This window comes from Streptomyces sp. NPDC016677 (assembly GCF_055562815.1).
Map to the genome: position 1 here is coordinate 1,016,641 of NZ_JBVHEO010000001.1, position 184,041 is coordinate 1,200,681.

The following is a 184,041-nucleotide window of genomic DNA, read 5'->3' on the forward strand; positions in this document are numbered from 1 at the left end:
GGCTGCGAGGCCCCTGGTCCTGGTTCCCGAGGCGCTTGGCGCGTCGCCGGGCGTGAGGTCCTTGGTCCTGGTTCCCGAGGCGCTCACGCCGGCCGGCTCCGCCCCGACGACTCCGACCCCCGGCAGGTGACGGAAGTGTCCGACGACTTCGGCAGGCAACCGACGCGCCGCCGGGTGCCCGGTCCCGCGCGGCCGGCCCGGCCCGGCGGTACGCGGCAGCCCGGCCCCGGAGCCCGCCCGGCCCGCCGCCCGGCCCCGCCCCGCGGCGCGGCCCCGCGGACCATCCGGCTCGGCAGCCCCCGCCCCCGGCTGCGCCTGGTCGGGTTCGTCCTGGCCCTGGTCCTGATCGCCTTCGTCGTACGCCTGCTCCAGGTGCAGGCCGTCGACGCCGGCACGTACACCGCCAAGGCCGAGCTGAACCGGTACGTCGTCCACACCCTGACCGCCGCGCGCGGCGGCATCACCGACCGCAACGGCGTGGCCCTGGCGACCACCGTGGACGCCTACGACATCACCGCCGACCCCACGATGTTCACCCGCGAGCAGCTCAAGGTCGACGACGGGCCCGAACAGGCGGCGGCGCTGCTCGCCCCGATCCTCGGCGAGGACGAGGAGGACCTGGCGGCCACCCTGCGCCCGGACAACGAGCAGCTGCGCTACGTCCGGCTGGCCCGCGCCCGCACCCCGCAGGAGTGGAACCAGATCCAGGACCTGAAGACCGCCCTGTCCAAGAAGGCGGAGACGGACGAGTCCACCGTCAACGTCCTCGCCGGCGTCTTCGCCGACCCCAGCAGCAAGCGGATCTACCCCAACGGTGACCTCGCCGCCGGGGTGATCGGCTGGGTCAACTCCGAGGGCGAGGGCAGCGGCGGCCTCGAACGCCAGCTCGACAAGATACTGGCCGGCGAGGACGGCGAGATCCGCTACGCCCAGTCCGGCGGCCACCAGGTCCCCACCGTCGGCCGCAACGAGACACCCGCGGTGCCCGGCAGCGACGTGGAACTGACCCTGGACCGCGACATCCAGTGGGCGGCGCAGGACGCCATCACCGAGCAGGTGCGGGAGTCCAAGGCCGACGGCGGTTACGTCATCGTCCAGGACACGCGGACCGGCGAGATCCTCGCCATGGCCAACTCACCCGGCTTCGACCCGGGCGACCTGGCCCACGCCGACCCCGACGCGCTCGGCAACGGCGCCCTCCAGGACGCCTTCGAGCCCGGCTCCACCGCCAAGGTGATGTCGATGGCCGCCGTCCTGGAGGAGGGGGCCGCCACCGCCGACACCCATGTCACCGTCCCCAACCGGCTGCACCGCGGCGACCGGCTCTTCAAGGACGACATCGACCACCCCACCTGGTACCTCACCCTCAACGGCGTGCTCGCCAAGTCCAGCAACATCGGCACCATCCTGGCCACCGGCGAACTCGGCAAGACCCAGGAGGAGGCCAACCAGGTCCTCTACTCCTACCTGCGCGAGTTCGGCCTCGGCAGCTACAGCGGCCTCGACTTCCCCGGCGAGACCAAGGGCATCCTCGCCGCCCCCGGACAGTGGTCCACCTCGCAGCAGTACACGATCCCTTTCGGCCAGGGCGTGTCCGTCAACGCGCTCCAGGCGGCCTCCGTCTACTCCACGATCGCCAACGGCGGCGTACGGATCGAACCGACGCTGGTGAAGGGGACGAAGGACGCCGAAGGCGGGTACACGCCCGCCGAGAAGCCGAAGAAGACGCGGGTGATCAGTGAGAAGACCGCGAAGACTCTGTCCCGGATGCTGGAGTCGGTCGTCGACGACGAAGAGGGCACCGGCACCAAGGCCCGCATCCCCGGCTACCGGGTGGCGGGCAAGACCGGTACGGCCAACCGAGTGGATCCGGCCACCGGCCAGTACAAGGGGTACACCTCGTCCTTCGCCGGGTTCGCGCCCGCCGACAAGCCCCGGATCACCGTCTACTGCGCCATCCAGAACGCCACTGAGGGCAGCTACTTCGGGGGTCAGATCTGCGGCCCCGTCTACAAGCAGGTCATGGAGTTCGCCCTGAAGACCCTCCAGGTCCCGCCCACCGGCACCGACCCCGCGAACCTCCCGGTCACCTTCAAACCCTGACCCGTTTCCGACGCAGTACCGAGCCACCAGGAACCACCCCGTGACAACGATCACCCCCGATCCCGGGAACCAGAACGGCCCCCGCCCCTCACTTCGCGGGCAGGCGGGTGCGCCCGGTACGCTCACCGCCGTGCCACAGCCTGATCAGTCCCAAACCACCCAGAAGGGCCACCCCGTGACCTACCCGGGACCGCCCCGGCCGGTGCGGGTCTCCGCCACACCCCTCGCGGAGCTCGTCGGCCAGCTGGGTGTCACCGCCTCCGTGGGCGACGCCGCCGTCACGGGCATCACCCACGACTCGCGCGCCGTCCGCCCCGGTGACCTGTACGCCGCCCTGCCCGGCGCCCGCGCCCACGGCGCCGACTTCGTCACCCAGGCCGCCGGTCTGGGCGCCGCCGCCGTGCTGACCGACCCGTCCGGTGCCGAGCGCGCCGCCGCCACCGGACTGCCGGTGCTGGTGGTCGAGGACCCCCGCGCGGAGATGGGCGAGCTGGCCGCGACGATCTACGGACACCCCGGCCGCGACCTGCTCCAGATCGGCATCACCGGCACCTCCGGCAAGACCACCACCGCCTACCTGGTGGAGGGCGGCCTGCGCACCGAGAAGGCCACCGGCCTGATCGGCACGGTCGAGATGCGCATCGGCGACGAGCGCATCAAGTCCGAGCGGACCACCCCCGAGGCCACCGACCTCCAGGCGCTCTTCGCGGTGATGCGCGAGCGCGGCACCGAGGCGGTCGCCATGGAGGTCTCCAGCCACGCCCTGGTGCTCGGCCGGGTAGACGGCTGCGTCTTCGACGTCGCCGTCTTCACCAACCTCAGCCCGGAGCACATGGAGTTCCACTCCGGCATGGAGGACTACTTCCAGGCCAAGGCGCAGCTCTTCACCCCGGAGCGCAGCCGGCTCGGCGTGGTCAACGCCGACGACGAGTACGGCCGCCGGCTCGCCCGCGAGGCCACGGTCCCGGTCGTCACCTACTCGGCCGAGGGACACCCCGACGCCGACTGGCGGGCCGAGGACGTGCGGGTCGGTCCGCTGGACTCGACGTTCACCGTGGTCAGTCCGAAGGGCGAGCGGTTCACCGCCCGCTCTCCGCTGGCCGGCCCGTTCAACGTGGCCAACACCCTCGCCGCGGTCGTCGCGCTCGCCGCCGCCGGTCTCGACCCCCAGGCCGCGGCCGACGGGGTCGCGGCGGTGCCGGGGGTGCCGGGCCGCCTGGAGCGGGTGGACGCCGGGCAGCCGTACCTCGCGGTGGTCGACTACGCGCACAAGACCGACGCGGTCGAGTCGGTCCTCAAGGCGCTGCGCAAGGTCACCGAGGGCAGGCTGCACGTCGTCCTCGGCTGCGGCGGCGACCGGGACACCACCAAGCGGATGCCGATGGGCGCCGCCGCCGCGCGGCACGCCGACACCGCCGTACTGACCTCCGACAACCCCCGCTCCGAGGACCCGCTCGCGATCCTCGCCACCATGCTCCAGGGCGCCGCCTCGGTGCCCGCCCACGAGCGCGGCGAGGTGCAGGTCTTCGAGGACCGGGCCGCCGCCGTCGCCGCCGCCGTCGCCCGGGCCGAGCCCGGCGACACGGTGCTGGTCGCGGGCAAGGGCCACGAGCAGGGGCAGGACATCGCCGGGGTGGTGCGTCCCTTCGACGACCGCCAGGTGCTCCGCGAAGCCATCCAGGAGCACCAGGCCCTTCAGCAGACCCAGGCCATCCAGAAGACCCAGGGATGAAATCCCGCATGATCCAGGGGATGTACTTGTGATCGCCCTCTCTCTCGCCGAGATCACAGAAGTCGTCGGCGGGCAGATGCACGACATACCGGATCCGTCGGCCGAGGTCACCGGACCGGTCGTCCGGGACTCCCGCGAGGCGGGACCCGGCAGCCTCTTCGTCGCCTTCGTCGGCGAACGCGTGGACGGCCACGACTTCGCGCCGGCGGTCGTCGAGGCGGGAGCGGTGGCCGTGCTCGGCTCCCGGCCCGTCGGCGTGCCCGCGATCGTCGTGGACGACGTCCAGGCCGCCCTCGGCGCCCTCGCCCGCCACGTCGTACGGCGGCTGGGGGCCACCCTGGTGGCGCTCACCGGCTCGGCGGGCAAGACCAGCACCAAGGACCTCATCGCGCAGGTGATCGGGCACAAGGCGCCGACGGTGTTCACGCCGGGCTCGCTCAACAACGAGATCGGGCTGCCGCTGACCGCCCTGACCGCCACCGAGGAGACCCGTTTCCTCGTCCTGGAGATGGGCGCCCGCGGTATCGGCCACATCCGGTACCTCGCCGGACTGACCCCGCCGAAGATCGGCCTGGTCCTCAACGTCGGCTCCGCGCACATTGGCGAGTTCGGCGGCCGGGAGCAGATCGCGCAGGCCAAGGGCGAACTCGTAGAGGCCCTTCCGGAAGACGGCACCGCGGTCCTCAACGCGGACGACCCCTACGTACGGGCCATGGCCGCCCGAACGAAGGCGAAGGTGATCCTTTTCGGAGAGTCCGGCGAAGCGGACGTTCGCGCCGAGAACGTGCGACTAACGGACACCGGACAGCCCGCGTTCAGGCTTCACACACCCTCCGGTGCAAGCGATGTGACGATGCGCCTGTACGGTGAGCATCACGTGTCGAACGCGCTCGCCGCGGCCGCCGTCGCCCACGAGTTGGGCATGTCCGCAGACGAGATCGCCACCGCGCTCTCCGAGGCGGGCTCCCTCTCCCGCTGGCGGATGGAGGTCACCGAGCGCCCGGACGGCGTGACGCTCGTCAACGACGCCTACAACGCGAACCCCGAGTCCATGAAGGCCGCGCTGCGCGCGCTGGTCGCAATGGGCAAAGCCGCACAGGCAAAGGGGGGGCGTACGTGGGCGGTGCTCGGCAAGATGGCCGAGCTCGGGGACGAGGCGCTCGCCGAGCACGACGCGGTCGGACGGCTCGCCGTCCGGCTCAACGTCAGCAAGCTCGTCGCGGTCGGGGGCAGGGAAGCCCAATGGCTGCAACTGGGCGCATACAACGAGGGTTCGTGGGGTGAGGAGTCGGTGCACGTGTCCGACGCACAGGCGGCGATCGACCTGTTGCGCAGCGAGTTGCGCCCGGGGGACGTCGTGCTCGTGAAGGCGTCCCGTTCGGTGGGTCTGGAGAGCGTCGCCACGGCGCTCCTTGAGACCGGCACCGAGGGTGAGGTAGCTGCCCGATGATGAAGCAGATCCTGTTCGCGGGAGTCATCGGTCTCTTCCTGACGCTGGTCGGCACCCCGTTGCTGATCAAGCTCCTCGCCCGCAAGGGCTACGGCCAGTACATCCGTGACGACGGCCCGCGCGAGCACGCCAGCAAGCGCGGTACGCCGACCATGGGCGGTATCGCCTTCATCCTGGCGACTGTCGCCGCGTACTTCCTGGCCAAGGTCATCACCAGCTATCTGGACCACGAGGCGGACGCGGCGCCGACCTTCTCGGGTCTGCTGGTGCTCGGCCTGATGGTCGGCATGGGCCTGGTCGGCTTCCTGGACGACTACATCAAGATCGTCAAGCGGCGTTCGCTGGGGCTGCGGGCCAAGGCCAAGATGGCCGGCCAGCTGATCGTCGGCATCGCCTTCGCGGTGCTCTCGCTCCAGTTCGCGGACAGCCGCGGCAACACCCCGGCCTCCACCAAGCTGTCGTTCATCACGGACTTCGGCTGGACGATCGGCCCGGTGCTGTTCGTGGTCTGGGCACTGTTCATGATCCTGGCGATGTCCAACGGCGTGAACCTCACCGACGGCCTGGACGGTCTGGCCACCGGCGCCTCCGTCCTCGTCTTCGGCGCCTACACCTTCATCGGCGTCTGGCAGTTCCAGGAGTCCTGCGCCAACGCGCAGTCCCTGACCAACCCGGGCGCCTGCTACGAGGTACGGGACCCCCTCGACCTGGCGGTGGTCGCCTCCGCGCTGATGGGCGCCTGCCTGGGCTTCCTGTGGTGGAACACCTCGCCGGCCAAGATCTTCATGGGCGACACCGGTTCGCTCGCGCTCGGCGGTGTGCTGGCGGGTCTGGCGATCTGCTCCCGCACCGAACTGCTGATGGCCATCCTCGGCGGCCTGTTCGTCCTGATCACCATGTCGGTGGTCATCCAGGTCGGCTCGTTCCGGATGACCGGCAAGCGCGTCTTCCGGATGGCGCCACTCCAGCACCACTTCGAACTCAAAGGCTGGTCCGAGGTCCTTGTCGTGGTCCGCTTCTGGATCATCCAGGGCATCTGTGTGATCGTCGGACTGGGCCTCTTCTACGCGGGATGGGCAGCGGACAAGTGACCGACTCGGTGTCCTCGGAACTTCAGGGCAAGCACGTCACCGTCGCCGGACTCGGCGTCTCCGGAGTACCGGCGGCCAAGGTCCTGCACGGCCTCGGCGCGCGCGTCACCGTCGTCAACGACGGCGCGGACGAGCGCGCGCGGGCGCAGGCGGCCGAACTGGAGGCGCTCGGCATCACCGTGCGCCTCGGCGACGGCGACTCGCTCCCCGAGGGCACCGACCTGATCGTCACCGCCCCCGGCTGGAAGCCGGCCAAGCCGCTGTTCACGGCGGCCGCGGCAGCGGGCGTCCCCGTCTGGGGCGACGTCGAACTGGCCTGGCGGCTGCGGGGCGAGAACGCCGCCCCCTGGCTCGCGGTCACCGGCACCAACGGCAAGACCACGACCGTCCAGATGCTCGCGTCGATCCTGAAGGCGGCGGGCCTGCGCACCGCCGCAGTCGGCAACATCGGCGTCTCCCTGCTGGACGCGGTCACCGGCGAGGAGGAGTACGACGTCCTCGCGGTGGAGCTGTCCAGCTACCAGCTCCACTGGGCGCCCTCGCTGCGCGCCCACTCGGCCGCCGTCCTCAACCTCGCCCCCGACCACCTCGACTGGCACGGCTCGATGGCGGCGTACGCCGCCGACAAGGGCCGCGTCTACGAGGGCAACCGGATCGCCTGCGTCTACAACGTCGCCGACCCGGCCACCGAGGCCCTGGTCCGCGAGGCCGACGTCGAGGAGGGCTGCCGGGCCGTCGGCTTCACCCTCGGCGCCCCGGCCCCCTCCCAACTCGGCGTCGTGGACGGCATCCTGGTCGACCGCGCCTTCGTGGAGAACCGGCAGAAGAACGCCCAGGAACTGGCCGAGGTCACCGACGTGAACCCGCCGGCCCCGCACAACATCGCCAACGCGCTGGCCGCCGCCGCCCTCGCCCGCGCCTACGGGGTGCCCGCGGCGGCCGTCCGCGACGGGCTGCGCGCCTTCACCCCGGACGCCCACCGCATCGCCCACGTCGCCGACGTGGACGGCGTGGCCTACGTGGACGACTCCAAGGCGACCAACACCCACGCCGCCGAGGCATCCTTGGCGGCGTACGAGTCGATCGTGTGGATCGCCGGCGGCCTCGCCAAGGGCGCCACCTTTGACGAACTGGTCACGGGCGCGGCGAAGCGGCTGCGCGGCGTGGTGCTGATCGGCGCCGACCGCGCGCTGATCCGCGAAGCTCTGGCGCGACACGCCCCCGAGGTACCGGTCGTCGACCTCGACCGGACCGACACTGGGGCGATGCTCGCGGCCGTCCAGGAGGCGCGGCGGCTCGCCCGGCCCGGCGACACGGTGCTGCTGGCCCCGGCCTGCGCTTCCATGGACATGTTCGCCAACTACAACAAGCGCGGTGCCGCGTTCGCACAGGCCGTTCGCGAACTCGGCGCCTGACCCGGCCTGCCGCGCCGGGTGACCACGGGAGGGACACGTGGGACGGTCCAGGCCGACGTACAGCGGAGGCCGCTATGCCCGGTAGTCCCGGCAGCCGTACCGGACGGCCGCCCGCACAGCGGACCGTCCAGCGGCCCGCCGCCCGGCGGACGACGCCCGACAACCCGGTGCTGCGCCTGTACACCCGGCTGCAACGGGCCTGGGACCGGCCGCTGACCGCCTATTACCTGATCGCCGGCGGCAGCGCGCTGATCACCGTGCTCGGTCTGGTGATGGTCTACTCGGCCTCCCAGATCACCGCGCTCCAGCTCTCGCTGCCGGGCTCGTACTTCTTCCGCAAACAGTTCCTGGCCGCCGCGCTCGGCGCCGGGCTGCTGCTCGCCGCCATGCGGATGCCCGTCAAGCTGCACCGGGCGCTGGCCTACCCGATCCTGGCCGGCGCGGTCTTCCTGATGGCGTTGGTGCAGGTACCGGGGATAGGGATGTCGGTCAACGGCAACCAGAACTGGATCTCCGTCGGGGGGCCCTTCCAGCTCCAGCCCAGTGAGTTCGGCAAGCTCGCCCTGGTGCTGTGGGGCGCCGACCTGCTCGCCCGCAAACAGGACAAGCGGCTGCTGACCCAGTGGAAGCACATGCTGGTGCCGCTGGTGCCGGTCGCCTTCCTCCTCCTCGGGCTGATCATGCTCGGGGGTGACATGGGCACCGCGATCATCCTGACCGCCATCGCCTTCGGGCTGCTGTGGCTGGCGGGGGCGCCCACCCGGATGTTCGCGGGCGTGCTCTCGGTCGCCGGGCTGCTCGGTGTGATCCTCATCCAGACCAACCCGAACCGGCTCGACCGCTTCGCCTGCATCGGCGCCACCGAGATGAGCCCCGAGGGGGACTGCTGGCAGGCCGTGCACGGCATCTACGCCCTCGCCTCGGGTGGACTCTTCGGTTCCGGACTGGGTGCCAGCGTGGAGAAATGGGGTCAACTCCCCGAAGCGCACACCGACTTCATCTTCGCCGTCACCGGTGAGGAACTGGGCCTGGCGGGCACGCTGTCCGTCCTCGCCCTCTTCGCGGCTCTAGGCTATGCGGGTATCCGCGTGGCCGGACGCACGGAGGACCCCTTCGTCAGGTATGCCGCGGGAGGCGTGACCACCTGGATCACGGCCCAGGCCGTGATCAACATCGGTGCTGTCCTCGGACTGCTGCCGATCGCCGGCGTCCCGCTCCCGCTGTTCTCCTACGGGGGTTCCGCCCTGCTGCCGACCATGTTCGCCATCGGGCTGCTGATCGCCTTCGCACGCGACGAGCCCGCTGCGCGGGCGGCGCTTGCGATGCGGCAACCTCGCTTTGGTAGAAAGCGGGGGACCGGGGGCACCGGGTCCAAGCGGAGGCCCCGGAGTTGGAACACGATGCGACGGCGTGCCTCGGCGGCACGCTCGTCCGGAGAGCGGTGAATTTCGGTGCATGTCGTACTCGCCGGCGGAGGAACCGCGGGCCACATCGAGCCCGCGCTCGCCCTCGCGGACGCCCTGCGCAGGCAGGACCCGACCGTGGGCATCACGGCCCTGGGCACGGAGCGCGGCCTGGAGACCCGTCTCGTACCCGAGCGCGGGTACGAACTGGCGCTGATCCCGGCCGTACCGCTGCCGCGCAAGCCCACCCCCGAGCTGATCACCGTCCCGGGCCGGCTGCGCGGCACCATCAAGGCGACCGAGCAGATCCTGGAGCGCACCAAGGCCGACGCCGTGGTCGGCTTCGGCGGCTACGTCGCCCTGCCCGGCTACCTCGCGGCCAAGCGGCTCGGCGTGCCGATCGTCGTCCACGAGGCCAACGCCCGCCCCGGCCTGGCCAACAAGATCGGCTCCCGGTACGCCCGTCAGGTCGCCGTCTCGACCCCCGACAGCAAGCTGCGCAACTCCCGTTACATCGGCATCCCGCTGCGCCGCTCGGTGGCCACCCTGGACCGGGCCGCCGCCCGCCCCGAGGCCCGCGCCCTGTTCGGGCTCGACCCCAACCTGCCGACGCTCCTCGTCTCCGGCGGCTCGCAGGGCGCCCGCCGCCTCAACGAGGTGGTCCAGCAGGTGGCGCCCTGGCTCCAGCAGGCCGGCATCCAGATCCTGCACGCGGTCGGCCCGAAGAACGAACTGCCGCAGGTGCAGCAGATGCCGGGGATGCCCCCGTACATCCCGGTAAGTTATCTGGACCGGATGGACCTCGCGTACGCCGCGGCCGACATGATGCTCTGCCGCGCGGGCGCGATGACCGTCGCCGAACTCTCCGCCGTCGGACTCCCGGCCGCCTACGTCCCGCTGCCCATCGGCAACGGCGAACAGCGGCTCAACGCCCAGCCGGTGGTCAAGGCCGGCGGCGGACTGCTGGTCGACGACGCGGAACTCACCCCCGAGTGGGTCCAGCAGAACGTGCTGCCCGTGCTCGCCGACCCGCACCGGCTGTACGAGATGTCCCGCGCCGCCGCCGAGTTCGGCCGCCGGGACGCCGACGACCTGCTCGTCGGCATGGTGTACGAGGCGATCAGCGCCGCCCGCGCACAGCGCTAGGCACATCTGACGGAGGGCAGGAAGCGTGGCCGGACCGACCACCGCCGAACGCGGGGCACGCAGGCGGGAGTCGTCCGGCCCGCCCCGTGTCCGGCGCTTCAAGCGCCCCCGTCTTCGTACGATCGTCATCCTGGCCGCCCTCCTCGTGACACTGGGCGGGGCGGCCGGCTGGCTCTTCTACGGGTCCGCCTGGCTGCGAGTGGAGAAGGTCTCGGTCTCCGGGACCCGGGTGCTGACCCCCGAGCAGGTGCGCGAGGCCGCCGACGTCCCGGTCGGGGAGCCGCTCATTTCCGTCGGCACCGAGGCCATCGAAGCGCGTTTGGCGAAGAAATTGCCCCGAATTGACGTAATCGAGGCCGGCCGTTCCTGGCCCGACGGAATCGAGCTGAAAGTGACAGAGCGCACTCCGGTTCTGTTGGTGCAAAACGGCGACAAGTATGTGGAAGTGGACGACGGCGGTGTCCGATTCGCCACGGTTTCCCGTGCGCCCAAGGGTGTTCCCCTGCTGGCATTGGCGGTGTCCCGCCAGGGTTCGGCCGCCGCGAGCCTTCGCCGTTTCGGCGAGGACCGGCTCGTCCGGGAGGCGGTCCGGGTCGCCGGCCGGGTGCCGGACCCTGTCGCGCGGGACACCCGGCTGGTCAAGGTACGTTCCTTCGACGACATCTCGCTGGAGTTGACCGGCGGGCGTACCGTCGCGTGGGGGAGTGGTGAAAAGGGCGCGGACAAGGCGCGCGCGCTCACCGCGCTGATGAAAGCCGCGCCCGGTGCGCGGCACTTCGATGTAAGTGTTCCCACCGCTCCGGCCTCGTCGGGGAGTTGACGGGTATCGGTGCAGGCCAGCACCCTGGTTGGGCAGCGCTATGGCTGATCACATAGGGTGAAAAGAAAAACGGGAGGTTCGGCGTGTTCGTTGAACGCGCGCCACTTGTCGACTTAGTGTCCTGTTCAGAAGACTCCAGGGAACAGACACACTGGTAACCCTAAACTTCAGGGTTAGGGTTCGGGTCGGCGCTACGGACCGTCCCATTCGGCATCAGTCGTCGGGTCGCGGGGCACAGTGCTCCAGCGGTTCGACGACACGTAACTCGAGGCGAGAGGCCTTCGACGTGGCAGCACCGCAGAACTACCTCGCAGTCATCAAAGTCATCGGTGTCGGCGGCGGTGGTGTCAATGCCATCAACCGGATGATCGAGGTCGGTCTCAAGGGCGTCGAGTTCATCGCCATCAACACCGACGCGCAAGCCCTGTTGATGAGCGACGCCGACGTCAAGCTGGACGTCGGCCGTGAACTCACCCGCGGACTCGGCGCCGGAGCCAACCCGGCCGTCGGCCGCAAGGCCGCCGAGGACCACCGCGAGGAGATCGAGGAGGTCCTCAAGGGGGCCGACATGGTCTTCGTGACGGCCGGTGAGGGCGGCGGCACCGGCACCGGCGGCGCGCCCGTGGTGGCGAACATCGCCCGCTCGCTGGGCGCCCTCACCATCGGCGTGGTCACCCGCCCGTTCACCTTCGAGGGACGGCGCCGGGCCAACCAGGCCGAGGACGGCATCGCCGAACTGCGCGAAGAGGTCGACACCCTCATCGTCATCCCCAACGACCGGCTGCTGTCCATCTCGGACCGCCAGGTCTCCGTCCTGGACGCCTTCAAGTCGGCGGACCAGGTCCTGCTCTCCGGTGTGCAGGGCATCACCGACCTCATCACCACGCCCGGCCTGATCAACCTGGACTTCGCCGACGTCAAGTCGGTCATGTCCGAGGCCGGTTCGGCCCTGATGGGCATCGGCTCGGCCCGCGGCGACGACCGCGCGGTGGCCGCCGCCGAGATGGCGATCTCCTCGCCGCTCCTGGAAGCCTCCATCGACGGCGCCCGCGGCGTGCTGCTCTCCATCTCCGGCGGCTCCGACCTCGGCCTGTTCGAGATCAACGAGGCCGCCCAGCTGGTCAGCGAGGCCGCCCACCCCGAGGCCAACATCATCTTCGGCGCCGTCATCGACGACGCCCTCGGCGACGAGGTCCGGGTCACGGTCATCGCGGCCGGCTTCGACGGCGGCCAGCCGCCCGCCAAGCGGGACAACGTGCTCGGCTCGTCCTCCGCCAAGCGCGAGGAACAGCCCGCCCCGCCGGTCCGGCAGCCCGAGAGCCGCCCGTCCTTCGGCTCGCTCGGCAGCGTCAAGCCGAAGGAGGAGCCGGAGCCCGTCGCGCCGGAGCCGGTCAGCGACCTCCCGCCGGTCACCCCGCCGGTCCCGCCGTCCCGGACCTACTCGGACAGCGCGGCCGAGGAGCTGGACGTGCCGGACTTCTTGAAGTGATAGGACAGCGCGACACCGTGAGCGGCGCGCACTTCGCCTTCACCGACCGGTGGGGCGGGGTGAGCGCCGTTCCGTACGAGGAGCTGAACCTCGGCGGCGCGGTCGGAGACGACCCCGACGCCGTGCGGACCAACCGGGAACGGGCGGCCGGGGCACTGGGCCTGGACGCGGGCCGGGTGGTCTGGATGAACCAGGTGCACGGGGCGGACGTCGAGGTGGTCGACGCGCCCTGGGGCGCCCGGCCGGTGCCGGACGCCGACGCGATCGTCACCGCCGAGCGGGGACTCGCCCTCGCCGTGCTCACCGCCGACTGCGTGCCCGTCCTGCTCGCCGACCCCGTCGCGGGGATCGCCGCCGCCGCCCACGCCGGCCGGCCCGGCATGATCGCCGGCGTCGTGCCCGCCGCCGTACGCGCCATGACCGGACTCGGCGCCGACCCCGCCCGGATCGTCGCCCGCACCGGGCCCTCGGTCTGCGGCCGGTGCTACGAGGTGCCCGGGACGATGCGCGCCGAGGTGGCCGCCGTCGAACCGGCGGCGCACGCCGTGACGAGCTGGGGCACGCCGGCGGTCGACGTCGCCGCCGGAGTGCACGCGCAGCTCGAACGGCTGGGAGTGCGCGACCGGGCGCAGTCGCCGGTGTGCACGCTGGAGTCGAAGGACCACTTCTCGTACCGACGCGACCGCGCCACCGGCCGGCTCGCGGGCTACGTCTGGCTGGACTGATGGGGCATGACGGAACGTAAGGACGAACTCGCCGCCAATCTGGCGAAGGTGGAGGAGTGCATCGCCGCCGCGTGCGCCGCCGCCGGCCGGGCCCGCGAGGAGGTGACCCTGATCGTGGTCACCAAGACCTATCCGGCGAGCGATGTGCGCGCCCTGGCGGAGCTGGGCGTGCGGCACGTCGCCGAGAACCGGGACCAGGACGCGGCCCCCAAGGCCGCCGCGTGCGCGGATCTGCCGCTCACCTGGCACTTCGTAGGCCAGTTGCAGACCAACAAGGTACGATCCGTGGTCGGTTACGCCGGTCTCGTGCAGTCCGTCGACCGCTCACGGCTCGTCACCGCCCTGTCCAAGGAGGCGGTACGGGCCGGGCGCGAACTCGGCTGTCTCGTCCAGGTCGCCTTCGACGCGGGAGCGGACGGGCGGGGCGAGCGGGGCGGCGTGGCACCCGACCAGATCGGAGAACTGGCCGGCCTCGTCGCCTCGTCGCCGGGGCTCCGGCTCGACGGACTGATGACGGTGGCCCCGCTGACCGGGGAGTACGCCGGGCGCCAACAGGCCGCGTTCGAGCGCCTCATGGATTTGTCGACCGACCTGCGTCGCGCCCATCCGGCTGCGAACATGGTCTCGGCAGGGATGAGTGCGGACCTCGAACAGGCCGTGGCCGCCGGAGCGACACATGTGCGCGTCGGCACTGCGGTACTCGGTGTCCGCCCCAGGCTCGGGTAACGTCGCCAAGAAGTCGGACCACAGCAGAAAATATGGTCATTACCGCCGAAAGGCGGAAACAACGACCTCGTGGATCGCGGGCATTTGGCAGTCGTCAGCCGATCCACCACAGAGCGGAGGACTCAGAGCATGGCCGGCGCGATGCGCAAGATGGCGGTCTACCTCGGCCTCGTGGAGGACGATGGGTACGACGGCCGGGGTTTCGACCCCGACGACGACTTCGAACCTGAACTCGACCCGGAGCCCGAACGAGATCACCGCAGGCATGAACCGGCGCATCAGGGGCATGGTTCACATCAGCCACAAAGGGACGAAGAGGTACGAGTCGCACAACCGCCCGCGCCTCGCGAACCGGTGGCCCGGTCTGCTTCGCTACCCGCGGAATCCGGGCGACCCGCCCGGATCGCGCCCGTGGCATCCATCACACAAGAACGCGCGAGCCTGGAAAAGAGCGCACCGGTCATCATGCCCAAGGTCGTCTCCGAACGAGAGCCCTACCGGATCACCACGCTTCACCCACGGACCTACAACGAGGCCCGTACCATCGGGGAACACTTCCGTGAGGGCACTCCGGTGATCATGAATCTCACGGAGATGGACGACACGGACGCGAAGCGACTTGTCGACTTTGCGGCTGGTCTGGTGTTTGGTCTTCACGGCAGTATCGAGCGGGTGACGCAGAAGGTGTTCCTGCTGTCTCCTGCTAACGTCGATGTCACGGCGGAGGACAAGGCCCGCATCGCAGAGGGCGGGTTCTTCAACCAGAGCTGAGACGTAACACCGGTGAGTCGGGTCAGGGGAGAGGGAAGCAAGGGTCATGAGCGTGGTCCTGGATGTCGTCTACATCGCGCTGATGTGCTTCCTCATCGTGCTGATCTTCCGGTTGGTCATGGACTACGTCTTCCAGTTCGCCCGCTCGTGGCAACCCGGCAAGGCGATGGTGGTCGTACTGGAGGCCACCTACACTGTCACCGATCCGCCGTTGAAGCTCCTGCGGCGGTTCATTCCGCCGCTGCGTCTCGGGGGCGTGGCGCTCGACCTGTCCTTCTTCGTACTGATGATCATCGTCTACATCCTGATCTCGATCGTGAGCCGGCTGTGAGCGATGAGAGAGATACGGGCTTGCCGAATGCCGACGACTACGTTGAGGTGAAGAGATGCCGTTGACCCCCGAGGACGTGCGGAACAAGCAGTTCACGACCGTCCGCCTCCGAGAAGGCTATGACGAGGACGAGGTCGATGCCTTCCTCGACGAGGTCGAAGCCGAACTGACCCGTCTGCTCCGCGAGAACGAGGACCTGCGCGCCAAGCTGGCCGCGGCCACGCGCGCGGCCGCGCAGAACCAGCAGAACATGCGCAAGCCCCCGGAGCAGCAGGATCAGCAGCAGGGCGGCCACCCCCAGCAGGGCGGGATGCCCCAGCAGGGCGGCATGCCTCAGCAGGGCGGGATGCCTCAGCAGGGCATGCGCGGTCCGGGCGCTCCGGTACCCGCCGGCATATCGGGCCCGCCGCAGCAGCAGATGGGTGGCCCCATGGGTGGTCCGCCCCAGCTGCCGAGCGGTGCCCCGCAGCTGCCCGCCGGTCCCGGCGGTCAGGGCGGCCCGCAGGGTCCCGGTCCGATGGGCCAGGGTCCGGGGCCGATGGGCCAGGGCCCGGGTCCGATGCAGGGCCAGATGGGTCCCGGTCCGATGGGCGGCCCCATGGGCGGCCCGCAGGGCCCCGGCGGCCCCGGTGGTCCCGGCATGCCCGGTCAGGGCGGCCCTGGTGGCGACAGCGCCGCGCGCGTTCTGTCGCTGGCCCAGCAGACCGCCGACCAGGCGATCGCCGAGGCCCGGTCCGAGGCCAACAAGATCGTCGGCGAGGCGCGTTCGCGTGCCGAGGGTCTGGAGCGGGACGCCCGCGCCAAGGCCGATGCCCTGGAGCGGGACGCGCAGGAGAAGCACCGCGTCGCGATGGGCTCCCTGGAGTCCGCTCGCGCCACGCTGGAGCGCAAGGTCGAGGACCTGCGCGGCTTCGAGCGCGAGTACCGCACGCGGCTGAAGTCCTACCTGGAGTCGCAGCTGCGCCAGCTGGAGACCCAGGCCGACGACTCGCTGGCCCCGCCGCGGACGCCCGCCGCCGCCTCGCTGCCGCCGTCCCCGGCGCCGTCGATGGCTCCGGCCGGTGCGAGCGCGCCGTCCTACGGCGGTAACCAGTCCATGGGCAGTGGTCCGGGCGCCTCGTCCGGCCCGTCGTACGGCGGTCAGCAGCAGATGTCGCCGGCGATGACGCAGCCGATGGCGCCGGTGCGGCCGCAGGGACCGTCGCCGATGGGGCAGGCGCCCTCGCCGATGCGCGGGTTCCTGATCGACGAGGACGACAACTGAGCAGTGCTGAACGGTAGTACGGCGTCGTAGTCGGCAGCGTTCAAGGCGGGTCCCGGGTTCTTGAGCCCGGGACCCGCCTTTTCGCGGTCCGTGCCCGGACGCGGGCGCGGACCGTACGCGAGAGGCCCGGCTCCCCGTGGGGGGAACCGGGCCTCTCGCGCGTCGGTCAGGCCTTGCGGAGACGGAACGTCAGGGACAGGCCCTCGTCCGTGAAGGCGTCCCCGTACGTGCTGTCCGCCTCGCCCTCGGCGAAGTCCGTGGCCAGGACCTCGTCGGCGATCAGGGCGGCGTGCCCGGTCAGGGCGGCGACGACCGCCGGGTCCGTGGCCGTCCAGCGCAGGGTGATGCGGTCGGCGACGTCCAGGCCGCTGTTCTTGCGGGCCTCCTGGATCAGGCGGATCGCGTCCCGGGCGAGGCCCGCGCGGCGCAGTTCCTCGGTGATCTCCAGGTCGAGGGCGACCGTGGCACCGGAGTCGGAGGCGACCGACCAGCCCTCGCGCGGGGTCTCCGTGATGATCACCTCGTCGGGAGCGAGGGTGATCGTCTCGCCGTCGACCTCCACCGAGGCCGTGCCCTCCCGCAGGGCGAGGGAGAGCGCCGCCGCGTCCGTGTTCGCCACGGCCTTGGCGACGTCCTGGACGCGCTTGCCGAACCGCTTGCCCAGGGCGCGGAAGTTGGCCTTGGCGGTGGTGTCGACCAGGCTGCCGCCGACCTCGGAGAGGGAGGCGAGGGACTCCACGTTCAGCTCTTCCGTGATCTGCGTGTGCAGTTCGGGGGAGAGCGTGTCGAAGCCCGCGGCCGCGATCAGCGCGCGCCGCAGCGGCTGGCGGGTCTTGACGCCGGACTCCGCGCGGGTGGCGCGGCCGAGTTCGACCAGGCGGCGCACCAGGACCATCTGCCGCGACAGCTCCGGGTCGATCGCCGTCAGGTCGGCCTCGGGCCAGGAGGACAGGTGTACGGACTCCGGGGCGCCCGGGGTGACCGGCACGATCATGTCCTGCCAGACCCGCTCGGTGAGGAACGGCGTCAGCGGGGCCATCAGCTTGGTGACTGTCTCGACGACCTCGTGCAGGGTGCGCAGCGCCGCCTTGTCGCCCTGCCAGAAGCGGCGGCGGGAACGGCGTACGTACCAGTTGGACAGGTCGTCGACGAACGCGGACAGCAGCTTTCCGGCGCGCTGGGTGTCGTAGCCCTCCAGGGCCTGGGTCACCTGGTCGGTGAGGGCGTGCAGTTCGGAGAGGAGCCAGCGGTCCAGGACGGGGCGGTCGGCGGGGGCCGGGTCGGCCTCGCTCGGCGCCCAGCCCGAGGTGCGGGCGTACAGGGCCTGGAAGGCGACCGTGTTCCAGTACGTGAGGAGCGTCTTGCGGACGACCTCCTGGATGGTGCCGTGGCCGACCCGGCGGGCCGCCCACGGGGAGCCGCCGGCCGCCATGAACCAGCGGACCGCGTCGGCGCCGTGCTGGTCCATCAGCGGGATCGGCTGCAGGATGTTGCCCAGGTGCTTGGACATCTTGCGGCCGTCCTCGGCGAGGATGTGGCCGAGGCAGACGACGTTCTCGTAACTCGACTTGTCGAAGACCAGGGTGCCGACGGCCATGAGGGTGTAGAACCACCCTCGTGTCTGGTCGATGGCCTCGCTGATGAACTGGGCCGGGTAGCGGGACTCGAACAGTTCCTTGTTCTTGTACGGGTAGCCCCACTGCGCGAACGGCATCGAGCCCGAGTCGTACCAGGCGTCGATGACCTCCGGCACGCGCGTGGCCGTCTTGCCGCAGCCGTCGTGGCGGCAGGCGAAGGTGACCTCGTCGATGTACGGGCGGTGGGGGTCCAGGCCCGACTGGTCGGTGCCGGTCAGCTCGGTCAGCTCGGCGCGGGAGCCGGCGACCGTGAGGTGGTCGTCCTCGCAGCGCCAGATGGGCAGCGGGGTGCCCCAGTAGCGGTTGCGGGAGAGCGCCCAGTCGATGTTGTTGTTCAGCCAGTCGCCGTACCGGCCGTTCTTGACGGTGTCCGGGAACCAGTTGGTCTTCTCGTTCTCCGCGAGGAGACGGTCCTTGATCGCCGTGGTGCGGATGTACCAGGACGGCTGGGCGTAGTAGAGCAGCGCGGTGTGGCAGCGCCAGCAGTGCGGGTAGCTGTGCTCGTAGGGGATGTGCTTGAAGAGCAGGCCGCGGGTGTCGAGGTCCTCGGTGAGCTGCTCGTCGGCCTTCTTGAAGAAGACGCCGCCGACCAGGGGGAGGCCCTCCTCGAAGGTGCCGTCGGGGCGGACCGGGTTGACGACCGGCAGGCCGTAGGAGCGGCAGACCTTGAGGTCGTCCTCACCGAAGGCGGGGGACTGGTGGACCAGACCGGTGCCGTCCTCGGTGGTGACGTAGTCGGCGTTGACGACGTAGTGGGCCGGTTCGGGGAACGCGACCAGCTCGAACGGGCGCCGGTACGTCCAGCGCTCCATCTCGGCGCCGGTGAAGGTCTGGCCGGTGGTCTCCCAGCCCTCGCCGAGGGCCTTCTCCACGAGGGGGGCGGCGACGACGAGCTTCTCGTCGCCGTTGGTGGCGACGACGTAGGTGACCTCGGGGTGGGCGGCCACGGCCGTGTTGGAGACGAGCGTCCAGGGGGTGGTCGTCCAGATCAGCAGGGCGGCCTCGCCGGCCAGCGGGCCGGAGGTGAGCGGGAAGCGGACGTAGACGGAGGGGTCGACGACCGTCTCGTAGCCCTGGGCCAGCTCGTGGTCGGACAGGCCGGTGCCGCAGCGGGGGCACCAGGGGGCGACGCGGTGGTCCTGGACCAGGAGGCCCTTGTTGAAGATCTCCTTCAGGGACCACCAGACGGACTCGACGTACTCCGGGTCCATCGTGCGGTACGCGTCGTCGAGGTCGACCCAGTAGCCCATGCGGGTCGTCAGCTCGGTGAAGGCGTCCGTGTGGCGGGTCACCGACTCGCGGCACTTGGCGTTGAACTCCGCGATGCCGTACGCCTCGATGTCCGGCTTGCCGCTGAAGCCCAGCTCCTTCTCCACCGCCAGCTCCACGGGCAGGCCGTGGCAGTCCCAGCCGGCCTTGCGGGCCACGTGGTAGCCGCGCATGGTGCGGAAGCGGGGGAAGACGTCCTTGAAGACGCGGGCCTCGATGTGGTGGGCGCCCGGCATGCCGTTGGCGGTGGGCGGGCCCTCGTAGAACACCCATTCGGGGCGGCCCGCGGACTGCTCCAGGCTTTTGGCGAAGATCTTCTGTTCGCGCCAGAAGTCGAGCACCGCGTGTTCGAGCGCGGGCAGGTCGACCTGGGCGGGTACCTGGCGGTACAGCGGCGGCGTATTCAACGCGTTTCCTCCGGCGGATGTGCTGCCTTCCGTCGGAGGGACGAGAGCGTCGTGCTCCCGCGGTACCACCCTCCTTGGCTCCCGGTGCGCCTTGTGCGCCGGTGAGCCCCCTCATTGGGGTCGCGATGCCGGGTCTACTCGCCGCGTCCGGTCCGGTACGGCTTTCTTCCGGCGGCTCCGGGGTGATCTTCGCGTCGGGCTCGCCCCCGGGCTCACACCGTCCCCGGGTCGCTCTGGGCTGCGTACGCCGCTACTCGTCCCCATCCACGCTTTTCGCTCCGCCCAGTGTACGGCGCCCGGCGGACAGCGGCCGACCGGTTTTCGGACCGGCATACCCGGCGGGGAGCTGGGCACAACGGATGCAGGCCGGTCGAGCGGGGCGGTGCGCCCCGTTGCCGCGGGACTCAAGTCGATTTATCGTCCCAGCACGATTCGCGTGCAAGATCACGGTGTGTGAAGGGGCCGCGGCATGGTGGCGAAGAAGACCGCCGTACGGCACTCGGGGTCCGGTGGACCCGCCCGTGCCCCGGCCTCCGGCACCGCTGGCTCCGCCGGTGGGGTGGGGGAGGGGGCCGGCGGGAAGAAGAGCACGAACACGCGGGGCGGAGGGAAGGCTGCTGTGGGGAAGGCCGCGGTGAAGGAGAGCGCGGCCGGGAAGGGTGCTGCGGGGAAGAGCGCGGTGAAGGAGAGCGCGGCCGGGAAGGGTGCTGCGGGGAAGAGCGCGGTGAAGAAGACCGCGGCGAAGAAGGTCGCCGCGAAAAAGACCGCGGCGGAGAAGACCGCCGTGAAGAAGGCCGTGGCGGAGAAGGTCGCCGTGAAGAAGTCCGCGGCGGAGAAGGCCGCCGTGACGAAGTCCGTGGCGGAGAAGACGGCGGTGAAGAAGACGGCAGCGAAGGAGAGCGCGGCCGAGAAGGTCGCTGCGGAGAAGTCCGTGGCGAAGAAGACCGCGGCGAAGAAAGCCTCAGGGAAGAAGGTCGCGGCAGCGCCGGGTGGCGTGGCGGGGAAGAGCACGGCCAAGAAGGCGGGCGCGGCCGAGGCCGCGGAGCAGACGGGAGCCACGACGGTGGTTGCGAAGAAGACCCCTGGCACGGCCACGGCGGCCAAGACGGCGGTACCGAAGGCGCGGGGCGGCGCGGTGGAGCCAGGCGACCTCGCGGTACGCCCCGGTGAGGACCCGTGGACCCCCGAGGAGGTCGAGGAGGCGCGCGGGGAGCTGCAGTCCGAGGAGGCCCGGCTCCGGGCCGAGCTGGACTCCTCCGAGCGGGCGCTGCAGGGCCTGATGCGGGACTCGGGGGACGGCGCGGGGCACGACGAGGCGGACACCGGCACCAAGAACATCACGCGCGAGCACGAGCTGGCGCTGGCCGCCAACGCGCGCGAGATGCTCACCCAGACCGCGCACGCCCTGGAGCGGCTGGACGCGGGCACCTACGGACTGTGCGAGAACTGCGGCCGGCCGATCGGCAAGGCCCGGATGCAGGCGTTCCCGCGGGCCACCCTGTGCGTGGAGTGCAAACAGAAGCAGGAGCGCCGCTGAGGTGTGCCGTACTCTCTTCCTCAGTCAGGTACCTAGGTCGAGGGACTCACGTGGCAGAGGCGGAGCGCATCATCGGTACGCCGGACACCCCGGACGAGGCGGGGGACGGGCAGCAGGAGGCCGCCGGCGCCGAGCGGCCCCGGGGCAAGCGCCGGATCGCCGTGCTGTTCGCGGTGGCCGTGTTCGCGTACGCGCTGGACCTGGTCAGCAAGATGATCGTGGTGGCGAAGCTGGAGCACCACGAGCCGATCGAGATCGTCGGGGACTGGCTGCGACTGGTGGCGATCCGCAACGCGGGGGCCGCCTTCGGCATCGGTGAGGCGTTCACCGTGATCTTCACGGTGATCGCGGCCACCGTGATCGTCGTGATCGCGCGGCTCGCCCGCAAGCTCTACAGCCTGCCGTGGGCCGTCGCGCTGGGCCTGCTGCTCGGCGGGGCGCTCGGCAACCTCACCGACCGGATCTTCCGTTCGCCGGGTGTCTTCGAGGGCGCGGTGGTGGACTTCATCGCGCCCAAGCACTTCGCGGTCTTCAATCTCGCCGACTCGGCGATCGTGTGCGGCGGCATCCTGATCGTGCTGCTGTCCTTCCGGGGCCTGGACCCGGACGGCACCGTCCACAAGGACTGAGCACCTGCCGGTGGGGGAGTGCCGGACCCGTCCGGCATACTCGACCGGGTGAGCACGCTTCCCGAGATCCGTACCCTGCCCGTGCCCGACGGCCTGGAGGGCGAGCGCGTCGACGCCGCCATCTCCCGGATGTTCGGCTTCTCCCGTACCAAGGCCGCCGAGCTGGCGGCGGCGGGGAAGGTGGCGGTCGACGGCTCGGTGGTCGGCAAGTCCGAGCGGGTGCGCGGCGGGGCCTGGCTGGAGGTCGAGATGCCGCAGGCGCCCGCTCCGGTCCAGGTCGTCGCCGAACCGGTCGAGGGCATGGAGATCGTCCACGACGACGAGGACGTGGTCGTCATCGTCAAGCCGGTCGGGGTGGCCGCCCACCCGTCGCCCGGCTGGACCGGGCCGACGGTCATCGGCGGGCTCGCCGCGGCCGGATACCGGATCTCCACGTCCGGCGCCGCCGAGCGGCAGGGCATCGTGCACCGCCTGGACGTGGGCACGTCCGGGCTGATGGCGGTCGCCAAGTCGGAGCGCGCCTACACCTCGCTCAAGCGCCAGTTCAAGGAGCGCACGGTCGACAAGCGCTACCACACGCTGGTGCAGGGCCACCCCGACCCGACCAGCGGCACCATCGACGCGCCCATCGGCAGGCACCCGCAGCACGACTACAAGTGGGCGGTCACGGCCGAGGGCAAGCCGTCGGTGACGCACTACGACCTGATCGAGGCGTTCCGCGCGGCCTCCCTGCTCGACGTGAAGCTGGAGACCGGCCGCACCCACCAGATCCGCGTCCACATGGCCGCCCACCGCCACCCCTGCGTCGGCGACCTGACCTACGGCGCCGACCCGACCCTCGCCAAGCGGCTGCGCCTGACCCGCCAGTGGCTGCACGCCGTCCGGCTCGGCTTCGAGCACCCCGGCACCGGCGACTGGGTGGAGTACGCCAGCGACTACCCGGACGACCTCCAGCAGGCCCTGGACCGGGTCCGGGAGGAGACCTACGCATGAGCGGCGGTACACCGGTGTACGAGGTGCGCGTCGCCGAGGACCCCGCCGACCGCGAGGCGTGCTTCGCGGTCCGCAAGGAGGTCTTCGTCGCCGAGCAGGGCGTCGACGAGGAGATCGAGTACGACGCCTACGACGCCGTCGCCACGCACGTCCTGGCGGTCCGCGAGGACGGGGTGCCGCTGGGCACCGGGCGGCTGCTGCACGGCGCGGCGGCGGCCGGGAAGACCGGCGGCGACGCGGGCGTGGGGTCGCTGGGGCGGCTCGCCGTGACCCGGGCGGCCCGGGGGCTGGGCGTCGGGGCCGCGCTGGTGCGGGCCATCGAGGACGCGGCACGCGCGCGAGGGCTCACGGCGGTGGACCTGCACGCGCAGACCCACGCCCTCGGCTTCTACGAGCGGCTCGGCTACACGGCGTACGGTCCGGAGTTCCCCGACGCGGGGATACCGCACCGCGCGATGCGACGCGCTCTGTGACCCGGGGTTCTCGACGGGGCGACGGGGAAGACGAGGTGGCAGGCTGGAAGCCTGCCGTGTGATCGCCGAGACCCCTCCGGAGCGCTGACCGTGGATCAGTTGGCCCTGCTGTTCGTGCTGTTGCTCGGGGCCCTGCTGAGCGTCCCGGTCGGCGACCGGCTCGGGCTGCCGGCGCCGGTGCTGATGACAGTGCTCGGCATCGTGCTGGCGCTGCTCGACTTCGTGCCCAACGTCGACATCCCGCCCGACCTCATCCTGCCCGCCCTGCTGCCGCCCCTGCTGTACGCCGCCGTACGGCGCACCTCCTGGCGGCAGTTCGCGGCCAACAAACGGCCCATCTTCCTGCTGGCCGTCGCCCTGGTCTTCGTCACCATGACCTGCGTGGCCGCCGTGGCCCACGCCATCGTGCCGGGCCTCGGCCTCGCCGCCGCCTTCGCGCTCGGGGCGCTGGTGGCGCCGCCCGACCCGGTCGCGGCCACGGCCGTCGCCGGGCAGCTCGGGCTGCCCCGCCGCCTGGTGTCCATCCTGGAGGGCGAGGGGCTCTTCAACGACGTCACGGCCATCGTGCTGTACAACGTCGCCATCGCCGCCGCCGTCGGCGGGACCTTCTCGCCGTGGGCGGCCGGGCTCGACCTGGTGCTGTCCGCGGTGGTCGCCGTCGCCGTCGGCCTGGCGCTCGGGTGGGCGGCCAACAAGGTCCTCGGCCTGCTGGGGGACGCGACCCTGCAGATCGGGCTGACGCTGCTGGTGCCGTACGCCTCCTACGTCCTCGCCGAGGAACTGCACGGCTCGGGGGTGCTGGCCGTGCTCACCACCGCGATGTTCCTCGCCGAGTACGCCTCCGACGCCGACGACGTGCTGACCCGGCTGGCCGGGCACACCGTCTGGGACGTCGTCGACACCCTGGTCACCGGGGTCGCCTTCGGGCTGATCGGACTGGAGCTGCACAACGCGGTGCGGACCGCGTCCGGTCACTGGGCCGAGCTGCTGGGCTGGGCCGGGGCCGTGGTGGGCGTGGTGATCCTGGTGCGGCTGCTGTGGCTGCTGCCGGCGACCTGGCTGACGAAACGGCTGCACGCCAGACGGGACCGGGACGAGGACATCCCGATGAGCCTGCGGGAGACCGTCGTCATGTGGTGGGCGGGGATGCGCGGGGTGGCCTCGGTGGCGCTGGCCCTGGCGATCCCGCTGGAGACGGACGACGGGGCGCCCTTCCCGCACCGCGAGGAGATCGTCTTCATCGCGTTCGGGGTGATCCTGGTGACGCTGCTGGTGCAGGGGCTGACCCTGCCCTGGCTGGTCGGGCGGCTGCGGGTGACGGCCGACACCGAGCAGGAGAAGGAGTTCGAGCGCGCCCTCGCCCGGCGCGCGGCCAAGGCGGCCCGGCAGCGGCTGCGCGAGATCGAGGCGGTCGAGGAACTGCCGGAGGAGCTGACCGAGCAGATGCTGCGGCGGGCCTTCGACATCGGCCTGCGGATCAGCCCGGAGATCGGCGACGAGGAGCGGCGCGAGGCGCACGAGCAGCGGGCGCGGCGGATCAAGCGACTCCGCCGCATCCAGGGCGAGATGCTGAGCGCCGCCCGGCACGAGGTGCTGGCCGCGCGCAGCGAACCCGGCGCCGATCCGGAGATCGTCGACCGGGTGCTGCGGCATCTGGACGTACGCAGCCTGCGCTGACCGCCCCTGGGGCCGCCGGGGTCAGTGCGGCTGGCCCCGGGTCGGCTGGTGCGGCAGGCGGCGCGGGGTGCCGTCGGGGGAGGACTTGCGCAGGGAGGTGCGGCGACCGGGCGGGAGGGCCGCGTCGGCCGTGTTGACGCGGGGCAGGGCGTAGGGGTGCTCGTCGGCCAGCCAGCGGATCATCTGCTCGCGCACCTCGACCCGTACCGTCCAGATGTCGTCCGCGTCCTTCGCCGTCACCAGCGCCCGCACCTCGATGGTGTTGGGGGTGGTGTCGGTGACGGTCAGGTTGTACGCGCGGCCGTCCCAGGCCGGGCACTGGCGCAGGATGTCGCGGAGCCGCTCGCGCATCGCGTCCACCGGCGCGGTGTGGTCCAGGTACCAGAAGACGGTGCCGGTCATCTGCGGGGTGCCCCGTGACCAGTTCTCGAACGGCTTGGACGTGAAGTACGACACCGGCATGGTGATCCGCCGCTCGTCCCAGGTGCGCACGGTCAGGAAGGTCAGCGTGATCTCCTCGACCGTGCCCCACTCGCCGTCCACCACCACCGTGTCGCCGATGCGCACCATGTCGCCGAACGCGATCTGGAACCCGGCGAACATGTTGCTGAGCGTGGACTGCGCGGCGATGCCGGCGACGATGCCGAGCACCCCGGCCGAGGCCAGCAGCGAGGCGCCGGCCGTGCGCATCTCCTTGAACGTCAGCAGCATCGACGACACGGCCACCACGCCGACCACCGCCGAGACCACCCGCATGATCAGCGACACCTGGGTGCGCACCCGGCGCACCCGGGCCGGGTCGCGCTGGGCGCGGGCCTGGGCGTACCTGGTGTACGACGTCTCCACGACCGCCGCGGCGATCCGCACCACCAGCCAGGCGGCCGAGCCGATCAGCACCAGCGTGAGTATGTGGCCGATCAGGCTCCGGTGCGCGGGGAAGACCCGCGCCTCGACGTACGACCCTCTCAGCAGCGCCGCGCAGAGCAGCAGCTGGTAGGGGATGCGGGCACGGCGCAGCAGCCCCCACAGGGGCGTCTCGTGATGCCGCTCGTCGGCCTTGCGCAGCAACAGGTCGGTGGCCCAGCCGATGACCAGCGTGAGCACCAGCGAGCCGCCGACCACGATCAGGGGGCGGAGTATGTTCTCCATCCCAGGAACGTAACCGGCACCGGCGGACCTGAACATGCGGCCTCCCACCGGAATGTGTGACATAGGTGACCTGAGGGGCGCCCCGGGCGGCTCCTGGCGGGAGCGCGGACCCGCGTTGTCGGACCCGGCTGGCACGATGGCCTCATGAACATCGTGCTCTTTCACTCGACCTTCGGTCTCCGGCCCGCGGTGCGCCAGGCCGCCGACCGGCTCCGCGCGGCCGGTCACCAGGTGTGGACGCCCGACCTCTTCGAGGGACGGACGTTCGACACGGTGGAGGAGGGGATGGAGCACAACGAGAGCATCGGGCGGGAGGAGCTGCTGAGGCGGGCCGTGCTGGCCGCCGCCCCGTACTCGGAGCGGGGCCTGGTGTACGCCGGGTTCTCGCTCGGCGCCTCCGTCGCGCAGACCCTCGCCCTCGGCGACCACCGGGCCCGCGGCCTGCTGCTCCTGCACGGCACCTCGGACATCGCCCCCAACGCCTCGGTGGACGACCTGCCGGTGCAGTTGCACGTCGCCGAGCCCGACCCGTTCGAGACCGACGACTGGCTCAGCGCCTGGTACCTCCAGATGGGCCGGGCCGGCGCCGACGTCGAGGTGTACCGGTACGCCGGGGCCGGCCACCTCTACACCGACCCCGGCCTGCCCGACTACGACGCCGAGGCCGCCGAGGCCACCTGGCGGACGGCGCTCGGCTTCCTCGACACGCTCGGGCAGGAGGCTCAGACCGGGTCGTAGACGCGCTCGACCCGCTGGGTGCCGCTGCGGGTGCGGTACGAGCGGGCCCAGGCGGAGGTGGCCCGCGGGTCGGTGCGGTCGGACAGCACGTAGTAGTCCATCTGCGTCCGCTCGGCGGTGACGTCCAGGACGCCGTAGCCGTGCCGGTCGGTGTCGACCCAGTGGACGTGCCGGTTGGCGGCCCGGATCAGCGGCGCGGCGAGCGCGGACACGGTGCCCTCGGGGACGCCGACGAGGTCGTCGAGGTTGTCGGAGGTCACCGAGGTGACGACGAACTCGGTGGCGGCGGAGGCGGACAGCGGGTACGTCCCGGCGTTGACCGGCACGTCGTTGGCCCAGGCCATGTGGATGTCGCCGGTCAGGAAGACGGTGTTGCGGACGGCGCCCGCGCGCAGGTGGGCCAGGAGTTCACGGCGGTCGTCGGTGTAGCCGTCCCACTGGTCGGTGTTGAGGGCCAGGCCCTCCTTCGGCAGGCCCAGCAGCTCCGCCAGCGGCCTCAGCAGCTCGGCGGAGAGCGCGCCGACCGCGAACGGCGAGATCATCACCGAGTTGCCGACCAGCCGCCAGGTGGTGTCGGACGCGGTCAGCCCGGCCTTGAGCCAGTCGAGCTGGGCGCGGCCGGTGAGCGTGCGCTCCGGGTCGTCGACGTCGCCGGTCCCGGCGGAGACCTGCTGGGAGCGGTAGGTGCGCAGGTCCAGCAGCGACAGATCGGCGAGCTTGCCGAAGCGCAGCCGGCGGTAGGTGGTGCCGGCCAGCGCCGGGCGGACCGGCATCCACTCGAAGTACGCCTGCTTGGCGGCGGCCTGCCGCGCCGCCCAACCGCCCTCGGTGGCCTCGGTGTGGTTCTCCGCGCCGCCGGACCAGGCGTCGTTGGCGATCTCGTGGTCGTCCCAGATCGCGACGACGGGCGCCGCCGCGTGCAGGGCCTGGAGGTCGGGGTCGGTCTTGTGCAGGGCGTGCCGGACGCGGTAGTCGGCGAGGGTGCGGATCTCGTGGGCGGGCGCGGCGGGGCGGACGACGGTGCCGCGGGTGCCGTACTCGCCGGTGCCGTACTCGTAGATGTAGTCGCCCAGGTGGAGCCAGGCGTCGAGGTCGCCGCGGGCCGCGAGGTGGCGGTAGGCCGAGAAGTGGCCGGCCTCCCAGTTGGAGCAGGAGACCACGCCGAACCGCAGGCCGGTGACGGCCGCGTCGGCGGCGGGCGCGGTACGGGTGCGGCCGACGGGGGAGTCGGTGCCGCCGGCGGAGAAGCGGAACCAGTAGTCGGTGGCGGGGGACAGACCCCGCACGTCGGCCTTGACGGTGTGGTCGGAGGCGGCGCGGGCGGTGACGGTGCCCTTGGCGACGACGTTCGTCAGCGCCCGGTCGGTGGCGACGGTCCAGCTCACCGGGGTGTCCGGCCCGGTCCCCGAGCCGGGTATCGCCTCGGGGGCCGGGGTCACCCGGGTCCACAGCAGGACGCCGTCGGGCAGCGGGTCGCCGGAGGCGACACCGTGCAGGAAGGCGGGGGCTGCGTCGGCGGCACCGGCGGGCAGGGCGGCGGCGAGCGGGGCGGCCAGGACGGCGCCGCCGGCCGCGGCCTTGACGACCGTACGGCGGCTGGGGGCGTTCTGGGGAGATCTGGATCGGCTGGTCACGGCCGGTCAGGCTACTGGCCGGTAAGCCGGGGGAGCGGGTGAACCGGTGAGAGTTCACCCGCTCTTCGGCGTCACGTCAGGACGTCACGTCGGGACGTCACGTCGGGACGTCACGTCGGGACGTCACGTCGGGACGTCACCTCGGGACGTCACTTCAGGGCGGCGCCGACCACCTCGGTGAACTCCGCGGCGGTCATCGGCGCGTTGCCGCTGGAGGTCTGGAGCTGCTTGCCGTCCATGACGAGGCTCGGGGTGCCGGTGACGCCGTCCTTGTTCTTGTTGAAGGCGTCGGACATGGCCAGCGCCCAGGCGTCGTAGGTGCCCTTCTTGACGGCGTTCTCGAACTTGGCGTTGTCCTTCAGCGCCGGGACGGTGTCGGCGATCTCGATCAGGTAGTCGTCGCCCTTGAACTTGTCGTCGCTCTCCTCGGGGTGCCACTTGGCCGAGTAGAGCGCCGACTTGTACTTCAGGAACGCCTCCGGGCTCACGTTCAGCGCGGCGCCCAGGGCGCTCATGGCGTTCTTGGAACCCTCGCCGTGCGAACCGACCGAGAACTCGCCGTCCTTCTCGGTGTCGCCGTCGAGGAAGGTGCCGCCGACGAACTGGACCTTGTACTTGCCGTCCTCGACGTCCTTCTCCAGGGTCGGGCCGGCCGCCTGCTCGAACGCGGCGCAGATCGGGCAGCGCGGGTCCTCGTAGACCTTCAGGGTCTTCTTGGCGCTGTCCTCGCCGATGACCACGGTGGTGCCGTTCTCGCCCGTGGTGTTGGCCGGGGCGACGATCTTCGTCTCGTCGGCGACCGTCTCCCAGTGGGTGGGCTTGTTGGACTGCACGACGGCGTAGCCGATGCCGCCGGCTATCGCCAGGACGCCGACGATGGAACAGGCCACGATGATCTGCCGCTTGGCCTTGTCGCGCTTGGCCTGGCGCTCGCGCTCCTGGCGCAGCCGCTCACGGGCCGCCATCTTCTGCTGCTGGCTGTTTCGCTTGCTCATGGTGTCGTGACTCCGTGGGGAGGCGCACACGCGGGTGCGCGGGAACGGGCTGGGGGGACTGCCGGTGCTCGGTGTCGGGTGGTCACCCGAAGGCGAGCGAGCACGGCGGTCCGCGCCGCCCCAGGGAGTGGGCGAGGACGCGGTCGCGGGCGGTGGCGGTACGGCGGACCGGGCGCACCGGGCGGCGCGGGGCCGGGACCGGGCGTACGGTGACCGCCGCGGCGGCCAGCAGCAGCGGCCGGAACGTGGTCGCGGCGGCCGCCCGCAGCAGCTGGGCCAGCGCGCTCTCGCCGTGCCGCAGCCAGGCGGCGGCGAGCAGGCCGACGCCGATGTGCGCCGCCAGCAGCAGCCAGGAGGTGCCGGGCGTGGAGTCGGCGAGCAGGGCCGCGAGCCGGTCCGTGCCGGCGCCGGTGACCTGGGTCAGCGGGTTGGTGACGTCGGCGTGGACGCCGGTGCCGTCACCGCACAGCAGGTCGAAGCCGACCGAGCGCAGCGGTCCGGCGACCGGGCCGCCCGCCGGGCCGTAGCAGACGTGCTGGCCGGTGGTGAAGACCGTGTCGGCGGCCAGCTCCAGCGGGATCAGCAGGGCGGCGATCCCGCCGTAGGAGCGCTCGCGGCCCGCCAGGGCGTACGCGACGAGGAACACACCGGCCGCGACCAGGGCCACCGTGGGCAGCGGCAGCGGGACCCCGGACAGCAGCACGTGCGACGCGGTGCTGAGGGTCACGGCGAGTGCCGTGAACAGCGCCGCGCGTACGGCTCTGAGCGGGGTTCCGGATATGTCCATGGCGTAGAGAGTGTGACACGGGCTCCGGTAAAGGAACCCTAAAGGGCGGCTGTGGGGAAAGCCCGGTACCGAGAGTTCACAGACCCGGGATCCGGCCGTTGCGGAACAGGTCGACGAAGATCTGGTGGTCGGCACGCGCGCGTGCCCCGTACGCGTGCGCGAACTCCACCAGCAGGGGCGCGAAGCCGTCCTCGTCGGCCGCGATCGCGGCGTCGATGGCCCGCTCCGTGGAGAACGGCACCAGCGACTCGCCGGACTGGTCGTCCGCCGCCGCGTGCATCGCGGCCGTGGCCCGGCCGAGGTCGGCGACCACCTCGGCGATCTCCTCGGGGTCGTCGATGTCGCTCCAGTCCAGGTCGACGGCGTACGGCGAGATCTCGGCGACCAGCTGTCCCGCGCCGTCCAGCTCGGTCCAGCCCAGCCACGGGTCGGCGTGCGCCTGGAGGGCGCGCTGGGAGATCACCGTGCGGTGGCCCTCGTGCTGGAAGTAGTCGCGGATCACCGGGTCGGTGATGTGCCGGGAGACGGCCGGGGTCTGGGCCTGCTTGATGTAGATGACGACGTCGTTCTCCAGGGCGTCGCTGTTGCCCTCCAGGAGGATGTTGTACGACGGCAGCCCGGCCGAGCCGATGCCGATGCCCCGGCGGCCCACCACGTCCTTGACCCGGTAGGAGTCCGGGCGGGTCAGCGAGGACTCCGGGAGCGTCTCCAGATAGCCGTCGAAGGCGGCCAGCACCTTGTAGCGGGTGGCCGCGTCCAGCTCGACGCTGCCGCCGCCGGGCGCGAAGCGGCGCTCGAAGTCGCGGATCTCCGTCATCGAGTCCAGCAGTCCGAACCGGGTCAGCGAACGGGCGTCGCGCAGCGCGTCGAGCAGCGGCCCCTGGGCGGTGTCCAGGGTGAACGGCGGCACCTCGTCGCTCTTGGCGCCGGTGGCCAGGGCGCGGATGCGCTCGCGGTACGCGCCCGCGTACACCGTCACCAGCTCGGTGATCTGCTGGTCACCGAGCGCCTTGGCGTACCCGATCAGCGCGATCGACGCCGCGAAGCGCTTGAGGTCCCAGGTGAAGGGGCCGACGTAGGCCTCGTCGAAGTCGTTGACGTTGAAGATCAGCCGGCCGGTGGAGTCCATGTACGTGCCGAAGTTCTCCGCGTGCAGGTCGCCGTGGATCCATACGCGCGAGGTCCGCTCGTCCAGGTAGGGGCCCCGGTCGGAGCCCTCGCGGCCGGCGGTGTCCAGGTCGCGGTAGAACAGGCAGGCGGTGCCCCGGTAGAACGCGAAGGCCGAGGCCGCCATCTTCCGGAACTTCACCCGGAAGGCCGCCGGGTCGGCGGCCAGGAGGTCGCCGAAGGCGGTGTCGAAGACGGCGAGGATCTCCTCGTCGCGGTGCTCGTCGCTGAGCTGCGGGACCGACATCGCGGGGTGCCTCCTGGTGCTGACGGTGCGTACATGCGTGTGGCGACCGGAACGGATCGTCCGACCGGATCAACGTGCGGGGGCGCGCGGGAGTGCCCGCCCGACGCCTCGCCCGAAGGTACGCGGACGGGTCCCCGGAGTGTCAGTCGCGAGGCATAGACTTCGACGCTGACCCCCCGGACTGCCCGCAGCCCGTCACCCCGAGTTTGCCCAGGAGGCCGAACGTGTCCAAGCCGCCGTTCACGCACCTGCACGTCCACACCCAGTACTCCCTGCTGGACGGTGCCGCGCGGCTGAAGGACATGTTCGATGCCTGCAACAACATGGGCATGACACACGTCGCCATGTCCGACCACGGCAACCTGCACGGGGCGTACGACTTCTTCCACACGGCGCAGAAGGCCGGAGTCACCCCGATCATCGGGATCGAGGCGTACGTCGCGCCCGAGTCGCGGCGCAACAAGCGCAAGATCCAGTGGGGCCAGCCGCACCAGAAGCGGGACGATGTCTCCGGTTCCGGCGGTTACACCCACAAGACGATGTGGGCGGTGAACAAGACCGGCCTGCACAACCTCTTCAAGCTCTCCTCCGACGCCTACGCCGAGGGCTGGCTGCAGAAGTGGCCCCGGATGGACAAGGAGACGATCTCCCAGTGGTCGGAGGGGATCGTCGCCTCCACCGGCTGCCCCTCCGGCGAGGTGCAGACCCGGCTGCGGCTCGGCCAGTTCGACGAGGCGCTCAAGGCCGCCGCCGACTACCAGGACATCTTCGGCAAGGAGCGGTACTTCCTGGAGCTGATGGACCACGGCATCGACATCGAGCACCGGGTCCGTGACGGCCTCCTGGAGATCGGCAAGAAGCTCGGCATCCCCCCGCTGGTCACCAATGACTCGCACTACACCTACGCGCACGAGGCGACCGCCCACGACGCGCTGCTGTGCATCCAGACCGGCAAGAACCTCTCCGACCCCGACCGCTTCAAGTTCGACGGCACCGGCTACTACCTGAAGTCCACGGAGGAGATGTACGCCATCGACTCCTCGGACGCCTGGCAGGAGGGCTGCGCCAACACGCTCCTGGTCGCCGAGATGGTCGACACCACGGGCATGTTCGAGAAGCGCGACCTGATGCCCAGGTTCGACATCCCCGAGGGCTACACCGAGGTCACCTGGTTCCAGGAGGAGGTCCGCCGCGGCATGGCGCGCCGCTACCCGGGCGGCGTCCCCGAGGACCGGCAGAAGCAGGCCGAGTACGAGATGGACGTCATCATCCAGATGGGGTTCCCGGGCTACTTCCTCGTCGTCGCCGACTTCATCATGTGGGCGAAGAACCAGGGCATCGCGGTCGGCCCCGGCCGAGGCTCCGCGGCCGGTTCCATCGTGGCGTACGCCATGGGCATCACCGACCTCGACCCGATCCCGCACGGTCTGATCTTCGAGCGGTTCCTCAACCCCGAGCGCGTCTCCATGCCCGACGTCGACATCGACTTCGACGAGCGTCGGCGCGTCGAGGTGATCCGGTACGTGACGGAGAAGTACGGCGCCGACAAGGTCGCCATGATCGGCACGTACGGCAAGATCAAGGCGAAGAACGCCATCAAGGACTCCGCGCGCGTGCTGGGCTACCCGTACGCGATGGGCGACCGGCTCACCAAGGCGATGCCCGCCGACGTCCTCGGCAAGGGCATCGACCTCAACGGCATCACGGACCCCTCCCACCCCCGCTACAGCGAGGCCGGAGAGATCCGCTCGATGTACGAGAACGAGCCGGACGTCAAGAAGGTCATCGACACCGCCAAGGGCGTCGAGGGCCTGGTGCGGCAGATGGGCGTGCACGCGGCCGGCGTGATCATGTCCAGCGAACCCATCGTCGACCACGCCCCGATCTGGGTGCGGCACACCGACGGCGTGACCATCACCCAGTGGGACTACCCGCAGTGCGAGTCGCTCGGCCTGCTGAAGATGGACTTCCTCGGCCTGCGCAACCTCACGATCATGGACGACGCCGTCAAGATGGTGAAGTCCAACAAGGGCGTCGAGCTGGACCTGCTCTCCCTGCCGCTGGACGACCCCAAGACCTTCGAACTGCTCCAGCGCGGCGACACCCTCGGCGTCTTCCAGTTCGACGGCGGCCCCATGCGCTCGCTGCTGCGCCTGATGAAGCCCGACAACTTCGAGGACATCTCCGCCGTGTCGGCCCTGTACCGCCCGGGCCCGATGGGCATGGACTCGCACACCAACTACGCGCTGCGCAAGAACGGCCTCCAGGAGATCACCCCGATCCACAAGGAGCTGGAGGAGCCGCTCAAGGAGGTCCTGGACGTCACCTACGGCCTGATCGTGTACCAGGAGCAGGTGCAGAAGGCCGCGCAGATCATCGCCGGCTACTCGCTCGGCGAGGCCGACATCCTGCGCCGCGTGATGGGCAAGAAGAAGCCCGACGAACTGGCGAAGAACTTCGTCCTCTTCCAGGCCGGCGCCCGCAAGAACGGCTACAGCGACGAGGCGATCCAGGCGCTGTGGGACGTGCTGGTCCCCTTCGCCGGCTACGCGTTCAACAAGGCGCACTCCGCCGCGTACGGCCTGGTCTCCTACTGGACCGCCTACCTCAAGGCCAACTACCCGGCCGAGTACATGGCCGCCCTGCTCACCTCGGTCAAGGACGACAAGGACAAGTCGGCCGTCTACCTGAACGAGTGCCGGCGCATGGGCATCAAGGTGCTGCCGCCCAACGTGAACGAGTCGATGTCCAACTTCGCCGCCCAGGGCGACGACGTGATCCTCTTCGGCCTCTCCGCGGTGCGCAACGTGGGCACCAACGTCGTCGAGTCGATCATCAGGTGCCGCAAGGCGAAGGGGAAGTACGCCTCCTTCCCCGACTACCTGGACAAGGTCGAGGCGGTCGTCTGCAACAAGCGGACCACGGAGTCGCTGATCAAGGCCGGCGCCTTCGACGAGCTGGGCCACACCCGCAAGGGCCTCACCGCGCAGTACGAGCCGATGATCGACAACGTGGTCGCGGTCAAGCGCAAGGAGGCGGAGGGCCAGTTCGACCTCTTCGGCGGCATGGGGGAGGAGGCGAACGACGAGCCGGGCTTCGGCCTGGACGTGGAGTTCTCCACCGAGGAGTGGGACAAGACCTACCTCCTCGCCCAGGAGCGGGAGATGCTCGGCCTCTACGTCTCCGACCACCCGCTCTTCGGCCTGGAGCACGTGCTGTCCGACAAGGCCGACGCGGGCATCTCCCAGCTGACCGGCGGCGACTTCGGCGACGGCGCGGTCGTCACCATCGGCGGCATCATCTCCGGCCTCCAGCGGAAGATGACCAAGCAGGGCAACGCCTGGGCGATCGCCACCGTGGAGGACCTCGCCGGTTCCCTGGAGTGCATGTTCTTCCCGGCGACGTACCAGCTGGTGTCGACCCAACTCGTCGAGGACGCCGTGGTGTTCGTCAAGGGCCGCCTCGACAAGCGCGAGGACGTGCCGCGCCTGGTGGCGATGGAGCTCCAGGTCCCGGACCTGTCCAACGCGGGCACCAACGCGCCCGTGGTGCTCACCATCCCGGCGACCCGGGTCACCCCGCCGATGGTCAGCCGCCTCGGCGAGATCCTCACCCACCACCGGGGCGACAGCGAGGTCCGGATCAAGCTCCAGGGGCCGACCAGGACCACCGTGCTCCGCCTGGACCGGCACCGCGTCAAGCCCGACCCGGCGCTCTTCGGTGACCTGAAGGTGCTGCTGGGCCCGTCCTGTCTGGCGGGCTGAGCCCCCTGGTGACCTGACCGAGGGGCGCATCCGGCGGCGGATGCGCCCCTCGGTGTCTACCGGCGCTCTACGGCCGTCAGTTGTGACCGAAGCGCTTCTGCCGCTTGCCGCGCACGGCGGTGTCGGTGTGCGCCAGCGGCGGGGCGAGCTGCTCGTCCCGGGCCGCCGCGACGGGCCGGTCCGCCTGCTGCGTACGTGCGGACTTGGACTGCTTACGGTCACGGTTGTTCTTGTTCTTGGCCATGATGGTGCCTCCTGTGGGGAAAACAGTGGCCAGAGCCTCGACCAGATTCACATAGGCCGATAAAGAACGCATGTTGGACAATTACCGTCGGTGACCCGCTTCATCGGGGCGCCCGGACCGCAAACGCCACGCCGAAGATCGAGTTCCGACCGTTAACCCCCGCGCGGTCGGGCAGACTCGAAGCAAGCCCGAAGCAAACCTCCCGGAAAGAGGGTGGAAAGCGTGGACCGCTGCATCGTCCTGGTGGACGCCGGGTATCTGCTGGGGGCCGCCGCCAGTCTCCTCGCCGGGGAACCCTCGCGGTCCCGCATCACCGTCGATCACGCCGCCCTCATCCACGGGCTGCGCGAACGCGCCCAGGCCGACACCCAGCAGCCCCTGCTGCGCATCTACTGGTTCGACGGCGCCCCCGACCGCGTCCCGCAGCCCGAGCACCGCAGGCTGCGCGTGATGCCCCGGGTCACCGTCCGGCTCGGCGCGCTGACCCGCAGCGACGGCCGCTGGGCGCAGAAGGGCGTGGACGCCGCGATGCACGCCGAGCTGACCGAGCTGGCCCGCAACCGGGCCTGCTCCGACGTCGTCCTGGTCACCGGCGACGGCGACCTGCTGCCGGGCATGATGGCCGCCAAGGAGCACGGCGTCGCCGTCCACCTGTGGGCCGTGCAGGCCGCCGACGGCGACTACAACCAGTCCGAGGACCTGGTGGCCGAGGCCGACGAGCGGCGCGTCCTGGACCGCGCCTGGATCACCCAGGCCGTCCGCGCCAAGGAGCTGACCGGGGTGTGCGCGCCGCCGCCCGTGCCCCGGCCGGAGATCGCCGCGATCCTCTCCGCGCCGCTGCCCGAGTCGGCGCTCGCCGCCGCGGCCGAGCGGCCCCCCGAGGAGCGCCCGCACCCCGCCCCGCCCGGCGCCTCCCGCAACGGCGCGGGACCGGAGGACCGCGGCCCCGCCGCCAAGGGCGTCCCCACCCCCAAGGACCTGGCCGCCCTGCGCGCCCCCGGCCCCCAGCCCGCCCAGCAGCCCCCCGCCAGTGCCACCCTGCGCTGGTCCTCCGACAAGGGCTGGGTCGACCGGCCGGCCGGCGAGCCCCCCGAGGCCGCCTCCATGCCGACGCTGGCCCAGCTCACCACCGCCGAACAGCGGTGGGCCGACCGGGAGGAGGACATCACCACGGTCGGCGGCGACCCGTACGAGGTCGGACAGGTCTTCGCCCGCCGCTGGGTGGAGCGCCTCGGCGACCAGGGACACCTCCAGAAGCTGTCCGGCATGTACCCGCGCGTCCCGCACCGCATCGACGGCGAGCTGCTGCGCTACGCGGCCCGCTTCGGGCTGCTCGCCCACAAGGACGACCAGATCGACGAACAGGACCGGTACGCCATCCGGGCCGGGTTCTGGCGCGAGATCGGGGTGCGGACGGCGGTGGAACACGGTCCCGCGACCGAGTGAGAGCCCCGCCGGACCCGCCCCGGTGGGCCGACCCGGGCGAGGCCCGGGCGCGCGCACCCCGTAGTCTCGTCCCTTGTGAGTACGCGCGCGGCACAGGCACTTCGACCCGGTGGCGATGCCGTGTGCGTGGTGCGGGGGCTGACCAAGACCTATCCGGCGGTACGCGGCCGGCGCGGCACCCCGGCCGCCCCCGAGGTCAGGGCCACCGACGACGTGGCGCTGGACATCGCGCGCGGCGAGATCTTCGGGCTGCTCGGGCCGAACGGGGCCGGCAAGTCCACCCTGGTGCGGCAGTTGACCGGGCTGATGCGGCCCGACTCCGGGAGCGTGCGCCTCTACGGTCACGACATCGTCCGCCACCCCGAGCGGGCCGCGCGCATCCTCGCCTACCTCGGGCAGGAGTCCACCGCCCTGGACGAGCTGACGGTCTGGCTCGCCGCCGAGACCACCGGACGGCTGCGCGGCCTCGACGCCCGCCGGGCGCGCGCGGAGACCGGCGCCGTCCTCGACGAACTCGGCCTCGCCCCGATCGCCTCCCGCGCCCTCAAGAAGCTCTCCGGCGGCCAGCGGCGGCTGGCCTGCTTCGCCACCGCGCTGGTGGGGGAGCGGCCGCTGCTCGTCCTGGACGAGCCGACCACCGGCATGGACCCGGTGGCCCGCCGGGCCGTCTGGGCGGCCGTCGACCGGCGCCGCGCCGAGCACGGCACGACGGTGCTGCTGGTCACCCACAACGTCATCGAGGCGGAGACGGTCCTGGACCGGGTCGCGGTCCTGGACCGGGGCCGGGTGATCGCCTGCGACTCACCGGCCGGCCTGAAGGAGAAGGTGGCCGGCGAGGTCCGGGTCGACCTGGTGTGGCGCGACGCCGCGCCGCTGCACGTCCCCGAGGTGGCCGCGCTGCGCGACCGCGTCACCGAGTCGGGCCGCCGCTGGACGCTGCGGCTGGCGCCCGAGGAGGCCCGCGCGGTCGTCGCCACGGTCACCGGAGGCTCCGCGTTCGCCGCCCTGGACGACTTCACGCTGGCCACGCCCAGCCTGGAGGACGTCTACCTGGCGCTGGGCGGCGCGGCCCGGCAGGGGCTGGTGAGGGCGTGAACGCCCAGGGACTGAGCGCGCCGGCCGCCGAATCCGTACGTACCGAACAGGACGCCCGCCGGAGCGAAGAGGAGCAGCGCGACGTGAGTGTCGTACCCGCCGATGCACTGCCGGGCGGCGTCCTGGCCGCCGAGGAGCAGGCCGCGCCCGACGCGGCCGAGCTGGGGCCGCGGGCGCGGCTGTGGCCTTCCCTGGCGGCCGTCTACCGGGCGCAGCTGTCGCGGGCCCGGGTCGCGCGGATCCCGCTGCTGTTCGTGGCCACCTTCCAGTCCGTCGGCATCATGATCCTGATGCGCGGGGTGGTGGACGGCGGCGAGGAGGCACAGGCCGTGGTCGCCGGTTCGGCGGTCCTGGTCGTGGCGTTCGTCGCGCTGAACCTGCTCGCCCAGTACTTCGGCCAGCTCCGCGGCAGCGGCGGCCTCGACCACTACGCCACCCTGCCGGTGCCGCCGGCCGCGGTGGTGCTGGGCGCGGCCGGGGCGTACGCCTCCTTCACCGTGCCGGGGACCGTGGTCACGGCGGTGTTCGGCTGTGTGCTGTTCGGGCTGCCGCTCACCCACCTGTGGGTGCTGATCGCCGTGATCCCGCTGGCCGGCGCGGCGCTGGCCGGGCTGGGCGCGGCGCTGGGGCTGCTCGCGCCCCGGCCGGAGCTGGCCACGCTGCTGGGCCAGCTGGGCATGTCGGCGGCGCTGCTGCTCGGGGTGCTGCCCGCCGACCGGATGCCGGAGGCGGTGCGGTTCGCCCGGGACCTGCTGCCGTCGACGTACGGCGTGGAGGCGTTCGCGCGTACGTTCGGGAAGCGGGTCGACTGGGCCTTCGTCCTCGCCGACCTCGCGGTGTGCGGGGCGGTCGGCGTGGTGTCGCTGGCCGTCGCCACGTGGGCGTACCGTCGGGCGGCCGTCCGGTGACGCGCCGCACGGACGGGCCTGGCACGATGGCAGGGTGACCGCACCGCTGACTCCTCCTCCGCCACCCCACGAACACTCGTCCGCGTCCCACCAGGGACAGCCGGTGCCGCCGCCCGTCGGGGCGTACGCGGCCGGCGGCGCGTACGGCCGGTCCGGCGAGCAGGACGGTCCGGGACTGAAGGCCGAAGTGTGGCAGGCCGCCGTGGCCGCGGTGGCGGTGGCGGTGTCCGGGGCGCTGCTCGGCGTGCTGTGGTGGCGGCTGGCGCCGAGCGTGCCGCTCGTCGGTGACGTGGTGGACAAGAGCTGGGTGGTCTACCTCAAGGACTCCGAGGGCGAGCAGGCGGTCGGCGTCGACGGCACGTTCACGCTGCTCGCGCTGGCCTTCGGGGCGCTCAGCGCGCTGGTCGTCTTCCTGGTGCGGCGGCGCGGCGGCGTGCCGCTGGTGGTGGCGCTCGGCCTCGGCGGACTGCTGGGCGCGGTACTGGCCTGGCGGCTCGGGGTGTGGCTCGGGCCGGCGCAGGACGTGATCGCGCACGCGCGGGAGGCGGGCAAGGGAGAGACGTTCTCGGCGCCGCTGAAGCTCGGGGCCAAGGGGGCGCTGCTGGCGTGGCCGCTGGCGGGACTGCTGGTGCACCTGGGGCTGACGGCGCTGTTCGCGCCTCGGGACCCGGAGCCGTACGACGGTACGAGCGGCTGAGACGGGGTCCGTCCACCGCGCGGACCCGGGCCCGGGGAGACGCCCGGGGCCGCGCTCGCGGAACGGGGCGGTCATGGTGATGAGGTGCCGGAGGCCGCCGCCCTGGCGGGCGAGAGGGGCGGGCAGCCCTGCCGGAGCCCTCGTGCGGGACGATCGTCCGGTGTCCGGTGTCCGGTGTCCCGCGACCTGCGTTCGGCGACGGTGACCCCGGCCGGCGTGCGGGGCGGCGCGGGGGAGCCGGGGCCTCGCGGCCCCGGCGGACGGACGCCGGCTACCGGTGTGCCGCCAGGAACGGCAGGACGACGTCGGCCATCTCGTCGGGTACTTCCTCCGCGAGGTCGTGCCCGGCGTCGAAGACGTGACCGGTGACGTCGTGGGCCATGAGCCGCATCTGGGACTCGTTGCGGTCGCCGATGAACGCGGAGCCGCCGAGCGCCAGGACCGGGATGTCGAGCTTCTTCCTCGCGGCCTGCCGGTTCTGTTCCGCGTCGACGAGCATCGCCCGGTAGACGGCGAGCATCGCGCGGATGCCACCGGGCATGGAGTAGCAGCGCACGTACTCCTCGATCGCGTCGGGAGTGGCACTGTCGGGGCGGGAGCGCTCGGACTTGATCATGTAGGTGATCAGTTCGCGTTCGTGCCCGGCGATCAGCATCTCGGGCACGTCCGGCTGGAAGTAGAAGCCCAGATGCCACAGGTGCATGCCGCCGGAGACGTTCTCGGGGGTGAGCGCCGTGTGCTCCTCGAAGCCGAAGCCGGGGAAGAGCGCCTCGGCGAAGACGAGGGAGCCGACCCGGTCGCGGTGGCGGGCGGCGAGCTGATAGCCGATCACCGCGCCCCAGTCCTCGCCGAGCACGGCGTAGGTCTCGTGCCCGAGGCGGGCCATCAGCTCGGCGATGTCGTCGCTCATCGTCGCGGAGTCGTAGCCGTCCGCGGGGCGGGCGGAGTCGCCGAGACCGCGCAGGTCGGGCACGACGACGGTGTGGTGGGGCGTCAGCTTCGGGACGAGGTGGCGCCAGTGGTAGCCGGTCTTGGGCACGCCGTGCAGCAGCACCACGGCGGGGCCGGACCCGGCCGTCCGGTAGTGCAGGCTCGTGCCGTTGACGGCGGCACGGCCGGTGCTCAGGGGCGTGGTGGTGTGGTCGTACATCATGGCGGGGTGCTTCCTTCCTGTCCTGGGCGGGCGCCGTGGACGGGTCTTCGTTTTCTTTATCGATCGTTACAGATTCGAGGCAGAGGGGCCGTCCGGCCGGGGCCGGTGGCCCTCAGTCGAGAGCGGTCAGCGCGACGTCCACCAGGGGGTCGAGGGCGCGCGCGTCCGGGGTGATCTTCGAGGAGACGAGCAGTCCGTTGAGGAAGGTGACCAGGAACGCGGCGACCGTGTGCGGGTCGTGCCGTGCCGCGATCTCACCCCGTTCCATCGCTGCCCGCAGCACCTCGGCCAATGCCTCCCGGCTCGCGTCCTGCATGTCGCGCACGGTGCGCCGGGTCGCCGCGTCCCGGGGCAGCCGCTCGCAGACGGCGTTGACGGCCAGGCAGCCCCGGCCGTCGCTCCTGACGGCGACGCGGATCCGCTCCGTCAGCAGGGTGCGGATCGCCGCGCGGGCGTCCGCCTCCTCCTCCAGGCTGCGCAGGGCGGCCGCCGCGAGGGTGGTGCGGTAGTGCTCCAGCGCGGCCCGGTACAGGCCGTCCTTGTCGCCGAACGCGGCGTACAGGGACCCCTGCCCGATCCCCAGGTGCTGGGTCAGGTCGCGCACCGAGGTCGCCTCGTAGCCGCGCGTCCAGAACAGCTCCATGGCGCGGCTCACCGCCGCCTCCGTGTCGAACTCCCGGGTCCTTGCCATGCCTCCACCGTAAACTATCTGGATCGATCGCTCAAGAAAAGAGGGAGGGGTCCGGCCGGCGGCCCTGGTGCGCGTGGCTCTGCCGCGGGCGCGTCGGCCGAAGGGTCAGGCGCGGCCCACCGGCGCGAGAACCGCGCCGGTCAGCTCGGCCAGGTCTCCCGGGGACAGCTCGATCTCCAGACCCCGGCGGCCCGCCGAGACACAGATGGTGGGGTGGGCCGGCGCCGAGTCGTCCAGGACCGTGGGCAGCCGCTTGCGCTGGCCGAGGGGGGAGATGCCGCCCCGGACATAGCCCGTGGTGCGCTCCGCGAGGGCCGGGTCGGCCATCGCCGCCCGTTTGCCGCCCACCGCCGCGGCCAGCGCCTTCAGGTCCAGCTTGCCCGCGACCGGGACCACCGCGACCGTCAGCTGTCCGTCGACGTCCGCCACCAGCGTCTTGAAGACCCGCTCCGGCGAGACGCCCATCGCCTCGGCCGCCTCCTCGCCGTAGGACGGATGGGCGGGGTCGTGGTCGTAGGAGTGGACCGTGTACGTCACCCCGGCCGCCGTCAGGGCCACCGTCGCCGGCGTGCCCCCCGGCTGCTGCTTCTTCGCCTTCTTCGCCATGGCCGGCAGTTCCTCGGATGCGTCAGTTGAGACTCGTCGGGCCGCGCGTCAGGTCCGACGCGGGCAGTGACGGCAGCGTACGGATGACGGCCGTCTCGGTGCGCAGGAGTTTCAACTCGTCCCGCAGGCGGGAGGCGGTGTCCGGGGCCTGGAGCAGCCGCTGCCTGGTCGGCGTGTCCAGCATCATCGCGGCGGCCACCAGGTACGACACCACGCCCGGCTCGTCCGGCAGGTCGGCGCCGGTGGTCAGCGACCGCTCCCGCGCCCCCGCCAGCCGCTTCTGGTACTGGCGGAACGCCCGCAGCACGCCCTCCGCCAGCGCGCCCGCCTCGTCACCGGGCTCCTCGTCGAGGTGCTCCACCTCGGCCGTCAGGAACGGGCCGGAGGCGTCCACGGACAGCAGCCGCACCCGGGTCGTGCCGGTCGCCAGCACCTCGAAGGTGCCGTCGGGCCGCTCCCGGATCGTCGCGGCGTCGGCCACGCAGCCGACCTTGTGCAGTGCCTTGGCCGGATCGGGGCCGAACCCCGCGGCGGCCCCGCGCTCGGGCACCGCCGTCGGATCGGGCAGCCCCGGCAGGCTCGGCGCCACCTCGTGGCCGTCGCGGATCGCCACGACGGCGAACCGGCGCGGTTCCTCCTCGGGGGTCTTCAGCAACTCGCGCATCATGGCGCGATAGCGCTCCTCGAAGACGTTGAGCGGAAGCACCAGCCCCGGGAACAGCACCGAGTTCAGGGGGAAGAGCGGAAGCCGGACGGTGGTCACGGTCCAGAAGCCTAATGCGCGCCGGGACCGGCGTGAGAACCGCGCCCCGCGCAGACCCCCGCCGGCACCTTTCCGGCCACCACCGCGCGGACCCCGTCGCGCACCTGGAGGAACCGGCCGAGCGGGTCGTCCGCCTCCCGGTCCCAGGGAAAGGAGGTGGCGTACGGGCCGGCCAGCCGCAGTTGCTCCAGCGCCTCCGGCCAGCGCTCCAGCCGGACCAGGACGTAGACGAGCAGGTTGCGCAGCTCCGCCGGCCACGGGTCGGCGGCCGGCTGGGCCGCCGACAGCGCGAGGGCGAGATCGGCCGCCGTGTCCAGCCGGCCCCGCTCCACCGCGCCCGCGCCGCCCTCGGTCAGACACCGGAAGGCCGCCCGCAGCGGCAGCGCCCGCAGCGCCGAGCCCTCGGGGGCGTCCCGGGCGGCCGTCTCGGCGAAGTCCAGGCATTCGCGGTGGGCGCCCGGCGAGGCGGCGGCCAGGTACTCCAGGGCCGCGACATGGCAGCCGTAGTGGTGCGGGCAGCGGCGCACCGCCTCTTCCCACAGCCGCTCGAACTCGGCGTGCCCGGCGTGCCGCCCCCGCGCCGAGTCCAGCGCGACCCGCCAGGGCACCGGGTCCCGGCCGCTGTTCTCGGCGGCCTCCGTGACCATCGGGGCGATCTGCCGCAGCAGTTCCACGCGGTCAGGCGACTCCCAGCACCGGTCCACCGCGAGCCGTACGGTGACGAGTCGCCCGTCCGGGTCCTCGGGGGCGGCGGTGTGCCAGGCCCGCAGCCACTCGGGGCGGGAGCGCGCGAAGGCCGCCAGCCGGGCCGCGTACCGGTCGCGGTGCTCCCACCGCTCCCGCGCACGGGTGTCGGCCAGCAGCGCGGCGGCGGGTCCGTGCGCCCCGTGCGCCGCGGCGACCAGCGCGGGCGCCAGCCGGTCGTCGGGCACGTCGAGGAGCACCTCGTCCCCGGCCGGCGCCCAAGCCTCGGCCGAAACGCCGGCCGAGGGACCGGCCGCCGGGCGGGAAGAGGCGCCTCGCAGCCGAGTCGTGCGGCGGAGGAACGCGCGTAGACAGGCCATGGTGTCGACCATTGAAAGTCCGCGGTTCGACACGGCGCCAGAGGGTTCACCGAACCTGTGGAAAGTTGTATGGACGGTGGTAAAGGGCGGGTAAAAGGTGAAGGTTCTTCGCGTTCGCGCGGCGTTTCCCACGGCGCTTCCCGCGGCGTTCGCGCCGCATCCTCGCCGCGCTCTCGCGCAGGAACGGTTCAGCTCCGCCGCAGGGTCCGTGTCGCCCCCGCCGCGACCGTCGTGGCCAGCACCCAGCCCAGCAGGATCAGCGCCGCCGCCAGCCACTGCCAGCCGCCGGCCAGCCGCCAGTAGCTCACCTGGCCCAGGTCGACCACGGGCACCAGCAGGTCCAGCGAGAAGAGCGCCGGGTTCCACGCCGGATGCTCGCCGCCCTTGAGTGGCGCCAGATCGGCGTGCGAGAACGCCAGCGAGCCGGCCGCCCACAGCATCGCCAGCCACGTCGCCGCCCGCCCCGGGCGGTACCCGTAGCCGACGGTCCAGTCCTGGAGGTACCCCCACAGCTTGGTGCCGAGCGGCAGTCCCTCGCGGCGCCGGCGCTGCTTGGCGAGCAGCACCTCGCGGGCGTCCTCCTCCTCGCCGCCCGCCTTGAGCACGGCCGCGAGCAGCTCGTACGGCTCCGGGTTGTACTCGGCGGTCGCGGCGACCACCCAGTCCAGCCGCTGGGCCAGCGGGAACGGGCCCCGCGGCACCAGGTTCTCGTAGCTGAAGCCGCTCATGTGCAGCCGGCCCGGCCCCGGCCAGCTGTCCGCCCGGTCGATCAGGTTGACGACCCGCGCCCCCGACAGCACCACCCGGCCCAGCGTCGGCCGCTCCCCGAGGAAGCGCAGCTCGGACGCCTGTACCCGGCGCAGCGACAGCTCCTGCACCTCGGTCAGGACGAAGCGGGCCTCCTCGCAGTCGACGGCGTCGCCGAACCGCCCGTCGTCCAGCCGTATCCCGCCCTGGCACTCGAACCGCTGGATCCGCGTCCCCTCCGCCGGCGTCGTGCCCATGAAGAGCGGGTTGCCCAGGCTTCCCGGGGACAGGTACAGCGAGCGTTCCACCGTCAGCTGCGGGGCGTTCAGCGCGAACCGGGCCCGGGGGTTGCGCAGCCGGGCGCCGCGCAGGCTCAGCGAGACGCCGATCTGGGCGCTGCGCAGCCGCAGCTCGCCGTAGGACTCCAGCATGTCCGCCTGGAGATCCTGCCCGATGGACAGGCCGTCCCCGGCGATCGACCGGCCGCTGCGGTCGTGGTGCACCACCGCCTGGTTGAGCAGCAGGTCGGTGCCTATCTGGGCGTCGGTCAGCCGCACCCCGTCCGGAAACCGGCAGCGCGGCAGGTGCAGGTCGCCCTCGGTCTGCAGCCGGGCCGCCTCCAGCCGGGGCACGAGACAGTCCACCAGCCGGAGCGTGGTGAAACGCGTCTCCGGCAGCAGCACCTCCCGCTCGAACCGGCAGCGGCGCAGCTCCACGTAGGGCGCCACGGTGCCGCCCGCCAGATCCATCGTGCCGCTGATCAGCACGCCGACCAGCTTCAGCGAGGACACCCGGCCGGCCAGCGCGGGCGGCCCGTCCAGCAGCAGCCAGCACACGACGCGGGCCCGCACGGTCCGCTCCGGCCCCCAGGGCAGCTCGCCGTGCGGATCGTCGGCCGCGGCGTCACCGCTGCTCAGGTCGTACACGGAGCCGTTGCGGAACGCCTGCCACATCCCCGCCTCGGCCGCCGTCAGGTCGTCGGGCAGCTCCGCGGCGCGGAGTTCTGCCACCTCGGTCACGGTGTTTCACTTCCTCCCCTGCTGCTTGCGGGTCATCACCCTCGTACAACCGTTCATGCCCACAGAGTGAGGTCGCGAATACTCTTGGTGATGATTATCTGGAGGAATCCGGGACCGCGGTGTATCAGTGAGTGGAACGCGCGACCGGGGCCCGACGCGGGTCTGAGAGAATTGGTCGCGTGATCTCCCGAATCGATCTGCGCGGCGACGCCCTCCCCGAGGGCCCCGCCCTGCGCGACCTGCTGCCCCGAGCCGACTTCGACGTCTCGGCCGCCCTGGAGAAGGTGCGTCCGATCTGCGAGGACGTGCATCATCGGGGCGACGCGGCGCTGATCGACTTCGCCCGGCGGTTCGACGGCGTCGAGCTGGACCGGGTGAGGGTGCCCGCCGAGGCCCTCGCCCGGGCCCTCGACGAGCTGGACCCGGCCGTGCGCGCGGCCCTGGAGGAGTCCGTCCGCCGCGCCCGTCTGGTCCACCGCGCCCAGCGCCGGACCACGCACACCACCCAGGTCGTGCCCGGCGGCACGGTCACCGAGAAGTGGGTGCCGGTGGACCGCGTGGGCCTGTACGCGCCCGGCGGACGCTCGGTCTACCCGTCCTCCGTGATCATGAACGTGGTGCCCGCGCAGGAGGCCGGCGTCCCCTCGATCGCGCTCGCCTCCCCCGCCCAGGCGGAGTTCGGCGGCCTGCCCCACCCGACCATCCTCGCCGCCTGCGCCCTGCTCGGCGTCGACGAGGTCTACGCGGCCGGCGGCGCCACCGCCGTCGCGATGTTCGCGTACGGCACCGAGTCCTGCCCGCCGGCGAACATGGTCACCGGCCCCGGCAACATCTGGGTCGCCGCCGCCAAGCGCTACTTCACCGGCAGGATCGGCATCGACGCCGAGGCCGGCCCCACCGAGATCGCGGTCCTCGCCGACGCCACCGCCGACCCGGCGCACGTCGCCGCCGACCTGATCAGCCAGGCCGAGCACGACCCGCTGGCCGCGGCCGTCCTGGTCACCGACTCCGCCGGACTGGCCGACGCGGTGGAGCGGGAGCTGGAACCGCAGGTCGCCGCGACCAAGCACGTCGAGGACCGGATCGTCCCCGCGCTCAAGGGCGAGCAGTCCGCCATCGTCCTGGTCGACAGCGTCGAAGCGGGCCTCAAGGTGGTCGACGCGTACGGCGCCGAGCACCTGGAGATCCAGACCGCCGACGCCGCCGAGGTGGCCGGCCGGGTGCGCAACGCGGGCGCGGTCTTCATCGGCCCCTGGGCGCCCGTCTCGCTCGGCGACTACGCCGCCGGGTCCAACCACGTCCTGCCCACCGGCGGCTGCGCCTGCCACTCCTCCGGCCTGTCCGTGCAGTCCTTCCTGCGCGGCATCCACATCGTCGACTACACGCGCGACGCGCTGGCCGAGGTCGCCCACCACGTGGTGACCCTGGCCGAGGCGGAGGACCTGCCCGCGCACGGCGCGGCGGTCAAGGCGAGGTTCGACTGGAAGGTTCCCGAGGGCAAGTGAGCACCACCCGCATCGACGATCTCCCCGTACGGGACGAACTGCGCGGCAAGTCCCCCTACGGCGCGCCCCAGCTCGACGTCCCCGTACGGCTGAACACCAACGAGAACCCGTACCCGCTCCCCGAGGAGCTGGTCGACCGCATCACCGAGCGGGTCCGCGAGGCCGCCCGCCACCTCAACCGCTACCCCGACCGGGACGCGGTCGAGCTGCGCACCAGGCTCGCCGCGTACCTCACCGAGACGTCCGGGCACCGCGTCGGCGTCGAGAACGTGTGGGCGGCCAACGGCTCCAACGAGGTCATCCAGCAGCTCCTGCAGACCTTCGGCGGGCCCGGCCGCACCGCCATCGGCTTCGAGCCGTCGTACTCGATGCACGGCCTGATCGCCCGCGGCACCGGCACCGGCTGGATCTCCGGCCCCCGGGGCGACGACTTCACCATCGACCTCCCGGCGGCCGAGAAGGCCATCGCCGAGCACCGCCCCGATGTCGTCTTCATCACCACCCCCAACAACCCCACCGGCACCGCCGTCCCGCCCCAGACCGTGCGCGCCCTGTACGACGCGGCGCAGGCGGCGGGGCCGTCCATGGTGGTCCTGGACGAGGCGTACATCGAGTTCAGCCACGGCGACTCGCTGCTGGAACTGCTCGACGGCCGCCCGCACCTCGTGGTCTCCCGCACCATGTCCAAGGCGTTCGGCGCCGCCGGACTGCGCCTGGGCTACCTCGCCGCCGACCCGGCCGTCGTCGACGCCGTCCAGCTCGTCCGGCTGCCGTACCACCTCTCCGCCGTCACCCAGGCGACCGCGCTGGCCGCCCTGGAGCACACCGGCACGCTGCTGAAGTACGTCGAGCAGCTCAAGACCGAACGGGACCGGCTGGTTTCCGAACTGCTCGCCCTCGGCTACGAAGTGACCGAGTCGGACGCGAACTTCGTCCAGTTCGGACGGTTCGACGACGCCCACGCGGTCTGGCAGCAGATCCTCGACCGGGGCGTCCTGGTCCGGGACAACGGCGTACCGGGATGGCTGCGGGTCACCGCCGGCACCCCGGCCGAGAACGACGCGTTCCTCGACGCGGTACGTGAACTCAAGAAGGAGCAGACGGCATGAGCCGCGTAGGACGCGTGGAGCGCGTGACCAAGGAGACCTCGGTCCTCGTCGAGATCGACCTCGACGGCACCGGCAAGACCGACATCGCCACCGGCGTCGGCTTCTACGACCACATGCTCGACCAGCTCGGCCGGCACGGTCTGTTCGACCTCACCGTGAAGACCGAGGGCGACCTGCACATCGACTCCCACCACACCATCGAGGACACCGCCCTCGCGCTGGGCGCCGCCTTCAAGCAGGCCCTCGGCGACAAGGTGGGCATCTACCGCTTCGGCAACTGCACGGTCCCCCTCGACGAGTCCCTCGCCCAGGTCACCGTCGACCTCTCCGGCCGCCCGTACCTCGTGCACACCGAGCCCGAGACCATGGCGCCGATGATCGGCGAGTACGACGTCACCATGACCCGGCACATCCTGGAGTCCTTCGTCGCCCAGGCCCAGGTCGCCCTGCACGTCCACGTGCCCTACGGGCGCAACGCCCACCACATCGTGGAGTGCCAGTTCAAGGCGCTGGCCCGCGCGCTCAGGTACGCCTCCGAGCGCGACCCGCGCGCCGCCGGCATCCTGCCCTCCACGAAGGGCGCGCTGTGAACGGCACCTCGACCGTACTGATCGTCGTCGGCCTCTTCCTGGTCGGCGGGATCATCTCGTTCGCCAAGCAGGAGATGCCCAAGGGCCTGATCGTGCTGCTCTCCCTCGGCGCCGCGATGTGCCTGCTGGCGGGCATCCTGAGGCTGGAGGTGTGGAATTGAGCACGCCCACGAAGAAGGTCGTGGTCTTCGACTACGGCTTCGGCAACGTGCGCTCCGCCGAGCGCGCCCTCGCCCGCGCCGGCGCCGACGTCGAGATCACCCGTGACTTCGACACGGCGATGAACGCCGACGGCCTGCTCGTCCCCGGCGTCGGCGCCTTCGCCGCCTGCATGAAGGGGCTCAAGGAGGCGCGCGGCGACTGGATCGTCGACCGGCGCCTGGCCGGCGGACGCCCGGTGATGGGCATCTGCGTCGGCATGCAGATCCTCTTCGCCCGCGGCATCGAGCACGGCGTCGAGGCCGAGGGACTGGACGAGTGGCCCGGCACGGTCGGACCGCTCCAGGCCGACGTCGTCCCCCACATGGGCTGGAACACCGTCGAGCCCCCCGAGGACTCCCAGCTCTTCGCCGGCCTCGACGCGGACGCCCGCTTCTACTTCGTGCACTCCTACGCCGTCCACGACTGGTCGCTGGAGACGCACAACCCCGCGATGACCGCCCCCAGGGTCACCTGGTCCACCCACGGCAAGCCCTTCGTGGCCGCCGTGGAGAACGGCGCCCTGTGGGCCACCCAGTTCCACCCCGAGAAGTCCGGCGACGCCGGTGCCCAGCTCCTCACCAACTGGATCGGAACCCTGTAGCGACATGGCCAAGCTCGAACTCCTCCCCGCCGTCGACGTCCGCGACGGCCAGGCCGTCCGCCTCGTGCACGGCGAGTCCGGCACCGAGACGTCCTACGGCTCCCCCCTGGAGGCCGCCCTCGCCTGGCAGCGCTCCGGCGCCGAGTGGCTGCACCTGGTCGACCTGGACGCCGCCTTCGGCACCGGCGACAACCGGGAACTGATCGCCGAGGTCGCCAAGGCGATGGACATCAAGGTGGAACTGTCCGGCGGCATCCGCGACGACGACACCCTCGCCGCCGCCCTCGCCACCGGCTGCACCCGCGTCAACCTGGGCACGGCCGCCCTGGAGACCCCCGAGTGGGTCGCCAAGGTCATCGCCGAGCACGGCGACAAGATCGCCGTCGGCCTCGACGTACGCGGCACCACGCTGCGCGGCCGGGGCTGGACCCGGGACGGCGGCGACCTCTACGAGACGCTGGCCCGCCTCGACCAGGAGGGCTGCGCCCGCTACGTCGTCACCGACATCGCCAAGGACGGCACCCTCCAGGGCCCCAACCTGGAACTGCTGAAGAACGTCTGCGCGGCCACCGACCGCCCGGTCGTCGCCTCCGGCGGCGTCTCCTCCCTGGACGACCTGCGCGCGCTGGCCGGACTGGTCCCGCTCGGTGTCGAGGGCGCCATCGTCGGGAAGGCCCTGTACGCGAAGGCGTTCACCCTGGAAGAAGCCTTGGAGGCTGTGTCGCGATGACATCCGAAGCCGTGCGGCGTGTGCAGAGCGGAAGTCCCTGGGAAGAGTCCTTCGGTTTCGCACGCGCCGTCGCGGCGGGCGACCGGGTCGTCGTGGCGGGCACGACGGCCTTCAAGGGCGATGTGCTGTACGGCGAGGGCGACCCGTACGAGCAGGCCAAGGTCGCCTTCGCCACCGCGCTGGAGGCGGTCGGCGAGTTCGGGCTCGGCGTCGAGTCCGTGATCCGCACCCGCGTGCACCTGGCGCATTCCCGGGACGTCGACGCGGTGGGGCGGGCCCACAAGGAACTGTTCGACGCCGTACGCCCGGTCACGACCCTGCTGGTCGTGCAGGGCTTCATCGACTCCCGGGTCCTGGTGTCGGTGGAAGTGGAAGCATTCAGAGGACTCAGAGGACAGTGAGCACTGCTGAGAGGAGCCGTGGGTTCATGACCCTGGCGGTCCGAGTCATCCCCTGCCTGGACGTGGACGGCGGCCGGGTCGTCAAGGGCGTCAACTTCCAGAACCTGCGCGACGCGGGCGACCCCGTCGAGATGGCCAAGGTGTACGACGCCGAGGGCGCCGACGAGCTGACGTTCCTGGACATCACCGCCTCCTCGGGCAACCGGGAGACCACCTACGACGTGGTGCGCCGCACCGCCGAGCAGGTCTTCATCCCGCTCACCGTCGGCGGCGGCGTGCGCACCGCCGAGGACGTCGACAAACTGCTGCGGGCGGGCGCCGACAAGGTCGGCGTCAACACCGCGGCGATCGCCCGTCCCGACCTGATCCGCGAGATCGCCGAGCGGTTCGGCCGGCAGGTGCTGGTGCTCTCCGTGGACGCCCGCCGCACCGCGGCGGGCACCTTCGAGGTCACCACCCACGGCGGCCGCAAGGGCACCGGCATCGACGCCGTCGAGTGGGCGCACCGCGCCGCCGAACTGGGCGCCGGCGAGATCCTGCTGAACAGCATGGACGCGGACGGCACCAAGGACGGCTACGACCTGGAGATGATCACGGCCGTGCGCAAGCACGTCACCGTCCCGGTCATCGCCTCCGGCGGCGCCGGCAAGCTCACCGACTTCCCGCCGGCCGTCGCCGCGGGCGCCGACGCGGTGCTGGCCGCGTCCGTGTTCCACTTCGGCGACCTGCGGATCGGCGAGGTGAAGGCGACGCTGCGGGGGGCGGGGCACGCGGTGCGCTGACGCTGCGCCGGGCTGAGCCGCGCGTCGCGGCCGCCCCGCGCCCCCGAGGGGCGCGGGGAACCGCGCGCGGTCAGGTCAGAGACCGAGCTGTTTCGTCTCGTGCACCTTGGTGACCGCCTCCTTGTCCCCCTCCAGCTCCACCGCCGCCGCGCTCTGCCGCCCGAAGGCGAACAGCAGCAGCTCGGAGGGCTCGCCGGTCACCGTCACCACCGGCGCGCCGCGGTGGGCGACCGCCGTCTGCCCGTCCGGGCGGCGCAGCACCAGCCCCGTCGGCACACCACGGCCCAGCAGCCGGGCCGTGCGCTCCAGACGGGACCACAGGGCGTCCTGGAAGACCGGGTCCAGCTCCCGCGGCGTCCAGTCCGGCTGGGCACGGCGGACGTCCTCGGCGTGGACGTAGAACTCCACCGTGTTGGCCGCCTCGTCGACCTGTTTGACGGCGAACGGGGAGAAGCGCGGCGGGCCGCTGCGCAGGAGCTGGAGCAGCTCCGCGTAGGGCTTGGCGGCGTACTCCCCCATCACCCGTTCCAGCCGGGACGCCAGCGGCTTGATCACGGCGCCGCCCACGGCGTCCGGCCGCCGCTCGCGCACCACCAGGTGCGCGGCGAGATCACGGGTGCGCCAGCCCTCGCACAGGGTGGGGGCGTCCGGACCCGCGGTCTCCAACAGCTCGGCGAGCAGAAGGCGTTCACGCTTGGCGAAAGTCGACATGGGGCCAGCCTACGGCCGCGCACCGGGTCCGCACAGTGGACGGCGCCCGGCCGCCCGCCGCCCACCCGGCACAATGGACGGCATGACCAGCACGCCCCCCGGCAGGACCGGCGCACTCGACCCGGATCTCGCCGCCCGCCTCAAGCGCAGCCCCGACGGCCTCCTGCCCGCCATCGCCCAGCAGTACGACACCGGTGAGGTGCTGATGCTCGGCTGGATGGACGACGAGGCGCTGCACCGCACGCTGACCACCGGCCGCTGCACCTACTGGTCGCGCAGCCGCCAGGAGTACTGGGTCAAGGGCGACACCTCCGGCCACGTCCAGTGGGTGAAGTCCGTCGCCCTGGACTGCGACGCCGACACCGTGCTGGTCAAGGTCGACCAGGTCGGCGCCGCGTGCCACACCGGCGCCCGCACCTGCTTCGACGAGGACGTGCTGCTCAAGGACGGCGACACCGCCGCGACCGCCGGCGATCAGTAAGGTCTGCCGCCATGGACCTCGACACCTTCCGCAAGCTGGCCGCCGACCGACGGGTCGTCCCGGTCACCCGCAAGCTCCTCGCCGACGGCGACACCCCGGTCGCGCTGTACCGCAAGCTCGCCGCCGAACGGCCCGGCACCTTCCTGCTGGAATCCGCGGAGAACGGCCGGGCCGCGTTTCGATGGTCCCGGTACTCCTTCGTCGGCGTCCGCAGCGCCGCCACCCTCACCGAACGGGACGGCCGCACCCACTGGCTCGGCACCCCGCCCGTCGGCGTCCCCGTCGACGGCGACCCGCTCGCCGCGCTGCGCGCCACCGTCGAGACCCTGCACACCCCCCGTCAGGACGGCCTGCCCCCGTTCACCGGCGGCATGGTCGGCTACCTCGGCTACGACATCGTCCGCCGCCTGGAGAAGGTCGGCCCCGGCGACCGCGACGATCTGAAGCTCCCCGAGCTGACCATGCTGCTCACCAGCGACCTCGCCGTGATGGACCACTGGGAGGGCACGGTCGTGCTGATCGCCAACGCGATCAACCACAACGACCGGGACACCGGCGTCGACGAGGCGTACGCCGACGCCGTCGCCCGGCTGGACGCCATGGAGGCCGACCTGTCGCGCCCGGTGGCCCAGCCGCCCGCCGTGCTGCCGCCCTCTGAGCTGCCCGAGTACACCGCGCGCTGGGGCGGCCCCGACTTCCAGGAGGCCGTCGAGGACATCAAGGAGCGCATCCGCGCGGGCGAGGCCTTCCAGGTCGTCCCCTCCCAGCGCTTCGAGACGCCGTGCGCCGCCAGCGCCCTGGACGTCTACCGGGTCCTGCGGGCCACCAACCCGTCGCCGTACATGTACCTGTTCCGCTTCGACGGCTTCGACGTGGTCGGCTCGTCCCCCGAGGCCCTGGTCAAGGTCGAGGACGGCCGGGCCCTGCTGCACCCCATCGCCGGCACCCGGCACCGGGGCGCCACCCCGCAGGAGGACCAGGCCCTCGCCGACGAACTCCTCGCCGACCCCAAGGAGCGCGCCGAGCACCTCATGCTCGTCGACCTCGGCCGCAACGACCTGGGCCGGGTCTGCGAACCGGGCTCCGTCGAGGTCGTCGACTTCATGTCCGTGGAGCGGTACTCGCACGTCATGCACATCGTGTCGACGGTCACCGGCCGCGTGGCCCCCGGCCGCACCGCCTTCGACGTCCTCACCGCCTGCTTCCCGGCCGGCACCCTCTCCGGCGCCCCCAAGCCGCGCGCCCTGCAGATCATCGACGAACTCGAACCCTCCCGGCGCGGCCTGTACGGCGGCTGCGTCGGCTACCTCGACTTCGCCGGCGACTCCGACACCGCCATCGCCATCCGCACCGCCCTGCTGCGCGACGGCACCGCCTACGTCCAGGCGGGCGCCGGCGTCGTCGCCGACTCCGACCCGGTCGCCGAGGACACCGAGTGCCGCAACAAGGCGGCGGCGGTCCTGCGGGCGGTGCACACCGCGGGCCGGCTCGGCGGAAGGGACGAGGCTCACGTGAACCCCGCGTGACCGTTTCACCGGGGTTCAGGCGATAGTGGAGTACGTGACTGCTGTTCCTCATCCCCGTACCCGAGCCGCGGGACCCGCCCGGTCCGGCCGCCGCAGCCTCGCCCTCGCGCTGCTCAGCGGTGCCCTGGGCGCGGCCGTCGCCCTGCTGGCCACCCGCCAGGAGTGGTCCCACGGCACCGCGACGGTGGCCGGCGGCGACTTCCCCCTGACCGCCCAGGGCAGCGATGTCACGGGTGTTCCCGCGGCGCTCGCCATAGTGGGGCTCGCCGCGCTCGTCGCCGTCTTCGCCGTCCGCCGCACCGGGCGGTACGTCGTCGCCGCCCTGCTCGCGCTGTGCGGCGCGGGCACCGTGGCCGCCGCCGTGGCCGGCGCCTCCGACAGCGCCGCCCTCGACGACCAGGCCGCGCAGGCCGCGGGCGCCACCTCGGCCACCGTCCACGCCCTCGGCCACACCGCCTGGCCCTACGTCGCGGCGGCGGGCGGCGCGCTGCTCCTGCTGGCCGGGCTGCTCGCCCTGCGCTACGGCCGGCAGTGGCCCGCGATGTCCGGCCGCTACGAGCGCTCCGGCGCCCCCCGCCCTCGCCGCACCGCCAAGGCCGCGGACCCCGAGCGCCCCGAGGAACTGTGGAAGGCCCTCGACCGCGGCGAGGACCCGACCGGGGCCTGACGCGCGGCACGCGCGCGTGGGGCGCGATCACGGGTCCGCGCGCGTGGGCACCCGTGCCCTCGGCCGTGCGCGTTGCGCACCCCACCGCACGCCACACGCGCGCGTGCGGGAGAATGAACGGGAGCGTCCAGCTCAACCACGTACAGCGACACGTACACGGCAACGAGGAGCCAGCAATGTCGGACAGCAGCCACGGCCACACCCCGGCCGCCTGGACCGGTGTCATCATCGCCTTCATCGGTTTCTGCATCGCGGGCGTCTTCATGGTGATGGCCCAGCCGGTGGGCTTCTGGGTCGGTATGGCGATCACCCTCCTCGGTGCCGCCGTCGGCGGGATCATGCGCATGATGGGCATGGGCCAGCCGAAGGACACCCACCCGGTGCACAAGACCACCGAGCCGGGACAGCGGCAGCCCGCGGGCATCAAGGCCTGACCGGACGCCGCACCCGCGCGACCCGGCCGAGGGGCGGCCGGCACCTCCGGGGTGCCGGGGCCGCCCCTCACGCGCGCCCGGACAGGCCCTGGGGGGCACAATGCGGAGCATGGACGCCGAACGCCGGGACCCGCCGCACCCGCCCGCCCGCGCCACCGCCCCGCCCGACCGCGCCCCCGCACGGGCCGCCGCCGCCCGGCTGACCGCCCCGGCCGCCGTGCTCGCCGCCGTCGCCGGGGCCTTCGCCTACGTCGGGACGGTCGACCCCAACGAACCCGGCCATTACCCCGTCTGCCCGCTGCTGCGCTTCACCGGCCTCTACTGCCCCGGCTGCGGCGGCCTGCGCGGCACTCACGCGCTCGTCCACGGCGACCTGGCGGCGGCGCTCCAGGCCAACGCGCCGGCCGTCGTCGGCTTCCTGGTCCTGGCCGTCCTATGGACCGTCTGGGTGGCGCGCGCGGTGCGCGGCCGCCCGCTGCGGATCGACCTCGGCCCCGTGCACCTGTGGACGCTGGGCGTGTCCCTGCTGGTCTTCACCGTCGTCCGGAACCTGCCGTTCGGCGGCTGGCTGCACCCTTGACCGCGCGCCGGTCGTCCAGGTGGCGGGACCGGCGTCAACCGGATGCGGGGCCGGTGCCCTCCTGCGGATACCATCGGAGCGAAGCCGTACCCGGAACCGAACCGTCTGAAAGGGGGGCCGCTCGCGTGAGTGTGCTCGACGAGATCATCGACGGAGTCCGCGCCGACCTGGCGGAGCGGCAGGCGCGCGTCAGCCTCGACGAGCTCAAGGAGCGCGCGGCCAAGGCCCCCGCCGCGAAGGACGGGGCGGCCGCGCTCAAGGGCGACGGCGTCAAGGTCATCTGCGAGGTCAAGCGCTCCAGCCCGTCCAAGGGCGCGCTGGCCGCCATCGCCGACCCCGCCGCCCTCGCCGCGGACTACGAGGCGGGCGGCGCCGCCGTCATCTCGGTCCTCACCGAGCAGCGCCGCTTCGGCGGCTCGCTGGCCGACCTGGAGGCCGTCCGCGCCCGCGTGGACATCCCCGTCCTGCGCAAGGACTTCATCGTCACCTCGTACCAGCTGTGGGAGGCCCGGGCCTACGGCGCCGACCTCGCGCTGCTGATCGTCGCCGCCCTGGACCAGCCGGCCCTGGAGTCGCTGATCGAGCGCGCCGAGTCCATCGGCCTCACCCCGCTGGTCGAGGTGCACGACGAGGACGAGGTGGACCGCGCGGTCGAGGCGGGCGCCAAGGTCATCGGGGTCAACGCGCGCGACCTGAAGACGCTCAAGGTCGACCGCGGCACGTTCGAGCGGGTCGCCCCCGAGATCCCCGAGGGCCTGATCAAGGTCGCCGAGTCCGGCGTCCGCGGCCCGCACGACCTGATCGCCTACGCCAACGAGGGCGCCGACGCCGTCCTGGTCGGCGAGTCCCTGGTCACCGGCCGCGACCCCAAGGCCGCGGTGGCCGACCTGGTGGCGGCGGGCGAGCACCCGGCACTCCGGCACGGCCGGAGCTGACACCCCGGTAGGCTTGCCCCGATGACTCTCCTGCTCGCCTCGGTGTCCCGGGACCCGTACGCCCGCCTCGCGCGCGGCTGCCGGCCCCGGGGCTGCCGCGCGCCCGCTCGGCGCGTCCACGGCCGCAGGGTTCGCTACGTCATCGGTGACGAACCGGGGCAAGTCAACGGACGGCGATGGCAGCGGGCCTTCCAGGGGCGCGGGGCTGTATCCGATGTGCGACTGCCGTCGTGTGAGCGCGACCAGCCACAGACGGCCTGAAGCAGGTCGACAACCCCGCCCCCACGGCGATCCGTGTCTTCCCAGCACTCACCGTGAGGTTCCCGCATGTCCAGCACCTTCTTCATCCCCGACCCCGAGGGTCGACTCCCCAGCGCCGAAGGCTACTTCGGCGCGTTCGGCGGCAAGTTCATCCCGGAGGCCCTCGTCGCCGCCGTCGACGAGGTCGCCGTCGAGTACGACAAGGCCAAGCACGACCCCGAGTTCGCCCGTGAACTCGACGACCTGCTGGTGCACTACACCGGCCGCCCCAGCGCCCTCACCGAGGTACCCCGGTTCGCCGAGCACGCCGGCGGCGCCCGCGTCTTCCTCAAGCGCGAGGACCTCAACCACACCGGCTCCCACAAGATCAACAACGTGCTCGGCCAGGCCCTGCTCACCAAGCGCATGGGCAAGACCCGGGTCATCGCCGAGACCGGCGCCGGCCAGCACGGCGTCGCCACGGCCACCGCCTGCGCCCTCTTCGGCCTCGACTGCACCATCTACATGGGCGAGGTCGACACCGAGCGCCAGGCCCTCAACGTGGCCCGGATGCGGATGCTCGGCGCCGAGGTCATCGCCGTGAAGTCGGGCAGCCGCACGCTGAAGGACGCCATCAACGAGGCGTTCCGCGACTGGGTCGCCAACGTCGACCACACGCACTACCTGTTCGGCACGGTCGCCGGCCCCCACCCCTTCCCGGCGATGGTCCGCGACTTCCACCGCGTCATCGGCGTCGAGGCCCGCCGCCAGCTCCTGGAGCGGGCCGGACGGCTGCCCGACGCGGCGATCGCCTGCGTCGGCGGCGGCTCCAACGCCATCGGCCTCTTCCACGCCTTCATCCCCGACACCGGCGTCCGCCTCATCGGCTGCGAGCCCGCCGGGCACGGCATCGAGACCGGCGAGCACGCGGCCACCCTGTCCGCCGGCGAACCCGGCATCCTGCACGGCTCCCGCTCCTACGTCCTCCAGGACGAGGAGGGCCAGATCACCGAGCCGTACTCGATCTCGGCGGGCCTGGACTACCCCGGCATCGGCCCGGAGCACTCCTACCTCAAGGACTCCGGCCGCGGCGAGTACCGCGCGGTCACCGACGCCGCCGCGATGGAGGCCCTGCGCCTGCTGTCGCGCACCGAGGGCATCATCCCGGCCATCGAGTCCGCCCACGCCCTCGCCGGGGCCCTGGAGGTCGGCGCGGAGCTGGGCCCGGACGGGCTGATCGTCGTCAACCTCTCCGGCCGCGGCGACAAGGACATGGACACCGCCGCCCGCTGGTTCGGGCTCTACGACACCGACGCCGAGGTCGCCGACGACGCCGCCGGCACCGCCGAGATCGAGGGGGACGCCAAGTGAGCGGGAACCTGCGCCTGCTGGAGGACACCCTCACCGCCGCCAAGGCCGAGGGCCGCGCCGCCCTCATCGCCTACCTGCCGGCCGGCTTCCCGACCGTGGACGGCGGCATCGAAGCGGTCAAGGCCGTCATCGACGGCGGTGCCGACGTCGTCGAGGTCGGCCTGCCGCACAGCGACCCGGTGCTCGACGGCCCGGTCATCCAGACCGCCGACGACATCGCCCTGCGCGGCGGCGTGAAGATCGCCGACGTACTGCGCACGGTGCGCGAGGCGTACCGGGCCACCGGCAGGCCGATCCTCGTCATGACGTACTGGAACCCGATCGACCGCTACGGCGTCGAGCGGTTCACCGCGGAGCTGGCCGAGGCGGGCGGCGCCGGGTGCATCCTGCCCGACCTGCCCGTGCAGGAGTCGGCGCTGTGGCAGGAGCACGCCGCCAAGCACGGCCTCGCCACCGTCTTCGTGGTCGCCCCCAGCAGCAAGGACGAGCGGCTCGCCGCGATCACCGAGGTCGGCACCGGCTTCGTCTACGCCGCCTCCCTGATGGGCGTCACCGGCACCCGGGAGACGGTCAGCTCCCAGGCCGAGGACCTGGTCCGGCGCACCCGCGCCACCACCGCCACCCCGGTCTGCGTCGGCCTCGGCGTCTCCACCCCCGCCCAGGCCGCCGAGGTCGCCCGCTTCGCCGACGGCGTGATCGTCGGCTCGGCGTTCGTCAAGCGGATGCTGGACGCCCCCGACCACGCGGCCGGCGTCGAGGGCGTACGCGCCCTCGCCGGGGAGCTGGCCCAGGGCGTGCGCGGTCACGCGTAACTCGTACGGGTGGACCTGTGACCGGGGAGGCGCGGTGCGCCTCCCCGGTTCGTTCTGCGGGGTGTGAGCGAGAAGAACCGTGAGGGAAAGCGGACCGCCCGCGAGCGGCTGGCGGTCGAGCGCGAGAAGCAGAAGAGCGCGGACAAGCGCCGCCGCGCGCTGATCGTGGGCGCCACCGTCGTCGGTGTCCTGGGCATCGCCGCGGCGATCGGCGTGGTGGCGGCCGAGGCCGGCAAGGACGGCGGTGACGAGGCGGCGTCGGGCCCGGTCGTGGCGCCCTCGGGCGCCCAGGGCAAGGACGGCCTCGCGATTCCCGTCGGCAAGGAGAGCGCCAGGTCGACGCTGACCGTCTGGGAGGACTTCCGCTGCCCCGCCTGCAAGAACTTCGAACAGACCTACCGCTCGGTGATCCATGAGCTGACCGCCGCCGGGAAGCTCAAGGTCGACTACCACCTGGCGACGATCATCGACGGCAACATGGGCGGCACCGGCTCCCGCACCGCGGCCAACGCCGCGGCCTGCGCCCAGGACGCCGGGAAGTTCCCGGCCTACCACGACGTGCTCTTCGACCACCAGCCCGCCGAGAACGACGACGCCTACGCCGAGACCGACAAGCTGGTCGAGCTGGCCGGGAAGGTCGACGGCCTCGACACGCCCGCCTTCCGCGAGTGCGTCACGAACGGCACGCACAACGGCTGGGGCGACAAGTCGGCCGCCGCCTTCCTCGACGGCGACTTCACCGGCACGCCCACCGTCCTGTTCGGCGACAAGAACATCTACGCGGACCAGTCGATGACCCCGGCGAAGCTGAAGAAGATGGTGGAGGACGCCCACGCCTAGGCCCTCTCCGGGCGCGCCTGTTATGGACCCGTAGCCGGGCCGCCCGGCGCGGGCCCGGTCCGGCACGGTAGCGTCGGGCCTGTCATGGAACTTGCCTTCATTCCCAGCCCGTCGCGCGGGGTCCTGCACCTCGGCCCGATTCCGCTGCGCGGCTACGCGTTCTGCATCATCATCGGCGTCTTCGTCGCCGTCTGGCTCGGCAACAAGCGCTGGGTCGCCCGCGGCGGACAGTCCGGGACGGTGGCCGACATCGCGGTCTGGGCCGTCCCCTTCGGCCTCGTCGGCGGCCGGCTCTACCACGTGATCACCGACTACGAGCTGTACTTCAGCGAGGGCCGGAACTGGGTGGACGCCTTCAAGATCTGGGAGGGCGGCCTCGGCATCTGGGGCGCGATCGCGCTGGGCGCGCTGGGAGCCTGGATCGGCTGCCGCCGCCGGGGCATCCCGCTGCCCGCCTGGGCCGACGCCGTCGCCCCCGGCATCGTCCTGGCCCAGGCCATCGGCCGCTGGGGCAACTGGTTCAACCAGGAGCTGTACGGGCGGGAGACCGACCTCCCCTGGGCGCTGCACATCACGTCCACGGCGGACGGCCGGATTCCCGGCTACTACCACCCGACGTTCCTGTACGAGTCGCTGTGGTGCGCCGGCGTCGCCGTACTCGTCATCTGGGCCGACCGCCGCTTCAAGCTCGGGCACGGACGGGCGTTCGCGCTGTACGTCGCCGCGTACTGCGCGGGCCGGTTCTGGATCGAGTACATGCGCGTCGACGACGCCCACCACATCCTGGGCCTCAGGCTGAACAACTGGACCGCGCTGTTCGTGTTCCTGCTGGCGGTCGCGTACATCGTGGTGTCGGCGAAGAAGCGGCCGGGCCGCGAGCCGGTGGTCGAGCCGGGCGCCGCCGACGACGACGGGGACGGCGCGAAGGCCGCCGGCGACGCCCCGGGCGAGGACCAGAAGGGCGACGAGGGCGTCAAGGGCGACGAGGGCACCAAGGCCGCGCAGGGCACCAAGGCCGAGCGGGACGAGAAGGCCGAGCGGGACGAGAAGGCCGGTGCCGTCCCGCAGGACGTGACCGACGGGGCCGGTTCCGCGAAGAAGAGCTGACCCGGCGGTCGTACGCCGCTACGCCGACGAGGGCGCCCGGGGCAGTGTCCCGGGCGCCCTCGCCGTCTCCGTCCGGTCAGGGCCGCCGGGACAGCGCCAGCGTCCGCCGCGCCGCCGCGACCACCGCCGCGTCGACGAACCGCCCGTCCGGCAGCGCCTGCGCGCCCCGCTCCACCGCCGCCGCCTTCAGTACCGCCTCCGCCGCGTCCAGCTCCGCCGCGCCGGGCAGGTACGCCCGCTCGATGACCGGCAGCTGCCGGGGATGGACGGCGGCGCGGCCCAGGAAACCCAGGGCCCGGCCGTGGGCGCAGGAGGCGGCGAGGCCGTCCAGGTCACGGAGGTCGGGGTGGACGGACTGGCAGGGCGGGGCCAGTCCCGCCGCCCGGGCGGCGACGACCACCCGGGAGCGGCAGAAGTCGAGGCCGGTGTCGTCCCGTACGCCCAGGTCGGCGCGGAGGTCGGCCTCGCCGAGGGCGATGCCGCGCACGGCGGGATGCGCGGCGGCGACCGCGAACGCCCGCTCCACCCCCAGCGCCGATTCCAGCAGCGCGTACAGCGGCACCCCGGCGGACCGCTCCGCCACCCGGACGGCCTGCTCGGGCGCGGTCACCTTGGGCAGCCGCAGCCCGGACAGGCCGGGCAGCCCGGCCAGGGCCGCCAGGTCGGCGGCGGCCCACGGGCCGTCCAGGGCGTTGACGCGCACGTGCACCGGCACCGGCTGCGGCGCGGTGAGCAGCTCGGCGGTGGCGGCGCGGGCGTACTCCTTGCGGTCCGGGGCGACCGCGTCCTCCAGGTCCACGATCACCACGTCGGCCCCGCAAGCCAGCGCCTTGGCGACGACGCGGGGCCGGTCCCCGGGGGCGTACAGCCAGGTCAGCGGGGGAGAGGCGGGCGTGGTCATACGGCGCCCGCCTCGCGCAGGAGCTTCAGGTCGCCCGGGGTCAGGCCCAGCTCACTGAGGACCTCCTCGGTGTCCGCGCCGTGCGGACGGCCCGCCCAGCGGATGGTGCCCGGCGTGGCGGAAAGCCGGAAGAGGACGTTCTGCATCCGCAGCGGGCCCAGCTCGGGGTCGTCGACCGTGGTGACGGTGTCCAGCGCCTGGTACTGCGGGTCGGCCATCACGTCCCGTACGTCCTGGATAGGGGCGATCGCCGCCTCGGCCGCCTCGAAGGCGGCGAGGACCTCGTCGCGGGGGCGGCGGGCGATCCAGTCGGCGACCGCCGTGTCCAGGACGTCGGCGTGCCGGGCCCGGTCGGCGCCGGTCGCGAACCAGGGCTCCTCGATCAGCTCCGGGCGGCCCACCAGGCGCATCACCCGCTCGGCCACCGACTGGGCGGAGGTGGAGACGGCGACCCAGGTGCCGTCGGCGGTGCGGTAGGTGTTGCGCGGGGCGTTGTTCGCCGAGCGGTTGCCGGTGCGCGGCTGGACGTGGCCGAGCTGGTCGTACCAGAGCGGCTGCGGGCCGAGCACCGTCAGGATCGGTTCGATGATCGCCAGGTCGACGACCTGTCCCTCACCGGTGCGCTCGCGGGCGGTGAGCGCGGTCAGCACGGCGTACGCCGTGGCCAGCGCGGCGATGGAGTCGGCGAGGCCGAACGGCGGCAGGACCGGCGGCGCGTCCGGTTCGCCGGTGGTCGCGGCGAAGCCGCTCATCGCCTCGGCCAGGGTGCCGAAGCCGGGCCGGTGCGCGTACGGGCCGAACTGGCCGAAGCCGGTGACGCGGGTGAGGACCAGGCGGGGGTTGACCGCGGACAGCTCCTCCCAGCCCAGGTCCCAGCGTTCCAGGGTGCCGGGGCGGAAGTTCTCGATGACGACGTCGGCGGTGGCGGCCAGGCGGAGCAGGGTGTCCCGGCCGCCGGGTGTGGACAGGTCGAGGGTGATGGCGCGCTTGTTGCGGCCGAGGAGTTTCCACCACAGGCCGACGCCGTCCTTGGACGGGCCGTGGCCCCGGGAGGGGTCGGGCCGGGTGGGGTGTTCGACCTTGACGACGTCGGCGCCGAAGTCGCCGAGCATCGTGGCGGCGAGCGGTCCGGCGAAGAGGGTGGCGAGGTCCAGGACGCGCAGACCGGTGAGCGGGGCGGGGGTCATGGGCGGGTGGCCTCCCGGTGGGTGAGGTGGGCGAGGGCGTCGAAGCCGGTGCCGCCGAAGTCGGCGACGGAGGTGGCGAGGCGGTTCTTGAGCGGGGCGGTGAAGTGGTCGGGGAGGGCGGCGGGGTCCCCGGTGAGGAGGGCGGCGACGCTGCCCGCCGTGGCCCCGTTCGAGTCGGTGTCCCAGCCGCCGGAGACGGTCCGGCAGACCGAGCCGGTGAAGTCGCCGTCGGCGTGGGTGAGGGCGGCGGCGATCAGGGCGGTGTTGGGGACGGCGTGCACCCAGTGGTACGTGGTGCCGTGACGGGCGTGGAGCCGGTCCACCACGGTGTCGAAGTCGTCGTGGGACGCGGCCAGTTCGACGGCCTCGCGGACGGCCGCCGCCAGGCGCGAACCCGGCGGTACGACGGTCAGGCCGGCGGCGAGGCAGCCGTGCACGTCATGGGTGCCGGCGGCGGCGGTGGCGATCACGGCCGCCGCGAACATGGCCGCGTAGACGCCGTTGGCGGTGTGCGTGAGGACCGCGTCGCGGTGCGCCTGCTCGGCGGCGGCGGCCGGGTCGCCGGGGTTGGTCCAGCCGTGCAGGTCGGCGCGGATCAGGGCGCCGATCCACTCCCGGAAGGGGTTGCGGTGGCGGGCGGTGTGCGGGGGTTCGAGACCGGTCAGGAGGTTGCGGTAGGCGACGCGTTCGGCGGTGAAGGCGCGGCCCGCGGGGAGTTCGTCGAGCCAGACGCGGGCCACGTCGGCGGTGGTGAAACCGCGGCTGTGACGCTGGATCAGCAGCAGATTGAGGAGAGGGTAGTCGAGGTCGTCGTCCTCGGGCATGCCGTCGATGTTCTCGGCGAGGGAGGTGGCGGCCGAGCGGCGGTTCCAGGGGTGCGCGGCGGCGAGGTCGTCGGGGACGCCGCGGGCGGTGAAGTACGCGGCCAGGGGCCAGTTCCCGGTGGCGCGGGCGAGGCGGCGGATGGCGTCCAGGGGGAGTTTCTCCACGGGTTTGCCGAGCAGGCAGCCGACGGCCCGGCCGAGCCAGGCGGCCTCCAGGCGGGCGGGGTCCACGCCGGCCCGTGCGGCGGGGGCGGGCCAGCGCGGGCAGCGGGCCTTGATGTCCGCCAGGTCCGTCGGCTCCGCGTCCGCCGACGGGACGGGCAGCGCGGCCAGTTCGTCCAGCAGGTCCTCCGCGAGCAGCCGCAGGTAGCGGGAGGCGGGCTCGGGGGAGGCGCCCGCGCGGGCCGGGGCCTCGCAGCCGCCCGCCGCCCGCCAGCGCCCGGCGACCGCCGAGGCGTCCCGGCCGTCCTGGGCGGCCTGGCGCAGTTCGTGCCCGATCAGGTCCTCGGGCTGGACCCAGGTCAGCCGGAGCACCGCGGCCCCCCGATCCCGGCGAACGCCCGCTCGTGGGCGCGGCGGCGCTCCACGTCCCGCGCGAAGACCTCCCGGGTGACCTCGGTGAGCGCGGCGGCCGGCTCCCACAGGTCCAGCCGGCTGGCCTCCGCGACCGTCTTCGCCCACTCCTCCGGTACGGCGGAGCCCAGCGCCCCGGCGATCGCGCCGGCCATGGTGGCGATGGAGTCGCAGTCGCGGCCGTAGTTGACCGAGCCGAGCACCGCGTGGCGGTAGTCGCCGCCGGCGACCAGCAGCATGCCGAGGGCGACGGGGAGTTCCTCGATCGCGTGCAGCCGGGACGGGCGGCGGGCGCCGAGGGAGGGAGAGCGGTAGTCGGGGCCGACGGTGTCGTACGGGGCGACCGCCGCGCGCAGCGGGGCGAGGGCAGACTCGAAGTCCGTGTAACCGGCGGCCACCTCGCAGACCTTGTCGATCGCCTCGCGGGTGCCGTCCTTGGCCAGCGACAGACAGGCGTCCACCACCGAGGCCGGGGTCGCGCCGGGCGCGCAGGCCGCCGCGACCGCCGCCGCGAAGACCCCGGCCGCCTCCCGGCCGTACGACGACTGGTGCGCGCCCGCGATGTCGAGGGCCTCGGCGTAGGCGCCCGCCGGGTGGGCCGCGTTGACCAGGCCGGCCGGGGCCATGTACATCGCCGCACCGCAGTTGACGATGTTGCCGACGCCGGCCTCGCGCGGGTCGACGTGCCCGTAGTGCAGCCGGGCGACGAGCCACTTCTCCGCCAGGAAGATCCGCTGGAGGGGGAGCGCCTCGGCCTCCAGCTCCGGGATCCAGCGCGGGTTCGTCATCAGGTCCGGTACCAGGTGCTCGGCGACCGCGTGGGCGTCGAGGTGGTCGCGGACGGTGGCGTAGACCCTGATCAGGGCGTGGGTCATCAAGGTGTCGTCGGTGACGTGCCCGTCGCCCTTGTGGTAGGGGGCGAGGGGGCGGGCGGTGCGCCAGGCGTCGCCGTGCCAGGGGCCGACGACGCCGTGGACGCGTCCGCCGTGCCGCTCGGTGATCTGCTCGGGGGACCAGCCCTCGACGGGGCCGCCGAGCGCGTCGCCGACGGCCGCGCCGACGAGGGCGCCGGTGATCCGTTCCGCGAGGGCGTCTTCTGCTTCGGGTGTCATGTCCCGTCGGGTCCTTCCGGTCGGGCCGGGCGCGCCGCTTCCAGGCGTCCGGCGAGTTCCACCAGGTCCGTGCCGGTGAGGCGGGGCAGTACGCAGCCGGGGAGGGTGCGGCAGGTGTCCCGCCAGGCCGCGGGGATCGCCGTACCGCCGCCGATGGCCCCGGTCAGGGCACCCACCAGGGCCGGGGCGGAGTCCGCGACCCGGGACAGACAGGCCGCCGCCGGCACCGCCCGGGCGATCCGGCCGCCGGCGGCGGTGGCCAGGGCGAGGGCGACCGGGACCGTCTCGGCGGCGGCGATGCCGTAGCTGTAGACGTGGTCGACGATCTGGTGCTCCAGGAGGGGGACCAGGGCGAACGTGCTGTCGGCGGCCCCGGCGAGGGCCAGTGCCTGGCGGGCGTTGCGGCCGATCTCCGTCTCCTCGGGCAGCTCGGCGAGCGCCGCCGCCACGCATGCCCGTACGTCGGCGCCGGCGAGGGCGCACGCCACCGCCGCCGCCATCGCCCGCGCGCCGTGCACGCCGTCGCCGTCCTGGGTGTAGCGGGCGTCGAACTCGGCGAGGCCGGCCGCGAGCCGGGGGTCGCCGGGGTGCGCGACGGCGAGGACACAGGCCCGTACGCAGGCGGCGTCGTCGAAGTAGTGCGGGTTGTCGTGCCCGGTGGCGGGTGGGCGCAGTCCGGCGGCCAGGTTGCCGAGGCCGGCCCGCACGGAGATACGGGCGCGCAGCGGCAGCACCGCCGACTCCACCTCGGGGGCGCGGTCCGCCGCCGCGGCGACCTCGGCGGCGACCGCGCTCCACGTCAGGTCGATGGCGGTGCGGATGCGGCGCTCCCGGCTCAGGTCGCCGAGCGCGCCGGCGTCCCCGGCCCGCAGGACCGCCTCGGCGGCGAACGCCGCCCACTCGGCGTCGTCGGACGGGCCGAGGCGCAGTGGTTCCGGCGGCTGGTTCAGGGCGATGGGGACCGGGAGGGTGGTGGTGGCGTTCTGCTCCGCGAACGTGTCCAGCTCCCGGGTGAGCCGCCGCGTCCACTCCGGCATCCGCGCGGCCCGGTGCCGGGCGGCGGGCCACCCGGCGGCGTCCCCGGCGGCCAGGCCGAGGAGCAGGCCCTCGATGCGGCGGGTGGCGGTGCGGTGGTGGGGGGTGGGGGACTCGGCGGGGTGGGGGGCCGGGGTGGGGGTCTTGTCCGTGCCGGGGACCGGGCCGGTGCCGGGGACCCGACCGGTGCCGCGGTCGGTCCGGGGGGCGTGGGCCGTGTCCGCGGCCGTCCGGGCGCCGGGGGCGGTGCGGTGCCCGCTTCCGGCGGCCGGGGGCGGTGCCGCCGTGTCGGGTGGGGCGGCGTAGGCCGTGGTGACGGGCTCCTGACGGGAGGGGCGGCGGCTCACGACACCGGCTCCGCCGCGTTGCCGCCCGGGTCCCGGGCGGGGACGACCGCGGGTGGGGGCGGTGCCGCGGGGGCTGCGGCGCGGGGTTCCGGTTCCGGCAGGACGCGGGCGCCGCCGCCGGGCCGGGTGGGGGTGGCGGTCGCTGGCCGGGGGCGGTGGGGTTCGGTTACCGAGGGGGCGGGATCGGGGTGCTCGGGGCGCTCGGCGTATCCGGCGTGCGGTGCGTGCCCGGTGTGTTCTGCCTGTCCGGGGTGCGGTGCGTGGTCGGTGTGTTCTGCCTGTCCGGTGTGCCATGCGTGCTCGGTGTGTCCGGCGTGTCTTGTGCGCTCTGCGTGTTCTGGCTGCTCGGTGGGGCCAGTGGGGACGGCAGGGCCGGTGGGGCCGGTGGGGCTGGTGGGGCCGGTGGGGCCAGCAGGGCTGGTGGGCCCCACGAGGTCGGTGAGGCCGGTGGGGTCGAGGTCGACGGGGGTGGTGGGGCCAGTAGGGCTGGTGGGGCCGGTGGGGTCGGTGGGGCCGGTGGGGTCGAGGTCGACGGGGCCGGTGAGGCCAGTGGGGCCGACGAGGCCGGTGGGGTCGGTGGGGCCGACGAGGCCACTGGGGCCGGTGAGGTCGGTGAGCCCGGTGGGGTCGAGGTCGACGGGGCCGGTGAGGTCGGCGCGGTCGGTCGGCGGGTGTGGGGTCAGCAGGTCCGCCACCTCCAGGACGTGGTGGCCGGCCATGGCCGGCAGACAGCTGCCGCGGGCCGGGCCGATCGCGCCGGCCCACTCCGCCGGGATCGCGGCGATGCCCCGCGCCGCCCCGGCCAGCGCGCCCGCGACCGCCGCCGTCGTGTCGGCGTCGCGCCCCATGTTGACGGCCATGAGCACCGCCTCCGCGAAGTCCCCGTCGGCCGCCGCGTACGCCCCGAAGGCGAGGGCGACCGCCTCCGGGGCCAGGTCGGTCCAGGGGTAGCCGCCGACGACCACCGCGGAGCGGACCGCGCGTTCGCCGCGGTGGGCCGCCGTCACCGCCCGGCGCAGCGAGCGCGCCGTCCAGGAGTCGTCGGGGACGACGGCCAGCGCGGAGGCCACCACCGCCCCACTCGGCGCCCCCGCCATCGCCGCCGCGACCCCGGCCGCAACCGCCTGGCCGCCGTAGATCCCCTCGCCGTCATGGCTGACCGAGCCGTCGACCGCCACCAGCCGGGCCGCCTCGGCGGGGCGTCCGGCCGCGAACACCCCGTAGGGCGCCGCGCGCATCGCGAGCCCGTCGCTCCAGGCGTGCCGGTGCTGGGCGGAGATGGGGGCGGCCAGCCCCCGGCGCAGGTTCTCCAGGGTGCCGCGTTCGCTGAACCCCGCGCCCCGGAAGGGGCCCTCGTCGCGGTCGGCGATCCACTCGTGCCAGGCCGCCTCCACATGGGCGGGCGTGAGCGCGGACCCGTGCCGGGCGAGCAGCAGTCCCGAGAAGATCGCGTACTCGGTGTCGTCGGTGCCGGCGGGGCGTTCGGCGACGTAACCGGTGATGCGGCCCCAGCGGGCGCGGATCTGCGAGGGCTTCATGTTCTCGGCCGGTGCCCCGAGGGCGTCGCCGACCGCCAGGCCGAGCAGTGCGCCGCGCGCCCGTTCCCGGAGGGATGCCATGCGACCGCTCCTTTCCCTCGGAGCCCCTCGCGGGGACTTTGCGGAACTGTCCCCGGTACACGCCGCCCCGCAGCCTCATCAGCCTCAGCATCACCCGGTCGACATATGTGCAGACTCGGTCACGAATGAGCGTACGACGGTAAAAGCGCAGGTAAGCCCAGCCTTTCCTTGCTGGCGGACGAGGAATGACCGGCGTAACTTGGTTGCTGTCAAGAAGTGGACTATGTCTAAAGAAGGTGGAGGGGGACCCCCGTGGCCATCATCGAAACCGAAGCGACCCTGCACGAGGCGCACCGCGACAACCACACCCACCGGGACGTGAACGGCGGCTGGCTGCGCCCCGCAGTCTTCGGTGCGATGGACGGCCTGGTCTCCAACCTCGCGCTCATGACCGGCGTGGCCGGCGGCACGGCGAGCCAGCACACCGTCGTGATCAGCGGCCTCGCGGGCCTGGCCGCCGGCGCCTTCTCCATGGCCGCCGGCGAGTACACCTCCGTCGCCTCCCAGCGCGAGCTGGTCGAGGCCGAGCTGGACGTCGAGCGCCGCGAGCTGCGCAGGCACCCGGCGGACGAGGAGGCCGAGCTGGCCGCCCTCTACGAGGGGCGCGGCGTCGACCCGGGCCTCGCCCGCGAGGTCGCCCGGCAGCTCTCCCGCGACCCCGAGCAGGCGCTGGAGATACACGCCCGCGAGGAGCTGGGCATCGACCCCTCCGACCTGCCGTCCCCGCTGGTCGCGGCCGTGTCCTCGTTCGGCTCCTTCGCCCTGGGCGCCCTGCTTCCCGTGCTGCCCTACCTGCTCGGCGCGAGCGCGCTGTGGCCGGCGGTGGTGCTGGCGCTGGCCGGACTGTTCCTCAGTGGCGCGGTGGTGGCCAAGGTGACCGCGCGGAGCTGGTGGTACAGCGGACTGCGGCAGCTCCTCCTGGGCGGCGCGGCGGCCGGTGTGACGTACGCCCTGGGAACATTGTTCGGAACGGCCGTAGGATGACGGACCCCGGACTTATGCGTTGGGCCGCATAAGTAGTCGGGTTACACGTTGCTCAGTGGTTTCGAGCGCGTGACCACCGGGCATGAGCCGTAAGCGCTGTGGGCAAAGGTGCCCGCGGCGCATCCGCGGGATGGGTGACGAAGCCCGTTCCGCCCCCCGGTCCGACGGACATCGATCTGTTCTCGCCGGACCCCCACAGCTCCCGCCACCGGGTGTCGGTACCCCCGTTACGCACCCTCTGGCGTCCGCATGCTGGAACGGAATATCCGCTTTCCGAGAGCCGTTCCATCATGTAACCTGCACGAAATTTTGCGCTCACTTTGAGCCGCGCAGAGGGCCAGCGTCGTCCCTCGGCACCTTTCGCACTTTGCCACTGACGACGACGGGAGAGCCGATGCGTACGCCGCGCCAGCCGTCCCAGCACTCCGAGAACGGCCGAAACTGGTCGTTCATGGATGCTCGCCCTGCTGCGCAGGGTATGTACGACCCCCGCAACGAGCACGACGCCTGCGGCGTCGGCTTCGTCGCCACTCTCACCGGCGAGGCGTCCCACACGCTGGTCGACCAGGCCCTCACCGTGCTGCGCAACCTGGAGCACCGCGGCGCCACCGGCTCCGAGCCCGACTCGGGTGACGGCGCGGGCATTCTCTCGCAGGTCCCGGACGCCTTCTTCCGCGAGGTGGCCGGATTCGAACTCCCCGAGGCCGGTCACTACGCCGTCGGCATCGCCTTCCTGCCGGAGCACGGTACGGACGACGCCGTCGCCCGCATCGAGACGATCGCCGCCGAGGAGGGCCTGACCGTCCTCGGCTGGCGCGAGGTGCCGGTCGCCCCGCAACTGCTGGGTGCCACCGCCCGCTCGACCATGCCGGTCTTCCGTCAGGTCTTCGTCGCCGACGGCGTCTGTGAGGGCATCGCCCTGGACCGCCGCGCCTTCGCGCTGCGCAAGCGCGCCGAGCGCGAGGCCGGCGTCTACTTCCCGTCGCTGTCCGCCCGGACCATCGTCTACAAGGGCATGCTCACCACGGGCCAGCTGGAGCCGTTCTTCCCGGACCTGTCCGACCGCCGCTTCGCCTCCGCGATCGCGCTCGTGCACTCCCGGTTCTCGACGAACACCTTCCCGTCCTGGCCGCTGGCCCACCCGTACCGCTTCGTCGCGCACAACGGCGAGATCAACACGGTCAAGGGCAACCGCAACTGGATGCGCGCCCGCGAGTCCCAGCTCGTCTCGGACGTCTTCGGCTCCTCCGCGGACCTGGAGCGCCTGTTCCCGATCTGTACGCCCGACGCCTCCGACTCCGCCTCCTTCGACGAGGTCCTGGAGCTGCTGCACCTGGGCGGGCGGTCGCTGCCGCACTCCGTGCTGATGATGATCCCGGAGGCGTGGGAGAACCACGACTCCATGGACCCGGCCCGCCGCGCCTTCTACCAGTACCACGCCACGATGATGGAGCCCTGGGACGGCCCGGCCTGCGTCACCTTCACCGACGGCACCCAGGTCGGCGCGGTCCTCGACCGCAACGGTCTGCGCCCCGGCCGCTACTGGGTCACCGACGACGGCCTCGTCGTCCTCGGCTCCGAGGTCGGCGTCCTCGACATCGACCCGGCGAAGGTCGTCCGCAAGGGCCGCCTCCAGCCCGGCCGGATGTTCCTGGTGGACACCGCCGAGCACCGCATCATCGAGGACGACGAGATCAAGGCGTCCCTCGCCGCCGAGAACCCGTACGCCGACTGGCTGGAGGCCGGTGAGATCGAGCTGGGCGACCTGCCCGAGCGCGAGCACATCGTCCACACCCACGCCTCGGTCACCCGCCGCCAGCAGACCTTCGGCTACACCGAGGAAGAGCTGCGCGTCATCCTCGCGCCGATGGCCAAGGCCGGCGCCGAGCCGATCGGCTCGATGGGCACCGACTCGCCGATCGCCGCGCTCTCGGACCGCCCCCGGCTGCTCTTCGACTACTTCACCCAGCTCTTCGCGCAGGTCACCAACCCGCCGCTGGACGCGATCCGCGAGGAACTGGTCACCTCCCTGCGCTCCGCGCTCGGCCCCCAGGGCAACCTGCTGGAGCCGACCGCCGCGTCCTGCCGCACCGTCGTGCTGCCCTTCCCGGTGATCGACAACGACGAGCTGGCCAAGCTCATCCACATCAACGCCGACGGCGACATGCCGGGCATGAAGGCCGCGACCCTCTCCGGTCTCTTCCGGGTCTCCGGCGGCGGCGACGCGCTCGCCGCCCGGATCGAGGAGATCTGCGCCGAGGCCGACGCCGCCATCGAGAACGGCGCCCGGCTGATCGTCCTGTCCGACCGGCACTCCGACGCCGAGCACGCGCCGATCCCGTCGCTGCTGCTCACCGCGGCCGTCCACCACCACCTCATCCGCACCAAGCAGCGCACCCAGGTGGGCCTGCTGGTCGAGGCCGGCGACGTCCGCGAGGTCCACCACGTCGCCCTGCTCATCGGCTACGGCGCCGCCGCCGTCAACCCGTACCTGGCCATGGAGTCCGTCGAGGACCTGGTCCGCGCGGGCACCTTCCTGCCCGGCATCGAGGCCGAGCAGGCCATCCGGAACCTGATCCACGCCCTCGGCAAGGGCGTCCTCAAGGTCATGTCCAAGATGGGCATCTCCACCGTCGCCTCCTACCGCGGCGCCCAGGTCTTCGAGGCCGTCGGCCTGGACCAGGCGTTCGTCGACGAGTACTTCAACGGCACCGCCACCAAGATCGGCGGCGTCGGCATCGACGTCATCGCCCAGGAGGTCGCCGCCCGGCACGCCAAGGCGTACCCCGCCTCCGGCATCGCGCCGGCGCACCGGGCCCTCGACATCGGCGGCGAGTACCAGTGGCGCCGCGAGGGCGAGCCGCACCTGTTCGACCCGGAGACGGTCTTCCGCCTCCAGCACTCCACGCGCTCCGGCAAGTACGACATCTTCAAGAAGTACACCGAGCGCGTGAACGAGCAGTCCGAGCGGCTGATGACGCTGCGCGGCCTGTTCGGCTTCAAGTCGGACCGTCCCTCGATCCCGGTCGACGAGGTCGAGCCGGTCTCGGAGATCGTCAAGCGGTTCTCCACGGGCGCCATGTCGTACGGCTCCATCTCGCGCGAGGCCCACGAGACCCTCGCCATCGCCATGAACCAGCTGGGCGGCAAGTCCAACACCGGTGAGGGCGGCGAGGACCCGGAGCGCCTGTACGACCCGGCCCGCCGGTCCTCCATCAAGCAGGTCGCCTCCGGCCGTTTCGGCGTGACCAGCGAGTACCTGGTCAACTCCGACGACATCCAGATCAAGATGGCGCAGGGCGCCAAGCCCGGCGAGGGCGGCCAGCTGCCCGGCCACAAGGTCTACCCGTGGGTCGCCAGGACGCGTCACTCGACGCCGGGCGTGGGCCTGATCTCCCCGCCGCCGCACCACGACATCTACTCCATCGAGGACCTCGCCCAGCTCATCCACGACCTGAAGAACGCCAACCCCCAGGCGCGCATTCACGTCAAGCTGGTCTCCGAGGTCGGCGTCGGCACCGTCGCCGCCGGTGTGTCCAAGGCGCACGCGGACGTCGTGCTGATCTCCGGCCACGACGGTGGTACGGGTGCTTCCCCTCTGACGAGCCTCAAGCACGCGGGCGGCCCCTGGGAGCTGGGCCTGGCCGAGACCCAGCAGACCCTGCTGCTCAACGGCCTGCGCGACCGGATCGTCGTCCAGACCGACGGCCAGCTCAAGACCGGCCGCGACGTGGTCATCGCCGCGCTGCTCGGCGCCGAGGAGTTCGGTTTCGCCACCGCGCCGCTCGTCGTCTCCGGCTGCGTCATGATGCGCGTCTGCCACCTGGACACCTGCCCGGTCGGCATCGCCACCCAGAACCCGGTGCTGCGCGAGCGGTTCTCCGGCAAGGCCGAATACATCGTGAACTTCTTCAAGTTCATCGCCGAAGAGGTCCGCGAGATCCTCGCCGAGCTGGGCTTCCGCTCCATCGAGGAAGCCGTCGGCCACGCCGAGGCCCTCGACGTCACCCGCGCCGTCAGCCACTGGAAGGCCCAGGGCCTGGACCTGGCGCCGCTGTTCCACGTGCCCGAGCTGCCCGAGGGCGCGGTGCGCCACCGCGTCGTCGAGCAGGACCACGGCCTGGAGAAGGCGCTCGACAACGAGCTGATCAAGCTCGCCGCCGACGCCCTGTCCGCCACCGGCGCCGCCGACGCGGCCCCGGTCCGCGCCCAGGTCGCCATCCGCAACATCAACCGCACGGTCGGCACCATGCTCGGCCACGAGGTGACCAAGAAGTTCGGCGGCGCGGGCCTGCCCGACGACACCATCGACATCACCTTCACCGGCTCCGCGGGCCAGTCCTTCGGCGCCTTCGTCCCGCGCGGCGTCACGCTGCGCCTGGAGGGCGACGCCAACGACTACGTCGGCAAGGGCCTGTCCGGCGGCCGGATCATCGTCCGCCCGGACCGCGGCGCCGACCACCTCGCCGAGTACAGCGTCATCGCCGGCAACACCATCGGTTACGGCGCCACCGGCGGCGAGATGTTCCTGCGCGGCAGGACCGGCGAGCGGTTCTGCGTCCGCAACTCCGGCGCGCTGGTCGTCTCCGAGGGCGTCGGCGACCACGGCTGCGAGTACATGACCGGCGGCCAGGCGGTCGTCCTGGGCGAGACCGGACGCAACTTCGCGGCCGGCATGTCCGGCGGCACCGCCTACGTCATCGACCTCGACCGGGACAACGTCAACGCCGGCAACCTCGGCGCGATCGAGGCCCTGGACGACACCGACAGGGAATGGCTGCACGACGTGGTGCGCCGGCACGCCGAGGAGACCGGCTCCACGGTCGCGGGCAAGCTGCTCGCCGACTGGTCCGCGTCGGTCGAGCGGTTCAGCAAGATCATCCCCAGCACGTACAAGGCAGTGCTCGCCGCCAAGGACGCCGCCGAGCGAGACGGTCTCTCCGAGTCCGAGATCACCGAGAAGATGATGGAGGCGGCGACCAATGGCTGACCCCAAGGGCTTTCTGAACCACGGCCGCGAGGTCGCCGCCTCCCGTCCGGTCGAGGAGCGCGTCAGGGACTTCAAGGAGGTCTACGTCCCCGGCTCGCTGCTGCCGATCATCAGCAAGCAGGCCAGCCGGTGCATGGACTGCGGCATCCCGTTCTGCCACAACGGCTGTCCGCTCGGGAACCTGATCCCCGAGTGGAACGACTACGCCTACCGCGAGGACTGGTCCGCCGCCTCCGAGCGGCTGCACGCCACCAACAACTTCCCGGAGTTCACCGGCCGCCTGTGCCCGGCCCCGTGCGAGGCGGCGTGCGTGCTCGGCATCAACCAGCCGCCGGTCACCATCAAGAACGTCGAGGTCTCCATCATCGACCAGGCGTGGGACAGCGGCAGCGTCGTGCCGCAGATCCCCGAGCGCCTGTCCGGCAAGACCGTCGCGGTGATCGGCTCGGGCCCGGCGGGACTCGCCGCCGCCCAGCAGCTCACCCGGGCCGGCCACACCGTCGCCGTCTACGAGCGCGCGGACCGCGTCGGGGGCCTCCTGCGGTACGGCATCCCCGAGTTCAAGATGGAGAAGCGGCACATCAACCGCCGTATCGAGCAGATGCGCGCGGAGGGCACCCGGTTCCGCACCGGCGTCGAGGTCGGCCGCGACATCCAGGCCGGCGACCTGAAGAAGCGCTACGACGCCGTCGTCCTCGCCGTCGGCGCCACCACCGCCCGCGATCTGCCGGTCCCCGGCCGTGAACTCAAGGGCGTGTACCAGGCGATGGAGTACCTGCCCCTGTCCAACAAGGTCCAGGAGGGCGACTACGTCACCTCCCCGGTCTCGGCCGAGGGCAAGCACGTCGTGGTCATCGGCGGCGGCGACACCGGCGCCGACTGCGTGGGCACCGCCCACCGCCAGGGCGCCGCCTCCGTCACCCAGCTGGAGATCATGCCCCGCCCCGGAGACGAGCGGAACCAGGTCACCCAGCCCTGGCCGACCTTCCCCATGCTCTACAAGGTCACCTCGGCGCACGAGGAGGGCGGCGAGCGGGTCTACTCCGTCTCCACCACCCACTTCGAGGGCGACGAGGACGGCAACGTCCAGTGGCTCCACCTGACCGAGGTCGAGTTCATCGACGGCAGGCTCACCCCGAAGCCGGGCACCGAGCGCAGGATCCCGGCCCAGCTGGTCACCCTCGCCATGGGCTTCACCGGCACCGACCGGGAGAACGGCCTGGTCGAGCAGTTCGGCCTGGAACTGGACGAGCGCGGCAACATCGCCCGTGACGCCGACTTCCAGACCAACGTCCCCGGTGTCTTCGTCGCCGGTGACGCCGGCCGCGGCCAGTCGCTCATCGTCTGGGCGATCGCCGAGGGCCGCTCGGCCGCCAAGGGCGTCGACAGCTACCTGACCGGTGCCAGCGAACTGCCGGCCCCGATCCGCCCGACGGACCGCGCGCTGACGGTCTGACGCCCCACCAGGACTGTCCCGTACAACGGCGTACGGGTCACAGACGGCGCCCGCCCCCGTCCCCGACCGGACATGGGGCGGGCGTCGCCGTACCCGCTCCGCCGCCACGAGCTGGGGCGACCCGGGCCACGAGGACCGTGGGACCGGGACCGGGCAGCGGTGGCACGGGGGGACGACGGGCACTGCTCATCGGCGTCCGGGGGACACCGGATCTCGCCGGCGTCCCCGAGCTGGGGGAGCGGTATCCGGACAGGAGAAGAGGCGAGCCCGGTCCGGCTCAGGGCACTCGGTACGTGTCCCCGTACACCTGCCACTCCAAAGGCGTCGCCAGCTCCGTGTTCCCGGCCTCCAGGAACCGCCGCTGGGCGGTGTCGACGCGGGTGGTGTCGCCGTCCCGGCTGTTGCGCAGGGCCTCGCGGCGGACGTCGAGGAAGGCGTTCAGGTACGTCTTCTCGTCGCCGCCCTCGGCCGGGGTCTTCGCCTGGCGCACGGCCTGCTCGCGCAGCCCGTAGAAGCCGTCCCGCTCGGTGTCCGGGCCGTGGAAGATGATCGCGTCGTAGTACACGAACTGGCCCAGCGTGGACAGCCCGTCCAGCTTGGCCAGGCGCACGGACGGATCGAAGTAGACCCGGTCGCGCTCCTCCTCCTGCGCCTCGCGGAACGCCGGGACCTCGGCCTCCGCCCGCCAGGCGTCCGTGAACCCGGGGTCCAGGCCCTCGTGGGAATCCGTGCCGTCGACCTCGCGCAGGGCGGGCAGATGGCGGGCGAGGCCGTTGCCGGGGTGGTCGTCGGTGTACCGCTCGACCAGGGTGAGCAGGTCGTGGGTGCCGGTGCAGAAGCCGGCGATGCCCGCCGTGTAGCCCTGCCCGTCGCCGAGGTCCTCGATGCTGCCGTAGAGGCTGCGCCAGTCCAGCGTGGAGTTGTCGGCGCTCGCCACGAGCCGCTGCGCCAGCTCCTTCTTGTCCGGGGCGGACAGCCCGGCCGGCAGGCCGGCGATCACCGCGTCGTCCTGCTCCCGTTCCCGCTCGGCCCGGTCCTTGGCCTCCTCACGGGCCGACCCGGCGGTGGCCGCGGGCGGGCCGGACACCCGCTCGCCGGAGTCGGCCGGCGCCAGGAAGAAGACCGCCGCCGTCGCCACCACCGGCACGGCCGCGAAGAACAGCACCCCGCGCCTCACGCCGCGCCCCCGCCCGTCAGCGCCGCCACCCGGGCCAGCACCGCCACCGCCAGCACCACCAGCAGCGCGGCGCACGCCCCCGCCTGGACCAGCGTCCGGCGTCCGTCCCGGGGCGCGTACGCGAACGCCGCCGCCACCAGACCGCCGGCCACCAGACCGCCCAGGTGGCCCTGCCAGGAGGTGAGCCCGGCGGAGATCAGCAGCCACAGCAGCAGATACGCCATGAACCGGTTGACCGGCCCCATGCCGGCGCCGACCCGGCGGGCCAGTACGTAGTACGCCGCCCCCAGCCCGAAGATGCCGCCCGAGGCGCCCACCGACGTCTGCCCGGGGTCGGCCAGCAGCACCACCAGGACCGAGCCGCCCAGCACCGCCAGCAGATAGAGCACGAGGTAGCGCAGGCGGCCGAGCATCGGCTCCACCACCCGGCCCAGCTGCCACAGCGCCACCATGTTCATCACGATGTGCAGCAGTCCGAACGTGCCCTCGGTGGGCTGCAGATGGAGGAAGCCGCCGGTCAGCAGCCGCTCCCACTCGCCGACCACGACGCCCTCGGCCTGGAAGCCGGACGGGTGGCCGGCCTGGTAGACGTAGTAACCGCCGTCCGGCCCGGTCAGCCGCGCGGCCAGCACCGAGAACCGGTCCACGATCTCCGGGCGGACCACCTCGGCGACGTAGGCCAGCGCGTTGAGCGCGATCAGCGCGTACGTCACCACGGGCGTCGCCGTGACCCGGCCGCCGACGATGGTCCGGGCCTGCCGGACCGACCGCGCCCCCTCCTTCACGCACTCCGGGCACTGGTGGCCGACGGACGCCTCGCGCATGCAGTCCGGGCAGATGTACCGCTCGCAGCGGGTGCAGCGGACATGACACTCCACCGCCGGATGGCGGTAGCAGGTCGTGACGACGGGCTCGGACTCCAAGAGCCGGCTCCTCTGCGGTGGTGAGGGACGGGCGGCGGCGAACAAAATAGCGAACTCCTGTGGACGGGCTGAGAGCAGGGTCGGCCCGTGCCGTAACCTCGGCAGCCTGTGCCGTGGTGCGAATGGGGGAGTCCGGATGGCCGCGATCAGCCTGAGCAAGATCGAGGAGAGCGCGCCCGCGCTGGTCAGCCTCTACAAGAGCGCCGGTGCCTCCCTGGGCAGACACGGACTGGACGGGCAGCGGGCCGCCGTCTACCTCGTCGTCGACCACTCCGGCTCCATGAAGCCGTACTACAAGGACGGCAGCGTGCAGGCGCTCGCCGACCGGGTGCTGTCGCTCTCCGCGCACCTCGACGACGACGGCACCGTGCCGGTCGTGTTCTTCTCGACCGACGTCGACGCGGTCACCGACATCGCGCTCGCCGACCACCAGGGACGGATCGAGCGGATCGTGGCGGGCCTGGGCCACATGGGCAAGACCGCCTACCACCTGGCCATGGACGCCGTCATCGACCACTACCTCGACAGCGGCTCCACCGCCCCCGCCCTCGTCGTCTTCCAGACCGACGGCGGCCCGGTCAACCGGCTCGCCGCCGAGCGCTACCTCTGCAAGGCCGCCCGGCTGCCCCTGTTCTGGCAGTTCATCGGCTTCGGCGACCGGGGCAGCAAGCAGTTCGACTATCTGCGCAGACTCGACGAACTGGCCGTCCCCGGCAAGCGAGTGGTCGACAACGCCGGCTTCTTCCACGCCGGACAGGACCCGCGCACGGTCTGTGACGCCGAGCTGTACGACCGTCTGGTGGGCGAGTTCCCCAAGTGGCTGGTGGAGGCGCGGGCCCAGGGGATCGTCACCGGGAGCTGACGGGCGCCGGGGAGCGTCACCGCAAGGCGACGGGCGCCGGGCACCGGCAGGCGACGGGCGCCGGGCACCGGCACCGGAAGCTGTCGGGCGCCGGGGCGCCCGGCTCACGTATCGCACTCCAGCACCGTCCGGCACAGCCCGCACCGCGCCCGTACCCGGCCCCGCACCGGAACCCGGATGCGCTGGTGACAGGTCGGGCACGGGAACGAGACCCGCAGCGGGCCCCGGGTGTCCGGGGTGAACGCGTACGGCGCACCGCCGCCCGCACCGCCGGACGGATGGTCCTGCGCGTGCCGCCGGTCCCGGGCGTAGCGGCGGCGGCCCGCCCAGCCGGCCGCCGTCAGCGGCGGCTGCCGCTCGTCCCGGCGGGCCCGCTCCCGGCCCTCCACGTACGCCGAGTACGCCTGCGGACTGGTGAACCACACCGACGGGTCCTCACCGAACACCAGCGCCCGCTTGGCCAGCACGTACCCGAACTCCTCCGGCGTCAGGTACCCCAGCTTCTGCGAGGACGCCGCGTCCTCGCGGTACGCGTCCAGCAGCAGCCACCCCGCGCCCAGGTACGTCGTCACCGTGTCGGTCAGGATCTCGTTGTCCCGCGTGCCCGGGAACGACAGCCCCAGACGGTGCAGGTACACATGGGTCACCTCGTGCGCCAGCGCGGCACCGATGTCCCGGCGGTGGGTGCGGAAGCGGTCGTTCAGCTCGACGAAGTACTCCGGCCCGGCGGCCAGTTCGACATTGGCCGCCTGGGGCATCGCACGGAAGGAGACGATCAGCCGCGCGTCCGGGAGACGGTAGTGCCGCACCAGTTCCCGGGCGACCCGCTGCGCCCCCAGATACAGGTCGTCGGTGTCGCAGAACGCCACGTCGGCCGGTGCCACACTGACCGCGAAGGTCTGGACGGTGTCGTACGACAACCGCCTGTACAGCGCGGTGACGGCGGCCCGCACCGTCTCCAGGTGCGGGTAGCCGTGCTCGACCGGCCCGTCGTTCGCCACGTCCGTACCCCCAAGACGCCGGAACCCGGTTCCCACTGTACGGGGCACCGCACCGGCCCGCCCCGCGGCCGACTGCGGAAAGCCGCCCCGCCCGCGCCCCCCCGCCGGGTGCTGAGACGGCCCGGCGCCGCCCCCGCCCCGCCCCGTAGGCTGACCTGTCATGACCACCAGCAACACCGGTAACAGTGGAGCCGACCCCGCCGTCCGCGAGGAGCTCGCCCGGCTGCGCGACAGCATCGACAACATCGACGCCGCCGTCGTCCACATGCTCGCCGAGCGCTTCAAATGCACCCAGCAGGTCGGCCACCTCAAGGCCCGCCACCAGCTGCCGCCCGCCGACCCGGCCCGCGAGGCCGAGCAGATCACCCGGCTGCGGACCCTGGCCGAGAGCGCCAAACTCGACCCGGCCTTCGCCGAGAAGTTCCTGAACTTCATCATCGCCGAGGTCATCCACCACCACGAGCGCATCGCCGAGGACGCCGGCACCGAGACCGCCTGAAACGCGCCTGACCCGCCGACCCGCCCGACCTGCCCGACGCGCCCGAGGCTGTACCCGGGGGAGTGACACGGGGACGTGCACGGGGCATGCTGCGCTGTGCACCCCCCTCGCCGTACAGCCGTGCGCCCTCGTGCCGCACAGCCGTGCACCCCTTGCCGCACAAGCCTTGCCGCACAAGGGAGGACGTCGGGAAATGCCGTCGGACGCCGGAACACCGCCGGACGCCGGAACACCGCCGGACGCTGGAACACCGCCGGGCGCTGGAACACCGCCGGGCGCCGGAGCACCCTCGGACGCCGGAATACTGATCGTCGACGACCACGAGGACACGCTGTACGCCCTGGAGGCCGCCCTCGCCCCGCTCGGCTACGGCCTGCGGCGGGCCACCAGCGGCGACCAGGCGCTCAAGCAGGTCCTGCGCGGCCAGGTCGCCCTGCTCCTCCTCGACGTACGGATACCCGGCGTCGACGGGCTCGACGTGGTCCGCTACATGCGCCGCGTGGAACAGACCCAGCACATCCCGGTCGTCCTCCTCACCGGCTTCGGCTTCGACCCGGAGCTGAGCGCCACCGCCTTCCGCCTGGGCGTCGCCGACCTGGTCCTCAAACCCGTGGACCCCTGGGCCCTGCGCACCAAGGTCCGCCACCTCTACGAGACCCACCGGCGCCACCTCGCCCTCCAGCGGGAGGTGCGCGACCTGCGCGCCCGCCTGCGGGAGCACACCGGGAACGGCCCCACCCCTCCCGGCCGCCCCCACCCCGACGCCCCCGCCCCGCGCTCCCGGCCCCGGGGAGCGCGCGAGGGGGAGCGCGACAGCCTCCAGAAAGACCGGACATAGGCCGCGTACCGAACCGCCCCTGTGCCCTCCGACCGGCATCGGGCAGCATGTCGTCCATGTCCGTACTGACGCGCGACGAAGCGCAGACCCGTGCCCGGCTCCTCGACGTCCACCACTACACGATCGCCCTCGATCTGACCGGTGGGGACGAGACCTTCGACTCCCTCACCACCATCCGCTTCACCGTCCGCGGCGACACGGAGCCCGCAGCCGGCACGGACACCTTCGTCGAGGTCAGGCCCGACCGGCTGCACAGCGTCACCCTCGACGGACACCCCCTCGACCCGGCGGACCTGGACGACAACCGCCTGCCCCTGAGGAACCTCACCCCCGGCGAACACGAACTGCGCGTCGACGCCGCCATGGCCTACTCCCGCACCGGCGAGGGCATGCACCGCTTCACCGACCCCGCCGACGGCGAGACGTACCTCTACACCCAGCTCTTCATGGACGACGTCCAGCGCGTCTTCGCCGCCTTCGACCAGCCCGACCTCAAGGCCCGCTTCGACCTCACCGTCCGCGCCCCCGAAGGCTGGACCGTCCTCGCCAACGGCGTCACCGAACTCACCGACGACGGCCGCTGGACCGCCGCCACCACCCCGCCCGTCTCCACCTACCTCGTCGCCGTCGCCGCCGGCCCCTGGCACTCCGTCACCACCGAACACCGCGGCCTGCCCTTCGGCATCCACTGCCGCCGCTCCCTCGCCCGGTACCTCGACGCGGACGCCGACGAGATCCTCGACATCACCCGCGCCTGCTTCGACCGCTACCACGAGAAGTTCGACGAGCCCTACCCCTTCGACTCCTACGACCAGGCGTTCGTCCCCGAGTTCAACGCCGGCGCCATGGAGAACCCCGGCCTGGTCACCTTCCGCGACGAGTTCGTCCACCGCTCCGCCGTCACCGACACCGAACGCCAGACCCGCGCCATGGTCATCGCCCACGAGATGGCCCACATGTGGTTCGGCGACCTCGTCACCCTGCGCTGGTGGGACGACATCTGGCTCAACGAGTCCTTCGCCGAGTACATGGGCTACCAGACCACCGCCGAGGCCACCCGCTTCACCGGACCGTGGACCGAGTTCGGCGTCACCCGCAAGTCCTGGGGCTACGACGCCGACCAGCGTCCCTCCACCCACCCCGTCGCCCCCGAGGACGTCCCCGACACCGCCTCCGCCCTCCTCAACTTCGACGGCATCTCCTACGCCAAGGGCGCCTCCGCCCTGCGCCAGCTCGTCACCTGGCTCGGCGAGAAGGACTTCCTGGCCGGCATCAACACCCACTTCGCCCGGCACAAGTTCGCCAACGCCTCCCTCGCCGACTTCATCGACTCCCTCGCCACCGCCACCGACCGCGACGTCCACGCCTGGGCCGACACCTGGCTGCGCACCACCGGCGTCGACACCCTCACCGCCACCGTCGACGCCCGCCCCGGCGCCTGGACGCTCGCCCTGCACCACGACGGCAGCCGCCCGCACCGCGCCACCATCGGCGTCTACGACCGCGACCTCAACGACGGCCGCACCCTCGTCCTGCGCGAGCGCTACGAGACCGACCTCCCCCAGACCGCCCCCGAGCCCCGCCCAGGCACCCGCCCCGCCCTCGTCGTCCCCAACGACCTCGACCACACCTACGCCAAGATCCGCCTCGACGCGAACTCCCTGGAGACCGCCCTGCGCGGCCTGGCCGAGATCCCCGACGCCCTCACCCGCACCGTGGTGTGGAACACCCTGCGCGACATGGTCCGCGACGGCGAACTCGCCCCCGACGACTACCTGGCCACCGCCGCCGCCCACCTCCCCGAGGAGACCGACCTCGCCCTCGTCCAGGGCGTCCTGGCCTTCGCCCACACCCACATCGCCGACCGCTACCTCACCCCCGGGCAGCGGCCCGCCGCCCTGGCCACCCTCACCGCCCTGTGCCGCGACCTCATCCGCCGCACCGAGGACGGCGACCACCCCGGGCGCCGCCTGATCGCCGTACGCCACCGCATCGCCACCGCCGCCCACCCCGAGACCATCGCCGCCTGGCTCGCCGACGGCACCGTCCCCGGCGGCCCCGAACTCGACCCCGAACTGCGCTGGCGCATCCTCACCCGGCTCGCCGTCCTCGGCGCCACCGACGAGGCGACCATCGCCGCCGAACTCGACCGCGACCCCAGCGCCACCGGCCAGGAAGGCGCCGCCCGCTGCCGCGCCGCCCTGCCCGACCCCGAGGCCAAGGCCCGCGCCTGGGACGCCATGTTCGGCTCCGACGACCTCTCCAACTACCTCTTCACCGCCACCGCCCAGGGCTTCTGGCAGCCCGAACAGGCCGACCTGGTACAGGAGTACGTGCCCCGCTACTTCCCCGACGCGGTCGCCGTCGCCGCCCGCCGCGGCCCCGCCATCGCCGCCGCCGCGGGCCGCTGGGCCTTCCCCGTCCACGCCGTCACCCCCGACACCCTCCGCCTCGGCGAGGACTGCCTGCGCGACGCCGCCCCCGTGCCGTCCCTGCGCCGCCGGCTCGTCGACGAACTGGACGACCTCGCACGGGCGCTCCGGGTCCGCGAGGCCCACGGCGCCTGACCCCACCCGGCGGAACCCGCCGCCGGCCCCCTCCCGGCCGGCGGCGCACGGTACACCACCTCCGGCCCGTCCTTCCCGTACGGCAGTACCTCCATCGGGTGCTGTTCACCGAACCCCCGGACGCGACCACCTCCCGCGTACACGCTGGAGGCCACCCCGCCGCGCCCCGGAGGACACCGATGAGCACCCCACCGCCCCTCGCCCCGGGTTCCGACGGTCCCCACGTCCCGGGGTCGTTGCCCGCTTTGGGTTCCGGCGGTCCCGATGTGCCGGGGTCGTTGCCCGCTTTGGGTTCCGATGGTCCCGATGTGCCGGGGCCGTCCACCGCTTCGAATTCCGACGGTCCCTGCGTCCTGCGGCCGCTGTTCGCTGCGGGTCCCGATGGTCCCGATGGTTCCGATGTGCCGGGGGCGTTGCCTGTTCCGGGGTTCGGCGGTTCGGATGTGCCGGGGCCGTCGCCCGCTGCGGGGTCCGGCGGTTCCGACGTGCCGGGGCCGTCACCCGCTGCGGGGTTCGGCGGTTCCGACGTGCCGGGGCCGTCACCCGCTTCGGGCTCTGACGGCTCCCTCGCCTCGGGTTCCGACGACAGCCCCTACGCCCCGCGCCCACCCCTCGCCTCGGGCCCCGACGGCCCCCACGCCCTCCGCTCCCTGCTCGACACCGTCCTGGACGCCCTCCGCACCGGCACCCGGGCCCGAGGCGGGCCGCTCCCCGCCGGCGGACCCGACGCCGTCGCCGCCCGCACCCGTGCCGCCCTCGGCGACGTCCTGCCCGACCACGGCGACCCCCGCGCCCTGCACACCCTCGTCACCGCCCTCGCCGCCGGCTCCGCCGACCCCGCCGACCCCCTGTGCGCCGCCCACCTGCACGGCCCGCCGCTCGCCGTCAGCGCCGCCGCCGACCTGGCCGCCAGCGTCCTCAACCCCTCCCTCGACTCCTGGGACCAGGCCCCCGCCGCCTCCGCCCTCGAAGCCCTCGTCACCCACGCGCTGGCCAGGGAGGCCGGTCACGCCGACGCCCTCGTCACCACCGGCGCCACCGAGTCCAACCACCTCGCCCTGCTCCTCGCCCGCGAAACCCGGGGACCGGCGACCCGCCTCGTCCACGGCGCCAACGCCCACCACTCACTGCCCCGCGCCGCCTGGCTCCTCGGCCTGCCCGACCCCGTCCCCGTACCCACCCCCGCGGGCACCCTCGACCCCGCCGCCCTCGACAACACCCTCGCCCGGCTCCCCGGCCCCGGCCACACCGCCATCGTGGCCGCCACCGCGGGCACCACCGACGCCGGCCTCATCGACCCCCTCCCGGACATCGCCGACATCTGCGCCCGCCACGGCGCCCGCCTCCACATCGACGCCGCCTACGGAGGCGGCCTCCTCTTCAGCGACCGCCACCGAGCCCGGCTCACCGGCCTCGACCGCGCCCACACCATCGCCCTCGACCTGCACAAACTCGGCTGGCAACCGATCGCCGCCGGCCTCCTCACCGTCCGCGACCCCACCGACCTCACCGCCCTGCGCCAACGCGCCGACTACCTCAACGCCGACGACGACACCGACGCCGGCCTCCCCGACCTCCTCGGCCGCTCCCTGCGCACCACCCGCCGCCCCGACATCCTCAAGATCGCCGTCACCCTCAAGACCCTCGGCCGCACCGGCCTCGGCACCCTCGTCGACCACGTCCAGGCCCGCGCCCAGGACCTGGCCCGCCTCGTCGACGCCCGTCCCGCCCTGGACCTCTACGCCCCACCGCCCCTCAGCACCGTCCTGTTCCGCCCCGCCGGCGCCCCCGACCCCGCCGTCGCCGCCGTCCGCCGCACCCTGCTCACCGAGGGCCGCGCCGTCCTCGGCCGCGCCCGCGCCGACGGACGGCTGTGGCTCAAGGCCACCCTCCTCAACCCCCACGCCGGCCCCGGCGACCTCACCGCCCTCCTCGACCTCGTGGAAGGACACACCCCCCGATGAACACCACCACCCGGCCCCACGACCTGGCCGGCATCGGCATCGGCCCCTTCAACCTCTCCCTCGCCGCCCTCGCCCACCCCCTGACCGGCCTCGACACCGTCTTCTACGACCAGCGCCCCGCCTTCCACTGGCACCCCGGCCTCCTCATCGACGAGGCCCGCCTCCAGGTCCCCTTCCTCGCCGACCTCGTCACCCTCGCCGACCCCACCAGCCACTTCAGCTTCCTCAACTACCTCCGCACCCGCGAACGCCTCTACCCCTTCTACTTCTCCGAGCACTTCCACATCCACCGCACCGCCTACGACGCCTACTGCCGCTGGGTCTGCGAGAACCTCCCCTGCCTCCGCTTCGGCCACCAGGTCGACGCCGTCCGCTTCAACCCCGAACACGGCTGCTTCGAAGTCGACTACGCCCACCTCGACGCCGACGGAGAGGCCCACGCCCTCGGCCGCACCCACGCCAAGAACCTCGTCGTCGGCATCGGCACCGAACCCCACGTCCCCGAACCCCTCAAACCCCTCGCCGACGCCCCCGGCGTCCCCGTCCTGCACGCCGCCGACTACCTCGACCACCGCACCGCCCTGCTCACCGCCGGCCACGTCACCGTCGTCGGCACCGGCCAGTCCGGCGCCGAGATCTTCCTCGACCTGCTCCGCAACCGCCCCACCGGCCGCGAACGCCTGCACTGGATCGGCCGCACCGAGGCCATCACCCCCATGGAGTACTCCAAACTCGGCCTCGAACACTTCACCCCCGACTACACCCGCTACTTCCACGCCCTGCCCGAGAACGTCCGCGACCGCCTCGTCCCCGCCCAATGGCACCTCCACAAAGGCGTCGACGCCGGCACCCTCGCCGCCCTCCACGACGAGCTCTACCGCCGCTCCCTCACCGACGGCTGGCCCGACGCCGTCCTCACCCCCGGCGTCCGCGTCCGCACCGCCGGCCGCATCGCCACCACCCAGATCGAACTCCACCTCGAACACACCGAACAGAAAACCCGCTCCCGCCTCACCACCGACGCCGTCGTCCTCGCCACCGGCTACCGCGAACGCCCCCTCGACCAGCTCCTCGCCGGCCTCGACCCCTACCTGCGCCGCGACAACGCCAACCGCCCCCGCGTCGACGAACGCTTCCGCCTCCTCCTCGACCCCACCGTCACCACCGCCGGCTGCCACGTCTACGTACAGAACGCCGAGACCCACACCCACGGCGTCGGCGCCCCCGACCTAGGACTCGCCGCCTGGCGCAGCGCCACCATCCTCAACACCCTCACCGGCACCGACCCCTACCCCCTCCCGCGCCGCACCGCCTTCACCACCTTCGGCCTGGAACGACAACGGCCCCAGATCCCCTCCGCACGCGAGGCGAAAGTACTCACCCCGCTCACGGACGGAATCTGAGGCCACCCACGGCAACGGATCAGAACACCGGCGTACCGTCCCGCGTCAGCCGCCAGTCCACCGACGCGAAGTCGGCCGGGTCCAGCACACCCTTCGCCGTCACCCACTCGGCGATCCGCGTACGGATCTCCGTCGACTCCGACCACACCTCCTCGGCCGACGCCACATGCGGGAACGCCCCACCGCCATTGGCCCGGTAGTTGTTCACCGCCAGCACGAACCGCTGCGCGTCGTCCAGCGCCGCACCCCCGTACGTCAGGTTCTTGATCCGCGAACCCGCCGGCTGCGCGACGTCGATCTCGTACGCCAGCCCCGACACGTAGTCGTAGTTGTAATCCGGACGGCCGCCCGCGTTCGTCAGCTTCTCCACGTCCACCGCCGCGCCCGCCGCGGTCTGGACGTAGTACTCCGCCGAGTACTCCAGGTACGCCCGCACCTGAGCGCCCGTCATCACCTTCGCCACCAGCGTGTTGTCGTACACGTACAGACTCGACAGATCCCGGATCGTCACCTCGCCCGCCGGAATCTCCGACGTCCGCGAGAACGGCGACGCCTGCGCCAGCACCAGCAGCGACGCGTACTCCGTCCCCGCCAGCGCCGCCTTGACCACGTCCTCCTGCACCTTGGTGATCAGATCGATGATCGGCGCGTCCTTGTACCGCGCCTCCACCGTCGTCAACGTCTCCGTCGCCGTCCCCACCACCTGGTTGACGTACGCCACCACCAGCGCGTGCTCGTCCTTCAGCAACCGCGTGATCTTCGGATCGTCCGCCACCGTGCGGGAATCCCGCAGCGACGCCTTGACGGACTCCACCCGCCAACGGCCCTTCTCGTGCACCAGCTCGAAGTCGAACAGCGTCAGCCGCTCCGCGTAGCACAGCGGCTCCGACAGCACGACCTCCTCGCCGGTCTCCTCGTTGACGACCCGCTGCTCCGCGATCTCCGTGTGCGCGTGCCCGACCAGGATCGCGTCGATCCCCGGCACCTGCCGGGCCACATTCGCCGCCGCGTTCTCCACGTACGGCAACTGGTCACCGTACGACGACGTCCCCGAGGCCCCCGAGTGCGCCGAGACCACCACCACGTCCGCGCCCATCGACCGCAGCTTGGGCACCCACTTCGCCGCCTGCTCCTCAAGGCCGGGGAACGCCAGCTTTCCCTGCACGTACGCCTTGTCCCAGATCGCGATCCCCGGGTTGGTCAGCCCCAGCACCGCCACCTTCACCGGCGGCGCGCCCTTCACCCGGAACGTCTTCATGAAATACGGGGGAAAAGCGGGCTTCAGCGTCTTCGCGTCGACCGCGTTCGCACCCAGCAGCGGAAAATCACACTGCTCCTCGAACTTGCGCAGCGTCTCGATACCGTAGTTGAACTCGTGATTGCCCAGCGCCACCGCGTCATAACCGATCGCGTTCATCGCCTGAGCCATCGGATGCACCGGACCGCCCTCGGCGGTGATCGGGTCCACCTTCGCGTAGTAATACGTCAGCGGAGTCCCCTGAATCGTGTCACCCGCGTCCAGCAGCAGCGTATTGCCGCGGCCCTTCTCCTTGCGCACCTGGTCGATCAGCGTCGAGACCCGCGCCAGTCCCTGCGCGTTGCCCGCCGAGTCCGTGTACTCCGCGTCCTTGAAGTAGTCCCAGTTGAAGACGTGCCCGTGCAGGTCGGTCGTCCCCATCACCGTCAGCGAGTACCGCTTGCCCTTCGGCTTGTGCCCGTGGCCGGCGGGGGCCGCCTCGGCCGCCGGGGCCGCCGCCGCACCGGCCAGCGCCACCCCCGCCCCCGTCACGGCGGACCTCTTCAGAAACTTCCGGCGGTTCAACGGCATGCTGATCTCCTGGATGACGGGTCCTACGACCCACGTGGACAACGCGCGTAGATTGTGGCCGCTCAACACGACCGGCAACACCCCCCGCAGGTTTCGATCCGGTGACTCACCGGGGGCCGCACGGCCCGAAGCGGTGACAGAGCGGGACGTACGACCGCGACCGGCACCCCCGTGGGCGCCCGCGACCGCAGCGCCGCCGACCCTGTGAGCGACCATCGAAAAAACGCCCGAAAAGGCTGGGGAAAACTCCGCTGAATGCTCATCAGAGCACCCGGCCGCACAATTCGCCACTTGTCAAAAGGGCTTCACTCAAAGGTCGTTGAGCAGTCATGCACCGCCAATTCTCTACCCGCCGGTAAGTCATAGGCTCGCCTCATGCGCCGAGCGAAAATCGTCTGCACTCTGGGACCCGCCACCGACTCCTACGACCAGATCGAAGCACTGGTCGAGGCCGGCATGGACATCGCCCGCTTCAACCTCAGCCACGGCGGCCACGCCGAACACGAGGAGCGGTACCGACGGGTCCGCAAGGCGTCCGACGCGACCGGCCGCAGCGTCGGACTCCTCGCCGACCTCCAGGGCCCGAAGATCCGCCTGGGCACCTTCACCGAAGGCCCCGTACTCCTCGAACGCGACGACTCCTTCACCATCACCGTCGAGGACGGCGCCGAGGGCGACCGCACCGGCTGCGGCACCACCTACGCGGGCCTCGCCGACGACGTCACCCCCGGCGAACGCGTCCTCGTCGACGACGGCAAGGTCTGCCTCGAAGTCACCGCCGTCGACGGCCCCCGCGTCCGCACCCGCGTCGTCGAGGGCGGCATGGTCTCCGACCACAAGGGCCTCAACCTCCCCGGCGTCGCCGTCTCCGTCCCCGCCCTCTCCAAGAAGGACGAGGACGACCTGCGCTGGGCGCTGCGCACCGGCTTCGACGTCATCGCCCTCTCCTTCGTCCGCAGCGGACGCGACATCCACGACGTCCACCGCATCATGGACGAGGAGGGCCGCCGCCTCCCCGTCATCGCCAAGGTCGAGAAGCCCCAGGCCGTGGAGGACCTCGACGGGATCGTCGCCGCCTTCGACGGCATCATGGTCGCCCGCGGCGACCTCGGCGTCGAAATGCCGCTGGAACAGGTCCCGATCGTCCAGAAACGCGCTGTCAAACTCGCCAAGCGCAACGCCAAACCGGTCATCGTCGCCACGCAGATGCTCGACTCGATGATCGACAACGCCCGGCCCACCCGCGCCGAGGCCTCCGACGTCGCCAACGCGGTCCTCGACGGCACGGACGCGGTGATGCTCTCCGGCGAGACCAGCGTCGGCAAGCACGCGATCGACGCGGTCCGCACGATGGCCCGCATCGTCGAGGCGGCGGAGGAAGGCCTCCTCGCCGGGGGTCTGCCCCCGCTCACCGGTCACACCAAGCCCCGCACCCAGGGGGGTGCGGTCGCCCGCGCGGCGGCCGAGATCGGTGACTTCCTCGGCGCCCGCTTCCTGGTCGCCTTCACCCAGTCCGGCGACACGGCCCGCCGCCTGTCCCGCTACCGCTCGCCCATCCCCCTCCTCGCCTTCACCCCCGAACCGTCCACCCGCTCCCAGCTCAACCTGACCTGGGGCGTGGAAACCTTCCTCGGCCCCCACGTCGACTCCACGGACGCGATGGTCGCCCAGGTGGACGAACTGCTCCTCCAGTACGGCCGCTGCCAGAAGGGCGACGTAGTGATCATCACGGCGGGCTCGCCGCCGGGGGTGTCGGGCACGACCAACATGGTGCGGGTGCACCGCATCGGCGAGGACTAGTCACTTCTGAGGACCGGTCAGTACTTCGGACCCACATGAGCGTCCATCAGAGCCACGGAGGCTCTGCGGGCCACGGAGATGTTGTACGGGTTTCCGTGACGAGTGCAGTGGGTCCACGCGACACCGAGTCCGTCGAGGGTGTCGGTGTAGAGGCGGCGGATGTCGTCCGACACGTTGGTGAAGAAGTACCGCGGGTACTCGTACCGCTTCCACTCCCCGCCGACGAGCCGGGTGGTCCAGTTGGTGATCCGGCAGCCGTCGGAGTGGACGAGCCCGCGGACGAGTTCCCAAGGGTGGGCGTCGACGATGGTCTGCTGCCAGGGGTCGAGTGCGATGCCGCGTTCGTGCTTCTTCCCGGGACCGTGCTGGGGAAAGAGGCGGGGCCAGTGGCGCGAGTAGCTGGTCACCATGACGTAGCCCTCTTTCTGCAGCGCGTACACACCCAGCCCCGGGCGTACCAGTGTGATCGCTTCCCGGCACCGCCGGATGAGTCCGGGCCACGCGTCCGCGCAGGCGATCCGCAGGTAGAAGCCACTGCCACGGGGGTGGGGGCTGATGCAGCCGTCCCCCAGGTACAGCCCCAGCAGATAGGCGTACGACCGCTCGCACGCGGGCGGTCCGGGGTCCGGCGTAGCCATGCGAGGGAGCGGCTCCAAGCGGTCGAGCCAGGCGCGGATCGCGGCCCGGGAGATGCCCGTCTCCCTGCTCACCGAATTCAGGCTGCGGCCCTGTGCCACGAGCGCGAGCGCTCGCTTGCGTGTGCTGACGTCGTACATGGGGTCACTGTGGAGGCGGTGGCACCTCGACACGCAGCAAAAAGCGGATGTTCACGAGAACGTGGACATCCGCTTATCGATGGCGCCCTTCGAATTGAAGGAAAAGTGCCCCGGGTCGGACTCGAACCGACACTGTATGGGTTTTGAATCCATTGCCTGCTGCCAATTGGGCTACCGGGGCTCGTAGGATCGAAGGTTCCATCGACCCTGAGCGCGTCCACCTTACCGTAGCTAGGTAGGCTCTTGTCAGCAGTACCCCTGCCCCGAACGAGGAGCCCACGTGACCGCCCCCGAGTCGCCCCAGCCCGCCGACGTGACCGATGACGACAAGTCGCACGTGCCTCCGCTGACGACCCGTGTCGTCATCGCCGAGGACGAGGCGCTCATCCGGCTGGATCTCAAAGAGATGCTGGAGGAAGAGGGGTACTCCGTCGTCGGCGAGGCCGGCGACGGTGAGCAGGCCGTCGAGCTGGCCCGTGAGCACCGCCCCGACCTGGTGATCCTGGACGTGAAGATGCCCAAGCTGGACGGCATCTCCGCGGCCGAGAAGATCGCCGGCGAGAGCATCGCCCCGGTGCTGATGCTGACCGCGTTCTCGCAGCGCGACCTGGTGGAGCGGGCGCGGGACGCGGGTGCGATGGCGTACCTGGTGAAGCCGTTCTCCAAGAGCGACGTCGTTCCGGCGATCGAGATGGCCGTCTCGCGGTTCACGGAGCTGAAGGAGCTGGAGAAGGAGGTCGCGGACCTCTCCCAGCGGCTGGAGACGCGCAAGCTGGTGGACCGCGCGAAGTCGGTGCTGCAGACGGAGTACGGGCTGACCGAGCCGGCCGCGTTCCGGTGGATCCAGAAGACGTCGATGGACCGGCGGATGTCGATGCAGCAGGTGGCCCAGGCGGTCATCGACGACGCCGCGGAGAAGAAGGCGCCCAAGGACAAGGGCTGAGCGTTCGCGCGCGTACGGCTGAGGCCCGCGTCCCCGGCCGGGGACGCGGGCCTCAGCCGTACCGCGGGGTCAGTCCTCGCCGAGGTACGCCTTGCGGACCGACTCGTCGTGCAGGAGGTCCTGCCCGGTGCCGGACAGGACGATGCTGCCGACCTCCATGACGTGCCCCTGGTCCGCGAGGGACAGCGCCGCCTGGGCGTTCTGCTCGACGAGCAGGATGGTCGTCCCCTGGGACTTCAGCTCGGCGATGGTCGCCATGATCTTCTGCATCATGATCGGGGAGAGGCCCATGGAGGGCTCGTCGAGCATGAGCAGTTTCGGCTGGGACATCAGGGCCCGGCCCATGGCGAGCATCTGCTGTTCGCCGCCGGAGAGGGTGCCCGCGGCCTGCTTGCGGCGTTCGCCCAGGATGGGGAAGAGGCCATAGGCGCGCTGGATGTCCTTCTCGATGCCCGTCCTGTCGCTCCGCAGGAACGCGCCGAGGCGCAGGTTGTCCTCGATGGTCATGCGGGGGAAGATGTGCCGGCCCTCGGGGGAGTGGGCGAGTCCGAGGGAGACGATCTGGTGGGCGGGGACCTTCTTCAGTGACCTGCCGTTGAAGCGGATCTGGCCGCCGACCGGTTTGAGCAGGCCGGAGAGGGTGCGCAGGGTGGTGGTCTTACCGGCGCCGTTGGTGCCGATGAGGGTGACGACCTCGCCGGCGTCGACGGTGAAGGAGATGCCCTTGACGGCTTCGATCTTGCCGTAGGCGACGCGGAGGTCCTCGACCTCCAGGAGTGCGGTCATCGGTCGTTCTCCTTGGGGGCGTGGGCCTCGGCGGCCTCCACCTCGGCCGCTTCGGCCGCGCCGGGGTCGTTCTCCAGGGGTTCGCCGAGGTAGGCGGCGATGACGCGTTCGTCGCCCTGGACGGTGGCGCTGTCGCCCTCGATGAGTTTCTCGCCCTGGACGAGGACGGCGACGCGGTCGCAGAGGTTGAAGATGAACCGCATGTCGTGCTCGATGACGAGGACGGCGATGCCCTGGTCGCGGATGGCGAAGACGAGTTCCTCGGTGGCGCGGGTCTCCTGGGGGTTCATGCCGGCGGTCGGCTCGTCCAGGAGCAGCAGGCCCGGTTCGCTGGCCAGTGCGCGGGCGATCTCCAGCTTGCGCTGTTCGCCGTAGGGGAGGTTGCGGGCGAGGTGGTCGGCCTTGGCGGCGAGGCCGACGAACTCCAGGAGTTCGGTGGCGCGGGCCCGGGAGGCGGCCTCCGCCTTGTGGAAGCCGGGGCCGCGCAGGACGGCGGACCAGAAGCCTTCCTTGGTGCGGGTGTGGCGGCCGACGAGGACGTTCTCCAGGACGGTCATGTTGGCGAAGAGGCGGATGTTCTGGAAGGTGCGGGCGATGCCTGCGGCGGTGACCTTGAAGGATTTCGGCGGCAGGACCTTGTCCTTGTAGCGGACTTCGCCCTCGGTGGGGATGTAGAGGCCGGTGAGGCAGTTGAAGAAGGTGGTCTTGCCGGCGCCGTTGGGGCCGATGAGGCCGACGATCTCGCCGCTGCGGACGGTGAGGTCGACGCCGCGTACGGCGGTGAGGCCGCCGAAGCGCATGGTGACGCCGCGGGCGTCGAGGACGGTCCGGCCGGGGGCGGCGGTGTCCTTGGGCATGGTGTCGGTGGTGGTCATGGTGGTCAGGCCCCTGTCTTGCCGAGGGCCGCGGGCGCTTCGGCCTCTTCGTGGAATTCGAGCTGCCGGCGGCGGTTGGGGATGAGTCCCTCGGGGCGGAAGCGCATCAGCAGGACGAGCGCGAGTCCGAAGGCGAAGAGCTGGTAGTCGCCGAGGAACTGGAGCTTGTTCGGGATGAGGAAGAGCAGTGCGGCGCCGAGGAGGGGGCCGCCGATGGTGCCCATGCCGCCGAGGACGACGGCGGCCAGCAGGAAGGCGGAGTTGGGCGGTGTGGTGCCGGCGAAGAGGTACTGCTCGGGGGTGACGGTGTAGGTGACGTGGGCCTGGACGGTGCCGGCGAGGCCGGCGAGGGAGGCGCCGACGGCGAAGGCGATGAGTTTGACGCGGAAGCCGTTGATGCCCATGGCGAGGGCGGCGGTCTCGTCCTCGCGGATGGCGACCCAGGCGCGGCCGATGCGGGAGTCGCCGCTGCGCCGGAAGACGAGGACGACGACGGCCGTGATGAGCAGCATCAGGAAGAAGTAGTTGGCGAAGCGTCCGATGGTGAAGCCGGCGATGTCGTGCTGGGCGCCGAGGTCCCAGCCGAGGATCTTGAGGTCGGGGATGCCGGCGATGCCGTTGGCGCCGTTGGTGACGTCGGGTCCCGAGGTGCCGTCGAGGTTGTTGGCGGTGATGCGGAAGATCTCGCCGAAGCCGAGGGTGACGATGGCGAGGTAGTCGCCGCGCAGCCGCAGGGTGGGGGCGCCGATGAGGACGCCGAAGATCAGGGAGGCGGCGGCGCCGACGAGGACGGCGGCCCAGAAGGGGAAGTGGACGTCGATGGGGCTGGTGGGGGAGCCGGAGACGAGGGAGGCGGCGTAGGCGCCGACGCCGAGGAAGGCGACGTAGCCGAGGTCGAGGAGTCCGGCGAGGCCGACGACGATGTTCAGGCCGAGGGCGACGGTGGCGAAGATGAGGATGTAGACGCCGATGGTGGCGTACTGGTCGTCGGTCTGGGTGAAGGGGAAGAGGGCGGCGGCGATGAAGGCGCCGAAGACGGTGATGTTCTGGTGCCGGGCGGTGATCTGGGAGATCTGGGCGATCAGGCCGGTGCGGTGCAGGGCGCTGAAGCCGAAGCCGGCGGTGATGAGGAAGCCGACGAAGAGTTCGTCGTACTCGGTGCCGATGCCGTAGGTGAAGACGGTGAGGGCGACGGCGAGGACGGCGACGATGATGAGGATCTCGGCGTAGGAGGGCAGGGCGGGTGCGGGGCGGGGGGTGCCGCCGGCGAAGGCGGCCCTGACGGTCCCCCAGCTCTGCGAGGTGCGGTGCCGGAACTGTTCCCAGCCGGTGTCGTCGGGGTCGACGGGGTCGGGGGCGGGTCGTTCGAAGGGGAGGGCGAGGGCGCCGAGGAAGGCGGCGAGGGTGACGGCGGCGGCGACGTAGCCGCCGGGTTCGAGGTTGACGACGCCGCCGAGCTGGGCGCTGATGGCGATGACGGTGTACCAGGTGGTGGCGAACGCGGCGAGGGCGGCGAACTTGACGGCCGCGTCGGCGCCGGCGGGGGTGAGCCATCGCAGGCCCTTGACGCCGTAGGAGGCGGTGCCGAGGAGGGCGGTGAGGGCGCCGGCGACGAGGACGAGGATCTGGAGGCCGCCGGGGTAGCCGTAGACGGTGAGGTCGCCGGGGAAGGCGTCGGTCCAGGTCCAGGCCAGGAAGGTGGAGGCGACGGTGAGGAGGCCGCCGCCGGTGGCGAGGGCGCGTCCGAGGTGCGGGGGGATGCCGATGAGGCCGGTGGGGGCGCCTGGGGCGGGGGCGTCCGGGGTCTTCGGGGTGGTGGTCTGTGTGGTCATCGGTGTCACGCCCTGTCCGCAACGCGTTCGCCGAGCAGGCCCTGTGGCCTGAGCAGCAGCACGAGGATGAGGAGGATGAAGGCCCAGACGTCGGCCCAGGACTGGCTGCCGAACTGTTCCAGGCCGGGGATGTCGGCGATGTAGGCGGCGGCGAGGGTTTCGGCGACGCCGAGGACGATGCCGCCGATCATGGCGCCGTAGATGTTGCCGATGCCGCCGAGGACGGCGGCGGTGAAGGCCTTGAGGCCGAGGATGAAGCCCATGCGGAAGTCGATCTGGCCGTACTTGAGGCCGTTGGCGACGGCTCCGACGGCGGCGAAGAGGGCGCCGAGGGCGAAGGCTATGACGATGATGCGGTCGGTGTTGACGCCCATCAGCTTGGCGGTGTCCGGGTCCTGGGCGGTGGCCTGCATGCCGCGTCCGGTGCGGGTGCGCATCACGAAGTAGGCGAGGAGGGCCATGCTGACGGGGGCGGCGATCAGCAGGAAGATGTCGCCGGTCTGGATGGTGACGTCGCCGATGTGGAAGGGGCCGCCGTCGATCTGGGGGAAGGTGCGGGCGGACTTGGCGTCGGGGTACCAGGCCCAGACCGCCTGCTGGAGGGCGAGGGAGAGGCCGATGGCGGTGATGAGGGGGGCGAGGCGGGGGGCTCCGCGCAGGGGGCGGTAGGCGAAGCGTTCCGCTCCTACGGCGACCGTGACGGCGACGATCATGGCGCCGATCAGCATCAGCGGCAGGGCGATCCACATGGAGGTGCCGTCGGGCAGGATGTAGACGTAGACCGTGAGGGCGCCGAAGGCGCCGGTCATGAAGATCTCGCCGTGGGCGAAATTGATGAGCTGGACGATGCCGTAGACCATGGTGTAGCCGATGGCGACCAGCCCGTACATGGATCCCAGTAGCAGGCCGTTGACCAGCTGCTGCGGCAGTTCGTTCACCGCATGTCCTCCGAGACGTTCGGATGTTTCGACGGATGTTGGCCGGATGCGTGAGCGCGCGGGGCGCCTGTGGAACAGCGCCCCGCGCGGCTCGGTGCAGGTGCGGGTGGGTCAGCCGGTGTAGGTACCGGACTTGACGTCGTCGAAGGCTCCGTTCTCGACGGAGTACACGGTGAGCTGCTTGTTGGTGGCGTCACCGAACTCGTCGAAGGAGACCTTGCCGGTCACTCCGTCGAAGGACACGTTCTGCATGGCCTCGGTGACCTTGGCGCGGGCGTCGTCGGGGAGTTCGCCGCCGTTGTCCTCGACGACCTTCTTGACGGCCTCGATGATGGCCCAGCCGGAGTCGTAGGAGTAGCCGCCGTAGGCCGCGTAGTCCTCCTTGTAGCCCTCCGCCTCGTAGTCGGCGACGAACTTCTTGGCGGAATCGAGGGTTTCCACGGGGGCGCCCACGGAGGTGGCGAGGTCGCCCTCACTGCCGGCGCCGGCGAGCTTGATGAAGGTGTCGTCCTTGATGCCGTCGCCGCCGACCAGCGGAATCTTGGCGCCGGCTTCCTTGATCTGCTTGCTCAGCGGGCCGGCCTGCGGGTATTCGCCGCCGTAGTAGACGACGTCGGCGCCGGAGTTCTTGACCTTGGTGGCGACCGAGGAGAAGTCCTTGGTGTCCGGGTTGATGTGTTCCGTGCCGACGACCTTGCCGCCGAGCTTCTTGAACTCTTCGGTGAAGGTGGCGGCGAGTCCGGCGCCGTAGGTCTTCTTGTCGTCGATGACGAAGACCTTCTTCTTCTTGGCGTCGTTGTAGACGTACTGCGCGGCGAACGGGCCCTGGATGGCGTCGGTGGTCGCGGTGCGGAAGTACGACTTGTACGGGCGGACCTTCTTGGTGCGCCAGTCCGGGCCCTGGGTGAGGGAGGGGCCGGTGTTGGCCGGGGAGACCTCGACGAGGTTGGCGGTGTCGAAGACCTTCTGCATCGACTCGCCGACGGAGGAGTTCAGGGGGCCGACGACGCCGAGGACGTCCTTGTTGGCGACGAACTTGGAGGCGTTCTGCTGGCCGACGGAGGGCTGGCCCTGGTCGTCGGTGGCCTCGATCTCGAAGGTGACGCCTTCGACGTACTTCTCCTTGTTGGCCGTCTTGACGGCGAGGTCCACGGAGTTCTTGATGCCCAGGCCCAGCGCGGACAGGTCGCCGGTCAGCGGGGCGTCGACGCCGATGACGACGGTGGTGCCGTCGCCGCCGGAGTCCGAGCCGCCGTCGTCGTCACGCGAGCCGCAGGCGGTGAGGGTGAGTGCTCCCGCCGCCAGAGCGGCGGTGATGGCGATGAGCGAACGTTGACGCACGGTCAGTCCTTTCCCTGGCACGGCCGCGTCCCCGTGGAGACGGCCGAGTCGAGCGCTGGGCCGAAATGACGTTCGGATGGCGCGGTGACTGGCCGTGACTCTAAGCGTGTGTGGGGAACGTGGAGGAGAGTCTGACGGAGGCTGTGACTCTCTTGTTATGACACCGCGTAATACAGAGCGGTATTGGCTGGGAAGAACGGTGGAATTCCGGCTGATTCGCCCTGTCCGCATGGTGAGAACCCGCAGGAGCGGCGAGGCGTGAACAGGCGTCTGGGGCGTTTTGCTGATTACGGGGAAACGTTGCCGCAGGCATCCTGAAGGGCCTCGGAGAGGTGTCGGGCATAGCGCGGTCCCAGGATGAAACTGTGGGTTTCTATTGCGCGCACATTACGCAGTGTTACATCCAGGAAAGGGAATCCGGCATTCCGAGGGACTTTCGCGCATTCCGTCACGCGGAAGGTGACGGTGATCTTGCGGGTGGAATGCGGCTTTATGCGGAAAGGCGCACGGGGGGACGACGACACCGAAAGACCGGCGTTGGCCTGCGTCACCCGCGTCACGGTGACGGACGGTCCGGACCGTACGGTCAGGGCCACCGTGAAGCCGAAGGCGCTGGTCGGGGCGGTGCCGGTGGGCGTGACCGGGGCCAGGTAGGCGAGGTGGACCACCTGGGAGGGGTAGGACGGCGGGGGAGCGGGGCGCGGCTGCGGCCGGCTCGCGTACAGGTAGCCGCCGGCCGTCAGCGCGCAGAGGGCGGCGGCGGTGACGAGGGCGGTACGGCGGTGGCGGCGGTGGTAGCGGCTGGTGAGGGCCCGGAGGGGACCGGCGGCCTCCCGGGCGTGCCGGACCTCGGTGCCTTCGCCGGGCTCGACGGGGCCGGTGCCGCTCACCGGGCCCACGGGGCCTCGGCCGTGCCGCCACCGCGCCGCGGCCGGGTGGCGGCGGTCGCCGGGGCGGCTGCCGACGTGACGGTCACGGCCGTCGACACGGCTGCTACGGCGAACACGGCTGCCACGGCTGCCGACGTGACCGTCGCGGCTGTCCGTGCGGCCGTCGGCACCGGCATCCGTACGGACGCCGGTGGTGCCGTCGTCGCGGGTGGTGCCGCACGTGGTGGCGCCGGGCCGCGTGGCGCCGCCTCCGGCCAGGGGGCTGCTCCTCCCCGTCCCATGACCCGACGCTAGGACGCCGGGGAACCGGGGGCAAGGCCCGTGGCGTCAGCCCGTCGCGCCCGCCCGGGCGGTGTCCCCCGGGTTCACGTCGCGCAGCAGACAGGTCAGCCGGGCGCTGCACACCCGCCGGCCCTCCTCGTCACTGATCACGATCTCGTACGTCGCCGTCGACCGGCCCCGGTGCAGCGGCGTGGCCACGCCGGTGACCAGGCCGGAGCGGGCGCCGCGGTGATGGGTGCAGTTCAGGTCGACGCCGACGGCGATCTTCGAGCTGCCGCCGTGCAGCATCGAGCCGACCGAGCCCAGCGTCTCGGCCAGCACCGCGGAGGCGCCGCCGTGCAGCAGCCCGTACGGCTGGGTGTTGCCCTCCACCGGCATGGTGCCGACGACCTTCTCCGCCGACGCCTCCAGGATCTGGACGCCCATCCGGGTCCCGAGGTGCCCCGCGGAGAACAGGGCGGGCAGGTCGACGCCGAGCGCGGCGTACTCGTCGATGACCTCCTGCGGGAACTTCACGTGCTGCTGCTCGCCCATCGGCCCGGCTCCGTCCTCGTCCTTCGGTGGCTGCGCGTCGGCTGAGCAAACGCTCAGGCGCTGGGCGATTGTTCCAGACGGACGACGACGGACTTGCTGGCCGGGGTGTTGCTGGTGTCCGCGGTGGCGTCCAGCGGCACCAGGACGTTGGTCTCGGGGTAGTACGCCGCCGCGCAGCCCCGGGCCGTCGGGTAGTGCACGACGCGGAAGCCGGGCGCCCGGCGCTCCACGCCGTCCTTCCACTCGCCGACCAGGTCGACGTAGGAGCCGTCCGCGACGCCCAGTTCACGGGCGTCGTCGGGGTTGACCAGGACGACCCGGCGGCCGTTCCTGATGCCCCGGTAGCGGTCGTCGAGGCCGTAGATCGTGGTGTTGTACTGGTCGTGCGAGCGCAGCGTCTGGAGCAGCAGGCGGCCCTCGGGCAGCTCGGGGAACTCCACCGGGGCGGCGGTGAAGTTGGCCTTGCCGGTGGCGGTGGGGAAGCGCCGCTCGTCGCGCGGGGCGTGGGGCAGGGCGAAGCCGCCGGGGCGGGCCACGCGCGCGTTGAAGTCCTCGAAGCCGGGGATCACGCGGGCGATGCGGTCGCGGATCGCGGCGTAGTCCTTCTCGAACTCCTCCCAGGGCGTGGCGCTGTTCTCGCCCAGCACGCGGCGGGCCAGCCGGCACACGATGGCCGGTTCGGAGAGCAGGTGCCGGCTCGCGGGCTCCAGGCGTCCGCGCGAGGCGTGCACCATGCCCATGGAGTCCTCGACGGTGACGAACTGCTCGCCGCTGCCCTGGAGGTCGCGTTCGGTGCGGCCGAGGGTCGGCAGGATCAGGGCGCGGGCGCCGGTGACCGCGTGACTGCGGTTCAGCTTCGTCGAGACGTGCACGGTGAGGCGGGCGCGGCGCATGGCCGCCTCGGTGACCTCGGTGTCGGGGGAGGCGGAGACGAAGTTGCCGCCCATGGCGAAGAAGACCCTGGCCTCGCCGTCGCGCAGGGCGCGGATGGCCCGGACGACGTCGTAGCCGTGCGCGCGCGGCGGGGCGAAGCCGAACTCCCTCTCCAGGGCGTCCAGGAAGGCGGGCGCGGGGCGCTCGAAGATGCCCATCGTGCGGTCGCCCTGCACGTTGGAGTGGCCGCGCACCGGGCAGACGCCGGCGCCCTCGCGGCCGATGTCGCCGCGCAGCAGGAGGAAGTTGACGACCTCGCGGATGGTGGGCACCGAGTGCTTGTGCTGGGTGAGTCCCATCGCCCAGCACACGATCGTCCGCCGTGAGGCGAGGACCATCTCCAGGGCCTTCTCGATCTCCGCGCGGGTGAGACCGGTGGCGGCCAGCGTCTCGTCCCAGTCGGCGGCGCGGGCGGCCTCGGCGAACTCCTCGTAGCCGTGGGTGTGCTCGCGGACGAACTGCTCGTCGACGGCACCTTCCGTGTCGAGGATCAGCTTGTTGAGGAGCCGGAACAGGGCCTGGTCGCCGCCGATGCGGATCTGCAGGAACAGGTCGGTGAGCGCGGCGCCGGCCGCGAGCCCCTTCGGTGTCTGCGGGTTCTTGAACCGCTCCAGACCGGCCTCGGGCAGCGGATTGACGCTGATGATCTTCGCGCCGTTGGCCTTGGCCTTCTCCAGGGCGGAGAGCATGCGCGGGTGGTTCGTCCCCGGGTTCTGCCCGGCGACGACGATCAGGTCGGCCTTGTACAGATCCTCCAGCAGGACGCTGCCCTTGCCGATGCCGATGGTCTCGCTCAGCGCCGAGCCGGACGACTCGTGGCACATGTTGGAGCAGTCGGGGAGGTTGTTGGTGCCCAGCTCGCGCGCGAAGAGCTGGTAGAGGAAGGCGGCCTCGTTGCTGGTGCGTCCCGAGGTGTAGAAGACGGCTTCGTCGGGGGAGGAGAGGGCGCCGATCTCCTCGGCGACGATGTCGAAGGCGCGCTCCCAGGTGACCGGCTCGTAGTGCGTGCCGCCCTCCGGGAGGTACACGGGGTGGGTGAGCCGGCCCTGCTGGCCGAGCCAGTACCCGCTGCGGCCGGCGAGGTCGGCGACGGGGTGCGCGGCGAAGAACTCCGGCGTGACCCGGCGCAGGGTGGCCTCCTCGGCCACCGCCTTCGCGCCGTTCTCGCAGAACTCCGCGGTGTGCCGGTGCTCCGGCTCGGGCCAGGCGCAGCCGGGGCAGTCGAAGCCGTTCTTCTGGTTGACACTCAGCAGGGTCAGGGCGGTGCGCTTCACGCCCATCTGCCGCTGGGCGATGCGCAGGGTGTGGCCGATGGCGGGGACGCCCGCCGCCGCGTGCTTCGGCTCGGTGACCCGCGGCGCGTCCTGGACCGGGTCACTCTTGGGCGGCTTGGTGGCCATCGCGCGCTCCTTCGCATGCACGTGTGAGGTACGTCTCCGATCCTCGCATGCGCCGCTGACACCGCCGGAGCCCGGTCGCCGCCCCTTGCGACGCCGGCCCCGGCCGAGGCCCTGAAGGGGCGCGGGGAACCGCGCGCCCGGCCCCGCCGTACCCGCGCGGTACGACGGCGGGAAGCGGCGTCCGCGGCGGCGGGACGGCTCCTGTGGCGCCGGGCCCGGTGACGTCCTCAAGGGGCGCGGGGAACGACGCGACCAGCCACGACGTGCCCGCACCGCACGACGGCGAACAGGGGCCACCGGCGAGCGTGGATCCCACTGTCAGTGGCACGTGGCAGGATCGGGGACGTGGCAGACACAGCATCGAAGAAGACCGAGACCCCCACCGGCGGCAGCCGCCCGCGCCTGATGCTCATGGACGGGCACTCGCTGGCGTACCGCGCGTTCTTCGCGCTGCCCGCGGAGAACTTCACCACCGCGACCGGCCAGCCGACCAACGCGATCTACGGCTTCGCCTCGATGCTGGCCAACACGCTGCGTGACGAGGCGCCCACGCACTTCGCGGTGGCGTTCGACGTCTCCCGCAAGACCTGGCGGAGCGCGGAGTTCACCGAGTACAAGGCGAACCGCTCCAAGACCCCGGACGAGTTCAAGGGCCAGGTCGAGCTGATCGGCGAGCTGCTCGACGCCATGCGCGTGCAGCGCTTCGCCGTGGAGGGCTTCGAGGCCGACGACGTCATCGCCACCCTCGCCACGCAGGCAGAGGCCGAGGGCTTCGACGTACTGATCGTCACCGGCGACCGGGACTCCTTCCAGCTGGTCAGCGACCACACCACGGTCCTCTACCCGACCAAGGGCGTCTCCGAGCTGACCCGGTTCACCCCGGAGAAGGTCGTCGAGAAGTACGGGCTGACGCCCGCCCAGTACCCGGACTTCGCCGCCCTGCGCGGCGACCCGTCGGACAACCTGCCCGGCATCCCGGGCGTCGGCGAGAAGACCGCCGCGAAGTGGATCAACCAGTTCGGGTCGTTCGCGGAGCTGGTCGAGCGCGTCGACGAGGTCAAGGGCAAGGCCGGGCAGAACCTTCGCGACCACTTGGAGTCGGTCAAGCTCAACCGCCGCCTCACCGAGCTGGAGCGCCAGGTCGCGCTTCCGAAGGCGGTCACCGACCTGGAGCGCGCCGCGTACGACCGCAAGGGCGTCGCGATGATCCTGGACACCCTGGAGATCCGTAACCCCTCCTTGCGCGAGCGGCTCTACGCCGTCGACCCGGGCGCCGAGGAGGCCGAGGCCACCCCGGTCGTCGCGGACGGCGTGGAACTGGACGGCACGGTGCTCTCCACCGGCGAGCTGGCCGGCTGGCTCGACGAGCACGGCACCGCGCCCCTGGGCGTCGCCACCGTCGACACCTGGGCGCTGGGCACCGGCTCGGTCGCCGAGGTCGCCCTCGCCGCGGCCGACGGCAAGGCGGCCTGGTTCGACCCGTCCCAGCTGGACGAAGCGGACGAGCGGGCCTGGACGTCCTGGCTGGCCGACGCGGACCGCGCCAAGGTGTTCCACAACGCCAAGGGCGCCATGCGGGTCTTCGCCGAGCACGGCTGGGACGTCGCGGGCGTCTCGATGGACACCGCGCTCGCCGCCTACCTGGTCAAGCCGGGCCGCCGCTCCTTCGACCTGGACGCGCTGTCCCTGGAGTACCTGCACCGCGAGCTGGCCCCGGCCGCGGCGGCCGACGGCCAGCTGGCGTTCGGCGCGGACGACGCCGCCGAGGCCGAGGCGCTGATGATCCAGGCCCGCGCGGTCCTCGACCTGGGCGAGGCGTTCGAAGGCCGGCTGCAGGAGGTCGGCGCGGCGGACCTGCTGCGCGACATGGAGCTGCCCACCTCCGTGCTGCTGGCCCGGATGGAGCGGCACGGCATCGCGGCGGACCGGGAGCACCTCCAGGCGATGGAGCAGATGTTCGCCGGTGCCGTGCAGCAGGCGGTGAAGGAGGCGCACGCGGCGGCCGGCCGGGAGTTCAACCTGGGCTCGCCCAAGCAGCTCCAGGAGGTCCTCTTCGGCGAGCTGAACCTGCCGAAGACGAAGAAGACCAAGACCGGCTACACCACGGACGCCGACGCCCTGGCCTGGCTGGCGACGCAGACGGACAACGAGCTGCCGGTGATCATGCTCCGCCACCGCGAGCAGGCCAAGCTGCGCGTCACCGTCGAGGGCCTGATCAAGACGATCGCCGCGGACGGCCGTATCCACACCACGTTCAACCAGACGGTCGCCGCGACCGGCCGCCTCTCCTCCACCGACCCCAACCTCCAGAACATCCCGGTGCGCACCGACGAGGGCCGGGCGATCCGCCGCGGCTTCGTGGTCGGCGAGGGCTTCGAGTCCCTGATGACGGCGGACTACAGCCAGATCGAACTGCGGGTCATGGCCCACCTCTCCGAGGACGCGGGCCTGATCGAGGCGTTCACCTCCGGCGAGGACCTGCACACCACCGCCGCCGCACAGGTCTTCTCCGTCGAACAGAGCGCGGTCGACGCGGAGATGCGCCGCAAGATCAAGGCGATGTCGTACGGACTGGCGTACGGGCTGTCCGCCTTCGGCCTGTCCCAGCAGCTGAACATCGACGCGGGCGAGGCCCGCATGCTGATGGACGCCTACTTCGACCGCTTCGGCGGCGTACGGGACTATCTGCGCCGGGTCGTCGACGAGGCGAGGGCCACCGGCTACACGGCGACGCTCTTCGGACGCCGCCGCTACCTGCCCGACCTCAACAGCGACAACCGGCAGCGCCGCGAGGCCGCCGAGCGCATGGCGCTCAACGCCCCCATCCAGGGCACGGCGGCCGACATCGTCAAGATCGCCATGCTCAATGTCGACAAGGCGCTGACCGAGGCGGGCCTCGCCTCCCGCATGCTGCTCCAGGTGCACGACGAGATCGTGCTGGAGATCGCCCCCGGCGAGCGCGCGGCGGCGGAGGAGCTGATCCGCCGCGAGATGGCCGACGCGGTGACCCTCCGGGTGCCGCTGGGCGTCTCGGTGGGCGCGGGCCCGGACTGGGAGTCGGCGGCGCACTAGCCGCCCGGCGCCCTGGAGGACGGGGGCGGGTGTTCCGGGGGCGGTGCCGTACGCAACGCCGGCCGTCCCCGGTCAGTACGGCCGACCGGGCTTCGCCCGCCCGAGCGCCGGCCCCGGAGTGCCGGGTGCCGCCCGCCCTCCCCGCACCTGACCCGCGTTCCCTCCGCGTTTCCTCCTCCCCGGAAGCCACTCGAAGCCCCTGGGAAGCCCCGAGGCCCCCCGATGCCCGTCACTCAGGTGGCCCCCGCGAAAACGCCCCCGCCCCCGGCGCCCATGAGGATGCGGGCATGGGTATACGCATGCTCCACCACCGGACGGCACCGGGGCGGCCCGGCGCCGGCGGGCCGGCCTGCGTGCCACTCCCGCCGGTCCCGGCCCTCGCCCTGGGCGCGAGTACCGCCCGGGTCCCCGCCACCCTCGCCTCGGCCGTGTGCCACGTACGCGACGACCTGCGCCGCAGGCTCGCCCACCGGGCGTCCGCCGTACCGGGCGCCACCGGAGAGCCACCCGCCTGGCGCCGCTGGGCCGACCTGACGCGCGGTTACCTGGCCCTGGCACTCACGCTGCTGCCACGGCCCCGTCCCGACCGCACGATGACCCTGTTCATCGCGACCGCCGACCCCGTGGGCGCCCGCCCGGCCGGTTCGGCGCCGCGCCGGCGTCGGCGCCGCCTGAGAATCCCGAAAACCCCGGAGAAACCCGACCGCCCCCGCGGCCGAGCGTGAACGGCGACCGGACTCCTCATGGCGGGCATGGGCCGGACAGACGACGCGGCGCGTCCAACCGGGAAGAAACGGGCACGAACGGGTGCCCGCGGAAAGGAAGTTGTCGTAGGGTCGCCTGCGCACCGTACCGGTCGCGCAGGCGCACCCGGGTCTCCGCGACGATGCGGATACAACCCGCGGCGTCGGCCGATCGTCACACCAGGGCGCGCGCACCGAGGCAAGCACTGAGGCAAGCACCGAGGCGAGCAAGCACCGAGGCGAGCACGACAGGGCGAGCACACGACGGAGAGGGACGCCACGGCGTCCATGGGAGGGGTTCACTCTATGGCGGCGCACATCGGCAGGCGGTTGCGCAAGAGCGCGATGACCACCACCGTCGCGGCGGTCGCGGTCGCGGCCCTGTCCGCGTCCCAGGCTCCCGACGTCACAGCCGGCCCCGACGGCAGACAGAGCACCGCCGACTCCGCGTCCTCCGCCGACCCCGGCTCCGGGGACGGCGCCACGGGCAACTCGCCGTACTACACGGACCTTCCGCCGCTCGACAGTCCCGTCCCCTCGCCCTCGTCGACCATCGGCACTCCCGTCACCCAGGGTTCGGCCGAGTCGGGCATCCCCGCCACCGTCCTGGACGCCTACAAGAAGGCCGAGGCGTCGCTGCGCGCGTCGAAGCCGGGCTGCAACCTGCCCTGGGAACTCCTCGCCGCCATCGGCAAGGTGGAGTCCGGACAGGCCCGCGGCGGAGCCGTGACCGCCGACGGCACCACCACCAGCCCGATCCTCGGCCCGCAGCTCGACGGCAACGGCTTCGCGCTCATCAAGGACACGGACAACGGCGCCTACGACGGCAACAGCGAGTACGACCAGGCCGTCGGCCCGATGCAGTTCATCCCGTCCACCTGGGCGTGGGCCGGACGCGACGGCAACGGCGACGGCGAGGCCGACCCCAACAACATCTACGACGCCGCCCTCGCCGCCGGCCACTACCTGTGCCGCAACAGCTGGGACCTGTCGGACCAGAACGACCTCGACGCGGCCATCCTCAGCTACAACAACTCGACGGAGTACCTGCACACCGTCCTGTCCTGGCTGGAGTACTACCGCAAGGGCACCCACGAGATCCCGGACGGTACCGGCACGCTGCCCGTGGGCCGCAGCGACGACGGCACCACGGTCTCGCCCAGTACGTCGCCCGCCACCGGTTCGTCGAACGGATCCGGCCGGTCCACCTCACCGGCCACCCAGTCCCCGCCCCCCTCCGATCCGGCGCCCTCCACCCCGCCCGCCACCGGCACCCCGCCCCCCGACGAGACGTCCCCGTCCCCGACCCCGACCCCCACCGACACCGTGGCCCGCCTGGAGAACGCCGGCACCGGCAAGCTCAGCGCGATGGCGGGCGACGCGTTCACCGAGCGGATCAGCACCCGCGCGGAGACCGGCGCCGGCAAGGCCGTCGGCAAGGTACGGGTCCGCTTCACCGTCATCGGCGCCACCGACGCCGAGTTCACCACCGGTGAGAGCGTCGCCACGGTCGTCACCGACAGCTCCGGCGTGGCCACCGCGCCCGCGCTGCGCGCCGGGGAGAAGACCGGCGGCTTCCTCGTCCGCGCCACGGTCGTGGGCCGGTCCGTCGCCGGCCTCGACTACAAGGCCACCGTCACCCAGCGCGTCGCCGACACGGTCGTGCGCACCGGCACCACCGCGCTCACCTGCACCGCGGGCGGCACCTTCGCCGACCAGGTGGAGGTGAAGGCCACCTACAAGGACGCCGTGGCGGACCGGGTCGCCGCCACCGCCACGCTCATCACCTCGGCCACCGACGCCACCGAGAACGACAAGGGCCCCTACTTCAAGGACGCCGACGGCAAGGCCGTCCGCAGCCTGACGGGCCTGGAGACCGACGCCAAGGGCCTGCTGAAGCTGCCGACGCTGTACGCGGACGACACCACCGGCACCTTCCTGCTGCGGATCACCACGGCGGGCGGCGCGTCCGTCGACGTGGAGCTGACGGTCGAGCCGGCGGAGACGGCCTCCCCGAGCCCGTCCGAGACCACCTCGGCGAGCGCGAGCGCCTCCGCGAGTCCCTCCGCCTGACCCGACCCGCGTACGCCCCCGCTCAGTCCCTCCGGGCCGACCGGGCCTTGGTGTACCGGGTGGGCTCGGCTCCGGCCGGGTCCTCGGGCCACGGATGCCTCGGGTACCGGCCGCGCAGCTCCGCCCGGACGGCCCGGTAACCGTCGCGCCAGAAGGAGGCGAGGTCGGCGGTGACCGCCGCCGGGCGGCCCGCGGGGGAGAGCAGGTGGACCAGGAGCGGCACCCCGGCGACCTCCGGGGTGCGCTGGAGCCCGAACATCTCCTGGAGCTTCACCGCGAGCACCGGCCGCTCGGGATCGCCGTAGTCGATCCTGACCCGGGACCCGCTGGGTACGGTGATCCGCTCCGGGGCCAGTTCGTCGAACCGTGCGGCCGCACCGGTGGCCCAGGGCAGCAGTCGTGCCAGCGCCTGGCCGGCGTCGATCCGCGCGAGGTCCGCGCGCCGCCGCGCCCGGCTCAGTTCGGGCTCCAGCCATTGCTCCACGCGCGCGTGCAACTCCTCGTCGGACACGTCGGGCCACGGCGCCCCCAGGTGCCGGTGGAGGAAGGCGAGCCGCTGCCGCAGCGCGTCCGCCTCCGCCGACCGGCGCAGCAGCCCGAACCCCTCCCGCCGCAGCCCTTCCAGCAGGGCCTCCCGTACGAGGCCGGGGTCCGGGTCGCGCAGCGGACGCGCCGTCAGCTCGATCGCCCCGAGCCGCTCGACCCGCCGGGCGACGACGTCCCCGTCCGCCCAGCGCACCTCGTCCTCTTCCGACAGCAGGGCGCTCGCCGCACGCCGCGCGACGTCCTCGTCGACGACCGCGCCGAGCCGCACGCGCGCGTGCCGCCGCCCCACGGGCCGATCGGCCACGGCGACGGCGATCCAGGGCGCCCCGCGCAACGCCGACCCCTCGGCCGTCTCGGCCCGGGTCCCGGACGCCATCAGATACGACCCGCCGTCCTCCTTGGCGACCCGCTCGGGAAAGGCGAGCGCGGCGACCATCCCGGCAACCCACCCGCCGGCACCGCCGGCGACCGGCCCGGCGCCTCTCCCGTCGGCACCGCCGGCGGCGAGTGCGGCGCCTCGTCCGTCAGCGCCCTGGTCGACAGCCGGCTCGGCGCTTCTCCCGTCGGCACCGCCGGCGACTGGCTCGGCGCTTCTCCCGTCGGCACCGCCGGCGACCGGCCCGGCGCCCCGTCCGTCGGCACCGCCGGCGCCGACGGTGCCTGTCCCGGATGCCTCCCGCGGTACGCCCGCCTCGCAGCCACCGGCCCCGGCCCGGCCCTCAGCCCGGCCCTCAGCCCGGTCCCCACCCCAGCTCGCCGCCCCCCGGCCCGCGCCCCGGCCGGACACCTCCCCGGAGACACCCCGCAGCCGTCGTACCTCCGCCCGCCACCGCGCCCCGTAGGCGTCACCCCCGCGCCGGGCGGTCCGTACCGCGGACGCCAGGTCGTCCCCGTACTCCCGCGGCGGCTCCTCGCTCAGCAGCGCGACGACCTCCGCGGCCGCCCCGGAGGGCCCGGCCGCACCCGCACCGAAAGCGGCCGCGTCCAGCAGCGCCCGCCCCAGACGCGGATGCACCCCGAGCCGGGCCAGCCGCGTGCCCCGCGCGGTGGCCCGACCGGCGTCGTCCACCGCGCCCACGGCCGTCAGGACCGACCGCGCCGCCGCCATCGCCCCGCCCGGCGGCGGGTCCAGCAGCGCCAGCCCGGAGGCGTCCGGGGCGCCCCAGCAGGCCGCCTGGAGGGCGAACGCCGTCAGGTCGGCCACCTTGATCTCCGGGGCCGGGAACGGCGGCAGACGGTCGTGTTCCGCCTCCGTCCAGCACCGGTAGACCACGCCCGGCGCCTCCCGCCCGGCCCGGCCGGCCCGCTGCCGTGCCGCCGCCCGCGAGGCCCGTACCGTGGCCAGCGCGCTCAGCCCGCGCGCGTGATCGACCCGCGGCTCCCGCGCCAGACCCGAGTCGACGACCACCCGCACGCCCGGCACCGTCAGCGACGACTCCGCGACCGACGTCGCCAGCACCACCCGGCGCCGCCGCCCGGGCGCCAGCACCGCGTCCTGCACGGCGGCCGGAGCCCGCCCGTGCACCTGGAGCACCTCCACCCCGTCGAGCCCGCCGAGCCGCCCCGCGACCCGCGCGATCTCCCCCACGCCCGGCAGGAAGCACAGCACGTCCCCGTCCCGCTCGGCCAGCGCCCGCCGCACCACCGACGCCACGTGCGTCAGCAGCGCCGGGTCGACTCGCATCCCGTGCGGCGGCCGTACCGGACGCGCCGGCGGCGCCCACACCGTCTCCACCGGATACGAGACCCCCTCGGCCTCGACGACCGGCGCCCCGCCCAGCAGCCGTGCCCAGCCCTCCGCGTCGGTCGTCGCCGACGCCGCCACCAGGCGCAGCTCCGGGCGCAGCGTCTCGCGCACGTCCCAGAGGAACGCCGCCGCCGTGTCCGCGTCCAGATGCCGCTCGTGGCACTCGTCGAGGATCACGACGTCCACGCCGGCCAGCTCCTGGTCGCGCTGGAGCCGCTGGAGCAGTACGCCGGTCGTGACGACCTCCACGCGCGTGTGCCGCCCCACGACGCGCTCCCCGCGCACGGTGTGGCCGACGCTCTCGCCGGGCTGCTCGCCCAGCAGCCAGGCCATCCGCCGGGCCGCCGCGCGGGCCGCGATCCGGCGCGGCTCGGCCACCACCACCCGCCGCGCGGCAGCGCCCCCGCCCACCAGTCCGGCCAGCGCCAGCGGCACCAGCGTCGTCTTGCCGGTGCCGGGCGGGGCGACGAGGACCGAGGCGCCGTGCGCCTCCAGGGCGTCGTCCAGACCGGGAAGCGCGGCACGTACGGGCAGGGCGTCCAGAGCGTCGTAACGGATCACGCGCTCAGTCTCGTACGCACACGAAGATCGCCGTCCCCGGGATCAGGTGCCCGCGCAGCGGGGACCAGCCGCCCCACTCGGAGGTGTTCCAGTCGGGCCACTCCGGCTCGACCAGGTCCACCAGCGTCAGGCCGGAGGCGACGACGTCCCGGACGCGGTCGCCGAGCGTGCGGTGGTGTTCGACGTACACCGCGTGGCCGTCGCCGTCCTGCTCGACGTACGGCGTGCGGTCGAAGTAGGACGACGAGACGCTCAGCCCCTCCGGGCCGGGCTCGTCGGGGAAGGCCCAGCGGATCGGGTGCGTCACGGAGAACACGAACCGTCCGCCGGGCCGCAGCACCCGCCGCACCTCCCGCAGCACCAGCCGCGGATCGGCGACGAAGGGCAGCGCCCCGTACGCGGAGCAGGCCAGGTCGAAGGAGGCGTCCGCGAAGGGCAGCGCGCCCGCGTCGGCGCACACCAGGGGGAAGGGGCTCCCGATGCGCAGCGCGTGCTGCAACTGCCGGTGCGACAGGTCCAGGGCGACCGGCCGGGCCCCCTGGGCGGCCAGCCAGCGCGAGCACTGGGCCGCGCCGGCGCCGATCTCCAGGATCTCCTTGCCGCGCAGCCCCTCCGACGGGCCGAGCAGCTCGGCCTCCACCTCGTCCAGCCCTTCGGGGCACCACACGAAGCGGTCGTCGCCGAGGAACGTGCCGTGCTCGACCTGGTACTCGTCCGCGTTGCGGTCCCACCAGCCCCGGTTGGCGCGGGCGCTCTCGGTGACGCCTGCCGCACGACGGGTGGCTTCGGGCTCGGGACCTTCGAGCTCTTGGATGATCGGCTCCCTCGTACTAATCTGCGGCTCTTCCGTGGCTTACCGTGGTTCTCCGCGGTGCTTCCGTACGTCTCCGCGGTTCCGCCGTGCGTCTTCGCGGCTCTTCCGTACGGCCGTGCCCCACCGGTGTCACGCAGGGGCGCCGCAGGGCCCGCGTGGCCTCGGGAGACACGTTTTGTGCCGGGTATGCGGCGATCCGCCCCGGGTGTGCGGCTTCGCGCATTGACCCTGCCCGGCTGCCCCCGTATGCTACAAGTTGCGCTGCGAGCTTGCGCACCTCAGACGTAGCAGGCTGCGCTCGCATCTGTTGTATGTCCCCTCGGTTGTCGAGGCGCCATACCGGTCACCGGTGGGGCGCTTCCTTGGCTGTCCGGCTTCTGCAGAGCGAAACGGGCTCCGGCGTAGCAGTACCTACGACTTCAATGTCCGTACCGGAGCCCTTTCCCACATGACGAGCAGCACCGAGACCACCGCCACCACCCCGCAGGTAGCGGTCAACGACATCGGTAACGAGGAAGCCTTCCTCGCCGCGATCGACGAGACGATCAAGTACTTCAACGACGGCGACATCGTCGACGGCGTCATCGTGAAGGTCGACCGGGACGAGGTCCTGCTCGACATCGGTTACAAGACCGAAGGTGTGATCCCGAGCCGCGAGCTCTCGATCAAGCACGACGTCGACCCCAACGAGGTCGTCGCCGTCGGTGACGAGATCGAGGCCCTTGTTCTCCAGAAGGAGGACAAGGAAGGCCGCCTGATCCTCTCGAAGAAGCGCGCCCAGTACGAGCGTGCCTGGGGCACCATCGAGAAGATCAAGGAAGAGGACGGGATCGTCACCGGTACCGTCATCGAGGTCGTCAAGGGTGGTCTCATCCTCGACATCGGCCTCCGTGGCTTCCTCCCGGCCTCCCTGGTCGAGATGCGCCGCGTCCGCGACCTCCAGCCCTACGTGGGCAAGGAGCTCGAGGCCAAGATCATCGAGCTGGACAAGAACCGCAACAACGTGGTCCTGTCCCGCCGTGCCTGGCTGGAGCAGACCCAGTCCGAGGTCCGCCAGACCTTCCTCACCACCCTCCAGAAGGGCCAGGTGCGGTCCGGCGTCGTCTCCTCGATCGTCAACTTCGGTGCCTTCGTGGACCTGGGTGGCGTCGACGGCCTGGTCCACGTCTCCGAGCTGTCCTGGAAGCACATCGACCACCCGTCCGAGGTCGTCGAGGTCGGTCAGGAAGTCACCGTCGAGGTCCTCGACGTGGACATGGACCGCGAGCGCGTCTCCCTGTCGCTGAAGGCGACCCAGGAAGACCCGTGGCAGCAGTTCGCCCGCACCCACCAGATCGGCCAGGTCGTGCCCGGCAAGGTCACGAAGCTGGTTCCGTTCGGTGCGTTCGTCCGCGTGGACGAGGGCATCGAGGGTCTGGTCCACATCTCCGAGCTGGCCGAGCGCCACGTGGAGATCCCGGAGCAGGTCGTCCAGGTCAACGACGAGATCTTCGTCAAGGTCATCGACATCGACCTCGAGCGCCGCCGCATCAGCCTCTCGCTGAAGCAGGCCAACGAGTCCTTCGGTGCCGACCCGTCGGCGGTCGAGTTCGACCCGACCCTGTACGGCATGGCCGCGTCCTACGACGACCAGGGCAACTACATCTACCCCGAGGGCTTCGACCCCGAGACCAACGACTGGCTCGAGGGCTACGAGAAGCAGCGCGAGGAGTGGGAGCGCCAGTACGCCGAGGCGCAGACCCGCTTCGAGCAGCACCAGGCGCAGGTCATCAAGTCCCGCGAGGCGGACGAGAAGGCCGCTGCCGAGGGTGGCGACGTCGCGGGTGCGGCTCCGGCCGCGTCCGGTGGCGGTTCGTACTCCTCCGAGGGTGCCGACAACTCCGGCGCCCTGGCGTCGGACGAGGCGCTGGCCGCGCTGCGCGAGAAGCTGGCCGGCGGCCAGAGCTGACGCTCGGTCCGTCCACGGAAGGCCGTCTGCCGAAGGCCATCTGCGGAAGGCCCCGCTCCCCTTCGAGGGAGCGGGGCCTTCCCGCGTTCCCGGCCCGCACAGCCGTAACACACAGCAATGTGTGCGATACACCTGTGTCTGTCGGCGCGTAACACGCCGCTGTGAGGATCCCTCCCGACTTCAAGATCACAGCCGTCGCGCACGGCGGTGATCGCCAGGGACCCAAGGGAAAGGGGATCCGCCGCATGGCAGAGCCTCAGTCGGGAACGGGAACCAGCCGCCGCGGCTTTCTGCGCACCGTCGGCGTCACCGGTGGCGCCGGTGCCATGTTCGCCACCATGGGGGCCCTCGGCCTCGCCCCCACCGCCGCCTGGGCGGCCGAGAAGGAGGCGCCCTTCCAGGCGCCCCGCAGCGGGGACTTCCACCTCCAGGGCCGCCACGGCAAACCCGCGAAGGTCGTCGTCATCGGCGCCGGCATCGCCGGCCTCACCTGCGCCTACGAACTCGGCAAGGCCGGCTACGACTGCACCGTCCTGGAGGCCCGCGACCGCGTCGGCGGCCGCAACCTCACCGTCCGCGGCGGCGACACCACCGTCGACCTGAACGGCCACCGCCAGACGGCCCGGTTCAGCGAGGGCCAGTACATGAACTGCGGCCCCGGCCGCCTCGCCCAGTGGATGAACACCCTCGACTACTGCCGCGAACTCGGCGTCGAGATCGAGGTGTTCACCAACACCAACGCGAGCGCCCTGATCTACAACGAGGGCAGCGGCATGACGGGCCCGGTCCAGTACCGCACCGCCAAGGCCGACGTCTACGGCTACGTCTCCGAACTGCTCGCCAAGGCCACCGACTCCGGCGCCCTGGACGCCGAACTCACCGCCGACGACAAGGAGCGCCTGCTCACCTTCCTCAAGAGCTACGGCTCCCTCGGCGCGGACCACAAGTACACCGGCACCGAACACCGAGGCTTCACCGTCGACCCCGGCGCCGCCGGCACCCCCGGTGAGCAACTCGGCGGCGTGCCCTCCCTCGCCGACGTCTTCGCCTCCAACGTCGGCCGGTACTTCTCCTTCGAGTTCGGCTACGACCAGGCGATGCTGATGTTCCAGCCGGTCGGCGGCATGGACGCGATACCCGAGGCCTTCGCCCGCGCCATCGGCCACGAGAAGATACGCACCGGCGCCCCCGTCACCGACGTCCGCGACACCTCCGACGGCGTCGTCGTCACCTACACGCGGAACGGCCGGACGCGCACCGTCGAGGCCGACTACTGCGTCGCCACCCTCGCCCCGCACATCCTCGCCCGGACCTCCCACAACCTCGGCACCGCCGTACAGACCGCCCTGGAGGCCGTCAAGCCCTCCCAGGCGTCGAAGATCGGCCTGGAGTACAAGAGCCGCTGGTGGGAGACGGACTTCAAGATATTCGGCGGCATCACCGAGACCGACCTCGACCTCACCCACATCTGGTACCCGTCCTACGGCCACCTCGGCCGACGCGGTCTGCTCATCGGCTACTACAACACCGGCGCCGCCTCCGAGACGTACTCGGCGCTCACCCCCGCCGAACGCCGGGCCCGTGCCGTGGCCCAGGGCGTCAAGATCCACGGCGAGAAGTACCGGACCGAACTGGCCGCCGCCTTCTCCCACCAGTGGAAGCTCACCCCGTACCTGGAAGGCGCCTGGCACTCGATGCCCGGCGGCCCCGACGCCCCCGCCTACGCACCGCTCAACCAGGCCCAGGGACATGTGTACTTCGCCGGTGACTACCTCAGCCACCTCGACGCCTGGCAGCACGGCGCGATCGCGTCCGCGCGCAAGGTGGTGACGGAACTGCACGCGCGCGTGCTGGCCTCCTGAGAACTCCTGAGGACTCCTGGGAACCCGGTGAGGTTCCGCGCGCACGGGGGCCCGGACGGGAATGCCCGGGCCCCCGTGGACGTTCGACCAGGGGGAAGACAAGGGAGGACCGCCACAGTGCTTGATCCGCAGGGTTTGTACGCATGGGAGCCGAAGGGCCTGGCCGTGGTCGACATGGCGCTCGCCCAGGAGTCGGGCGGCCTTGTCATGCTCTACCACTTCGACGGCTACATCGACGCGGGGGAGACCGGCGACCAGATCGTCGACCAGGTGCTCGACTCACTGCCCCACCAGGTCGTCGCCCGGTTCGACCACGACCGGCTCGTGGACTACCGGGCCCGCCGTCCGCTGCTGACGTTCAAGCGTGACCGCTACACCGACTACGAGGTGCCCTCGCTGGAGGTGCGGCTCGTCCAGGACGCCACCGGAGCGCCCTTCCTGCTGCTGTCCGGTCCCGAGCCCGACGTCGAGTGGGAGCGCTTCGCCGCGGCCGTCGGACAGATCGTGGAGCGGCTCGGCGTCCGCCTGTCCGTCAGCTTCCACGGCATCCCGATGGGCGTCCCGCACACCCGCCCGGTCGGCGTCACCCCACACGGCAACCGCTCCGACCTGGTCCCGGGCCACCGCAGCCCCTTCGACGAGGCGCAGGTCCCCGGCAGTGCCGAGGCACTCGTCGAGCACCGGCTCATGGAGGCCGGCCACGACGTCCTGGGCGTCGCCGCCCACGTCCCGCACTACATCGCCCGCTCCGCCTACCCGGACGCCGCGCTGACCGTCCTGGAGACCATCACGGCCGCCACCGGCCTCGTCCTGCCCGGCATCGCGCACGCGCTGCGCACCCAGGCGCACCGCACCCAGACCGAGATCGACCGGCAGATCCAGGAGGGCGACGAGGAACTCACCGCGCTCGTCCAGGGCCTTGAGCACCAGTACGACGCCGCCGCCGGCGCCGAGACCCGGGGCAACATGCTCGCCGAGCCCGTCGAGATCCCCTCGGCGGACGAGATCGGCCGCGAGTTCGAACGGTTCCTGGCGGAGCGGGAGGGGGACGGCTAGCACCCCCTAGGCTTGCGGTCATGCTGAGAGTGGGCCTGACCGGCGGGATCGGCGCCGGCAAGAGCGAAGTGTCCGGGCTGCTCGTGGAGTGCGGCGCGGTACTGATCGACTCGGACCGCATCGCGCGCGAGGTGGTCGAGCCCGGGACCGAGGGGCTCGCCGCGGTGGTCGATGCCTTCGGCGCGGACGTCCTCACCGGTGACGGCGGTCTGGACCGGCCGAAGCTGGGTTCGATCGTCTTCTCCGACCAGGAGCGGCTCGGCGTACTGAACTCGATCGTGCACCCCCTGGTGCGCGCCCGGTCCGAGGAACTGGAGCAGGCCGCGGCGCCGGACGCCGTCGTCGTGCACGACGTCCCGCTCCTGACCGAGAACGGCCTGGCGCCGCAGTACGACGTGGTGATCGTCGTCGACGCCGCCCCCGCCACCCAACTCGACCGGCTGGTCCGGCTGCGCGGCATGACCGAGGAGGACGCCCGCGCCCGGATGGCCGCCCAGGCGACGCGCGAGCAGCGCCGGGCGATCGCGGACATCGTCATCGACAACGACGTCCCGCTGGAGGAGCTGCGGCGCCGGGTGAAAGAGGTGTGGGCGGAGCTGGCGCGCAGGGCGCACGGCGACTCCCGGGAGTCCCGGCCGCCCCAGGAATAGCGGCACCCGCACGCGCGTTGAACCGCCCCAGTGAGGGAAGGACTCTGCCGTGCCCGAGACCAGCGGACCGACCGGACGTACGCCGGAGACGGACGTGATCGACTTCCGTGCCGCCGAGCAACTGCTCGCGGCGCGGGACCCGCAGGGCGCGGTGAAGCTGCTGGACAGTGTGATCGCCGCGCACCCGGAGAACACCGCCGCCCGGCTGCTGCGCGCGCGTGCCTTCTTCGCCGCGGCGCAGCTCAGACCCGCCGAGCTGGAGTTCACGATCGTTCTGGAACGGGAGCCGGACAACGCCTTCGCGCACTTCGCGCTCGCCCGCACCTACGAACGCCAGAACCGTCCTGACCAGGCCCGACGCCACTTCCGGCTGGCCGCCGCGCTGGATCCCAACCCGCAGTTCCTGCGGCGGGCGGATTTCGACGGCTGAGGGCTGGTCGGTCGGTCAGGATGGTTCCTGGGCGGTTCCCGGTGCTGGGTCGCCCGCCGGGTCCGTGGTCGGCGGGGGCCGCCTCAGTGGTGTTCGTCCCGTGGTTCGTCCGGCGTTCTGTCCAACGGTCCGTCCAGCGGCCGGTACGGCGGGACGGTCCGGCCGGGCTGCCAGTGCGGGCCCTGCCGGATGTGGCGTACGACCACCATCAGGTCGACCGTGACGATCAGCCACAGCGCCGCGCAGGCCGCGGCCCACCCGGGCCGTCCGGCCAGCACGAACGCCACCGTCCCGAAGGCCGTCCAGCCCACGCCCCACACGCTCAGCCAGAAACGCGCCCGCAGCGCACTGCGCGCGGTCACCGGCTCACTGCCTGTACGCATCTCGATCACCGCTCCCACCTGGCAACTTACTCGGCGCCGGAGCCGTTGACCAGGCTGGCCGGTGACGCTCGGTAGTCACTCGTCCGGGTGGGTCGGTCGAGGATGGGAACGGGTGTGCTGGAGCGGTCCGTTGGACGGGCATGGAGCTGAAAATGCGAGCGGGGCACAAGGGGACAGGACCTGGGGCCATCACCCCGGACGGCTGTGCGGTGGAGCTCTACTCCCGGCTGCCGGCCGGAGCCGAGCCGGACATCATCGCGTCCGCCGTGCCGGCGGGGGCACGCGTCCTGGAGCTGGGCAGCGGCGCCGGGCGCATCACCCACCCGCTGCGGGAGCGCGGGTTCACGGTGACGGCCGTCGACGAGTCTGCCGAGATGCTGGCGCGCGTCCGAGGGGCACGCACGATATGCGGACCGATCGAGGACCTCGACCTGGGCGAGACGTTCGACGTGGTGCTGCTCGCCTCGTTCCTCGTGCACACCTCCGACCCGGAGGTGCGGCGGGGGCTGCTGCGAGCCTGCGTACGGCACGTGGCGAAGGGCGGCTGCGTCCTGATCCAGCGGGAGGGCGAGGACTTCCACACCAGGGTGCCCCGTGAGCGGGCCGACCCCGCCGGCTTCACCGTGCGCATCGCCTCGTCGGAACCGATCGGCGACGGAGTCCACGAGGTGCGCGCGGAGTACGGGTTCCCGGACGCGGTCTGGACGCAGACCTTCCGGACGCGGCCGATGACACGGGAGCGGTTCGAGGAGGCACTGGCGGAGGCGGGGCTGAGAGTGGACCGGTATCTGACCGAGGACCGGATATGGGTGCGGGCCGTGCCCGCGGCCTGAACCGCGGGCCACGGGCACGGCCGGGCCGGGGAGGGAGCCTCAGAGGCGTTCGCCCGGGACCACCGAGAACGACGGCGGACCGGCCGGCAGCCGCACCGTGTACTGGCTCAGGTAGGTGTCCAGGAACGGCGAGCGGTCGCCCTGGGTGGCGACGTCGTCCGCCGGGTCGTCCAGGGCCAGCCGCAGCCGCGCGTTCTTGACCTTGATCGTCTCGCCGGAGGGCGTGTCGCGCCACGAGCCGGTCTGGACGGAGCCGATCTCGACGGCCAGGACGTGTCCTGCGGCCAGCGTCCAGTCGGTCGACTTCAGGTCGACGGCCAGCCGGCCCGACTCCACCAGCGACACCTGCTCGTCGAACATGACGGCGCTGCCGTCCGGGGCGACGTCGTAGAGCTTGAGCATGATGTTGCCCTCGCCCCGCGCGGTCAGCGAGATCCGCGGAGTGCCGGCGACGCGTACGTCCCGCCGCACCGGCTTCGACCACACGAAGAAACTGGAGGTCACGTCACCGGCCCGCTGGCTCTCGGTCTGGGCCTCGGCCAGTCCCTTCGGCGCGGCCTGCTCGGTCGCGGGCGCGTTCTCCATGTCCCACGTGCCCGACGGCTGCGACTGCTTCGGTGCCGGGGTGCCCCCGGACGCGGTCAGCGTGGCACGGGCCGAGGTGCCGCCGTCGTCCACGTACGAGCCGCCGCCCAGCGGGAGGTCGACGGAGCGTTCGACGACCGGCCAGGTGCGCTGGGCGCGCCAGGCGCCGGTGGAGTCCTCGACGGCGTAGGCCGGGTAGCGGACCGTCGGCTTGGTGCCCTTGAGGTACTGGTCGTAGAAGGAGAGCGTCTCCGCGTACCAGCCCTCGCGGCCCATGGCGAGGCGGCCGTCGCCGACGCGGTCGCCGCCGCGGACGTGGTCCCACTGGCCGAGCCAGCCGCGTTCGACGCCGCGGTGGTTGTCGAGGTACTCCTCCATCTCCTCGGGCTTGGTGTTGTTCTCGATGAAGCCCTGGGTGACGAAGAGCGGGGTGTCGCTGCCCTTGGCCATCCTGGCCAGGTCACGGGAGGTCCAGTGCTCGTCCCACTGGTCGGCTATTCGGTATCCGGCCGCGTTCTCGGTCAGGCACTCCGGGTGGCTGTCCTCGTAGCGGGCGTTGGCCTGGTAGTAGGCGTCGTCGTCCGTCATCGGCTCCATCGTGGCGATGGAGTTGTAGGCGCCGGCGGTGCCGGTCACGTTCGGACGGGGCACGCCGTTGGAGTAGATGTACTGGTACATGTCCCACACGGGCTCCTGGGCCACCACGGCCTTGAGCGCGCGCTGGTCCAGGTTGTTGCCGATCAGTCCGGTCACGGCGTCGTACGACTTGCCGTACATGCCGACCGCGCCGGTGGACCAGGGCTGCTTCGCGGCCCAGTCGACGGCGGCCTCGACGTCGGCCTGCTCGCCGGGTCCGCCCCAGTCCAGGCAGCCGGTGGAGCCGCCGAAGCCGGGCAGGTCGACCATGACGAAGGCGTAGCCGTTGTCGAAGAGGTCGGCGCCCTCGATGAAGTCGTTGAAGCGGGCGGAGGGGCCGGTGTGGGTGAAGCCCTCCGGGCCGGTCTGCCCCGAGTGCGCGAAGTAGGGGCCGACCGACAGGATGACCGGCACCTTCTTGTTCTTGGGCAGGGACTCCGGCAGCAGGACGTCGGCGTGCAGTTCGGTGCCGGAGTCGTCCGCGGACGGGAAGTAGTGCTGGGTCCAGACCGAGCCCTCGGGGACGCGGTCGTTCTCCTCGTGCGTGACCGGGTCGGTCGAGGTGGCGACCGCGGACGGCGCTGTGCCGGCCGCCGCGGTGGCGGGGCCGGTGAGTCCGGGGACTCCGGCGGTCAGCGCGAAGGTGGCGACGAGCGCCGAGGCGGCCCGGACGGTCGTGCGACGTGCTCTCACATGCTCCTCCTTGAGGATGGGGGGAGGTGGTGCAAGTGGTGCGAACATGCCAAGTGGTGCGTGCTGCGGGTGGTGCGTGACGGTGCGTGCTGTGTGACGGTGCGTGGTGCGTGACGGTGCGTGGTGCCTGGTACTGGTGGTGCTCGCTGTGCCGGTGGTGCCGGTGGTGCCGGAAGTGCGGGTGGTGCGATGTGCAGGTCTAGCAGCGGTACCGGCCCGCCGTCGATGGGGCGTCGGTGATATGCCGGATCCGCGGAGGGAGTTGAGGGCCGAGTCCGATGATCATCTTCCGGCCGGAGTGTCGCGGCGGCGTGTCCGGCGCGTTACCGGTGCGGCGCGGGGGCGCGTGCCGAGGACCGGCCGTGGCGGCGGCCGGTCCGGCGGGATCGGTGGTACGGGTCAGTGTGCGCCGGAGTTGCCCTTCGGGCTGCGCGGGCCGGTCGGACCGCTCTGGCCGGCCGGACCGCTGAGACTGTTCAGGGCGCGCAGGCGTTCCAGTTCGCGGCGGTCGCGCTTGGTCGGCCGGCCCGCGCCGCGGTCGCGGACACCGAGGGGGGCGACCGCCTCGCGCGGCGGGGGCGGCGGGGAGTTGTCGACGTAGCACTGGACGGCCACCGGGGCGCCGACCCGCTTGCGGATCAGGCGCTTCACGACGACGACGCGTTCCCGGCCCTCGTGGCGCAGGCGGACCTCGTCGCCGACACGCAGGGCGTACGCGGGCTTCACGCGTTCGCCGTTCACACGGACGTGACCGCCCCGGCAGGCGGTCGCCCCGACGGAGCGTGTCTTGACCAGGCGGACGGCCCAGATCCAGCTGTCGACGCGGACGGTCTCGCCGTGCTGCGCTCCGGCCGCCTCGGCCGCGGCGATCGCGGCGGCCACCTTGGGATCGGCGGTCCGCTCCGCGCCCGGCCCGGCGGCGCCCGTCACTTCGGCGGGACCCGGTCCGTGGGTCCCCGCGCCGTCCCTGTCCTCATCACGCTCGGAAGCCATGCCCCGACCTTAATGGTCGGCTCCGCGAATCATCCGTCGAGGCGTTCGACGGCGCATCCCGTCGTCCAGGCTCCTGGTCAGCGCACCTGGTCGCTCTTCGGCGCGATGCCTTTGACGGCGACCGGAGTTCCGTCCGGGGCGAACGGGTGGCGGAAGGTGAAGGCGTGCGGCGCGGAGCCGTGGCCGTCGAGGTGCTCCAGCCGGGAAACCCCGTCGTGCCAGGTGGGTATCGCGCCGTCTGAGACCCACCAGAACACGTGATTCGGGTGGGCTGTCCTCTCGAACCAGTCGTAGCGCCTGTTCAGCGCCTCGCGGTGCAGCCCGGTGTAGACGGCCTCGAAGGCGGAGCGCAGGTCGGTCCAGAGCGAGAGGGTCGTGGCCAGCGCGGTGGTTTCCACCGTACGGCCCTTGTCGTACCAGGCCGGTACGGCGAATTCTCCCCACGCGCCCCAGTCCGCTCCGAAGAGCGCGCCCCGGTCACCGTCCGCCGCTTCGGCTCGCGCGAGGTACCCGGGGTGCTGACCGATCTTCCGGTAGACGGCCTCACCGATGTCGTAGAACTCGTGTGTGGCGGGTGTGGGATCGGCGAGGGGGGACTTCAGGACGCCGAAGGTGTACAGCACGAGGCGGGGCATGCGTCTCTCCCTGGTTGGGGGTTGGGGGTGCCTGATGGGGGCACCGGGGCGTGACCGGCTCGCCCCGGTGCGGGTGGCTCAGCCCGGAGGAACTCCTGTGCGACCGTGGGCGATCGCCGAAGACCCGGTGAAGGTAGCGGCCTCCGCGGGCCCTGTCGAAGTTGCGTTGTTCCTGCTGAAGTGGCCTCTCGCACACCCACTCCGGCCGATCGGCCGGCCGCCGGGGCACCCGGTGGTGCCCCGGCCCTACCGTGGAGACATGGACAGCGACGCCCTCACCGGACTCGACCAGCGGATCGCGGGCTGCCGGGCCTGTCCACGGCTGGTCGACTGGCGCGAGGAGGTGGCCCGCACCAAACGGGCGGCCTTCGCCGACTGGACGTACTGGGGCCGCCCGGTCCCCGGCTTCGGACCGGCGGACGCCCGGCTGCTCATCGTCGGCCTCGCCCCGGCGGCCCACGGCGGCAACCGCACCGGGCGCATGTTCACCGGCGACCGCTCGGGCGATGTGCTGTACCGGGCCCTGTACGACGTGGGCCTCGCCTCGCAGCCCACCGCCGTCGCCGCCGACGACGGACTGGAACTGCGCGGCGTACGCGTCACCTCGCCGGTGCGCTGCGCCCCGCCCGCCAACAAGCCCACCCCCGAGGAACGCGACACGTGCCGCCCCTGGCTGGTCCAGGAACTGCGGCTGCTGCGTCCGACCCTGCGGGCCGTGATCGTCCTCGGCGCCTTCGGCTGGCAGGCCGCGCTGCCCGCGTTCGCCGCGGCGGGCTGGACGGTGCCCCGGCCGCGTCCGGCGTTCAGGCACGGCGCGCGGTTCACCCTCGCCGCCGAGGGCGGAGGCGATGGCGGCGACGCGGGCGAGGACCTCGGCCTCTTCGGCTGCTTCCACGTCAGCCAGCGCAACACCTTCACCGGCCGGCTCACCCCGGAGATGCTCCGCGAGGTCCTCACCGCAGCGGCGCGCGCCGCCGGACTGCCCGCCGAAAACGAGGCGACGGGCGCGCCGCGAGCGGGTTAGCGTGCCCGGATGGGCGTGTATCCGGAGATCGAACCGTACGACCACGGCATGCTCGACGTCGGCGACGGCAACCGCGTCCACTGGGAGACCTGCGGCAACCCGGAGGGCAAGCCGGCCGTGGTGCTGCACGGCGGCCCCGGCTCCGGACAGAGCCGGGCGTTCCGCCGCTGCTTCGATCCGGACGCGTACCGGATCGTGCTGTTCGACCAGCGCGGTTGCGGGCGCTCGACACCGCACGCGAGCGCGTACGACACCGACATGAGCGTCAACACGACCGCGCACCTCCTCGCCGACCTGGAGCGGCTGCGGGGGCATCTCGGGATCGAACGGTGGCTGGTCTGGGGCGTCTCCTGGGGGTCGGCGCTCGGACTGCGCTATGCGCAGACGCACCCCGGCGTGGTGACGGAACTGGTCCTCACGGCGGTCGCGACCGGCTCCGGCCCCGAGGTCGCGCTCCTGACCCGAGGGCTCGGCAAGCTGTTCCCGGCGGCCTTCGAGGAGTTCCGCGCCCTGGTCCCCGAGGGCGAGCGGGACGGCAACCTGGCCGCCGCGTACAACCGGCTGCTGGAGTCACCCGACCGGGAGACGCGCGAGCGGGCGGCCCGCGCCTGGACCGACTGGGAGACGGCGATCGCCTCCGCCCCGCCGCGTTCGGTGCCGCGTTACGAGGACCCGGTGTTCCGCATGGGCTTCGCGCGCACGGTGACGCACTACTGGGCCAACGGCCACTTCTTCGGCGAGGGCGGCGAGGGCGGCGAGGAGGGGGTCGTGCTGCGCGACGCGCACCTGCTGGCGGGCATCCCCGGCACCCTGGTCCAGGGCGCACTCGATCCCGGCAATCTCCTCGGCACCGTATGGCGCCTGCACCACGCCTGGCCGGGGAGCGAACTGTGGATGGTGGACGACGTCGGGCACAACGCGGGGGCGCCGAGCATGGCGGAGCTGCTGGTGGCGGCGACGGACCGGTACGCGCGCGGCGAGCAGGCGAAGACATCGGAAATCGGGTGACGGGGGACGAGAGATCGATCTAGTGTCGAGGAGTCAACTAATCGACAAAATGAAGGAGTTTGTCATGAGAGCGACCCGTACGGCGATATCCGCGGCCGTGGCTGTGGCCGCCGCCACCACGGTCCTCACGGTCGCCGGCCCCGCGTCCGCGGCCCTCTCCTCGCCCACGGCCTCCGCCGTGTCCGCTCCCCTCTCCGTGTCCACGGTGGGGGACGACGAGGACGAGGTGAACGACCTCAGGGTCGCGATCGTCCAGCTCATCTCCCTGCCGTACGCCGGTTCGGAGGTGCGGGAGAAGGGCCGGGCGGCCCTGGACGGCACGGTCGAGGAGATGCGTGCCTTCCTGGAGACCGGGTACCGCCTCGCGCAGGCCCAGGACGACCGTGTCGCCCTCGCCCAGCTCATCTCCAGGCCCGAGACGACCCCCGAGGTGAGGGCGGCCGCGATCGAGCTGCTCAGGACCAGCGACCCGGAGGAGATGCGCTGGTTCCTGGAGACCGGCCAGTACGAGGTCACCGGCTGAGGACCGTTCCCCTGAGGGGCGCGTGACGCACCTGCGCGCGCCCGACGTTCCGTCACGCGCGGTCGCCCGGCCCCTTCGCCGCGCCCGGCGTCCCCGTGACGCCGTCACGCCGTCACGTCCGCGCCCCCGTCACCTCGGCGCACCCGACCTCCCGGCCGCCCCGACCTCCCGGTCACCTCGTCACCTGGCCCCACCCCGCGCCCCGGTCGCCCGCGTCGCTCCCGTCCCCGAACAGTTGCCGCACCGTCGACCGGTAGTTGGCCCGGACGTGCCGTAAGGCGTGCGCGCGGGCGCGGTCCGGGTCGCCGGAGGCGATCGCCTCGTACAGCTCCCGGTGTTCGGTGAGGAGTTGCGGCCACTCCTCGTTGCGCCGGGTCAGCCAGCGCAGCCGGCCGTCGACCGGTTCCATGACCGAACTCAGCAGGCTGTTGCCGGCCAGGGTGAGGATGCGGTCGTGGAAACGGGTGTTGACGTCGGTGATCGCCTCGGCGTCCCCGGCCCCGGTGGCCCGCGCCGCCGCCCGCAGCAGGTCCTCCAGCTCCGCCAGCGCCTCGGAACTGGCCCGCGCCGCGGCGAGCCCCGCCGCGTACACCTCCAACGCCTCGCGCAGTTCGAAGAGTTCCCGTACGTCGGCGGGCGTCAGCCGCCGCACGACGGTGCGGCGCGGGGTCTCGAACAGCACGAACCCCTCGGCGACCAGCGCGCGGATCGCCTCCCGGACCGGCACCCGGGAGACCCCGAAGCGCTCGGCCAACTCCCGCTCCACGAGCCGGTCGCCGGGGAGCAGACGTCCCGCAATGATGTCCTGCCGCAGCCCCGCCAGGACCCGCTCGCGCACCGCGCCCAGCGGTTCGATCTTCCCCATGCGTCCCATCTTCGCCGACTCCGGCGGTGTTTTACGGAGCGTTAACGAGCGTGACATCGGCGCGAAGGGTTGACGGGAGGACCATGACGGCAGTTTGGTATACCAAAATGGCGCCCCCGGGCGCCGTCAGGCTCGGTATGCCCTCCCGTCCCCTCGCCCCAGGAGGCCCCGTGTCCCTCGCCGACCGCGCAGAGGCCACCGGCACCGCAGCGCCCCTCCCCGGCCCCGACCCACGGCTCACCAACGAAGACCTCGCCCCCGCGGGCAAGCGCACCTGGAAGGTCTTCGATCTGTTCGCCCTGTGGATGTCCGACGTCCACAACCTCGGCAACTACACCTTCGCCGCCGGACTCCTCTTCCTCGGCATGAACGTCTGGCAGGTCTTCACGTCCCTGCTCGTCGGCTTCGTGATCATCTACGTCGGGATGAACATGATGGGGCGCATCGGCCAGCGCACCGGCGTGCCGTTCCCCGTCGTCGGCCGGATCGCCTTCGGCGTCTGGGGCGCCAATGTCCCGGCGCTGATCAGGGCCGTCATCGCCATCATGTGGTACGGCATCCAGACCTACCTGGCCTCCGTCGCCGTCAACGTGATGCTGCTGGCCGCCTGGCCGGGACTGGAGTCCTGGACCCACTCCTCCTTCCTCGGCCTCGACGCGCTCGGCTGGGTCTCCTTCGTCGCGCTGTGGCTGGTCCAGGCGCTGATCATCAGTCGCGGCATGGAGTCCGTCCGCAGGTTCCAGGACTTCTGCGGCCCGGCGATCTGGCTGGTGATGATCGCGCTGGCGGTCTGGATCTTCGCCAAGGCCGGCTGGAGCATCTCTCTCACCAGCACCCCGCACCCGGTGTCGACGGGCGAGCAGTGGCGCCAGTGGTTCGGCGCGATCGGCCTGATCCTCGCCACCTACGGCACCCTGATGCTCAACTTCTGCGACTTCTCCCGCTTCGCCCCCGACTACCGCACCGTCCGGCGCGGCAACTTCTGGGGCCTCCCGGTCAACTCCACGGCCTTCGTCATCCTCTCCGTCGTCGTCACCGCCGGCGCCTACGAGGTCTTCGGCAAGGAGATCACCGACCCCGCCTACCTGGTCGCCGAGATCGGCAACACCTGGGTCCTGGTGCTGGGCGCGCTGATGTTCGCCATCGCCACCATGGGCGTCAACATCGTCGCCAACTTCGTCTCCCCGGCGTACGACCTCGCCAACGTCTGGCCGCAGAAGATCACCTTCCGGATCGGCGGCATGATCAGCACGGTGGCGGCCCTGGTCGTGACCCCCTGGAACCTCTTCTCCAACCCCACCGTCGTCAACTACTTCCTCGGCGGCCTCGGCGCCTTCCTCGGTCCGCTCTTCGGCGTGATCATGGTCGACTACTACTGGGTCAAGCGCGGTCGTGTCGACGTGGACCAGCTCTTCCGCGCCGAACCCGGCTCCCGTTACCACTACCGCGGGGGCGTCAACCCCAAGGCGCTGTGGGCGTTCCTGCCGTCGGCGGCGGTGGCGGCCGTCCTCGCGCTGGTGACGGCGTTCGGCGAGGTGGCACCGTACTCCTGGTTCATCGGCACGGCGATGGCCGCCGGGCTCTACGGACTCCTGTGCCGGGGCGAGCGGACGGCCGGGGCGGAGGGCTGAGGTCCGGTGCGCATCGTCGTCACCAACTGCAACACGACGCGGCAGATGACCGAAGAGATCGTCCGCGGTGCCCGGGCCGCCGCGAGCCCGGGCACCACCGTGACCGGTCTGACCCCGGGGTGGGGCCCGGAGTCGGCGGAGGGCTGGCTCGACAGCTACCTGTCCGCCGCCGCCGTCATCGACACCCTGCGAACCTATGACGGACCGCCGTACGACGCCGTCGTCCTGGCCGGCTTCGGGGAGCACGGACGCGAGGGCGTCCGGGAGCTGGTCGACGTACCGGTCGTCGACATCACCGAGGCCGCGGCGCACCTCGCCTGTCTGCTGGGGCGCCGCTACGGCGTCGTCACCACCCTGGAGCGCAGCCGCGGACAGATCGAGGACAGCCTGGAGACGGCGGGCGTGGCCCGCAACTGCGCGGCCGTCGCCGGTACCGGCCTCGGTGTGCTCGACCTCGACGACGGCGAGCGCACCCGGGCCGCGCTGCGCGCCGCCGCCGAGCGGGTCCGGGCGGCGGGGGCGGAGGTGCTGGTCCTCGGGTGCGCCGGGATGACGGGACTGCGGCGGTCGGTCGCGTCGGTGGGGGAGGAGCTGGGGCTGCCGGTCGTGGACGGCGTGGCGGCGGCGGTACGGCTGGCGGAGTCCCTCGTCGCCCTCGGGCTGACCACGAGCAGGGCGGGCGGCTACGCGGCGCCGCTGCCCAAGCGCCGGGTGTGGGGCCGGCCGTGCCCCTGAGCCCGTCCACCCGGCGGTGGCCTCACGGCCGGGCGGCCAGTCCGTCCAGGACCAGGTCGAGGAGGCGTTCGGCCTGCTCCCGCCCGGCGGGCGGGGCCGAGGAGACGGCGATGGCCGCCAGGGCGGCGCTCAGATCGGCCGGGCTGATGTCGGTGCGGATCGCCCCGGCGGCCACGCACGCCTCCATCAGGTCGGCGACGGCCGCCTCGATCATGTCCCGGCTCTGCCCGTAGGGGTTGCCGCCCGAGGCGGCGATGGCGCGCAGGGCCTCGGCCATGCCGAGTTTGGCGGTGACGTAGTCCAGGAAGAGCCGGGTCCACGCGCGCAGGGCCTCGTACGGCGGTCGCTCCGCCAGCAGGCCGGGAACGGCGTCGCAGAGCTGGGCCACCTCGTTGCGGTAGACCGCCTCGATCAGGGCCTCCCGGGTGGGGAAGTTGCGGTAGAGGGTCGCGCTGCCCACACCCGCCGCCTTGGCGATGCGCTCAAGGTGCGCCTCCAGTCCCTCCTCGGCGAACACCCGCACCGCCGCCGTGAGGATCTTCTCCCGGTTGCGTCGCGCGTCGGCGCGCAGTGGTCGCCCCGTGTCGTGTGTCCTCGGCTCTGCCATCGGCGACTGCCCTCCCTCTCCTCGTGATCTGCCCCGCTTGCTAAACGGGGGCGTGCCCACTTAGCCTGAGGGAAGTGGCGGCGCCCCCACTTCCACTGTAGGTCATGGCCTGACCTGCGCGCGCTCTCCCCAGCGAGGACTACTGATCATGTCGGGAATCGAAGGCAAGGTAGTGGCGATCACCGGTGCCAGCAGTGGCATCGGAGCGGTGACGGCGGCTCACCTCGCCGAGAAGGGGGCCCGGCTCGTGCTCGGCGCCCGCCGGGAGGACCGGCTGAAGGAGGTGGTGGACGGAATCGTGGCGCGGGGCGGCACGGCCGTAGGGGTCGTCATGGACGTGACGCGCCGGGAGGATCTGAGGCTCCTCACGGACACGGCTCTCGACCGGTTCGGCCGGCTCGATGTCCTGGTCTCCAACGCGGGCACGATGGCGGTGTCCCCGTTCGACGAACTGCGCCAGGATGACTGGGACGCGATGGTCGCCATCCACATCACCGGCCTGCTGAACGGCATCGGGGCCGCCCTGCCCGTCTTCCGGCGGCAGCGCTCCGGCCAGTTCGTCAACGTCGCCTCCACCTCCGCCTACGTGGTGAAGGCCCCGCAGGGCGTCTACGCGGCCACCAAGACGGCGGTCAAGGTACTGACCGAGGGGCTGCGCCAGGAATCCGGTCCCGACCTGCGCGTCACCCTCGTCTCGCCCGGACTCACCGACACCGAGGGGGTCGGCAAGGGCGCGAGCCCCGAGACGGCGGCGGTGATGACGCGGATGCGCGACGAGATCGGCGCCCCGCCGTCCGCCGTCGCCGCCGCGATCGCGTTCGCGATCGAGCAGCCCGACGGCATCGACATCAGCGAGGTCGTCGTCCGGCCTACCGCACAGGCCTGACGGGCGAAGGACGGCGGGCGAAGGACGGCGGGGGAGGGCAGCGGGGGAGGGCGGGTGGCTCGCGACGGTCGGCTGGCGGTGGCGGTGGCGGTGGTGGCGGCGGCGGCGGTGGCGGCAGCGGATGGGCGGCGGGCGGTGGGCGGTTGGCGACGGCCGGCGGGCGGCCGGCGGCGGAAAACCCGTCGTACGGCATGAGCGGCCCCCCTACGCTGTCGGCGCGGCGCACCCGCCCCGACCGGAAGGACCCCGCCCATGCCGGCCCGCCCCGCTCCAGCCCCCGTCCCTGCCCCTGCCCCCGACCAGGACTTCCTGGACGCCACCGCCGACCGCCTCGCCGCGCTGCCCGCCGTCCGCGCGGTCGCCCTCGGCGGCTCCCGCGCCCAGGGCACCCACCGCCCCGACAGCGACTGGGACCTGGCCGTCTACTACCGCGGCGCCTTCGACCCGGCCGACCTCCGCGCGGTCGGCTGGCCGGGCGAGGTCAGCGCGATCGGCGCCTGGGGCGGCGGCGTCTTCAACGGCGGCGCGTGGCTGACCATCGACGGACGCCGGGTCGACGTGCACTACCGCGACCTGGACGTGGTCGAGCACGAACTGGGCGAGGCACGGGCCGGCCGCTACCGCGTCGAGCCCCTCATGTTCCACCTGGCCGGCATCCCGACGTACCTGATCGTCGCCGAACTCGCGGTCAACCGGACCCTCCGCGGCGACCTGCCCCGCCCCGCCTACCCGGAGCCGCTGCGCCGGACCGCCCCCGAGCGCTGGTGGGGCACGGCCGAGGCCACCCTCGCCTACGCCGAGGCCGGCCACGCCCCCAAGGGCGCCGTCACCCAGGTCGCGGGCGCGATCGCCCTCGCCACGACCCAGACGGCACACGCGGTGCTGGCGGCGCGGGGGGAGTGGGTCACCAATGAGAAGGGGCTGGTGGAGCGGGCCGGGCTGGGCGGGGCCGACGCGCTCCTGACCGGGCTGACCTCCGCTCCGAGGGCCTTGGCCGGGGCGGTCGGCGAGGCGCGCACCCTGCTGGCGAGCGCCGTGGACGCCGCCGCGCGCCACTGAGCCGTACCACGGCCTACGGCGCGGACATCGCACGCCGGCTGCCCGCACGGCATTCCTGGCAGCCGTCACCTTGTGGAAACGTTGCCGTTCGCTTTCGCGTACGTGGACGCTTTACGGTGGGGACCGTAAACGATGCAGCCCGGCCACCGTCGCCCGAAGGCTCCCGCCCTCGACGAGACGACTGGAGGCCGTGCCGTGACCCGCCGCACCCCCGCCCTCGCACTTCCGCCCTGGCTGGCGCACGCCCTGCGCGCCCAGCGCGGACCCGTGCCCTGGAGCGCGGTCGTGCGCGGGGCGCTCGCCGCCGGGCCGCTGCTGCTGGCCGCGCTGGCGGCGGGCCGGGCGTCTCTCGGGGTGGTCGCCGCCGTCGCCGCCATGCTGGCCGGGATCAACGACCGGCCGGGCAGCCGACGGGTCTCCGTCGGGCGGATCGGCGTACCGGCGCTCGCGGGGGCGGCCGGGTTGTGCGCCGGCACGTACGCCGGTGACCATCTCGGCGCCGTCGCGCTGACCCTCGTACTGACCGTGCTCGGACTGGTCGCCGGGGGCTTCAGCGCCGTCGGGCCGGTCGCGTCCGGGGCGGCGACACAGTTGCTGGTCACGTCCGCGATCGGGGCCGGGATGCCGCTGCCCGATCCCGGCTGGCAGCGCGTCCTGGCGTTCCTCGCCGGAGCCGGCTGGCTGCTCGCGCTGCGGCTGGCCCTGCCCACACCCGGGCCGCTGACCGGCGCGACGCCCCGCGACTTCCGCCTGGACTTCCGCTTCGACGGGGAGCGCGCGGCGGTCGCCGGGGTCTACGACGCCGTCGCGGCGCTGCTCGACGCGGCCGGTACCCAGCACGCCGTCGCCCGCCGTGCCGCGCTCACCGCCGCCCTGGACCAGGCGCAGGACGCGTTCGCCGGGCCCCGGCTGCGCCGCTACGCCTCCTCCTCGGCCGAGCGCCGGCTGCACGCGCAGTACGCCGCCGCGCTGCCGCTCGCCGAGGCCGCCACCGCGTTGGCCTGGGCGGGGGAGGCCGTACCCCGCCGGGCCAGTGAGGGACCCCGGCGGCTCGCGGCGGCCGTACGCGCCGGAGCGCACACCGGACCGCTGCCCGCCCCCACGCGCTCCGCGCCCGGCCTGCGCGCCCTCGACGACGCCCTGCTGCACGCCGCCGTCGCCTTCGACCGGGGAAGCGGCGACGACCTGCACACCCGCAGGCGGTCACCCGGCTCCGTCCTGCGCACGGTCCTCGGCGCCGGCGGACGGGAGTACGGGCTGCGCGTCGGGCTCTGCTTCGGGGCCGGCGTGGCGGTCGCCCAGGCGCTGCACCACGCCCAGTGGTACGGGCTCCACCGGCACTGGTACTGGCTGCCCGCCACCGCCGTCTTCCTGGTCAAGCCCGACCTCGGACCGCTGGTGTCCCGGGTGCTGTGCCGGGCCGCCGGCACGGTCCTCGGCGCGCTGGTCTTCGCCGCGGCGGCCGCCGTCCTGCCCCGGCCCGGCGGGCTCGTCGCGCTCGTCGCCCTCGCCGGGGCCCTGATCCCCGTGGCGACCCGGCACTTCGCCGCGCAGACCGCCGTGGTCACCGTCCTCGTGCTGGCCCTGGTCATGGTCGGCGGCGAGCCGCAGGCGTCCGCCGGGCGCATCGGCGAGACCCTGCTGGCCTGCGCGATCGTGCTGGTCGTCGGGCATCTGCCGATGCCGGGGCAGCGCGGCGGCGGAGTGCGCGCCCGGCTCGCGGCGGCCGGTGACGCCGCGCACGCCTACCTCACCCATGTGCTGAGCGGGTCCGACGACCGGGCCCGGCGCTGGACGCTGCGCCGGGAGGCGTACCGGGCGCTCGCCGAGGCCCGCGCGGCGATCGCGCTGGCCGCCGCGGAGCTGCCCGCCCTCGCCCGCCACTCCCGGGGCGCCGACGAGATCGCCGCCACCCTGGAACGGCTCGCCGACACCACCACCGCCTGCGCCGTCCACCTCGACGACACGGGCCGGCTCACCCCGCGCCACCTCGCGCGGCTGGCCGAGCTGCGCGACGAACTGACCGAACGGCGCGACCGCGTCGGCGTGCGCCTGCCCGAGCTGCCGCTCACCGGCTGAGGCCCACGCGCTACCGTGGGAGCGCCGGGCGCACGGCGCTCCCACGGTAGCGCCGTGCGCCGGATGCGTTCCGCTGTACGTCGGCTCCAGCGTGCGCCGTACAGCGGCCCGAGCGCGCCGTGCACCGGCCTCGTCCCCCCGTACGTTGGCCCCATGACGCATCACGCGCAGCCACAGCCCGTGCGGCCCGTGCGGCCCGCCGATCTCGTCATCACCGGGTGCACCGTCCTCGTCCACGAGGGAGACGGCCCCGAACACCTCGCGTTCAGGCCGGATGCCGGCATCGTCGTGCGGGACGGTGCCGTCGACTCCGTGACCACCGCGGAGGCGGCGTCCGCCCTGCCCGCCGTCGAACGCATCGACGCGCGCGGCCAGGTCGCCCTCCCCGGGCTGATCAACTGCCATACGCACGCGCCCATGACCGTCCTGCGCGGCCTGGCCGAGGACCTGCCCACCGAGGAGTGGTTCAACGACGTCGTCTGGCCGGTGGAGTCCAACCTCACCGCACGCGACGTCGAACTCGGCGCCCGGCTCGCCTGCGCCGAGCTGATCCGGGCCGGGGTGACCTGTTTCGCGGACCACTACTTCGCGATGGACGCGGTCGCCGACGTCGTCGCCGAGTCCGGGATGCGGGCGCTGCTGGGCCAGGCGTACTTCTCCTCGCAGGGCACCGAGGGACGGGAACGCTCCCTCGACTTCGCGCTGCGGCGCCGAGGTGGTGCGGACGGCCGGATCACCACCGCCCTCGCCCCGCACGCCCCCTACACCGTCACCGACACCGACCTCGCCGCCACCGCCGAGCAGGCCCGCGCACACGGCCTGCCCGTCCATCTGCACGCCGCCGAGAACCGCGACCAGACCGAGACCAGCCTCGCCCGGCACGGCGCCACCCCCGTCGAGATCCTGGAACGCACCGGCGTCCTCGACGCCGACGTGCTGATCGCGCACGGCACCGGCATCCTCGAACGCGACCTGCCGGTCCTGGCACGCGCGGGCGGCCGTACGGCGGTGGCGACCGCGCCCCGCGGCTACCTCAAGTTCGCCTGGCCCACCACCACGCCGATCCGCGCCCTGCGCGCCGTCGGCGTGGCCGTGGGACTCGCCACGGACGGCGCCGCCTCCAACAACTCCCTCGACGTGTGGGAGTCGATGGCGCTCACCGCCCTGATCCAGAAGCAGACCGAGGGCGACCCGCGCTGGCTGACCGCGCGCCAGGCCCTCCACCACGCCACGGACCAGAGCGCCCGCGCCGTGGGCCTGGGGGAGACGGTCGGGCGGATCGCGCCGGGCCGGCGGGCCGATCTCGTCCTCGTCGACCTCACCGGACCGCACACCCAGCCGGTGCACGACCTGGCCGCCACCCTCGTGCACAGCGCCCGCTCCAGTGACGTGCGCACGACCATCGTCGACGGGCGGGTGCTGATGCGGGACCGCGAGCTGCTCACGCTCGACGTCCCGGCCGTGGTGCGGGAACTGGAGCGAAGGCTGCCCGAGCTGGTCGAACGGGGCCACGGCCGGCGCGTCCAGACGTACGACACCTGACGCCGCCGAAAACGCGGGAAGTTTTTTTCGCGCGCCGCGATGAGTTCCGCCGCCGCCGCCGGTCCACCACTTGACGGACCGTTGCACAGGAGGAGCCCATGTCGCTTCCCGAGATCGTCTCCCGCCACGAATGGCGCGCGGCGCGCGAGGCGCTGCTGGCCAAGGAGAAGGCGGCCACCCGCGCGCGTGACGCGCTCAACGCCGAGCGGCGCGGGCTGCCCATGGTGGAGATCGGCAAGGAGTACGTGTTCGAGGGCGGCGACGGGAAGGCCACGCTGCTCGACCTGTTCGAAGGGCGGCAGCAGCTCATCGTCTACCACTTCATGTTCGCCCCCGAGTGGGACGCCGGCTGCCGCAGCTGCTCGGCGTTCCTGGACCAGATCGGCCACCTGGCGCACCTGCGGGCCCGCGGCACCTCGTTCGCGGCGGTCTCCCGGGCGCCGTACCCGAAGATCCTCCCCTTCAAGGCGCGGATGGGCTGGACGCTGCCCTGGTACTCGTCGTACATCACCGACTTCAACGAGGACTTCGAGGTCACCCTCGAACACGAGGGCGAGCTGACCGAGCGTCCGGGGCTGAGCTGCTTCCTGCGGGACCGCGACCGCGTCTTCCACACCTACTCGACGTACGAGCGCGGCCTCGACTGCCTCGGCTCGACCACCAGCCTGCTGGACCTGACCGCACTGGGGCGCCAGGAGGAGTGGGAGGAACCCGCGGGGCGTGCGTCGGCTCTGGGGGCGCCCATGGGCAGTGAGCGCCTGCGGTACCACGACGAGTACGAAGACTGACACGTGCGGTGAGCGAGAGGCCCGAAAAGCCGTAATGATGCTCACTCTTTGCGGTGAACGCGTGTCAGGTACGTCTCGATACCGTCACTCGACGAGGTGTTCACCCCATCGTTGGCGTTTAACTCTACGAGTGCAACGCCAGATGGAGGTGCGGGGTGAACGGGCGAACAGTGCTCGAACGCTTTCCGGCCGGCGGACCGCGGGGGTCCTGGCCGGCCGAGGAGTTCGCGAACGCGCGGCGTCAGGAGGGTCTGCCCGCCGAGGTCGTCATGGACCTCGCGACCGACATGTTCCTGGTGATCGTGCGGGGCGGCGAGGCAACCGGGGGCGCCGCGGCCTGAGCCGTGCGGTGCGCTGTCCGCGCGGCTGATCAGGCCGGCTTGGGCGCGGGCACCGGGGTCTTCGGCGAGGTCTTCGGCGCAGTCGGCGGCGAGGTCTTCGTCGAGGCCGGCGTCGCGGTCGGCGTCGAGGCCGGCGCCGACGTCTTCATCGAAGTCTTCGGCGGGGACTTCTCCGTGGTCTTGTTCAGGGACTGCTTCCGGGTGGGCACCGGCGTCCGCGTGAACTGCTCGGCCTGGAGCGAGTACAGCTCGGCGTAGACCCCGCCGGTGGCGAGCAGCTCGTCGGGCGTCCCGGACTCCACGAGCCGGCCCTGGTCCAGGACGTGCACCAGATCCGCGTGGCGCACGGACGCCAGCCGGTGCGTGATCAGCACGACCGTCTGGCCGCTGCCGGCCAGTGCCCGGATCTTCTCGAACACCTCCAGCTCGGCCCGCGCGTCCAGCGCCGCGGTCGGCTCGTCCACCACGAGGATGCGGCCCTTCCGGTACGCCGCCCGCGCGATCCCGAGCCGCTGCCACTGTCCGCCGGACAGCTCGTGACCGCCGGTGAAGTGCCGGGCGAGCAGGGTGTCCAGGCCGCGCGGCAGGTCCGCGACCACCTCCCCGGCGCCGGCCTCGGCGACCGCGTCGGCCACCCGCTCGTCGTCCAGCGGGGCGCTGGAGCGGCCCACGGCGACGTTCACCCGGGCGGTGAACGGCCACCGTTTGAAGTCCTGCGCCACCATCGCGATCCGTTCCGCCAGCTCCCGCCGGTCCGCCGCGGCGGCGTCCACCCCGTCCCACAGGACGCGTCCCCGCTCCGGGGTGTAGAGCCCGGCGAGCAGCTTGACCAGCGTGGTCTTGCCGGAACCGTTCTCGCCGACGAGCGCGATGATCCGGCCCAGCGGGAGAGTGAGCGACACATCGTCCAGGGCGGGGCGCGCGGAGTCGCCCGGGTAGCGGAACGTGACGTTCTCGAAGCGGATCTCGCGCGGGTCGGCGGGCAGCGCCGTGCCGCCCTCCGGGATCGCCCGCTTGGCCGCCTCCACGTGCAGCCGCTCCAGGTCGCCGACGAACAGCGCCTCCTCGTGCAGCGCGTTCACCTCCACCACCAGGGTCTCCAGGCTCTGCGAGCCGGTGCGGATCGCGATCACCGCGGTACCCGCCACCGACAGGGCCATCGCGCCGCCCAGCAGCAGCCCGCCGAGCGTCGCGTACGTCGCCGCCGTCGCCAGCCCCGTCCAGGCCGCCGCGATCAGGCCGGTACGGGCCGCCAGCCCCGCCAGCCGGGCCTGCTCCGCCTCCGCCGTCTCCGACATCGCCCGGTAGTGCCGCAGCAGGAACGCGCCCACCCCGTGCACCCGGATCTCGGGCGCCGCCTCGGGCTCGATGAGCAGCCCGGCGATCAGCCGGCCCGCGCGCACGTGCTGCACCCAGGCCTGGAAGGACTCGTACCGGCGCCGGGCGACCGTCAGCGCGCTCCAGGCGCTCGGCAGGGTCATGGTCACCAGCAGCGGCAACAGCGCCGGGTGCAGCACGGTCAGCACACCGGCCGCCGCCACCAGCGAGATCAGCGCGTTGATCACGCGCGCGCTGTACGCGATCATGCGGCGGGCGGAGACGGCGCCGTACTGGGCGGTGTCCAGCAGTTTGTGGAAGGCGTGGTCCTCGATGGCCGCCAGTTCGACCTCGGTCGCCCGCTCCAGGTACTGCTCCGTCGCCACCCGCTCCACCTTGGGCTCCAGCCGCCCCGTGGCGTACGTGGTGGCCGCCCGCAGCAACGCCGCCACCAGCATCATCGCGGCGACCGTGACCAGCGCGGGCAGGGCTTCGCGCAGCCGCTCCTCGACCGTTCCCTGAGCCATCAGCCGGCTGAGCACGCTGTTGACCGCCAGCAGGCTCACCGCCTGCGCCACGCCCCGTCCGGCCTCGGCCGCCAGCACGGTCCGCGCGGCCGCTGGATCGGCCTGCCGGGCGAGCCGGAAACTGGCGGCCAGCAGGGACGGCAGGCGGGTCACCATGGACCGGAAGCCCAGCTCCAGAAACGCGTCGGAGTGCTGGCTCCAGCCCGTGTCGTAGCGCAAGGGACCGCCGAAGAGCAGCCGCTCCGACTCCGACACCCCGGCCGGTTCCGCCCCACGCTTCTTCCGCACCGTCTGCCTCCCCCGATCGGCGATCGTGGACGGACGCCACTATGGCGGGGCGGCACCCGAGGGGACAGGGCGTGACCGGGGGACACCGGAGCGCGCGGGCAGCACGACGGTTCCCGCGTGCGCCCGCGCGCTCCGGCGCTACGGGCCCTCGGTCAGGCGGAGACCGGGCGGGACCAGGACGGTGTGGTGCCCGTCAGCCGGCACAGCGCGAGGTAGAGGGGGATGGGCGGGGTGTACGGGACCTCGCCGTCCGGTCGGTAGAGCAGGCCGGGGACGTCGAGCAGGCCGGGCAGGACCGCGCCGGCGGCGTACTGCGCGGGCGCCGGCCACTCCATGGCGTAGTCGGAGTCGGAGGGGACGATCCACCACCAGTGCGCCTCGTCGGCGTAGACGCACCCCACGCGGGGCAGCCGGGGCAGTACCCGCTGGCCCAGAATCGGAGGGACCGCCACCGCGTCACAGCCCAGCGGGGCGCTCATGCCGTCGGGCACGGGGAGGCGGTGCGGTGTCCGTTGCGTGTTCAGCCGGCGCTGGAGCCGGACCAGTGTGTCCAGGCCGCGTACCCGAGTACCCGATGCAGCCCTCACAGCCGTTCTCCCCCCGTGCCGTGCCGTGCCGTTCCGCGCCGTCCTGTCGCGTTCCGCGCCGTTCCGTGCCGTTGCGTTCCGTGGTGCCGTGTGCCGTGGGTCTTGTCGGTGGTGTCGCCACCGTCCTCGTCGTCGCCGGAACCCGCCCCGCCCGCGCCGGGCGGGCCGGGCTTGGGGCGGGCACCCCATCCCAGGTCGCCGTGCGGCTCGGGAGGGACGGAGTGTCCGGGTGAACCGGACGGTTCGGGGGATGCGGAGGGGGCCCGGGGGCCGGAGGGGTCCCGGGGGCGGGACGGGGTGCGGGTTCCGGACGGTTCCCGGGGGTCCGCCGGGGCGAGGGTTCCGGAGGGTTTCCGGGGGTCGGCCGGGGCGAGGGTTCCGGAGGGTTCCCGGGGGTCGGCCGCGGGGTCCGGAGATTCCGCCGATACGGACGGTTCCGGTGAAACGTCGGCCGTGTGCGGCAGTTCGGCCCAGACCAGCAGCCCGGGACCGTGCTCCTGCGCGCCCCAGGCGTGGCACAGGGCATCGACCAGGAGCAGTCCTCTGCCGTGCTCGTCCTCGGGCTGCCGCCGGGACGACGGCTGCGGCTGCCCCGGCGCGCACCCCTCGTCCCGTACGGCTATGCGGACCAGGTCGGCGCGGTCGGACAGCTCGCACACTATGCGGCTGCTCGCCGTGTGCACGATGGCGTTGGTGACCAGCTCCGAGACGACCAGAGCCGCCGTGTCGCAGGTGTCCTCACACACCGACCAGCCGGTCAGCCGGGCGCGCGTCAGGCGTCTGGCCTGGGCGGGGGAACCCGGGTGGGCGGCCAGCTCGAAGCGGAACCGGCGCTCGGCAGCCGGCCCGCAGGGGGCGGCTCCCGTGGCGGCGCCCGGGCCGTGGGGGCCCGAGACGGCCTCTGTTCCTAAAGGCGCGGACGGAATCACGCTTGCCACTATCGCCCCGCCGAGAACACTTGGCAAGAGTCACTCTGAAAATTGCAGAGTGCTGTGTGACGTTCTGGACGGGCGTGGCACACTGCTCGCAACAGCACGTCGAGCGGCGCCACTTCAGATCCGGTCCGAGGTCTGACCGGACTCCGGAACGGGTCCGGGGAGGGCGCCGCCGGGCTGTCCGCGCGCGCTCGCGGCCGGCCCGGCACGCTCGGCGGCTTCAGTACTGCTCGATACGGTTCGTACTGCTCGATACGGCTCGTGCGGCTCGTGCGGTCCGTGTGGCTCGACACGCGACAAAGGGACTCTTCGTGGAGGTGGAGCGGTGAGCGAACCGCGGTCCGCGCCGACCGTTGGTCAGGTCGTCCTCGGCCGACGGCTGCTGGACCTGCGGGAAAGCGCCGGGATGAAGCGCGAGGAAGCCGCCCGCATCCTCCGCGTCGCCCCCGCCACGGTCCGCCGTATGGAGATGGCCGAGGTCGCGCTGAAGATCCCGTACCTCCAGATGCTCCTGAAGGCGTACGGCGTCTCCGAGGAGGAGGCCGAGGCCTTCGTCCTGCTGGCCGAGGACGCCAACAAACCGGGGTGGTGGCAGCGCTTCCACGACATCCTGCCCGGCTGGTTCTCGATGTACGTCAGCCTGGAGGGCGCCGCGGCCCTCATCCGGTCCTACGAGCCGCACTTCGTTCCCGGACTGCTCCAGACCGAGGCCTACGCGCGCGGGGTGCTGCAGTCGGGCGCCATCGGCCAGACCCGCCCCGACGACATCGAACGCCATGTCGATCTGCGGATGCGACGCCAGGAACTGCTCACCCGCGAGGACGCGCCCCGCCTGTGGGTCGTCATGGACGAGACCGTGCTGCGCCGCCCGGTCGGCGGCCCTGAGGTGATGCGGGACCAGGTCGACAGACTGCTCGACGCCGCGGAACTGTCCAACGTGACCCTCCAGGTCGTCCCGTTCGCCAACGGGCCGCACCCCGGCACGTACGGGCCCTTCGTGCTCTTCCGATTCGCCGTGCCGGAACTCCCGGACATGGTGTACAGCGAGTACCTGACCGGCGCCGTCTACCTCGACGCGCGTGCCGAGGTGGCGACCCACCTCGAGGTCATGGACCGCATGGCGGCGCAGGCCGCTACGGCACATCGCACAAAAGAGATCCTCCGGGATCTCCGCAAGGAGCTGTAATGGATCGCATCACGTCCCAGCCCAGGCCACGGATACGCGGCCAGCGCATCTACAACGGCATGCCCGCGCGCGAGCTGGGCAGCGAGGGCTGGCACAAGCCGTGGAGCGGCGGCAACGGCGGCAACTGCCTGGAGGCGATGAAGCTCGCCGACGGCCGGATCGCCGTTCGCCAGTCCACCGACCCCGACGGACCCGCGCTGATCTACACGTCCGACGAGATGACGGCCTTCATCGAGGGAGCGAAGGCCGGAGAGGCGGACTTCCTGCTCTCCTGAACCTGCTCTCCTGAACCTTTGCGCACCGCTTGCCTCTAAGCCTCCCGTTCCACTTGATCGCTGACCCTGATCACCGATCCTGATCACCGACCTTGATCCCCGACTTTGATCGCTGGCCTTGATCACTCACCGCCCACCCGGCTCAGCCCTCTGGAGTCCGTCATGACCGGACAGCCGCCCGTCGAGATCGACACGAGCAGACCTCACCCCGCACGCATGTACGACTGGTATCTCGGCGGCAAGGACAACTACCCCGTCGACGAGGAGATGGGCCGTCAGATGCTCACCCTCGACCCGCGGGTCCCGGTGATGGCGCGCGTCAACCGCGCGTTCATGCACCGGGCCACCCGCTGGCTGTCGCGCCAGGGTGTACGGCAGTTCCTGGACATCGGCACCGGCATACCGACCGAGCCCAACCTCCACCAGGTCGCCCAGGAGACCACGCCCGACGCCCGCGTCGTCTACTGCGACAACGACCCCATCGTGCTGGCGCACGCGGCGGCCCTGCTGCGCGGCACCCCCGAAGGGGCGACCGAGTACCTCCAGGCCGACGTCCGCGACCCGGACGCCATCCTGGACGGCGCCCGCAAGGTACTGGACCTCGACCGTCCCGTCGCGCTGTCGCTCATCGCGCTGCTGCACTTCGTCTCCGACGAGGACGGCGCCCACGACCTGGTCCGCCGCCTGCTGGCGGCGCTGCCCTCCGGCAGCTACCTGGTGGTGACCCACGCGACCTCCGACTTCACCCCCGAGGAGTCGCGGGCGGCCACCGAGAAGCTCAAGGCCGCGGGGGTCACCCTGGCCCTGCGCTCCCGCGAGGAGTTCACCCGCCTCTTCGACGGCCTCGACCTCGTCGAACCGGGCGTCCAGGTCCCCCACCTGTGGCACCCCGAACTGGGCGAGCCGGTACCCGGTCAGGAGGACGGTGTGATTCCCGGGTACGGGGCGGTGGCACGCAAGCCTTGACCCGGGGCCCGGGCTGCACGCTGTCGGGGGAGGCCCGGGTTGCTCCCGTCCTGCGGTCAGGCTGCCCCCTGCCCGGGAGGCTGGGTCGTCTCTCTGTCCGAGGGACAGGGTCGTCTCCCTGTCCGGGCCACCGGGTTGCGCTCCGTCCGCGGGCGCGGGCTGCTCCCCGTCCCTGCCCCGTCGGGTCGGCGGCCGGGCGCGGAGCCGGGTGCGGAGCCGGGCGCGACGACTGCCGCTCAGGCCGTCATCGGTCGGTCGTACGGACCGATCGGTGCCGGCAGGGGTGAGGGCCGGCCGGTCAGGTGGCGGTCGACCGCAGCCGCCACCGCCCGCCCCTCCGCGATCGCCCACACGATGAGCGACTGCCCGCGCGCGGCGTCCCCCGCGGCGAACACCCCGGGGACGTTCGTCTCGAACGCCGCGCCCCGCGCGAGCGTGCCACGCGCATCCAACTCCAGTCCCAACTGGCCGACCAGCCCGTCCGCACGGTCCGGCCCGGAGAAGCCGAGGGCGAGCAGCACCAGATCCGCCGGGAGCGTCCGCTCGGCGCCGGGCAGCGGGCGGCGCCCGGCGTCCACCCCGGTCAGATGCAACTCCCGCACATGCCCGCCCGCGTCCCCGGTGAGCCGCAGCGTGGACGCCGCGAACAGCCGTGCGTCCGAGTCCGCCACCGGCGCGGAACGCAGGTCCCCCGCCTCCTCGTGCGCCGCCGACAGCCGGTACAGCCGCGGGTACGTCGGCCACGGCTCCGCCTCCTCGTCGCGTTCCGCACCCGGCTGCGCGTAGATGTCCAACTGGGTCACGGACGCGGCACCGTCCCGTACCGCTGTGCCCAGACAGTCCGCCCCCGTGTCACCCCCGCCGACGATGACGACGTGCTTCCCGGCGGCGGACAGCGGAGAGACCCCGAGATCCCCCTCGCACACCCGGTTGGCCAGCGGCAGATACTCCATCGCCTGATGAACTCCGGCCAACTCCCGCCCCGGCACTTCCAGTTCCCGCCACGCCGTCGCCCCCGTGGCGACCACCACGGCGTCGTACCTCGCCCGCAACTCCTCCGCGGCGACGTCCCGCCCGACCGCCGTGGACGTACGGAACCTCGTCCCCTCCGCCCGCATCTGCTCGATCCGCCGCTCCAGATGCCGCTTCTCCATCTTGAACTCGGGGATGCCGTACCGCATCAGCCCCCCGATCCGGTCGTCCCGCTCGTACACGGCGACCGTGTGCCCCGCCCGGGTCAGCTGCTGTGCCGCCGCGAGCCCTGTGGGCCCCGACCCGATCACCGCCACCGTCCTGCCCGACAACCGGTCCGGCGGGCACGGCGGCGTAAGGCCCTCCTCCCATGCCCGGTCGGCGATGGCGCATTCGACGTTCTTGATCGTGACGGCCGGCTGATTGATCGCCAGCACACACCCCGCCTCACAGGGCGCCGGGCACAACCGGCCCGTGAACTCCGGGAAGTTGTTGGTGGCGTGCAGCCGCTCACTGGCAGCCCGCCAGTCCTCCCGGGAGACCAGGTCGTTCCACTCGGGGATCAGGTTGCCCAGCGGACAGGCATGGTGGCAGAAGGGGATGCCGCAGTCCATGCAACGGCCGGCCTGCTTGCTGATGATCGGCAGAAGGGCTCCCGGGACATACACCTCGTCCCAGTCGCGTACCCGTTCTTCCACCGGCCTGCGGGGCCACTCCTGGCGGGGCGTGGTGATGAATCCCTTGGGGTCGGCCATGGCCGTCTTCCTTGCGTGAGCGGGGTCAGGCCGTGCGCGGGCGCCGCACTCTCCCTGCCACGATACGTCCGGCCGACGACCCCCGCAGGGCGGCCGGACGGCACGTGATCCCCGGGCGTCCGCAGGGCGGCAGCGGCGCCGGGCGCCGGGTGTCGCTCAGGTGAGGGCCGATATGTATGACACCGCCGCTCCGGCCGACGCCGCCGCACGGACGTGGTTCCACGCCGTCCACTCGCGTACGTACCTGGGCCAGTACGCTGTCGCCTCCGCGCTCTCCGGCTCCAACCGGGCCAGCGCGTCGTTGCGGGGCACGTTGGCGGCCATGGTGAGCCCGAACGAGCCGATCAGGTGCAGTCCGCTGCCCAGGAGCAGCTCCACGGTGCCCTCGTCCGGCCAGAGCACGAAGGTCACCACGGCGAGCACCGCGCACAGCAGCGCCGACCCGACGAACAGGACCATGAACGGCGGCGTCACCGCGGCCACGTTGATCGCCTGCATCGCCGCCACGCCCCGCGCCGTCGGCAGCGCGGCCAGTCCCCGCATGACGAAGGCCGAGAAGCCGAAGAAGACGCCGGCCACCAGTCCCGTCCCCAGTACTCCCAGCACCGTCAGCGCGAAGTACGGCCCCTCGATCATGATGTCCGCCCCCGCTCTTCTACGAATGTCATCCGTCCCCCCGGCATCCCGTTGCCTCGTCTTCGCCACCCGAGCCATACCCGGGAGGCTGTCCTGTCCTGCCCACCCCTGCCCAGCCCGTGTGCCCGTGTCTTCTGCCTCGCCGGCCTGTCGCATCATGGGTGCTGTGGGATGGGAAGCGATCACCTGGGACCGGCTCGGCGGCCTGCTCGCCGAGCGTCTGCTCGACCTGAAACCGGCCGACGGAGGTCCCTGGTGCCGCGTCGCCATCGACGGTGCTCCCGCGGCCCGCCCCGGTGACCTCGCCGAGCGGGTCGCCGAGGCGCTCCGCCCTCTCGGGCGGCCCTCTCTGGTCGTCGGCACGGACGGCTTCCTGCGCCCCGCCTCCCTGCGGCTCGAACACGGCCGCCGGGACGCCGACTCGTACTACGACGGCTGGTACGACACCCGCGCTCTGTGGCGTGAGGTCTTCGGCCCCCTCGAACCAGGCGGCGACGGGCGGGTCCTGCCCGACCTCTGGGACCCGGTCACCGACCGCGCCACCCGCAGTCCCTACGTCCACCTCCCGCCCGGTGGGATCCTGCTGCTGCACGGTCCCTTCCTGCTGCGCCACTGGTTCCCCCTCGACCTGAGCGTCCACCTTCTCCTCACCCCCGGCGCACTGCGCCGCCGTACCGCCGAGGCCGAGCGGTGGACGCTGCCCGCCTTCGAACGCTACGAACACGAGACCGACCCCTCCGGTGCCGCGGACATCCTGGTCCGTGCCGACGACCCGCGTCACCCCGCCTGGAACGGGTAGTGCGTCCGGAGCGCACGGATCAGCAGGCCTGCCGCGCCCGTGACCGAAGCCGGCCGTTCGATGCCGGCCGTTCGAAGCCGGTCGTTCGAAGCCGGTCGTTCGGAGCGGCTCGTGTCAAAGCCAGTCGTTCCGCCGGAATCCCCGGTACAGCGTCAGACAGGCGACGGCTATCACGCCCAGGACCAAGCCGTAGCCGTACCGCCATCGCAGTTCGGGCATGTGGTCGAAGTTCATGCCGTACATGCCGCAGACCATGGTCGGCACGGCGACGATGGCCGCCCAGGCCGTGATCTTCCGCATGTCCGCGTTCTGCGCGACCGTGACCTGTGCGAGGTGTGCCTGAAGGATGGAGTTGAGCAGTTCGTCGAAGGCGGCTATCTGCTCCGTGGCCCGCAGCAGGTGGTCGGAGACGTCGCGGAAGTATGCCTGTATCTCCGGGTCCACCACCCGGATCGGCCGGGTGGCCAGCTCCTCCAACGGCCGGCCGAGTGGTACCACCGCCCGCTTCAGCTCCAGGAGCTCGCGCTTGAGCTGGTAGATCCGCCCGGGGTCGAGCCGTGCGCCGTCCTGCGCGAACACGGCCGTCTCGACATGGTCGACATCCGTCTGCACCGCGTCGAGGGCGGTGAGGAAATCGTCGACGACATGGTCCGCGACCGCGTGCAGCACCGCCGAGGGCCCCTTGGCGAGCTGCCGGGGATCGGACTCCAGCTCCTCGCGCAGCGGCCCCAGTGAACCGTGCCGTCCGTGCCGCACGGTCACCACGAAGTCCTGGCCGGTGAAGACCATGATCTCGCCGGTGTTCACCACCTCGCTGGTGGCCGTCAGTTCCTCGTGCTCGACGTAACAGACCGTTTTGAAGACCGCGAAGAGCGTCTCCCCGTACCGCTCCAGCTTCGGACGCTGGTGGGCCTCGACGGCGTCCTCGACCGCCAGTGGATGCAGGTCGAAGAGTTCCGCGATGTCCGCGAACTCCTCGTCTGTCGGCTCGTGCAGCCCGAGCCAGACGAACCCGTCCCCACTCTTGCGTACCCGCTCCACCGCGTCCACCAGACCGACACCCCCGGGCACGCGGATCCCGTCCCGGTACGTCACGCAGTTGACCACCGAAGAGCCAAGCGGGGAACGCGCGGGATGGCTGAGGTCGACGCGCGGACGCCGGCGGGCGAGCCGTGCCACGCGGCGGAGGTGTCCGCCCTTGCCGAGGCTCGTGACCTTCCGCAGATTCCCTGCCATGGACATACGGATCTCCTCGCGTGCTTCCCCGTGCGCCGTGCTTCCCACGCCTGCCGCGCCAGTCTGCCAGGCCGGCGCGGACCTCGGGCCGGCCTGTGGAAAGGGGAGATTCCGCTTGGTTCCCGGCTGTGGACAACCCGTCGTACCCGGATGCGGACAGCCGGGGCCGTTCGGAGCGTCGGCCCCTTCCGGCAAGCCGGACAACTGGGATGATCGGCACATGACGCGAACCGACGGATATCTCCTCGACAACCGGCAGACCGAGGCGGCGGAGCGTTTCGATGCCTTCGCCACCCTCTTCGACCCCACGACGTTCCGGCACCTCACAGCCATGGGCATCGGACCGGGCTGGCGCTGCTGGGAGGTCGGGGCCGGCGGCACCTCCGTGGTCTCGTGGCTGGCCAAGAAAGTGGGCCCCACGGGACGGATCGTCGCGACCGACATCGACACCTCGCGTCTCACTCCGGCCGCCCGTCCGCCGGTCGAGGTGCGGGTGCACGACGTGGCTGCCCAGGACCCGCCGGGCGAGGGCTTCGACCTGGTGCACGCCAGGCTCGTACTCGTTCATGTGCCGGAGCGGGAACGGGCGTTGCGGTCCATGGTCAGGTCCCTGCGCCCCGGCGGACGCCTCCTGGTGGAGGACGCCGATCCCGCGCTCCAGCCGCTGCTGTGCCCCGACGAGTACGGACCCGAGCAGCAACTGGCGAACCAGCTGCGGCACGCCTTCCGCAAGTTGCTGGCCCGTCGTGGCGCCGACCTGTCCTACGGCCGGCAACTTCCGCGGCTGCTGAGGGAGGCCGGTCTGCGCCGGGTCGAGGCGGACGCCCACTTCCCGGTGACCTCGCCCGCCTGCGCCGCCCTGGAGTCCGCCACGATCCGCCAGGTCCGCGACCAGCTCGTCACCGCCGGCCTCGCCACGGACCAGGACATCGACCGTCATCTCGCGAACGTAGCCTCAGGGGCCATGGATCTGGCCACGGCCCCCATGATCTCGGCATGGGGGCGCAAGGCGTAGCCGGGCGGCGCGGAGGCCCGCGCACACCGCCGGACTGCCGACGTGCGGGGCTCGTATGGACGTTGCTCGGCCTCCGCTCCGGTTCCTGTCCTCAGCGGAGTGAGACCGCGTCGCCCTGACAGGTGGGAGCAGCCGCCGTGACGGGTGGTGAAGCCGGCCGCTGTGACGGGCGGTGAAGACAGTCACCATGACAGGCGGTGAAGACAGTCACCATGACAGGCGGGGGCGGTCGCCGTACAGAACCCGAAAGCCCGAAACCGGAAGCTGTCGGCGTAGCGGGGTCGGACCTCACGGCGACGTCCGCACATCAGCCGCTGGGAGCCGGGGGCCGGACACAGGCGGCCGACCGCCCACCCGTTCAACCGCCTCCGCGCCCGCCCGGCACCCCCGCGCCGCCGCTTCCGCCGGGCCCGACCCCGACAGCAAGGCCGCGAGGAACGCCCCGGTGAAGGCGTCCCCCGCGCCCGTCGTGTCCCGGGGCGTCGCCGGTACGGCGGGCACCCGGGCGCACACGGCACCGCCGCGCGCCACCACCGCACCGTCCGCCCCCAGCTTGGCGACCACGAGCGGCACCCGACGGCTCAACTCGGCCACCGCGTCGGCCGCCACGCCGACCACCGCGTCGTCCGTCCGGGACAGCCCGGTCAGCAGACACGCCTCGTCATGACTCGGCAGGAGTACATCCACTCCCTGGACGAGGGAGAGAAACCGGTCGGCACCCAGTTCCGCGAGGAAGCCGGCTGACGCGGGATCCAGACTCACCGGCACCCCACGCGCGCGTGCCGCTTCCAGCGCGACCGCCAGCAGCGCGCGGCTCGGCGCGGAGAACAGCAGGTAACCCGACAGATGCAGATGCCCGACACCGTCGAGCAGCGTGTCCGACCAGTCGCCGGGCGCGAGCCGGAGCGACGCCCCGCTGTCCGTCAGGAACGTCCGCTCGGCCGAGGCACCCGCGTCGACCAGGCAGACGACCGTCCCCGTCGGCGCCTCCTCGTCCACCACCAGACGGGGCCGTACCCCCGCGGCCACCAGCTCCCGCTGGTGCCAGACCGCCGTGTCCGCACCGACCCGCCCGAACAGCCGTACGTCGTCGCAGCCCTGGTGAGCGGCCCAGCAGGCCACGTTGGCGCCCGCTCCGCCGGGCAGCCGGTGGATAGAGGCGGCCGTGTCCGTACCGACGGCCAGCGGCCCGCGGGGGCGGACGACGATGTCCGTGATCACGTCCCCGATCACCAGCAGCGCGCCGTCGGGCCCCGCCGTCACGCCCCGGTCCAGGCCGCCGCCACCCGGGCCGCCAGCCGCACGTTGCCGCGCACCGCCGCCAGGTTGGCGCTCAGCGAGGCCCCGTCCGTGTGCCGCACCAGGTGGTCGAGGAGGAACGGGGTGACCGCCTGCCCGGTGACGCCCTCCTCCGCGCACGCGCGCAGCGCGTCGGCGAGCACCCGCGCGTGCACCTCGGGATCGAGCTGCTCCTCCTCGGGCACCGGATGGGCGACGATCAGCGCCGACTCCGGCGTTCCGAGCGCGTCCTGCGCCCGCATCACCGACGCCACCTCCTCCGGAGTACGCAGCGTCCAGTCCACCGGATGCCCCGAGTCGGAGAGATAGAAGCCGGGGAACCGGTCCGTGCCGTACCCGGCCACCGCGACCCCCAAAGTCTCCAGCCGCTGGAGCGTCGCGGGCACGTCCAGGATCGACTTCACCCCGGCACAGACCACGGTGATACGGGTGCGCGCCAGCAGGCTCAGGTCGGCCGACTCGTCCTGAGTCGCTGTCCACTCCCGGTGCACCCCGCCCAGCCCACCGGTGGCGAAGACCCGGATGCCCGCCCCCGCCGCCAGCGACGCGGTCGCCGAGACCGTGGTCGCCCCGCTCGCCCCGGCCGCCATCGCGAGCGGCAGGTCGCGGTGGCCGAGTTTGCGGATACCGTCCTCATTGGCGATCCGCTCCAGTTGCTCCTTCCCGAGCCCGACGCGGGGTTGTCCGTCCAGCACGGCGATCGTGGCCGGAACGGCCCCCTCCTGCCGTACCGCCTCCTCCAGCTCCCGCGCCACCTGGAGATTGCGCGGACGCGGCAGCCCGTGCGCGATGATCGTGGACTCCAGCGCCACCACGGGCCGACGCGAGTCGACCGCCTCCCGCACCTCTTCCGACACCACCAGCACCACAGGTACGCCTCCTGTCCGTCGGCTCTCCCTCATCTCTGGCGGGCCCGGCACCGGGCCAAACCCTTGCGGCCCCCGGGACCCGGCACCAGGCTGGTGACCATGACGGACAACACGGCACGCCTCGACCACGTCGTCCTCTGGGTGCGCGACCCGCTCACCTCGGTCGGCTTCTACGAGAAGACGCTGGGCATGGAGCCCTTGCGGGTCACCGAGTTCGCGGCGGGAACGGTGCCGTTCCCCTCCGTACGTCTCAACGAGGAGACGATCTTCGACCTCATGCCGCTCACCATGGCGCCGCGGATGACGATGCTGCCCGATGCCGCCGACAGCTCGGGTCATCCGGTCAACCACGTCTGCCTGTCCCTGCCGGAAGGCGACTTCGACGCGCTGCGCGGCCGTCTGGAGGACCAGGGTGCCCCGGTCTCGGACTTCTCGTACGACTCCTACGGAGCCCGGGGCATGGCCAGGCGCAGCTTCTACTTCACCGACCCGGACGGGAACATCTTCGAGGCGCGGCACTACGCCTGACCCGAGGGCCCACGTGACCCGAGGGCCTGTCGGGGCACCGGAGCCGCACGGACCCCATCCGGCAGCCGAGCCGTCAGAACAGTGGCTCGGGCAGCACTCCCTCCAGCGCCAGCAGCTTCCTCTTGGTCTCCAGACCGCCTCCGAACCCGCCGATGCCGCCGCCGCTCTCCACGACCCGGTGGCAGGGCACGACGACCGGCAGCGGATTGGCGCCCATCGCCATGCCCACGGCCTGGGCCGCGCCCGGCTGGCCCACCCGGCCGGCGAGATCGCCGTAACCGACGACCGTCCCGTAGGGGACCCCGGACGCCAGCTCCCGCAGTACCTCTCGGTTGAACCCGGATATCAGCGACCAGTCCAGGGGCAGGTCGAAGACGCGCCGGTCACCGGAGAAGTACGCCCCCAACTGCTCCGCCGCCTCCGTCAGCAACGGGGTGCCGGGTGCCTCCACCGGCTCGCCGCCCAGCCGCGCCGCGAGCCGGTCCAGCGCCCGGCCGCGGACCGGCCCGGTGGCGTGGAACACGACGCTGACCAGGCCCTCGCCGGTCGCGGCGAGCAGCAGTGGACCGATGCCGGTACCGACGACGGTCCACGCCACCCGCTGCTCGTACTGCCCATGGCTGTCCATGCGCACCACCGTACGGCCCGTCACTGACAACGCCCCGCGGAACCGGCGGTCCTCATCGCGGTACGGGCGCGGTCACTCGGTTCCCGGCACGCTCCCGCGCGTCGCGTCCCGGACCACGTCGGGCCGGTTGGTGATGATGCCGTCGACGCCGTACCCGGCGGTCAGCCGGGCGTCGTCCGCGTCGTCGACCGTCCAGGCGAAGACCTCCAGCGGCCTGCCGTGCGGCCCGTCGAACGCCTGGACCGTGGACACGTAGACCGGCGAGAGCGAGCCGTAGGAGGGGTTGATCTGGTCGGCGAACTCGGCGTACGCGGGCAGGTCGGAGACGGGCGGCGTGCCCAGGAACCCGGTCTTGACGGCCGGCTTCAACGCATGGACGGTCCGCACACTGTCCGCGCTGAAGCTCTGCACGACCAGCCGGCCGGCGACGTGCCGCCGGTCCAGCCAGCCCTCGTTGCCGAGGACCTTCAGGGTCTCCCGCTCGATGCCGGGGTACAGCTCAGGGTTCTTGATCTCCAGCAGCAGCTTCTGGTGGTGGTGCTCGACACGGCCGACATACTCCTCCAGCGTCGGCACGCGCGCGCCCGCGTAGGCGGCGCCGAACCAGCTTCCGGCGTCCAGGCGCGCGATCTCGGCGGCCGTGAAGTCCTTCACCTTCCAGGGCGCCCGGTCGGGGAAGACCTCCTCGGCGTCGGTGGTGCGACGCAGACTGTCGTCGTGGAGGACGACGAGTTCGCCGTCCTTCGTGCGCTGGACGTCGTTCTCCACCCAGTCGATGCCCAGTTCGGCCGCCTTGTCGACGGCGGCCAGGGTGTTCTCCGGCGCATAGGCGGAAGCGCCCCGGTGAGCGACGACCACCGGCCCCGGCCCGCCGTGGGACCCCTGGGCCCAGGAGACGGGCGCCAGCAGGGCCGCTCCCAGGAGCGCGGTGGTCGTGACGGCAACAGCGCGCGCGTGCATGCGTACTCCTCGCGTCGAATGATCACGAACAGCACCACTGTGACAGCGGACCGTCAACGGCGGAGGAGTGCGGAATGGCCACAGGCTGAATGGAGTTGCTCAACTGTGCTCACGTGGGCGGCACAACTGGGGCAAGGCCGTGATTCTTTGCCGGAGAATCGTTCGACCATTCCGGTGGCGGTCATACTTCTCTGGACCCGGGCCGCCCGTGCGGTCCTGGGAGGGGGACGCACATCGGGGGAAGCCAGGACGTCAGAGGGCGGAAGGACAGCCGCGCATGCAAGGCACGGTCGACGGATTCAGTTACGGACTCGTCACACCGCTGGTGGCCTATCTGATGGCCTGCCTCGGCGGTGCCCTCGGCCTGCGCTGCACCACCAGGTCCATGCTGGTCGCCCGGTCGTGGCGGCCCGGATGGCTGGCACTGGGCTCGGCGGCGATCGGCTCCGGCATCTGGACCATGCACTTCATCGCGATGATGGGATTCAGGGTCGAGGGCGCACCGATCCGCTACGACATGCCGATGACGTTCGCGAGCCTGGCCGTCGCCATCGTGATGGTGGGCATCGGCATCTTCATCGTCGGCTACCGGGACGCCGGGGGAGCGGCCCTGTTCACCGGCGGCACGATCACCGGTCTTGGCATCGCCTCGATGCACTACCTGGGCATGGCCGGCATGCGCCTCGACGGGGACCTGGAGTACAACACCGTCACCGTCGCCATGTCCGTCGTCATAGCGATGGCCGCCGCCACCGCGGCCCTGTGGGCGGCGGGGCAGGTCCGCGGCCTCCTGTGGAGCGTCGGCGCCAGTCTGATCATGGGGCTCGCGGTGGCCGGCATGCACTACACGGGCATGGCCGCCCTCGATGTCCATGTGCACGACACGGCCGGACCTGTCACGGGCGACTCGCCCGCCGCCCTCCTCGCGCCCATGCTGATCGGCCCGCTCGCCTTCCTCCTCCTCGCGGGAGTCGTCGTGATGTTCGACCCGCTCATGGTGGCGGGCGAGCCCGCCCGGCGTCCGGTCGACCACAAGCCCGGCATCCCCGCGCACCCCGCCGGCCCCGGCCCGGCCCGCCGCCCCGCGGCCCGCCACCCCGCCCTCCGCTACCGCCGCCCGCTGGCCCATCGGCGCTCCCGGACCCCGCAGAACCGCTGATCCGGGCCCATTGTCAGTGGGGGGTCGTACGGTGGATGGCATGCGGCCCGTTTCCCACATCGAACGCACGGTGGCGCCCTTCGAGGTCGTCAGCCCCTACCAGCCGAGCGGCGACCAGCCGGCGGCCATCGCCGATCTCGCCCGGCGCATCGAAGCCGGCGAGAAGGACGTCGTCCTGCTCGGCGCCACCGGCACCGGCAAGTCCGCCACCACCGCGTGGATGATCGAGAAGCTTCAGCGCCCCACGCTGGTGATGGCACCGAACAAGACCCTGGCCGCCCAGCTGGCGAACGAGTTCCGCGAGCTGCTGCCCAACAACGCCGTCGAGTACTTCGTCTCGTACTACGACTACTACCAGCCCGAGGCGTACGTCCCCCAGTCGGACACCTACATCGAGAAGGACTCCTCGATCAACGAGGAGGTCGAGCGGCTGCGCCACTCCGCGACCAATTCGCTGCTCACCCGCCGCGACGTCGTCGTGGTCGCCTCGGTCTCCTGCATCTACGGCCTGGGTACGCCCCAGGAGTACGTCGACCGCATGGTCCCGCTCCGCGTCGGCGACGAGTTCGACCGGGACGAGCTGCTGCGCCGCTTCGTGGACATCCAGTACACGCGCAACGACACGGCCTTCACCCGGGGCACCTTCCGGGTCCGCGGCGACACCATCGAGATCTTCCCGGTCTACGAGGAGCTGGCCGTCCGGATCGAGATGTTCGGCGACGAGATCGAGGCGCTGTCCACGCTCCACCCGCTCACCGGCGAGATCATCAGCGACGACCAGCAGCTGTACGTCTTCCCGGCCTCCCACTACGTCGCGGGCCCCGAGCGGCTGGAGCGCGCGGTCAACGACATCGAGAAGGAGCTGGGCGAGCGCCTGGCCGAGCTGGAGAAGCAGGGCAAGCTCCTGGAAGCCCAGCGCCTGCGCATGCGCACCACGTACGACATCGAGATGCTCCGCCAGATCGGCTCCTGCTCCGGCGTCGAGAACTACTCGATGCACTTCGACGGCCGCTCGCCCGGCTCCCCGCCCAACACCCTGCTCGACTACTTCCCTGACGACTTCCTGCTGGTCATCGACGAGTCGCACGTCACCGTGCCGCAGATCGGCGCCATGTACGAGGGCGACGCCTCCCGTAAGCGCACCCTCGTCGACCACGGTTTCCGGCTGCCCTCCGCGCTCGACAACCGCCCGCTGAAGTGGGAGGAGTTCCAGGAGCGCATCGGCCAGGCGGTCTACCTGTCGGCCACCCCGGGGCAGTACGAGCTGTCCCGCTCGGACGGCGTCGTCGAGCAGATCATCCGTCCCACCGGCCTCGTCGACCCGGAGGTCGTCGTCAAGCCCACCGAGGGCCAGATCGACGACCTGGTGCACGAGATCCGCACCCGCACCGAGAAGGACGAACGCGTCCTGGTCACCACGCTCACCAAGAAGATGGCCGAGGACCTCACCGACTACTTCCTGGAGCTGGGCATCCAGGTGCGCTACCTGCACAGCGACGTCGACACCCTGCGCCGCGTCGAACTGCTGCGTGAGCTGCGCGCCGGCGAGTACGACGTGCTGGTCGGCATCAACCTCCTGCGTGAGGGCCTCGACCTGCCCGAGGTCTCCCTGGTGGCGATTCTCGACGCCGACAAGGAAGGCTTCCTGCGCTCCGGCACCTCCCTGATCCAGACCATCGGCCGCGCGGCGCGCAATGTCTCCGGCCAGGTCCACATGTACGCCGACAAGATCACCCCGGCGATGGAGAAGGCCATCGACGAGACCAACCGCCGCCGGGAGAAGCAAGTCGCTTACAACAAGGCGAGGGGGATCGATCCCCAGCCGCTGCGCAAGAAGATCAACGACATCGTGGCGCAGATCGCCCGTGAGGACGTCGACACCGAGCAACTGCTCGGATCGGGGTACCGCGGCCAGTCCAAGGACGGAAAGGGCGCCAAGGCGCCCGTCCCCGCCCTCGGCGGGCAAACCGGGGGCGGTGCCAAGTCCGGCAGGAAGAAGCCGGGGGAGACGGCGCCGACCGACCGTCCCGCGGCCGAGCTGGCGGAGCAGATCGAGGAGATGACCGCCCGGATGCGGGCCGCCGCGGCGGAGCTCCAGTTCGAGATCGCGGCCCGGCTGCGCGACGAGGTCTCCGAGATGAAGAAGGAACTGCGTCAGATGAAGGAGGCGGGCCTGGCCTGACGGCGGGCCGCACACGCGCCGCGCCGCAAGACCGTCCCGGTCCGCTGTGGCGCGCGCGTCTGATGCTGCGGGCACGTCTGGGTCTGAGAGCCCTCGCCCGTTCCGCCCGGCAGCCGACGGACGACCGAGTGACCAAGAGCTGGTAAAAGGCTCTCACCTGGCACTTTGGGCAAAATTAGCGAAACCCTTTACCAATCCTTGGTGATTGGGTACTGTTTTCCGTACGGAGGGGAGTACTCCCTGTCTGCTGCGGCGTGCCCGTCAATACGGATCAGGCCAGATCCCGGGGCGTCGGCCCGTGGTTCCGAGTGCATCCCGCACACCGGATCCCGGGTGGAAGAGACCTCCGGCAGCGACGACGCTGACATCTGCCGTTACGTACTGCCGGAGGCGCAGTGGAAGTTACGACGACCTTGTGGGTCCTGACCATCGTGGGCCTTGCGGCCCTCATCGCGGTCGATTTCTTCATCGGCCGCAAACCGCACGACGTATCAATCAAGGAAGCCGGCATCTGGACGGGCGTCTGGATCGCCCTGGCCGCGCTGTTCGGGCTCGGCCTGCTCCTCTTCGGCGGCGGCCAGCCCGCCGGCGAGTTCTTCGCGGGCTTCATCACCGAGAAGTCCCTGAGCGTCGACAACCTCTTCGTCTTCGTCCTGATCATGGCGAAGTTCGCGGTGCCCTCGCAGTACCAGCAGCGAGTACTCCTCGTAGGCGTCCTCATAGCCCTGGTGCTCAGGGCTGTGTTCATCGCCGCCGGCGCCGCGATCATCGCCAGCTTCGCCTGGGTCTTCTACATCTTCGGAGCGTTCCTGATCTACACCGCCTGGAAGCTCATCCAGGAGGCCAGGGCCGACGAAGAGGACGAGGAGTACGAGGAGAACAAGCTGCTCAAGGCCGCCGAGCGCCGCTTCGGCGTGGCCGACCGCTACCACGGCACCAAGCTGTGGATCCAGCAGAACGGCAAGCGGGTCATGACCCCGATGCTGGTCGTGATGCTCGCGATCGGCACCACCGATGTGCTCTTCGCCCTGGATTCGATTCCCGCGATCTTCGGCCTCACCCAGGACCCGTACATCGTGTTCACGGCCAACGCCTTCGCCCTGATGGGTCTCAGGCAGCTGTACTTCCTCATCGGCGGCCTGCTGAAGAAGCTGGTCCACCTCTCCTACGGCCTGTCGATCATCCTGGGCTTCATCGGAGTCAAACTCGTCCTGCATGCGCTCCACGAGTCCGGTGTCCACGTCCCCGAGATCAGCATCCCGGTCTCGCTCGGCGTGATCTGCTCGGTCCTGATCGTCACCACGATCACCAGTCTGAGGGCGACCAGGAAGCAGGCGGCGGCCGAAGCGGCCGACGCCCGGGACGAAGACGCGCCGAAGGACAGCGTCGACGTCTGACCGCTGGGAGGGCCCGTCTGCGGGGGAGTCCGCGTCCAGGGCAGCCTGTATCCCGGGCTCCCGGGCAGCCTGAATCGCGGCGCAGAAGGCCGACCACCGACCGTGCTGAGCCCTTCGGACGCAGGGCTGATTCGACCGGCGCGGGAATCGGCCCCGGGAGCGGCACACGGCATATCGCCGGCACCGCTCCCGGGGCCTCCTGCCTGTATCGGCCTCAGGGACAGGCCGCCCGTCACCCCGAAACGGGCGCCGCGACCGGCACCGGTGCCGGACGCGTCTCCGGCAGCAGCGCGAAGCAGCCGAGGCTGAGCAGTGCGATCACCGTCAGATACGCCCCCACGGCCCAGGGCACACGGCCACCCTGCTCCGCCAGGGCCGTTGCCACGATGGGCGTGACGGCCCCGCCGACCACCCCGCCGAGGTTGTACCCCACCGCGGCGCCTGTGCAGCGCACCCGCGCCTCGTACAGCTCCGGCAGATACGCCGCGATCACCGAGAACATCGTGATGAAGGCGATCATCGCCACCAGGAAGCCCAGGAACATCAACAGCGGCTCACCGGTGGCCAGGAGTGCGACCATCGGGAACATCCACACCGCCGCCGCTCCGCACCCGACCAGGCACACCGGCCGGCGCCCGTAACGGTCGCCGAGCAGCGCGAACACCGGCGTCAAAGCGCCCTTCACCACCACCGCGGCCATGATGCAGACCAGCATCACGCTCCGTTCCACCCCGAGCCGCTCCGTCGCATAGGCGAGGGACCAGGTCGAGACGGTGTAGAAGATGGCGTACCCGACCGCCAGGGCTCCGGCGGTCAGCAGGACGAGCCGCCAGTGGTCCCGCACCACCTCGGCGAACGGGACCCGCGCGCGGCCGTCCAGTTCCAGGAAGCGGGGACTCTCCGCGAGCGACGACCGCAGCCACAGCCCGACCAGGGCCAGCACACCCGCCGCCCAGAATGGCACCCGCCACCCCCACTGGGCGAACTGGGCCTCGGACAGTGACGCGGAGAGCACCAGGACCACGCCGTTGGCGAGGAGGAAACCCAGCGCGGGCCCGACCTGGGGAAAGCTGGCCCACAGTGCGCGCCGCCCGGGCGGTGCGTGCTCTGCGGTCAGCAGCACCGCGCCGCCCCACTCCCCGCCCAGCCCCAGCCCTTGCAGGAAGCGCAGCGCGATGAGGAACAGCGGTGCCGCCACCCCGATCGTGTCGTACGTCGGCACACAGCCGACCGCGACCGTCGACGCCCCGGTCAGCAGCAGCGAGAGGACGAGGACCGGCCGTCGTCCGTGGCGGTCCCCGATGTGCCCGAACAGCACCGACCCCAGCGGCCGGGCCACGAAGCCGACACCGAACGTGCCGAAGGCGGCCAGCGTTCCCGCCAGCGGGGAGATCGTCGGGAAGAACAGCGGGCCCAGGACCAGAGCCGCCGCGGTCCCGTAGACGAAGAAGTCGTAGAACTCGATCGCCGTGCCGGCGAGCGCGGCGCCGGCCAGTCGCGGCATGGAGGGCGCCTTCGCGGCGCGTTCTTCGTGTACTTCGTGCATGCTGCGCCAACCACCCACAGTGATGGGTGGTTACGGGGCGCTCAGGGGGTGTGCGGGGCAGTGGACGGCGGTGATGCGCCGGGCGGGCGCCGTGATAGACCGGGGCGGACAGCGGTCCGGCGGACCGCCCACCCGACGGACCGGAGGAACCGTGCCCCGCACCCTGGCCAACGCACCGATCATGATCCTCAACGGCCCCAACCTGAACCTGCTCGGCCAGCGCCAGCCGGAGATCTACGGGTCCGACACCCTGGCCGACATCGAGACGCTGTGCGTCAAGGCGGCGGGCGCGCACGGCGGCACGGTGGATTTCCGCCAGTCCAACCACGAGGGCGAACTGGTCGACTGGATCCACGAGGCCCGCTCGAACCACTGCGGCATCGTGATCAACCCGGCTGCCTACTCCCACACGTCCGTCGCGATCCTGGACGCGCTCAACACCTGCGACGGGCTTCCCGTGGTGGAGGTCCACATCTCCAACATCCACCAGCGGGAGCAGTTCCGGCACCACTCCTACGTGTCGCAGCGTGCCGACGGTGTCATCGCGGGCTGCGGTGTGCAGGGGTACGTGTTCGGCGTGGAGCGGATCGCCGCGTTGGCGGGGGCGGGGCGGACCCAGGCGTGACGCCGGTGCCGCAGGTGTGACCCCGCCGGGTCGCCGGCCGGGGGAGGGGAAGGGAACGGGGAAGGGAGACCGGCGGCCCGGGGCACCGCACGGTACATGGCTTCCGCGCGGAACCGGCACCAGTTGACCGCGCGGTGGTGTACGCCGGTAGCGCGCGTACGGGACAGGCGTGTGCGAAGGGTTCACACGGGGCGTGCGCGGCGCTCGCTCCGGGCGGACACCACGTATCGCGCCTTGTTCTGTTGCCGCGCCCGCCCCGGGAGTCACCAACCTCGCGCGTGCCACTCCGGCAGGTGCGGGCGTTCCGCGCCCAGGGTGGTGTCGTCGCCGTGTCCGGGATAGACCCAGGTCTCGTCCGGCAGCGGGTCGAAGATCTTCGTCTCGACGTCGTGGATCAGGCTCGCGAACGCCTCCGGGTCCTTCCAGGTGTTGCCCACACCGCCCGGGAAGAGGCAGTCCCCGGTGAACACATGGGGATGCCCGTGCGGGTCGTCGTAGATGAGGGCGATCGAGCCCGGCGTGTGCCCGACGAGGTGGCGCGCGGTGAGCCGTACGCGCCCCACTCGGATGGTGTCGCCGTCGTCCACCGGGACGTGGGTGGGGACGGGGATGCCCTCGGCGTCGTGCCGGCCGGCATAGGTGCGGGCGCCGGTGGCGGCGACCACCTCGGCCAGTGCCTGCCAGTGGTCGGCGTGCTGGTGGGTGGTGACGACGGACGCGACGCCGTCGGCACCGATCGTGCCGAGCAGCGTCTCGGCGTCGTTGGCGGCGTCGATCAGCAACTGCTCGTCGGTGGCCCGGCAGCGCAGCAGATAGGCGTTGTTGTTCATCGGGCCGACCGCGATCTTGGTGATCATCAGGTCCTTGAGTTCGTGCACGTCGGCGGGTCCGCCGACCCTCACCTCTCCGCTGTACGTCATGGCCGCCAGCCTAGGGCCTGTCGTCACATTCCCGTCTGCCTGGGGACGCCATGCACGCTCCCCCAGAGAGGTGCCCCCACTCGCCGCACCGGCCCCTGACCCGAGTACATCCAGTACGAGGGTCAGGGGCCGGCACGCCCCCAGCCTCCGGCCGGGGGGGACCCCCAGAGCACGCACCTGACGCCGCCAGGCCCGGCCGGGACCCGCGGAGGGGCGGCGCGGTCACAGCGGGGGAAGGGCCGGCAGTGGCCCGCCCGTCACCGTGAGGGCCGAGCCGTCACGGCGGCCCGCGAGCCAGCCGAGCAGGTCGGCCCGCCCGCCGGCGACGGTGACGTCGACGGCCTCCGTCTCGGCCAGGCCCTCCCGTCCCGTGTGCCACGCGCGCGTGCCGTCCGTGATCCGCGTCGGCGGCACGTCCCGGTGCCCCGCGAACCGCTCGGTGAGGAAGCCGATCTCCCGCTCGGTGAACTGCGCCGGCAGATCCTCCAGCTCGTACCCGATCCCGAGGTCCACGTGGTGCAGCTCGACCTCGACCCACCGCCGGAACGGCACCCGGGAGGCGGCGTCGGTGATGCCGTTGCGCAGCGTGACGGTGCGCGACCAGTCCGCCGGTACGGCTGCCGCCCGCTGGAAACGGGCAGCGCTTTCGCGCACGTCCGCGATCTGCGCGTCGAGGGGGCGCGGAGCGTCCCGCTCGATGTCGGCGTCCCGGGCCTCGCCGGAGACGTACATGGGCCGTCCTTCGAGGACGTTCACGAGCGCGTCCGCGTTGCGGGCGAGATGGGCCAGGACATGACCCCGGGTCCAGCCGGGAAGTCGTGACTGCTCGGTCACCTTCGCGTTGTCCAGTTCACCGACCGCGCTGAGCAGCCGCTCGGTAGCGTCCTGTACAGACGCCAGGTCATGCGCGTGATCCGTCATGCCACTGACCCTAGGACGCGCCACCCCTTCGGGTGAAGAAGGCGGCTCACGCCCGTAAATCGAATGCACGTGCTATATGGTCGGACGTGGCGTCGGGCATGCTGGATAGCCGGGGTTTGTTGACAACCCGTGAATCCGACCGGCGTTGTCAGTGGCTCCCCCTAGTCTGAGAAGGACGGGGGCCCCGCCCCTGTCACTTCTCTCAAGAAAGGTGCGGACCGGCGTGGCCGACCGTCTCATCGTCCGTGGCGCGCGCGAGCACAACCTGAAGAACGTCTCGCTCGACCTGCCGCGTGACTCGCTCATCGTCTTCACGGGCCTGTCCGGGTCGGGCAAGTCCTCCCTGGCCTTCGACACGATCTTCGCCGAGGGCCAGCGGCGCTACGTGGAGTCGCTCTCCTCCTACGCCCGGCAGTTCCTCGGCCAGATGGACAAGCCGGACGTCGACTTCATCGAGGGCCTCTCCCCGGCGGTCTCCATCGACCAGAAGTCGACCTCGCGCAACCCGCGCTCCACGGTCGGCACCATCACCGAGGTCTACGACTACCTGCGCCTGCTCTTCGCGCGCATCGGCAAGCCGCACTGCCCCGAGTGCGGCCGGCCGATCTCCCGTCAGTCGCCGCAGGCCATCGTCGACCGTGTGCTGGAGCTGCCGGAGGGAAGCCGCTTCCAGGTGCTGTCGCCGCTGGTGCGTGAGCGCAAGGGCGAGTTCGTCGACCTCTTCGCCGACCTCCAGACCAAGGGCTACTCCCGCGCGCGCGTGGACGGCGAGACGATCCAGCTCGCCACCCCTCCCACGCTGAAGAAGCAGGAGAAGCACACCATCGAGGTGGTCATCGACCGCCTCACCGTCAAGGAGTCCGCCAAGCGCCGCCTCACCGACTCGGTCGAGACCGCGCTCGGCCTGTCCGGCGGCATGGTCGTGCTCGACTTCGTGGACCTCCCCGAGGACGACCCCGAGCGCGAGCGCATGTTCTCGGAGCACCTGTACTGCCCGTACGACGACCTGTCCTTCGAGGAGCTGGAGCCCCGCTCCTTCTCCTTCAACTCGCCCTTCGGCGCCTGCCCCGACTGCTCCGGCATCGGCACGCGCATGGAGGTGGACCCGGAGCTGATCGTCCCGGACCCCGACAAGTCCCTGGACGAGGGCGCCATCCACCCCTGGTCGCACGGACACACCAAGGACTACTTCGCCCGGCTGATCGGCGCCCTCGCCGACGCCCTGGGCTTCCGGACCGACATCCCCTTCGCCGGTCTCCCGCAGCGCGCCAAGAAGGCCCTGCTGTACGGCCACAAGACGCAGGTGGAGGTCCGCTACCGCAACCGGTACGGCCGCGAGCGCCGGTACACCACGGCCTTCGAGGGCGCGGTCTCCTTCGTCAAGCGCCGGCACAGCGAGGCCGAGAGCGACTCCAGCCGCGAGCGCTTCGAGGGCTATATGCGCGAGGTGCCCTGCCCCACCTGTGAGGGCACCCGCCTGAAGCCGCTGATCCTCTCCGTCACGGTCATGGGCAAGTCCATCGCCGAGGTCTCCGCGATGTCCATCAGCGACTGCGCGGACTTCCTGGGCGAGCTGAAGCTCACCGCCCGCGACAAGAAGATCGCCGAGCGCGTGCTCAAGGAGGTCAACGAGCGGCTGCGTTTCCTGGTCGACGTCGGCCTGGACTACCTGTCGCTCAACCGCGCGGCGGGCACCCTCTCCGGCGGCGAGGCCCAGCGCATCCGCCTGGCCACCCAGATCGGCTCCGGCCTCGTCGGCGTCCTCTACGTCCTCGACGAGCCGTCCATCGGTCTGCACCAGCGGGACAACCACCGGCTCATCGAGACCCTGGTGCGGCTGCGCGACATGGGCAACACGCTCATCGTCGTCGAGCACGACGAGGACACCATCAAGGTCGCCGACTGGATCGTCGACATCGGCCCGGGCGCCGGCGAGCACGGCGGCAAGGTGGTGCACAGCGGCTCGGTGAAGGAACTGCTCGACAACGCCGAGTCGCAGACCGGCCTGTACCTGTCCGGCAAGAAGGCCATCCCGCTGCCCGACGTACGGCGCCCCCGTGACCCGTCCCGGCAGCTCACCGTGCACGGCGCCCGGGAGAACAACCTGCGGGACATCGACGTGTCGTTCCCGCTCGGCGTCTTCACGGCGGTCACCGGCGTCTCCGGTTCCGGCAAGTCCACGCTGGTCAACGACATCCTGTACACGCACCTCGCGCGCGAGCTGAACGGAGCCCGCAACGTTCCCGGGCGGCACACGCGCGTGGACGGCGACGACCTCGTCGACAAGGTCGTCCACGTCGACCAGTCGCCCATCGGCCGCACCCCGCGGTCGAACCCGGCGACGTACACCGGTGTCTTCGACCACATTCGCAAGCTGTTCGCCGAGACGACCGAGGCGAAGGTCCGCGGCTATCTGCCCGGACGCTTCTCCTTCAACGTCAAGGGCGGCCGCTGCGAGAACTGCTCGGGCGACGGCACCATCAAGATCGAGATGAACTTCCTCCCGGACGTCTACGTCCCGTGCGAGGTCTGCCACGGCGCCCGGTACAACCGGGAGACCCTGGAGGTCCACTACAAGGGCAAGTCCATCGCCGACGTGCTGAACATGCCGATCGAGGAGGCCACCGACTTCTTCGAGGCGGTGCCCGCGATCTCCCGGCACATGAAGACGCTGAAGGACGTCGGTCTCGGCTACGTCCGCCTGGGCCAGTCCGCGACGACTCTCTCCGGCGGTGAGGCACAGCGCGTCAAGCTCGCCAGCGAGCTGCAGCGCCGTTCCACCGGCCGTACGGTCTACGTCCTGGACGAGCCGACCACCGGTCTGCACTTCGAGGACATCAGCAAGCTGCTGACCGTCCTGTCCGGCCTGGTCGACAAGGGCAACACGGTCATCGTCATCGAGCACAACCTCGATGTGATCAAGACCGCCGACTGGGTCGTCGACATGGGCCCCGAGGGCGGCGCGGGCGGCGGCCTGGTGGTCGCCGAGGGCACGCCGGAGCAGGTCGCGAGCGTGCCGGCCAGCCACACCGGCAAGTTCCTGCGGGACATCCTCGGCGCCGACCGGATCAGCGACGCGGACCCCGTGGACACCGCACGAGGAACGGCGAAGAAGGCCGCACCGAGGAAGACGGCGGCGAAGAAGACGGCCGCCAAGAAGACGACGGCGGCGGCCAAGGCCCCCGCCAAAAAGGCGACCGGGACCCGCAAGCCCTGACCGCCCCGGCGGAACGGGAACGGCAGCAGCACGGCGACGCGCCGGGCACACGCGATGACGTGATCCCGGCGCGTCGCCATGTCCGCGCGCGATGACGTGATCCGGCCGTGTCGCCGCCCGGCGGCCACACGCCCCGTGGGCGGTACGGGAGCCGGCTGAACTACGGCGTCAGGCCGCCACTTCGTGTGCGTACGGCGGTTCCGCGCCCGCGCGCGAGCAGGTGACCGCCGCTGCGCGGGCCGCGAAGCCGAGGAGGTCCGTCCAGCCGTCGGCTCTCAGTGCGGCCACGGCCTCGGGTGTGAGGGCGTCGCGGACCGCGAGCCCGTGCAGCAGCGCGGCGTTCACCGTGTCGCCCGCGCCGATGGTGTCGACGACATCGACCTGTTCACCCGGCACCGCGTACACGTTCCCGTCGCGGGTGAAGACGGTCAGCCCGTCACCGCCCAGGGTGACCACGACCGCCGCCGGGCCCGAGGCCAGCCACTCCCGGGGCGTGCCGCCCAGCCACTCGGCGTCCTCCGCTGACAGCTTCAGCAGCGACACCGAGGGCAGCCAGCTCTTGAACCGGGCCCGGTACTCGTCGGGGTCGGCGATGAGCCCCGCCCGGATGTTCGGGTCCAGGGCCGTGAACAGGCCCCGCGCGGCCGACTGGCGCATCAGCTCCTCGTACGCGCTCGCACCCGGCTCCAGCACCAGCGAACAGGTACCGAAGGAGACCGCCCGGGTGCCGGACGGCAGCGCGGCGGGTGTACGGAACAGCCGGTCCGCCGTGCCCTCCACGTAGAAGGAGTACGCGGCCGATCCGTCCGCGCCGACCGTGGCGACGGCGAGTGTCGTCGGCTCGGTCCCGCGCTGGACCGGGGAGACGTCCACCCCGGTCTGCCGGAGCCGGTCCAGCAGCGCCTCGCCGAAGGCGTCGTGCGACACCCGGGAGCAGAAGGCGACGGGCGAGCCGAGGCGGCCCAGGGCCACGGCGGTGTTGTACGGGCCGCCGCCGAGTGCCGGCGTGAGGGCGGCCAGCGCGCCCGTGTCCTGCGGTACCAGGTCGATCAGTGCCTCACCGGCGACGACGATCACGGTGCGGTCCTTTCCTTGGCCTCGGATGGGTCGGGGCACCCGCACGAGGTGCGGTGCATGAAAGAGCAGGTCAGTCGTACGGTTCGGGCGGGCAGGCCCGGATCCGCCAGGCGTTCCAGAAGCAGCCGGACGGCATGCGTGCCCAGCTCTCTGCCCGGTTGTGCGACGGCGGTGAGCCGGGGCGTGAACAGGTCCGCCCAGGCGAAGTCGTCGAAGCAGCACAGCGCGATGTCGCCGGGCACCGACAGGCCACGGGTGCGCAGGGCGCGCAGCGCGCCGATGGTCATCGCGTTGTTGGCGGTGATCAGCGCGGAGGGTGGCGAGGGCAGGGCCAACAGGTTCCCGGTGGCCCGTTCGGCGCCGGCCGACTCGGAGTCGCCGTGCGTCAGCAGCCGTTCGTCGTAGGGCAGGCCGGCCGCCCGCAGGCCGTCGCGGTACCCGGTGGCCCGCTCGCGCGTGGTGCTGAAGCCGGGCCGGCCGGCCACCAGGGCGATCCGCCGGTGGCCGAGTTCGGCGAGGTGCCGGACCAGCCGGGCCGTCGGTTCCGCGCCGCCTGCGCAGACCTGGTCGAAGCGCGGCGAGGCGTCCGCCGGGACGTCGACGACCCGGTCGAGGAACACGGTCGGCACCCGGTGCCTGCCGAGGTAGGCGACGAGGGCACCCGGGTCGGCCGAGGGAGCGACGATCACGCCGTCCACGCGGCGTTCGTGCAGGAGTCGGACGACCTCGAGTTCATGACCGGGGTCGTCGCGCGGGTCGGCGATGAGCAGGCCGTAGCCCTGCCGGACGGCGGCGGACTCCACCCCCTGGAGGATCTCGGTGAAGTAGGGATTGCTGATCGCGGAGACCGCGAGCCCCAGGGAACGGGTGCGCGCGGTGACCAGCGACCGCGCCAGGACGTTCGGGGCGTACCCCAGCTCCTCGATCGCGTCCAGGACCGCCTGACGGGTACGGGGCAGCACCGGCCGGGTGCCGTTCAGGACATGCGAGACGGTCGCGACCGAGACACCGGCGCTCCGCGCCACGTCGGCCATCGTCGCCATCGCCCCGCTCCCTCCCCGGCCTCTCGGCCTTCGCCTGCCTGCCCCGCCCGGTCCCGGCCTCTGGGCCTTCCCCGGTCTCTCGGCTGCCCCCGCGCTCCCTGCGGGACTGGGCGGACGGTATCGCATCCGGCGGTGGACGTAAACGCTTGCGCAATCGTTTGCGCAAGCGCTTACGTCATCGCTTACGTCACCGCCCGCCCGCATCGGGCAGACCTGTCGCGTGCACCGCGGGCACCGCGTGCACCGCGCGGACCCGTCGCCCCACCGGCCTTGCCCGCACCTCACCCCGCCCCGTTCCACCTCACTCCGTTCCACTCTCACCCTGCCTCGATCTCCCTGCCCTGATCTCAACGCGCGTCGGCGCGCTCGGTATCGTCGGCATGCCCGTTCCAGACCTGAGCAGGGGAGACACACCCATGTCCGGCCGCCCCGTCCCGAGCCGTCGTACCGTTCTGTGCTCGGCGGCTGCCGTGTCCGTCACCGGACTGGGCGCGACCGCCTGCGGGCCGGGCGGTGAGAGCGGCGTCGCGGCGGCCCCGACCGCGCCCGTCGATCTCGGCGCCGAGGGAGAGGTGGCCCGGGGGAGCGTCAAGCTGTACCGGGATCACAACGTGGTGGTCGGCCGGTCCGAGGACGGTTCCCTCACGGCGTACAGCACGGTCTGCACACACGCGGGGTGTGCCATCGACCGCCTGGAGGAGGAGCGGCTCGTCTGCCCCTGCCACGGCAGCGCGTTCGACCCCCGTACCGGAGAGGTACTGCACGCTCCGGCCACCGTCCCGCTGGAGGAACTGCCGGTCGAGGCCCGGGACGGCAGGATCGTGGCGGGACCCGGCGCCTGACGCGTCCGTTAATCGCTCGACACGCCTGACGGGGCACGGCAAGCTCCGCACGATGACCCGACGAACCGATACGCCTCCCGCCTGGGACGAGCGCACACAACTGGCCACCTTTCTGGACTACGCCCGTGACACGGCGCGGGCCAAGTGCGAGGACGTGTCCGCGGAAGACGCACGCAGGGCTCCGCTCCCGGGATCGCCGCTGATGACCCTGTGCGGGCTGATCGGCCATCTGCGCTGGGTCGAGCACTACTGGGTCCACGTGGTGTTCCTGGGAGAGGAACTATCGGGGCCCTTCGCGGAGGCGACCGCCGAGGACCCCGATCCCGAGATGCGGACGGCGGTGGACGTCCCCTTGCCCCAGCTGCTCGCCGAGTACGAGGAGCAGAGCGCTCGCTACCGTGACCTGCTGGCGGGGCACGACCTGAGCGCGAAGGCGCGGCGTCCGATCCGTGACGGCCGTCACGTGGACCTCCGCTGGATCATGCTCCATCTCATAGAGGAGACGTCACGGCACAATGGGCACATCGACATCGTGCGCGAACTCCTCGACGGCCGGACCGGCGACTGACTGACCGTTTCAGGGCAAGAGCCGGCAGGAAATCGGCAGAAGCGGGCAGGAGCCGGCGCGGTCCGCTCACGTCCACTCCCACCCGATGCCGACCACCCCGGGCCGCACCCGGGATTCCACCAGGTGCACCGAGTGGTGCCGGTCGCTGAGGAAGAGGTCGCGCCGTGCGCCGCGCGGGCCCGTTGCCGACGGCCGGGTGAAGCGGTGGCAGCGGGCCGGGAGGGCGGCCGCGTCGAACCGGACCTGGAGGGCGTACTGCCCGCCCGCGATGTCGAACAACCGCGCGTACTCGTGGGACGGCTCCGCCGTGCCGTCCTCGACGGCGTACCGGAAGAGACAGGTGTCACCGGCCCGCAGCCGGGTGTCGAAGAGCAGCTCGGCCACCAGTACACCCGAGTCGTGATGCCTGCGGACGCGTCCCGCGCGGCAGTTCTCCAGCGCGTGGACGGTCATCCGTTCCGGCGCGCATCCCGGATCACCCTGGTGGACGGCCACGAAGCGGTCGACGCCGTCCCGCAGGGCGCGGACTATGTGCTGGTCCTCGCGTCCCGCCAGCTCACGACGGGGACCGATCCGTACCCGTTCGTGGTGCCCGAGGGCGTCCAGCCCGTCGTCCGGCGGCTGGTCCAGCTCGGCCAGCAGCCGGCCGAGAACACCGGAGTCCCTCGCGCAGGCCCGCCGCGCGGGCGGGGGCCCGTCGCTCTCGGCGAGCAGCCTGAGCAACGACTCCGCGGGCAGCCGGAGGATCTCCTCCAGCGCCCGTACGGCCCGCAGCGACTCCGGGCGCTGCGGACGCCGCGCGCCCTGCTGCCAGTAGCTGAGGCTGGTGACGCCGACCTTCACCCCGTGCCGCGACAGATGGTGCTGCACCCGCTGGAGCGGCAGCCCCCGGGCGGCGATCGCGGTGCGCAGCGCGAGGTGGAAGGGGCCGCCGCGCAGGGCGGAGTCGAGCTCCGCGGTGGCGGCGTCCGACTGCTGGGTGGCGTGCGTCATGCGGCAACCTCTCTGTGACGGTACGCCCCGGCCGCTCGGCCGCCCGGGCGCGCATCGGCCGGGACCGCCCCCGGCACGGCGCGGGCCCCGTCCCCTGCGCCGCGTGCCAGGGCCCCCGAGTTCCCCCGCATTGAAGCGTGTCGACCAAGTCCCGACAACACTTCCGGCCGGACGTCCGCCATCCCGCCACAGGGACCGCGGCACCACCCCCCTCACGGCGGGACCCGGCGCGGCCGACGGGCGCCCGGCACGTTATCCACAGGCCGGACGGTCTGTCGGCCCTCGCCAGTAGGGTGTGAGTCATGGCCGACCCCTCCAGCTACCGCCCCAGTCCGGGACAGATCCCGGACTCGCCCGGGGTGTACAGGTTCCGTGACGAGCACCGCAGGGTGATCTACGTCGGAAAGGCGAAAAGCCTGCGCCAGCGCCTGGCCAACTACTTCCAGGACCTGGCGAACCTGCACCCCCGCACCCGCTCCATGGTCACCACGGCCGCGTCCGTGGAGTGGACCGTGGTGTCCACGGAGGTCGAGGCGCTCCAGCTGGAGTACTCCTGGATCAAGGAGTACGACCCCCGGTTCAACGTCAAGTACCGCGACGACAAGAGCTACCCCTACCTCGCGGTGACGATGAACGAGGAGTTCCCCCGGGTCCAGGTGATGCGCGGCCAGAAGAAGAAGGGCGTGCGCTACTTCGGGCCGTACGGACACGCCTGGGCGATCCGTGACACGGTCGACCTGCTGCTGCGCGTCTTCCCGGTACGCACCTGCTCGGCCGGCGTCTTCAAGAACGCCGCCCGCACCGGACGCCCCTGCCTGCTCGGCTACATCGGCAAATGCTCGGCGCCCTGTGTGGAGCGGATCTCCGCCGACGACCACCGGGAGCTCGCCGAGGAGTTCTGCGACTTCATGGCCGGGCGCACGGGCACCTACCTGCGGCGCCTGGAGCGGCAGATGGCCGAGGCGGCCGAGGAGATGGAGTACGAGCGGGCGGCCCGCCTGCGCGACGACATCGGCGCCCTGAAGAAGGCCATGGAGAAGAGCGCGGTCGTGCTCGCCGACGCGACCGACGCCGACCTGATCGCCGTCGCCGAGGACGAGCTGGAGGCGGCCGTCCAGATCTTCCACGTGCGCGGCGGGCGCGTACGCGGCCAGCGCGGCTGGGTGACCGACAAGGTCGAGGAGATCACCACCGGCGCCCTCGTCGAGCACGCCCTCCAGCAGCTCTACGGCGAGGAGAAGGGCGACGCCGTTCCCAAGGAGGTCCTGGTCCCGGCCCTGCCCGACCCGGTGGAGCCCGTCCAGCAGTGGCTCACCGACCGCCGCGGCTCGGGCGTGTCGCTGCGCATCCCGCAGCGTGGCGACAAGAAGGCCCTGATGGAGACGGTGCAGCGCAACGCCCAGCAGTCGCTGGTCCTGCACAAGACCAAGCGCGCCTCCGATCTGACCACACGCTCGCGTGCCCTGGAGGAGATCGCCGAGGCCCTCGGCCTGGACAGCGCCCCCTTGCGCATCGAGTGCTACGACATCTCGCACCTCCAGGGCGACGACGTCGTGGCCTCCATGGTCGTCTTCGAGGACGGGCTCGCCCGCAAGAGCGAGTACCGCCGGTTCCAGATCAAGGGCCGCGCCGGAGACACACAGCTGTGGCACGGCCAGGGGCAGGACGACGTCCGTTCCATGCACGAGGTGATCACCCGCCGTTTCCGGCGCTACCTCGCGGCGAAGGAGAAGACCGGCGAGTGGGTCGAGGAGCCGGCCGCCGACGACACCCTGCCGGACGGGGAAGTGCTCCGGGCCGGTCAGGACCTGAAGGACGACGACGGCCGCCCCAAGCGCTTCGCCTACCCGCCGCAGCTGGTCGTCGTCGACGGGGGGCAGCCCCAGGTCGCCGCGGCTCAGCGGGCCCTCGACGAGCTGGGTATCGACGACATCGCGGTGTGCGGTCTCGCCAAGCGGCTGGAGGAGGTCTGGGTGCCCGGTGAGGACGACCCGGTGGTCCTGCCCCGCACCAGTGAGGGCCTGTACCTGCTCCAGCGGGTCCGCGACGAGGCCCACCGCTTCGCGATCACCTACCAGCGCACCAAGCGCGCCAAGCGTTTCCGTGCCAGCCCCCTGGACGACGTACCGGGTCTGGGTGAGACCCGTAAACAGGCACTGGTCAAGCACTTCGGTTCGCTGAAGAAGCTGCGGTCGGCGACCGTCGACCAGATCTGCGAAGTACCCGGCATAGGCCGCAAGACGGCCGAGACCGTCGCGGCGGCGCTCGCCGTCGCGGCCCCGGCCGCACCCGCCGTGAACACGGCGACCGGAGAGATCATGGATGACGCAGACGAGACGGCCGGGGAGTCCGAGACGGCAACGGACACCCCGGGGGAGCCCGTGATCGCGGGCCCCGCGGACGAACGACGGGGGCAGGAGACATGACCGAGCGGGAAGCACGTCAGGCGGAAAACCCAGCGGAGAGCCAGGCCGTGCACAAGAAGACGGGCGATGATCGCCCCGGAGACATCGAACGGCTCGAACGGGAAGAGCACCACGAGCCTCGCGAGCAGGGTGAGGATCACGAGCAGGACGCACGCCAGGAAGACGGAGCACAGGTGAGTACGGGCAGCGAGCCGGCCGGGGTCCCCGAGGCGGCCATCCCCGAGCTGGTGATCATCTCCGGCATGTCCGGGGCCGGCCGGTCGACGGCCGCCAAGTGTCTGGAGGACCTCGGCTGGTTCGTCGTCGACAACCTGCCGCCCGCGCTCATCCCCACCATGGTCGAGCTGGGCGCCCGCTCCCAGGGCAACGTGGCCCGGATCGCGGTCGTCGTCGACGTACGCGGACGCCGCTTCTTCGACAACCTGCGCGAATCGCTGGCCGACCTCGACGCCCGGGGCGTCACCCGGCGCATCGTCTTCCTGGAGTCCTCGGACGACGCCCTGGTACGCCGCTTCGAGTCGGTGCGCCGCCCGCACCCCCTCCAGGGCGACGGGCGCATCGTCGACGGCATCGTCGCCGAGCGGGAGCTGCTGCGGGAGCTGCGCGGCGACGCCGACCTGGTGATCGACACCTCCAGCCTCAACGTGCACGAGCTGCGCGCCAAGATGGACGCCCAGTTCGCCGGCGACGAGGAGCCCGAGCTGCGGGCCACCGTCATGTCCTTCGGTTTCAAGTACGGCCTGCCGGTCGACGCCGACCTGGTGGTGGACATGCGGTTCCTGCCCAACCCCCACTGGGTCCCGGAACTGCGCCCCTTCACCGGCCTGAACGAGGAGGTGTCGTCGTACGTGCTCAACCAGCCGGGAGCCAAGGAGTTCCTGGACCGCTACGCCGAACTCCTCCAGCTGGTCGCCGCGGGCTACCGTCGTGAGGGCAAGCGCTATGTGACCATCGCCGTCGGCTGCACCGGCGGCAAGCACCGTTCCGTCGCCATGTCGGAGAAGCTCGCCGCCCGGCTCGTGGCCGAGGGTGTGGAGACGGTGGTCGTGCACCGGGACATGGGACGGGAATGACAGGACGTACTCCGCGGCTGAGCAGGCTGGGCAGACTGGGCCGGGCAGTGCCCGAGGGACGCGGCAGCCGCCCCGCCGAGGCCCGGGGTGGCAAGCCGCGCCGCCGAGGCGCCCAGCCCAAGGTCGTCGCCCTCGGCGGCGGCATGGGCCTGTCCGCCTCGCTCGCCGCGCTGCGCCGGATCACCGGCGCCCTCACCGCCGTCGTCACGGTCGCCGACGACGGCGGCTCCAGCGGCCGGCTCCGCGACGAGCTGGGGGTGCTGCCGCCCGGCGACCTGCGCAAGGCGCTGGCCGCGCTGTGCGGCGACGACGACTGGGGCCAGACCTGGGCCCGGGTCATCCAGCACCGCTTCCAGTCCAAGGGCGACCTGCACGAACACGCGGTCGGCAACCTGCTGATCGTCGCCCTGTGGGAGCAGCTCGGTGACCACGTCATGGCCCTGGACCTGGTCGGCAAGCTGCTCGGCGCGCACGGGCGGGTGCTGCCCATGTCCGCCGTGCCGCTGGAGCTCCAGGCCCTGGTCAAGGGGCACGACCTGGACCGGCCCGAGGACGTGGACACCGTCCGGGGGCAGGCGACCGTGGCGCTCACGCCCGGCGAGGTGCAGTCGGTGCACCTGGTGCCGGCCGATCCGCCCGCGGTCCCCGAGGCGGTCGACGCGGTCCTCGACGCGGACTGGGTGGTGCTCGGTCCCGGGTCGTGGTTCTCCTCGGTCATCCCGCACCTGCTGGTGCCCGATCTGCTGGACGCGCTCACCGAGACCAAGGCCCGCCGGGTGCTCTCGTTGAACCTCGCTCCGCAGCCCGGAGAAACCGAGGGCTTCTCCCCGCAGCGTCATTTGGAGGTTTTGGGACGACACGCCCCTAAACTCGCCCTGGACGTGGTGCTGGCCGACGAGGCCGCCGTGCCCGACCGTGACTCGCTCACCGAAGCCGCGAAACGGTTCGGCGCCGCGGTCGAGCTGGCTCCGGTCGCCCGGACCGACGGAACCCCGAGGCACGACCCGGAGCTGCTGGCCGCCGCGTACGACCGTATTTTTCGGATGCATGGAAGGATCGGCCCATGGCGATGACGGCAGCGGTGAAGGACGAGATTGCGCGGCTCCCCGTCACCCGGACCTGCTGCAGGAAGGCGGAGGTCTCCGCCATTCTGCGGTTCGCCGGCGGCCTTCACCTGGTGAGCGGGCGCATCGTGATCGAGGCGGAGCTGGACACCTCGGCGGCGGCCCGGCGACTCAAGCGGGACATCCTGGAGATCTTCGGCCACAGTTCGGAACTGATCGTGATGGCCCCGGGCGGACTGCGCCGCGGCTCGCGCTACGTCGTCCGGGTCGTCGCGGGCGGTGACCAGCTGGCCCGGCAGACCGGCCTGGTCGACGGCCGGGGCCGCCCCATCCGGGGCCTGCCCCCGCAGGTGGTCTCGGGGGCCACCTGTGACGCGGAGGCCGCTTGGCGCGGGGCGTTCCTGGCGCACGGCTCGCTCACCGAGCCCGGCCGCTCCTCCTCCCTGGAGGTGACCTGCCCCGGCCCGGAGGCCGCGCTCGCCCTGGTCGGCGCCGCCCGCCGCCTGTCGATCGCCGCCAAGGCCCGCGAGGTGCGCGGCGTGGACCGGGTCGTCGTCCGCGACGGCGACGCGATCGGCGCCCTGCTCACCCGGCTCGGCGCGCACGACTCGGTGCTGGCCTGGGAGGAGCGCCGGATGCGCCGCGAGGTCCGGGCCACCGCCAACCGGCTGGCCAACTTCGACGACGCCAACCTGCGCCGTTCCGCCCGCGCGGCCGTCGCCGCCGGTGCGCGGGTCCAGCGCGCGCTGGAGATCCTCGCCGACGACGTCCCCGAGCACCTCGCGGCCGCCGGCCGACTGCGGATGGAGCACAAGCAGGCGTCCCTGGAGGAACTGGGCGCGCTCGCCGACCCGCCGCTGACCAAGGACGCGGTCGCGGGCCGTATCCGCCGGCTGCTGGCCATGGCCGACAAGCGGGCCGCCGACCTCGGCATCCCGGGCACGGAGGCCAACCTTTCCGAAGACCTCGCGGACAACCTCGCGGGCTGACCGGACGCCGTGTCACCGGTCGGTGCGAGGGGACCTGACCGGTGACACCCGACCGCCGACCACTGCCGACGGGAGCGAGCCCCGGTCGCCGTAGGCCGTCGGCAGGTCACGCCGCCGGCCCGGGGCACCGAGGCCGGACGGTAGGTCGCGCCGCCGGCCCCCGGCCGCCGGTGGCCCGTCGGCGCAGGCCGCGCCACCGCCCCGGTGGCCGGTCGGCAGGCGGCGCCGCCTGCCGGCAGTCACGCCCCGGCAGCCCTCGCCCCCTAGCCACGCCCCGGCCGAAGGGCCGCAACCGCCGGGACCGGAGGCCGCGCCCCCCGGCAGCCCCTGCCAGTCAGCCCCCACCCCACCAGCCCCACGCCACCCCACCAGCCCCACACCACCCACAGCCCCACACCACCCACCAGCCCCACCCCGGCCGAAACGCCGCCAACCGTCAAGACACACGACCCGGAGAGCCGCCTCCCCTCCGCCGCAGCCGCCCGCCCCGGAGGGGCGCCCACGGGCCGGTGCCGACCGCCACTTGAGTGGTGCGCACCGGCGACCGCGTGTCGCGACGCCGCTCTTGACTCGATCATGGAGTGTCATGAGCCTGGCAACCTGTTCGCCGCTGTGGCTAACCACCGCTAGGGGGGTTCATGAGACAGGGACAACCCGGACGACCCGCACGACACAGAGCGAGATCGATCCTCGCCGTCGGCACACTCCTGATCGGCGCGGCCGGCTTCGCACCCGTCGCCCGGGCGCAGCCGGCAGCGCCGGCCCCGGTCCCGGACTCGCAGGAAGTGAAGGTCTTCCGCGCCGAGGTGACCCAGCGACAGGTGCCGCTCCTGCTGGCCGCCGGTCAGGACGCCCATGAACTCGGCGAGCAGGTACCCGACCAGGGCACGGCCTCCGTCGAGCTCTACCTCACCGACCAGCAGGCCCGAAAGCTGGACGAACAGGGCGTCGACCTCACCGAACACACCCTCTCCTCGCGCGCCGCACAGCGCGTCGAGGCCGCCGCCGACGGAGTCTTCCGCCCGTACAGCGGCAGCGGTGGACTGAAAGAGGAGATCCTCCGCACCGCCCAGGAGAACCCCGGCCTGACCAAGGTCGTCTCCATCGGCAAGACCGTCAAAGGCCAGGACATCCTCGCGCTGAAGCTCACCAAGAACGCGAAGAAGACGGAGGACGGCTCCAGGCCGTCGGTCCTGTACGCCTCCAACCAGCACGCCCGCGAGTGGATCACCCCCGAGATGACCCGGCGACTGATGCACCATTACCTGGACAGCTACAAGACCGACCGGCGCGTCAAGAAGATCGTCGACTCCACCGAACTGTGGTTCCTGCTCTCGGCCAACCCCGACGGCTACGACTACACCTTCGAGAGCACCGACAACCGCCTGTGGCGCAAGAACCTGCGCGACGTCAACGGCGACGGCACCATCAGCACCGGTGACGGCGTCGATCTCAACCGCAACTTCGCCTACAAGTGGGGCTACGACGACGAGGGCTCGTCCCCCAACCCCACCAGCCAGACCTACCGCGGCGCCGGCCCGAACTCCGAGCCCGAGACCCAGGCCCTGGACGCCTTCGAGAAGCGGATCGGCTTCACGTACGGCATCAACTACCACTCCGCCGCCCAACTCCTCCTCTACGGCGTCGGCTGGCAGGTCGCCACCGACAGCCCCGACGACGTCCTCTACCGGGCCCTCGCCGGCACGCCCGGCAACTCCGCGATCCCCGGCTACCGGCCGCAGGTCTCCTCGGAGCTGTACACCACCAACGGCGAGGCGGACGGACACGCCGCCAACGTCAACGGCATGGCGATGTTCACCCCCGAGATGTCGACCTGTCAGTCGGTCTCGGACGCCGTCCCCGACGACGAGTGGAACGCGGGCGACTGCCAGTCGGTCTTCAACTTCCCGGACGACGAGACGCTGATCCAGCAGGAGTTCGAGAAGAACGTCCCCTTCGCGCTCTCCGTCGCCGAGACCGCCTCCCACCCCGACCGGCCGTCGTCGGCGGTCGGCCTGCGGGCCGCGGACTTCACGCCGAAGGCGTTCACCACCTCCTACTCCCGCGGCGCAGACCAGGAGGTCGCGGTCGTCGCCCGCAAATCGGTGCGCGACAAGGAGCTGAAGTACCGCGTCAACGGCGGCCGCGTCCACGACGCCGCGCTGCGCCCCTGGAAGGGCGGCGAGACCTACGGCGGCGAGGACAACCTCTACTTCGACGAGTACCGCGCCGAGGTGACGGACGGCGCACCGGGCGACGAGGTCGAGGTCTGGTTCACCGGCGAGAGCCGGCGGGGCAAGCGGGTCACCAGCGACCACTTCACCTACACGATCGCCGAACGGCCCCGCGCCGACGCCCTGGTCGTCGCCGAGGAGGGCGCCCGGACCGTCCAGGCACAGACCTACGTGGACGCGCTCAAGGCCAACGGCCACCGGGCCGCCGTATGGGATGTCGCGTCGCAGGGCCCGCCCGACGCGCTCGGAGTCCTCTCCCACTTCGACACCGTCGTCCACCACACCGGCGCCGCCACCCCCGGCAACGCCACCCAGCTCCAGCTGCGCGCCTTCCTCAACGAGGGAGGCAAGCTGATCGAGGCGGGCGAAGAGGCCGGCGGCAGCGTCGACCTCGGCGGCGGCAACCTGTCGGACGACTTCAGCCAGTACTACCTGGGCGCCTACACCCGCACCGCCACCTCCGGGGCCGGCGCCTTCACCGGCTCCGGCGCGCTCGACGGCACCGGCGGCCCGCTCGGCACCGCGCCCGGCAACCCGCTGGACAGGGCCGGCACCTACAGCGTGACCTCGGACCAGCTGCCGGCCGGGACCTACCCGCAGTTCGCGAGCGAGGGCGCGGGACAGTTCGCCGGGACGGCCAACCCGTACGGCCCCTACGCGGGCGACTGGATGGCCGCCGCCGTCCACACCGACGACGCCTACAAGCGCCTCACCCGCACCGTTGACCTCACCGGCACCACCGCCGCCCAGGCGCCCACGCTGCGCACACAGCTGCTGTGGGACACCGAGGAGGGCTACGACAACGTGCTGATCGAGGCCCGCACGGCGGGCGGCGACGACTGGACGACGCTCCCCGAGGCGGGCGGCGCCACCGGCACCGCCGTACCGGCGGACTGCTCGGCCGGCTACTACCTGGCCGAGCATCCCTGGCTGGAGCACTACCTGACCCTCACCGACGACGGCTGCGCCGCGACCGGCACCACCGGCTCCTGGAACGCCCTCACCGGCTCCTCCGGCGGCTGGCGGCAGGTCTCCTTCGACCTGAGCGCGTACGCCGGGAAGAGCGTCGAGGTGTCGATCGGCTACGTCACCGACCCCGGCACCGGCGGCCGAGGCGTGCTGGCCGACGAGGCGTCCCTGGTCGTGGACGGCACGGCGGCCGGGACCGAGGGCTTCGAGGAGTCGCTCGGCGTCTGGCGGGTACCCGGACCTCCCGAGGGCAGCCCGGCCGCGCCGCGGGACTGGACCCGTACCGGAACCCTGTTCCGGACCTACGGCGCCGTCACCACGGACGACACCGTGCTGCTCGGCTTCGGCCTGGAACACCTCACCTCGGCGGCCGATCGGACAGCGCTGCTCGGCACGGCACTGAGTGCCCTGGACGAGTGACGAACCGGTCGGCGAGGGGCTGACGCCTTGTCGCGAAATCAGGTGATCGGTCACCCGCTCACATGGCGTTCCGTGCCCGTACCGGCGGGTACGGGACGCCATGCCGTGGACGGCCCTCTCGATGTCACCCCGGAGCCGTCGGAGAGGTAGGGTCGGAGGCGGTCGGGGACATCCCATACAGCTCGTCGGCGTCGAGCCGCCGACGTACCAACGAGGAGATCGGTTCGTGACGATCCGCGTAGGCATCAACGGCTTTGGCCGCATCGGTCGTAACTACTTCCGCGCGCTGCTGGAGCAGGGTGCAGACATCGAGATCGTGGCTGTCAACGACCTGGGTGACACCGCGACCACCGCCCACCTGCTGAAGTACGACACCATCCTCGGGCGCCTCAAGGCCGAGGTGTCGCACACGGCGGACACCATCACCGTCGACGGCAAAACGATCAAGGTGCTGGCCGAGCGCAACCCCGCCGACATCCCGTGGGGCGAGCTGGGCGTCGACATCGTCATCGAGTCGACCGGCATCTTCACCAAGAAGGCCGACGCCGAGAAGCACATCGCCGGCGGCGCCAAGAAGGTCCTCATCTCGGCTCCGGCCAAGGACGAGGACATCACCATCGTGATGGGCGTCAACCAGGACAAGTACGACCCGGCGAACCACCACGTCATCTCCAACGCCTCCTGCACCACCAACTGTGTGGCGCCGATGGCCAAGGTCCTCGATGAGAACTTCGGCATCGTCAAGGGCCTGATGACGACGGTGCACGCGTACACGAACGACCAGCGCATCCTGGACTTCCCGCACAAGGACCTGCGCCGCGCCCGTGCCGCCGCCGAGAACATCATCCCGACCACCACCGGTGCCGCCAAGGCCACCGCCCTGGTCCTGCCGCAGCTCAAGGGCAAGCTGGACGGCATCGCCATGCGCGTCCCGGTCCCGACCGGCTCGGCCACCGACCTGGTCGTCACGCTCCAGCGCGAGGTCACCAAGGACGAGGTCAACGCCGCGTTCAAGAAGGCCGCCGACGACGGCGACCTCAAGGGCTACCTGACCTACACCGAGGACGAGATCGTCTCCTCGGACATCGTCAGCGACCCGTCGTCCTGCACCTTCGACGCCTCCCTGACCATGGTCCAGGAAGGCAACACGGTGAAGATCCTCGGCTGGTACGACAACGAGTGGGGCTACTCCAACCGCCTCGTCGACCTCACGGTCTTCGTCGGCAACCAGCTCTGACCCACTGAGCAGGCATTCTCGATGCGCCGGCAGGGCTCGGACGGTGTGCGCGCCGTCCGAGCCCTGACGCGCGTCCGGTACGACCCGCCCTCGTAGGATCACGAGCGATCACCAGCCCCAGGAGTTGCTGTATGAAGACGATCGACGAACTGCTCTCCGAAGGCGTCGCGGGCAAGCGCGTCTTCGTCCGCGCCGACCTGAACGTGCCGCTGGACGGCACCACCATCACCGACGACGGCCGCATCCGCGCCGTGCTGCCCACCGTCAAGGCCCTGGCCGAGGCGGGCGCGCGCGTGATCGTCGCCTCGCACCTGGGCCGCCCCAAGGGCGCCCCGGACCCCGCCTTCTCCCTCGCCCCCGCCGCCGCCCGCCTCGGTGAGCTGCTCGGCGCCGACGTGGCCTTCGCCGAGGACACCGTCGGCACCGCCGCCGAGGCCGTCGTCTCCGGGCTCGCCGACGGGCAGGTCGCGGTCATCGAGAACCTGCGCTTCAACGCCGGCGAGACCAGCAAGGACGACGCCGAGCGCGCCGCCTTCGCGGACAGGCTCGCGGGCCTCGCGGACGTGTACGTCGGCGACGGCTTCGGCGCCGTGCACCGCAAGCACGCCTCCGTCTTCGACCTGCCGAAGAGGCTCCCGCACTACGCCGGTCACCTCATCGCCACCGAGGTCGGCGTCCTGAAGAAGCTCACCGACGACGTCCAGCGCCCCTACGTCGTCGCGCTCGGCGGCGCCAAGGTCTCCGACAAGCTCGCCGTCATCGACCAGCTGCTCGGCAAGGCCGACCGGCTGCTCATCGGCGGCGGCATGGCGTACACCTTCCTCAAGGCCAAGGGGTACGAGGTCGGCATCTCCCTGCTCCAGGAGGACCAGATCCCGGCCGTCCAGGAGTACATCGAGCGCGCGGAGAAGAACGGCGTGGAGCTGGTGCTCCCCGTCGACGTACTGGTGTCGACCGAGTTCCCGGACCTGAAGACCAAGGCCCCGGCCAACCCCTCCACCGTCGCCGCGGACGCCATCCCCGCCGACCAGGAGGGCCTGGACATCGGCCCCGAGACCCGCAAGCTGTACGCCTCGAAGCTCGCCGACGCGGCCACCGTCTTCTGGAACGGTCCCATGGGCGTCTTCGAGCACCCCGACTACGCCGAGGGCACCAAGGCGGTCGCCCAGGCCCTCGTCGAGGCCCCGGGCTTCTCCGTGGTCGGCGGCGGCGACTCCGCCGCGGCCGTCCGCACGCTCGGCTTCGACGAAAAGGCATTCGGACACATCTCGACCGGCGGCGGCGCCTCCCTCGAATACCTCGAGGGCAAGACGCTCCCCGGTCTCGCCGCACTGGAGGACTGACCCCGTATGACCACTCGCACGCCGCTGATGGCGGGCAACTGGAAGATGAACCTCAACCACCTGGAGGCCATCGCCCACGTCCAGAAGCTCGCCTTCGCCCTCGCGGACAAGGACTACGAGGCCGTCGAGGTCGCCGTCCTGCCGCCCTTCACCGACCTGCGCTCGGTGCAGACCCTGGTCGACGGGGACAAGCTCAAGATCAAGTACGGCGCCCAGGACATCTCGGCGCACGACGGCGGTGCCTACACCGGCGAGATCTCCGGCCCGATGCTCGCCAAGCTGAAGTGCACCTACGTCGCGATCGGCCACAGCGAGCGGCGGCAGTACCACGCCGAGACCGACGAGCAGGTGAACGCCAAGGTCAAGGCCGCCTACAAGCACGGCCTGACCCCGATCCTGTGCGTCGGCGAGGAGCTGGAGGTCCGCGACGCGGGCAACCACGTCGCCCACACCCTCGCCCAGGTCGAGGGCGGACTCAAGGACCTCCCGGCCGAGCAGGCCGAGACGGTCGTGATCGCCTACGAGCCCGTGTGGGCGATCGGCACCGGCAAGGTCTGCGGCGCCGAGGACGCGCAGGAGGTCTGCGCGGCGATCCGCGGCAAGCTCGCCGAGCTGTACTCCCAGGAGCTGGCCGACCAGGTCCGCATCCAGTACGGCGGCTCGGTCAAGTCGGGCAACGTCGCCGAGATCATGGCGCAGGCCGACATCGACGGCGCCCTGGTCGGCGGGGCCTCGCTGGACGCCGACGAGTTCGTCAAGATCGTCCGCTTCCGCGACCAGTGAGTTCCTGGTAGGCGGGATCCGTCGTACCCTTGCGGGGGCACAGCCCGGTGGCTGTGCCCCTGTCGTCCATCCGAATCCGAGGAAGTTGGTCCAGCCGTGGTTTTGGGGTTCTCGATCGCCCTGATCGTCTTCAGCCTGCTGCTGATGCTGCTGGTGCTGATGCACAAGGGGAAGGGCGGCGGCCTCTCCGACATGTTCGGTGGCGGCATGCAGTCGTCCGTCGGCGGCTCCTCGGTCGCCGAGCGCAACCTCGACCGGATCACCGTGGTGGTCGGTCTGCTCTGGTTCGCGTGCATCATCGTCCTCGCCCTCCTGATGAAGGCGAACACCTGACCAGGACGCACCCGCGGCACACACTTCGCAGTTCTTCACGTAACGCCCCATGTTCGGTACGCGCTCCTGAGCGCGGCCTATCATGGGGCGTGCGTCTTGCTGGGCTTGCGTCTTGGTGTGGGGCCGGTAACTCCCATCACTGGACGCGCGTTGGGCCTTACGTAGACTGAGGCGCTCGCAGCGAAGCGAAACGCCGACTCGCTTTGCGGCACCATCACGCAGGGAGTTACGACCGTGGCAAGTGGCAACGCGATCCGGGGAAGCCGGGTCGGAGCGGGGCCGATGGGCGAGGCCGAGCGCGGCGAGTCCGCGCCGCGTCTGCGCATCTCCTTCTGGTGCTCCAACGGGCACGAGACACAGCCGAGCTTCGCCAGCGACGCGCAGGTGCCCGACACGTGGGACTGCCCCCGCTGCGGCTTCCCCGCCGGACAGGACCGGGACAACCCGCCGGACCCACCGCGCACCGAGCCCTACAAGACCCACCTGGCGTACGTGCGCGAACGCCGCAGCGACGCCGACGGCGAGGCGATCCTCGCCGAGGCGCTCGCCAAACTGCGGGGCGAGATCTAGGAGTCGACACCGGCCGGGTACCCACGAGGTGCCCGGCCGGATCCGTTCCGCGCCTCGGCCCGGACGCCGCTCGCGGTCCGTTGTCAGTGGTGCCGTCTACGGTTTGTGCATCGGACGAATCGTGGGGGGACGGGCATGGCGACGGTCGAGGCGGCGGGCGAGCGCGCGCCCGCGTGGCGCGGGGGGTTCGGGCGGCTGTGGAGCGCCGCGGTGCTCTCCTCCTTCGGCGACGCGCTGCGCACGGCCGCGCTGCCCCTGCTGGCCGTGTCGCTGACCGACGACCCTCTGCTCATCGCGTCGGTCACCGCCTGCGGCTATCTGCCCTGGCTCGTCTTCGGGTTGCTCGGCGGCGCGGTCGCCGACCGGGTGGACCAGCGACGCGCCATGTGGGCTGTCGACGCGGTACGCGGTCTGGCGGTCGCGGGCTTCGCGGTGGCCGTGGGCCTCGGCCACGGCTCCATCGCGCTGCTCATCGCCCTGGCCTTCGCCCTGACCACGCTCCAGACCCTCTTCGACAACGCGGCCACGGCCCTGCTGCCCACCCTGGTGGGCCCCGACCAACTGGGCAGCGCCAACGCCCGCCTGCTGACCGGCCAGCGCATCGCCGGCGGACTGCTGGGGGGGCCGGTCGTCGCGCTGCTGCTCACGGCGGGTGTCGCCGTGCCCTTCGCGGTCGACGCCGCCACCTTCCTGGCCGCCGCGGCGCTGGTGGCCTCGCTGCGGCCGGCCGGGCCCCGGCAGCGGGAGCCCGGAGCGGCCGGCAGCACCCTGCGCCGGGAGATCGCCGAGGGGCTGCGCGCCCTCTCCCGGGACCGGCTGCTGCGCGGGCTGTGCGCCGCCACCGCCCTGTGCAACATCGGCATGGGCGCCCTCATAGCGACCCTCGTCCTCCTGGTCACGGGCTGGCTCGACGCGGGCACGACCGGGTACGCGGCGGTGATCACCGCGTACACCGTCGGCTCGCTGGCCGGGGGAGCGGTCCATCGCCGTCTGGTCACCCGTACGGGGTACGCGCGCGGGATGCTCCTCGCCGGGACCGTGCAGACCGGGGCGCTCATCGTGATGGGCTCGGTGCGCAGCCTGCCCGTGCTGGCGGCGGCGCTGGCCGTGTTCGGATTCATGGGCATGGTGTGGAACGTCAGTTCACAGACGCTGATGCAGCGACGCAGCCCCGCCGAAATGCTGGGCCGGGTCAGCTCGGCCTTCCGGACCCTGGGCGTGGCCGGGGCGCCGGCGGGCGCGCTCCTGGGCGGAGCCGTCGCCGCCGCCTGGGGCGCGAACACCCCGGCGCTGCTCGCCGCCGCCTGCTTCGTCCTGTCCGTCGCCGCGCTGATACCCGGGCTCCATGCCGACGACAGGTCAGGTCAACCCCTGATCAATTAGGTTGGGACCGGCAGCGGGGCAAGACGAGGCAGGGACACGCGGCAGGGATACGCCGCAGGGACTGGCAGGAAAGAAGGCGGAAGTCCGAAATGAACGCAGACGGCCGTACCAGGCTCAACCAGACACCCGAATGGACCGCACTGGCCAAGCACCGCGAGGAGCTGGGCGAGACGCACCTGCGGGAGCTGTTCGCCACAGACCCCGGACGCGGCACCGGGTACACCCTCCGGGTGGGCGATCTGCACGTCGACTACTCCAAGCACCTGATCACCGACGAGACGCTGCGGCTGCTGCGGGAGCTGGCCGCCGCCACCGATGTCTTCGGCCTCCGGGACGCCATGTTCCGCGGTGAGAAGATCAACGTCACCGAGGACCGCGCGGTGCTGCACACCGCGCTGCGCGCCCCCGCGGACGCCACGGTCCAGGTCGACGGGGAGAACGTCGTCCCCGGTGTGCACGCGGTGCTGGACAAGATGGCCGGCTTCGCCGACCGGGTGCGGTCCGGCGAGTGGACCGGCCACACCGGCAGGCGCATCCGCAACGTGGTCAACGTCGG

Annotated in this window: 155 protein-coding genes, 1 tRNA gene and 2 pseudogenes; 100 read left to right on the forward strand and 58 right to left on the reverse strand. The window is 72.1% G+C overall.

The window, feature by feature from the left end:
• Nucleotides 1–126: 126 nt before the first annotated feature.
• The 14 genes from ACZ3IG_RS04485 to divIVA all read left to right on the forward strand — a co-directional run bounded on the left by ACZ3IG_RS04485 (nt 127) and on the right by divIVA (nt 16,466).
• The gene (locus ACZ3IG_RS04485; protein WP_467428874.1) at nt 127–2,103 is read left to right on the forward strand and encodes a peptidoglycan D,D-transpeptidase FtsI family protein; all 1,977 of its coding nucleotides are present in this window, start codon (nt 127–129) and stop codon (nt 2,101–2,103) included.
• Between the two features lie 175 nt (nt 2,104–2,278).
• On the forward strand, nt 2,279–3,835 hold the full coding sequence (locus tag ACZ3IG_RS04490) for a UDP-N-acetylmuramoyl-L-alanyl-D-glutamate--2,6-diaminopimelate ligase (RefSeq protein ID WP_467429200.1): 1,557 nt from the start codon (nt 2,279–2,281) through the stop codon (nt 3,833–3,835).
• A gap of 28 nt (nt 3,836–3,863) precedes the next feature.
• A complete protein-coding gene (locus tag ACZ3IG_RS04495) occupies nt 3,864–5,285 on the forward strand; it encodes a UDP-N-acetylmuramoyl-tripeptide--D-alanyl-D-alanine ligase (protein ID WP_467428875.1) in 1,422 nt (473 codons plus the stop codon).
• On the forward strand, nt 5,285–6,376 hold the full coding sequence (gene mraY, locus ACZ3IG_RS04500) for a phospho-N-acetylmuramoyl-pentapeptide-transferase (RefSeq protein WP_467429202.1): 1,092 nt from the start codon (nt 5,285–5,287) through the stop codon (nt 6,374–6,376). The genes ACZ3IG_RS04495 and mraY overlap by 1 nt, the downstream gene beginning before the upstream one ends.
• Nucleotides 6,377–6,384: 8 nt before the next feature.
• On the forward strand, nt 6,385–7,791 hold the full coding sequence (gene murD / locus ACZ3IG_RS04505) for a UDP-N-acetylmuramoyl-L-alanine--D-glutamate ligase (protein ID WP_467429204.1): 1,407 nt from the start codon (nt 6,385–6,387) through the stop codon (nt 7,789–7,791).
• A gap of 74 nt (nt 7,792–7,865) precedes the next feature.
• The gene (gene ftsW / locus ACZ3IG_RS04510) at nt 7,866–9,236 is read left to right on the forward strand and encodes a putative lipid II flippase FtsW (protein WP_467428877.1); all 1,371 of its coding nucleotides are present in this window, start codon (nt 7,866–7,868) and stop codon (nt 9,234–9,236) included.
• A gap of 6 nt (nt 9,237–9,242) precedes the next feature.
• A complete protein-coding gene (gene murG / locus ACZ3IG_RS04515) occupies nt 9,243–10,340 on the forward strand; it encodes an undecaprenyldiphospho-muramoylpentapeptide beta-N-acetylglucosaminyltransferase (RefSeq protein ID WP_467428878.1) in 1,098 nt (365 codons plus the stop codon).
• A 25-nt stretch (nt 10,341–10,365) separates the two neighbouring features.
• Complete coding sequence (locus tag ACZ3IG_RS04520) at nt 10,366–11,160, forward strand: cell division protein FtsQ/DivIB (protein ID WP_467428880.1); 795 nt, start codon at nt 10,366–10,368, stop codon at nt 11,158–11,160.
• Nucleotides 11,161–11,446: 286 nt separating this feature from the next.
• Nucleotides 11,447–12,649, forward strand: a complete 1,203-nt coding sequence (ftsZ, locus tag ACZ3IG_RS04525; protein WP_467428881.1) for a cell division protein FtsZ — start codon at nt 11,447–11,449, stop codon at nt 12,647–12,649.
• A complete protein-coding gene (pgeF, locus tag ACZ3IG_RS04530; protein WP_467428884.1) occupies nt 12,646–13,374 on the forward strand; it encodes a peptidoglycan editing factor PgeF in 729 nt (242 codons plus the stop codon). Before ftsZ ends, pgeF begins: the two co-directional genes overlap by 4 nt.
• A gap of 6 nt (nt 13,375–13,380) precedes the next feature.
• Nucleotides 13,381–14,100 (forward strand): YggS family pyridoxal phosphate-dependent enzyme, encoded by a 720-nt coding sequence (locus ACZ3IG_RS04535; RefSeq protein ID WP_467428886.1) that lies wholly within the window; start codon nt 13,381–13,383, stop codon nt 14,098–14,100.
• 129 nt (nt 14,101–14,229) lie between these two features.
• Nucleotides 14,230–14,871 (forward strand): cell division protein SepF, encoded by a 642-nt coding sequence (locus ACZ3IG_RS04540; RefSeq protein ID WP_467428887.1) that lies wholly within the window; start codon nt 14,230–14,232, stop codon nt 14,869–14,871.
• Between the two features lie 46 nt (nt 14,872–14,917).
• Nucleotides 14,918–15,202: a YggT family protein gene (locus ACZ3IG_RS04545; RefSeq protein ID WP_007448661.1), complete on the forward strand. Its 285-nt coding sequence runs from the start codon at nt 14,918–14,920 to the stop codon at nt 15,200–15,202.
• A gap of 55 nt (nt 15,203–15,257) precedes the next feature.
• Nucleotides 15,258–16,466, forward strand: coding sequence for an apical growth/hyphal branching protein DivIVA (gene divIVA / locus ACZ3IG_RS04550; RefSeq protein WP_467428890.1), 1,209 nt, complete (start codon nt 15,258–15,260; stop codon nt 16,464–16,466).
• A gap of 166 nt (nt 16,467–16,632) precedes the next feature.
• Here divIVA and ileS read toward each other — a convergent pair whose 3' ends face one another.
• Nucleotides 16,633–19,779: an isoleucine--tRNA ligase gene (gene ileS, locus ACZ3IG_RS04555; RefSeq protein WP_467428892.1), complete on the reverse strand. Its 3,147-nt coding sequence runs from the start codon at nt 19,777–19,779 to the stop codon at nt 16,633–16,635.
• 469 nt (nt 19,780–20,248) lie between these two features.
• On the opposite strand from ileS, the gene ACZ3IG_RS04560 reads away from it, so the two are divergent.
• From ACZ3IG_RS04560 to ACZ3IG_RS04580, 5 genes are all read left to right on the forward strand, one after another.
• Complete coding sequence (locus tag ACZ3IG_RS04560) at nt 20,249–21,316, forward strand: TraR/DksA family transcriptional regulator (protein WP_467428894.1); 1,068 nt, start codon at nt 20,249–20,251, stop codon at nt 21,314–21,316.
• Between the two features lie 50 nt (nt 21,317–21,366).
• Complete coding sequence (gene lspA / locus ACZ3IG_RS04565) at nt 21,367–21,945, forward strand: signal peptidase II (RefSeq protein WP_467428896.1); 579 nt, start codon at nt 21,367–21,369, stop codon at nt 21,943–21,945.
• A gap of 48 nt (nt 21,946–21,993) precedes the next feature.
• Entirely contained in the window at nt 21,994–22,938 is a 945-nt protein-coding gene (locus ACZ3IG_RS04570; RefSeq protein WP_215167881.1) for an RluA family pseudouridine synthase, read from the forward strand.
• Nucleotides 22,935–23,411, forward strand: coding sequence for a GNAT family N-acetyltransferase (locus ACZ3IG_RS04575; protein ID WP_467428899.1), 477 nt, complete (start codon nt 22,935–22,937; stop codon nt 23,409–23,411). The genes ACZ3IG_RS04570 and ACZ3IG_RS04575 overlap by 4 nt, the downstream gene beginning before the upstream one ends.
• A 90-nt stretch (nt 23,412–23,501) precedes the next feature.
• Nucleotides 23,502–25,088 (forward strand): Na+/H+ antiporter, encoded by a 1,587-nt coding sequence (locus tag ACZ3IG_RS04580; RefSeq protein ID WP_467428901.1) that lies wholly within the window; start codon nt 23,502–23,504, stop codon nt 25,086–25,088.
• Between the two features lie 21 nt (nt 25,089–25,109).
• On the opposite strand, the gene ACZ3IG_RS04585 is transcribed toward ACZ3IG_RS04580, so the two are convergent.
• Nucleotides 25,110–26,237 carry a mechanosensitive ion channel family protein gene (locus ACZ3IG_RS04585; protein WP_467428903.1) on the reverse strand — a complete coding sequence of 376 codons (1,128 nt, stop codon included), beginning with the start codon at nt 26,235–26,237 and terminating at the stop codon, nt 25,110–25,112.
• Nucleotides 26,238–26,330: 93 nt separating this feature from the next.
• Here ACZ3IG_RS04585 and ACZ3IG_RS04590 point away from each other — a divergent pair, with 93 nt between their 5' ends.
• On the forward strand, nt 26,331–26,975 hold the full coding sequence (locus ACZ3IG_RS04590; protein WP_467429206.1) for a dienelactone hydrolase family protein: 645 nt from the start codon (nt 26,331–26,333) through the stop codon (nt 26,973–26,975).
• Here ACZ3IG_RS04590 and ACZ3IG_RS04595 read toward each other — a convergent pair.
• The 4 genes from ACZ3IG_RS04595 to ACZ3IG_RS04610 form a co-directional block, all read right to left on the reverse strand.
• Complete coding sequence (locus ACZ3IG_RS04595; protein ID WP_467428905.1) at nt 26,960–28,609, reverse strand: alkaline phosphatase D family protein; 1,650 nt, start codon at nt 28,607–28,609, stop codon at nt 26,960–26,962. The two genes, ACZ3IG_RS04590 and ACZ3IG_RS04595, sit on opposite strands and share 16 nt — an antisense overlap.
• A 149-nt stretch (nt 28,610–28,758) precedes the next feature.
• Entirely contained in the window at nt 28,759–29,604 is an 846-nt protein-coding gene (locus ACZ3IG_RS04600) for a thioredoxin domain-containing protein (RefSeq protein WP_467428906.1), read from the reverse strand.
• An 82-nt stretch (nt 29,605–29,686) separates the two neighbouring features.
• Nucleotides 29,687–30,391 (reverse strand): hypothetical protein, encoded by a 705-nt coding sequence (locus ACZ3IG_RS04605; protein ID WP_467428908.1) that lies wholly within the window; start codon nt 30,389–30,391, stop codon nt 29,687–29,689.
• A gap of 76 nt (nt 30,392–30,467) precedes the next feature.
• Nucleotides 30,468–31,805, reverse strand: a complete 1,338-nt coding sequence (locus tag ACZ3IG_RS04610; RefSeq protein ID WP_467428911.1) for a DUF2252 domain-containing protein — start codon at nt 31,803–31,805, stop codon at nt 30,468–30,470.
• A 224-nt stretch (nt 31,806–32,029) separates the two neighbouring features.
• On the opposite strand from ACZ3IG_RS04610, the gene dnaE reads away from it, so the two are divergent.
• Nucleotides 32,030–35,569 (forward strand): DNA polymerase III subunit alpha, encoded by a 3,540-nt coding sequence (dnaE, locus tag ACZ3IG_RS04615; protein ID WP_467428913.1) that lies wholly within the window; start codon nt 32,030–32,032, stop codon nt 35,567–35,569.
• 76 nt (nt 35,570–35,645) lie between these two features.
• Here dnaE and ACZ3IG_RS04620 read toward each other — a convergent pair whose 3' ends face one another.
• Nucleotides 35,646–35,813, reverse strand: coding sequence for a hypothetical protein (locus ACZ3IG_RS04620; RefSeq protein WP_467428914.1), 168 nt, complete (start codon nt 35,811–35,813; stop codon nt 35,646–35,648).
• 222 nt (nt 35,814–36,035) lie between these two features.
• On the opposite strand from ACZ3IG_RS04620, the gene ACZ3IG_RS04625 reads away from it, so the two are divergent.
• From ACZ3IG_RS04625 to ACZ3IG_RS04640, 4 genes are all read left to right on the forward strand, one after another.
• On the forward strand, nt 36,036–37,259 hold the full coding sequence (locus ACZ3IG_RS04625; RefSeq protein ID WP_467428916.1) for an NYN domain-containing protein: 1,224 nt from the start codon (nt 36,036–36,038) through the stop codon (nt 37,257–37,259).
• A 120-nt stretch (nt 37,260–37,379) separates the two neighbouring features.
• Nucleotides 37,380–38,354, forward strand: coding sequence for an ABC transporter ATP-binding protein (locus ACZ3IG_RS04630; protein ID WP_467428917.1), 975 nt, complete (start codon nt 37,380–37,382; stop codon nt 38,352–38,354).
• Between the two features lie 83 nt (nt 38,355–38,437).
• The gene (locus ACZ3IG_RS04635; RefSeq protein WP_467428919.1) at nt 38,438–39,262 is read left to right on the forward strand and encodes an ABC transporter permease; all 825 of its coding nucleotides are present in this window, start codon (nt 38,438–38,440) and stop codon (nt 39,260–39,262) included.
• Between the two features lie 34 nt (nt 39,263–39,296).
• Nucleotides 39,297–39,959 (forward strand): AAA family ATPase, encoded by a 663-nt coding sequence (locus ACZ3IG_RS04640; RefSeq protein WP_467428921.1) that lies wholly within the window; start codon nt 39,297–39,299, stop codon nt 39,957–39,959.
• Nucleotides 39,960–40,230: 271 nt separating this feature from the next.
• On the opposite strand, the gene ACZ3IG_RS04645 is transcribed toward ACZ3IG_RS04640, so the two are convergent.
• From ACZ3IG_RS04645 to ACZ3IG_RS04670, 6 genes are all read right to left on the reverse strand, one after another.
• Entirely contained in the window at nt 40,231–41,112 is an 882-nt protein-coding gene (locus ACZ3IG_RS04645) for an alpha/beta fold hydrolase (RefSeq protein WP_467428923.1), read from the reverse strand.
• A gap of 112 nt (nt 41,113–41,224) precedes the next feature.
• Nucleotides 41,225–41,803, reverse strand: a complete 579-nt coding sequence (locus ACZ3IG_RS04650; RefSeq protein ID WP_467428926.1) for a TetR/AcrR family transcriptional regulator — start codon at nt 41,801–41,803, stop codon at nt 41,225–41,227.
• A 105-nt stretch (nt 41,804–41,908) separates the two neighbouring features.
• A complete protein-coding gene (gene ybaK, locus ACZ3IG_RS04655; RefSeq protein WP_215167895.1) occupies nt 41,909–42,409 on the reverse strand; it encodes a Cys-tRNA(Pro) deacylase in 501 nt (166 codons plus the stop codon).
• Nucleotides 42,410–42,431: 22 nt separating this feature from the next.
• Complete coding sequence (locus ACZ3IG_RS04660) at nt 42,432–43,172, reverse strand: LON peptidase substrate-binding domain-containing protein (protein ID WP_467428928.1); 741 nt, start codon at nt 43,170–43,172, stop codon at nt 42,432–42,434.
• 11 nt (nt 43,173–43,183) lie between these two features.
• Nucleotides 43,184–44,248, reverse strand: a complete 1,065-nt coding sequence (locus ACZ3IG_RS04665; RefSeq protein WP_467428930.1) for a hypothetical protein — start codon at nt 44,246–44,248, stop codon at nt 43,184–43,186.
• 176 nt (nt 44,249–44,424) lie between these two features.
• Nucleotides 44,425–46,002 (reverse strand): oxidoreductase, encoded by a 1,578-nt coding sequence (locus ACZ3IG_RS04670; protein WP_467428932.1) that lies wholly within the window; start codon nt 46,000–46,002, stop codon nt 44,425–44,427.
• A gap of 179 nt (nt 46,003–46,181) precedes the next feature.
• On the opposite strand from ACZ3IG_RS04670, the gene hisD reads away from it, so the two are divergent.
• Genes hisD through hisF form a run of 8 tightly spaced genes read left to right on the forward strand, consistent with a single transcriptional unit; the run spans nt 46,182 to nt 51,921 of the window.
• Nucleotides 46,182–47,507: a histidinol dehydrogenase gene (gene hisD / locus ACZ3IG_RS04675; RefSeq protein WP_467428934.1), complete on the forward strand. Its 1,326-nt coding sequence runs from the start codon at nt 46,182–46,184 to the stop codon at nt 47,505–47,507.
• Entirely contained in the window at nt 47,504–48,616 is a 1,113-nt protein-coding gene (locus ACZ3IG_RS04680; RefSeq protein ID WP_467428935.1) for a histidinol-phosphate transaminase, read from the forward strand. Before hisD ends, ACZ3IG_RS04680 begins: the two co-directional genes overlap by 4 nt.
• Nucleotides 48,613–49,206 carry an imidazoleglycerol-phosphate dehydratase HisB gene (gene hisB / locus ACZ3IG_RS04685; protein WP_215167901.1) on the forward strand — a complete coding sequence of 198 codons (594 nt, stop codon included), beginning with the start codon at nt 48,613–48,615 and terminating at the stop codon, nt 49,204–49,206. The genes ACZ3IG_RS04680 and hisB overlap by 4 nt, the downstream gene beginning before the upstream one ends.
• Nucleotides 49,203–49,367, forward strand: a complete 165-nt coding sequence (locus ACZ3IG_RS04690; protein WP_215167902.1) for a hypothetical protein — start codon at nt 49,203–49,205, stop codon at nt 49,365–49,367. Before hisB ends, ACZ3IG_RS04690 begins: the two co-directional genes overlap by 4 nt.
• Nucleotides 49,358–50,008 carry an imidazole glycerol phosphate synthase subunit HisH gene (gene hisH, locus ACZ3IG_RS04695; RefSeq protein ID WP_467428938.1) on the forward strand — a complete coding sequence of 217 codons (651 nt, stop codon included), beginning with the start codon at nt 49,358–49,360 and terminating at the stop codon, nt 50,006–50,008. The genes ACZ3IG_RS04690 and hisH overlap by 10 nt, the downstream gene beginning before the upstream one ends.
• A 4-nt stretch (nt 50,009–50,012) precedes the next feature.
• Nucleotides 50,013–50,738 (forward strand): bifunctional 1-(5-phosphoribosyl)-5-((5-phosphoribosylamino)methylideneamino)imidazole-4-carboxamide isomerase/phosphoribosylanthranilate isomerase PriA, encoded by a 726-nt coding sequence (gene priA / locus ACZ3IG_RS04700; RefSeq protein WP_467428939.1) that lies wholly within the window; start codon nt 50,013–50,015, stop codon nt 50,736–50,738.
• Nucleotides 50,735–51,139 carry a RidA family protein gene (locus ACZ3IG_RS04705; RefSeq protein WP_467428942.1) on the forward strand — a complete coding sequence of 135 codons (405 nt, stop codon included), beginning with the start codon at nt 50,735–50,737 and terminating at the stop codon, nt 51,137–51,139. Before priA ends, ACZ3IG_RS04705 begins: the two co-directional genes overlap by 4 nt.
• A gap of 26 nt (nt 51,140–51,165) precedes the next feature.
• A complete protein-coding gene (gene hisF, locus ACZ3IG_RS04710) occupies nt 51,166–51,921 on the forward strand; it encodes an imidazole glycerol phosphate synthase subunit HisF (protein WP_467428943.1) in 756 nt (251 codons plus the stop codon).
• Nucleotides 51,922–51,996: 75 nt separating this feature from the next.
• On the opposite strand, the gene ACZ3IG_RS04715 is transcribed toward hisF, so the two are convergent.
• The gene (locus ACZ3IG_RS04715) at nt 51,997–52,632 is read right to left on the reverse strand and encodes a TIGR03085 family metal-binding protein (protein ID WP_467428944.1); all 636 of its coding nucleotides are present in this window, start codon (nt 52,630–52,632) and stop codon (nt 51,997–51,999) included.
• 82 nt (nt 52,633–52,714) lie between these two features.
• Here ACZ3IG_RS04715 and hisI point away from each other — a divergent pair, with 82 nt between their 5' ends.
• The 11 genes from hisI to lgt all read left to right on the forward strand — a co-directional run bounded on the left by hisI (nt 52,715) and on the right by lgt (nt 61,625).
• On the forward strand, nt 52,715–53,113 hold the full coding sequence (gene hisI / locus ACZ3IG_RS04720) for a phosphoribosyl-AMP cyclohydrolase (protein WP_467428947.1): 399 nt from the start codon (nt 52,715–52,717) through the stop codon (nt 53,111–53,113).
• Between the two features lie 11 nt (nt 53,114–53,124).
• Nucleotides 53,125–54,639, forward strand: a complete 1,515-nt coding sequence (locus ACZ3IG_RS04725) for an anthranilate synthase component I (protein WP_467428949.1) — start codon at nt 53,125–53,127, stop codon at nt 54,637–54,639.
• 25 nt (nt 54,640–54,664) lie between these two features.
• A complete protein-coding gene (locus ACZ3IG_RS04730; protein ID WP_467428952.1) occupies nt 54,665–55,306 on the forward strand; it encodes a TIGR02234 family membrane protein in 642 nt (213 codons plus the stop codon).
• Between the two features lie 176 nt (nt 55,307–55,482).
• The gene (locus tag ACZ3IG_RS04735; protein ID WP_403536109.1) at nt 55,483–55,740 is read left to right on the forward strand and encodes an HGxxPAAW family protein; all 258 of its coding nucleotides are present in this window, start codon (nt 55,483–55,485) and stop codon (nt 55,738–55,740) included.
• Nucleotides 55,741–55,840: 100 nt separating this feature from the next.
• Nucleotides 55,841–56,320, forward strand: coding sequence for a DUF2752 domain-containing protein (locus tag ACZ3IG_RS04740; protein ID WP_467428955.1), 480 nt, complete (start codon nt 55,841–55,843; stop codon nt 56,318–56,320).
• Nucleotides 56,321–56,445: 125 nt separating this feature from the next.
• The gene (gene trpC, locus ACZ3IG_RS04745) at nt 56,446–57,255 is read left to right on the forward strand and encodes an indole-3-glycerol phosphate synthase TrpC (RefSeq protein ID WP_215167913.1); all 810 of its coding nucleotides are present in this window, start codon (nt 56,446–56,448) and stop codon (nt 57,253–57,255) included.
• Between the two features lie 21 nt (nt 57,256–57,276).
• Nucleotides 57,277–57,516, forward strand: coding sequence for a tryptophan biosynthesis modulator TrpM (trpM, locus tag ACZ3IG_RS04750; protein ID WP_467428958.1), 240 nt, complete (start codon nt 57,277–57,279; stop codon nt 57,514–57,516).
• Nucleotides 57,517–57,582: 66 nt separating this feature from the next.
• Nucleotides 57,583–58,866: a tryptophan synthase subunit beta gene (gene trpB / locus ACZ3IG_RS04755; protein ID WP_467428960.1), complete on the forward strand. Its 1,284-nt coding sequence runs from the start codon at nt 57,583–57,585 to the stop codon at nt 58,864–58,866.
• Nucleotides 58,863–59,678, forward strand: a complete 816-nt coding sequence (gene trpA, locus ACZ3IG_RS04760; RefSeq protein WP_467428962.1) for a tryptophan synthase subunit alpha — start codon at nt 58,863–58,865, stop codon at nt 59,676–59,678. Before trpB ends, trpA begins: the two co-directional genes overlap by 4 nt.
• A gap of 63 nt (nt 59,679–59,741) precedes the next feature.
• Nucleotides 59,742–60,518, forward strand: coding sequence for a DsbA family protein (locus ACZ3IG_RS04765; RefSeq protein WP_467428964.1), 777 nt, complete (start codon nt 59,742–59,744; stop codon nt 60,516–60,518).
• An 84-nt stretch (nt 60,519–60,602) separates the two neighbouring features.
• Nucleotides 60,603–61,625, forward strand: a complete 1,023-nt coding sequence (lgt, locus tag ACZ3IG_RS04770) for a prolipoprotein diacylglyceryl transferase (RefSeq protein WP_467428965.1) — start codon at nt 60,603–60,605, stop codon at nt 61,623–61,625.
• 76 nt (nt 61,626–61,701) lie between these two features.
• Here the strand turns inward: lgt and ACZ3IG_RS04775 are convergent, their stop codons facing one another.
• The 6 genes and pseudogenes from ACZ3IG_RS04775 to ACZ3IG_RS04800 form a co-directional block, all read right to left on the reverse strand.
• The gene (locus tag ACZ3IG_RS04775) at nt 61,702–62,526 is read right to left on the reverse strand and encodes an HpcH/HpaI aldolase/citrate lyase family protein (protein ID WP_467428967.1); all 825 of its coding nucleotides are present in this window, start codon (nt 62,524–62,526) and stop codon (nt 61,702–61,704) included.
• The gene (locus tag ACZ3IG_RS04780; protein ID WP_467428969.1) at nt 62,523–63,713 is read right to left on the reverse strand and encodes a CaiB/BaiF CoA transferase family protein; all 1,191 of its coding nucleotides are present in this window, start codon (nt 63,711–63,713) and stop codon (nt 62,523–62,525) included. The genes ACZ3IG_RS04775 and ACZ3IG_RS04780 overlap by 4 nt, the downstream gene beginning before the upstream one ends.
• Complete coding sequence (locus ACZ3IG_RS04785) at nt 63,710–65,071, reverse strand: ADP-ribosylglycohydrolase family protein (protein WP_467428971.1); 1,362 nt, start codon at nt 65,069–65,071, stop codon at nt 63,710–63,712. Before ACZ3IG_RS04785 ends, ACZ3IG_RS04780 begins: the two co-directional genes overlap by 4 nt.
• The gene (locus tag ACZ3IG_RS04790; protein WP_467428973.1) at nt 65,059–66,222 is read right to left on the reverse strand and encodes an ADP-ribosylglycohydrolase family protein; all 1,164 of its coding nucleotides are present in this window, start codon (nt 66,220–66,222) and stop codon (nt 65,059–65,061) included. Before ACZ3IG_RS04790 ends, ACZ3IG_RS04785 begins: the two co-directional genes overlap by 13 nt.
• A complete protein-coding gene (locus ACZ3IG_RS04795) occupies nt 66,219–67,604 on the reverse strand; it encodes an ADP-ribosylglycohydrolase family protein (protein WP_467428975.1) in 1,386 nt (461 codons plus the stop codon). Before ACZ3IG_RS04795 ends, ACZ3IG_RS04790 begins: the two co-directional genes overlap by 4 nt.
• 674 nt (nt 67,605–68,278) lie before the next feature.
• Nucleotides 68,279–69,223 (reverse strand): annotated as a pseudogene (locus tag ACZ3IG_RS04800) (ADP-ribosylglycohydrolase family protein); the annotation flags it as partial.
• A gap of 252 nt (nt 69,224–69,475) precedes the next feature.
• Here ACZ3IG_RS04800 and ACZ3IG_RS04805 point away from each other — a divergent pair.
• The 3 genes from ACZ3IG_RS04805 to ACZ3IG_RS04815 all read left to right on the forward strand — a co-directional run bounded on the left by ACZ3IG_RS04805 (nt 69,476) and on the right by ACZ3IG_RS04815 (nt 76,653).
• Nucleotides 69,476–70,207, forward strand: a complete 732-nt coding sequence (locus ACZ3IG_RS04805) for a VIT1/CCC1 transporter family protein (protein ID WP_215174791.1) — start codon at nt 69,476–69,478, stop codon at nt 70,205–70,207.
• Nucleotides 70,208–70,601: 394 nt separating this feature from the next.
• Nucleotides 70,602–75,197, forward strand: coding sequence for a glutamate synthase large subunit (gene gltB, locus ACZ3IG_RS04810; protein ID WP_467428978.1), 4,596 nt, complete (start codon nt 70,602–70,604; stop codon nt 75,195–75,197).
• Nucleotides 75,190–76,653, forward strand: a complete 1,464-nt coding sequence (locus ACZ3IG_RS04815) for a glutamate synthase subunit beta (RefSeq protein WP_467428980.1) — start codon at nt 75,190–75,192, stop codon at nt 76,651–76,653. Before gltB ends, ACZ3IG_RS04815 begins: the two co-directional genes overlap by 8 nt.
• Nucleotides 76,654–76,930: 277 nt before the next feature.
• Here the strand turns inward: ACZ3IG_RS04815 and ACZ3IG_RS04820 are convergent, their stop codons facing one another.
• Together ACZ3IG_RS04820 and ACZ3IG_RS04825 are read right to left on the reverse strand one after the other, a co-directional pair.
• A complete protein-coding gene (locus ACZ3IG_RS04820; protein ID WP_467428981.1) occupies nt 76,931–77,830 on the reverse strand; it encodes a chitosanase in 900 nt (299 codons plus the stop codon).
• Entirely contained in the window at nt 77,827–78,753 is a 927-nt protein-coding gene (locus ACZ3IG_RS04825) for a rhomboid family intramembrane serine protease (protein ID WP_467428982.1), read from the reverse strand. Before ACZ3IG_RS04825 ends, ACZ3IG_RS04820 begins: the two co-directional genes overlap by 4 nt.
• A 136-nt stretch (nt 78,754–78,889) precedes the next feature.
• Between ACZ3IG_RS04825 and ACZ3IG_RS04830 the strand changes: the two genes are divergently transcribed.
• Entirely contained in the window at nt 78,890–79,615 is a 726-nt protein-coding gene (locus ACZ3IG_RS04830) for a vWA domain-containing protein (RefSeq protein ID WP_467428984.1), read from the forward strand.
• Nucleotides 79,616–79,719: 104 nt separating this feature from the next.
• Here ACZ3IG_RS04830 and ACZ3IG_RS04835 read toward each other — a convergent pair whose 3' ends face one another.
• Nucleotides 79,720–80,616 (reverse strand): hypothetical protein, encoded by an 897-nt coding sequence (locus ACZ3IG_RS04835; protein ID WP_467428986.1) that lies wholly within the window; start codon nt 80,614–80,616, stop codon nt 79,720–79,722.
• 160 nt (nt 80,617–80,776) lie between these two features.
• On the opposite strand from ACZ3IG_RS04835, the gene ACZ3IG_RS04840 reads away from it, so the two are divergent.
• From ACZ3IG_RS04840 to ACZ3IG_RS04860, 5 genes are all read left to right on the forward strand, one after another.
• Nucleotides 80,777–81,115 (forward strand): chorismate mutase, encoded by a 339-nt coding sequence (locus tag ACZ3IG_RS04840; RefSeq protein ID WP_467428987.1) that lies wholly within the window; start codon nt 80,777–80,779, stop codon nt 81,113–81,115.
• 193 nt (nt 81,116–81,308) lie between these two features.
• Complete coding sequence (locus tag ACZ3IG_RS04845; RefSeq protein WP_467428988.1) at nt 81,309–81,953, forward strand: response regulator; 645 nt, start codon at nt 81,309–81,311, stop codon at nt 81,951–81,953.
• A 47-nt stretch (nt 81,954–82,000) separates the two neighbouring features.
• Nucleotides 82,001–84,520: an aminopeptidase N gene (pepN, locus tag ACZ3IG_RS04850; protein ID WP_467428990.1), complete on the forward strand. Its 2,520-nt coding sequence runs from the start codon at nt 82,001–82,003 to the stop codon at nt 84,518–84,520.
• A 650-nt stretch (nt 84,521–85,170) separates the two neighbouring features.
• Nucleotides 85,171–86,484, forward strand: a complete 1,314-nt coding sequence (locus ACZ3IG_RS04855; protein ID WP_467429207.1) for a pyridoxal phosphate-dependent decarboxylase family protein — start codon at nt 85,171–85,173, stop codon at nt 86,482–86,484.
• Complete coding sequence (locus ACZ3IG_RS04860) at nt 86,481–87,887, forward strand: lysine N(6)-hydroxylase/L-ornithine N(5)-oxygenase family protein (RefSeq protein ID WP_467428991.1); 1,407 nt, start codon at nt 86,481–86,483, stop codon at nt 87,885–87,887. Before ACZ3IG_RS04855 ends, ACZ3IG_RS04860 begins: the two co-directional genes overlap by 4 nt.
• Before the next feature lie 19 nt (nt 87,888–87,906).
• On the opposite strand, the gene ACZ3IG_RS04865 is transcribed toward ACZ3IG_RS04860, so the two are convergent.
• Nucleotides 87,907–89,715 carry a bifunctional metallophosphatase/5'-nucleotidase gene (locus ACZ3IG_RS04865; protein WP_467428992.1) on the reverse strand — a complete coding sequence of 603 codons (1,809 nt, stop codon included), beginning with the start codon at nt 89,713–89,715 and terminating at the stop codon, nt 87,907–87,909.
• 375 nt (nt 89,716–90,090) lie between these two features.
• On the opposite strand from ACZ3IG_RS04865, the gene pyk reads away from it, so the two are divergent.
• Nucleotides 90,091–91,515: a pyruvate kinase gene (gene pyk / locus ACZ3IG_RS04870; RefSeq protein WP_467428995.1), complete on the forward strand. Its 1,425-nt coding sequence runs from the start codon at nt 90,091–90,093 to the stop codon at nt 91,513–91,515.
• A gap of 17 nt (nt 91,516–91,532) precedes the next feature.
• On the opposite strand, the gene ACZ3IG_RS04875 is transcribed toward pyk, so the two are convergent.
• Both ACZ3IG_RS04875 and ACZ3IG_RS04880 read right to left on the reverse strand, forming a co-directional pair.
• Nucleotides 91,533–92,291: a helix-turn-helix domain-containing protein gene (locus ACZ3IG_RS04875; RefSeq protein ID WP_467428997.1), complete on the reverse strand. Its 759-nt coding sequence runs from the start codon at nt 92,289–92,291 to the stop codon at nt 91,533–91,535.
• Between the two features lie 106 nt (nt 92,292–92,397).
• Nucleotides 92,398–92,472: transfer RNA gene (locus ACZ3IG_RS04880), tRNA-Leu, on the reverse strand.
• Between the two features lie 99 nt (nt 92,473–92,571).
• Between ACZ3IG_RS04880 and ACZ3IG_RS04885 the strand changes: the two genes are divergently transcribed.
• Nucleotides 92,572–93,234: an ANTAR domain-containing response regulator gene (locus ACZ3IG_RS04885; RefSeq protein WP_403536180.1), complete on the forward strand. Its 663-nt coding sequence runs from the start codon at nt 92,572–92,574 to the stop codon at nt 93,232–93,234.
• A 69-nt stretch (nt 93,235–93,303) separates the two neighbouring features.
• Here the strand turns inward: ACZ3IG_RS04885 and ACZ3IG_RS04890 are convergent, their stop codons facing one another.
• The 8 genes from ACZ3IG_RS04890 to ACZ3IG_RS04925 all read right to left on the reverse strand — a co-directional run bounded on the left by ACZ3IG_RS04890 (nt 93,304) and on the right by ACZ3IG_RS04925 (nt 103,045).
• Nucleotides 93,304–94,020 carry an ABC transporter ATP-binding protein gene (locus ACZ3IG_RS04890; RefSeq protein ID WP_467429000.1) on the reverse strand — a complete coding sequence of 239 codons (717 nt, stop codon included), beginning with the start codon at nt 94,018–94,020 and terminating at the stop codon, nt 93,304–93,306.
• Entirely contained in the window at nt 94,017–94,895 is an 879-nt protein-coding gene (locus tag ACZ3IG_RS04895) for an ABC transporter ATP-binding protein (protein ID WP_467429002.1), read from the reverse strand. Before ACZ3IG_RS04895 ends, ACZ3IG_RS04890 begins: the two co-directional genes overlap by 4 nt.
• A 5-nt stretch (nt 94,896–94,900) precedes the next feature.
• Nucleotides 94,901–96,727, reverse strand: coding sequence for a branched-chain amino acid ABC transporter permease (locus ACZ3IG_RS04900; RefSeq protein WP_467429004.1), 1,827 nt, complete (start codon nt 96,725–96,727; stop codon nt 94,901–94,903).
• A gap of 5 nt (nt 96,728–96,732) precedes the next feature.
• Nucleotides 96,733–97,665, reverse strand: a complete 933-nt coding sequence (locus ACZ3IG_RS04905; RefSeq protein WP_467429006.1) for a branched-chain amino acid ABC transporter permease — start codon at nt 97,663–97,665, stop codon at nt 96,733–96,735.
• A gap of 111 nt (nt 97,666–97,776) precedes the next feature.
• On the reverse strand, nt 97,777–99,006 hold the full coding sequence (locus ACZ3IG_RS04910; RefSeq protein ID WP_467429008.1) for a branched-chain amino acid ABC transporter substrate-binding protein: 1,230 nt from the start codon (nt 99,004–99,006) through the stop codon (nt 97,777–97,779).
• A 287-nt stretch (nt 99,007–99,293) separates the two neighbouring features.
• Nucleotides 99,294–99,896 (reverse strand): Tat pathway signal sequence domain protein, encoded by a 603-nt coding sequence (locus tag ACZ3IG_RS04915; RefSeq protein WP_467429009.1) that lies wholly within the window; start codon nt 99,894–99,896, stop codon nt 99,294–99,296.
• 327 nt (nt 99,897–100,223) lie between these two features.
• Nucleotides 100,224–100,712, reverse strand: coding sequence for a hotdog fold thioesterase (locus ACZ3IG_RS04920; RefSeq protein ID WP_467429011.1), 489 nt, complete (start codon nt 100,710–100,712; stop codon nt 100,224–100,226).
• A gap of 53 nt (nt 100,713–100,765) precedes the next feature.
• A complete protein-coding gene (locus ACZ3IG_RS04925) occupies nt 100,766–103,045 on the reverse strand; it encodes an FdhF/YdeP family oxidoreductase (RefSeq protein ID WP_467429013.1) in 2,280 nt (759 codons plus the stop codon).
• Nucleotides 103,046–103,390: 345 nt separating this feature from the next.
• Here ACZ3IG_RS04925 and polA point away from each other — a divergent pair, with 345 nt between their 5' ends.
• The 3 genes from polA to ACZ3IG_RS04940 all read left to right on the forward strand — a co-directional run bounded on the left by polA (nt 103,391) and on the right by ACZ3IG_RS04940 (nt 108,933).
• Nucleotides 103,391–106,117 (forward strand): DNA polymerase I, encoded by a 2,727-nt coding sequence (polA, locus tag ACZ3IG_RS04930; protein WP_467429015.1) that lies wholly within the window; start codon nt 103,391–103,393, stop codon nt 106,115–106,117.
• Between the two features lie 287 nt (nt 106,118–106,404).
• Nucleotides 106,405–106,842, forward strand: coding sequence for a hypothetical protein (locus ACZ3IG_RS04935; RefSeq protein WP_467429017.1), 438 nt, complete (start codon nt 106,405–106,407; stop codon nt 106,840–106,842).
• A 324-nt stretch (nt 106,843–107,166) separates the two neighbouring features.
• Nucleotides 107,167–108,933 (forward strand): lytic transglycosylase domain-containing protein, encoded by a 1,767-nt coding sequence (locus ACZ3IG_RS04940; RefSeq protein ID WP_467429019.1) that lies wholly within the window; start codon nt 107,167–107,169, stop codon nt 108,931–108,933.
• Between the two features lie 22 nt (nt 108,934–108,955).
• Here ACZ3IG_RS04940 and ACZ3IG_RS04945 read toward each other — a convergent pair whose 3' ends face one another.
• On the reverse strand, nt 108,956–111,787 hold the full coding sequence (locus tag ACZ3IG_RS04945) for an ATP-dependent RNA helicase (protein WP_467429020.1): 2,832 nt from the start codon (nt 111,785–111,787) through the stop codon (nt 108,956–108,958).
• 4 nt (nt 111,788–111,791) lie between these two features.
• Entirely contained in the window at nt 111,792–112,622 is an 831-nt protein-coding gene (locus ACZ3IG_RS04950; RefSeq protein WP_467429209.1) for a class I SAM-dependent methyltransferase, read from the reverse strand.
• A gap of 427 nt (nt 112,623–113,049) precedes the next feature.
• Between ACZ3IG_RS04950 and rpsA the strand changes: the two genes are divergently transcribed.
• The 5 genes from rpsA (at nt 113,050) to ACZ3IG_RS04975 (ending at nt 118,547) form a co-directional block, all read left to right on the forward strand.
• Nucleotides 113,050–114,549: a 30S ribosomal protein S1 gene (gene rpsA, locus ACZ3IG_RS04955; protein ID WP_215167553.1), complete on the forward strand. Its 1,500-nt coding sequence runs from the start codon at nt 113,050–113,052 to the stop codon at nt 114,547–114,549.
• 245 nt (nt 114,550–114,794) lie between these two features.
• Nucleotides 114,795–116,411 carry a flavin monoamine oxidase family protein gene (locus ACZ3IG_RS04960; protein ID WP_467429023.1) on the forward strand — a complete coding sequence of 539 codons (1,617 nt, stop codon included), beginning with the start codon at nt 114,795–114,797 and terminating at the stop codon, nt 116,409–116,411.
• Nucleotides 116,412–116,528: 117 nt separating this feature from the next.
• Entirely contained in the window at nt 116,529–117,467 is a 939-nt protein-coding gene (locus ACZ3IG_RS04965; RefSeq protein WP_467429024.1) for a PAC2 family protein, read from the forward strand.
• A 20-nt stretch (nt 117,468–117,487) separates the two neighbouring features.
• Nucleotides 117,488–118,117 (forward strand): dephospho-CoA kinase, encoded by a 630-nt coding sequence (gene coaE / locus ACZ3IG_RS04970; protein ID WP_467429026.1) that lies wholly within the window; start codon nt 117,488–117,490, stop codon nt 118,115–118,117.
• A gap of 49 nt (nt 118,118–118,166) precedes the next feature.
• The gene (locus ACZ3IG_RS04975; RefSeq protein ID WP_403536218.1) at nt 118,167–118,547 is read left to right on the forward strand and encodes a tetratricopeptide repeat protein; all 381 of its coding nucleotides are present in this window, start codon (nt 118,167–118,169) and stop codon (nt 118,545–118,547) included.
• Nucleotides 118,548–118,630: 83 nt separating this feature from the next.
• On the opposite strand, the gene ACZ3IG_RS04980 is transcribed toward ACZ3IG_RS04975, so the two are convergent.
• Nucleotides 118,631–118,930: a DUF6343 family protein gene (locus ACZ3IG_RS04980; protein ID WP_467429028.1), complete on the reverse strand. Its 300-nt coding sequence runs from the start codon at nt 118,928–118,930 to the stop codon at nt 118,631–118,633.
• 140 nt (nt 118,931–119,070) lie between these two features.
• Between ACZ3IG_RS04980 and ACZ3IG_RS04985 the strand changes: the two genes are divergently transcribed.
• On the forward strand, nt 119,071–119,763 hold the full coding sequence (locus tag ACZ3IG_RS04985) for a class I SAM-dependent methyltransferase (RefSeq protein WP_467429030.1): 693 nt from the start codon (nt 119,071–119,073) through the stop codon (nt 119,761–119,763).
• 39 nt (nt 119,764–119,802) lie between these two features.
• On the opposite strand, the gene ACZ3IG_RS04990 is transcribed toward ACZ3IG_RS04985, so the two are convergent.
• The 3 genes from ACZ3IG_RS04990 to ACZ3IG_RS05000 form a co-directional block, all read right to left on the reverse strand.
• On the reverse strand, nt 119,803–121,677 hold the full coding sequence (locus tag ACZ3IG_RS04990) for a CocE/NonD family hydrolase (protein WP_467429032.1): 1,875 nt from the start codon (nt 121,675–121,677) through the stop codon (nt 119,803–119,805).
• Between the two features lie 399 nt (nt 121,678–122,076).
• Nucleotides 122,077–122,670 carry an RNA-binding S4 domain-containing protein gene (locus ACZ3IG_RS04995; protein WP_467429033.1) on the reverse strand — a complete coding sequence of 198 codons (594 nt, stop codon included), beginning with the start codon at nt 122,668–122,670 and terminating at the stop codon, nt 122,077–122,079.
• Nucleotides 122,671–122,747: 77 nt separating this feature from the next.
• The gene (locus tag ACZ3IG_RS05000; protein WP_467429035.1) at nt 122,748–123,305 is read right to left on the reverse strand and encodes a DUF3291 domain-containing protein; all 558 of its coding nucleotides are present in this window, start codon (nt 123,303–123,305) and stop codon (nt 122,748–122,750) included.
• Between the two features lie 259 nt (nt 123,306–123,564).
• On the opposite strand from ACZ3IG_RS05000, the gene ACZ3IG_RS05005 reads away from it, so the two are divergent.
• The 3 genes from ACZ3IG_RS05005 (at nt 123,565) to ACZ3IG_RS05015 (ending at nt 125,860) form a co-directional block, all read left to right on the forward strand.
• The gene (locus tag ACZ3IG_RS05005; RefSeq protein WP_467429036.1) at nt 123,565–124,329 is read left to right on the forward strand and encodes a uracil-DNA glycosylase; all 765 of its coding nucleotides are present in this window, start codon (nt 123,565–123,567) and stop codon (nt 124,327–124,329) included.
• Nucleotides 124,330–124,338: 9 nt separating this feature from the next.
• Nucleotides 124,339–125,337 (forward strand): prolyl aminopeptidase, encoded by a 999-nt coding sequence (gene pip, locus ACZ3IG_RS05010; RefSeq protein WP_467429038.1) that lies wholly within the window; start codon nt 124,339–124,341, stop codon nt 125,335–125,337.
• Nucleotides 125,338–125,401: 64 nt separating this feature from the next.
• On the forward strand, nt 125,402–125,860 hold the full coding sequence (locus ACZ3IG_RS05015; RefSeq protein WP_467429041.1) for an ALF repeat-containing protein: 459 nt from the start codon (nt 125,402–125,404) through the stop codon (nt 125,858–125,860).
• A gap of 172 nt (nt 125,861–126,032) precedes the next feature.
• Here ACZ3IG_RS05015 and ACZ3IG_RS05020 read toward each other — a convergent pair whose 3' ends face one another.
• A complete protein-coding gene (locus ACZ3IG_RS05020; protein WP_467429042.1) occupies nt 126,033–126,725 on the reverse strand; it encodes a GntR family transcriptional regulator in 693 nt (230 codons plus the stop codon).
• Nucleotides 126,726–126,895: 170 nt separating this feature from the next.
• Between ACZ3IG_RS05020 and ACZ3IG_RS05025 the strand changes: the two genes are divergently transcribed.
• A complete protein-coding gene (locus ACZ3IG_RS05025; protein WP_467429043.1) occupies nt 126,896–128,356 on the forward strand; it encodes an NCS1 family nucleobase:cation symporter-1 in 1,461 nt (486 codons plus the stop codon).
• A 6-nt stretch (nt 128,357–128,362) separates the two neighbouring features.
• The gene (locus tag ACZ3IG_RS05030) at nt 128,363–129,091 is read left to right on the forward strand and encodes an aspartate/glutamate racemase family protein (protein WP_467429045.1); all 729 of its coding nucleotides are present in this window, start codon (nt 128,363–128,365) and stop codon (nt 129,089–129,091) included.
• A 22-nt stretch (nt 129,092–129,113) separates the two neighbouring features.
• Here the strand turns inward: ACZ3IG_RS05030 and ACZ3IG_RS05035 are convergent, their stop codons facing one another.
• A complete protein-coding gene (locus tag ACZ3IG_RS05035) occupies nt 129,114–129,698 on the reverse strand; it encodes a TetR/AcrR family transcriptional regulator (RefSeq protein WP_467429047.1) in 585 nt (194 codons plus the stop codon).
• Nucleotides 129,699–129,846: 148 nt separating this feature from the next.
• Between ACZ3IG_RS05035 and ACZ3IG_RS05040 the strand changes: the two genes are divergently transcribed.
• The 6 genes from ACZ3IG_RS05040 (at nt 129,847) to ACZ3IG_RS05065 (ending at nt 136,393) form a co-directional block, all read left to right on the forward strand.
• Nucleotides 129,847–130,584, forward strand: a complete 738-nt coding sequence (locus tag ACZ3IG_RS05040; protein WP_467429048.1) for an SDR family oxidoreductase — start codon at nt 129,847–129,849, stop codon at nt 130,582–130,584.
• Nucleotides 130,585–130,836: 252 nt separating this feature from the next.
• Nucleotides 130,837–131,643, forward strand: coding sequence for a nucleotidyltransferase domain-containing protein (locus ACZ3IG_RS05045; RefSeq protein ID WP_467429050.1), 807 nt, complete (start codon nt 130,837–130,839; stop codon nt 131,641–131,643).
• Between the two features lie 195 nt (nt 131,644–131,838).
• Nucleotides 131,839–133,722 (forward strand): FUSC family protein, encoded by a 1,884-nt coding sequence (locus ACZ3IG_RS05050; protein ID WP_467429052.1) that lies wholly within the window; start codon nt 131,839–131,841, stop codon nt 133,720–133,722.
• Nucleotides 133,723–133,875: 153 nt separating this feature from the next.
• A complete protein-coding gene (locus ACZ3IG_RS05055) occupies nt 133,876–135,264 on the forward strand; it encodes an amidohydrolase (RefSeq protein ID WP_467429055.1) in 1,389 nt (462 codons plus the stop codon).
• Nucleotides 135,265–135,362: 98 nt separating this feature from the next.
• Nucleotides 135,363–136,052 (forward strand): DUF899 domain-containing protein, encoded by a 690-nt coding sequence (locus tag ACZ3IG_RS05060; RefSeq protein ID WP_467429056.1) that lies wholly within the window; start codon nt 135,363–135,365, stop codon nt 136,050–136,052.
• Nucleotides 136,053–136,207: 155 nt separating this feature from the next.
• A complete protein-coding gene (locus ACZ3IG_RS05065; RefSeq protein WP_467429057.1) occupies nt 136,208–136,393 on the forward strand; it encodes a hypothetical protein in 186 nt (61 codons plus the stop codon).
• A gap of 29 nt (nt 136,394–136,422) precedes the next feature.
• Here ACZ3IG_RS05065 and ACZ3IG_RS05070 read toward each other — a convergent pair whose 3' ends face one another.
• The 3 genes from ACZ3IG_RS05070 to ACZ3IG_RS05080 all read right to left on the reverse strand — a co-directional run bounded on the left by ACZ3IG_RS05070 (nt 136,423) and on the right by ACZ3IG_RS05080 (nt 140,041).
• Entirely contained in the window at nt 136,423–138,525 is a 2,103-nt protein-coding gene (locus ACZ3IG_RS05070) for an ABC transporter ATP-binding protein (RefSeq protein ID WP_467429059.1), read from the reverse strand.
• A gap of 152 nt (nt 138,526–138,677) precedes the next feature.
• Nucleotides 138,678–139,112 carry a hypothetical protein gene (locus tag ACZ3IG_RS05075; protein ID WP_467429060.1) on the reverse strand — a complete coding sequence of 145 codons (435 nt, stop codon included), beginning with the start codon at nt 139,110–139,112 and terminating at the stop codon, nt 138,678–138,680.
• Nucleotides 139,109–140,041 carry an ATP-binding protein gene (locus ACZ3IG_RS05080; RefSeq protein WP_467429062.1) on the reverse strand — a complete coding sequence of 311 codons (933 nt, stop codon included), beginning with the start codon at nt 140,039–140,041 and terminating at the stop codon, nt 139,109–139,111. Before ACZ3IG_RS05080 ends, ACZ3IG_RS05075 begins: the two co-directional genes overlap by 4 nt.
• Nucleotides 140,042–140,372: 331 nt before the next feature.
• Here ACZ3IG_RS05080 and ACZ3IG_RS05085 point away from each other — a divergent pair, with 331 nt between their 5' ends.
• The 3 genes from ACZ3IG_RS05085 to ACZ3IG_RS05095 all read left to right on the forward strand — a co-directional run bounded on the left by ACZ3IG_RS05085 (nt 140,373) and on the right by ACZ3IG_RS05095 (nt 142,474).
• Nucleotides 140,373–141,233 (forward strand): helix-turn-helix domain-containing protein, encoded by an 861-nt coding sequence (locus ACZ3IG_RS05085; RefSeq protein ID WP_467429064.1) that lies wholly within the window; start codon nt 140,373–140,375, stop codon nt 141,231–141,233.
• Nucleotides 141,233–141,508, forward strand: a complete 276-nt coding sequence (locus tag ACZ3IG_RS05090; protein ID WP_403536281.1) for a DUF397 domain-containing protein — start codon at nt 141,233–141,235, stop codon at nt 141,506–141,508. The genes ACZ3IG_RS05085 and ACZ3IG_RS05090 overlap by 1 nt, the downstream gene beginning before the upstream one ends.
• Nucleotides 141,509–141,670: 162 nt before the next feature.
• Entirely contained in the window at nt 141,671–142,474 is an 804-nt protein-coding gene (locus ACZ3IG_RS05095) for an SAM-dependent methyltransferase (RefSeq protein ID WP_467429067.1), read from the forward strand.
• A 236-nt stretch (nt 142,475–142,710) separates the two neighbouring features.
• On the opposite strand, the gene ACZ3IG_RS05100 is transcribed toward ACZ3IG_RS05095, so the two are convergent.
• Together ACZ3IG_RS05100 and ACZ3IG_RS05105 are read right to left on the reverse strand one after the other, a co-directional pair.
• Entirely contained in the window at nt 142,711–144,201 is a 1,491-nt protein-coding gene (locus ACZ3IG_RS05100; RefSeq protein WP_467429069.1) for a glutamate synthase subunit beta, read from the reverse strand.
• A gap of 156 nt (nt 144,202–144,357) precedes the next feature.
• Nucleotides 144,358–144,837, reverse strand: a complete 480-nt coding sequence (locus ACZ3IG_RS05105) for an anthrone oxygenase family protein (protein WP_467429071.1) — start codon at nt 144,835–144,837, stop codon at nt 144,358–144,360.
• A 166-nt stretch (nt 144,838–145,003) separates the two neighbouring features.
• Here ACZ3IG_RS05105 and ACZ3IG_RS05110 point away from each other — a divergent pair, with 166 nt between their 5' ends.
• The gene (locus ACZ3IG_RS05110; RefSeq protein WP_467429073.1) at nt 145,004–145,636 is read left to right on the forward strand and encodes a nucleoside/nucleotide kinase family protein; all 633 of its coding nucleotides are present in this window, start codon (nt 145,004–145,006) and stop codon (nt 145,634–145,636) included.
• Between the two features lie 114 nt (nt 145,637–145,750).
• On the opposite strand, the gene ACZ3IG_RS05115 is transcribed toward ACZ3IG_RS05110, so the two are convergent.
• A complete protein-coding gene (locus ACZ3IG_RS05115) occupies nt 145,751–146,878 on the reverse strand; it encodes a magnesium and cobalt transport protein CorA (RefSeq protein WP_467429074.1) in 1,128 nt (375 codons plus the stop codon).
• A gap of 214 nt (nt 146,879–147,092) precedes the next feature.
• Between ACZ3IG_RS05115 and ACZ3IG_RS05120 the strand changes: the two genes are divergently transcribed.
• Nucleotides 147,093–147,887, forward strand: a complete 795-nt coding sequence (locus tag ACZ3IG_RS05120) for a methyltransferase domain-containing protein (protein WP_467429075.1) — start codon at nt 147,093–147,095, stop codon at nt 147,885–147,887.
• 288 nt (nt 147,888–148,175) lie between these two features.
• Here the strand turns inward: ACZ3IG_RS05120 and ACZ3IG_RS05125 are convergent, their stop codons facing one another.
• Nucleotides 148,176–149,150 (reverse strand): carbohydrate kinase family protein, encoded by a 975-nt coding sequence (locus ACZ3IG_RS05125; RefSeq protein ID WP_467429077.1) that lies wholly within the window; start codon nt 149,148–149,150, stop codon nt 148,176–148,178.
• A complete protein-coding gene (locus ACZ3IG_RS05130; protein ID WP_467429079.1) occupies nt 149,147–150,055 on the reverse strand; it encodes a pseudouridine-5'-phosphate glycosidase in 909 nt (302 codons plus the stop codon). The genes ACZ3IG_RS05125 and ACZ3IG_RS05130 overlap by 4 nt, the downstream gene beginning before the upstream one ends.
• A gap of 99 nt (nt 150,056–150,154) precedes the next feature.
• Between ACZ3IG_RS05130 and ACZ3IG_RS05135 the strand changes: the two genes are divergently transcribed.
• Entirely contained in the window at nt 150,155–150,583 is a 429-nt protein-coding gene (locus tag ACZ3IG_RS05135; protein ID WP_467429081.1) for a VOC family protein, read from the forward strand.
• 73 nt (nt 150,584–150,656) lie between these two features.
• Here the strand turns inward: ACZ3IG_RS05135 and ACZ3IG_RS05140 are convergent, their stop codons facing one another.
• Nucleotides 150,657–151,211, reverse strand: coding sequence for a methylated-DNA--[protein]-cysteine S-methyltransferase (locus ACZ3IG_RS05140; RefSeq protein ID WP_467429084.1), 555 nt, complete (start codon nt 151,209–151,211; stop codon nt 150,657–150,659).
• Nucleotides 151,212–151,283: 72 nt separating this feature from the next.
• Entirely contained in the window at nt 151,284–152,171 is an 888-nt protein-coding gene (locus tag ACZ3IG_RS05145; protein WP_467429086.1) for a glycerophosphodiester phosphodiesterase family protein, read from the reverse strand.
• Between the two features lie 277 nt (nt 152,172–152,448).
• On the opposite strand from ACZ3IG_RS05145, the gene ACZ3IG_RS05150 reads away from it, so the two are divergent.
• The 3 genes from ACZ3IG_RS05150 to ACZ3IG_RS05160 all read left to right on the forward strand — a co-directional run bounded on the left by ACZ3IG_RS05150 (nt 152,449) and on the right by ACZ3IG_RS05160 (nt 156,909).
• Nucleotides 152,449–153,330, forward strand: coding sequence for an MHYT domain-containing protein (locus ACZ3IG_RS05150; protein WP_467429087.1), 882 nt, complete (start codon nt 152,449–152,451; stop codon nt 153,328–153,330).
• 40 nt (nt 153,331–153,370) lie between these two features.
• Nucleotides 153,371–155,512: an excinuclease ABC subunit UvrB gene (uvrB, locus tag ACZ3IG_RS05155; protein ID WP_467429088.1), complete on the forward strand. Its 2,142-nt coding sequence runs from the start codon at nt 153,371–153,373 to the stop codon at nt 155,510–155,512.
• A 395-nt stretch (nt 155,513–155,907) separates the two neighbouring features.
• Complete coding sequence (locus tag ACZ3IG_RS05160) at nt 155,908–156,909, forward strand: TerC/Alx family metal homeostasis membrane protein (protein ID WP_467429090.1); 1,002 nt, start codon at nt 155,908–155,910, stop codon at nt 156,907–156,909.
• 232 nt (nt 156,910–157,141) lie between these two features.
• Here the strand turns inward: ACZ3IG_RS05160 and ACZ3IG_RS05165 are convergent, their stop codons facing one another.
• Nucleotides 157,142–158,413 (reverse strand): MFS transporter, encoded by a 1,272-nt coding sequence (locus tag ACZ3IG_RS05165; protein ID WP_467429211.1) that lies wholly within the window; start codon nt 158,411–158,413, stop codon nt 157,142–157,144.
• A 193-nt stretch (nt 158,414–158,606) separates the two neighbouring features.
• Between ACZ3IG_RS05165 and aroQ the strand changes: the two genes are divergently transcribed.
• The gene (gene aroQ / locus ACZ3IG_RS05170; RefSeq protein WP_467429093.1) at nt 158,607–159,080 is read left to right on the forward strand and encodes a type II 3-dehydroquinate dehydratase; all 474 of its coding nucleotides are present in this window, start codon (nt 158,607–158,609) and stop codon (nt 159,078–159,080) included.
• Between the two features lie 263 nt (nt 159,081–159,343).
• Here aroQ and ACZ3IG_RS05175 read toward each other — a convergent pair whose 3' ends face one another.
• Together ACZ3IG_RS05175 and ACZ3IG_RS05180 are read right to left on the reverse strand one after the other, a co-directional pair.
• Nucleotides 159,344–160,000 carry an MBL fold metallo-hydrolase gene (locus tag ACZ3IG_RS05175; protein ID WP_467429096.1) on the reverse strand — a complete coding sequence of 219 codons (657 nt, stop codon included), beginning with the start codon at nt 159,998–160,000 and terminating at the stop codon, nt 159,344–159,346.
• A 222-nt stretch (nt 160,001–160,222) separates the two neighbouring features.
• Nucleotides 160,223–160,921, reverse strand: coding sequence for a maleylpyruvate isomerase family mycothiol-dependent enzyme (locus ACZ3IG_RS05180; RefSeq protein WP_467429098.1), 699 nt, complete (start codon nt 160,919–160,921; stop codon nt 160,223–160,225).
• Nucleotides 160,922–161,144: 223 nt separating this feature from the next.
• Between ACZ3IG_RS05180 and uvrA the strand changes: the two genes are divergently transcribed.
• Entirely contained in the window at nt 161,145–164,138 is a 2,994-nt protein-coding gene (gene uvrA / locus ACZ3IG_RS05185; protein WP_467429099.1) for an excinuclease ABC subunit UvrA, read from the forward strand.
• Between the two features lie 168 nt (nt 164,139–164,306).
• Here the strand turns inward: uvrA and ACZ3IG_RS05190 are convergent, their stop codons facing one another.
• Nucleotides 164,307–165,215 (reverse strand): carbohydrate kinase family protein, encoded by a 909-nt coding sequence (locus ACZ3IG_RS05190; protein ID WP_467429101.1) that lies wholly within the window; start codon nt 165,213–165,215, stop codon nt 164,307–164,309.
• Complete coding sequence (locus ACZ3IG_RS05195; protein ID WP_467429104.1) at nt 165,212–166,258, reverse strand: LacI family DNA-binding transcriptional regulator; 1,047 nt, start codon at nt 166,256–166,258, stop codon at nt 165,212–165,214. Before ACZ3IG_RS05195 ends, ACZ3IG_RS05190 begins: the two co-directional genes overlap by 4 nt.
• A 416-nt stretch (nt 166,259–166,674) precedes the next feature.
• Here ACZ3IG_RS05195 and ACZ3IG_RS05200 point away from each other — a divergent pair, with 416 nt between their 5' ends.
• Together ACZ3IG_RS05200 and ACZ3IG_RS05205 are read left to right on the forward strand one after the other, a co-directional pair.
• Nucleotides 166,675–167,100 (forward strand): QcrA and Rieske domain-containing protein, encoded by a 426-nt coding sequence (locus ACZ3IG_RS05200; protein ID WP_467429105.1) that lies wholly within the window; start codon nt 166,675–166,677, stop codon nt 167,098–167,100.
• 52 nt (nt 167,101–167,152) lie between these two features.
• The gene (locus tag ACZ3IG_RS05205) at nt 167,153–167,668 is read left to right on the forward strand and encodes a DinB family protein (protein WP_467429106.1); all 516 of its coding nucleotides are present in this window, start codon (nt 167,153–167,155) and stop codon (nt 167,666–167,668) included.
• Between the two features lie 66 nt (nt 167,669–167,734).
• Here the strand turns inward: ACZ3IG_RS05205 and ACZ3IG_RS05210 are convergent, their stop codons facing one another.
• Nucleotides 167,735–168,661 carry a hypothetical protein gene (locus ACZ3IG_RS05210; RefSeq protein ID WP_467429108.1) on the reverse strand — a complete coding sequence of 309 codons (927 nt, stop codon included), beginning with the start codon at nt 168,659–168,661 and terminating at the stop codon, nt 167,735–167,737.
• Nucleotides 168,662–168,963: 302 nt separating this feature from the next.
• Here ACZ3IG_RS05210 and uvrC point away from each other — a divergent pair, with 302 nt between their 5' ends.
• The 12 genes and pseudogenes from uvrC to ACZ3IG_RS05270 all read left to right on the forward strand — a co-directional run.
• Entirely contained in the window at nt 168,964–171,087 is a 2,124-nt protein-coding gene (gene uvrC, locus ACZ3IG_RS05215; RefSeq protein WP_467429109.1) for an excinuclease ABC subunit UvrC, read from the forward strand.
• Nucleotides 171,084–172,160 carry an RNase adapter RapZ gene (gene rapZ / locus ACZ3IG_RS05220; RefSeq protein WP_467429112.1) on the forward strand — a complete coding sequence of 359 codons (1,077 nt, stop codon included), beginning with the start codon at nt 171,084–171,086 and terminating at the stop codon, nt 172,158–172,160. Before uvrC ends, rapZ begins: the two co-directional genes overlap by 4 nt.
• Nucleotides 172,157–173,233, forward strand: coding sequence for a gluconeogenesis factor YvcK family protein (locus tag ACZ3IG_RS05225; RefSeq protein WP_467429114.1), 1,077 nt, complete (start codon nt 172,157–172,159; stop codon nt 173,231–173,233). Before rapZ ends, ACZ3IG_RS05225 begins: the two co-directional genes overlap by 4 nt.
• Nucleotides 173,224–174,213, forward strand: a complete 990-nt coding sequence (gene whiA, locus ACZ3IG_RS05230; protein WP_215172793.1) for a DNA-binding protein WhiA — start codon at nt 173,224–173,226, stop codon at nt 174,211–174,213. The genes ACZ3IG_RS05225 and whiA overlap by 10 nt, the downstream gene beginning before the upstream one ends.
• Nucleotides 174,214–174,851: 638 nt before the next feature.
• Nucleotides 174,852–177,836, forward strand: coding sequence for a M14 family metallopeptidase (locus tag ACZ3IG_RS05235; RefSeq protein ID WP_467429116.1), 2,985 nt, complete (start codon nt 174,852–174,854; stop codon nt 177,834–177,836).
• A 226-nt stretch (nt 177,837–178,062) separates the two neighbouring features.
• Entirely contained in the window at nt 178,063–179,073 is a 1,011-nt protein-coding gene (gap, locus tag ACZ3IG_RS05240) for a type I glyceraldehyde-3-phosphate dehydrogenase (RefSeq protein WP_215172789.1), read from the forward strand.
• Nucleotides 179,074–179,204: 131 nt separating this feature from the next.
• A complete protein-coding gene (locus ACZ3IG_RS05245; RefSeq protein ID WP_467429119.1) occupies nt 179,205–180,416 on the forward strand; it encodes a phosphoglycerate kinase in 1,212 nt (403 codons plus the stop codon).
• A 6-nt stretch (nt 180,417–180,422) separates the two neighbouring features.
• Nucleotides 180,423–181,199, forward strand: coding sequence for a triose-phosphate isomerase (gene tpiA / locus ACZ3IG_RS05250; protein WP_215172785.1), 777 nt, complete (start codon nt 180,423–180,425; stop codon nt 181,197–181,199).
• Nucleotides 181,200–181,295: 96 nt separating this feature from the next.
• Complete coding sequence (gene secG / locus ACZ3IG_RS05255) at nt 181,296–181,532, forward strand: preprotein translocase subunit SecG (protein WP_215172783.1); 237 nt, start codon at nt 181,296–181,298, stop codon at nt 181,530–181,532.
• Between the two features lie 234 nt (nt 181,533–181,766).
• Entirely contained in the window at nt 181,767–182,102 is a 336-nt protein-coding gene (locus tag ACZ3IG_RS05260; protein ID WP_003957010.1) for an RNA polymerase-binding protein RbpA, read from the forward strand.
• A gap of 135 nt (nt 182,103–182,237) precedes the next feature.
• Nucleotides 182,238–183,485 (forward strand): MFS transporter, encoded by a 1,248-nt coding sequence (locus tag ACZ3IG_RS05265; protein WP_467429121.1) that lies wholly within the window; start codon nt 182,238–182,240, stop codon nt 183,483–183,485.
• A gap of 89 nt (nt 183,486–183,574) precedes the next feature.
• Nucleotides 183,575–184,041: pseudogene (locus ACZ3IG_RS05270) on the forward strand (glucose-6-phosphate isomerase); the annotation flags it as partial.

Coding starts and splice junctions, on each gene's coding strand:
- ACZ3IG_RS04920 (WP_467429011.1), bottom strand. CDS start 100,712: ATGGGCGAGCAGCAGCACGTGAAGTTCCCGCAGGAGGTCATCGACGAG.
- ftsW (WP_467428877.1), top strand. CDS start 7,866: ATGCCCGGTAGTCCCGGCAGCCGTACCGGACGGCCGCCCGCACAGCGG.
- ACZ3IG_RS04775 (WP_467428967.1), bottom strand. CDS start 62,526: ATGACCACGCCCGCCTCTCCCCCGCTGACCTGGCTGTACGCCCCCGGG.
- ACZ3IG_RS05090 (WP_403536281.1), top strand. CDS start 141,233: ATGGATCGCATCACGTCCCAGCCCAGGCCACGGATACGCGGCCAGCGC.
- ACZ3IG_RS04830 (WP_467428984.1), top strand. CDS start 78,890: ATGGCCGCGATCAGCCTGAGCAAGATCGAGGAGAGCGCGCCCGCGCTG.
- ACZ3IG_RS05060 (WP_467429056.1), top strand. CDS start 135,363: ATGTCGCTTCCCGAGATCGTCTCCCGCCACGAATGGCGCGCGGCGCGC.
- ACZ3IG_RS04735 (WP_403536109.1), top strand. CDS start 55,483: ATGTCGGACAGCAGCCACGGCCACACCCCGGCCGCCTGGACCGGTGTC.
- ACZ3IG_RS05115 (WP_467429074.1), bottom strand. CDS start 146,878: ATGTCCATGGCAGGGAATCTGCGGAAGGTCACGAGCCTCGGCAAGGGC.
- ACZ3IG_RS04815 (WP_467428980.1), top strand. CDS start 75,190: ATGGCTGACCCCAAGGGCTTTCTGAACCACGGCCGCGAGGTCGCCGCC.
- ACZ3IG_RS04575 (WP_467428899.1), top strand. CDS start 22,935: ATGAGCGGCGGTACACCGGTGTACGAGGTGCGCGTCGCCGAGGACCCC.
- ACZ3IG_RS05225 (WP_467429114.1), top strand. CDS start 172,157: ATGACAGGACGTACTCCGCGGCTGAGCAGGCTGGGCAGACTGGGCCGG.
- tpiA (WP_215172785.1), top strand. CDS start 180,423: ATGACCACTCGCACGCCGCTGATGGCGGGCAACTGGAAGATGAACCTC.
- ACZ3IG_RS04705 (WP_467428942.1), top strand. CDS start 50,735: ATGACATCCGAAGCCGTGCGGCGTGTGCAGAGCGGAAGTCCCTGGGAA.
- lgt (WP_467428965.1), top strand. CDS start 60,603: ATGGAACTTGCCTTCATTCCCAGCCCGTCGCGCGGGGTCCTGCACCTC.
- ACZ3IG_RS05265 (WP_467429121.1), top strand. CDS start 182,238: ATGGCGACGGTCGAGGCGGCGGGCGAGCGCGCGCCCGCGTGGCGCGGG.
- pepN (WP_467428990.1), top strand. CDS start 82,001: ATGTCGTCCATGTCCGTACTGACGCGCGACGAAGCGCAGACCCGTGCC.
- ACZ3IG_RS04900 (WP_467429004.1), bottom strand. CDS start 96,727: ATGACCACACAGACCACCACCCCGAAGACCCCGGACGCCCCCGCCCCA.
- pyk (WP_467428995.1), top strand. CDS start 90,091: ATGCGCCGAGCGAAAATCGTCTGCACTCTGGGACCCGCCACCGACTCC.
- ACZ3IG_RS05145 (WP_467429086.1), bottom strand. CDS start 152,171: ATGCACGCGCGCGCTGTTGCCGTCACGACCACCGCGCTCCTGGGAGCG.
- hisB (WP_215167901.1), top strand. CDS start 48,613: ATGAGCCGCGTAGGACGCGTGGAGCGCGTGACCAAGGAGACCTCGGTC.
- ACZ3IG_RS04725 (WP_467428949.1), top strand. CDS start 53,125: ATGGACCTCGACACCTTCCGCAAGCTGGCCGCCGACCGACGGGTCGTC.
- ACZ3IG_RS05000 (WP_467429035.1), bottom strand. CDS start 123,305: ATGCCCCGCCTCGTGCTGTACACCTTCGGCGTCCTGAAGTCCCCCCTC.
- ACZ3IG_RS04610 (WP_467428911.1), bottom strand. CDS start 31,805: ATGTCGGTCCCGCAGCTCAGCGACGAGCACCGCGACGAGGAGATCCTC.
- ACZ3IG_RS05245 (WP_467429119.1), top strand. CDS start 179,205: ATGAAGACGATCGACGAACTGCTCTCCGAAGGCGTCGCGGGCAAGCGC.
- uvrB (WP_467429088.1), top strand. CDS start 153,371: ATGCGGCCCGTTTCCCACATCGAACGCACGGTGGCGCCCTTCGAGGTC.
- divIVA (WP_467428890.1), top strand. CDS start 15,258: ATGCCGTTGACCCCCGAGGACGTGCGGAACAAGCAGTTCACGACCGTC.
- ACZ3IG_RS04925 (WP_467429013.1), bottom strand. CDS start 103,045: ATGGCCACCAAGCCGCCCAAGAGTGACCCGGTCCAGGACGCGCCGCGG.
- ACZ3IG_RS04940 (WP_467429019.1), top strand. CDS start 107,167: ATGGCGGCGCACATCGGCAGGCGGTTGCGCAAGAGCGCGATGACCACC.
- gltB (WP_467428978.1), top strand. CDS start 70,602: ATGCGTACGCCGCGCCAGCCGTCCCAGCACTCCGAGAACGGCCGAAAC.
- uvrC (WP_467429109.1), top strand. CDS start 168,964: ATGGCCGACCCCTCCAGCTACCGCCCCAGTCCGGGACAGATCCCGGAC.
- ACZ3IG_RS04935 (WP_467429017.1), top strand. CDS start 106,405: ATGGGTATACGCATGCTCCACCACCGGACGGCACCGGGGCGGCCCGGC.
- ACZ3IG_RS05180 (WP_467429098.1), bottom strand. CDS start 160,921: ATGACGGATCACGCGCATGACCTGGCGTCTGTACAGGACGCTACCGAG.
- trpB (WP_467428960.1), top strand. CDS start 57,583: ATGTCCAGCACCTTCTTCATCCCCGACCCCGAGGGTCGACTCCCCAGC.
- ACZ3IG_RS04560 (WP_467428894.1), top strand. CDS start 20,249: ATGGTGGCGAAGAAGACCGCCGTACGGCACTCGGGGTCCGGTGGACCC.
- ACZ3IG_RS04645 (WP_467428923.1), bottom strand. CDS start 41,112: ATGATGTACGACCACACCACCACGCCCCTGAGCACCGGCCGTGCCGCC.
- ACZ3IG_RS04895 (WP_467429002.1), bottom strand. CDS start 94,895: ATGACCACCACCGACACCATGCCCAAGGACACCGCCGCCCCCGGCCGG.
- ACZ3IG_RS05205 (WP_467429106.1), top strand. CDS start 167,153: ATGACCCGACGAACCGATACGCCTCCCGCCTGGGACGAGCGCACACAA.
- ACZ3IG_RS04715 (WP_467428944.1), bottom strand. CDS start 52,632: ATGTCGACTTTCGCCAAGCGTGAACGCCTTCTGCTCGCCGAGCTGTTG.
- ACZ3IG_RS04780 (WP_467428969.1), bottom strand. CDS start 63,713: ATGACCCCCGCCCCGCTCACCGGTCTGCGCGTCCTGGACCTCGCCACC.
- ACZ3IG_RS05105 (WP_467429071.1), bottom strand. CDS start 144,837: ATGATCGAGGGGCCGTACTTCGCGCTGACGGTGCTGGGAGTACTGGGG.
- ACZ3IG_RS04585 (WP_467428903.1), bottom strand. CDS start 26,237: ATGGAGAACATACTCCGCCCCCTGATCGTGGTCGGCGGCTCGCTGGTG.
- ACZ3IG_RS05175 (WP_467429096.1), bottom strand. CDS start 160,000: ATGACGTACAGCGGAGAGGTGAGGGTCGGCGGACCCGCCGACGTGCAC.
- hisI (WP_467428947.1), top strand. CDS start 52,715: ATGACCAGCACGCCCCCCGGCAGGACCGGCGCACTCGACCCGGATCTC.
- hisF (WP_467428943.1), top strand. CDS start 51,166: ATGACCCTGGCGGTCCGAGTCATCCCCTGCCTGGACGTGGACGGCGGC.
- ACZ3IG_RS04980 (WP_467429028.1), bottom strand. CDS start 118,930: ATGCGTACAGGCAGTGAGCCGGTGACCGCGCGCAGTGCGCTGCGGGCG.
- ACZ3IG_RS05095 (WP_467429067.1), top strand. CDS start 141,671: ATGACCGGACAGCCGCCCGTCGAGATCGACACGAGCAGACCTCACCCC.
- ACZ3IG_RS05195 (WP_467429104.1), bottom strand. CDS start 166,258: ATGGCGACGATGGCCGACGTGGCGCGGAGCGCCGGTGTCTCGGTCGCG.
- ACZ3IG_RS04845 (WP_467428988.1), top strand. CDS start 81,309: ATGCCGTCGGACGCCGGAACACCGCCGGACGCCGGAACACCGCCGGAC.
- rpsA (WP_215167553.1), top strand. CDS start 113,050: ATGACGAGCAGCACCGAGACCACCGCCACCACCCCGCAGGTAGCGGTC.
- ACZ3IG_RS04740 (WP_467428955.1), top strand. CDS start 55,841: ATGCGGAGCATGGACGCCGAACGCCGGGACCCGCCGCACCCGCCCGCC.
- ACZ3IG_RS04790 (WP_467428973.1), bottom strand. CDS start 66,222: ATGACACCCGAAGCAGAAGACGCCCTCGCGGAACGGATCACCGGCGCC.
- ACZ3IG_RS04535 (WP_467428886.1), top strand. CDS start 13,381: ATGACGGAACGTAAGGACGAACTCGCCGCCAATCTGGCGAAGGTGGAG.
- ACZ3IG_RS05150 (WP_467429087.1), top strand. CDS start 152,449: ATGCAAGGCACGGTCGACGGATTCAGTTACGGACTCGTCACACCGCTG.
- pip (WP_467429038.1), top strand. CDS start 124,339: ATGGGCGTGTATCCGGAGATCGAACCGTACGACCACGGCATGCTCGAC.
- ACZ3IG_RS04665 (WP_467428930.1), bottom strand. CDS start 44,248: ATGGTCGACACCATGGCCTGTCTACGCGCGTTCCTCCGCCGCACGACT.
- ACZ3IG_RS04650 (WP_467428926.1), bottom strand. CDS start 41,803: ATGGCAAGGACCCGGGAGTTCGACACGGAGGCGGCGGTGAGCCGCGCC.
- ACZ3IG_RS04860 (WP_467428991.1), top strand. CDS start 86,481: ATGAACACCACCACCCGGCCCCACGACCTGGCCGGCATCGGCATCGGC.
- ACZ3IG_RS05035 (WP_467429047.1), bottom strand. CDS start 129,698: ATGGCAGAGCCGAGGACACACGACACGGGGCGACCACTGCGCGCCGAC.
- ACZ3IG_RS05165 (WP_467429211.1), bottom strand. CDS start 158,413: ATGCCGCGACTGGCCGGCGCCGCGCTCGCCGGCACGGCGATCGAGTTC.
- ACZ3IG_RS04995 (WP_467429033.1), bottom strand. CDS start 122,670: ATGGCTTCCGAGCGTGATGAGGACAGGGACGGCGCGGGGACCCACGGA.
- ACZ3IG_RS04865 (WP_467428992.1), bottom strand. CDS start 89,715: ATGCCGTTGAACCGCCGGAAGTTTCTGAAGAGGTCCGCCGTGACGGGG.
- mraY (WP_467429202.1), top strand. CDS start 5,285: ATGAAGCAGATCCTGTTCGCGGGAGTCATCGGTCTCTTCCTGACGCTG.
- trpM (WP_467428958.1), top strand. CDS start 57,277: ATGACTCTCCTGCTCGCCTCGGTGTCCCGGGACCCGTACGCCCGCCTC.
- ACZ3IG_RS05235 (WP_467429116.1), top strand. CDS start 174,852: ATGAGACAGGGACAACCCGGACGACCCGCACGACACAGAGCGAGATCG.
- ACZ3IG_RS05210 (WP_467429108.1), bottom strand. CDS start 168,661: ATGACGCACGCCACCCAGCAGTCGGACGCCGCCACCGCGGAGCTCGAC.
- ACZ3IG_RS04620 (WP_467428914.1), bottom strand. CDS start 35,813: ATGGCCAAGAACAAGAACAACCGTGACCGTAAGCAGTCCAAGTCCGCA.
- ACZ3IG_RS04960 (WP_467429023.1), top strand. CDS start 114,795: ATGGCAGAGCCTCAGTCGGGAACGGGAACCAGCCGCCGCGGCTTTCTG.
- ACZ3IG_RS04875 (WP_467428997.1), bottom strand. CDS start 92,291: ATGTACGACGTCAGCACACGCAAGCGAGCGCTCGCGCTCGTGGCACAG.
- ybaK (WP_215167895.1), bottom strand. CDS start 42,409: ATGGCGAAGAAGGCGAAGAAGCAGCAGCCGGGGGGCACGCCGGCGACG.
- ACZ3IG_RS05020 (WP_467429042.1), bottom strand. CDS start 126,725: ATGGGGAAGATCGAACCGCTGGGCGCGGTGCGCGAGCGGGTCCTGGCG.
- priA (WP_467428939.1), top strand. CDS start 50,013: ATGGCCAAGCTCGAACTCCTCCCCGCCGTCGACGTCCGCGACGGCCAG.
- ACZ3IG_RS04605 (WP_467428908.1), bottom strand. CDS start 30,391: ATGGACATATCCGGAACCCCGCTCAGAGCCGTACGCGCGGCGCTGTTC.
- ACZ3IG_RS04540 (WP_467428887.1), top strand. CDS start 14,230: ATGGCCGGCGCGATGCGCAAGATGGCGGTCTACCTCGGCCTCGTGGAG.
- ACZ3IG_RS05100 (WP_467429069.1), bottom strand. CDS start 144,201: ATGGCCGACCCCAAGGGATTCATCACCACGCCCCGCCAGGAGTGGCCC.
- ACZ3IG_RS05040 (WP_467429048.1), top strand. CDS start 129,847: ATGTCGGGAATCGAAGGCAAGGTAGTGGCGATCACCGGTGCCAGCAGT.
- ACZ3IG_RS04985 (WP_467429030.1), top strand. CDS start 119,071: ATGGAGCTGAAAATGCGAGCGGGGCACAAGGGGACAGGACCTGGGGCC.
- ACZ3IG_RS05045 (WP_467429050.1), top strand. CDS start 130,837: ATGCCGGCCCGCCCCGCTCCAGCCCCCGTCCCTGCCCCTGCCCCCGAC.
- ACZ3IG_RS05005 (WP_467429036.1), top strand. CDS start 123,565: ATGGACAGCGACGCCCTCACCGGACTCGACCAGCGGATCGCGGGCTGC.
- ACZ3IG_RS05140 (WP_467429084.1), bottom strand. CDS start 151,211: ATGGACAGCCATGGGCAGTACGAGCAGCGGGTGGCGTGGACCGTCGTC.
- ACZ3IG_RS04600 (WP_467428906.1), bottom strand. CDS start 29,604: ATGAGCAAGCGAAACAGCCAGCAGCAGAAGATGGCGGCCCGTGAGCGG.
- whiA (WP_215172793.1), top strand. CDS start 173,224: ATGGCGATGACGGCAGCGGTGAAGGACGAGATTGCGCGGCTCCCCGTC.
- ACZ3IG_RS04840 (WP_467428987.1), top strand. CDS start 80,777: ATGACCACCAGCAACACCGGTAACAGTGGAGCCGACCCCGCCGTCCGC.
- ACZ3IG_RS05200 (WP_467429105.1), top strand. CDS start 166,675: ATGTCCGGCCGCCCCGTCCCGAGCCGTCGTACCGTTCTGTGCTCGGCG.
- rapZ (WP_467429112.1), top strand. CDS start 171,084: ATGACCGAGCGGGAAGCACGTCAGGCGGAAAACCCAGCGGAGAGCCAG.
- ACZ3IG_RS05015 (WP_467429041.1), top strand. CDS start 125,402: ATGAGAGCGACCCGTACGGCGATATCCGCGGCCGTGGCTGTGGCCGCC.
- coaE (WP_467429026.1), top strand. CDS start 117,488: ATGCTGAGAGTGGGCCTGACCGGCGGGATCGGCGCCGGCAAGAGCGAA.
- ACZ3IG_RS05135 (WP_467429081.1), top strand. CDS start 150,155: ATGACGGACAACACGGCACGCCTCGACCACGTCGTCCTCTGGGTGCGC.
- ACZ3IG_RS04545 (WP_007448661.1), top strand. CDS start 14,918: ATGAGCGTGGTCCTGGATGTCGTCTACATCGCGCTGATGTGCTTCCTC.
- ACZ3IG_RS04890 (WP_467429000.1), bottom strand. CDS start 94,020: ATGACCGCACTCCTGGAGGTCGAGGACCTCCGCGTCGCCTACGGCAAG.
- ACZ3IG_RS05055 (WP_467429055.1), top strand. CDS start 133,876: ATGACGCATCACGCGCAGCCACAGCCCGTGCGGCCCGTGCGGCCCGCC.
- ACZ3IG_RS05120 (WP_467429075.1), top strand. CDS start 147,093: ATGACGCGAACCGACGGATATCTCCTCGACAACCGGCAGACCGAGGCG.